Annotated in this window: 222 protein-coding genes and 2 tRNA genes (1 of these 224 cut by a window edge); 123 read left to right on the top strand and 101 right to left on the bottom strand. The window is 60.9% G+C overall.

The genetic code is table 11. From position 1 onward, the window contains the following. From H7H48_RS12810 to mnmE, 5 genes are all read right to left on the bottom strand, one after another. Nucleotides 1–423 carry the 5' end (the start) of a ParB/RepB/Spo0J family partition protein gene (locus H7H48_RS12810; protein WP_229449456.1) on the bottom strand. The gene continues 447 nt to the left of window position 1, outside the view, so only the first 423 of its 870 coding nucleotides appear in the window; its start codon is at nt 421–423; the stop codon falls past the left edge of the window. A 56-nt stretch (nt 424–479) separates the two neighbouring features. After that, on the bottom strand, nt 480–1268 hold the full coding sequence (locus tag H7H48_RS12805) for a ParA family protein (protein WP_229449455.1): 789 nt from the start codon (nt 1266–1268) through the stop codon (nt 480–482). Nucleotides 1269–1320: 52 nt separating this feature from the next. Further along, nucleotides 1321–1953, bottom strand: coding sequence for a 16S rRNA (guanine(527)-N(7))-methyltransferase RsmG (gene rsmG, locus H7H48_RS12800; protein ID WP_229449454.1), 633 nt, complete (start codon nt 1951–1953; stop codon nt 1321–1323). Next, nucleotides 1953–3824, bottom strand: a complete 1872-nt coding sequence (gene mnmG / locus H7H48_RS12795; protein ID WP_229449453.1) for a tRNA uridine-5-carboxymethylaminomethyl(34) synthesis enzyme MnmG — start codon at nt 3822–3824, stop codon at nt 1953–1955. The genes rsmG and mnmG overlap by 1 nt, the downstream gene beginning before the upstream one ends. A 281-nt stretch (nt 3825–4105) precedes the next feature. Beyond that, complete coding sequence (mnmE, locus tag H7H48_RS12790) at nt 4106–5419, bottom strand: tRNA uridine-5-carboxymethylaminomethyl(34) synthesis GTPase MnmE (RefSeq protein WP_229449452.1); 1314 nt, start codon at nt 5417–5419, stop codon at nt 4106–4108. A gap of 91 nt (nt 5420–5510) precedes the next feature. Between mnmE and H7H48_RS12785 the strand changes: the two genes are divergently transcribed. Beyond that, entirely contained in the window at nt 5511–7526 is a 2016-nt protein-coding gene (locus H7H48_RS12785; RefSeq protein WP_229449451.1) for a thioredoxin domain-containing protein, read from the top strand. Between the two features lie 71 nt (nt 7527–7597). Here H7H48_RS12785 and rho read toward each other — a convergent pair whose 3' ends face one another. The 3 genes from rho to hemE all read right to left on the bottom strand — a co-directional run bounded on the left by rho (nt 7598) and on the right by hemE (nt 10608). Further along, nucleotides 7598–8863, bottom strand: a complete 1266-nt coding sequence (rho, locus tag H7H48_RS12780; RefSeq protein ID WP_025029315.1) for a transcription termination factor Rho — start codon at nt 8861–8863, stop codon at nt 7598–7600. A gap of 189 nt (nt 8864–9052) precedes the next feature. After that, nucleotides 9053–9583, bottom strand: a complete 531-nt coding sequence (gene hemJ, locus H7H48_RS12775; protein ID WP_229449450.1) for a protoporphyrinogen oxidase HemJ — start codon at nt 9581–9583, stop codon at nt 9053–9055. Next, nucleotides 9583–10608, bottom strand: a complete 1026-nt coding sequence (gene hemE, locus H7H48_RS12770) for a uroporphyrinogen decarboxylase (protein ID WP_229449449.1) — start codon at nt 10606–10608, stop codon at nt 9583–9585. The genes hemJ and hemE overlap by 1 nt, the downstream gene beginning before the upstream one ends. A gap of 399 nt (nt 10609–11007) precedes the next feature. Between hemE and H7H48_RS12765 the strand changes: the two genes are divergently transcribed. The 5 genes from H7H48_RS12765 to dnaQ all read left to right on the top strand — a co-directional run bounded on the left by H7H48_RS12765 (nt 11008) and on the right by dnaQ (nt 14643). Further along, nucleotides 11008–11841, top strand: a complete 834-nt coding sequence (locus tag H7H48_RS12765) for a pyruvate, water dikinase regulatory protein (RefSeq protein WP_229449448.1) — start codon at nt 11008–11010, stop codon at nt 11839–11841. A 4-nt stretch (nt 11842–11845) separates the two neighbouring features. Continuing rightward, nucleotides 11846–12451, top strand: a complete 606-nt coding sequence (locus H7H48_RS12760; protein WP_229449447.1) for a Maf-like protein — start codon at nt 11846–11848, stop codon at nt 12449–12451. Further along, the gene (locus H7H48_RS12755; RefSeq protein ID WP_229449446.1) at nt 12444–13277 is read left to right on the top strand and encodes a shikimate dehydrogenase; all 834 of its coding nucleotides are present in this window, start codon (nt 12444–12446) and stop codon (nt 13275–13277) included. Before H7H48_RS12760 ends, H7H48_RS12755 begins: the two co-directional genes overlap by 8 nt. Further along, a complete protein-coding gene (gene coaE, locus H7H48_RS12750; RefSeq protein WP_229449445.1) occupies nt 13274–13876 on the top strand; it encodes a dephospho-CoA kinase in 603 nt (200 codons plus the stop codon). The genes H7H48_RS12755 and coaE overlap by 4 nt, the downstream gene beginning before the upstream one ends. A gap of 65 nt (nt 13877–13941) precedes the next feature. Beyond that, a complete protein-coding gene (gene dnaQ, locus H7H48_RS12745) occupies nt 13942–14643 on the top strand; it encodes a DNA polymerase III subunit epsilon (RefSeq protein ID WP_229449444.1) in 702 nt (233 codons plus the stop codon). A gap of 116 nt (nt 14644–14759) precedes the next feature. Here the strand turns inward: dnaQ and secB are convergent, their stop codons facing one another. After that, nucleotides 14760–15257 carry a protein-export chaperone SecB gene (secB, locus tag H7H48_RS12740; protein ID WP_229449443.1) on the bottom strand — a complete coding sequence of 166 codons (498 nt, stop codon included), beginning with the start codon at nt 15255–15257 and terminating at the stop codon, nt 14760–14762. Between the two features lie 111 nt (nt 15258–15368). After that, nucleotides 15369–15917 carry an FxsA family protein gene (locus H7H48_RS12735; RefSeq protein WP_255663756.1) on the bottom strand — a complete coding sequence of 183 codons (549 nt, stop codon included), beginning with the start codon at nt 15915–15917 and terminating at the stop codon, nt 15369–15371. 159 nt (nt 15918–16076) lie between these two features. Between H7H48_RS12735 and H7H48_RS12730 the strand changes: the two genes are divergently transcribed. From H7H48_RS12730 to H7H48_RS12715, 4 genes are read left to right on the top strand one after another with little or no spacing between them, the layout of a single operon-like run. Then, nucleotides 16077–16784: a Tim44/TimA family putative adaptor protein gene (locus H7H48_RS12730; RefSeq protein WP_229449442.1), complete on the top strand. Its 708-nt coding sequence runs from the start codon at nt 16077–16079 to the stop codon at nt 16782–16784. A 3-nt stretch (nt 16785–16787) separates the two neighbouring features. Continuing rightward, nucleotides 16788–17921: a murein transglycosylase A gene (locus H7H48_RS12725; RefSeq protein WP_255663755.1), complete on the top strand. Its 1134-nt coding sequence runs from the start codon at nt 16788–16790 to the stop codon at nt 17919–17921. Between the two features lie 3 nt (nt 17922–17924). Next, on the top strand, nt 17925–18488 hold the full coding sequence (locus H7H48_RS12720; RefSeq protein ID WP_229449441.1) for a Smr/MutS family protein: 564 nt from the start codon (nt 17925–17927) through the stop codon (nt 18486–18488). Then, a complete protein-coding gene (locus H7H48_RS12715) occupies nt 18485–18865 on the top strand; it encodes a helix-turn-helix domain-containing protein (protein ID WP_229449440.1) in 381 nt (126 codons plus the stop codon). The genes H7H48_RS12720 and H7H48_RS12715 overlap by 4 nt, the downstream gene beginning before the upstream one ends. A 6-nt stretch (nt 18866–18871) precedes the next feature. On the opposite strand, the gene H7H48_RS12710 is transcribed toward H7H48_RS12715, so the two are convergent. From H7H48_RS12710 to hslV, 4 genes are all read right to left on the bottom strand, one after another. Next, nucleotides 18872–19849: a DUF1402 family protein gene (locus tag H7H48_RS12710; protein WP_370633378.1), complete on the bottom strand. Its 978-nt coding sequence runs from the start codon at nt 19847–19849 to the stop codon at nt 18872–18874. Between the two features lie 184 nt (nt 19850–20033). Continuing rightward, entirely contained in the window at nt 20034–21344 is a 1311-nt protein-coding gene (gene hslU / locus H7H48_RS12705) for an ATP-dependent protease ATPase subunit HslU (RefSeq protein ID WP_229449439.1), read from the bottom strand. Further along, nucleotides 21341–21880 (bottom strand): GNAT family N-acetyltransferase, encoded by a 540-nt coding sequence (locus H7H48_RS12700; RefSeq protein WP_229449438.1) that lies wholly within the window; start codon nt 21878–21880, stop codon nt 21341–21343. The genes hslU and H7H48_RS12700 overlap by 4 nt, the downstream gene beginning before the upstream one ends. Continuing rightward, nucleotides 21870–22418, bottom strand: a complete 549-nt coding sequence (gene hslV, locus H7H48_RS12695; protein ID WP_229449437.1) for an ATP-dependent protease subunit HslV — start codon at nt 22416–22418, stop codon at nt 21870–21872. Before hslV ends, H7H48_RS12700 begins: the two co-directional genes overlap by 11 nt. 168 nt (nt 22419–22586) lie before the next feature. Between hslV and hisB the strand changes: the two genes are divergently transcribed. The 5 genes from hisB to hisA all read left to right on the top strand — a co-directional run bounded on the left by hisB (nt 22587) and on the right by hisA (nt 25981). Next, nucleotides 22587–23195 (top strand): imidazoleglycerol-phosphate dehydratase HisB, encoded by a 609-nt coding sequence (gene hisB, locus H7H48_RS12690; RefSeq protein ID WP_229449436.1) that lies wholly within the window; start codon nt 22587–22589, stop codon nt 23193–23195. A gap of 4 nt (nt 23196–23199) precedes the next feature. After that, nucleotides 23200–23685 carry a DUF2628 domain-containing protein gene (locus tag H7H48_RS12685; protein ID WP_229449435.1) on the top strand — a complete coding sequence of 162 codons (486 nt, stop codon included), beginning with the start codon at nt 23200–23202 and terminating at the stop codon, nt 23683–23685. 2 nt (nt 23686–23687) lie between these two features. Beyond that, nucleotides 23688–24338 (top strand): imidazole glycerol phosphate synthase subunit HisH, encoded by a 651-nt coding sequence (gene hisH, locus H7H48_RS12680; protein ID WP_229449434.1) that lies wholly within the window; start codon nt 23688–23690, stop codon nt 24336–24338. Nucleotides 24339–24955: 617 nt separating this feature from the next. Further along, entirely contained in the window at nt 24956–25246 is a 291-nt protein-coding gene (locus H7H48_RS12675; protein WP_229449433.1) for a DUF1330 domain-containing protein, read from the top strand. A 3-nt stretch (nt 25247–25249) separates the two neighbouring features. After that, entirely contained in the window at nt 25250–25981 is a 732-nt protein-coding gene (hisA, locus tag H7H48_RS12670) for a 1-(5-phosphoribosyl)-5-[(5-phosphoribosylamino)methylideneamino]imidazole-4-carboxamide isomerase (protein ID WP_229449432.1), read from the top strand. Between the two features lie 164 nt (nt 25982–26145). Here hisA and H7H48_RS12665 read toward each other — a convergent pair whose 3' ends face one another. After that, nucleotides 26146–26892 carry a DUF3800 domain-containing protein gene (locus H7H48_RS12665; protein ID WP_229449431.1) on the bottom strand — a complete coding sequence of 249 codons (747 nt, stop codon included), beginning with the start codon at nt 26890–26892 and terminating at the stop codon, nt 26146–26148. Between the two features lie 44 nt (nt 26893–26936). Here H7H48_RS12665 and hisF point away from each other — a divergent pair, with 44 nt between their 5' ends. The 3 genes from hisF (at nt 26937) to coaA (ending at nt 29116) form a co-directional block, all read left to right on the top strand. Further along, nucleotides 26937–27737 (top strand): imidazole glycerol phosphate synthase subunit HisF, encoded by an 801-nt coding sequence (gene hisF, locus H7H48_RS12660; RefSeq protein ID WP_229449430.1) that lies wholly within the window; start codon nt 26937–26939, stop codon nt 27735–27737. After that, nucleotides 27734–28054, top strand: coding sequence for a phosphoribosyl-ATP diphosphatase (locus tag H7H48_RS12655; RefSeq protein WP_229449429.1), 321 nt, complete (start codon nt 27734–27736; stop codon nt 28052–28054). Before hisF ends, H7H48_RS12655 begins: the two co-directional genes overlap by 4 nt. A gap of 102 nt (nt 28055–28156) precedes the next feature. Beyond that, nucleotides 28157–29116 (top strand): type I pantothenate kinase, encoded by a 960-nt coding sequence (gene coaA / locus H7H48_RS12650; RefSeq protein WP_229450075.1) that lies wholly within the window; start codon nt 28157–28159, stop codon nt 29114–29116. On the opposite strand, the gene H7H48_RS12645 is transcribed toward coaA, so the two are convergent. From H7H48_RS12645 to H7H48_RS12630, 4 genes are all read right to left on the bottom strand, one after another. Beyond that, nucleotides 29103–29717, bottom strand: a complete 615-nt coding sequence (locus tag H7H48_RS12645; protein ID WP_229449428.1) for an alpha-ketoglutarate-dependent dioxygenase AlkB — start codon at nt 29715–29717, stop codon at nt 29103–29105. The genes coaA and H7H48_RS12645 overlap by 14 nt on opposite strands. A gap of 264 nt (nt 29718–29981) precedes the next feature. Further along, nucleotides 29982–30437, bottom strand: coding sequence for a peptidoglycan-binding protein LysM (gene lysM / locus H7H48_RS12640; protein WP_229449427.1), 456 nt, complete (start codon nt 30435–30437; stop codon nt 29982–29984). Between the two features lie 120 nt (nt 30438–30557). Next, a complete protein-coding gene (gene arfB / locus H7H48_RS12635; protein ID WP_229449426.1) occupies nt 30558–30992 on the bottom strand; it encodes an alternative ribosome rescue aminoacyl-tRNA hydrolase ArfB in 435 nt (144 codons plus the stop codon). 88 nt (nt 30993–31080) lie between these two features. After that, nucleotides 31081–32691 (bottom strand): phosphoenolpyruvate carboxykinase, encoded by a 1611-nt coding sequence (locus H7H48_RS12630; RefSeq protein ID WP_229449425.1) that lies wholly within the window; start codon nt 32689–32691, stop codon nt 31081–31083. Between the two features lie 300 nt (nt 32692–32991). On the opposite strand from H7H48_RS12630, the gene H7H48_RS12625 reads away from it, so the two are divergent. From H7H48_RS12625 to trxA, 12 genes are all read left to right on the top strand, one after another. After that, a complete protein-coding gene (locus tag H7H48_RS12625) occupies nt 32992–33693 on the top strand; it encodes a response regulator transcription factor (RefSeq protein ID WP_229450074.1) in 702 nt (233 codons plus the stop codon). A 59-nt stretch (nt 33694–33752) separates the two neighbouring features. Beyond that, nucleotides 33753–35525, top strand: a complete 1773-nt coding sequence (locus H7H48_RS12620; RefSeq protein ID WP_229449424.1) for a stimulus-sensing domain-containing protein — start codon at nt 33753–33755, stop codon at nt 35523–35525. 5 nt (nt 35526–35530) lie between these two features. Further along, entirely contained in the window at nt 35531–35989 is a 459-nt protein-coding gene (locus tag H7H48_RS12615; protein ID WP_229449423.1) for an HPr kinase/phosphorylase, read from the top strand. Nucleotides 35990–36237: 248 nt separating this feature from the next. Then, nucleotides 36238–36639 carry a PTS sugar transporter subunit IIA gene (locus tag H7H48_RS12610; protein ID WP_223022234.1) on the top strand — a complete coding sequence of 134 codons (402 nt, stop codon included), beginning with the start codon at nt 36238–36240 and terminating at the stop codon, nt 36637–36639. Further along, a complete protein-coding gene (locus H7H48_RS12605) occupies nt 36636–36956 on the top strand; it encodes an HPr family phosphocarrier protein (RefSeq protein WP_229449422.1) in 321 nt (106 codons plus the stop codon). Before H7H48_RS12610 ends, H7H48_RS12605 begins: the two co-directional genes overlap by 4 nt. Before the next feature lie 145 nt (nt 36957–37101). Further along, entirely contained in the window at nt 37102–38502 is a 1401-nt protein-coding gene (gene ahcY / locus H7H48_RS12600; RefSeq protein ID WP_229449421.1) for an adenosylhomocysteinase, read from the top strand. Between the two features lie 203 nt (nt 38503–38705). Continuing rightward, on the top strand, nt 38706–41228 hold the full coding sequence (locus H7H48_RS12595; RefSeq protein WP_229449420.1) for a PAS domain-containing sensor histidine kinase: 2523 nt from the start codon (nt 38706–38708) through the stop codon (nt 41226–41228). A gap of 9 nt (nt 41229–41237) precedes the next feature. Beyond that, entirely contained in the window at nt 41238–42746 is a 1509-nt protein-coding gene (tsaE, locus tag H7H48_RS12590; protein ID WP_229449419.1) for a tRNA (adenosine(37)-N6)-threonylcarbamoyltransferase complex ATPase subunit type 1 TsaE, read from the top strand. Next, the gene (locus H7H48_RS12585) at nt 42743–43480 is read left to right on the top strand and encodes a nucleotidyltransferase family protein (protein ID WP_229449418.1); all 738 of its coding nucleotides are present in this window, start codon (nt 42743–42745) and stop codon (nt 43478–43480) included. The genes tsaE and H7H48_RS12585 overlap by 4 nt, the downstream gene beginning before the upstream one ends. Then, complete coding sequence (gene addB / locus H7H48_RS12580) at nt 43470–46595, top strand: double-strand break repair protein AddB (protein WP_229449417.1); 3126 nt, start codon at nt 43470–43472, stop codon at nt 46593–46595. The genes H7H48_RS12585 and addB overlap by 11 nt, the downstream gene beginning before the upstream one ends. Continuing rightward, nucleotides 46592–50116, top strand: a complete 3525-nt coding sequence (gene addA, locus H7H48_RS12575) for a double-strand break repair helicase AddA (protein ID WP_229449416.1) — start codon at nt 46592–46594, stop codon at nt 50114–50116. The genes addB and addA overlap by 4 nt, the downstream gene beginning before the upstream one ends. A 74-nt stretch (nt 50117–50190) precedes the next feature. Beyond that, nucleotides 50191–50514 carry a thioredoxin gene (trxA, locus tag H7H48_RS12570; RefSeq protein ID WP_007009092.1) on the top strand — a complete coding sequence of 108 codons (324 nt, stop codon included), beginning with the start codon at nt 50191–50193 and terminating at the stop codon, nt 50512–50514. Between the two features lie 295 nt (nt 50515–50809). Here trxA and H7H48_RS12565 read toward each other — a convergent pair whose 3' ends face one another. Further along, entirely contained in the window at nt 50810–51616 is an 807-nt protein-coding gene (locus tag H7H48_RS12565) for an undecaprenyl-diphosphate phosphatase (RefSeq protein ID WP_229449415.1), read from the bottom strand. Between the two features lie 139 nt (nt 51617–51755). On the opposite strand from H7H48_RS12565, the gene H7H48_RS12560 reads away from it, so the two are divergent. From H7H48_RS12560 to H7H48_RS12520, 9 genes are all read left to right on the top strand, one after another. Next, nucleotides 51756–52448 carry a glutathione S-transferase family protein gene (locus H7H48_RS12560; RefSeq protein ID WP_065816731.1) on the top strand — a complete coding sequence of 231 codons (693 nt, stop codon included), beginning with the start codon at nt 51756–51758 and terminating at the stop codon, nt 52446–52448. Then, entirely contained in the window at nt 52448–53578 is a 1131-nt protein-coding gene (gene queG, locus H7H48_RS12555) for a tRNA epoxyqueuosine(34) reductase QueG (protein ID WP_229449414.1), read from the top strand. Before H7H48_RS12560 ends, queG begins: the two co-directional genes overlap by 1 nt. Beyond that, nucleotides 53575–54459: an SDR family oxidoreductase gene (locus H7H48_RS12550; RefSeq protein WP_229449413.1), complete on the top strand. Its 885-nt coding sequence runs from the start codon at nt 53575–53577 to the stop codon at nt 54457–54459. Before queG ends, H7H48_RS12550 begins: the two co-directional genes overlap by 4 nt. Before the next feature lie 73 nt (nt 54460–54532). Then, complete coding sequence (mepA, locus tag H7H48_RS12545) at nt 54533–55576, top strand: penicillin-insensitive murein endopeptidase (RefSeq protein WP_370633372.1); 1044 nt, start codon at nt 54533–54535, stop codon at nt 55574–55576. Between the two features lie 128 nt (nt 55577–55704). Further along, entirely contained in the window at nt 55705–56733 is a 1029-nt protein-coding gene (locus H7H48_RS12540) for a glucokinase (protein ID WP_229449412.1), read from the top strand. A gap of 117 nt (nt 56734–56850) precedes the next feature. Then, the gene (locus tag H7H48_RS12535) at nt 56851–58671 is read left to right on the top strand and encodes an ABC transporter ATP-binding protein (RefSeq protein ID WP_229449411.1); all 1821 of its coding nucleotides are present in this window, start codon (nt 56851–56853) and stop codon (nt 58669–58671) included. After that, on the top strand, nt 58668–59480 hold the full coding sequence (dapB, locus tag H7H48_RS12530; RefSeq protein ID WP_229449410.1) for a 4-hydroxy-tetrahydrodipicolinate reductase: 813 nt from the start codon (nt 58668–58670) through the stop codon (nt 59478–59480). The genes H7H48_RS12535 and dapB overlap by 4 nt, the downstream gene beginning before the upstream one ends. Nucleotides 59481–59512: 32 nt before the next feature. Beyond that, the gene (locus H7H48_RS12525) at nt 59513–60133 is read left to right on the top strand and encodes a 2,3-bisphosphoglycerate-dependent phosphoglycerate mutase (protein ID WP_229449409.1); all 621 of its coding nucleotides are present in this window, start codon (nt 59513–59515) and stop codon (nt 60131–60133) included. 143 nt (nt 60134–60276) lie between these two features. After that, a tRNA-Leu gene (locus tag H7H48_RS12520) sits at nt 60277–60361 on the top strand. Between the two features lie 79 nt (nt 60362–60440). Here H7H48_RS12520 and H7H48_RS12515 read toward each other — a convergent pair. Then, on the bottom strand, nt 60441–61220 hold the full coding sequence (locus H7H48_RS12515) for a GGDEF domain-containing protein (RefSeq protein ID WP_229449408.1): 780 nt from the start codon (nt 61218–61220) through the stop codon (nt 60441–60443). Nucleotides 61221–61449: 229 nt separating this feature from the next. Between H7H48_RS12515 and H7H48_RS12510 the strand changes: the two genes are divergently transcribed. After that, nucleotides 61450–61806 carry a septal ring lytic transglycosylase RlpA family protein gene (locus H7H48_RS12510; RefSeq protein WP_229449407.1) on the top strand — a complete coding sequence of 119 codons (357 nt, stop codon included), beginning with the start codon at nt 61450–61452 and terminating at the stop codon, nt 61804–61806. 19 nt (nt 61807–61825) lie between these two features. Here H7H48_RS12510 and H7H48_RS12505 read toward each other — a convergent pair whose 3' ends face one another. Next, a complete protein-coding gene (locus tag H7H48_RS12505; protein ID WP_229449406.1) occupies nt 61826–63181 on the bottom strand; it encodes a bifunctional diguanylate cyclase/phosphodiesterase in 1356 nt (451 codons plus the stop codon). 386 nt (nt 63182–63567) lie between these two features. Between H7H48_RS12505 and gshB the strand changes: the two genes are divergently transcribed. The 3 genes from gshB to H7H48_RS12490 all read left to right on the top strand — a co-directional run bounded on the left by gshB (nt 63568) and on the right by H7H48_RS12490 (nt 67141). Then, nucleotides 63568–64512, top strand: a complete 945-nt coding sequence (gene gshB / locus H7H48_RS12500) for a glutathione synthase (RefSeq protein WP_229449405.1) — start codon at nt 63568–63570, stop codon at nt 64510–64512. Between the two features lie 254 nt (nt 64513–64766). Beyond that, a complete protein-coding gene (locus H7H48_RS12495) occupies nt 64767–66302 on the top strand; it encodes a YifB family Mg chelatase-like AAA ATPase (protein ID WP_229449404.1) in 1536 nt (511 codons plus the stop codon). A gap of 215 nt (nt 66303–66517) precedes the next feature. Next, nucleotides 66518–67141, top strand: a complete 624-nt coding sequence (locus H7H48_RS12490) for a LysE family translocator (RefSeq protein ID WP_229449403.1) — start codon at nt 66518–66520, stop codon at nt 67139–67141. Between the two features lie 57 nt (nt 67142–67198). Here H7H48_RS12490 and H7H48_RS12485 read toward each other — a convergent pair whose 3' ends face one another. The 16 genes from H7H48_RS12485 to dnaK form a co-directional block, all read right to left on the bottom strand. Continuing rightward, complete coding sequence (locus H7H48_RS12485; protein ID WP_229449402.1) at nt 67199–67642, bottom strand: DUF1801 domain-containing protein; 444 nt, start codon at nt 67640–67642, stop codon at nt 67199–67201. Nucleotides 67643–67699: 57 nt separating this feature from the next. Next, a complete protein-coding gene (locus tag H7H48_RS12480) occupies nt 67700–67924 on the bottom strand; it encodes a hypothetical protein (protein ID WP_229450072.1) in 225 nt (74 codons plus the stop codon). Nucleotides 67925–67948: 24 nt separating this feature from the next. Beyond that, nucleotides 67949–68332: a DUF1801 domain-containing protein gene (locus H7H48_RS12475; RefSeq protein ID WP_229449401.1), complete on the bottom strand. Its 384-nt coding sequence runs from the start codon at nt 68330–68332 to the stop codon at nt 67949–67951. Between the two features lie 57 nt (nt 68333–68389). Next, complete coding sequence (locus tag H7H48_RS12470; protein ID WP_229449400.1) at nt 68390–68800, bottom strand: SRPBCC domain-containing protein; 411 nt, start codon at nt 68798–68800, stop codon at nt 68390–68392. After that, nucleotides 68797–69120 (bottom strand): helix-turn-helix transcriptional regulator, encoded by a 324-nt coding sequence (locus H7H48_RS12465; protein ID WP_229449399.1) that lies wholly within the window; start codon nt 69118–69120, stop codon nt 68797–68799. Before H7H48_RS12465 ends, H7H48_RS12470 begins: the two co-directional genes overlap by 4 nt. A 122-nt stretch (nt 69121–69242) precedes the next feature. Beyond that, nucleotides 69243–69923 carry an ankyrin repeat domain-containing protein gene (locus H7H48_RS12460; protein ID WP_229449398.1) on the bottom strand — a complete coding sequence of 227 codons (681 nt, stop codon included), beginning with the start codon at nt 69921–69923 and terminating at the stop codon, nt 69243–69245. A gap of 76 nt (nt 69924–69999) precedes the next feature. Further along, nucleotides 70000–70614: a transglutaminase-like cysteine peptidase gene (locus tag H7H48_RS12455; protein ID WP_229449397.1), complete on the bottom strand. Its 615-nt coding sequence runs from the start codon at nt 70612–70614 to the stop codon at nt 70000–70002. A 236-nt stretch (nt 70615–70850) separates the two neighbouring features. Then, nucleotides 70851–72164, bottom strand: a complete 1314-nt coding sequence (locus H7H48_RS12450) for a polyhydroxyalkanoate depolymerase (RefSeq protein WP_229449396.1) — start codon at nt 72162–72164, stop codon at nt 70851–70853. 201 nt (nt 72165–72365) lie between these two features. Next, nucleotides 72366–72833 (bottom strand): GNAT family N-acetyltransferase, encoded by a 468-nt coding sequence (locus tag H7H48_RS12445; RefSeq protein WP_229450071.1) that lies wholly within the window; start codon nt 72831–72833, stop codon nt 72366–72368. Nucleotides 72834–72924: 91 nt separating this feature from the next. Beyond that, the gene (locus H7H48_RS12440; protein WP_229449395.1) at nt 72925–73215 is read right to left on the bottom strand and encodes a DUF1330 domain-containing protein; all 291 of its coding nucleotides are present in this window, start codon (nt 73213–73215) and stop codon (nt 72925–72927) included. A gap of 37 nt (nt 73216–73252) precedes the next feature. Beyond that, nucleotides 73253–73936 carry an orotidine-5'-phosphate decarboxylase gene (gene pyrF, locus H7H48_RS12435; RefSeq protein WP_229450070.1) on the bottom strand — a complete coding sequence of 228 codons (684 nt, stop codon included), beginning with the start codon at nt 73934–73936 and terminating at the stop codon, nt 73253–73255. Nucleotides 73937–73944: 8 nt separating this feature from the next. Further along, the gene (locus H7H48_RS12430; RefSeq protein WP_229449394.1) at nt 73945–74544 is read right to left on the bottom strand and encodes an NADPH-dependent FMN reductase; all 600 of its coding nucleotides are present in this window, start codon (nt 74542–74544) and stop codon (nt 73945–73947) included. A 65-nt stretch (nt 74545–74609) separates the two neighbouring features. Then, on the bottom strand, nt 74610–75227 hold the full coding sequence (gene pmtA, locus H7H48_RS12425; RefSeq protein WP_229449393.1) for a phospholipid N-methyltransferase PmtA: 618 nt from the start codon (nt 75225–75227) through the stop codon (nt 74610–74612). 110 nt (nt 75228–75337) lie between these two features. Beyond that, complete coding sequence (dnaJ, locus tag H7H48_RS12420) at nt 75338–76462, bottom strand: molecular chaperone DnaJ (RefSeq protein ID WP_229449392.1); 1125 nt, start codon at nt 76460–76462, stop codon at nt 75338–75340. Nucleotides 76463–76617: 155 nt separating this feature from the next. Beyond that, on the bottom strand, nt 76618–77724 hold the full coding sequence (locus tag H7H48_RS12415) for an acyltransferase (RefSeq protein ID WP_229449391.1): 1107 nt from the start codon (nt 77722–77724) through the stop codon (nt 76618–76620). 126 nt (nt 77725–77850) lie between these two features. Then, complete coding sequence (gene dnaK, locus H7H48_RS12410) at nt 77851–79764, bottom strand: molecular chaperone DnaK (RefSeq protein ID WP_229449390.1); 1914 nt, start codon at nt 79762–79764, stop codon at nt 77851–77853. Nucleotides 79765–80115: 351 nt separating this feature from the next. On the opposite strand from dnaK, the gene H7H48_RS12405 reads away from it, so the two are divergent. After that, complete coding sequence (locus H7H48_RS12405; protein WP_229449389.1) at nt 80116–80739, top strand: cell wall hydrolase; 624 nt, start codon at nt 80116–80118, stop codon at nt 80737–80739. Between the two features lie 14 nt (nt 80740–80753). Here the strand turns inward: H7H48_RS12405 and H7H48_RS12400 are convergent, their stop codons facing one another. Continuing rightward, the gene (locus H7H48_RS12400; RefSeq protein ID WP_229449388.1) at nt 80754–81743 is read right to left on the bottom strand and encodes a Gfo/Idh/MocA family protein; all 990 of its coding nucleotides are present in this window, start codon (nt 81741–81743) and stop codon (nt 80754–80756) included. A gap of 216 nt (nt 81744–81959) precedes the next feature. Here H7H48_RS12400 and rhuM point away from each other — a divergent pair, with 216 nt between their 5' ends. Continuing rightward, complete coding sequence (gene rhuM / locus H7H48_RS12395; RefSeq protein WP_229449387.1) at nt 81960–82976, top strand: RhuM family protein; 1017 nt, start codon at nt 81960–81962, stop codon at nt 82974–82976. A gap of 6 nt (nt 82977–82982) precedes the next feature. Here the strand turns inward: rhuM and pheT are convergent, their stop codons facing one another. The 7 genes from pheT to infC form a co-directional block, all read right to left on the bottom strand. Continuing rightward, nucleotides 82983–85388 (bottom strand): phenylalanine--tRNA ligase subunit beta, encoded by a 2406-nt coding sequence (gene pheT, locus H7H48_RS12390; RefSeq protein ID WP_229449386.1) that lies wholly within the window; start codon nt 85386–85388, stop codon nt 82983–82985. A gap of 12 nt (nt 85389–85400) precedes the next feature. Continuing rightward, nucleotides 85401–86486 (bottom strand): phenylalanine--tRNA ligase subunit alpha, encoded by a 1086-nt coding sequence (gene pheS / locus H7H48_RS12385; RefSeq protein WP_229449385.1) that lies wholly within the window; start codon nt 86484–86486, stop codon nt 85401–85403. After that, nucleotides 86483–87370 carry a serine/threonine protein phosphatase gene (locus tag H7H48_RS12380; RefSeq protein WP_229449384.1) on the bottom strand — a complete coding sequence of 296 codons (888 nt, stop codon included), beginning with the start codon at nt 87368–87370 and terminating at the stop codon, nt 86483–86485. The genes pheS and H7H48_RS12380 overlap by 4 nt, the downstream gene beginning before the upstream one ends. Nucleotides 87371–87456: 86 nt before the next feature. Continuing rightward, nucleotides 87457–87858, bottom strand: coding sequence for a 50S ribosomal protein L20 (gene rplT, locus H7H48_RS12375; RefSeq protein WP_007009055.1), 402 nt, complete (start codon nt 87856–87858; stop codon nt 87457–87459). Nucleotides 87859–87895: 37 nt separating this feature from the next. Then, nucleotides 87896–88096, bottom strand: a complete 201-nt coding sequence (gene rpmI / locus H7H48_RS12370) for a 50S ribosomal protein L35 (protein WP_007009054.1) — start codon at nt 88094–88096, stop codon at nt 87896–87898. Nucleotides 88097–88294: 198 nt separating this feature from the next. Further along, complete coding sequence (locus H7H48_RS12365) at nt 88295–88930, bottom strand: isoprenylcysteine carboxylmethyltransferase family protein (RefSeq protein ID WP_229449383.1); 636 nt, start codon at nt 88928–88930, stop codon at nt 88295–88297. Nucleotides 88931–89091: 161 nt separating this feature from the next. Continuing rightward, nucleotides 89092–89634, bottom strand: a complete 543-nt coding sequence (gene infC / locus H7H48_RS12360) for a translation initiation factor IF-3 (RefSeq protein WP_229450069.1) — start codon at nt 89632–89634, stop codon at nt 89092–89094. A gap of 177 nt (nt 89635–89811) precedes the next feature. Between infC and H7H48_RS12355 the strand changes: the two genes are divergently transcribed. The 3 genes from H7H48_RS12355 (at nt 89812) to H7H48_RS12345 (ending at nt 92039) form a co-directional block, all read left to right on the top strand. After that, the gene (locus tag H7H48_RS12355; RefSeq protein WP_229449382.1) at nt 89812–90585 is read left to right on the top strand and encodes a carboxylesterase; all 774 of its coding nucleotides are present in this window, start codon (nt 89812–89814) and stop codon (nt 90583–90585) included. A 163-nt stretch (nt 90586–90748) separates the two neighbouring features. Beyond that, nucleotides 90749–91180, top strand: a complete 432-nt coding sequence (locus H7H48_RS12350) for a DUF2852 domain-containing protein (RefSeq protein WP_229449381.1) — start codon at nt 90749–90751, stop codon at nt 91178–91180. Nucleotides 91181–91274: 94 nt separating this feature from the next. Next, nucleotides 91275–92039 (top strand): M48 family metallopeptidase, encoded by a 765-nt coding sequence (locus tag H7H48_RS12345; protein ID WP_229449380.1) that lies wholly within the window; start codon nt 91275–91277, stop codon nt 92037–92039. 161 nt (nt 92040–92200) lie between these two features. Here H7H48_RS12345 and H7H48_RS12340 read toward each other — a convergent pair whose 3' ends face one another. Next, a complete protein-coding gene (locus H7H48_RS12340) occupies nt 92201–92530 on the bottom strand; it encodes a GIY-YIG nuclease family protein (protein ID WP_229449379.1) in 330 nt (109 codons plus the stop codon). Nucleotides 92531–92789: 259 nt separating this feature from the next. Between H7H48_RS12340 and H7H48_RS12335 the strand changes: the two genes are divergently transcribed. The 6 genes from H7H48_RS12335 to H7H48_RS12310 all read left to right on the top strand — a co-directional run bounded on the left by H7H48_RS12335 (nt 92790) and on the right by H7H48_RS12310 (nt 98277). Then, nucleotides 92790–93455, top strand: a complete 666-nt coding sequence (locus tag H7H48_RS12335; protein WP_229449378.1) for a phosphoribosylanthranilate isomerase — start codon at nt 92790–92792, stop codon at nt 93453–93455. A 10-nt stretch (nt 93456–93465) separates the two neighbouring features. Further along, on the top strand, nt 93466–94686 hold the full coding sequence (gene trpB, locus H7H48_RS12330) for a tryptophan synthase subunit beta (protein WP_229449377.1): 1221 nt from the start codon (nt 93466–93468) through the stop codon (nt 94684–94686). A gap of 2 nt (nt 94687–94688) precedes the next feature. Beyond that, on the top strand, nt 94689–94931 hold the full coding sequence (locus H7H48_RS12325) for a hypothetical protein (RefSeq protein WP_229449376.1): 243 nt from the start codon (nt 94689–94691) through the stop codon (nt 94929–94931). 114 nt (nt 94932–95045) lie between these two features. After that, nucleotides 95046–95885 (top strand): tryptophan synthase subunit alpha, encoded by an 840-nt coding sequence (gene trpA, locus H7H48_RS12320; RefSeq protein WP_229449375.1) that lies wholly within the window; start codon nt 95046–95048, stop codon nt 95883–95885. Nucleotides 95886–95928: 43 nt separating this feature from the next. Beyond that, nucleotides 95929–96885 carry an acetyl-CoA carboxylase, carboxyltransferase subunit beta gene (gene accD, locus H7H48_RS12315; RefSeq protein ID WP_229449374.1) on the top strand — a complete coding sequence of 319 codons (957 nt, stop codon included), beginning with the start codon at nt 95929–95931 and terminating at the stop codon, nt 96883–96885. Between the two features lie 48 nt (nt 96886–96933). After that, nucleotides 96934–98277, top strand: a complete 1344-nt coding sequence (locus H7H48_RS12310) for a folylpolyglutamate synthase/dihydrofolate synthase family protein (protein WP_229449373.1) — start codon at nt 96934–96936, stop codon at nt 98275–98277. Between the two features lie 174 nt (nt 98278–98451). Here H7H48_RS12310 and H7H48_RS12305 read toward each other — a convergent pair whose 3' ends face one another. Together H7H48_RS12305 and H7H48_RS12300 are read right to left on the bottom strand one after the other, a co-directional pair. After that, entirely contained in the window at nt 98452–99219 is a 768-nt protein-coding gene (locus H7H48_RS12305; RefSeq protein ID WP_229449372.1) for a sulfite exporter TauE/SafE family protein, read from the bottom strand. A gap of 9 nt (nt 99220–99228) precedes the next feature. Beyond that, on the bottom strand, nt 99229–100203 hold the full coding sequence (locus tag H7H48_RS12300; RefSeq protein ID WP_229449371.1) for a complex I NDUFA9 subunit family protein: 975 nt from the start codon (nt 100201–100203) through the stop codon (nt 99229–99231). 221 nt (nt 100204–100424) lie between these two features. Here H7H48_RS12300 and gyrB point away from each other — a divergent pair, with 221 nt between their 5' ends. The 4 genes from gyrB (at nt 100425) to H7H48_RS12280 (ending at nt 104587) form a co-directional block, all read left to right on the top strand. Then, a complete protein-coding gene (gyrB, locus tag H7H48_RS12295; protein ID WP_229449370.1) occupies nt 100425–102872 on the top strand; it encodes a DNA topoisomerase (ATP-hydrolyzing) subunit B in 2448 nt (815 codons plus the stop codon). A 165-nt stretch (nt 102873–103037) separates the two neighbouring features. Further along, a complete protein-coding gene (locus tag H7H48_RS12290) occupies nt 103038–103643 on the top strand; it encodes an ABATE domain-containing protein (RefSeq protein ID WP_229450068.1) in 606 nt (201 codons plus the stop codon). A gap of 26 nt (nt 103644–103669) precedes the next feature. Then, nucleotides 103670–104122: a hypothetical protein gene (locus H7H48_RS12285; protein ID WP_229449369.1), complete on the top strand. Its 453-nt coding sequence runs from the start codon at nt 103670–103672 to the stop codon at nt 104120–104122. A 105-nt stretch (nt 104123–104227) separates the two neighbouring features. After that, nucleotides 104228–104587, top strand: a complete 360-nt coding sequence (locus H7H48_RS12280) for a hypothetical protein (RefSeq protein WP_229449368.1) — start codon at nt 104228–104230, stop codon at nt 104585–104587. Between the two features lie 199 nt (nt 104588–104786). Here the strand turns inward: H7H48_RS12280 and lepA are convergent, their stop codons facing one another. Continuing rightward, nucleotides 104787–106595: a translation elongation factor 4 gene (lepA, locus tag H7H48_RS12275; RefSeq protein WP_229449367.1), complete on the bottom strand. Its 1809-nt coding sequence runs from the start codon at nt 106593–106595 to the stop codon at nt 104787–104789. Here lepA and H7H48_RS12270 point away from each other — a divergent pair. After that, nucleotides 106594–107220: a MarR family winged helix-turn-helix transcriptional regulator gene (locus H7H48_RS12270; protein WP_370633371.1), complete on the top strand. Its 627-nt coding sequence runs from the start codon at nt 106594–106596 to the stop codon at nt 107218–107220. The genes lepA and H7H48_RS12270 overlap by 2 nt on opposite strands. Here H7H48_RS12270 and H7H48_RS12265 read toward each other — a convergent pair. The 3 genes from H7H48_RS12265 to H7H48_RS12255 form a co-directional block, all read right to left on the bottom strand. Then, complete coding sequence (locus H7H48_RS12265) at nt 107217–108011, bottom strand: DUF2189 domain-containing protein (protein WP_229449366.1); 795 nt, start codon at nt 108009–108011, stop codon at nt 107217–107219. The two genes, H7H48_RS12270 and H7H48_RS12265, sit on opposite strands and share 4 nt — an antisense overlap. Nucleotides 108012–108142: 131 nt before the next feature. Further along, entirely contained in the window at nt 108143–109351 is a 1209-nt protein-coding gene (locus tag H7H48_RS12260) for a cation:proton antiporter (protein WP_229449365.1), read from the bottom strand. Next, nucleotides 109351–110166, bottom strand: coding sequence for a YiiX/YebB-like N1pC/P60 family cysteine hydrolase (locus H7H48_RS12255; RefSeq protein ID WP_229449364.1), 816 nt, complete (start codon nt 110164–110166; stop codon nt 109351–109353). Before H7H48_RS12255 ends, H7H48_RS12260 begins: the two co-directional genes overlap by 1 nt. 137 nt (nt 110167–110303) lie before the next feature. On the opposite strand from H7H48_RS12255, the gene H7H48_RS12250 reads away from it, so the two are divergent. The 5 genes from H7H48_RS12250 to mbfA all read left to right on the top strand — a co-directional run bounded on the left by H7H48_RS12250 (nt 110304) and on the right by mbfA (nt 115077). Then, entirely contained in the window at nt 110304–111005 is a 702-nt protein-coding gene (locus tag H7H48_RS12250) for a CerR family C-terminal domain-containing protein (protein ID WP_229449363.1), read from the top strand. Next, complete coding sequence (locus H7H48_RS12245; protein ID WP_229449362.1) at nt 111002–111955, top strand: HlyD family secretion protein; 954 nt, start codon at nt 111002–111004, stop codon at nt 111953–111955. The genes H7H48_RS12250 and H7H48_RS12245 overlap by 4 nt, the downstream gene beginning before the upstream one ends. After that, the gene (locus tag H7H48_RS12240) at nt 111952–112869 is read left to right on the top strand and encodes an ABC transporter ATP-binding protein (protein WP_229449361.1); all 918 of its coding nucleotides are present in this window, start codon (nt 111952–111954) and stop codon (nt 112867–112869) included. The genes H7H48_RS12245 and H7H48_RS12240 overlap by 4 nt, the downstream gene beginning before the upstream one ends. Then, complete coding sequence (locus H7H48_RS12235) at nt 112866–113999, top strand: ABC transporter permease (protein ID WP_229449360.1); 1134 nt, start codon at nt 112866–112868, stop codon at nt 113997–113999. The genes H7H48_RS12240 and H7H48_RS12235 overlap by 4 nt, the downstream gene beginning before the upstream one ends. Before the next feature lie 94 nt (nt 114000–114093). Beyond that, nucleotides 114094–115077, top strand: coding sequence for an iron exporter MbfA (gene mbfA, locus H7H48_RS12230; RefSeq protein ID WP_229449359.1), 984 nt, complete (start codon nt 114094–114096; stop codon nt 115075–115077). Nucleotides 115078–115083: 6 nt separating this feature from the next. Here the strand turns inward: mbfA and H7H48_RS12225 are convergent, their stop codons facing one another. The 3 genes from H7H48_RS12225 to H7H48_RS12215 are packed head-to-tail and all read right to left on the bottom strand — an operon-like array spanning nt 115084 to nt 116039. Beyond that, nucleotides 115084–115431 carry an antibiotic biosynthesis monooxygenase gene (locus H7H48_RS12225; protein ID WP_229449358.1) on the bottom strand — a complete coding sequence of 116 codons (348 nt, stop codon included), beginning with the start codon at nt 115429–115431 and terminating at the stop codon, nt 115084–115086. Beyond that, entirely contained in the window at nt 115428–115799 is a 372-nt protein-coding gene (locus H7H48_RS12220; RefSeq protein ID WP_229449357.1) for an NIPSNAP family protein, read from the bottom strand. The genes H7H48_RS12225 and H7H48_RS12220 overlap by 4 nt, the downstream gene beginning before the upstream one ends. A 24-nt stretch (nt 115800–115823) precedes the next feature. Next, nucleotides 115824–116039, bottom strand: coding sequence for a DUF1127 domain-containing protein (locus H7H48_RS12215; RefSeq protein WP_229449356.1), 216 nt, complete (start codon nt 116037–116039; stop codon nt 115824–115826). Between the two features lie 71 nt (nt 116040–116110). Here H7H48_RS12215 and H7H48_RS12210 point away from each other — a divergent pair, with 71 nt between their 5' ends. From H7H48_RS12210 to H7H48_RS20100, 3 genes are all read left to right on the top strand, one after another. Beyond that, nucleotides 116111–116812, top strand: a complete 702-nt coding sequence (locus H7H48_RS12210; RefSeq protein WP_229449355.1) for a helix-turn-helix transcriptional regulator — start codon at nt 116111–116113, stop codon at nt 116810–116812. Between the two features lie 99 nt (nt 116813–116911). Then, on the top strand, nt 116912–117958 hold the full coding sequence (locus H7H48_RS12205) for a M42 family metallopeptidase (RefSeq protein ID WP_229449354.1): 1047 nt from the start codon (nt 116912–116914) through the stop codon (nt 117956–117958). Between the two features lie 315 nt (nt 117959–118273). Then, nucleotides 118274–118408 carry a hypothetical protein gene (locus H7H48_RS20100; RefSeq protein ID WP_255663714.1) on the top strand — a complete coding sequence of 45 codons (135 nt, stop codon included), beginning with the start codon at nt 118274–118276 and terminating at the stop codon, nt 118406–118408. A 9-nt stretch (nt 118409–118417) separates the two neighbouring features. Here H7H48_RS20100 and H7H48_RS12200 read toward each other — a convergent pair whose 3' ends face one another. The 4 genes from H7H48_RS12200 to dut all read right to left on the bottom strand — a co-directional run bounded on the left by H7H48_RS12200 (nt 118418) and on the right by dut (nt 122732). After that, nucleotides 118418–118777: a DUF1850 domain-containing protein gene (locus H7H48_RS12200; RefSeq protein WP_229449353.1), complete on the bottom strand. Its 360-nt coding sequence runs from the start codon at nt 118775–118777 to the stop codon at nt 118418–118420. Continuing rightward, nucleotides 118774–120891: a TRAP transporter permease gene (locus H7H48_RS12195; RefSeq protein ID WP_370633370.1), complete on the bottom strand. Its 2118-nt coding sequence runs from the start codon at nt 120889–120891 to the stop codon at nt 118774–118776. Before H7H48_RS12195 ends, H7H48_RS12200 begins: the two co-directional genes overlap by 4 nt. 161 nt (nt 120892–121052) lie before the next feature. Next, nucleotides 121053–122009, bottom strand: coding sequence for a TAXI family TRAP transporter solute-binding subunit (locus tag H7H48_RS12190; RefSeq protein WP_229449352.1), 957 nt, complete (start codon nt 122007–122009; stop codon nt 121053–121055). A gap of 237 nt (nt 122010–122246) precedes the next feature. Then, nucleotides 122247–122732 (bottom strand): dUTP diphosphatase, encoded by a 486-nt coding sequence (dut, locus tag H7H48_RS12185; RefSeq protein WP_229449351.1) that lies wholly within the window; start codon nt 122730–122732, stop codon nt 122247–122249. Between the two features lie 200 nt (nt 122733–122932). On the opposite strand from dut, the gene H7H48_RS12180 reads away from it, so the two are divergent. From H7H48_RS12180 to H7H48_RS12150, 7 genes are all read left to right on the top strand, one after another. Continuing rightward, nucleotides 122933–124522 (top strand): peptide chain release factor 3, encoded by a 1590-nt coding sequence (locus H7H48_RS12180; protein WP_229449350.1) that lies wholly within the window; start codon nt 122933–122935, stop codon nt 124520–124522. 188 nt (nt 124523–124710) lie between these two features. Continuing rightward, nucleotides 124711–125370 (top strand): peroxiredoxin, encoded by a 660-nt coding sequence (locus tag H7H48_RS12175; RefSeq protein ID WP_229449349.1) that lies wholly within the window; start codon nt 124711–124713, stop codon nt 125368–125370. 150 nt (nt 125371–125520) lie between these two features. Next, entirely contained in the window at nt 125521–125871 is a 351-nt protein-coding gene (locus H7H48_RS12170; RefSeq protein WP_229449348.1) for an MliC family protein, read from the top strand. 66 nt (nt 125872–125937) lie between these two features. Beyond that, on the top strand, nt 125938–126291 hold the full coding sequence (locus H7H48_RS12165) for a helix-turn-helix transcriptional regulator (RefSeq protein WP_223005753.1): 354 nt from the start codon (nt 125938–125940) through the stop codon (nt 126289–126291). A gap of 39 nt (nt 126292–126330) precedes the next feature. After that, complete coding sequence (locus tag H7H48_RS12160; protein ID WP_229449347.1) at nt 126331–126882, top strand: SRPBCC family protein; 552 nt, start codon at nt 126331–126333, stop codon at nt 126880–126882. Nucleotides 126883–126916: 34 nt separating this feature from the next. Further along, entirely contained in the window at nt 126917–127327 is a 411-nt protein-coding gene (locus tag H7H48_RS12155; protein WP_229449346.1) for a VOC family protein, read from the top strand. Between the two features lie 9 nt (nt 127328–127336). Then, nucleotides 127337–127729, top strand: coding sequence for a VOC family protein (locus H7H48_RS12150; protein ID WP_229449345.1), 393 nt, complete (start codon nt 127337–127339; stop codon nt 127727–127729). 46 nt (nt 127730–127775) lie between these two features. Here H7H48_RS12150 and H7H48_RS12145 read toward each other — a convergent pair whose 3' ends face one another. The 7 genes from H7H48_RS12145 to ubiE all read right to left on the bottom strand — a co-directional run bounded on the left by H7H48_RS12145 (nt 127776) and on the right by ubiE (nt 133902). Further along, nucleotides 127776–128693, bottom strand: coding sequence for a pirin family protein (locus tag H7H48_RS12145; protein WP_229449344.1), 918 nt, complete (start codon nt 128691–128693; stop codon nt 127776–127778). Between the two features lie 81 nt (nt 128694–128774). Beyond that, the gene (locus H7H48_RS12140; RefSeq protein ID WP_229449343.1) at nt 128775–129350 is read right to left on the bottom strand and encodes a GNAT family N-acetyltransferase; all 576 of its coding nucleotides are present in this window, start codon (nt 129348–129350) and stop codon (nt 128775–128777) included. After that, nucleotides 129347–130591: a bifunctional phosphopantothenoylcysteine decarboxylase/phosphopantothenate--cysteine ligase CoaBC gene (coaBC, locus tag H7H48_RS12135; RefSeq protein ID WP_229449342.1), complete on the bottom strand. Its 1245-nt coding sequence runs from the start codon at nt 130589–130591 to the stop codon at nt 129347–129349. The genes H7H48_RS12140 and coaBC overlap by 4 nt, the downstream gene beginning before the upstream one ends. A 14-nt stretch (nt 130592–130605) precedes the next feature. Beyond that, nucleotides 130606–131031 (bottom strand): type II toxin-antitoxin system VapC family toxin, encoded by a 426-nt coding sequence (locus H7H48_RS12130; protein ID WP_229449341.1) that lies wholly within the window; start codon nt 131029–131031, stop codon nt 130606–130608. After that, nucleotides 131015–131269: a plasmid stabilization protein gene (locus H7H48_RS12125; RefSeq protein WP_229449340.1), complete on the bottom strand. Its 255-nt coding sequence runs from the start codon at nt 131267–131269 to the stop codon at nt 131015–131017. Before H7H48_RS12125 ends, H7H48_RS12130 begins: the two co-directional genes overlap by 17 nt. Before the next feature lie 268 nt (nt 131270–131537). Continuing rightward, nucleotides 131538–133115, bottom strand: coding sequence for a 2-polyprenylphenol 6-hydroxylase (gene ubiB / locus H7H48_RS12120; RefSeq protein WP_229449339.1), 1578 nt, complete (start codon nt 133113–133115; stop codon nt 131538–131540). 10 nt (nt 133116–133125) lie between these two features. Then, nucleotides 133126–133902 carry a bifunctional demethylmenaquinone methyltransferase/2-methoxy-6-polyprenyl-1,4-benzoquinol methylase UbiE gene (gene ubiE / locus H7H48_RS12115; RefSeq protein WP_229450065.1) on the bottom strand — a complete coding sequence of 259 codons (777 nt, stop codon included), beginning with the start codon at nt 133900–133902 and terminating at the stop codon, nt 133126–133128. A gap of 108 nt (nt 133903–134010) precedes the next feature. On the opposite strand from ubiE, the gene H7H48_RS12110 reads away from it, so the two are divergent. The 3 genes from H7H48_RS12110 (at nt 134011) to H7H48_RS12100 (ending at nt 136467) form a co-directional block, all read left to right on the top strand. Beyond that, nucleotides 134011–134991: an adenosine deaminase gene (locus H7H48_RS12110; protein WP_229449338.1), complete on the top strand. Its 981-nt coding sequence runs from the start codon at nt 134011–134013 to the stop codon at nt 134989–134991. Nucleotides 134992–135165: 174 nt separating this feature from the next. Further along, complete coding sequence (upp, locus tag H7H48_RS12105) at nt 135166–135795, top strand: uracil phosphoribosyltransferase (protein ID WP_229449337.1); 630 nt, start codon at nt 135166–135168, stop codon at nt 135793–135795. Between the two features lie 96 nt (nt 135796–135891). Beyond that, a complete protein-coding gene (locus tag H7H48_RS12100) occupies nt 135892–136467 on the top strand; it encodes a TIGR02281 family clan AA aspartic protease (protein WP_229449336.1) in 576 nt (191 codons plus the stop codon). Nucleotides 136468–136497: 30 nt separating this feature from the next. Here H7H48_RS12100 and deoA read toward each other — a convergent pair whose 3' ends face one another. Genes deoA through H7H48_RS12070 form a run of 6 tightly spaced genes read right to left on the bottom strand, consistent with a single transcriptional unit; the run spans nt 136498 to nt 142664 of the window. Further along, the gene (gene deoA / locus H7H48_RS12095) at nt 136498–137817 is read right to left on the bottom strand and encodes a thymidine phosphorylase (RefSeq protein ID WP_229449335.1); all 1320 of its coding nucleotides are present in this window, start codon (nt 137815–137817) and stop codon (nt 136498–136500) included. 7 nt (nt 137818–137824) lie between these two features. Next, nucleotides 137825–138631: a purine-nucleoside phosphorylase gene (locus H7H48_RS12090; RefSeq protein WP_229449334.1), complete on the bottom strand. Its 807-nt coding sequence runs from the start codon at nt 138629–138631 to the stop codon at nt 137825–137827. After that, nucleotides 138628–139023 (bottom strand): cytidine deaminase, encoded by a 396-nt coding sequence (locus H7H48_RS12085; RefSeq protein WP_229449333.1) that lies wholly within the window; start codon nt 139021–139023, stop codon nt 138628–138630. Before H7H48_RS12085 ends, H7H48_RS12090 begins: the two co-directional genes overlap by 4 nt. Then, nucleotides 139023–139994, bottom strand: a complete 972-nt coding sequence (locus tag H7H48_RS12080; RefSeq protein ID WP_229449332.1) for an ABC transporter permease — start codon at nt 139992–139994, stop codon at nt 139023–139025. Before H7H48_RS12080 ends, H7H48_RS12085 begins: the two co-directional genes overlap by 1 nt. Nucleotide 139995: 1 nt before the next feature. After that, nucleotides 139996–141135 carry an ABC transporter permease gene (locus tag H7H48_RS12075; protein WP_229449331.1) on the bottom strand — a complete coding sequence of 380 codons (1140 nt, stop codon included), beginning with the start codon at nt 141133–141135 and terminating at the stop codon, nt 139996–139998. Beyond that, complete coding sequence (locus tag H7H48_RS12070; protein ID WP_229449330.1) at nt 141132–142664, bottom strand: ABC transporter ATP-binding protein; 1533 nt, start codon at nt 142662–142664, stop codon at nt 141132–141134. Before H7H48_RS12070 ends, H7H48_RS12075 begins: the two co-directional genes overlap by 4 nt. 194 nt (nt 142665–142858) lie before the next feature. On the opposite strand from H7H48_RS12070, the gene H7H48_RS12065 reads away from it, so the two are divergent. Then, on the top strand, nt 142859–143062 hold the full coding sequence (locus H7H48_RS12065; RefSeq protein ID WP_025031126.1) for a SlyX family protein: 204 nt from the start codon (nt 142859–142861) through the stop codon (nt 143060–143062). Between the two features lie 168 nt (nt 143063–143230). On the opposite strand, the gene H7H48_RS12060 is transcribed toward H7H48_RS12065, so the two are convergent. Both H7H48_RS12060 and H7H48_RS12055 read right to left on the bottom strand, forming a co-directional pair. Beyond that, nucleotides 143231–144070 carry an alpha/beta fold hydrolase gene (locus tag H7H48_RS12060; RefSeq protein WP_229449329.1) on the bottom strand — a complete coding sequence of 280 codons (840 nt, stop codon included), beginning with the start codon at nt 144068–144070 and terminating at the stop codon, nt 143231–143233. Between the two features lie 143 nt (nt 144071–144213). Then, nucleotides 144214–144777 carry a TetR/AcrR family transcriptional regulator gene (locus H7H48_RS12055; RefSeq protein WP_229449328.1) on the bottom strand — a complete coding sequence of 188 codons (564 nt, stop codon included), beginning with the start codon at nt 144775–144777 and terminating at the stop codon, nt 144214–144216. A 434-nt stretch (nt 144778–145211) separates the two neighbouring features. Here H7H48_RS12055 and H7H48_RS20170 point away from each other — a divergent pair, with 434 nt between their 5' ends. After that, nucleotides 145212–145505 (top strand): nuclear transport factor 2 family protein, encoded by a 294-nt coding sequence (locus tag H7H48_RS20170; protein WP_370633400.1) that lies wholly within the window; start codon nt 145212–145214, stop codon nt 145503–145505. 236 nt (nt 145506–145741) lie between these two features. Here the strand turns inward: H7H48_RS20170 and rpsA are convergent, their stop codons facing one another. The 4 genes from rpsA to aroA form a co-directional block, all read right to left on the bottom strand. Continuing rightward, entirely contained in the window at nt 145742–147448 is a 1707-nt protein-coding gene (gene rpsA, locus H7H48_RS12050; protein WP_229449327.1) for a 30S ribosomal protein S1, read from the bottom strand. Between the two features lie 163 nt (nt 147449–147611). Further along, entirely contained in the window at nt 147612–148262 is a 651-nt protein-coding gene (gene cmk / locus H7H48_RS12045) for a (d)CMP kinase (RefSeq protein WP_229449326.1), read from the bottom strand. 4 nt (nt 148263–148266) lie between these two features. Continuing rightward, nucleotides 148267–148971: an SDR family oxidoreductase gene (locus H7H48_RS12040; protein ID WP_229449325.1), complete on the bottom strand. Its 705-nt coding sequence runs from the start codon at nt 148969–148971 to the stop codon at nt 148267–148269. A gap of 27 nt (nt 148972–148998) precedes the next feature. Beyond that, nucleotides 148999–150336: a 3-phosphoshikimate 1-carboxyvinyltransferase gene (aroA, locus tag H7H48_RS12035; RefSeq protein ID WP_229449324.1), complete on the bottom strand. Its 1338-nt coding sequence runs from the start codon at nt 150334–150336 to the stop codon at nt 148999–149001. Nucleotides 150337–150636: 300 nt separating this feature from the next. Between aroA and H7H48_RS12030 the strand changes: the two genes are divergently transcribed. The 5 genes from H7H48_RS12030 (at nt 150637) to H7H48_RS12010 (ending at nt 154071) form a co-directional block, all read left to right on the top strand. Then, entirely contained in the window at nt 150637–151035 is a 399-nt protein-coding gene (locus H7H48_RS12030) for a TIGR02300 family protein (RefSeq protein WP_229449323.1), read from the top strand. 175 nt (nt 151036–151210) lie between these two features. After that, nucleotides 151211–151286, top strand: a tRNA-Ala gene (locus H7H48_RS12025). A 139-nt stretch (nt 151287–151425) separates the two neighbouring features. Next, nucleotides 151426–152049 carry a glutathione S-transferase family protein gene (locus H7H48_RS12020; RefSeq protein ID WP_229449322.1) on the top strand — a complete coding sequence of 208 codons (624 nt, stop codon included), beginning with the start codon at nt 151426–151428 and terminating at the stop codon, nt 152047–152049. A gap of 185 nt (nt 152050–152234) precedes the next feature. Continuing rightward, the gene (locus H7H48_RS12015; RefSeq protein WP_229449321.1) at nt 152235–152939 is read left to right on the top strand and encodes a GntR family transcriptional regulator; all 705 of its coding nucleotides are present in this window, start codon (nt 152235–152237) and stop codon (nt 152937–152939) included. A 169-nt stretch (nt 152940–153108) separates the two neighbouring features. Then, on the top strand, nt 153109–154071 hold the full coding sequence (locus tag H7H48_RS12010) for a dihydrodipicolinate synthase family protein (protein ID WP_229449320.1): 963 nt from the start codon (nt 153109–153111) through the stop codon (nt 154069–154071). A gap of 41 nt (nt 154072–154112) precedes the next feature. On the opposite strand, the gene H7H48_RS12005 is transcribed toward H7H48_RS12010, so the two are convergent. Next, nucleotides 154113–155141 (bottom strand): Ldh family oxidoreductase, encoded by a 1029-nt coding sequence (locus H7H48_RS12005; protein WP_229449319.1) that lies wholly within the window; start codon nt 155139–155141, stop codon nt 154113–154115. A 145-nt stretch (nt 155142–155286) separates the two neighbouring features. Between H7H48_RS12005 and H7H48_RS12000 the strand changes: the two genes are divergently transcribed. The 5 genes from H7H48_RS12000 (at nt 155287) to H7H48_RS11980 (ending at nt 160909) form a co-directional block, all read left to right on the top strand. After that, entirely contained in the window at nt 155287–156804 is a 1518-nt protein-coding gene (locus H7H48_RS12000) for an aldehyde dehydrogenase (NADP(+)) (protein WP_229449318.1), read from the top strand. A gap of 225 nt (nt 156805–157029) precedes the next feature. Beyond that, nucleotides 157030–158091: a TRAP transporter substrate-binding protein DctP gene (gene dctP, locus H7H48_RS11995; protein WP_229449317.1), complete on the top strand. Its 1062-nt coding sequence runs from the start codon at nt 157030–157032 to the stop codon at nt 158089–158091. A gap of 17 nt (nt 158092–158108) precedes the next feature. Next, nucleotides 158109–158630, top strand: a complete 522-nt coding sequence (locus H7H48_RS11990; RefSeq protein ID WP_229449316.1) for a TRAP transporter small permease subunit — start codon at nt 158109–158111, stop codon at nt 158628–158630. 1 nt (nt 158631) lies between these two features. Then, nucleotides 158632–159945: a TRAP transporter large permease subunit gene (locus H7H48_RS11985; RefSeq protein WP_229449315.1), complete on the top strand. Its 1314-nt coding sequence runs from the start codon at nt 158632–158634 to the stop codon at nt 159943–159945. Between the two features lie 481 nt (nt 159946–160426). Then, nucleotides 160427–160909, top strand: a complete 483-nt coding sequence (locus H7H48_RS11980) for a DUF411 domain-containing protein (RefSeq protein ID WP_229449314.1) — start codon at nt 160427–160429, stop codon at nt 160907–160909. 72 nt (nt 160910–160981) lie between these two features. Here H7H48_RS11980 and H7H48_RS11975 read toward each other — a convergent pair whose 3' ends face one another. Continuing rightward, nucleotides 160982–161761 (bottom strand): response regulator transcription factor, encoded by a 780-nt coding sequence (locus tag H7H48_RS11975; protein ID WP_229449313.1) that lies wholly within the window; start codon nt 161759–161761, stop codon nt 160982–160984. 224 nt (nt 161762–161985) lie between these two features. Here H7H48_RS11975 and H7H48_RS11970 point away from each other — a divergent pair, with 224 nt between their 5' ends. Beyond that, a complete protein-coding gene (locus H7H48_RS11970; RefSeq protein WP_229449312.1) occupies nt 161986–163764 on the top strand; it encodes an adenylate/guanylate cyclase domain-containing protein in 1779 nt (592 codons plus the stop codon). 60 nt (nt 163765–163824) lie between these two features. Further along, complete coding sequence (locus H7H48_RS11965) at nt 163825–167988, top strand: cytochrome P450 (protein ID WP_229449311.1); 4164 nt, start codon at nt 163825–163827, stop codon at nt 167986–167988. On the opposite strand, the gene H7H48_RS11960 is transcribed toward H7H48_RS11965, so the two are convergent. Continuing rightward, nucleotides 167989–168684, bottom strand: a complete 696-nt coding sequence (locus H7H48_RS11960) for a Crp/Fnr family transcriptional regulator (protein ID WP_370633369.1) — start codon at nt 168682–168684, stop codon at nt 167989–167991. A gap of 391 nt (nt 168685–169075) precedes the next feature. Here H7H48_RS11960 and H7H48_RS11955 point away from each other — a divergent pair, with 391 nt between their 5' ends. From H7H48_RS11955 to H7H48_RS11920, 8 genes are all read left to right on the top strand, one after another. Next, on the top strand, nt 169076–170662 hold the full coding sequence (locus tag H7H48_RS11955; protein ID WP_229449310.1) for a peptide ABC transporter substrate-binding protein: 1587 nt from the start codon (nt 169076–169078) through the stop codon (nt 170660–170662). 73 nt (nt 170663–170735) lie between these two features. Then, nucleotides 170736–171653, top strand: a complete 918-nt coding sequence (gene oppB / locus H7H48_RS11950; RefSeq protein ID WP_229449309.1) for an oligopeptide ABC transporter permease OppB — start codon at nt 170736–170738, stop codon at nt 171651–171653. Further along, entirely contained in the window at nt 171646–172788 is a 1143-nt protein-coding gene (locus tag H7H48_RS11945; RefSeq protein WP_229449308.1) for an ABC transporter permease, read from the top strand. Before oppB ends, H7H48_RS11945 begins: the two co-directional genes overlap by 8 nt. Nucleotide 172789: 1 nt before the next feature. Then, nucleotides 172790–174430, top strand: a complete 1641-nt coding sequence (locus tag H7H48_RS11940) for an ABC transporter ATP-binding protein (RefSeq protein ID WP_229449307.1) — start codon at nt 172790–172792, stop codon at nt 174428–174430. 542 nt (nt 174431–174972) lie between these two features. Then, nucleotides 174973–175992 (top strand): TRAP transporter substrate-binding protein DctP, encoded by a 1020-nt coding sequence (gene dctP / locus H7H48_RS11935; RefSeq protein ID WP_229449306.1) that lies wholly within the window; start codon nt 174973–174975, stop codon nt 175990–175992. Nucleotides 175993–176075: 83 nt separating this feature from the next. Beyond that, complete coding sequence (locus H7H48_RS11930; protein WP_229449305.1) at nt 176076–176666, top strand: TRAP transporter small permease; 591 nt, start codon at nt 176076–176078, stop codon at nt 176664–176666. Nucleotides 176667–176680: 14 nt separating this feature from the next. Continuing rightward, the gene (locus H7H48_RS11925; protein ID WP_229449304.1) at nt 176681–177964 is read left to right on the top strand and encodes a TRAP transporter large permease; all 1284 of its coding nucleotides are present in this window, start codon (nt 176681–176683) and stop codon (nt 177962–177964) included. Nucleotides 177965–177974: 10 nt separating this feature from the next. Beyond that, entirely contained in the window at nt 177975–178412 is a 438-nt protein-coding gene (locus H7H48_RS11920) for a universal stress protein (protein ID WP_229449303.1), read from the top strand. A gap of 101 nt (nt 178413–178513) precedes the next feature. On the opposite strand, the gene H7H48_RS11915 is transcribed toward H7H48_RS11920, so the two are convergent. Continuing rightward, nucleotides 178514–178693, bottom strand: a complete 180-nt coding sequence (locus H7H48_RS11915; RefSeq protein WP_229449302.1) for a hypothetical protein — start codon at nt 178691–178693, stop codon at nt 178514–178516. A 162-nt stretch (nt 178694–178855) separates the two neighbouring features. Between H7H48_RS11915 and H7H48_RS11910 the strand changes: the two genes are divergently transcribed. Beyond that, nucleotides 178856–179776 (top strand): LysR family transcriptional regulator, encoded by a 921-nt coding sequence (locus H7H48_RS11910; RefSeq protein ID WP_229449301.1) that lies wholly within the window; start codon nt 178856–178858, stop codon nt 179774–179776. Nucleotides 179777–180205: 429 nt separating this feature from the next. Here the strand turns inward: H7H48_RS11910 and H7H48_RS11905 are convergent, their stop codons facing one another. Genes H7H48_RS11905 through H7H48_RS11885 form a run of 5 tightly spaced genes read right to left on the bottom strand, consistent with a single transcriptional unit; the run spans nt 180206 to nt 185489 of the window. Beyond that, on the bottom strand, nt 180206–181033 hold the full coding sequence (locus H7H48_RS11905) for an ABC transporter ATP-binding protein (RefSeq protein ID WP_229449300.1): 828 nt from the start codon (nt 181031–181033) through the stop codon (nt 180206–180208). Next, the gene (locus H7H48_RS11900) at nt 181030–181890 is read right to left on the bottom strand and encodes an ABC transporter ATP-binding protein (protein ID WP_229449299.1); all 861 of its coding nucleotides are present in this window, start codon (nt 181888–181890) and stop codon (nt 181030–181032) included. Before H7H48_RS11900 ends, H7H48_RS11905 begins: the two co-directional genes overlap by 4 nt. 1 nt (nt 181891) lies before the next feature. After that, nucleotides 181892–182827 carry an ABC transporter permease subunit gene (locus H7H48_RS11895; protein ID WP_229449298.1) on the bottom strand — a complete coding sequence of 312 codons (936 nt, stop codon included), beginning with the start codon at nt 182825–182827 and terminating at the stop codon, nt 181892–181894. A 2-nt stretch (nt 182828–182829) separates the two neighbouring features. Then, on the bottom strand, nt 182830–183834 hold the full coding sequence (locus tag H7H48_RS11890) for an ABC transporter permease subunit (RefSeq protein ID WP_229449297.1): 1005 nt from the start codon (nt 183832–183834) through the stop codon (nt 182830–182832). A 59-nt stretch (nt 183835–183893) separates the two neighbouring features. Continuing rightward, nucleotides 183894–185489, bottom strand: a complete 1596-nt coding sequence (locus H7H48_RS11885; RefSeq protein WP_229449296.1) for an ABC transporter substrate-binding protein — start codon at nt 185487–185489, stop codon at nt 183894–183896. 229 nt (nt 185490–185718) lie between these two features. Between H7H48_RS11885 and H7H48_RS11880 the strand changes: the two genes are divergently transcribed. Together H7H48_RS11880 and H7H48_RS11875 are read left to right on the top strand one after the other, a co-directional pair. Continuing rightward, a complete protein-coding gene (locus H7H48_RS11880; protein ID WP_229449295.1) occupies nt 185719–186270 on the top strand; it encodes a DUF924 family protein in 552 nt (183 codons plus the stop codon). Between the two features lie 209 nt (nt 186271–186479). After that, nucleotides 186480–188375 (top strand): long-chain-fatty-acid--CoA ligase, encoded by a 1896-nt coding sequence (locus H7H48_RS11875; RefSeq protein WP_229449294.1) that lies wholly within the window; start codon nt 186480–186482, stop codon nt 188373–188375. A 205-nt stretch (nt 188376–188580) separates the two neighbouring features. Here H7H48_RS11875 and H7H48_RS11870 read toward each other — a convergent pair whose 3' ends face one another. Then, complete coding sequence (locus tag H7H48_RS11870; RefSeq protein WP_229449293.1) at nt 188581–189474, bottom strand: N-acetylglucosamine kinase; 894 nt, start codon at nt 189472–189474, stop codon at nt 188581–188583. After that, nucleotides 189471–190727 (bottom strand): UDP-N-acetylglucosamine 1-carboxyvinyltransferase, encoded by a 1257-nt coding sequence (murA, locus tag H7H48_RS11865; protein WP_229449292.1) that lies wholly within the window; start codon nt 190725–190727, stop codon nt 189471–189473. The genes H7H48_RS11870 and murA overlap by 4 nt, the downstream gene beginning before the upstream one ends. A 164-nt stretch (nt 190728–190891) precedes the next feature. Here murA and H7H48_RS11860 point away from each other — a divergent pair, with 164 nt between their 5' ends. Continuing rightward, the gene (locus H7H48_RS11860) at nt 190892–191752 is read left to right on the top strand and encodes a MurR/RpiR family transcriptional regulator (RefSeq protein WP_229449291.1); all 861 of its coding nucleotides are present in this window, start codon (nt 190892–190894) and stop codon (nt 191750–191752) included. Between the two features lie 4 nt (nt 191753–191756). Here H7H48_RS11860 and H7H48_RS11855 read toward each other — a convergent pair whose 3' ends face one another. Beyond that, nucleotides 191757–192749 carry an AraC family transcriptional regulator gene (locus tag H7H48_RS11855; RefSeq protein ID WP_229449290.1) on the bottom strand — a complete coding sequence of 331 codons (993 nt, stop codon included), beginning with the start codon at nt 192747–192749 and terminating at the stop codon, nt 191757–191759. 162 nt (nt 192750–192911) lie between these two features. Between H7H48_RS11855 and H7H48_RS11850 the strand changes: the two genes are divergently transcribed. From H7H48_RS11850 to pyrC, 3 genes are all read left to right on the top strand, one after another. After that, nucleotides 192912–193364 (top strand): cupin domain-containing protein, encoded by a 453-nt coding sequence (locus H7H48_RS11850; RefSeq protein ID WP_007008783.1) that lies wholly within the window; start codon nt 192912–192914, stop codon nt 193362–193364. Nucleotides 193365–193509: 145 nt separating this feature from the next. Continuing rightward, complete coding sequence (locus tag H7H48_RS11845; protein ID WP_229449289.1) at nt 193510–195000, top strand: NAD(P)/FAD-dependent oxidoreductase; 1491 nt, start codon at nt 193510–193512, stop codon at nt 194998–195000. A 144-nt stretch (nt 195001–195144) separates the two neighbouring features. Next, the gene (pyrC, locus tag H7H48_RS11840) at nt 195145–196197 is read left to right on the top strand and encodes a dihydroorotase (protein ID WP_229449288.1); all 1053 of its coding nucleotides are present in this window, start codon (nt 195145–195147) and stop codon (nt 196195–196197) included. 2 nt (nt 196198–196199) lie between these two features. Here the strand turns inward: pyrC and H7H48_RS11835 are convergent, their stop codons facing one another. From H7H48_RS11835 to H7H48_RS11810, 6 genes are all read right to left on the bottom strand, one after another. Then, nucleotides 196200–196445, bottom strand: coding sequence for a formate dehydrogenase subunit delta (locus H7H48_RS11835; RefSeq protein WP_229449287.1), 246 nt, complete (start codon nt 196443–196445; stop codon nt 196200–196202). Continuing rightward, nucleotides 196435–197259: a formate dehydrogenase accessory sulfurtransferase FdhD gene (gene fdhD / locus H7H48_RS11830; RefSeq protein ID WP_229449286.1), complete on the bottom strand. Its 825-nt coding sequence runs from the start codon at nt 197257–197259 to the stop codon at nt 196435–196437. Before fdhD ends, H7H48_RS11835 begins: the two co-directional genes overlap by 11 nt. 258 nt (nt 197260–197517) lie before the next feature. Beyond that, complete coding sequence (fdhF, locus tag H7H48_RS11825; protein ID WP_229449285.1) at nt 197518–200406, bottom strand: formate dehydrogenase subunit alpha; 2889 nt, start codon at nt 200404–200406, stop codon at nt 197518–197520. A gap of 9 nt (nt 200407–200415) precedes the next feature. Then, nucleotides 200416–201972 (bottom strand): NADH-quinone oxidoreductase subunit NuoF, encoded by a 1557-nt coding sequence (locus tag H7H48_RS11820; protein WP_229449284.1) that lies wholly within the window; start codon nt 201970–201972, stop codon nt 200416–200418. Continuing rightward, entirely contained in the window at nt 201969–202442 is a 474-nt protein-coding gene (locus H7H48_RS11815; RefSeq protein WP_229449283.1) for a formate dehydrogenase subunit gamma, read from the bottom strand. Before H7H48_RS11815 ends, H7H48_RS11820 begins: the two co-directional genes overlap by 4 nt. Nucleotides 202443–202536: 94 nt before the next feature. Then, the gene (locus H7H48_RS11810; protein WP_229449282.1) at nt 202537–203436 is read right to left on the bottom strand and encodes a LysR family transcriptional regulator; all 900 of its coding nucleotides are present in this window, start codon (nt 203434–203436) and stop codon (nt 202537–202539) included. A 129-nt stretch (nt 203437–203565) separates the two neighbouring features. On the opposite strand from H7H48_RS11810, the gene H7H48_RS11805 reads away from it, so the two are divergent. Together H7H48_RS11805 and paaG are read left to right on the top strand one after the other, a co-directional pair. Then, complete coding sequence (locus tag H7H48_RS11805; RefSeq protein ID WP_229449281.1) at nt 203566–204726, top strand: Mrp/NBP35 family ATP-binding protein; 1161 nt, start codon at nt 203566–203568, stop codon at nt 204724–204726. 70 nt (nt 204727–204796) lie between these two features. Then, nucleotides 204797–205594 carry a 2-(1,2-epoxy-1,2-dihydrophenyl)acetyl-CoA isomerase PaaG gene (paaG, locus tag H7H48_RS11800; RefSeq protein ID WP_229449280.1) on the top strand — a complete coding sequence of 266 codons (798 nt, stop codon included), beginning with the start codon at nt 204797–204799 and terminating at the stop codon, nt 205592–205594. A gap of 1 nt (nt 205595) precedes the next feature. On the opposite strand, the gene H7H48_RS11795 is transcribed toward paaG, so the two are convergent. Then, nucleotides 205596–206072: a carbon monoxide dehydrogenase subunit G gene (locus H7H48_RS11795; RefSeq protein WP_229449279.1), complete on the bottom strand. Its 477-nt coding sequence runs from the start codon at nt 206070–206072 to the stop codon at nt 205596–205598. Between the two features lie 146 nt (nt 206073–206218). On the opposite strand from H7H48_RS11795, the gene chrA reads away from it, so the two are divergent. After that, complete coding sequence (gene chrA, locus H7H48_RS11790; protein WP_229449278.1) at nt 206219–207427, top strand: chromate efflux transporter; 1209 nt, start codon at nt 206219–206221, stop codon at nt 207425–207427. A gap of 12 nt (nt 207428–207439) precedes the next feature. Here chrA and H7H48_RS11785 read toward each other — a convergent pair whose 3' ends face one another. Then, the gene (locus tag H7H48_RS11785; protein WP_229449277.1) at nt 207440–208933 is read right to left on the bottom strand and encodes a PLP-dependent aminotransferase family protein; all 1494 of its coding nucleotides are present in this window, start codon (nt 208931–208933) and stop codon (nt 207440–207442) included. Between the two features lie 163 nt (nt 208934–209096). On the opposite strand from H7H48_RS11785, the gene pgi reads away from it, so the two are divergent. The 8 genes from pgi (at nt 209097) to H7H48_RS11745 (ending at nt 219337) form a co-directional block, all read left to right on the top strand. Further along, nucleotides 209097–210737 (top strand): glucose-6-phosphate isomerase, encoded by a 1641-nt coding sequence (gene pgi / locus H7H48_RS11780; protein WP_229449276.1) that lies wholly within the window; start codon nt 209097–209099, stop codon nt 210735–210737. A gap of 210 nt (nt 210738–210947) precedes the next feature. Beyond that, nucleotides 210948–211886, top strand: coding sequence for an N-acetylmuramic acid 6-phosphate etherase (gene murQ, locus H7H48_RS11775; RefSeq protein ID WP_229449275.1), 939 nt, complete (start codon nt 210948–210950; stop codon nt 211884–211886). 67 nt (nt 211887–211953) lie between these two features. Beyond that, complete coding sequence (locus tag H7H48_RS11770; protein ID WP_229449274.1) at nt 211954–213477, top strand: ABC transporter substrate-binding protein; 1524 nt, start codon at nt 211954–211956, stop codon at nt 213475–213477. A 167-nt stretch (nt 213478–213644) separates the two neighbouring features. Beyond that, nucleotides 213645–214604 carry an ABC transporter permease gene (locus H7H48_RS11765; protein WP_229449273.1) on the top strand — a complete coding sequence of 320 codons (960 nt, stop codon included), beginning with the start codon at nt 213645–213647 and terminating at the stop codon, nt 214602–214604. Continuing rightward, nucleotides 214604–215443 (top strand): ABC transporter permease, encoded by an 840-nt coding sequence (locus H7H48_RS11760; RefSeq protein ID WP_229449272.1) that lies wholly within the window; start codon nt 214604–214606, stop codon nt 215441–215443. The genes H7H48_RS11765 and H7H48_RS11760 overlap by 1 nt, the downstream gene beginning before the upstream one ends. Next, nucleotides 215440–217185, top strand: a complete 1746-nt coding sequence (locus H7H48_RS11755; RefSeq protein WP_229449271.1) for an ABC transporter ATP-binding protein — start codon at nt 215440–215442, stop codon at nt 217183–217185. The genes H7H48_RS11760 and H7H48_RS11755 overlap by 4 nt, the downstream gene beginning before the upstream one ends. Nucleotides 217186–217187: 2 nt before the next feature. Continuing rightward, nucleotides 217188–218201, top strand: a complete 1014-nt coding sequence (locus H7H48_RS11750; RefSeq protein ID WP_229449270.1) for a serine hydrolase — start codon at nt 217188–217190, stop codon at nt 218199–218201. Nucleotides 218202–218209: 8 nt separating this feature from the next. After that, nucleotides 218210–219337: an anhydro-N-acetylmuramic acid kinase gene (locus H7H48_RS11745; protein ID WP_229449269.1), complete on the top strand. Its 1128-nt coding sequence runs from the start codon at nt 218210–218212 to the stop codon at nt 219335–219337. 99 nt (nt 219338–219436) lie between these two features. Here the strand turns inward: H7H48_RS11745 and H7H48_RS11740 are convergent, their stop codons facing one another. Next, nucleotides 219437–219874 (bottom strand): N-acetyltransferase, encoded by a 438-nt coding sequence (locus H7H48_RS11740; protein ID WP_229449268.1) that lies wholly within the window; start codon nt 219872–219874, stop codon nt 219437–219439. An 80-nt stretch (nt 219875–219954) separates the two neighbouring features. Beyond that, nucleotides 219955–220851 (bottom strand): dihydrodipicolinate synthase family protein, encoded by an 897-nt coding sequence (locus H7H48_RS11735; protein ID WP_229449267.1) that lies wholly within the window; start codon nt 220849–220851, stop codon nt 219955–219957. A gap of 194 nt (nt 220852–221045) precedes the next feature. Between H7H48_RS11735 and H7H48_RS11730 the strand changes: the two genes are divergently transcribed. From H7H48_RS11730 to H7H48_RS11705, 6 genes are all read left to right on the top strand, one after another. Continuing rightward, nucleotides 221046–221801: an FCD domain-containing protein gene (locus H7H48_RS11730; protein WP_229449266.1), complete on the top strand. Its 756-nt coding sequence runs from the start codon at nt 221046–221048 to the stop codon at nt 221799–221801. Nucleotides 221802–221846: 45 nt separating this feature from the next. Further along, on the top strand, nt 221847–222809 hold the full coding sequence (locus H7H48_RS11725; RefSeq protein WP_007010534.1) for a sialic acid TRAP transporter substrate-binding protein SiaP: 963 nt from the start codon (nt 221847–221849) through the stop codon (nt 222807–222809). A gap of 56 nt (nt 222810–222865) precedes the next feature. Further along, the gene (locus H7H48_RS11720; protein WP_229449265.1) at nt 222866–223345 is read left to right on the top strand and encodes a TRAP transporter small permease; all 480 of its coding nucleotides are present in this window, start codon (nt 222866–222868) and stop codon (nt 223343–223345) included. Next, the gene (locus H7H48_RS11715) at nt 223342–224616 is read left to right on the top strand and encodes a TRAP transporter large permease (protein WP_229449264.1); all 1275 of its coding nucleotides are present in this window, start codon (nt 223342–223344) and stop codon (nt 224614–224616) included. The genes H7H48_RS11720 and H7H48_RS11715 overlap by 4 nt, the downstream gene beginning before the upstream one ends. A 102-nt stretch (nt 224617–224718) precedes the next feature. Further along, nucleotides 224719–225084, top strand: coding sequence for a YciI family protein (locus tag H7H48_RS11710; RefSeq protein WP_229449263.1), 366 nt, complete (start codon nt 224719–224721; stop codon nt 225082–225084). Further along, the gene (locus H7H48_RS11705; RefSeq protein WP_229449262.1) at nt 225081–226313 is read left to right on the top strand and encodes an RNA polymerase sigma factor; all 1233 of its coding nucleotides are present in this window, start codon (nt 225081–225083) and stop codon (nt 226311–226313) included. Before H7H48_RS11710 ends, H7H48_RS11705 begins: the two co-directional genes overlap by 4 nt. Nucleotides 226314–226663: the final 350 nt, after the last annotated feature.

The raw sequence follows: 226663 nt of genomic DNA, 5'->3' as shown, positions 1-226663 counted from the left end.
ATAGCCCCGGGCCTCTTCCAAAGGGTTGAGATCCGCACGCTGAACATTCTCGATGATGGCAAGTTCCAGCGCTGCCTTGTCGTCCACCTCACGCAAGATCACCGGCACTTCCGTGAGGCCGGCGCGCTGCGCAGCCCGCCAGCGACGCTCACCAGCGATGATCTCGAAACGGCCTGGAGCATCCCCGGAACGGACAACCACCGGCTGCACGATGCCATGTTCGCGGATCGACTGCGCAAGATCACTCAGATCACTCTCCGCAAACTGCCGGCGCGGGTTACGCGGGTTGGGAGAAATGAATTCGATCGGAACAGAGCGATCGGCCCGTACAGCCTCCTTCTGCTCGGTTTCCGGCTTGTCCATCTCGCCAATCAACGCGGCCAAACCGCGCCCCAGGCGCTTGCGTGAGGGATCTTCGTTCATGTCACAACACCATCAACCAATAACTCAGTTTTCCTGCGAGCGTCTCCGCATCCGACCTACGCGGCGCGCAGACGGCGCTCCCGTCGGATCACTTCAGACGCAAGCTGCAGATAAGCCTGACTACCTGAGCACTTCAGATCATAAAGAATTGCCGGTTTTCCATAGGACGGCGCCTCAGAAACCCGGACGTTGCGCGGGATGATCGTGTCATAGACCGTGTCGCCCATATGCGCGCGCACATCCTCCACCACCTGATTGGCAAGGTTGTTGCGCCGATCGAACATGGTAAGAACGATCCCCTGAATGCCAAGATGCGGGTTGATCGATCCGCGCACCTGTTCGACTGTCTCAAGCAACTGGCTCAACCCCTCAAGCGCGAAGAATTCACACTGCAGCGGCACCAGGATGGAATCTGCCGCCGCCATGGCGTTCAACGTGAGGAGATTGAGCGATGGCGGGCAGTCGATCAGAACGTAGGAATAAGGAATGCCATCGGCATTCAGCGCGTTGCGCAATTTGAGGACGCGATCCGGGGCGCTGGATATCTCCATCTCGATACCAAGAAGATCAAGAGTGGATGCCACAATAGAGAGACCAGGAACTGCGGTTTCCATGGCAGCTTCGAGAATGCCCGCATTGCCCGTCAGGACATCGTAGGAAGACATCAGCCTCTGTTGGCGATCAATACCCAATCCCGTGCTGGCATTACCCTGAGGATCAAGATCAACCACGAGAACATTCTCGCCGATCGCGGCCAGCGCCGTAGCGAGATTGATGGCCGTTGTCGTCTTGCCGACCCCACCCTTCTGGTTTGCGACTGTGATGATTCGCGTGCCGCTGTTCATCGCTGCTGCTACCCCGATCTGATCCTACTGAAAGGCCCTACGGCAAAGCCGGCTATCGCCGAACCGGGTTGCTCACCTCGAGAATGATGGCTGCCGCATCAACCTTATCCTCATGTTCTATCAGATCGAATCGCCACGTGTTACCGCTTTCTTCGACTTCTCGCTGGTAATCCCGACCTTTGTGAAAGAGAGCTCTTGCTCCAGTTCTTAGCCAGGGCTCCGTCAGCTCGATCAGCAGCGGCAACGACGCCAGGGCCCGTGCTGTAACTATTTGCGGCGTCGGAACAACATCGTAGCAGTCTTCGATTCGTTTTGCATGAACGCGGGGGAAAACACCCACTTCATTAAGGGCTGCGATCAGGAACGCAGCTTTTTTTCTGTTGCTTTCAACCAGATGCACCTCCGCACCCGGCTTGTCCGCCAGCAGAATGGCCATCACCGCCCCCGGAAAGCCGCCGCCCGAGCCCACATCCAGCCAACGCAGTGCCTCAGGTGCGAGGCGAAGCAACTGCGCGCTATCGAGGATATGCCGCTCCCAAAGATCGTTCAACGTCGACGGCGCAGCCAGATTGATTCGTCTTGACCAACGCCGGAAAACGCTTTCAAACGCGACCAGCCGTTCATATGTTTCACGTGAAACCGGCCCTGCCACCTCCGATAGTCGCGAAAATTGCGCTGATTCCATCAGGCTGCGCCCCGGCGGTTCTCAAACTGACGCATACTGGCAAGTATCAGCGCCAATGCAGCCGGAGTCATGCCATCGATCCGCTGAGCATCAGCGATGCTCCTGGGTCTTCGCTCCCTGAGCTTCTGTTTGAGCTCATTCGAAAGCCCTGCGATGGAATCAAACATCAACTTTGGCGGAATCAAGCGTGCCTCCTCGCGGCGTAACATGGCCGCGTCGGCGCCCTGCCGGTCAAGATAGACCGCATACCGTGCTTCCGTTTCAATTTTTTCCGCGAGATCCGAGGAGATGCTTGAGAAGTCCGGCCATATTTTTATAAGCCGGCTTATGCTCATATCCGGGTAGGATAACAGCTCGTAGGCCGAGCGACGCACCCCGTCCTTATTGAGATTGATGCCGTGTCGCGCCGCTTCATTGGGGCTGATATCCCGGCTTTGAAGAAGTTCACGTGTCATAGACAAAGCCCCTTCCAGCGCTTCGAATTTCTTCGTCCGCTCCTGAGAGGCAATACCGAGGCGAATCGCCAGCGGCGTCAGGCGTGTATCTGCATTGTCAGCGCGGAGGGACAGGCGAAACTCTGCACGCGACGTGAACATGCGATAGGGTTCGCTCACCCCGCGCGTCACCAGATCATCGACCAGAACCCCAATATAAGCATCGGCCCGCCCGAGTGTGATCATCTGCCCATCTGATGCAAAACGCGCGGCGTTGAGACCTGCGAGTATCCCTTGCGCCGCGGCCTCCTCATAACCTGTTGTACCGTTGATCTGGCCCGCCAGGAAAAGGCCACGAACCCGTCGCGTCTCGAGCGTGGGCTCCAGATCGCGTGGATCCACATGATCATACTCGATGGCGTAACCAGGCTGCAGCATGACCGCATGTTCCAGCCCCGGGATCGTTTTCAGCAGAGCGAGCTGCGCATCCTCCGGCAGCGATGTGGAGATACCGTTGGGATACACGACATGGTCATCGAGCCCCTCCGGCTCGAGAAATATCTGATGCCCTTCCCGGTCACCAAATTTGACGATCTTGTCTTCAATTGAGGGGCAATAACGCGGCCCTATGCCATCAATGGCACCAGAGTACATAGCAGAGCGATGAAGATGCGCGCGGATAACCGCGTGTGTCTCATTGGTCGTACGCGTAATGCCGCATTCGATTTGACGATTGGTGATCCGTTCCGTCAGCAAGGAGAAAGGTGTGGGCTCGTCATCCGCCGGCTGCATATCAAGCGACGCCCAATCGATGGTCCGTCCATCGAGTCTCGGAGGTGTCCCGGTTTTCAGGCGGCCCAGACGAAAGCCTGCTGCTTCCATGGAAATCGAAAGACGCTCGGCTGCCTGTTCATTCATCCGCCCCGCAGGGAAAGTCCTCTCCCCGATGTGGATAAGACCGCGCAGGAAAGTTCCGGTCGTCAGAACCACAGCGCCACAGGTCAAATGGCGTTCACCGGACACCACAAGCCCGGTAATCCGGCCCGCACTGATCTGAAGCTCCAAAGCTTCCCCTTCAATGACGTCGAGATTGGGGATTGCCTTGATCGCTTTCTGGACGGCGTTTCGATAGAGTTTTCGGTCCGCCTGCGTCCGCGGTCCGCGCACAGCGGGGCCCTTGCGGCGATTAAGCAGTCGAAACTGAATTCCTGCTTCATCTGCCGCGCGGCCCATAATACCGTCAAGTGCATCCACCTCCCGCACGAGATGGCCTTTACCCAACCCTCCGATAGCCGGGTTGCAGGACATCGCCCCGATCGTATCGAAATGCAGCGTGACCAACGCGGTCCTGGCACCGGATCGCGCTGCAGCAGACGCCGCTTCGGTACCAGCGTGTCCACCTCCGATAACAATTACATCATATTTGCTGTTCGTCATTGTGCGGTTCCAAACGGCCGTCCAGGGCATTGTGAAAGGCCCGCAAGGCCCCGGACTCTCCCACCGGACTCTCCCCGGACTCTTCAGGAATGAGGAGGGCAGACATGTCTCTTTCTGCCCACGCAGTCAAGCCACTTGCGAAATGCGCTCGTTTCACGTGAAACATTGTTTCGCAGAACTGAAGATGGGTGGCGAATGTTTCACGTGAGTCACACCGTGGCTGCTCTCTATTGTTTCACGTGAGTCATCCGAAGATCAGAACCTGACTTGTTTCACGTGAATCACTTGCCGATGCAAAACTGCGAGAAGATCGTATCGAGTAGATCTTCCACATCAATCGCACCGGTAATACGTCCAAGCGATTCGGCAGCCAGTCTCAACTCCTCAGCGCGAAGCTCGAGTGGCAGATCCTGCCCTTCCGCCGCGCGTTCAACGTGCGTTGCCGCATCCAGGATCAGCTGCACGTGCCGCTCGCGAAAGGGAAGTGTCTCCCCCGCTCGTTCAGTTGCCGATGTCGCGAGAGAACGCACCTTGTCCAGAAGTTTATCAATCCCCTCGCCTGTGCGTGCCGAGATAACGAAATCATACCGGCCTTTGAGCGGTACATCGGGAGCCAGATCGATCTTGTTTCCCACCCTCAAGCTTGAAGTCACATGAGGGATCTCCACCGGAACGGGCTCATTGCAATCTTCCAGCAGCAAGAGAAGGTCGGCTTCGCGTGCGCGATCAATCGCGCGATCGATACCCATGGCTTCTACCCTGCCGGGATTCGCACGAATCCCGGCTGTGTCCGTGACGATGACTTTGATGCCGTTAATGTCCAGACTGGCCTCGAGAACATCACGCGTGGTGCCTGGTTCCTCTGTGACAATGGCTATGTCACGGCGCGCGAGGGTATTCAGCAGGCTCGATTTTCCGGCATTCGGAGCGCCGAGAATAACCACACGAAACCCCTCTCTGATGATCTCAGCGGTGCGATAACCGGCTGCATGTCGCTTCAGCGAATTTCGCAGAGTGTCGACGTCTTTCCACACTTGATCGGCAACGGAGCCCGGAACATCTTCCTCGTCCGAAAAATCCAGCTCCGCTTCGATCATAGCCCGGGTCTGAATGAGCGTTCTCCGCCATCCATCATAGAGAGCCCTATGGCGATTCTCCGAGTTAGACAGGGCGAAGCGGCGCTGTGTTTCTGTCTCCGCAGCGATCAGATCCGAAAGTGCTTCGGCCTCCGTGAGATTGAACTTCCCGTTCAGAAAAGCGCGCCGCGTAAATTCACCGGCGTCTGCCATCCGGAAGTTTTTTCGGCGAGAGAGCGTCTCCAGCACAGCTCTCACGACTGCGCGCCCGCCATGAAGATGCAGCTCAACACAATCCTCACCGGTAAAACTGTGTGGCCCCGGAAAGAACAGACTAAGAGACTTGTCCAGAACAACGCCGTCCTGATCTCGCAAGGTTTTTAGCGTAGCACGACGCGGGTGAGGCCTCTCACCTGCCAACGATACGAGCGCATCGGCTGCACCTGGGCCCGACAATCGCACGACGGCGACGCCTGATGGCAAAGCACCGCTCGAGAGTGCGAATATGGTTTCTCTCATGTCGTTTGCTCTCGCGTGGAAAGCGCCTTACCGTGGCGCTGAAGTCAGGGCTAGATATTTTCCATAACCGTTCGATGTGCAAGGAGCCGCCATGCCGCTGCCCGCAAAAAATCTTCTGGCGGACGAGACAAGTCCGTATCTGCTCCAGCACAAGGATAATCCCGTTCACTGGAGGCCCTGGACCGCAGATGCCCTACGGGAGGCACGAGAAACAGGCAAGCCAATTCTGCTTTCCGTTGGCTACGCGGCCTGTCACTGGTGCCACGTGATGGCACATGAGTCTTTTGAAGATCCCGAAGTCGCAGAGGTGATGAACCGGTATTTCGTCAACATCAAGGTTGATAGGGAAGAGCGGCCGGAGATCGACCAGATCTACATGGCTTCGCTTTCCGCGATGGGAGAGCAAGGCGGCTGGCCGTTGACGATGTTCCTCGATTTCGACGCACAGCCTTTTTGGGGCGGCACATATTTCCCTCCAAGGCAGCAGTATGGACGGCCAGGTTTCCAGCAAGTGCTGCACGCGGTGAATGAAGCCTGGCAGAACAAGCAAAGCGAGCTTTTGAAAAGTGCCAGCGTACTCAGCGCTCACGTGAAAGCGCAACTTGCATCCGATGCAGGAGGTCCCGTTTCTCCGCGCACAGCACTTGAGTCGCTTGCCGCCAAGATTCATTCGATGATCGATAAGGATCTGGGCGGCTTGCGTGGTGCTCCCAAGTTTCCCAACGCCCCGTTCATGCGCACGCTGTGGCTGAGCCAGGCTGATGACCATAGATCCGCCGTGATCGAAAGCCTCACAGCGATGCTGGCTGGCGGGATTTACGATCATGTCGGCGGTGGGCTGGCACGCTACTCGACTGACGAGCGCTGGCTTGTTCCCCATTTCGAGAAGATGCTGTACGACAATGCTCAGCTCCTGCGCCTGCTTTGCTGGGCTTATAGCGAAACAGCGAACGAGTTGTTCCGCATCCGAATCGAAGAGACTGTTGCCTGGCTGCTGCGCGAGATGCGTTTGGAGAGTGGCGCCTTCGCCTCCAGTCTTGATGCCGATACTCGTGGTGTTGAAGGAAAAACCTATCTTTGGACGAGAGCGCAGATTGCGGACGTCCTGGGCGATCAGGCGGACCTCTTCTTCGAAACCTTCTCTTTGGCCAGTCCAGAGCATTGGGATGGAGATCCGATCCTTCACCGCCGCCATCAACCTCAATATCTCGGCGCGGCGCGGGAAACGCAGCTGCGATCCATGCTGGATAAGCTTCTCACTGCAAGACAGAAGCGTGACCAACCCGGCCGCGACGACAAAGTCCTTGTTGATTGGAATGGTCTCACGATCAGTGCACTTTCAGAGGCAGCACGTCTGCTCCAGCGCCCAGATTGGTTGAACGCCGCGCGACAGGCTTTTCGTTTCGTAAGCGAATCGATGCGAGATGGGCGTGTTCCGCACAGCCTACGCGAGGGAAAAGCGGTTTTTCCTGGTCTCTCGAGCGATTACGCCTGCATGATTTCCGCCGCGGCATCGCTTTTTCAATCAACCGCAGAGCAAGATTTTCTCGCCCAGGCAAATGATTGGGCTGACAAACTTCGCTCTTGGTACCTCGATGAGAGCGGAACAGGCTATTATCTCTCGGCGAGCGATGCAGCAGACCTGCCCATGCGGATACGCGGAGACGTGGATGAAGCCATACCATCCGCTACCAGCCAGATCATTGAGGCCCTCCTGGCCCTCTCCATGCTTTCCCACGAAACGCTTAACAACCATGTTTCAGACGTGGCAGAGTCTGCTCTGGGCCGAACAGTCAGACAAGCCTATGGCCAGGCGGGCGTCGTCTACGCCTCGGCACTGGTTGAGATGTCCAAAAAGCTTCTTATGGTTGAGCCTGACAATCAGCGCGTTTTCGTTCCGGTAGCGAATCGACACCTGGATCCATCCCGGTTCGACATTGTCATCACCGATGACCGTCCTCAAAGCCTACCAGACGGCATGAGCATCAACGCTGAAAAGAGAGCGGCCTATCTCTGCATCGGGAAAGTCTGCCTGCCGCCCTTTGAGACGCCTGAGGCGTTAGACGCCGCCCTGCGCCAAGCCGGTCAGGCAACGACTTCTTGGTGAACAAACAGTAAAGGCGGCACAGCAGCGCCGCCTTACACTTCTCAAAACGATCTGCGAAAGGCGCAAACCGATCAAGTGTTCATGGAATCGAAGAACTCAGAATTCGTCTTGGTTTGCTTCAATTTGTCGTTCAGGAATTCAATGGCGTCCGTGGTGCCCATCGGCGCGAGAATCCGGCGCAGAACGAAAATTTTCTGCAGGTCCTGCCGCGGAATGAGCAGGTCTTCCTTTCGGGTACCAGACTTGAGAATGTCGATAGCCGGGAAGATGCGCTTGTCTGCAACCTTGCGATCGAGAACGATTTCGGAATTGCCCGTCCCCTTGAACTCTTCGAAGATCACTTCATCCATGCGGCTGCCCGTATCGATGAGCGCGGTTGCGATGATCGTCAGCGAACCGCCCTCTTCAATGTTGCGCGCTGCACCGAAGAAGCGCTTCGGGCGCTGTAGCGCGTTGGCATCGACACCACCCGTCAGCACCTTGCCTGAGGATGGCACCACCGTGTTGTAAGCGCGGCCGAGGCGGGTGATCGAATCAAGCAGGATAACCACGTCGCGGCCATGCTCGACCAGACGCTTCGCCTTCTCGATGACCATTTCGGCGACCTGCACGTGGCGCGAGGCCGGCTCGTCAAAGGTGGAGGAAATCACTTCACCGTTCACCGAGCGCTGCATGTCGGTCACTTCTTCCGGACGCTCGTCGATCAAAAGCACGATCAGGAAGCATTCCGGGTGATTGGACGTGATCGAATGGGCGATGTTCTGCAGAAGAACCGTCTTACCCGTGCGCGGCGGCGCGACGATCAGGCCACGCTGCCCCTTGCCGAGCGGCGCCACCAGATCGATCACACGCGCCGACAGGTCTTTCTTTGTCGGATCCTCGATTTCCATGTTCAGCCGCTCATCGGGATAGAGCGGAGTGAGGTTATCGAAATGAATCTTGTGGCGGATCTTCTCCGGATCCTCGAAATTGATCGTGTTGACCTTGAGAAGGGCGAAGTAGCGCTCGCCTTCCTTGGGGCTCCGGATCGGCCCCTCCACCGTATCGCCGGTTTTCAGCGAGAAACGGCGGATCTGCGAGGGGGAGATGTAGATATCGTCGGGACCGGGCAGGTAGTTGGCTGTTGCCGAGCGGAGAAAGCCGAAGCCATCCTGCAGCACTTCGACGACACCCTCACCGATGATCTCGATATCCTGGGTGGAGAGCTTCTTTAAGATCGCGAACATCAGCTCCTGCTTGCGCATGATGCTGGCGTTTTCGACCTCGAGCGATTCTGCGAACGCAATGAGATCGGTTGGCGATTTGCTTTTCAGCTCTTGGAGTTTCATTTCCTGCATGTGCGGACTCTGGAAAGGCAACGGAAAAGGTGGAGGTAGGCGTATTTGGTGCCGGCCGGCTTCACTCGAAACGGAAGATATTCGTGGAACCGGACAAAAAGGAAGGAACCATCTCTTACCGCCGTCTATGCCAAAGGGCAAGACGGCTTTCCCGGTTTCATCTCACGGGCGGTCTTTCAAAAACCCGTATCAGAAGGGTTTGACGATAACAAGGATAACGATGACGATCATCAGAACCGTCGGCACTTCGTTCATTATACGCCAATGACGCGCCGGCTTCGTGTTCTGGTCGGCGGCAAACCGGCGAACAGATGCCGAGAAATAACCGTGCACACCGGACATGGCGACCACCAGCCCGATCTTGGCATGCAGCCACCCACCGGAGAAGCCGAAGCCGTTCCAGGCAAGCCACAGGCCAAGCACCCAGGTGACCATCATCGCCGGGTTGATGATCAGCCGTAAGAGGCGCCCCTCCATGATCTTGAAGGTTTCGGATGTCTCCGAGCCCGGCGCGGCATCCGCGTGATAAACGAAGAGACGCGGCAGGTAGAGCATACCCGCCATCCAGGCGATCACCGCGATCACATGGATGGCCTTGGCCCAGGGATAGAAACCGGACGGATTATAGAAAAACAGAAGCGCTGTCAGACCGATGAAGATCGCAAGCGCCGCGAAAGCCCGGCCTGCAGCCTTCTTGCCGCTTGTATCGCTCGCAGCCATCACTCGGCCTCCCGAATCTGTTTCAGCATTGCTTCCACATGCTCAATGGGCGTCTTCGGCGTGATGCCGTGCCCAAGGTTGAAGATGAACGGGCCATGCCGCAGCGCTTCCACAATCGCGTCCACGCCCTCGTGGAGCGCCTCTCCGCCGGCAATCAGCCTCAGAGGGTCCAGATTGCCCTGAACCGCCCCCTCGGCCTGCAGGCGGCGCGCTGTGCCCAGAGGAACCGTCCAGTCGAGCCCGAGTGCCGTCACGCCCGTCTCCCGGCGATAGCCTGCGTAAAGCGCGCCTGCACCCTTCGGAAAGCCGATGATCGGTGTGTCGGGATGCTTTTCCCGCACCTTGGCCACCATCCGTGCCACCGGCTTCACGCACCACCGCTCGAAAGACAGTTCATCGAGAACGCCTGCCCAGGAATCGAAAATCTGTACCGCATCCGCGCCGGCGTCGATCTGGCGGATCAGATATTCGGCGGAACAGTCCGCAAGGCAGTCGATCAGGGTGGAAAAGGCCTCCGGCTGCTCAAGCGCGAACATGCGGGCCGGTGCCTGGTCCGGTGTGCCATGCCCGGCAATCATGTAGGTCGCCACCGTCCAGGGCGCTCCGCAGAATCCGAGCAGTGTCGTTTCATCGGGAAGCTCCCTGCGAAGCCGCCGCACCGTTTCGTAGACCGGCGCCAGATGATCGTGAAAACCCGATGTCTCAAGTTTTGCGATACCGCTAGCATCGATTGGCGTCAGAAGCGGACCTCTGCCCTCCTCGAAGCGCAGGCCGCGGCCGAGCGCATGCGGCACCACGAGAATGTCGGAAAAGAGGATCGATGCATCAAACCCGAAACGACGGATCGGCTGCAATGTCACTTCCACTGCCAGATCGGGGTTGTAACAGAGATCAAGAAAGCTCCCTGCCTGCTTCCGGACTTCCCGGTATTCCGGCAAATATCGTCCGGCCTGGCGCATCATCCAGACGGGAGGCGGAAACACCGTCTCGCCTCTAAGCACATCAAGGATTTTCCGCTGCCCCATCAGGCTGCTCCACAGTCAGGATTCAAAAGATAATTACAGATCTGAAGATTCTTCTGATTCTTAGACTCTGTTTGTAATGTGGATTCAAATCTGTCCACGGTTTTGCGCATCGCGAGCCCGGTCTTATTGCCGCGCCTCACAGAAACGCACATCTTCAGAAGAACGGGGATAATGCGGATTCAGCACGCAGATTCAATAGGCTGCAGCAATTTGGGTTGACCTTGTCTGGTGGACAGTGAAGGAAGGTTCAGGAATCGTCGATTGTTCTCCACATGGGACGATCTCAATTCACACGAGGCCTGTCTGTGGAAGAACAGGTGGAGTTATCAAAGGGTGCGGCCTCGCCATTTTTTCGGGCCCGCGTTATCAACAGGCATCCACATGGCGGGGCAAAAATCCGTGCAACAGCCGCAGCGCTTCTTCCATCTTCACATGATTTCTGATGCGACCGGCGAGACTCTGCTCGCCGCGGGACGCGCTGCTGCCGCGCAATACAAGGATGCGCGGGCGATCGAGCACATCTACCCGCTGATTCGAAACGAGAAGCAGCTCGCTCGTGTGCTTGACGAGGTGGAGCGCGAGCCCGGCATCGTGCTGTATACGGTGGTGGACCAGAAGCTTGCCCGCCAGGTGGATGAAGGTTGCGCTGTGCTCGGCCTGCCCTGTGTATCCGTGCTCGAGCCGGTTCTGATGGTGTTTCAGTCTTATCTCGGCACGCCGGCGGGAAGGCGCATGGGAGCTCAGCACGTGCTCGACGCCCAATATTTTCATCGCATCGATGCGCTGAACTTCACAATGGATCATGATGATGGACAACTGCCACTCGATGTGGAGGAAGCCGATGTCATCCTGGTGGGTATCTCCCGTACATCAAAGACGCCAACCAGCATCTATCTGGCTAACAGGGGCGTAAAGACCGCAAATGTGCCCATCGTTCTGGACATGAAGCTGCCGGAGCAGCTTTCCAGTGCGAAACGGCCTTTGATCGTGGGGCTGGTCGCATCTGCGGAACGCATTTCGCAGATTCGCCAGAACCGGATTCTGGGATCGGTGGATGAAAACGCGTTTAATCCCTATACCGACCGGGTGACCATTTCCCGGGAGATCGCCTATGCGCGCCAGCTCTGCGCACGCCATGGCTGGCCGGTGATAGATGTAACCCGCCGCTCGATCGAGGAAACCGCTGCTGCCATTCTCGCATTATATGCGAAGTCGAAGGAGAACAGAGGGTGACGACATGACCGACAACACCGACATCATTCTGGCGTCCGGCAGTGTCTTTCGCCAGAAAATGCTGCGCGATGCCGGTGTGGCCTTCCGTGTTGAACGCGCGGAAATCGATGAGCGCGCCGTGGAAAATACTCTTGAGGGCAGCGGCGCCGATCCCGAGACAGTGGCTCAGATCCTCGCGGAAGCCAAGGCCGTCGATGTCTCCGAACGTGAGCCGGGCGCGCTGGTGATTGGCGCGGATCAGACACTTTCGCTGGGTGATGAACTCTTTCACAAGCCGGCTGATATGGAGGGCGCGCGCCGCCATCTTCTAAAACTATCCGGCCGAACGCATCAGCTTAACAGCGCTGTGGTCATCGCGCGGGACGGTGAGGTGATCTGGCGGCATGTGGGTGTTGCGCGTCTCACCATGCGTGATCTCGATCCCGGCTTCATTGGTCGCCACCTTTCCAGTGTGGGAGAAAAGGCACTTTCGAGTGTGGGTGCTTACCAGATCGAAGGAGAAGGCATTCAGCTGTTTGAGAAGATCGAAGGCGACACGTTCACCATAGTTGGCCTTCCGCTGTTGCCGCTGCTGGCCGAGCTTCGCAGCCTGGGTGCCATTGATGGCTGAGATCCGCGCATTCGTCTGTGGGCACCCGATCGCCCATTCCCGTTCGCCGCTCATTCACGGGTTCTGGCTTGCCGAGCATGGCATCGACGGCAGCTATGAAAAGCTGGACGTCGCTCCGCTTGATTTCGCTACCTTTCTCAGGAATTTGCCGGCTTCTGGGTATGCCGGCGGCAACGTCACGCTGCCCCACAAGGAAGCGGCTTTTGCCGCGGTTCACCGGCGCGATGAAGCGGCGGAGATGATTGGAGCGGTCAACACGCTTTGGTTTGAATCCGGCAAATTGATTGGTGGAAACACGGATGCCTACGGCTTTGCCGCACATTTGAGCGCCGGCGCCCCGGGCTGGAAAGATGGTGAAGCAGCAATTGTGCTTGGTGCTGGCGGCGCGGCCCGAGCCATCGTTCATGCCATACAAAAAGCCGGCTACAAGAGAATCTGCATCGTGAATCGCACACTTGCCCGTGCGCAGGAACTCTCGACCCGTTTCGGCGCCGGCGTCAGCGCTCACGGCTGGGCGGAAATACCTGCGCTCCTTCGCAATGCAGATCTTCTGGTCAACACGAGCGCGCTCGGCATGACGGGCCAGCCGGCGCTTGATATTTCGCTCGAGCCTTTGCCGGACAGCGCAATAATCAGCGATATTGTATATGCCCCGCTGAAGACCGATCTTCTCGCTGCAGCCGAAAAGCGTGGGCTGAAAGCGATCGACGGCCTCGGCATGTTGTTGCATCAGGCCGTGCCCGGATTCGAGCGCTGGTTCGGTGTTCGACCGAGCGTGACGGAGGCACTGCGTACGCACGTGCTAGCGGGCGGAGAGACATCATGACCGTTGTTCTCGGCCTGACCGGCTCCATCGGTATGGGAAAGTCGACCACGGGCAAGATGTTCATGGACGAAGGTATCCCGGTTCACGATGCTGATGCGGCGGTGCATCGTCTATACACTGGCGTCGCCGCGCCGCTGATCGAGGCGCGCTTTCCCGGAACCGTGATCGAGGGCACGGTCGACCGGGCCCGCCTTGCCGAAGCGGTGATGGGCAAGCCGGAAGCCTTCAAAGCGCTGGAAGAGATCGTCCATCCCCTTGTGCGTCAGGATGCTGATGATTTCGTCGCCGGCCACCGGGAGAATGCCACACCAATCGTCGTGCTCGATATACCGCTTCTTTTCGAGACCGGCGGGGAAGATCGTGTCGACCGCATCGTCGTGGTAACTGCCTCTGCGGAAGAGCAACGCAGACGTGTCCTCGCCCGGCCCGGGATGACGGAGGAAAAGTTCGCGGCAATCCTCGCACGACAGGTGCCCGATGCGGAAAAGCGCAGGCGCGCGGATTTCATTATCGACACGGGCGAGGGTATGGAACCGGCGCGACAGGCTGTGAGGGCCGTGATACGCGAACTTTCCCCAGCGGATGAGGTTCCAACCTGACCGCCGCCTTGCGTCTTTCGTGGCGGATGCGCATGTTGATCTAGTCCGACCTCCGGAGTGTAGGAATGCGCGAAATCGTTTTTGATACAGAAACCACAGGCCTTGATCCCAATGAGGACCGGGTGATTGAGCTTGGCTGTGTCGAACTGGACAACCGGTTTCCGACGGGCCGCTCACTTCATCATTTCATCAATGCACAGGGGCGCTCCGTTCACCCCGAAGCCCAGGCGGTTCACGGCATTTCCGATGCGGATCTGGCTGATAAACCGGTGTTCGGGGCAATTCTCGATGAATTTCTGGAATTTATCGATGGTGCAAAGCTCGTCGCGCACAACGCCAATTTCGACATCGGCTTTATCAATGCCGAATTTGACCGCCTCGGCGTGCCACCTGTGGATCCGGGGCTGGTCGTTGATACATTGGCGATCGCACGGCGCAAACATCCGATGGGCCCGAATTCGCTCGATGCGCTCTGCCGCCGCTATGGGATCGACAACAGCCACCGCACCAAGCACGGCGCTTTGCTCGACGCCGAGCTTCTTGCCGAGGTCTACATCGAGCTTATCGGTGGAAAGCAGGCTGCGCTGGGGCTTGAGGTTTCATCCGGTGGCCATGATGCGGGACGGGATGCGAACCATAGCTCGATCAGAGTTTCAGCAAGACCTGTACCCCTACCCCCCCGGATCAGCGAAGCCGAGCGGGCAGCGCATGAGGCACTGGTCGAGAAGCTCGGTGAAAAGTCCCTCTGGCACACTTTGCGCAGCTGAACACCGCCGCCTCAATATGCCCGGTGGTGGATCCTGCCCAGAATAATCTGCTCAGAACCAAAACGGGGCGGCGCTCGAAAGCACCGCCCCGTCTGAAACCATGGAATTTTTTTGCTTCAGGAAACCTGAACCTGCCCCTTCGCCTGTTCCTCGGCAACACGCTGCTGGAACATGCGGGCAAAATCGATCGGATCGATCATCAGCGGCGGGAAGCCACCCGCACGCGTCGTATCGGCGATGACCTGACGGGCAAATGGGAACAGCAGACGCGGGCACTCGATGAAGAGAACCGGGAGCATGTGCTCTTGAGGGAATCCGGCCACCCGGAAGACACCGCCGTAGATCAACTCGACATTGAACAGGACTTTGCCTTCTGCCTCGGCCTTGGCATTGAGCGTCAGCACCACATCATAGTCCGTGTCGCCAAGCGGGTTGGCGTTGACATTGACGTTGATGTTGATCGCTGGAGCCTCGGAACGACCGCGGAGCGACTGGGGGGCACCTGGACTCTCAAAGGACAGATCCTTCACATACTGCGTCAGTACATTGAGAGAGGGCTGAGCACCATTGCCTGCCTTGGCAGCTTCGGTCTTTTCTTCTGGTTTTTTCGCCATGCGTTTATTCCTCAAGCGTGGTTCGGCAGCCGCCACGGCTCCCCTTTTTTGAATTTGCCTGCTCGCTAGCATGGGCATTGGCGCATGACAAGGCGGCGCCGGGTCCGGAAACTAGTCCTGATCGGGTTTACGCCATGGTGACCGGTCGTTTCCAGTATCGCTGTAATCGTCCGCTGTGAGATCGATTGTCTGGGGATCGGGGTCGCGCCGACGGCCCGAGGCGCGATCCGTGCGGGGAGATGCTGCACCACCCAAAATCACGATGCGGTTGCGCAGGAATGACCAACCCGCGTCCCGGATAGCCGGAACGAAGAGCAGGAAACCCAGCGTGTCCGTGACAAAGCCCGGGGTCAGCAGCAACACGCCGGCAACCATGATCATCATGCCATGAACAAGATCGCGGCCAGGCACCCCGCCGTCATTCATCGTTTCCTGAATCCGACGAACAACGCCAAACCCTTGAACCCGGAGCAGGATGGAGCCGGCAATAGCCGTAACAACGACCAGGCCGAGCGTGGGGAAGACGCCAATCTGGCTGCCAACCACGACGAAAGTCGCGATTTCAGCGAGCGGAATGGCGAGAAGCAGGAAGGGGACGATGGAAAAGCGCACGAACCTGTTAGCCTTGTTGGGTGTTTCAGCCGATTCTGACCGTTCCATGCTGGCCAGTTGAGAAAACATAGGTATTCTGACCGAAAATTTGAATGATGGCTCCCTGCGTTCTATATGATTTCCGTTAGGGACGGGATGCCGTCGCCTCTGCGCCTGCCCCGAGCCGGCAGGTGCTGTGGAACACAGTGGCTCGTTTGGCTGGACGTTATGGAATTCTTCGATTTCGGCACGATTTTCTTCCTGATTGCCGCTGTGGTGATCTTTTTCCAGTTGCGCAATGTGCTGGGCCGGCGCACGGGCAATGAGCGTCCACCGTTCGATCCCTACACGGCCGGTCGCAACGGATCCCGGAAAGAACAGGGCGCTAACGGGGAGAATGTGGTGTCGTTGCCGCGTCGCAAGGGTGCCGCGGAACCCGATCAGATCTACGCCGATATCGACAAGGTTGCAAAACCTGGCACCGAATTGAACAAAGGAATGCGCGCCATCCGGGATGCGGATCCCTCCTTTGCGCCCAAGAGCTTCGTTGACGGCGCAAAAATGGCCTACGAAATGATCGTTATGGCTTTCGCCGATGGTGATCGTCGTACGCTGAAAAACCTGCTCTCCCGTGAGGTATACGAGGGTTTTGTCTCTGCCATCGACGAACGCGAGAAGCGCAAGGAGAAGATCGAATCCTCGTTTGTCGGCATTGACGACATGACGATCATCGCAGCCGAGATGAAGGGTTCCGAAGCACATGTCACTTTGCGCATTGTCAGCGAACTCATCTCTGCCACGCGCGACAGCGCCGGCGAGGTGATCGACGGTGATCCGGAGACCGTGGCTGAGGTCAAGGACGTCTGGACTTTCGCGCGTGATACGCGTTCCCGCGACCCCAACTGGAAGCTTGTCGCCACCGAAGCCGAGGATTGATCCTTGTCGGGCGAAGCGTCGTGCACGGCCGCATCTTTTGCGGCGCTTTCGCCAGGCATTGAGCGCTGCTCCTTCGACGATGTGCCCGGATGGCGGCAGGATACCCTTCTCGAGGCTTTTCGTGCCTTTGCCCGTTCGGCGACCCAAGTTGAGACAAAGCCATATCGCTCGGGCTCTCTCGGTATTGTCCTTTCTGCCTTTGCCCCTGCGTACACGGCAGCGCGCGCCATGCCGGATATCGATGAGCGGTCAGCGCGCGCCTTTTTTGAAAGTCATTTCATTCCCTGCCGTATCAAGTCGGAGGATGGCGGCCCAGGCTTTGTGACGGGTTATTATGAACCTGAAGTCGAAGCTTCACGCGTCAAAACCGAGCGTTTCCATGTCCCGCTTTACCGGCGCCCGGACGATTTGGTTGATGTCGACGACAGCAACAGGCCGCCGGATCTGGACCCCTATTTCGCGTTTGCCAGGGAGACGGACCGCGGACTTGTCGCCTTTCACGATCGCGGCGAAATCGATCGCGGTGCCTTGACGGGCCGCGGGTTGGAGCTTGTCTGGTTGGATGACAGGGTCGATGCCTATTTCATCCATGTCCAGGGTGCTGCTCGCCTGCGTCTCCAGGACGGATCGGCAATGCGTGTCACTTACGCCGCCAAATCCGGTCATCATTTCACGGGTGTAGGCAGGGTGCTCATCGAACGCGGCGAACTTTCTCCAGATGCGGTCACAATGCAGAGTATTCGCGCGTGGTTTTCGGAGAATCCGAACCGGATCGACGAGATTCTATGGCAGAATCGCTCGTTCATCTTTTTTCGGGAAACAGAAATGGGTGATCGCGAACTGGGCCCGGTCGCTGCCGCGAAGGTTCAGCTGACACCCGGTCGCTCGATCGCGGTTGATCGCCTCCTTCACACATTTGGCACCCCCTTTTTCATTGACGCGCCGGATCTTCATGCAGTGGATAATGGCCCGTTTCGCCGCTTGATGATCGCACAGGACACAGGTTCGGCGATTACAGGTCAGGCACGCGCCGATCTTTTCATCGGTAGCGGAACTGCGGCAGGAGAGATCGCTGGCGGCATCCGCCACAAAGCGGATTTCTATGCACTGGTTCCACGCACGCTCCTGGGACGCTGATCCATGAGCACCCACACGCCCAAGCGCCTGAGCATGGAAGACCGCATCCTTTGGAACCGGGTGGCGCGGTCAACCGAGCCGCTGAAGGGAAAGATGCTGGAAGAGGCGCCGGAGCCGACCGACGAAACCATGGCAGAGCTTTCCCGCCTGGTGGCAAAGAACACCGGCAGTAAGAATTCTCCCAAGCCAGTTCTCAGGGAGGCCCCTGCGCCGAAAGCCCATCCGACACGGCGAATAGACAAGCCTACCCATACAAAGCTTGCGCGGGGCCGGCTTGCCTTGGAAGGCCGCGTCGATCTCCACGGGCTCACGCAACCCGAAGCACATAGCCTTCTTCTTTCATTCCTCAGCCGCGCCCATGCGGATGGTGTGCGCCATGTGTTGGTCATCACCGGAAAAGGAGCTTCTTTCGGAAGTGATGGCGTGTTGCGGCGTGCCGTTCCGCAGTGGCTTGCAACGCCGCCGTTTTCCTCGCTTGTGAGCGGCATTGATGAGGCCAGTCGCCGGCATGGTGGAGGCGGTGCGTTTTATGTTCGCCTGAAGCGGAAACACGGGAGCGGGATGTGACACCGCTTGGTGAGAAAATCCGCCAGCTTCGAAGGGAGCGTGGGGTTAGTCAGAAGGAAATGGCAGCAGCCATTGGCGTAAGCGCTGCCTATCTCTCGTCTTTGGAACATGGCCGCGCCAGCCCGCCCAATTGGGCGATGGTTCAAAAGATCATAGGCTATTTTAATGTGATATGGGATGACGCAGACGAGATGCAGCGCATCGCGGAGCTTTCCCACCCGCGTGTTGTGGTAGACACGGCAAGACTTTCACCCAACGCCACCGAACTCGCCAACCTTCTGGCGGCTCATATCGGTTCTTTGAAGAGCGCCGAGATAGACCTGTTGCTGAAGCAGTTGCGTGATATCACCGGGGACCGCGCGGTCGGCAAAAAATAGAAGCCGTCAGGAATCTTGGAAGAGCGCCTTCAGCTCGTCCAGTTTGTCATTCACCAGCCAGCCATAATAGTTTTCTTCAGGAAATTTTATCTTCTGGCCTTTTGCCCTGCGCACGCGATTTTCGGCAGCAAGCCGCGCGGCGCGCGCCTCGGGATTGCCGAGATTGTAGAGCGTCGCCGTAATGCCGGGATTTCCGGAAATGTCGAAATCGGCAATACGCTTATAGGCGGAGATAGACTTTTTCACGGTCGCTGCGACATAGGCGAGCGACTTATCCGGATCCATGATGGTCTGGTAAACTTCCTGCGGGTTGTCATGGCTGATCCGTCTGAACCCGGATACCTTGTGCACCATGTCAGTCATTTTGAGTGCGGTCAGTGGGTTGAGCTGGCCGATACCAAAGGTCTGCCCGGCATAAAAGGGCTGGAAGAACACCGCACCGAAACGATCGTTGGGCCATTTTTTCCCGTCCACGCTCTTTCCGCGGAACGTTTTGTCCCAAACCGCCTCGCGGCAGCTCCATAGCTCGTAGCTGCCTTTTTCCTTCTCGCATTCGGCGAATTCGGGTCGGTTGATGAACTGCCCAACGGTTTCGCCGCCATGGGAGAAGGAGAAATCACTCTTCAGATAGGAAATGGCTTTTACATAGTAGGTCTGCAGGCGGTCATACGCATCCACATTGTAGGTGTGTTCGCCAACGATAGCGCCCACCATGTGAACGGGGTCGATCTGATATCGGGCGGAAATGGAGCGGATCTTCGAAACCAGTCCGCTATCGTTCTTCAGTAGCTGATAGACCTTGCCATATTTGGCATCATAAGTGGTTTGCGCGGATTTGGTGCGTTTTGCCGAAACGCCGGGTATGGGGGGCTGCTCGGCATTGCGATTGCCCTCCGGCACCAGGTTTGCCGCTGCGATGGGCAAAACGCCAGCACCCATCAAGCCGGCGCAAATGCCGATAACCAATCGAGCCCGTGATGCCATGTCGCGCCGCTTGCGCCCCCGGTGCATTCTTTTTTTGGATGAGGCGCAAGTTAGGCAAAGCCTGTCAGCAAGTCGAGAGACATTCGTGGGCCGCGCGCGATGACATCGTGACCGCGGCAGAGATGTCACACTTGAGAAGCCGGCTTCATGGCCCTGCCAGGCAAGGCCATGATTTCGATTGACCCTAAAGTATGAAGCGGGACAGATCCGTATTTCTGGCCAGATCTCCGACATTTTCATCGACATACTCCGCATCGATCTTCAGCGCGCTGCCTGACCGGTCGGGAGCATCGAAAGATATCTCGTCGAGCACACGTTCCATCACTGTCTGCAACCGGCGAGCTCCGATGTTCTCCACAGTGGCGTTGAGGTCCACAGCGATGGCCGCCAGCCGGTCGATAGCATCGTCGGTGAACTCCAGCGTCACGCCTTCCGTCTCCATCAGCGCCACATACTGCTTTATGAGGCTCGCTTCGGTTTCCGTGAGAATGCGGCGGAAATCATCCTTCTCCAGCGCTCGCAATTCCACGCGGATCGGGAGCCGACCCTGCAGCTCGGGCAGCAGGTCCGAGGGTTTTGAGACATGGAACGCACCGGAGGCGATGAAGAGAATATGGTCGGTCTTCACCGGCCCGTATTTCGTTGCGACGGTCGTGCCCTCCACCAGTGGAAGCAGGTCGCGCTGCACGCCTTCGCGCGAGACGCCAGCTCCGACGCCACCTTCCCTTGTGGCGATCTTGTCGATCTCGTCGAGAAAGACGATGCCATCGTTCTGAGCGGATTCCAGCGCCCGCTGGGTCACCTCGTCCTGGTCGAGAAGCTTGTCGGATTCATCGGCGATCAGGAGTTCGTAGGATTCCTTGACCGTCGTCTTGCGCTTTTTGGTCTGCTGGCCGCCCATGGCTTTCTGCAGCATGTCGTTGATGTTCAGAACCCCAATATTGGCCCCGGGCATTCCAGGCAGTTCAAAACCGGGCATGCCGCTGCCGGAATCGGAGACCTCCACCTCGATTTCCTTGTCGTCCAGTTCGCCGTTGCGCAGCTTCTTGCGGAAACTGTCTTTCGTGGCGGGGCTTGCCGTTTTGCCAACCAGCGCTTCAAGAACCCGCTCTTCGGCGTTCATATGAGCCCGCGCCTTGACGTTCTCGCGCATTTTCTCGCGCGTCAGCCCGATGGACACTTCGACCAGGTCGCGGATGATCTGTTCCACATCGCGCCCCACATAGCCGACCTCGGTGAACTTGGTGGCCTCCACCTTCACAAAGGGCGCACCGGCGAGCTTGGCCAGACGTCTGGAAATTTCGGTCTTGCCGACACCTGTCGGGCCGATCATGAGGATGTTCTTGGGCATCACCTCTTCGCGCAGCTTGGGTTCGAGCTGCTGCCGGCGCCAGCGATTGCGCAGTGCAATAGCCACGGCGCGCTTGGCATCCTTCTGGCCGATGATGTAGCGATCGAGTTCGGAAACGATCTCGCGCGGGGAAAATGTGGTCATGTGTCCGTCTCGTTCTTCTTGTCGTATTGCATGATGAGAGCGCTTCCGGAGCGTCCTTCGAGATGAGGAATCGGGCGAAAGCCCGCTTTCTCATAGGCACGCACGGCACGGCTATTTTCACGCTCCGGGTCGATCACGATGTTGGTGTATCCCTCGTCCAGAAGCCGTTGGACCATCTGGTTCACCGAGCGGCTGCCGATGCCTCGTGAAAGAAGCGCTTCTTCGCCGATTGACAAATCGACGCCCACGGCATCGTGCGGCAACTCGGCCACCCAGGGCTCATCCGCGAGGATTTCCGGGTCCCTGTTGTCGGCTACAAACCAGTACTGGATGTAGCCAATCGGGTCCCCATCCAGAAGGATCAGAAATGGTCGGGAGCTATCACGCCCTTCCACCATATCGCGGATATATCCCAGCTCCGTCTCAGGTTCTCCCCACCATCGCCGCACATGCGGCTGGTGGAGCCAGTCAAGCAGGAGCGGATAATGCTCGGCCGTGACCGGGGTGAAGTCGATCTGCCCCGGATCACCCGGCATCGAGTGTTTCCACCACGACATTGTCATTGGTGTAGATGCAGATGGACGCAGCAATCTCCATTGCCTTGCGGGCGATTTCTTCGGCGTCCTTGTCGGTGTCGGAGAGCGCCCGCGCCGCCGCAAGCGCATAGTTGCCGCCCGAACCGATAGCCATGATGCCCTGTTCCGGCTCCAGCACATCGCCATTGCCCGTCAGCGCCAGGGTGATGTTTTTATCGGCCACAAGCATCATCGCCTCAAGGCGACGCAAATAGCGGTCCGTACGCCAGTCCTTGGCCAGCTCGACACAGGCGCGCATCAGCTGCTCGGGATATTGTTCCAGCTTGGCCTCCAGCCGCTCGAGAAGGGTGAAGGCATCGGCCGTCGCACCGGCAAAGCCGGCAATCACATTGCCCTTGCCGATGCGGCGCACCTTGCGTGCATTGCCCTTCATCACGGTGTTGCCCAGGCTCACCTGCCCGTCTCCGGCGATCACCACCTTGCCGCCTTTGCGCACAGTGACGATCGTCGTGGCGTGCATGGAATTCTCGTTGCTCATCGCACACTCCTTTTCGTGCCGCCCGAAAAGGCACGGCACCGTCAGAGCGAATATGTAAGTTGAACATCGTGGAATGCAAACGCGAGAGCCGAGATTGGCGAGAGTGCTTGGCGCTGCCCGAACATGCTGCTAGAAGGCTGGCCTTCACGCAGCGCAAAGGGACAGAGCATGGCTTCCAGCAACAAACGCACCGCCGAAGTCAGCCGCAAGACCAACGAGACAGCCATCTCGGTCAAGGTAAGTATCGATGGCGAGGGCCGCTTTGATGTGGCCACCGGCGTAGGCTTTTTCGACCATATGCTGGAGCAGCTTTCCCGCCATTCCCTGATCGATATGGCAGTCAAGGCTGAGGGCGATCTGCACATCGACGATCACCACACGGTCGAGGATTGCGGCATCGCGCTGGGCAAGGCGATCTCCGATGCGCTTGGCGAGCGGCGTGGCATCACCCGCTATGCTTCGCTTGACCTTGCCATGGATGAATGCCTGACACGCGCTGCAATCGATGTTTCGGGGCGTCCTTTCCTTGTCTGGGACGTGGCGTTTCCGACCCAGAAGATCGGCACGTTCGACACCGAGCTGGTGCGTGAGTTCTTTCAGGCGCTGGCGCAAAACGCCGGCATCACGCTCCATGTGACCAATCACTACGGTGCCAACAGTCACCATATTGCCGAGACCTGTTTCAAGGCGGTGGCGCGTGTGCTGCGCACCGCCTGTGAGGCAGATCCACGCCAGGGCAACGCCGTACCCTCCACCAAGGGCAGCCTGAAGGGATAGGCCGATGGCAAGCTATGTGGTGATGGAGCCGCCCGAGGGGGGACCGGAACAAGCAATTCTGGTGCGCGATGGTTTTGCCCTGCTGGCTTTCATCATGCCCTTTCTCTGGTTTCTCTGGCACCGAATGTGGCTGGAGGCACTGGCAGCCCTTGCCGCTGCACTTCTGATCGGCGCTACGGGGACGTTCGAAGGCTGGTCTGCGCCTGCCACGGTCGCTTCGCTGTGCCTCTCGCTTTTTCTTGCCCTCGAGGCGCGCAATTTGCGTGTTGCCATGTTGTCCCGGCGCGGTTGGCGTGAATGGGGAGTGGTTGATGCGGCAAACCGTGACGAGGCCGAGACCCGCTATATGGCCGGGCTCTTGTCCGACGAGCCGGAAGCCCGCAGGGAAACACCACTTCCCGCTCTCCGTGAAACGCCGGGACCGGCAAGGATTGCAGGCCGTGCCAGCGAACCGGCGCTTGGTCTCTTCACCTATCCTGGAGCGCGTTGACCATGAAGGTTGCGATCATCGATTACGGTTCGGGCAATCTGCGCTCGGCCGCAAAGGCCTTCGAGCGTGCTGCGCATGAAAACGGCATCGCAGCCGAAATCAACGTGACGGCAGACGCCGATGCCGTCCGCACCGCCGACAGGGTTGTTCTGCCGGGTGTCGGTGCCTATGCCGACTGCCGGCGGGGGCTCGATGCCGTGCCGGGCATGGTCGAGGCGATCACGGATGTTGCCATTCATCAGGCGCGTCCCTTCCTCGGCATCTGTGTAGGCATGCAGCTCATGAGCGAACGCGGGCTGGAAAAGTCGGTCACGGAAGGGCTCGGCTGGATTGCCGGAGATGTGGTCGAGATGACCCCGGCCGACCCGGAGCTGAAGATCCCGCAGATCGGCTGGAACACGATTCACGTGAAACACTTGCACCCGATTTTCGATGGAATCCCCACCGGAGCCGACGGTCTGCACGCCTATTTCGTGCATTCCTATTACTTTGCGGCCCGCAATGAGGCGGAGGTTCTCGCCACCGCTGACTATGGCGGGCCGATCACTGCCGCGGTCGCGCGGGACAATCTGGTGGGCACACAGTTCCACCCGGAAAAGAGCCAGGCGCTTGGCCTGGCGCTGATCGCCAATTTCCTTCGCTGGAGGCCTTAGAAACCTGGCAGCATCGGTTCTGAACTTGCCTGCTTCTGCAGGCGCATGAAGCGAGGCTGGTGCTTCTCGAATCTATCCTTAACTGGTTGATTCGGAAGCAGTCGTCGGAACACTTTAATCGCAGCTTCTCTACTGCCTGGACATTCTATCTCTTCCCATACCTCGTATAGGCGACGCGGGTCGACGTCGAAGCGTGCTTGAATGTCTCTTAGTTTCCAGCCGCAAGCCCTCAATACCCAGGACTTTACGGCGTCGGTATGTGTTAACTTGGCATGAGCCATCGCTCTTCTCCTTGGGAGGAAAATACGGATGCCGGCCAAAGGAAGGAAGTTGACTGAGATTCAGCGATATGATTTGAAACTCCAGTAGGAAATATCCTATTGCCCTCGGCATCCAATTCGTTGCGGGCTTCAAAAAGCCGGGCCGGAATCCCGGCTTTTTGTATTTGGCGAATCGAGTCTTACGTAGGGAGCGTGAGGGAGTCCAGATTGGTTTAATGCAGATTAACAGCCGCTTATGCTTTTTGGGGATAAGTGGCCGAATGAGAATTGCAGCTTCTATTTAAGTCGAACACCGCTGGATTCTTATTTCTCATTCTGAATCCCTTCTAAAAGTGCATGAACAAAAAAGGCTACTGGATCGCGCAGGTCGAGATCACCGATTTCGAGGGCTACAGGAAATATATCGAAGCCAACGCCGCCGCCTTTGAGAAGTACGGCGCGAAATTTCTGGTGCGGGGCGGGCAGTCGGTCGCGCCGGAGGAACCGACGGGCGACCGTCAGGTGGTCATCGAGTTCGCGTCCTATGAGCAGGCGCTCGCCTGTTACCATTCGCCGGAATACCAGCATGCCATCACATTCCGGCAACCCGTTTCAAAAGCCAGGCTCAGCATCATCGAGGGCGTCTGACACATGATCCTTTTTCCCGCCATCGACCTGAAAGACGGCCAGTGCGTTCGGCTCAAGCTGGGCGATATGGACGAGGCAACGGTCTACAACACGGATCCTGCCGCGCAGGCCCGCAGCTTTGAAGAGCAGGGCTTCGAATGGCTTCATGTGGTTGACCTGAACGGAGCCTTCGCGGGCGCGAGTGTCAATGGCGATGCCGTCGAAGCGATCCTGAAAGCGACGAAAAACCCGGTGCAGCTTGGCGGCGGCATCCGCACGCTCGGCCATATCGAGGCCTGGCTCGAAAAGGGCCTCTCGCGCGTGATCCTCGGCACCGTGGCGGTGCGCGATCCCGATCTGGTGAAGGAAGCCTGCAGGGCCTTTCCGGGCAAGATCGCCGTCGGCATCGATGCGCGCGGCGGCAAGGTGGCCGTGGAAGGCTGGGCGGAAACCTCCGATCTTTCAGCCATTGATCTGGCTCGCCGGTTCGAAGGCGCGGGCGTGGCCGCCATTATCTACACGGATATCGACCGGGACGGTGTTCTGACCGGCATCAATTGGGAATCGACCATAGAGCTCGCCGATGCGGTCTCCATCCCCGTGATCGCCTCTGGCGGCCTCGCCTCCATTGCTGATATCGTGCGCATGACCATGCCCGACGCGGCGAAGCTCGAAGGCGCCATTTCCGGCCGCGCCCTTTATGACGGGCGGATCGATCCGGCGGAAGCGCTGAGAATTCTGCAGAAGAACGGATAGAAGTCATTTTCTCAGCAAATAGAATCACTTGCTTCGATTTCCATAACCGATTGGAATCGCTTCTGTTTTCTTGACTTTTTTGGGCAATGCTGTATATTGAAGTCAAATGGATTGGGGTTTCCCGGTCGGCGTCGGGCCTTGGAGTAATCCGAGGCCTTTCGCTTTTATGGCACGATGATGCCCTGGCTTGGTGGGCTGTAACGTCGACCTCGATAGAGTTTTGCGCGGATCAGTTCAAACGCCCGGTTTGTCTGATTTTTCCTAAAAACGCTTAATCCAATCGGGCGTGCGGTCAGATCGGCGATCTGCATTCCCGTCGAATTGGCCTTCTTGTCGCAAAAGACAATCTCAAATCGGTCCAGTGGAAGGGAAAGATCGTTTTGGCCAGACACGATCCGGCGAAACTCGAGCTCCAGTTCTCTGTCTTCCTTTGCGCCGCGCTTCTCGAAAATGAAGTAGGTTCGCTTGCCAAATTGTCCATTTCGTTTCAGAAAACCGCACACATGCTGGAGACTGATGCGAAGGGAGATGGCGTAGGGATTTTCGGGAAAGAGATCCAGCTTCAGGTCCGGCTTGTAAATCACGGTGCTGAATATTTTGAACCGCGCATTGGTGAGGCAGTCGGAAAGGTCGTCCAGAAAATTTTCCCTGACAACACGATCGGTCAATATCCGGAAAGCGCCATTCTGTTTGCGGATGTCGTGCTCGTGAAGAATGATTGCGTCATGCCCGAAATATCGGAATTTCAGGGCCTGAAATCGAGGAACGATGCGGCTGCAATAGGTGGTTTTCCTGAAACCGCAAAGAGATAAAGAAAATACGGGATAGGATGGATCGATGGATCTAAGGGAGTGATCGCCACTCTCATCGGCATAGATTATGTATTCGCTGTCAACAGATAGAGAATCCATCTGACAAGACTAATGGAACTTAAAGTTGTGTGCAAAGTGAACCAATGACCCTCAAAGCCCGCGTCATCCCCTGTCTCGATGTGAAAGACGGTCGCGTCGTCAAAGGCATCAATTTCGTCGATCTGATCGATGCCGGCGATCCGGTGGAAGCGGCGAAGGCCTATGATGCCGCCGGGGCAGACGAGCTCTGCTTCCTCGACATCACCGCCTCCAGCGACAACCGCGAAACGATCTTTGATGTCGTGGCGCGCACTGCCGAACAGTGCTTCATGCCGCTGACGGTGGGCGGTGGCGTGCGCGAGGTTTCCGACATTCGCAAACTCCTGCTCGCCGGAGCCGACAAGGTGTCGATCAACACGGCGGCTGTGAAGGACCCGGAACTGGTGGCGCGCGCGGCCGACAAATTCGGCGATCAGTGCATCGTCGTGGCGATAGACGCCAAGCAGGTGTCGGGCGAAGGCGAACCGCTGCGCTGGGAAATCTTCACCCATGGCGGGCGCACGCCGACTGGCATCGATGCGGTGGCGTTTGCACGAAAGGTGGTGGACCTTGGCGCCGGCGAGATCCTGCTGACCTCGATGGACCGCGATGGCACCAAGGCCGGATACAACATTCCTCTGACCCGCGCCGTAGCCAATGCGGTGCGTGCGCCGGTGATCGCTTCCGGCGGCGTCGGTACGCTCGATCACCTCGTCGAAGGCGTGCGCGAGGGCCATGCCAGTGCCGTGTTGGCCGCCTCGATCTTTCACTTCGGCACTTATACGATCGGCGAGGCCAAGGCATATATGGCCTCGGCGGGCATTCCCATGCGGCTCGATCCCGCACAGACCCCGGAGCAGGCATGAGCCAGTTCGACCTCACCCGACTGGAAGCCATCATCGCCGAGCGCGCGCGCTCGGGGGACGAAAACTCATGGACGGCCAGGCTGTTTGCAAAGGGCACTCCCAAGGCCGCGCAGAAGCTGGGCGAAGAAGCCGTTGAAACGGTGATCGCCGCTGTCTCGCGCGACAGGCAGGAGCTGATTTCCGAAAGCGCCGATCTTCTTTATCATTGGTTGGTGGTTCTGGCTCTTGAGGGCGTCACGCTTGATGAGGTGATGTCCGAGCTCGAGCGACGCACCGCGCGCTCGGGTATGGAAGAAAAGGCATCCCGAAAGGGATAGATCGTTTCTGCGCGGGATGGCATCATCTGGCGCATGAGCGATAGCCAGAGATCCCGGAAGGCGACGACAGCCATGGCGGCGAGGAAGGGGGCCGCGAACTTCATGGACCAGCTTGTCTCAGGGGAGAAATACTCCCCCTATCGCATTTTTACGGCGGAGAAATGGGCGAAGTTTCGCGCCGACACGCCACTCACCCTGACCGAGGATGAGGTTCGGCGACTGCGTTCGCTGAACGACCCCGTCGATCTTGAAGAAGTGCGCCGGATATATCTGTCCATGTCGCGGCTTCTTTCGGCTCATGTGGAGGCCACGCAGCTTCTGTTTCGCCAAAGACAGGCGTTTTTCGACAGCCAGGATGTTGTGAAATCACCCTTCATCATCGGCATCGCCGGTTCGGTGGCGGTCGGTAAGTCCACAACTGCGCGCGTGCTCAAGGAGCTGCTCGCCCGCTGGCCTTCCAGCCCGAAAGTGGATCTGGTGACAACGGATGGCTTTCTCTATCCCAACGAGATTCTGCGGCGTGACAATCTTATGGAGCGCAAGGGGTTCCCCGAAAGCTACGACCTCGGAGCGGTGCTGCGGTTTCTGTCCGCCATCAAGGCCGGCCTGCCAAATGTTCAGGCGCCGCTCTATTCGCACCTTACCTATGATGTCCTGCCGGGTGAATATCGCACCATCGACCGGCCGGATATTCTGATTTTCGAGGGCATCAATGTGCTGCAGACACGTGATCTGCCGCAGGATGGAACAGCGGTTCCGGTTGTTTCGGACTTTTTTGATTTCTCGATTTACATCGACGCGCCGGAAGATCTCATCCATCAATGGTATGTCGACCGATTCATGCGGCTGCGCGAGACCGCGTTCCAGAACCCAGAGTCCTTTTTCCATCGTTATGCGACACTGAAACCAAGTGCCGCCCTCGCGATCGCCGAGCAACTCTGGGAAAATATCAATCTCAAGAATCTGCGTGAAAACATTCTTCCGACGAGGCCGCGCGCCGACCTGATTCTGCGCAAAGGCGCCAACCACCTGACCGAAGAGGTCGCGCTCAGGAAGCTGTGACGCGCCGCAGGGTCAGATTGATGCGGCCGGGAGCGGAGAGCAGCGTCGACGTGCCCGGATAGATGCGGTCGACCCCGTGAAAGGCAAGTCGCCCTGCCCCGCCGAGCACCACCACATCGCCGGACTGGAGCTTGACTGACAAGGTTTTGTCGCTGCGTTTCGTGCCGCCGACACGAAAGAGGCAGGCATCGCCGAGCGATACTGAGACCACAGGCGCGGCAAAGGCCTCTTCATCGCGATCCTGATGCAGGCCCATCTTTGCCCCGTCGGTATAGTGGTTGACGAGACAGGCTTGAGGTGGAGCGGGGAAATCCGCCACCTCATTCCAAAGGGCTAGAAGGCTTTCAGGGATGGCAGGCCAGGGCTTCCCGGTGACGGGGTGCGTCTCCTGATACCGGTATCCGCGTTCCTTGTCCGTAACCCAGCCGAGAGCGCCGCAATTGGTCATGCGGACACTCATTTCCTTGCCGGTTCGCGGCATGGCAGGCACGAACAGCGGCGCCTCGCGCACCACGGCGCGTATCTCGCCGAGCAGCGCCTCCTGCGCCGGGCGGTCGAGATATTCGGGCAGGTGGATCACGCCTTCGGTCAGGGTGGGCAATCAAATCTCCTTAAACCGAGTAAGGTGCATGATGCACCGTTGCATTGATGGAGTGCGTGGTTCGACAAGCTCACCATGAGGAAGGTGGTATCGGGCAAGTCTGGTCATGAACATGATGGAGGGGTTTGCAGCCAATCCCGCTCCTCATGGTGAGCTTGTCGAACCACGCATCACACAGACAGCCTCACTTAGGAAGCTTACGCCTGCAAACAAAAAACGGCGACCCGAAAGCCGCCGTCTCATGCCAGATAATGACAGTTGCGATCACGCCTCGGCGAGATCGGGAATACGCAGCACCTGGCCGGGATAGATCTTGTCCGGGTCGTCAAGCATGGGCTTGTTGGCCTCGAAGATGACAGTGTACTTCGCACCTTTGCCCTTGCCGTAATTGGCCTCGGCAATCTTCCAGAGATTGTCGCCTTTTTTCACGGTGTAGAAGACCGGTGCCTTGGCCTCGGCTGAAGCGACTTTGAGCTCGCCAGCCTCCACCTTGGAAATGCCGAGCGTGTTGCCGACCGCAACGACAGCCTTTTCAAACGCCGACTGGTCAGCCACCTCGCCTTTGAGAACAACCTTGTCACCTTCTACGACCACATCGACCTTGTCGGTGCCGAGCTTGTGGGAATCGAGTTCCTTCTTCAGTTGGTCTGCTGCCGGCGGCTCTTCGTCCACCATGCCGAGCTTTTTGCCGACTGATTTGACAAAATCGAAAATGCCCATGGAAATGTCTCCAGTTAGAATTCGCTGATATTTGACGTGTATCAGCTCAAAATTTCAACTGCAAAACAGTTGCTGGGCAAAAGTTACGGTAGCGGATTCGCCGACGAGACTATGTCGATCTCAATCGAAACTGATTTTCCCACGTAGTTTCTTCACCGATGAACGACCGGCTTTGGCCTTCAACCGGCGTTCTATCGCGGAACGAGAGGGTTTAGTTTTCTTGCGGGGTCTGGGCGGCGGTTCGGCGGCGCGGGTCAGAAGTTGGGCGAGCCGGTCGCGCGCGTCGGCGCGATTCATTTCCTGGGTGCGGTAGCGGCCTGCCTCAATGACGATCTCGCCCTCTTTCGTGGCACGGCTTCCGGCAAGCTCCAGAACCCTTTCACGCACACGCTGCGGCAGGCCGCGTGCTGTCCTTGCGTTGAACCTCAGTTGCACCGCGGTTGCTACCTTGTTGACATTTTGACCGCCGGGACCGGAGGACCGGATGAATTGCTCCTGCAACTCGTCCTCGAAAACGGTCACGCCATCCCTGATGTTGAGGTCGTCCTCGGCCATAGCTCCTGTCCGCTATAATGAAAAGGCCCGGTCTCAACGACCGGGCCTGAACATGCGCATTCAGCAAGCGGGATGCAAGTGGGCCGGGTTATTCGGCAGCTTGCGCCATCTGTGGCGCAGCTTCGCGCACGGTGGCATCCACATGCGTTTCGAACTTCTCAAAATTGTCGATAAACATCCCGACGAGCCGGCGAGCCTGCGCATCATAGGCTGCTTTGTCAGACCAGGTGGAGCGCGGATCCAGAACGCTGCTCTCGATCCCAGGTACCGCCACCGGCACGGCGAAGCCAAAATGCGGGTCGGTGCGGAACTCCGCGTCGTTCAACTCACCGCTCAAGGCCGCGTTGAGCAGGCCCCGCGTCACCTTGATGGGCATGCGGCTGCCCACACCATAGGCCCCGCCGGTCCAGCCGGTGTTGACCAGCCAGCAGTCGACACCGTGACGGGCGATCAGGTCGCGCAGCAGATTCCCGTACTCGGAAGGATGGCGCGGCATGAAGGGCGCACCGAAGCAGGTGGAGAAGGTGGCCTCGGGTTCCGTCACGCCCTTTTCGGTTCCGGCCACTTTGGCTGTGTATCCCGACAGGAAGTGATACATGGCCTGAGCCGGTGTGAGCTTTGCGATGGGCGGCAGAACACCGAAAGCATCCGCGGTCAGCATGATGATGTTGTTCGGATGACCGCTGCGACCGGTTTCGCTTGCGTTCGGGATGAAGTGCAGGGGATAGGCGCAGCGCGTGTTCTCGGTCAGACTGCCATCGTCAAAATCCGGGCGGCGCTCTGCATCAAGAACCACATTCTCCAAAACTGTGCCGAAACGGCGCGTGGTGGCAAAGATTTCCGGTTCGGCCTCTTCAGAAAGGCGTATCGTCTTTGCGTAGCAGCCACCCTCGAAATTGAAGAGACCGGTCTCGCCCCAGCCATGCTCGTCGTCGCCGATCAGCGTCCGGGACGGATCCGCCGAAAGCGTGGTCTTGCCGGTGCCCGACAGGCCGAAGAACACAGCGGCATCGCCATCTGGCCCGACATTGGCCGAGCAGTGCATCGGCATCACGCCCTTTGCCGGCAGAATGTAGTTGAGGGCGGTGAAGACCGACTTCTTCATTTCGCCGGCATAGGAGGTGCCGCCGATCAGAACGATATTGCGCGTCAGATCCACAGCGATAACGGTTTCGGTGCGGCAGCCGTGGCGCTCGGGATCGGCGCGGAAGGAAGGCAGGTCGATGATCGTCATCTCCGGCACGAAGGAGGCAAGTGCCTCCACCTCGGGCCGCAGGAGCAGATTGCGGATGAACAGCGAATGCCAGGCATATTCTGTGATGACGCGCACGGGCAGGCTGTTTTCGGGATCGGCTCCGCCGACAAGATCCTGCACAAACAGATCCCGGTCAGCTGCATGGGCGATGAAATCGGCGTGAAGTGTCTCGAAATGCTCGGAGGAGATGGGCTTGTTGTTGTCCCACCAGACCGCATCCTCCGTTTCGGCGGTACGCACGACGAACTTGTCCTTGGCGGAGCGGCCCGTGTGCTGGCCGGTTTCGGCCACCAGTGCACCATCTGCGGTGAGTTTCGCCTCCCCGCGACGGATCGCCTCCTCATAAAGCGCAGCCGGCTGAAAATTATAATGGACGGCGCCCGTCATTTTCAGACCATTGCTGTCGATCCCGCAAGCCGGGTTGCGCATGCCGGTTTCGTTCATCGTAACCACCAGATTTCCCTTGAGATGCCTGTCCGCGCAGGCGATCCAAGCTGAAAACACAAATAAGCGAGGGATATCAAACCATTAATCGATTTAAATTTTTTAAAATCGTTTAAATCGTTTAAATCGGGTTGGATTCGACCAGTATTTGCACAGCTTCGCAGCGCCGGGAGGTGTCATGAGAAGCACCTGTGTGACACGAGGGGCTTTATATGCCACATTTTGTACCCAATTTGTCCTGCATCTGCACAGCCGATCGATGCAGATAGGGACGACATGCCCATGAGGGAGCCGCTGGATATGGCAACAATCGCGCTTGTCGATGACGACCGCAACATTCTCACCTCCGTTTCCATAGCACTGGAATCGGAAGGCTATCGGGTCGAAACCTATACGGACGGCGTTTCGGCGTTGGAGGGACTTGGAGCCCGACCGCCCAATCTTGCAATCCTCGACATCAAGATGCCGCGGATGGATGGCATGGAGCTGTTGCGCCGACTGCGCCAGAAGAGCGATGTCCCGGTCATCTTCCTGACCTCCAAGGACGACGAGATCGACGAACTCTTCGGTCTGAAGATGGGCGCTGACGATTTCGTCCGCAAACCGTTCTCGCAGCGCCTTCTGGTCGAGCGTGTCCGGGCCGTTCTGCGCCGCGCGAGCAATCGAGAAACCGCTGCAAAGACCCCGGGCAAGCAGTCGCAATCGCTGGAACGCGGGCAGCTCGTCATGGACCAGGAACGCCATACCTGCACCTGGAAGGGGCAGCCTGTCACGCTGACTGTCACCGAATTCCTGATCCTGCATTCGCTGGCGCAGCGTCCCGGCGTGGTGAAGAGCCGCGATGCCCTGATGGATTCGGCTTATGACGAGCAGGTGTACGTGGACGACCGCACCATCGACAGCCACATCAAGCGCCTGCGCAAGAAGTTCAAGGCGGTTGACGGCGAGTTCGACATGATCGAAACGCTCTATGGCGTAGGCTATCGCTTCCGCGAGATCTAGACCTTGGGGTCACCCCGGAGATGCGGTTGCCCGGCGCGCGCGTCGGCAAGACAGTGGCGATGAGTGCAGAAACTGAAAAGACGGAGCGGCGGTCCTCGAAGACCGCACGTCCAGCAGGTCAGCCCTTTCTGGGTCGGCTTGCCGTGCCGCTGCGCCGTCTTTTTGGCCACTATGTATTTTCGAGCCTCACGCGGCGTATCCTGTTTCTCAACCTTGCTGGTCTCGGCGTTCTGGTTGTCGGGGTTCTCTATCTGAACGAGTTTCGCGAAGAGCTGATCAGCGCCCGCGTTGAGAGCCTGATGACTCAGGGCGAAATTATTGCTGGCGCCATAGCGAGTTCCGCCGAGGTGGAAACCGACTCCATCCTTGTTGATCCGGACAAGCTGCTCGAGCTGCAGGCGGGGCAAAGCCTTCCGCCGCGAGGCGACCAGTTGGAGAGCCTTGATTTCCCGATCAATCCGGAGCGTGTAGCCCCTCTTCTGCGAAGGCTCATACCGCAAACCCGCACCCGCGCCCGCATCTATGATCCGGATGCCAACCTGCTGCTGGATTCTCAGTATCTCGGGCAGGTTCTTCGCTACGAATTGCCGTCCATTGAGGATGACGATGCGAGCATTTTCGATCAGGTTTGGCAGCGGATGAAAGAGATTTTCCGACGCAGGGATCTGCCGGTTTATAAAGAGCAGCCGGGAGGCAGCGGCGTGGCCTATCCCGAGGTGATGCGGGCACTCACCGGCACCACCAACCACGTGGTGCGCGTCAGCGAACAGGGCGAGCAGATTGTCTCCGTTGCAGTACCGATTCAGCGCTTCCGGGCTGTCCTCGGCGTGTTGCTTCTGTCGACGCAGGGTGGCGACATCGACAAGATCGTGGCTGCCGAGCGCAAAGCCATTCTGCGCGTTTTCTTTGTCGCTGCTCTGGTGACGGCCATCCTCTCCCTGCTTCTTGCCTCCACCATTGCGAACCCGTTGCGGCGGCTCTCTGCGGCAGCGGTGCGGGTGCGTCGTGGTGCACGGTCACGAGAGGAAATTCCCGATTTTTCCCATCGCCAGGATGAGATCGGCAATTTGTCCTCGGCTCTGCGCGATATGACCAAGGCGCTCTATGCGCGCATTGATGCCATCGAAAGCTTCGCTGCCGACGTGGCCCATGAGCTGAAAAATCCGTTGACCTCCTTGGGCAGCGCCGTTGAAACGCTTCCGCTTGCCAAAGACGAGCGCTCACGCGAACGGCTTCTGGAAATCATCCAGCACGATGTGCGGCGGCTGGATCGACTGATCACTGACATTTCCGACGCCTCCCGGCTCGATGCGGAGCTTTCCCGTGAGGATGCAGACCGTGTGGAACTGAAGCAGTTTGTTGGCGATCTGGTCGGAGCGATCCGTGAGGCAGGTTCGACGAAGAAGCCCGTGGAGATCACCTTCACGGCCGAACCGAAGGGTGAAACCGAGACGGCCTATCTCATCCAGGGACACGATTTGCGTTTGGGGCAGGTGATCACGAATCTCATCGAGAATGCCCGTTCTTTCGTTCCGGAAAAAACGGGACGGATCGATGTACGCCTGTCGCGCGCCGGCAAGCGCATCATCCTCACCGTGGAAGACAACGGGCCGGGGATTCGCGTGGAGAATATCGATCGGATTTTTGAGCGGTTTTACACGGATCGACCCGCTGGCGAAGCGTTCGGCCAAAACTCCGGCCTTGGCCTTTCAATCAGTCGCCAGATTATCGAGGCCCACGGCGGCACGTTGACGGCGGAGAACATCGCCGGGGCGAAGCCTGGTGACATCAAGGGCGCCCGCTTCATTGTGGCTCTGCCCGCCGAGGCCTGACCGAAATGCCCAACTGCCACGCCACCGCCATTGTTGTCGCCGGATCCGGAATATTGGTCGAGGGTCACTCAGGCAGCGGCAAGACGATGCTCGCTCTGGAGGCCCTCGCTTTTTTCCAGGCGGCAGGCATCTTTGCAGCCTTTGTTTCAGACGATCAGGTCTGCCTCTCGACAAGAGCGGGGCGCTTGATTGCAAGAGCCCCTTCTTCCATCGCCGGTTTGGCCGAAGCGCGCGGCCTGGGACCGGCAAAGCTGGACCATGTCCCTGCCACGGTGATCGACCTTGCCATTATTCTGGTCGACGAGCGAAAGGCGCCTCGCATCTCCGAGGAAACGGAGATTGTCCGCGAGGGCATTGCGATTCCGTGCGTGGTATTGCCGCAACGACAGGCACGAAGGGCGGTCCACGCCATCGCCGCAACCCTGCAATTGCCGCCTTTTGGTCCGGGTCGCGCCGCCGTTTGAACTTTATTTAGGCGAATCGCCGCAGTTTTGGGCTTGTCAACGGCCTGTGCGTTGACAAGATAGCGCTCTTGCTTTGGGGCAGGACGGGACTGGGGCGTCTCCGGACCTGCTTCCAACAAGGGTGGACCGACAAGGTCTGAACACTAAGTGAAGAAAAACCGGATAAACGGGCAGACCCGTGAAGCCAGTGGATGGAGTAAACGCGTGACAGGCTCGAGCGCAAAACCAAGCATTCGGATGATGTGCCGATGATCGGGCTCGTCTTGGTGACGCATGGCCAGTTGGCCGAGGAATTCCGCCACGCAGTGGAACACGTGGTGGGCCATCAGGAAAACCTGGAAACGGTTTCCATTGGTGCTGAGGACGACATGGAGCAACGCCGTCGCGATATTGTTGACGCGGTTGCTCGGGCAGACACCGGTTCAGGCGTGATCATTCTCACGGACATGTTCGGCGGAACGCCCTCGAACCTCGCGATTTCGGTGATGGACGCCGGCCGTGTCGAGGTGATCGCGGGTGTAAATCTGCCCATGCTCATCAAGCTTTCTTCCGCACGCGCCAATGACGACATGGCGCAGGCGCTCGAGGAGGCGCAGGCCGCTGGTCGCAAATACATCAATGTTGCAAGCCAGGTGCTGAGCGGAAAATGACCGAGGCCCAGGCAAACGATATCTCTGCGCGGGCGCGGTCTTCGGAAGCGTTGACGCGTGAGTTCAGCATCGTCAACCAGCGCGGCCTTCATGCGCGAGCCTCGGCCAAGTTCGTGCAGATGGTCGAAAGCCACGATGCTGACGTCGAGGTCGAGAAGGATGGCATTGCCGTCGGCGGAACCTCCATCATGGGGCTGATGATGCTCGCCGCGAGTCCGGGCTGCAAGATCCGCGTGAGCGCCAGCGGCCCGGAGGCGGAAGCATTGCTCGACGCCCTGCAGACCCTCATAGCAGAGCGCTTCGGTGAAGAGTGCTGAGCCCTATTTAGGTTCACACATGCACGAATAAAGATTTCTTTATATCCATTGTGAGCGGCGTCATGATCTGGTAGTCAGACACCAGCATTCGCGCCCGGCCTGCTGTTCGTGGCGCCCGGATTCATGAAAATCGGAGAGTACGCCAATGAGCGCTGACAAGGATTATGTGGTCGCTGACATTTCTCTGGCCGACTGGGGCCGCAAGGAGATCGAGATCGCCGAGACGGAAATGCCGGGCCTGATGGCCTGCCGTGAGGAATTCGGCAAGGAGCAGCCGCTGAAGGGCGCGCGCATCTCCGGTTCTTTGCACATGACCATCCAGACCGCTGTTCTTATTGAGACGCTGAAGGCGCTGGGTGCGGATGTGCGCTGGGCCTCCTGCAACATCTTCTCCACGCAGGACCATGCCGCTGCAGCCATTGCAGAGAGCGGCACACCTGTGTTCGCCGTGAAAGGCGAGACGCTTGAGGAGTACTGGACCTATACGGACCAGATCTTCCAGTGGAGCGATGGTGAACCCTCCAACATGATCCTCGATGATGGCGGCGACGCCACCATGTACATTCTGATCGGCGCCCGCGCCGAGGCCGGTGAGGACGTTCTGTCCAACCCGGGCAGCGAGGAAGAAGAAGTCCTGTTCGCGCAGATCAGGAAGCGCATGGCTGAGACCCCGGGCTTCTTCGCGCGCCAGAAGGCAGCCATCAAGGGCGTGACGGAAGAGACCACGACCGGTGTGAACCGCCTCTATCAGCTCCAGAAGAAGGGCCTCCTCCCCTTCCCGGCGATCAACGTCAACGATTCCGTGACCAAGTCGAAATTCGACAACAAATATGGCTGTAAGGAATCGCTGGTGGATGGCATTCGCCGTGCAACTGACGTGATGATGGCCGGCAAGGTGGCCGTGGTTTGCGGCTATGGCGATGTCGGCAAGGGCTCGGCCCAGTCGCTCGCCGGCGCTGGTGCCCGCGTGAAGGTCACGGAAGTCGATCCGATCTGTGCCCTGCAGGCTGCCATGGATGGTTTCGAGGTGGTCACGCTTGATGACGCCGCTCCCACCGCCGACATCGTTATCACGACGACCGGCAACAAGGATGTCATCACCATCGATCACATGCGCAAGATGAAGGACATGGCGATCGTCGGCAATATCGGCCATTTCGACAACGAGATTCAGGTTGCAGCCCTGCGCAATCTCAAATGGACGAACATCAAGCCGCAGGTGGACATGATCACCTTCCCGGACAACAAGCGGATGATCCTCCTGTCCGAAGGCCGTCTTCTCAATCTAGGCAACGCCACGGGCCATCCGAGCTTCGTCATGTCCGCATCTTTCACCAATCAGGTGCTGGCGCAGATTGAGCTTTTTGTCCGTGGCGACCAGTACAAGAACGAGGTCTACGTTCTGCCGAAGCATCTCGACGAGAAGGTCGCGCGCCTGCATCTCGACAAGCTGGGCGCTCAACTGACCACGCTTTCGGAAGAACAGGCCTCCTATATCGGTGTTACGCCGCAGGGGCCGTTCAAGCCGGAACACTACCGCTATTAAGTAAAATTAACTAAGGCACAATATATTGATACCGGGCCATTGACTTTTGGCCCGGTATTATTTTTGTCGCGCGCCCTTCTTCACGGCGATTCGCTCACGCGGTACAGTGCTGTGATTCGCGAGGCGGCTGACCTTCCGGGCTGTGGGCCTGGCGAAAGGAAGGGGCGGTCTTGCCAGATCATGCGGCGGAGAAGGAACAAGACATGCCGGGGCTGGACCCGCTGAACGGCGGATCTACGGGCCCTAAGGGCCGACAGCGCAAAGTGGGCATCGTGCGGGGACTGATGCGGTTGCTGACGCTGACGACGGGCGTGGCCGTGCCAACCGTGGCCGCCGCGCAGGCGGCTGCGCAGCTTGCGCCGGGCGTTTCGGTCACCGCTCTCGAAGTCATTCAGATCGCCGTCTTTGCCGGTGTCATGGGCGCAGCATTTCTCTCTGCCATCTGGTTGATCCGTCAGCGCGCCCGCATTGCTTCTGAAAATCTTGAACTCCGTGCACGGATCGCAGAGCTGAGCGGGGCACTCGGCCGCTCCGAGGCTCTTCTCAATCTGAAGGATCAACGCGCGGTCGTCTGGGGCGGCGGCTCGGACAAGCCGGCGATTGTGGGCGATCTTGCGCCTGGGTGCGGTGCGCCGGATGAGCGCTCCGCGTTCCTGGCATTTGGACGTTGGATGATGCCGCGGTCCGCCTCCGCTCTCGACCGCGCACTCGCCACCCTGCGCGAGACCGGAGAGAATTTCGACCTGACCATCGAAACGAGATCCGGCACGATGCTGGAGGCTCAGGGGCGGAAATCTGCCCAGCACACGGTTCTACGGTTCGTCTCGCTTGCCGGCGTGCGTGAAGAACATGCACGTCTTCAGCTTGAGCAGGACAATCTCTTGTCTGAGCGTGCCACGCTTCTGGGCCTGCTCGACGCGCTCGACATGCCGTTCTGGCTCCGCGACAAGGCCGGACAACTGGCCTGGGTCAACCGTGCGTTCACCGGTGCGGTGGATGCCCCCACGAGTGATGCCGTTCTGCGCGAACAGGTCGAGTTCCTGCCCATGTCGGCGCGGGAGGAAATCATCAGCCGTCATCGCGAAGCCAATGAGGTGTTCCGGCAATCCCTGTCCGCCGTTGTTCATGGCGAGCGGCGCGTTTTTGCGGTTACCGATTATGCTGGCGGTCATGGCTCGGCAGGCATCGCGGCGGACATCAGCGAAGTGGAAACGATCCGCCGGGAATTTGAAAGCACGGTCCAGAGTCATTCCGACACACTCGACCAGCTCACAACGGCGGTGGCGATCTTCGACGAGAACCAGAAGCTGCGCTTCTTCAACCAGTCGTTCCAGAAGCTTTGGGATCTCGATACCCCTTTCCTCGAAAGCAGACCCGACAATGCTCTGCTGCTCGACCGGCTACGCAGCGAAGGTACGCTGGCCGAACAGCCCGAATGGCGGCGCTGGAAGGAAGGGCTCCTGTCCGCCTATCGCAGCATGAAACCGCAGGAACACTGGTGGCACCTGCCCGACGGACGCACGATCCGCGTGATCGCCAATCCGCAGCCCAAGGGTGGCGTGACCTGGGTTTTCGAGAATTTGACGGAGAAGTTCGATCTCGAGAGCCGCTACAATGCGGCGATGCGCGTTCAAGGCGAAACGTTGGACAATCTCACCGAGGGCGTCGCGGTGTTCGGCCCGGATGGACGCCTGCGCTTGTCCAATCCGGCTTTCCAGCGCATCTGGAACCTGCCTGACCAGCTTGTCACGCCCGAGGCACATATTGCCGACATCCGTGCGGTGTGCGACCCACTGGCCAAGGACAGCCCGTGGCACAATTTTGTTGCCTCTGTCACTGGCTTCGATGACGAGCGGCGCAGCCAGCATGGTCAGGTGGAGCTCTCTAACGGGTCGGTATTGAGCCATGCCACGATTCCGCTGCCCAACGGCCAGGTGATGATCACCTTTGTCGACATGACCGACAGCGTGAACGTGGAACGCGCATTGAAGGAGAAGAACGATGCGCTGCAGAAGGCAGACAAGCTCAAGAACGATTTCGTGCAGCATGTCTCCTATGAGCTGCGTTCACCGCTGACGAACATTATTGGCTTTACCGAGCTCCTGAACCTTCCGGAAACGGGTCCGCTCAATCAGAAGCAGCGTGAGTACCTGGATCACATAGGGTCCTCCTCCTCCGTGCTCCTCACTGTCGTGAATGACATTCTCGACCTTGCGACGGTTGACGCCGGCATCATGGAACTGGAAATCGGCGAGGTAAGGGTCGGCGACATGGTCGAGGCTGCGGCCGGGCTCATATCGGAGCGCCTGCGCGAACACCAGATCCGGCTCGACGTGCAAATGGACGATGCCGCGCTCGTTTTCCATGCAGACGAAAACCGCGTGCGTCAGGTGCTCTTCAATCTGCTTTCCAATGCGGCCAATTATGCGCCCGAGCACAGCACGATCCGGCTTTCTGCGCGGCAATATGACGATGCGGTGGAATTCAGCGTGCATGATGATGGGCCGGGCATGGCACCCGATGTGTTGGAAACCATCTTCAAACGTTTCGAGCCGCATGTTAATGGCGGGCGCAGGCGTGGTGCGGGGCTTGGCCTCTCCATCGTCAAGAGCTTCGTTGAGCTGCATGGCGGCTCGGTCCACATCGACACGGGCGAAGGGCGCGGAACCACGGTAACCTGCCGGTTCCCCTCCGCGCCGACACAGGCGCGGGTCGCCGCAGAGTAGCCAAACCGTATGACAGCACGCGTTCTGGAACGCTTCCTGCCGGATGAAGACGCAACCACGCTTTTCGGCGAGGATATCGCCGTGGCGCTGCGGCCCGGCGATATTCTGGCCCTGAAGGGCGATCTCGGTGCCGGCAAGACGACACTTGCCCGCTCCATCATCCGCGCCTTGGCCGACAATCCGGAGCTGGAGGTGCCAAGCCCCACCTTCACGCTGGTGCAGAGCTACGAAGCGCGCATCCCCGTGCATCATTTCGATCTCTATCGGCTGGCCGATCCCGACGAGCTGGAAGAGCTCGGCCTGTTCGAGATGGCGGACGATGGCGTTGCACTTGTCGAATGGCCCGAGTGTGCTGGCGAGCGCTTTGCTGATGCGATCCGCATTGAGCTGCACGACAGCGGTGAAGGGCGGCTTGCGGTGGTGGCGGGGCCCGAGGAAGCGATGCTTCGGCTCGAGCGCAGCTTCGCCATTCGCGATTTCCTCAACAATTCCGGCGAGCTGAGCGCCCATCGCGCCTTCCTTCTGGGCGATGCTTCACTGCGGGCCTATGAGACCGTGACGACACGCACGGGCGCCCGCCGTATCCTGATGAATGCGCCGGAGCGCCGTGATGAGCCGCTGCTTGAGTGCGGGCGTCCCTATAGCCGCATCGCGCACCTGGCGCAGTCCGTCGCCGCCTCCGTTGCCATGGCAAACGCCATCCGCGCCCGCGGCTTCTCGGCCTATGAGGTTTATGCGCAGGATCTGGAAACGGGGCTACTCCTCACAGAGCATCTGGGCGAAGCGCCGTTTCTCTCGCCCGAAGGTGAGCCGGTGGCCGAACGCTATGTGGCGGCGGCGCGCCTGCTGGCAGCCCTCCACCGTGATGCCTGGCCGAAAGAGATGCCGGTCACCGATCAACTCGTTCACGAACTGCCGCCTTATGATCGCGAGGCGCTCGGCATCGAGGTGAGCCTCTTAACGGACTGGTACATGCCCTTCATGGCCGGACGTCCCGCAAACGATGCGGAGCGCGCGGGCTATATGGAACGCTGGAACCGGCTCTTCGCACGCCTTGAAGACTTCGAGAAAAATCTCGTCCTTCGCGATTTTCATTCGCCAAACCTGATCTGGCGGGCGGAGCGCGAAGGGTTCGACCGGCTGGGGCTGATCGATTTGCAGGATGCGGTGTGCGGGCCGGCAGCCTATGACGTCGCCTCATTGGCGCTCGATGCCCGCGTGACCATGCCCGAAGCGCTGGAACGCGCTGTGGTGGAGGCTTATTGCGCTGCCCGCGCCGAGCAGGGGCCGTTCGATCGCGAAGCGTTCGACGAGGCCTATGCGATCTGCGCCACCCAGCGCAATTCCAAGCTGCTCGGCACCTTCGTGCGGCTGGAGCAGCGCGATCACAAGCCTTTCTACATCAAGCACCTGCCGCGCATCCGCGCCTATCTTCGCCGCGCCATGGGCCATCCCGTGCTGGACGAGCTGCGCACATTCTATGAAGAGGCCGGCTTCCTGAGCGGAGACGAGGCATGAGCGGAACAGTCCCGAAGAAGGCGATGGTGCTGGCCGCCGGGCTCGGTAAGCGCATGCGCCCCATCACCGACACCATGCCCAAACCGCTGGTGAAGGTCGCCGGACGCACGCTGATCGACAGGGCGCTCGACATGCTGGAGCGTGTCGGGGTCGAAACGGCCGTGGTGAACGTGCATTACCTCGCCGACCAGATGGAAGCGCATCTGGCAGGCCGCACCGCGCCGAAGATCGTCATTTCCGATGAACGCGCAGAGCTTCTGGATTCGGCCGGTGGCGTCATCCGCGCTCTCCCGCATCTTGGTGATGCGCCCTTCTTCATTCTCAATGCCGATACGTTCTGGCTTGAATCTGGCACGTCCAATCTCGAGCGCATGGCCCTTGCCTGGGAGCCTGAGACCATGGATATTCTCCTCATGGTTGCAGACACCGAACAGGCGACGGGTCATTCCGGCTCGACCGATTACCGAATGGATGCACAAGGCCGCCTCACCCGTGATCGCGGCGTGGAAGGCGGCGTCATCTATGCCGGCGCGATCGTGCTTCACCCGCGCATCTTTGCCGGTGCCGGCAACGAACCACAGTCTCTCAACGCCTATTTCGATGCCGCCGAGGCCAAGGGCCGGCTTTTCGGTATGAGGATGGACGGCGCGTGGATCACCGTCGGCACGCCGGACGCCATCGCCCCTGCCGAAGCGGTGGTGATGAAGCACGCCGGGAAGAGTGATGTCGGCTAAAGAGACCAGCCGCGTCTTTTCCATTCCCCCCGGCGTCGGCTTTCTGGAGACGCTTGTCGAAGCCCTGTTTGAAGGCAGGCTCGTGCCGGGTTTTCGGCACACGGGCGATCCGCTGGCGCTGGCCGATGTCACCATCTATCTGCCGACCCGCCGCGCCGCCCGCGCCCTGCGCGATGTCCTGCTTCGAAAGCTCGACGGCCAGTCCGCCATCCTGCCCGTCATTCGCCCGTTGGGCGAGTTCGATGAGGAGGCCGCGCTGTTCGATACGGAAGGCGCCTCCGCGCTCGATCTCGCCCCGCCGATAGAGGCGCTGGATCGCATCCTGCTGCTGGCACCGCTCGTGCAGGCGTGGAAGGCGCGGCTGCCCGGCCATGTGGCGGCATTGTTTGAGGAAGGTGTCGTGGTGCCGGCTTCGGCGTCGGATTCCATCTGGCTCGCGCGCGATCTCGCCGGCCTGATGGACGAGATCGAAACCGAGGAAGCCGACTGGACGAAGCTCGCCAGCCTCGCGCCCGATGCGCTGGCGCATTGGTGGCAGGTGACGCTCGAATTCCTGCAGATCGTCACCGCCCATTGGCCAAAACTGCTGGAGGAACTCGACCGTTCCAACCCCGCCGCGCATCGAAACGCGATGCTGGCGGCAGAGGCCGCACGCCTCAAGGTTCATGCACACAAAGGCCCGGTCATCGCTGCCGGCTCCACCGGCTCCATTCCGGCGACAGCGCGGCTTCTGGCGACGATCGCCGGGCTGGAAAACGGTGCCGTGGTCTTGCCGGGTCTCGACACGCGGCTCGACGCACGGGCCTGGGAGGCGGTGGGTGATGCGGACGAGCCATCCGCCTTCGGCCACCCGCAGGCAGGGCTGAAGAAGCTGCTTTCCGCCATCGGCATCACCCGTGATGAGGTGGTCGAGCTTGGCGAGCCTGCCCCACCGCTTGCCCTGCGCCGCGCACTGGTCAGCGAAACCCTGCGTCCTGCCGAAACCACGGATGCCTGGCTCGAAAATCAGGCGCTTGCAGCCGATGCGACAGAAGGGGACGCGCTTTCCGGCGTGACCCTGGTCGAGACCGCAAACGAGCGTGAGGAAGCGCTGTCGATAGCCGTTGCGCTGCGCCTTGCCTTGACCGACGAGAACGCCACGGCGGCACTCGTCACACCCGATCGCGGTCTGGCGCGCCGTGTCGCGGTGGAGCTGCGTCGCTTCGGGATCGAGGCGGATGATTCCGGCGGCACGCCGCTCGCCGAAACCCCGCCGGCAACGCTGGCACGGCTGCTGCTCGAAACCGTGTTCCGCCCCGGCGAACCCATCGCCATGGTCGCCCTCCTCAAGCACCCATTGCTCCGGCTGGGGCTGAAGCGCGCCAGCGTGCGCCGCGCCGCCGAGACCATCGAGCTCGTGGCGCTGCGCGGTGGCACGGGCCGGCCGGATATCACCACGCTCGATGCTCTGTTTGAAACACGCTGGGGAGCGATTGAACGCGACACGCGCAAGCCCTTCTGGTTCCCGCGTGTCAACGACGCCGCACTGGCCGAAGCGCGCGCCGTGCTCGGTGCCCTGGTCGAGGCGCTGCGCCCACTGGCTGCGCTTCGCGGGCAATCGGGCATCGGCGTGCCCGAGATGGCGCGCAAGACAGTCGAAGTTCTCGAAGCGCTGGGCCGGTCCGAAGATGGCAGCCTCACCAACTACTATGACGGCGAGCGCGGACAGGCCATGGCCGCCTTCCTGCGCGGTCTGGTGGGTTCGCAAACCACCCTGCCCTTCGATGCCGCCGAGTGGCCGGCGGTCTTTGACGCGCTCATCGCCACCGAGGTGGTGAAACCCACCATGGGCGCAGACAGGCGCGTGGCCATCTGGGGCACGCTCGAAGCGCGGCTTCTGCATGTCGACACGATGGTTCTGGGCGGCATGAATGAAGGCACCTGGCCTGCCATTCCCTCCTCCGACCGCTTCATGTCGCGCCTGATGAAGGCCGAGCTTTCGCTGGAGCCGCCGGAGCGCCGCATCGGCCAGGCCGCGCATGATTTTATGATGGCGATGGGCACGAAGAATGTGGTGCTGACACGCGCCGCCCGCGCCGGCGATGCGCCGGCTGTCGCTTCGCGCTGGCTGCAGCGCCTCACGGCTTTTGCTGGCAAAGAAGTCGCCGAAACCATGCGTGCCCGCGGCCGGGAGCTGGTCGCATGGGCGCGCCTTCTGGACGACAGGCCCGACGAGGATTTCGCCCCCCGGCCCGAGCCTGCGCCGCCGGTCGAGGCGCGCCCCACGCGCTTCTCCATCACCGAGATCGAGACGCTGCGGCGCGATCCCTATGCCGTCTATGCCAAACGCATTCTGGCGCTTGTCGCGCTCGACCCGCTGATCCGCGATCCGGGTGCCGCGGAACGCGGCAATCTCTTTCACGATGTTCTGGAGCGCTTCATCAAGGAGGTGGAGGATCCGACTGCCCCCGACGCGCTCGACAGGCTGATCGCCATTGGCCGCGAGCTTTTTGCCGAAGCCGGTCTCCCGCAGGATGTGGCAACGGTCTGGTGGCCGCGCTTCGAGCGCACGGCGGCCTCCGTCGTCGAATGGGAGCGCGGTCGCGCCGAAGGCATTGCAAGGCGCCATGCCGAAATTCGCGCCTCGGCCATCGAGGTGGCAAAGCTCGGCCTCACCCTTTCAGGCCGCGCCGACCGCATCGACATCCGCGCCGATGGCAGCGCCGAAATCCTCGACTACAAGACCGGCGCCTCGCCGTCGCGCCGGCAGGCGCACACGCTTCTTTCCCCGCAGCTTGCGCTGGAAGCGGCGCTGCTTCAGCGCGGCGCGTTCGCCGATATCGATCCCGCCGAGCCCGGCGACCTTGCCTATGTGCGGCTCAAGGCCAATGGCGAGGTGGTGCCTGAATCCATCCTTCGCATGAAGGACAGCGACAAGACCGCGCCCGGCATGGCCGAAGAGGCATGGGAGCGGCTGGGGCAGCTTCTCGCCCATTATCACAAGCCTGAGACGGGCTATCGCTCGCGCGTCCTGCCCTTCCGCGAGGGCGATGTGGATGGCGATTACGATCATCTGGCGCGTGTGCTCGAATGGTCTGCCGGTGGCGATGCGGGCGAAAGCGGAGGGGACGAATGAAAAAGTTTCCCTTGATCCCCGAGGACACGATCAAGGCGCAGTCGCTTGCAGCCGATCCCGCCACATCGGCCTGGGTCTCGGCCAATGCGGGCTCCGGCAAGACCCATGTGCTTGCCCAGCGCGTGATCCGGCTTCTCTTGCAGGGGGCGGACCCTTCCAAGATCCTCTGCCTCACCTACACGCGCGCTGCCGCTGCCAACATGGCCAACCGCGTGTTCCGCGACCTTGCCGGCTGGAGCCTCCTGCCCGACGAGGCACTGTCCGATGTGATCGCAAGGATGGAGGGCAAGGAGCCCAACCGCGAGAAGCTCGCCCGCGCGCGGCGGCTTTTCGCCCGCGCGCTCGAAACGCCGGGCGGTCTGAAAATCCAGACGATCCACGCCTTCTGCGAGGCGATCCTGCACCAGTTCCCGCTGGAGGCAAACATTGCCGGCCATTTCGAGCTGCTCGACACGCAGATGGAGGAGGCGCTTCTTGCCGAGGCGCGGCGCGATCTCCTGTCCGGTGCCGCTGGCGAGGATGGCGCGCTGGCCGAAGCCTTTGCCGAGGTGCTGGAGCGCGGCGGCGAGAGCGGCTTGCAGGAGCTCCTGTCCGAGATCATCGCCCGCCGCGACGGCTTGCGCGCCTTTATCGATGAAATCGGCAACGACCCGGTGCCCTACAGCGCCCTGTTCGAGGAATTCGATTTCGCACCCGATGACACGGCAGCATCGATTGCCGCCTCCATCTGGCCGCTTCCGGGCTTCGATGCCGGTGCGTTTCGTGCCTTCGTGGCCGAGGCTGAGGCCGTCGACGCCAAAACGGTTTTGAAGAGCATCGTGCCCGATGCCAGCCGCGCCTTCGAGGAGGCGGACCCGCTGCGCCGGCTCGACCATCTGCGCAAGGGCTTTTTGAAGGCCGATGGCGGCGTCTATGGCGAAAGCACGTTCAAAAAGGCGCTGCGCACTGCCCTGCCCGACATTGTGGAGCGCTATGGCGAGGCGGCGGAGGCAATCCGCAATGCCGCCGACCGCGTGGCGCTTTTCCGCATGCTGGAGGCAACGCGTGCGGCCCTTGTCATCGCCGATGGCATGATCGCCCGCTATGAGCGTCTGAAACGCGCGCGTGGCTTTCTCGATTTCAACGATCTCATCATGCGCACCATCCGGCTTCTGGCCCGTGCCGATGCCGGGCCATGGGTTCAGTACAAGCTCGACAAGGGCATCGACCATGTGCTGATAGACGAAGCGCAGGACACGAGCCCCGAGCAGTGGCAGATCGTGCGCCTTTTGGCGGAAGAGTTCTTTGCCGGCGAAAGTGCGCGCGAGGGCCTCCTGCGCACCATCTTCGCCGTGGGCGATGAAAAACAGTCCATCTATTCGTTTCAGGGTGCGGAGCCGGCTGCCTTCGGCGAGAGCGGCCGCGCTTTTGAAAAAAAGGTGCGCGAGGTCGAGCGCCGTTTCGAGCGCCTGCGCCTGCGCTATTCCTTCCGCTCCACGGAGGATGTGCTGCGCGCCGCTGATCTCGTGTTCTCGAAAGCCGATGTGGCACAGGGGCTGACGCACGATCCCGAGCCGATCGAACATCTGGCCGTTCGCGCGGGCCAGCCCGGCTATGTGGAAGTCTGGTCGCCCATCGCGCCGGTCGCGGTGGACGAGCCGGAAGACTGGACGGAAGCCATCGACCACGCCTCCGCACCCGCCGTGCGGCTGGCCGAAACCATCGCACAGACCGTCGAGGACTGGATCCGCAATGGCGAGATCATCGAAGGCACCGGCAAACGCCTCACGGCGGGCGATGTGCTTGTGCTCGTGCGCAAGCGCGACCGTTTCGTGCACGCGCTCTCGCGCAGCCTGAAAAACCGTCACATAGATGTCGCCGGCGCGGACCGCCTGCGGCTCACCGCACACATCGCCGTGCAGGACCTGATTGCCCTTGGCCGTTTCCTGCTCCAGCCGCATGACGACCTCTCGCTGGCAGCAGTGCTGAAAAGCCCGCTCTTCGGCATGGATGAGGAACGCCTCTTCCGTCTGGCCTGGAACCGCGGGCACGCCGTGCCGCTGTTCGACGCCATGCGCGCGCAGGCGCTGGAAGATCCGGCAGTGGCCGGCATGGTCGAGACCCTGCAGAACTGGCAGAACGAGGCGGCGTTCAAGCCGGCTTTCGAGTTTTATGCGGGCCTTCTCACGGGCACCCGCGAGCGGGAGGGCGCGCGTCGGCTTTTCGTTGCCCGGCTTGGCCATGAGGCAAACGACATTCTCGACGAGTTCCTCTCCTTCGCACTCGCCGGCGAGCGCGCGGGGCTGAACGGGCTTGAAGCGCTGCTTTCGGCGCTTGAAGGGCAGGCGCCGGAAATCAAGCGCGAGATGGACCAGACGCGCGACGAGCTGCGCATCATGACGGTTCACGCCGCCAAGGGGCTCGAAGCGCCGGTGGTGTTTCTGGTCGATCCGGGCAGCGCGCCCTTCGTCTCCCAGCATCTGCCCAAGCTCATGCCCTTCGCGCCGCGCGGCGAAGGCTGGAAGGGCAAGGGTTTCCTCTGGCGCGCCGGCAAGGATGTTTCCAACACGGTGGCGGCCACCTTTGAAGCCGACGCGAAGATCAAGGCGGAGGAGGAATATCGCCGACTCCTCTATGTGGGCATGACGCGTGCCGAGGACCGCCTCATCGTCTGCGGCTATCATGGCCAGCGCGAACCTCAGGAATTGACCTGGCTCAATGTTGTGCGCGCCGCGCTTTCCGGGGCCGACCGGGTGGAGGAACGGACAAGCCCGGAAATCTGCGCACCGGTCTATCGCTATCGTGTGAGCGATGCCCCGGCGGTGAAGCCTGAGGCGGAGAAACCCGCTGAGACCGCGCCCGAAACCGCGCTTCCCGAAGCCCTGCTCACGCCGCCGCCCATGCCGGTCGACCTGCCGCGCCCGCTCTCGCCGTCGCGTGCTGGCGCTCTGATCGAAGCTGATTACGAGCCGGTCCCCTCTCCCCTCTCCCCGGTTCTCGACGAGGCGCGCAAGCCGGGCTTTGCCATCCAGCGCGGTCTGGCGGTTCACAAGCTTCTGCAATTGCTGCCCGAGTGCCCGCAGGAGGAGCGTGAGGCGGCAACCGGTCGATATCTCGACCGTGTGGGCGGCACCTGGAGCAGCGAAGAGCGGCAGGCCGTCTGGCACTCGGTGCGCGCGATCCTCGAGGACACGCGCTTCGCGCCCATCTTCGCGCCTGGGTCCCGCGCCGAAGTTTCCGTCATGGGCGAGCTCACGCTTGGCAAGCGCCGCCACGCCGTCTCCGGCAAGATCGATCGTCTGGCTGTTACCGATGAGGCGGTTCTGATCGTCGATTACAAGACCAACCGCCCCGCGCCAAAATCGCTGGAAGAAGCACCCGCCGCCTATGTCGCGCAGCTTGCGCTCTATGCGGAGCTCCTGAAACCGCTATATCCCGGCCGCAGGGTCGAGGCCGCGCTTCTGTTCACCGAAACGCCGGTTCTGCTGCCGGTGCCCGAGGATCGTCTGGCAGAGGCGCTTGAACGACTCACGGGAGCGTGACACAACAGAGCTTGACGCGACCCCGCGCCACCCCCACATGTGGTGTGACAGATTTGCCGATAAGGAGAATTCCCATGGCCACCGTGAAGGCGGACAAGAACAATTTCCAGTCCGACGTGCTGCAGGCGTCCGAGCCCGTGGTTGTCGACTTCTGGGCCGAGTGGTGTGGCCCGTGCAAGATGATCGCGCCCGCGCTGGACGAGATCGCCGCCGAGCTCGGTGGCAAGGTCAAGATCGCCAAGGTGAACATCGACGAGAACCCGGAACTGGCCGCGCAGTATGGCGTGCGCTCGATCCCGACCCTCATGATGTTCAAGGGCGGCGAAGTGGCCGACATGAAGGTCGGCGCCGCACCCAAGACGGCGCTTTCGGCGTGGATCAACGGTGCCGTTGCCTAAAACGCCGCCTGCAGAGACATGAAAAACCCGGCCTCGCGCCGGGTTTTTTGTTGGATGGGTGATCTGTGTTCATGTGGACGCGCCGCCATGGCATTGATGGGGTGCGTGGTTCGACAAGCTCACCATGAGGGAGGTAGATGATTGCAGTTCCCGTCCGTAACCTCACCGAAGCAGGCTTTTCCGCGATGCTCCACTTCCCTCATGGTGAGCTTGTCGAACCACGCACCACACCGCTGCCATAAAATCGAGGCGGAACAATCTGAAAACCGGATTCCACACTTCGATTTCGGCAGGCTCAACCCCACACAAGCAGCGCGATCAGCCCGACACTGCCCACGAGCAGCCGCCACCAGCCAAACAGCGCATAGCCGCGCCGCGATACGTAGCCAAGCAGCCAGCGCACCACCATAAGCGCGGCAAAGAAGGCGGCGATGAAGCCGATGGCGATGATCTTCACATCGGCTGCCGAGAGAAGATCGTAATTCTTGTAAAGATCATAGGCGAAAGCGCCGGTCATGGTCGGCATGGCGAGGAAGAAGGAAAACTCCGCCGCCGAGCGCTTGTCTGCGCCCATCAAGAGCCCGCCGACGATCGTCGCGCCCGAGCGCGAGGTGCCCGGGATCATTGAAAGGCACTGGAACAGACCGATGCCAAGATACATGGAGAGCGGGAATTTCGTGATGTCGTGATAGCGCGGTTTCGTTGCCCGGCGATCCACCCAAAGCAACACAAAGCCGCCCAGAATCAGCATCACGCAGATCAGAAGCGGTGTTTCAAAGAACACGGTCTTGATGATCTTGTAGGCCAGAACGCCAATCACTGCAGCCGGCAGAAAGGCGATCAGAATGCCGATGACGAAGCGCCGCGTGGCCGGATCGCGCGGCAGGTCGATGAGCATCTGCCAGAGGCGCGCCGCATAGACGCTGAGGATCGCCAGAATGGCGCCGAGCTGAATCAGAACCTCGAAGGCCTTGCCGGTGGATTCAAAACCGAGAAAGTGGCCCGCGAGAAGAATGTGCCCGGTCGAGGAGACGGGAATGAACTCCGTCAGTCCTTCGAGGACGCCAAGAAGGAGGGCCCCCACGATGGTCTGATCCGTCATGTTAGCTCCTCAATCATGGCTTGCTTGTCAGCAGATACGTCTCCCCCTATAGCAGAAGGGAGTACTTGCAGAATCAGGTAATTGAAGAATTACCGCCAAGGCCATGAAATGGCCAGAGCCTTCCGTTAGAAGCGACCGCATGCTGACCCTGTTTCATCATCCCCTCTACGCTTCCTGCCGTTTCATCCGGCTTTCCTTTGGCGAATATGGCGAGGAACTCGCCCTCATCGAGGAACGCCCATGGACGCGGCGCGAGGAGTTTCTCACGCTCAATCCGGCCGGAACCATTCCCGTGCTTCTGGCCGAGGGCGATCATCCCATTGTCGGCGCCACGGTCATCGCCGAGTATCTCGACGAGACACGTGGTGCGCTCAAACGCGAAAAGCGGTTGATGGCGGAAGATTCTGTCGACCGCGCGGAAATCCGCCGTCTGGTTGACTGGTATCTCGTCAAGGCTGATGCCGATGTCACCCGGCATCTGGTGCGCGAGCGCGCCCTCAAGCCGCAGATGGCTGGCTCGGAAGGTGGCGGTTCGCCGGATTCAGCAGCCATCCGAGCCGCCCGCACCAATGTGCGCCAGCACATGAAATACACCAACTGGCTGGCCGGTACACGCGACTGGATGGCCGGCAAACGTCTCTCCTATGCTGACCTCGCGGCAGGCGCCACGATCTCGGTTCTGGATTATCTGGGTGAAATCGAATGGAATGATTATCCGGCGGCGCGAGACTGGTACACCCGCATGAAATCGCGCCCCTCTTTCCGCTCCATTCTGGCTGACCGCGTGCGCGGGCTTTCCCCCGTCTCTCACTACGCGGATCTGGATTTCTGATGAAACCCGCGCAGGCCGACAGGCTTCGCGCGTTCGTCGAAAGGGAGGCGCGCGCGCTGGGCTTCGATGCCGTCGCCGTGGCTTCGGCGGAGCGTGCCCCCTCGCGGGCGGCCGAGCTTGGCCATTTCCTCAAGGAAGGCCGGCACGGCAGCATGCAATGGATGGAGGAAACGGCGGACCGCCGCGCCCATCCGCGCGATCTGTGGCCGCAGGCGCGCTCTGTCATCATGCTGGGCATGAACTACGGCCCGGACGAAAACCCGCTTGAGATCCTGGAGCGTCGGGACCGGGCGGCGATCTCCGTGTATGCGCGTAACCGCGATTATCACGATGTGATCAAAGGCAGGCTGAAACAGCTTGCCGGCAAACTCGCCGCCCGCACCGGCGAGGATGTGAAGGTTTTCGTCGACACCGCGCCAGTGATGGAAAAGCCGCTCGCTCGCGAGGCCGGCCTTGGTTGGCAGGGCAAGCACACCAATCTGGTGAGCCGTGAATTCGGTTCCTGGCTGTTTCTCGGTTCCGTCTTCACCACCGCAGAGCTTGCCCCGGATGCGCCGGAGCGCGACCATTGCGGCTCCTGCCGTGCCTGCCTCGACATCTGCCCGACCAGCGCGTTTCCCGCGCCCTACCAGATCGATGCGCGGCGCTGCATCTCCTATCTCACCATCGAGAACAAGGGGCCGATCCCGCGCGAATTCCGCATCCCCATGGGCAACCGCATCTATGGCTGCGACGATTGTCTCGCCGCCTGCCCGTGGAACAAGTTTGCTCAAGGCGCCGCCGAGGCGAAGCTTCAGGCCCGCGAGGATCTGAAGGAGCCGCCGCTGTCCTCGCTTCTGGAGCTGGACGATGCCGGCTTTCGCGCCTTCTTCTCCGGCTCACCGGTCAAGCGCATTGGCCGCGACCGTTTCATCCGAAATGTGCTGATCGCGGCGGGCAATTCCGGCGAAGCCAGTCTTGTTGACCCATGCGAGCGCCTCGCCGAAGATGGCTCACCTCTGGTGCGCGGCGCCGCGGTCTGGGCGCTTTCCCGGCTCCTGGATGAAAAGGCGTTCGCAGCGATTGAAACGCGATTGCGCCCGCAGGAGAGCGACACGCAGGTACAGGCTGAATGGGACGGGCCATCATGACCAAGCGATTCTTCATCTTCGGCGCAGGCTATTCCGGTCGGGCCATCGCCCGCGAGGTGTCTGGTGAAGCGGCCTTCGTGGCCGGCACCACGCGAAGTGCCGAAAAAACCGATGGCCTGAAGCGCGCGGGCATCGTGCCCTACTTGTTTCAGGGCACCATTCCTGCCGAAGCGAAAGATGCGCTGGCCTCCACCACGCATCTCATCGTCAGCATAGCACCGGACGCTGAAGGCGATCCCGTACTGGCTGCCGGGCGCGAAATCATCTCCCGGGCCATGCCCTCGCTCAAATGGATCGGCTATCTCTCAACAGTCGGCGTTTACGGAGATCATGGCGGAGCATGGGTGGATGAAACCGCAACCTGCGACCCGGTCTCCGACCGTTCGAAGCAGAGGCTGGTCGCAGAGAACGACTGGATGAGACTTGGCGCAGAGCTCAATCTGCCCGTCGCCATCATCCGCCTGTCCGGGATTTACGGGCCGGGGCGCAATGCGTTCTGCAGTCTCGAAGCGGGAAAGGCACGCCGCATCGTCAAACCGGGCCAGGTGTTCAATCGCATTCACGTGGACGACATCGCCGGCGCAACGGCGCATCTTGCACGCCGTTTCGAGACGGGCATCTTCAACGTGACCGATGATGCGCCATCGCCTCCACAGGACGTGGTGGCCCATGCTGCCGCTCTGGCAGACCGCGAGCCACCGCCAGAAGTATCATTTGAAGACGCGGACCTCTCTCCCATGGGGCGGTCGTTCTATGGCGAGTGCAAACGTGTTTCGAATGCGCGGCTCAAAGGCACGGGCTACCGGATGCGGCATCCCGAGTATCGCGCCGCGCTCGAAACCATGTGGGCAGACGGAAGCTGGCGTGAAGCGGATTCGTAAACGAATGCGGTAAGCGAATGGCAAGCATGTTATGATTCGATGATCGCGCGGGTGGGCTGACAACGAGGAAGCGATGCGATTCCAACGGACTTTCAAATTGGTGGCCCTGGCCATGCTTGGCCTTTGCACCACAATTGCCTCCGTTCAGGCCGAACCTCTCGCCAAGGAGCTTTTTGGAGCCAAGAAACTCCCGGCCGCCACACGGCCGGCAGCCTATGGTTTTTACTCCAAGGGCTGTTTTTCGGGCGGCGTTGCAATTGCACCTGATGGGCCGCACTGGCAGGCCATGCGCCTCTCGCGCAACCGTCGTTGGGGGCATCCTGCCTTGATCTCACTGCTGGAGCGTTTGTCGAGAGAAGCCGCGCAGGACGGCTGGCGCGGGCTTCTCGTCGGGGACATTTCGCAGCCGCGCGGCGGTCCCATGCTTTCCGGTCATGCGTCGCATCAGATCGGGCTGGATGCCGATATCTGGTTCACCCCGATGCCAGCCCAGCGCATGAGTGTGACGGATCGCGAACGCATCAGCGCCGTCTCGATGCTGAAGAACGATTCCCTCTACGTCGACGACAAAAAATGGTCTCCCGCCCACGAAGCGGTTTTGCGTCGCGCGGCAAGTTATTCCGAAGTCGAGCGAATTCTCGTTCATCCGGGTATCAAGAAGAAGCTTTGCGATACCGTGCGCGGTGATCGCTCCTGGCTGAGCAAGATCAGGCCATTCTGGGGGCATCACTACCATTTTCATGTCCGCATCGGTTGCCCGGCTGGCTCCACCGGCTGCAAACCGCAAAGCCCGCCCCCTCGCAGTGAAGGGTGCGATGATTCACTTGCATGGTGGTTCACAGATGAACCATGGAGGCCGGCGAAGGGCCCCGCCAAGCCCAAAGCCCGGGACGTGATGACCATGGCGGCTCTGCCCTCCGCCTGTCGGGCTGTCCTCGATGCACCCAGTCCGGATTCCGAAGCTGCGGTGACGGTGGCCGGTCAGGGGGGAGTTCCGCAGGCTGCAGCGGCTGATCTGCCTGTACTCGGCTACCAGCCCGCCAGCCCTGCCAGTGTCCTGTCGGCGATGCCGCCCGCACGGGTTCCCCGACCGACCAATAGGCCCGGGTTTCAGTAAAACCAATCGGCACGGATGCGGCAGGCGCGCAGACTTTTTGCTGTCGGCGCGCTTGCGTTCCGTCTTTAACCGATTTAATTCCGCTTTAACCCCTATCTTTGAAGCGGCAAATCGTCAGAGTCTGTGCCATGCATTTCAAGAATGAGAACGATACAGCCCTGCGATTTCCCGTCCTGATCGGCGACATTGGCGGCACCAATGCGCGCTTCGCCATCCTGGTGGACTCCAACGCCGAGCCGAAAACATTTCCGGTGGTGCAAACCGCGGACTTCGCGACCATCGACGAAGCCATCCAGAGCGCCATCCTCGACCGCACCTCCATCATCCCGCAATCGGCGGTGCTGGCGGTGGCTGGTCCGGTCGAGGGCGATGAGATCGACCTGACCAACTGCGACTGGGTCGTGCGTCCGCGGAAGATGATGGAGACGATGGGTTTTAGCGACATCATCGTCATCAATGATTTCGAAGCCCAGGCGCTGGCTGTGGTCGCGCTCGACGACGACAATCTGGAAATGGTCTGTCCCGGGAGGTCGGAAGCCACCGGCAGTCGCGTGGTCCTTGGACCCGGAACAGGGCTTGGCATGGCCGGCCTGGTTCACGCGCAGCACACCTGGTTTCCGGTGCCGGGCGAAGGCGGGCACGTCGATATGGGTCCGCGCTCCGAGCGCGATCTCGAGATTTTTCCGCATCTGGAGCGTATTGAGGGTCGCGTTGCCGCTGAGCAGATCCTGTGCGGGCGCGGCATGGTGAATCTCTACCGTGCAATCAATGCTGCCGACGGCAAGAAGCCGGTTCACGAGACACCTGCGGAGATCAGCAGCGCCGGTCTCGAAGGGTCCGATCCCGTGGCGGTCGAGACGCTTGATCTCTTTGTCACCTATCTGGGGCGGCTTGCCGGCGACATGGCGCTCATCTTCATGGCGCGGGGCGGCGTGTATCTGAGCGGCGGCATCGCGCAGAAAATCGTTCCGACGCTCAAGAACGGCCATTTCCGAGCAGCTTTCGAAGACAAGGCACCGCACGGAGCTCTGGTAAAGGACATTCCTGTCTACGTCATCACGCACCCAAAAGCTGCTCTTGTTGGCCTCGCCGCCTATGCCCGCACACCCGTTCGTTTCGGAATCGAAACCCAGGGGCGGCGCTGGAAGACCGCATGAAAGCGGCTGCCGGGGCAGGATTCACCGTTGCATGAGCGCGGTCGAACGGGCATAGCCTGTTGCTGAAAAAGTGCGGCCGCTCACGCCCGGCCGCTTGGCTGAACAGGAACGGATGTTTTGAAGCTTGGAAAGAACAAGGCGGATGTGGGAGACGTTCTTCCTGTCATTCGCCGCATCTTCGCGGAAAACGGTCGCGACTATATCGGCCATTATGCGATCGCGATTGCCTGCATGTTGGCCATCGCCGCGACCACCGCTTTCAGCGCTTGGATCATGCGCGACATCATCGACGAGGTGTTCTATCGCCAGCGCTGGGAACTGGTCGGCTGGATTTGCGGCGCCATCGTGGCTGCCTTCGCCATCCGCGGTTTCGCCACCTATGGCCAGTCGGTCATGCTGGCAAAGATCGGCAACAACATCGTCGCCCGCTACCAGCAGCGCATGTTCGATCATCTCATGCGGCTTGGCATCGATTATTTCACCACCACGCGTTCCGGCCAGCTTGCCGCTCAGATCAGCCAGAACGTGACGGGCATCCGCGACCTGCTCAACATGACGGTCGCTTCCATTGCCCGAGATCTGGTCACGCTTATCGGTCTCGTGGCTGTCATGGTGATGCAGGACCCCCTGCTCTCGGTCATCGCTTTGGTCATTGGCCCGCCGCTCATCTATTCGGTCAATTATCTGATGCGCCGCCTGCGCCGCGTCACGCGTGAGGCCGTCGATGTGAACTCCCGCTTGCTGGGAGCCATGCAGGAATCGGTTCAGGGCATCGCCATCATCAAGGCCTTCACCATGGAGAAGCAGCTTTCGGACAAAATGTCAGGGCTGATTTCCTATGCCGAGGACCGCTCCAACAAGATCGCCCGCGTCTCCGAGCGGCTTGGCCCCATCACCGAGCTTCTGGCCGGCCTGGCGATTGCCGGCGTGATAGGCTATGCCGCTTGGCGCGCATCCGTCAGCGCGCAGCCGCCGGGGTCCGTTTTCGCCTTCATCACCGCTCTGCTTCTGGCCTATGATCCCGTGCGCAAGCTTGCCCGCGTCCAGGTCAATCTGGAACGCGCGCTGGTCAATGCGCGCATGATCTACGAGATCCTCGACACCGAGCCGCAGCAACGCGATGCGCCGGGGGCAGGCACGCTTTCGGTCAGTGAGGGCACGGTCACCTTCGACAAGGTCGCCTTTTCCTATGGTGACGATCTGCCCGTTCTGCACGGCGTCAGCTTTGTTGCAAAGGCGGGTGAAACCACGGCCATCGTGGGCCCGTCGGGTGCCGGCAAGTCCACGCTCTTTGCGCTTCTCCAGCGTTTCTACGATCTCGATGGCGGCAAGATCGAGATTGACGGGCAAGATATTTCGTCCGTCACCAAGAGCTCGCTGCGCAATGCCATCGCCTATGTGTCGCAGCAGCCTTATCTGTTCGAGGGCACAATCCGCGACAACATCCGTTATGGCCGCCCGGACGCAACCGACGCGGAGGTGGAGGAAGCAGCAAGACTTGCCTTTGCCGACGAGTTCATCCGCCAGCAGGCAAAAGGTTATGACACGCTGGTGGGCGAGAATGGCGCCAATCTTTCCGGCGGCCAGCGTCAGCGCATCTCCATTGCCCGGGCCATCGTGCGCGACGCGCCGATCCTTCTCCTCGACGAGGCGACCTCCGCACTCGACAACGAGTCCGAGGCCCGGGTCCAGCAGGCGCTGGAAGGCATCATGGAAAGCCGCACCACGCTCGTCATCGCACATCGGCTCTCCACCGTGGTCAATTCCGACCGCATCATCGTTCTGGAAGAAGGGCATCTGGTTGAGGAAGGCACCCATGAGAGCCTCCTCGCCAAGCCACATGGCATCTATGCACGCTTCCACCGAATGCAAAGCCAGAAGGGCGAGAACCTGCTCGCCAACACCACCGCATCAGAGCCGCAGGAGCAGAACACATGAGCGATATGGGGCTTGTCATCGTCGGCGCGGCCGGCCGCATGGGGCAGACGCTCATCCGCACCGTGCATGCCATGGAGGGGTTGCGTGTGGCAGCCGCCGTGGAGCGTCCGGGTTCTCCGTTCCTTGGCCGCGATGCGGGTGAGCTTGCCGGCATCGGCACGATCGATGTCGCCATCACCGATGACCCGCTGGCAGCCTTCGCGAAGGCCGATGGCGTGCTGGATTTCACCGCGCCGGACTCCAGCGTGGAGTTTGCCGGCTATGCCGCTCAGGCGCAGATTGTCCATGTGATCGGCACAACGGGCTTCGCACCGGAACACGAAGCGAAGATCAAGGCCGCTTCCCACCACGCCACCATCGTGAAATCAGGCAATATGAGCCTTGGAGTGAACCTTCTCGCCGTACTGGTCGAAAAGGCCGCCCGCGCGCTGGAGGCGTCCGATTTCGACATCGAGGTCCTGGAGATGCACCATCGTCACAAGGTCGATGCCCCCTCCGGCACGGCTCTGCTTCTTGGCGAGGCCGCTGCAAAGGGTCGCGAAATCGCGCTTGCGGAAAAGAGTGTGCGTGTGCGCGACGGGCAGACCGGCCCGCGCGAGGAAGGCACGATCGGCTTTGCCACGCTGCGCGGCGGTTCCGTTGTCGGCGAACACTCGGTCATTCTGGCTGGTGCCGGTGAGCGCATCACGCTTTCGCATCAGGCTGAGGATCGTGGCATCTTCGCCCATGGGGCGGCAAAGGCCGCCCTTTGGGCCCATGGCCGCAAGCCCGGCCTCTATTCCATGCTCGATGTGCTCGGGCTCAACTGAACCTTCCACCACGAAGCAACAAGGAACGCACCATGTCCGGCACCCTCATTCTCGTTCGTCACGGTCAGAGCGAATGGAACCTGAAGAACCTGTTCACCGGCTGGCGCGATCCGGGCCTCACCGAGAAAGGCCATGAGGAAGCAAAGGATGCCGGACGCCGGCTGAAGGCCCGTGGCTTCAAGCCGGACATCGCCTACACCTCGGTCCTCTCGCGCGCGCAGGTCACCAACGACCACATCCTCAAAGAGCTCGGGATGGAGGATCTGGAGACCATCCGGGATCAGGCGCTCAATGAGCGCGACTATGGCGATCTTTCGGGCCTCAACAAGGACGATGCACGCGCCAAATGGGGTGAGGAGCAGGTGCATATCTGGCGCCGTTCCTACGACACGCCACCCCCCGGTGGCGAGAGCCTGAAGGACACGGGCGCACGCGTTTGGCCCTATTTCCTGCACGAGATCCTGCCGCATGTGCTGCGCGGCGAGACGGTTCTGGTGGCCGCCCATGGCAATTCGCTGCGCGCCCTCGTCATGGCGCTCGACGGTCTTTCAGGCGAGGAGATCGTGAAGATGGAAATCGCCACCGGCGTTCCCATTGTCTACAAGCTCAACGCTGATTCGACCGTGGCGTCGAAAGAGGTTCTGGAAGATTGATCCATGACGGCAGGGCGGCTCCACGGCACCCCTGCCCGCTTTCGTGAAAGTCCACGGTGTCGGGCTTTGTCATTTTCCTGACAAACAACAAGAATCCGCGTTGACACGGACGGGCTTGGCCCTTACATCGGCATCGCACACCTGCCCAGGTGGCGGAATTGGTAGACGCGCACGGTTCAGGTCCGTGTGCCGCGAGGCGTGGAGGTTCGAGTCCTCTCCTGGGCACCATTCTTTCATATCGAATGTGTATTTTCCGGCGCTGCGTGATCGTTTCCGCAGCGCTTTTCATTTGGGTGAGGCTGGGCCTTCAGGAAGCCGTGCGCAGCTGTACGGTCACCGTCTCCGGGTCTGGCGCGCACACCTGGTTGCGGCCTCGCCCCTTCGCTGCGTAAAGCAGTTCGTCGGCGATTGCCATCAGCGTGGAAAAGTCCGCACCCGCCTCCACGAATGACACCCCGATGCTGACACTGAGTCGGGCTGTCCCGCCTTGTACCGTCCGGACTTCGATCCGCTCGACACTTCGCCGCAAACGTTCGGCAACTGCTCTGCCGCGGGAAAGGGACGCGCCTTTCAAAAACACGCCGAACTCCTCGCCGCCGATCCGCCCGGCAATGCCTTCCGCGCCAAACAAGCCCTGAATGACAGTCGCGATTGCGGCGAGCGCACGGTCCCCGGTCAGATGTCCGTGCGTGTCGTTGATGCCCTTGAAGTCGTCGGCATCGATGATGAGCAAGACGCCGCCTGCGCCCTGCCGTCCTGCCTGGTTCAGCTCCTCGATGAAGGTGTTCCGATTGAGCAGTCCGGTCATGTCATCGATGCGTGCGGATGCGGCAAGCCTGCGATAGAGGCCTGCGAGTTCGCGGTGGGCAGCCTCGAGTTCCTGATGCGCCAGCGCAATCCTGTGATTCTGGTAGAACGTGAAGGCGCTGGCCGGGAATGCGATCAGCAGCGGGCACAGCGTGCTCATGAAGACGCCAAACCAATTCATGGAACCGCCGGTCAGGCGGATCGCCACCCAGGAGATCGCCAGTGAGGCGATGATGGAAAGAAGCGTCGCGATCGCAGCTTTGAGCAGAACCGGTTTCATGGTTCGGCGGATATCAGCCGCCCGTTACCCCAACGTTAAGGGCGAGGGTTCCACCGGCTGGGACAACGCCCCTTCATCGCCTCATTTGGCGGGTAAGGCGCTTCCCGGAAACATTGTTTTCCGGTTTTTCATCCGGAATTGGGTGAAATCCATCCTGTGGATCGCCTTAACCATTCCGCGAAACGCTTGAAGGGGCCTTTTGCCCCGCAACGCAATCCAGGACGATTATATGCATAAGCGACTTTCCCGCAGCGTGGTGATCACGCCGGCAGCCGCCCTGCTCTTGGCTGTGGTGACCGTGCCAGCCTTTGCGCAGTGCGGTGGCGCCTCTTGGTACGCCCTCACCTCAAAGACAGCCTCTGGCGAGCGGATGAACCCGGCGGCGATGACCGCGGCGCATCGCACCCTGCCCTTCGGCACGAAACTGCGGGTGACCAATAAGAGAAATGGACGCAGCGTCGTCGTGCGGATCAACGATCGCGGACCGTTTGTTCGCGGCCGGATCCTTGATCTGTCGAAGGCTGCGGCTGCCAAGCTTGGCTTCATCCGGGCCGGCCATACGAGGGTCTGCCTGCAAAGAAGCTGAACCGGTTGCTCCAGCTTGCTCAGATGATGCGTTTGCGTTGCGCGGGGAACCAACTGTTCTGGCGAAGATAGCCCAGCGTCTCGTCGGCGTTGCAGGGACGGCCGAAGAGAAAGCCCTGCCCGCCTGCGCAGCCGAATTGCACCAGGCGGTCGGCCTGGGCCTCCGCCTCGATGCCTTCGGCCACCACATCCATCCCCAACCCTTCGCACATGGCGAGAATAGCGCGGATGATGTGTTCGGACGGACGATCTTCCAGAATGGAAGAAACGAAGGCGCGGTCGATCTTCAGCTTGTCGAAGTGAAACTCGCGAAGCCGCCCCAGGCTCGACTGGCCGGTCCCGAAATCATCCAGCGAAACGCGGATCCCGACACGGCGCAGATCTTCCACGATGCGGCGGGCCGAAGCAGGGTCGTTCATAAGGCCGGTTTCGGTGATTTCGATTTCCAGCCGCCGTGGGTCGAAGCCCGTCCGCTCCAGTATGGAGAGGATCTGCAGGCCCGTATTGTGGTCCACGAGCTGTGATGGCGAGAGATTGAAGGACAGAAACAGGTCTTTCGGCCAGTCGCGCGCGGCCTCGGTGGCCTTGCGAAGGACGAGCTGAGAAAGCTGGCCGATAATGCCGCGCTCTTCGGCGATGGGGATGAAAATACCGGGGGAGACGGGTCCCAGATCCCGGTCTGTCCATCGGGCCAGTGTCTCGAAGCCGACAGTGCGGCGCGTTTCAAGATCGACGATCGGCTGGAAGTGCGGCTCCACCTCTCCCGCAGCAACGGCGCGTCGCAATGCCTGTTCGATATGGGTCACCCGCTTGGCGGCTTCTTCCATCTCGCGGGTGTAGACCACCACAGCCCCGCGCCCGGTGCGTTTTGCCTGATAGAGCGCGGTTTCGGCCTTGTTGAGCAGAACCTCGCTTGTTTCCTCTTCGGAATAGTAGAGCGAGCAGCCGGCCGAAGCCGAGAGCCGCGCCGTGCGCTGACCCACGTCATAGGGGGCGGAGAGAATTTCAATCAGCAGCCTTGTTTTCTCGCGGGCGGTTTCTTCGCTGAAGACGAGGGGAAACAGAAACGCGAATTCATCGGCGCCGATCCGTGTCACGGTGGAATTGCCATCCATCGCCGCCCGGAGCCGCATGGCGACCTGTTGCAGGATTTCATCGCCGGCCGCGCGGCCGAAGAGGTCATTGATTGGTTTGAAGCCGTCAAGGTCGAGAACGCCGATGGCGAAGGGTGCGGGATCGTCGGCGCGCTCCTCGATCAGTCGATCAATCTTGTCGAAGAACCGGCGCATGTTTCCAAGGCCCGTCAACGCATCGGTGAAGGCAAAATCGGACTGGTCTGCCGTTATCGTCCGTTCAGGTGCGGGCGCCGGCTGCATCGAAACTCCGTTGCTTTGGCGATTTTTTGATCACATGGGCCGAACCATGGACCTAAATTGTTTAGGAATCGTATCCAATACACCCACAATGCGCACTTGGTTTTGCTCGGTCTGAGAGCGGCGTCGCACATGGGTCGACGCTCTGTCTTGACACGCGGGTGTCCGCGCCGTCATCTGCTGACATTGGTGGATGGAGTTTGACGTCGCGGGCTGTTTGCCAGCACCTTGAGATCGGATGTCAAATACATAAATTCCACCCCGGGTCCCATCCCAGGAAACATAAAGCTGCCAGTGGCATCGTGTTTCCAATATTTGCTCTAGCGGCCTGGGCGGCCAAAGTGCGAATGTTGAATGCGTGCTGCCTAAGTCCCGCCGGAGTTTATTTCATGCCCCTCAAAATCGCGGTCCAGATGGACCATATTTCCACCGTTTCGATTGCCGGCGACACGAGCTTTGCGCTCGCGCTGGAAGCGCAGGCTAGGGGCCATGCGCTCTGGCACTACACGCCGGACAAGCTTTCCATGGTCGATGGCAAGGTCATCGCCTGGGCGGAAGCGCTGGAAGTGCGCGATATCAAGGGCGATCATTTCACACTGGGCGAGCCGCAGCGGCTCAATCTGTCGAAGATGGACGTGGTTCTTTTGCGTCAGGACCCGCCCTTCGACATGAACTACATCACCACCACCCACATCCTTGACCGGATTCACCCCGAGACATTGGTCGTCAACGATCCCTCCTGGGTGCGCAACAGTCCCGAAAAGATCTTTGTCACCGAGTTCGCGGATCTGATGCCCGAAACGCTCATCACGCGGGATACGCGCGAGGTCGACGATTTCCGCAAGAAGCACGGCGACATCATCGTCAAGCCGCTCTATGGCAATGGTGGTGCCGGCATCTTTCATCTCAAGGAGGGCGACCGAAATCTCGCCTCGCTGTTGGAAATGTTCATGGGAGCGTTTCGCGAACCCTTCATCGTTCAGCGTTATCTGAAAGAGGTAAGAGGGGGCGACAAGCGGATCATCCTTATCGAGGGCGAGCCCGTGGGCGCCATCAACCGGGTTCCCGCCGAGCATGATTCCCGTTCAAACATGCATGTGGGCGGGCGCGCCGAGCATGCGGAGCTGACAGATCGCGAACGTGAGATTTGCGCGCGCATCGGCCCGTCCCTGCGTGAACGCGGCTTCACCCTTGTCGGCATTGACGTGATCGGCGACTGGTTGACGGAAATCAATGTCACGTCACCGACAGGCGTAAGGGAAGTGAAGCGTTTTGGCGGGGCCGATATCGCAGCCTTGTTCTGGGACGCGGTCGAGGCCCGTCGGGCCCGTTGATAATCCCGCAAGACGAATCGTGCGTTCCTCAAACACAACCATTTGCAATCGGAAGACAACCATAGCGATTTCTCGTTCCTGAAATGTTCTTGATCTGGTCGCCGCAAGCTGCTTCAATGCGGTTGTGGGGCGATCGTATTTCTTGTTCTGGCTGTATTCCGGAACTGCGCATGTGATCGCTCAATTCTATTTTGGGCGTCTTGCAGGTGCGTGGCCATTTGCCCTGAGAGCGCTCCAGGGAGTGGGGGAAGCGCATGGTTTCGCATGTCTGCACCGTCGCCTTTCAAGGGGTGGAGGCCGTTCCTGTCGACGTGCAGGTCATGATCGCGCCGGGCAAGATGGGAATGCAGATCGTCGGGCTTGCCGACAAGGCGGTCGCGGAAAGCCGGGAGCGCGTGCAGGCAGCACTGCATGCGTCCGGCCTGTCGATGCCGCCCAAGAAAGTGACGATCAATCTCGCACCCGCTGATTTGCCGAAGGAAGGGAGCCATTATGATCTCCCCATCGCCCTCGGCCTGATGGCGGCGCTTGGCGCTGTCCCGTCGGATGCGCTGTCAGGCTATGTCGTTCTCGGTGAGTTGTCACTCGACGGCACCATCGCCGCGGTCAATGGTGTGTTGCCGGCCGCCATTGGCGCAAACGCCATGGAGCGCGGCCTGATCTGTCCCCATGCCTGTGGGGCCGAGGCGGCCTGGGCGGGTGCAGACATCGATATTCTCGCACCGCGCAGCCTGATCGCGCTCGCTAATCATTTCCGTGGCACCCAGGTGATGAATCGGCCCGAACCTGCGCTCTATCCTCCGCCGGCTTCGGTGCCTGACCTTGCTGATATCCGTGGGCAGGAAGCGGCCAAGCGGTCACTCGAAGTGGCGGCTGCCGGAGGGCACAACCTCCTGATGATCGGGCCGCCCGGAGCGGGCAAATCCATGCTGGCGCAGCGCTTGCCGTCCATTCTCCCTCCGCTGTCGCCGCGCGAGCTCCTGGAGGTGTCGATGATCGCTTCCATCGCGGGGGAACTGGCGGATGGGAAGTTGTCGGACCGGCGCCCCTTCCGAGCACCTCATCATTCAGCCTCCATGGCTGCCATCGTGGGCGGTGGGCTGAAGGCAAGACCGGGAGAAGCATCGCTGTCTCATCACGGCGTTCTGTTTCTCGATGAATTGCCGGAATTCTCGCCCCAGGTGCTGGATTCTCTGCGCCAACCCCTGGAGACAGCGGAATGCGTGATTGCTCGTGCAAACCATCGTGTCAGCTATCCGGCCCGCATCCAGCTTGTCGCCGCCATGAATCCGTGTCGATGCGGTATGGCAGGCGAGCCCGGTCATCGCTGCCGGCGTGGGCCGCGCTGCGTCTCGGATTATCAAGCGCGCATTTCGGGCCCGCTGCTCGACCGTATTGATCTGCGCATCGAGGTGCCCGCCGTATCAGCCGGCGATCTGATCGGCGGAGCAGAGCGGGCCGAAACGAGCGCCGTTGTCGCAGAACGGGTGGGTTTCGCCCGGCAAAAACAGCAAGCCCGCTATGTCGCGCTCGGCCTTCCCGCGTGGACGACCAATGCATCCTGCTCCGCGGCTCTCATGGAAGATGTCGTTGCGTTGGATGCCGATTGCACCAGCTTGATCCGTGATGCGAGTGAAAAGCTCGGCTTCTCTGCCCGTGCTTATCACCGGGTGCTCAAGGTCGCCCGCACTCTCGCCGATCTTGATGGTGCCGAAGATGTTGCGCGACCGCACATTGCCGAAGCGATCTCCTATCGCATGACGGGGCAGGCAAGGGAGCATGCAGCTTGAACCGGAGCCTGACATAGCGCCTACGCAAGGGACGTGCACGGGGCAGGATTGCGCGAGTTTCAAAACGCTCGCATAGTCGATTTCATCGCTGGATGGCGTCGGGACGCGCACAACCGGATGATGGCATCTTTGTCACGCTCGGTGGTCAGAAGGCAAACAGGTGAGGCGTCTTTCGCATTTGCTGTAAGGCGCACAACGTTTTTGGGAGCGAAAATATGGTCGAAACCGGAACCCTGCTGACTTACGCTTTGGTTGTCCTGGGGTTGTTTCTGATCCCCGGACCCGCGGTCCTGATGACACTGGCCCGCGCCGCCGCCGGTGGCCGTCGTATCGGCATCGCCACCGGGCTCGGTATTGCAGCAGGTGACCTGGTGCACACACTCATGGCAACGGTTGGTTTGTCGGCTATTCTCATGACCTCCGCACTGGCTTTCGCCGTTGTGAAATATGCTGGTGTCGCGTACCTGATTTATCTCGGCATCAGCGCCTTTCTTGAAAAAACAGACCGCTTCGATCTGCCAGCCGTGCGGCCTCTGACCGCCCCACGGGCCTTTCGGCAGGCGCTCTACGCTGAGGTGCTAAACCCGAAGACGGCCCTGTTTTTCCTCGCTTTTCTGCCCCAGTTTGTTCAGCCAACGGGATCGGCCGTCGTCCAGCTTGCAACACTCGGATCCGTGTTCGTCCTGATGAGTGCGGCTTACACTTCACTCATCGCGATTGCCGCTGGTTGGGTTGGTTCATGGCTGCAACGCAATCCAGCGATCGCCCGTTGGCAGGGGCGTGTCGTAGGCACAATCTATCTGGCGCTCGGCGCGCGGCTTGCTTTTCAGGAACGTTGATCTTTTCGTATAAAATAAGCCGGCTACTGAACTTGTAGAGACCAGGATGATAGCAACCTAGGGCTTCCAGCCGGGCAGGGCGAATGCCTGCCCTATCCATGATGAGAATTGCGCCTCGTCGAGCGCTTCATCCTCGTGAAGGTGAAGATAGCGTGAGTTGGCGTCCTTGGATGCCACGGGCGGGAGGGGCTTGAGTGAAGCGCCTTGAAAGAAGGCGATTTTGACGTATCGCGTAAAACAGTGAAGGCCGAGGAACCAGCCTTGGCCTTCGATCCCGTAGAGTGGTGAATTCCACTTTACCGCCTTGCGCACTTCGGGAAGCTCGCGAACGATCAAGCTGTCTATCATACGGCCCGCCTCACGTTTCCAGCCCGGCATCGCCGCAATATAGGCCTGGACGGGGCCGTCCCCGTCACCTTTGGGGATTTGCGGGTTTCCGCCGCTGAGAAGGCGTGGCACCTCTTCGCGCCCGGCGGTCTTGTCTGAAGCGCTTTTTACCATTTGCTTGGTTCCTGCTTGAGACTCGGATGGCGCAGTTATGGCTGCAGACAGGCGAAGCTAGACGCTGGCTCGACCTTTGGCGCGGTGCTTGGCTGTGTAGGGCAAGACAAACAGATAAAGCCCGGTGATCAAAAGAAGAAGGAGCGGACCGCCCGCCAGAAAGTAAACCCAAGCCGCTGGTTCCGCCCCGCGCATGGCGACGACTGTGTTGATGATCACGCCAACCGTGAATGCAATCGAGATCCAGCGATGTATCTGCCGAAGCCGGAGATTCCATGTGATTTGCCATCTCATTCGCAGATCCTCCTATTTGCGCTTTGATGCGTTGAGACGGGCTGCGCTTTGAATGAGTGCCGTCAGCGCGCTTTCGTTGATGGTATCTCCTTCATGAAAATCGATGGCACGTCGTGTGTTGCCTTCAAGGCTGGCGTTGAAGAGACCGGAAGGATCTTCAAGCGAAGCGCCCTTGGCAAAAGTCATCTTCACAGCCTTCTTGTAGGTCTCGCCGGTGCAGATCATCCCGTCGTGATACCAGACCGGCACGCCGCGCCATTTCCACTCCTCCACCACATCGGGAAGCGCTTGTTTGATCAGGCCTCGAAGCCGTGACAACATTTCACCGCGCCAGTCGCCCAGCGCTTGAATCTTCTCATCGATCAGCTCAGGCGGTGATTTTCCGGTGTCGGCCACGCTCGTGTGTCCTCCTCATGCTTTCCGGATTGCGTTTCTTGAGCTCATATCGGGCCGTCAGCCGAGCTGATCGACCACTCGTTCGAGCGCTGCAATGAAGCGCGGCCACGCAGCCGTGGCACCCTGGAAGTAGGGCTTCTGACCGGGTTGAAACCCTTCCTGCTCCATGCGCAGCAGGGTGCCGGTTTCGGTTGGGGTAAGTGTCCATCTCACGACACTGCGCAGGTCTTTCGTGTTCCAGGCATAGGTGAGAGCGCGATGCGGCTCTATCGTTTGCACCTCGCAGTCTACCTTGCCCCAGCTGGCGGTTAGGCTGAACCGGTGCCCCTCCCGCGCTTCAAAATTGTTCTTCATCAGCCATTCCGCAATCAGGTGTGGCTGCGTCAGCGCGCGCCAGATTTTCTCGGGCGGATGCGGAACCTCGCGCTCCACCACCACGCAGCGTGTTTCGGTTGCGGAAGTTGTCATTGATCCATCCTGTTGAGCAGGTCTTCCAGATCGTCGAACCGGCTTTGCCAGAAACCGCCCATCTGCTTCGTCCAGTCGACGAGCGGGGCCAGCGCCTCAATGCGGGCGCTGTAGCGGGTCTGCCGGCCTTCCTGCCGGTCATGCACAAGTCCCGCACGCTTGAGCACGCCAAGATGCTTGGAAACCGCTGGCTGCGAGACGCCGGCCCCGGCCGTCAGCACCCCGACCGTCAGGTCGCCATCGCGGCAGAGACGCTCGAATATGGCACGGCGTGTCGGGTCGGCCAGTGTGCGAAAGAGAATGTCGGGGGCTTGTTGCATTTCAACTCATAACTGGACGGCTATAAGTCAAATTCATAGCCATCCAGTTATGGGTTGTCAAGAATGACAGCGGAGGGTGCGACCGTCAGGTTTTGCTGGGCCCGGATTATGTGTGCGCGGATCTAGCGCGCGCCAGCGGCTTCGAGTATCGCAACGATCTCCGCATAGCCGCCGCGCTTTGCATGCTGCAGCGCGGTTACGCCCGTGCGGTCGGGGATGTCGGTGTCTGCGCCGGCATCGACCAGCAGTTGGGCAACAGCGACATGATCCGGTCCCCCGTCGCCGAGGATCACGGTTTCGAGCAACGCCGTCCACCCCAGCTTGTTTACGTGATCCAGATCCACACCCGCTGCGATCAGCGTTCGCACGGTCTCCACATGGCCACGCTCGGCAGCGGGGATCAGTGCAGTGCCACCGAACCGGTTGGTGCTTTCCAGATTGGCTCCGTTTTCGAGAGTCAGACGAAGAATTTCCAGATAGCCCCGTGCGCCCGCCAGAAGATAAGGACTGTCTTGAATGCTGTCGCGGGCATTGACGTCTGCTCCTGCTTCGATGAGCAGGCGGGCCGCATCTGTCTGATTGGCCTGGACGGCCGCCATCAGCGCGGTTCTTTGCTGCGCGTCGCGCTCCTCCAGGGGTGCTCCGGCGTGAAGCGCGCGTTGCAGCGCCGGCAGATCGCCGCTTTCGGCAGCCGCGACGAGAGGTGTTTGCGCGAAAGCGCCGTTGTGAGGGGCAGCCGCCATCAGAAGCGCCACCAGAAAGCACCACATCCGACTGCCAGACAAAGGCAAGAATCCATACATCCAGAACTTCCTCCTGCGAAAGTCTGGGAACTATAGGCCATCAACTGTGACAAAGATGGGAGCAGCGTTGATCCGCTTATTCGCTGACCGCACCGACAACCGGGTTGTTGCCTTCGCGCAGGCTCACCCAGCGGCCCGTGTGATTGCTGGCTTGCCGCTTCAGGTAGCGGTAATTGGTGGCATTCCACAACTTCACGCTGTCATTCAAATTGTCGAGCACAAAATCGCCCCGGTCCGTGCGAACGGTGAGAACAGCATGGCCCTCGCCATTGGGTTTGCGGACAACCGTGATCAACAGATTTGTGAGCGATAACCCCGCGCGCTTCAACTCACGGCGCTTCTCGAGCACATAGTCCTCGCAGTCGCCCACCCCGGTTGAGGGATAGGTCCAGACCTCTTCCGCGCCATAAATGTCGATGTCGTTCATCGGCTGAACCGTCCGGTTCACCGCTTCGTTGACGGCGCTGATGGTTTTCCAGAGCGTTTTCGTCATGTGCTCCGGTCCCCGATCACGCAGGCGAATGGAGCATTCAACAGGATTGGCTTTGCAGAATTCGTAGTGGCCGATCGGCTGGGACGTGAAGCCGCCGGTTTCCATTGTGTTCATTGCTCCGGCCGGTGCCGTCATGGCGCCCGCCAGAATCAGGCCCGCAAAAAACCCGTTGCGGATTACCCCCCGCAAAGCAGCCATCATGCCGCTCCCCGCTTGTTTCTATCGTTAACGAAACGTTAAGAAACGTGAGGGCCTGATGTCAATCGGCGGGCGGGCAATCTTCCCAGCTATGGTTACCAGCGCCGGCTAGCAGCGCCAGTTTCTTCCGCTCTGTTGCGGAAATGCACGATGGATCGAATGGGTCGACGCTGCTGGTGTGCAAAGGGCTTCGACGCGACAGGAAATTCCGGAAAACGCACCCGTTTTCCAGAATTTCAGGGCTGTTTCGCTCGAATTTGTCGTTTCTGAACCTTTTTCCGGGAAACGCCGGTGGGCGCTTTCGCCGTGGTTTTCAGCCCGCCGGCAGGATTGCTGCGCATGAAATCAAGAATGCGCGGCGCAATTTCCGAGCGGAAGCGCGAACCGTTGAAAACGCCATAATGGCCAACCGCCGGCTGCATATAGTGATGGCGCATGTCTTCGGGGATGTTGACGCATAGATCATGCGCGGCCTTGGTCTGCCCAACGCCGGATATATCGTCATTCTCGCCTTCCACGGTGAGAAGAGCCACGCGGCGGATTGCGGCGGGATCCACCAATTCACCGCGATGCCGCATTTGTCCGCGTGGCAGGTCGTGGCGAATGAAAACGGTTTCGACCGTCTGCAGGTAAAACTCGGCCGTCAGGTCCATGACGGCAAGATACTCGTCATAGAAGTCGCGGTGCTTTTCGGCGGAGTCACCGTCGTTTTTCACCAGGTGCATGAAGAAGTCCTTGTGCGCCGTGATGTGGCGATCAAGGTTCATGCTCATGAAGCCGGAAAGCTGCAGAAAGCCTGGGTAAACATGTCGCATGAAGCCGGGATTGGGCCACGGCACCGGCATGATCACATTGTCGCGAAACCAGGAAATGTCTTTCTGCTCGGCCAGTTCATTGACAGCCGTAGGGTTCTTGCGTGTGTCAATCGGCCCCCCCATCAGCGTCATGCTGGCCGGCACGTTCTTCTCCCCGCGCGCTTCCATCAGAGCGATGGCTGCAAGCACGGGAACAGAAGGCTGGCAGACCGCCATCACATGCGTGTCTGGGCCCATATGGTCGAAAATATCGATCAGGTAATCGATGTAGTCATCGAGATCGAACGGCCCGTCGGAAACCGGCACCATGCGCGCGTCCGCCCAGTCCGTGATGTAGACATCCGCATAGGGAAGCATCGTTTCCACCGTGCCGCGGAGCAGCGTGGCATAGTGGCCCGACATCGGCGCGACCATCAATATTTTCGGGCCCGGATGTGCGCCCTTGGGGAGGTCGCGCTTGAACCGTATGACATCGCAGAAAGGCTGCGACCACACGGTCTGCTCGCGCACACTCACCTTCACGCCGTTGACGTTTGTTTCCTTCAGGCCGAACTCGGGCTTCGTGTAGCGGCGTGTGCTGCGCTCGAAGACTTCGGCTGCGGCAGCGACAGTTCGTCCGAAATAGGTCTTGGCAACCGGGTTCAAAGGATTGCTGTAAAAGAGCCGAACCGCATCGGCATAGGCCCGTGCTGGCTGGAGCGCGGCGTGGTTGAATTCATAGAGCTGATAATACATTGCTAGGTTTCCTGAGAGGACCTTCGCTATGGCCAGACTGCCGTGAAAAAGGAGAAGGGAACGCAGCGGCCTTGCTTGTTTGCTTTCCGATCAGAGTAAACAACTTTTGCTGCGTTGCAATAGAAGGGCTTTTTCCCGGCCACTGGTCAATCAGAGGCCGCTCTAATTCGTTGAATTAAAAAAGGTAATCCGATCTCCTGGTCATAAGGTCTTGCTGCGGCGCACCATCAAAAGGCGGTCGTCTGCCGCAATTCCTGGGGGAGTTTCTGCAATGAAGCGCTCTTTCAATGCTTCGTTCGCGGTAGAGAAAGGCTCTTCAACAAACCCGTGGCGCTTGTAGAACGGTGCATTGAAGGGCACCGATCGAAAGGTGCTGAGCGACACGCCGTCCAGCTTGAGAGCAACGCTTTCGGCGATCACCGCATGAAGCAATGCGCTCCCCAACCCCCGCCGTCCGTGCTCTGGCGCCACGGAAAGCTCTTTCAAATGGAGAAATGACCCGATCTGGCCGCACATGGCGAACCCTATTGCACCCTCGTCCTCATGCGCCGCAACGAATGTCCTGTTCTCCGACGCGATAGCGTTGAAGGCATCTTCCGGGAGAGCCGGAATGGCGCCAAGGCCTGCATAACCATACGCGACAAAAAGTTCAGCTGCCCGCGCCTCCACCTTTGGAAGAAGCGCGGCATCGGCCCTGCGATAGGGCCGAATTGCATATTTTCCGGGCAGATCGAGCGTGGTTCTATCTCCTCCGCGCAGCCTACTCTGCGCCTTCAACGAGGATCATGTCCGCGTCCGCTACGGTCGTGCGGATCGCCTTTGCTGCCTGATATTCGGGCGAGTTGTAGCAATCGCGCGCTGCCTGCAGTGAGGGAAATTCGATCACGACATTGCGCCCGCGCCCCGTGCCTTCCAGCCCTTCCCATGCGCCGCCACGCGCCAGGAAGCGGGCACCGAACTTCTCGAAGGCCGGTTTGGCCGTGGCCACATAGTCCTTGTAACGCTCCGGGTCGCGTACATCGACATGGGCAATCCAGTATCCTTTGGGCATGGTTTCCTCCTCCGTTGTCGGCGTCCGGCCCACTCTGTCAGGCTGCGGCCATCTCGTCGAGAATGGACTGAGCGGCAGCCTTCGGATCCGGGGATGCCACGATCGGGCGGGCCACCACCAGATGGGAACCTCCCGCACGGATCGCATCGCCGGGCGTCATCACGCGCTTCTGATCGCCATGATCGCTGCCTGCCGGGCGGATGCCGGGCGTCACCAGCGCCATGCCGGGCCCTGCCACATCGCGCATTTCATTCACCTCGGTGGGTGCACAGACGATCCCGCCCATGCCCGCGTCACGCGCCTGCGCGACGCGCTTCTTTACCAGCTCACGCGCCGTTAGCGCATAGCCGGCCTCTTTGAGGTCTGCATCGTCCATGGATGTGAGGACCGTCACACCGAGCAGGGTCAGACCTGAACCCTCGGCCGCCTGCACGGCCGCGCGCATTGCTTTCGGATAGGCGTGGATCGTCAGCATCGTCATGCCCATTCGGGCGATGTTCTCGACGCCCTTGGCGACTGTGTTGTCGATGTCGAGCAGTTTCATGTCGAGGAAGATTTTCTTGCCCGAGCCTGCCAGCTCCCGCGCAAAGCTCAATCCACCGGCAAAGGCGAGCTGATGGCCAATCTTGTAAAAGGACACGGTATCGCCTAGCGCGGCGACCACTTTGTCGGCTTCAGTCAGGGTTGGCACATCCAGGCCAACAATCAGACGGTCTCGCATTGCTTCGCTCATAAGGTCAGGCTCCCACATCTCATCGATGTCAATCTCGCGCGTTCGATCAGGTTGCTGCACACGGCTTCCATCATTCCGCGCGTGCGGTCATCCTTGAAGTTGCCATTCTCGTCGAAGGCATCCTGTGCCCGGGCGACCGAGCATTGTTGGGTGATGATGTCAGCCTTGCAGTTCATCAGCACTGCGCGCAGGTGATAGAGCCCGCGAATGCCGGCGAAATTTCCATCCGAAGAAGAGCAGAGCCCGACCGGCTTTCCAGTCCAGGGGCGCAACGGTTTTCCACCGTCCTTCGAGATTCGGCTTATCCAGTCGACTGTATTCTTGAGCAGAGGAGGGATAGAGGCGTTGTATTCCGGGCTGGCGATCAGAACACCATCATGGGCGGCGATCAACCGGCCGAGCCTGTAGGCATTCTCAGGAATGCCTTTTTCCTTCTCCAGATCCTGGTCCATGATGGGAAGCGGATAATCCGCCAGCGAGATACGTGTCACCTCGGCGCCCTGCTGCGCCAGTTCCTTCATGGCAGCGTCGGCAGTTTTGCCGCTAAAGGCGCCGGTTCGGATTGAGCCCGCGAACACCAGAATCGTTGGGGTCATTGGTCACAGCTCCCTTTTGAGAGAGCCGTATAACCAATGTCATCGAGGATTGATAGGTGCTGACCTTAATGCCTGCCGCGGCGGTACACCCACAGCTGTGTCGGTGGAATATTGCGCAGCACGAAATCGAAATGCTCGACCGTATAGTTGCCCTGCCCGGGCGGGATCGGCGATTTCGGTCCATAGGTGAGCTGGATCACGGGGCGCCCTTCAGGAATGCGGTCCAAAAGGCTATCGAGATAGGCGATGCGCGCTTCAACAGGGAAATTGAGCAGCGGCACGCCGGAAATGACACTGTCGAAGATCCGCGGGGCCTCGTCGCCCAGAGCCTCCGTCAACGTCTGGTCGAGGTTGAAAGCATCGCCCTGAATGACGTGCACTCCGGGATAGGCTTCGCGCAAATGCTTGACGAAATCCGGAGAGTATTCGACTGCGTAGAGTTGGTCGGGCTTTACCCCATGGGCCAGGATGGCCTTGGTGATGACGCCCGTACCGGGCCCCACCTCGAGAACCGGGAGACCGGAATCGGTGTTGATGACAGATGCCATACGTCGGGCTGTCACGCCGCTGGTTGGAATGATGGAGCCGACGGCCTTGGGCTGCTCGATCCAGCCGCGAAAAAAACGCAGCTCTTCTCCAAAGCGATCCGCGATGGCCTTGCGCATATCCAAGCCCTTGCTCATCTTTCCGGCGTCCTCCTTCATGTTCCCGATCTCCGTGCAGCCTCCGCGATGCGTGACCGCACAGGAGTAACCGGGCAACCGACCCGGTGGTTCCTCTTAGCACGCTTTGGCTACTCACCGAAGGATTCGAAAAAGTCTTTCATCCGCGAAAAGAAACCGGCCGATTGAGGGCTGTTTTCCTTGGAAGATATATTCTCGAACTCCTCCAGAAGCTCCCGCTGCTTCTTGGTCAGGTTTTGCGGCGTTTCTACGGCCACCTGAATGTAAAGATCGCCAACCTTGGGCTGGCGCAGAATAGGCATGCCTTTCCCGCTGAGGCGGAACTGTCGCCCATTCTGCGTGCCTTCAGGCACTTTGACGCGGGTTTGTGTCCCATCGAGCGTGGTGACCTCGAACGCGCCGCCAAGCGCAGCCGTGGTCATTGAAATTGGTACCTTGCAGTAGAGATCGGCACCGTCGCGCTGGAAGAACTCATGCGGCTTGACGGAAAGGAAAATGTAGAGGTCGCCAGCCGGCCCACCACGCAGCCCAGCTTCGCCTTCACCTGCGAGGCGGATGCGCGTGCCGTCTTCGATGCCGGCGGGAATGTTGACCGAGAGCGACCGCTCCTCGGCCACGCGCCCCTGCCCGGAGCATTTCGGACAGGGGTCGGAAATGGTTTCGCCGCGCCCCTGACAGGTCGGACAGGTGCGTTCAATGGAAAAGAATCCCTGGGCGGCGCGTACCCGTCCGGAACCATGGCACATCTGACACTGCGTCGGCGAAGTGCCGGGCTTGGCACCACTACCGGCACAATCATCGCAGGCCACAGCCGTCGGCACCCGGATTTGCCCGGTTTTGCCGGTAAAGGCTTCCTCAAGCGTGATTTCCATATTGAAGCGCAAATCCGCGCCGTGTTGGCGGCCACCGCGGCGGCGGCCACCACCACCCATCATGTCGCCGAAGATGTCTTCGAAAATATCGGCGAATCCGCCACCACCGCCAAACCCGCCCCGCGCGCCCATGCCACCATTCTCGAAAGCGGCGTGGCCGAACTGGTCGTAGGCCGCCCGTTTCTGAGGATCGCGCAGCGTCTCGTAGGCTTCGTTGACTTCCTTGAACTTCTGTTCGGCCTCTTCGTCGCCCGGATTGCGGTCAGGATGATACCGCATGGCGAGCTTGCGAAAAGCGCTCTTAAGTTCCTTCTCGTCGGCGTTTCTCGACACGCTGAGCGTCTCGTAAAAATCTGCCTTCATGAATGAGAGTCCCGCATAGTCTGTTTGGAGCGAACACTGTTCCCCCGATCAGTGTCCGTTATTTAGGTATTTGCGACAGCGAATGCCATAGTTTTCATGAGATTGCCAGCCATGGGAACGAGACAGAGGTTCCATTTGGCTGCATGGAGCCGTTTTCAGTTTGTCTCGGCTGCGGGCCTGGCCGGGGCGGGGCCGGTTCGTGCAAGGCCGGCGGCGCGCAAGAGGTATCCGGACAGCGTGTTTTCGAAGAAGCGGAAAGACGCCATGGCGACGATTACCGTCACCAGCATCACAAAGCCCGTATAGCCAAAGAAAAGCGCAATGGAATGCGACTGAATGTGATGGCTCCAAAGATAGGAATAAAAGAGGCTCTCGGTAACCGGGTGCCAGAGATAAACACCGAACGAGACCGCAGCGGCCGGGCGCAGGAAGGCCGGATAGCTGTACCGTTCAGGATCGTTGCGTTCCACAAGACCTGCCAGGAAGACCGCGACCGCCAGCAGAAGCAGCGTCACATAGATGTTCAGCTGCAGCACCATGGAGGCGCAGGCAAGCAGGATGGCTGCCCAGGCGGGCCATCGCGCTGAAGCCGTCAGGGCAGAGCGGCGCACGAGAACCGCGAGCAGGGCGCCCAGAACAAAATCGGCGAAGGTGCGGTACGCTCCCCAGGTATCGGCCATGACCCAGCTTTCAAACGGCATCACGCCGGTGTGCACCATCAGCTCAAGCACCGCATAGCAGGCAACAAGCAGGACGAAGAGGCCGGCAAGCCCTGAGCGGCGATAGGCGAAAAGGATCACGGGCAGCAGAAGATAGGCAAACCACTCCGCAGAAAGCGACCAGGAGACAAAATTGAAAGTCAGCCTGTCTTCAACACCCCAGGCCTGGATGAGCAGGAGGTTCGAAGGTAGCGCGCTCCAGTCGTAGAGCTGCGGTTCTCCACCGGTGCGCAAGACGCCCACAGAGACAAGAAGCCCGATCATTACAAAATAGGAAAGCGTGGCCAGATGAAGCGGGTAAAGGCGGATCAGCCGCTTGTAGAGATAGATGCCGTAACTCTTCGCATCCCTGACCTGGTCTCCATACCGCGCAAAGATCAGGAAGCCCGATATGATGAAGAACATGTCGAGCAACGGCCTGAGGGGCGCCAGTTCGTTTTTCACTGCAAGCCCGTCACCGGGCGCGAAATGCCCGAAGTGGTACAGCATGATAAGCAGCGCAGCGACGAAGCGCCATATCTCGAACAGCCGGTACCGGATCATCAGCCTCCCCAATGGCCAATCCGCAGTATTTATTTTGCCGGCAAGTCTATTGGGAGGAGGTTTAAGAAGATATGAAAAAGCCCGGGACGCAAATCCCGGGCTTTCCTGGTCGTTCTGTCAGGGCGTTCAGGCCGACTTCTTGTCGTCCTCGTCGATTTCCTCGAAATCGGCATCCACGACATCATCGCCTGCAGCCTTTGCGTCGGCAGCCGCATCGGATTCGGCCGCTTCTGCCTGGCTTGCCTCATACATGGCCTGGCCAAGCTTCATGGATGCCTCGGCGAGCGCGTTGGTCTTCGCCTTGATGTCTTCGGCATCGTCGCCTTCGGCAGCGGTTTTCAGCGCGGCGAGCGCGTCCTCGATGGCCTTCTTCTCCTCTTCGGAGACCTTGTCGCCATACTCGCTGAGGGACTTCTCGGTCGAGTGGATCAGGGCTTCCGCCTGGTTCTTCGCCTCCACAGCCTCGCGACGCTTCTTGTCGGCCTCGGCGTTGGACTCGGCGTCCTTCACCATCTTCTCGATTTCTTCGTCGCTAAGACCGCCGGATGCCTGGATGCGGATCGCCTGCTCCTTGCCGGTGCCCTTGTCCTTGGCCGAGACATTCACGATGCCGTTGGCGTCGATGTCGAACGTGACTTCGATCTGCGGTACGCCGCGCGGTGCTGGCGGAAGACCGGTCAGGTCGAAGCGGCCGAGGCTCTTGTTGTCCGCAGCCATTTCGCGCTCACCCTGGAACACGTTGATGGTCACGGCGCTCTGATTGTCTTCTGCGGTCGAGAAAACCTGGCTCTTCTTGGTCGGGATCGTCGTGTTGCGATCGATCAGGCGGGTGAAGACACCGCCCAGCGTCTCGATGCCCAGCGAAAGCGGGGTCACGTCGAGCAGCAGAACGTCTTTCACGTCACCCTGCAGAACGCCGGCCTGAATGGCAGCACCCATGGCGACCACTTCGTCCGGGTTCACGCCCTTGTGCGGCTCTTTGCCGAAGAAGCTCTTCACGGTCTCCTGGACCTTGGGCATGCGCGTCATGCCGCCGACCAGAACCACTTCGTCGATCTCGCCGGCGTTCAGACCGGCATCCTTGAGGGCGGCCTTGCAGGGCTCGACGGTGCGCTTGACGAGATCTTCGACAAGGCTCTCGAACTTGGCACGCGTCAGCTTCATCGTCAGGTGCTTGGGACCCGACTGGTCAGCGGTGATGAACGGCAGGTTGATCTCGGTCTGCGAGGCGGAGGACAGCTCGATCTTGGCTTTCTCGGCAGCCTCTTTGAGGCGCTGCAGGGCGAGCTTGTCCTGCTGCAGGTCGATGCCCTGCTCCTTCTTGAACTCGGAGGCCAGATACTCGACCAGACGCATGTCGAAGTCTTCACCGCCGAGGAAGGTGTCGCCATTGGTGGACTTCACCTCGAACACACCGTCGCCGATCTCGAGGATCGAGATGTCGAACGTGCCGCCGCCAAGATCGTAGACGGCGATGGTTTTACCGTCTTTCTTGTCGAGGCCGTAGGCGAGCGCGGCAGCGGTCGGCTCGTTGATGATGCGCAGCACTTCGAGACCGGCGATCTTGCCGGCGTCCTTGGTGGCCTGGCGCTGGGCGTCGTTGAAGTATGCAGGAACGGTGATGACCGCCTTCTCGACCTTCTCGCCGAGATAGGATTCAGCCGTTTCCTTCATCTTCTGCAGCGTCATCGCAGAGATCTGCGAGGGCGAGTAGGTCTTGCCGTGCGCCTCGACCCAGGCATCGCCATTGTCGGCCTTGACGATCTTGTAGGGCACCAGCTTCTTGTCTTTCTCGACCGTGGGGTCGGAGAAGCGGCGGCCGATCAGGCGCTTGATTGCAAAGAGGGTGTTTTCCGGGTTGGTCACCGCCTGACGCTTCGCCGGCTGACCAACCAGACGCTCATCCGAATCCGTGAAGGCCACGATGGACGGCGTGGTGCGTGCACCTTCCGCATTCTCAATAACCTTGGCGTCCTTGCCGTCCATGACAGCAACGCAGGAATTGGTTGTTCCGAGGTCGATACCGATTACTTTAGCCATGTCTTCTCTCCGCTAAGCAGACTGTCAGGACCCATTCCGGCGTTCCAGATGACAGCCCCTGTTCACACGAATTTGCTGCGGCAGCATCCCTGGACGAAACGCGCCGAACAGCTTCGGGGCGTATATAAGAACGCTATTTTTGCAACGCAAGGCGGGATTTGCCTCGATTTTGGTCGAACCCATCCCGTTTTCCGCAGAAGTGCTTCCCGGGGGCGTCTCCCTGACGAAAGGTAAACCTTCCTATCCGGATTTGAAGCAAAGCCAATTTGTCTTCACGCATAGGTTGTGAGAGTGGTCTGCAACAGGGGCCTGAGGGGCGGTGGTACCGAAATGGTATTCACAGGAGTCTCAATGTTTGCAGAAAGTCTTTTGTTCGGGGGATTGTACGCTTCATCTCTACTTCAGTCGATCCCGGCTTGGGAGCCTGACACGATTTTCCCCTCTACTTTCAGGACGATAACCGAGCTGATCGGTGAGGAATCCCATTCGCATCAGCGCTCCACATTCAATCCCGTGCTACCGTCCTTTATCAGAGAGGCTGAGATGACCTGCCTTTCAGCAGCGGTTTATCACGAGGCGCGTGGCGAACCCGTAGACGGTCAGAAGGCGGTTGCCATGGTCATTGTGAACCGGGTTCGTTCGAAATCCTTTCCAAACACCATATGTGGAGTGGTGTTTCAGAACGCACACAGGCCCTATCGCTGCCAGTTCTCCTTCACATGCACCGGCGTGGCGCTTCTTCCGAGGGAGGAGAAGCCCTGGAGACGCGCCCGGGAGATTGCTGCGGCCATTCAAAGATGCGTTGCCGACTGCGCTCGGGAAGCGGCCCTGGCCGATGCCGATCTGCATGCCTTGGGCACGGCTACGCATTACCATGCCAGCTATGTACGCCCGGGATGGGCGCGGCGTCTTCAAAAGCTTGGGCGCATAGGCCGCCACATCTTTTTTGCAAGAAAGCGCGGCGGACCCGTTTGAACGGATGCTGGTCCCTAAACGATTTCCCAGCCGTCATGCGCGCCGGCACGGAAGATCGCATCGATCAGCTTCTGGTTCTTGACCGAATCTTCAAGTGTGAAGACCGTTGCATCCGTGTCGCCCTGTGCCGCCCGTACGATGGCCTCCGCCTGCAAGCGATACTGGCGTGCGCGTGGGAAACGGTAGACGTTGGCACTGTTGTGATCGGCGCTGAAGACCGTCAGGCGCGTGTCGCCATAGTCCGGGGTGTTGAAGGGCGCATTGACCTCGATGAAGCCCCTGTCGCCGTGAAACACCATGCTCTGGCGCAGCGCCATCTGCGTCGACACGTAGAAGCTGAGTTCGAACGTTCCGAAATCGGCCTTGACGCTTGAATAGATGTCGGTGCCGAAGGTGGGGTCGCGCTCCACAACCGCCTGCACGCGCTCGGGCTCCAGACAGGTGGCGAAGCGCGTGGTCACTGTCGGATAAACGCCGATGTCCGGCAGGCCGCCGCCGCCAAGCTCCGGCTTGTTGCGCATGTTGTCGGGATCGACATTGTGATAGCAGAACACGCCCTGCACATGCCGCAGCCGCCCGATGGCGCCTTCAGCAATCAGGTCGCGCACCTTGTGCCATTGCGGGTGATAGGTGACCATGAAGGCTTCCGACACGACGACATTGTTGCGGTCGCGCGCCTCGATCACGCGGGCAATGTCCTTGGCGTCGAGCGCCAGCGGCTTTTCCACCAGAACATGCTTGCCGGCATCCGCCGCCTTGATCGCCCAGGCAACATGGTCGGAGGTCGGCAAGGGAATATAGACGCCATCCACATCGGGCGAGGCGAGGAGTGCGTCGTAGGAAGAAAACACGTTGGGGATACCGAAGCGGTTCGCCACGGCCTGCGCCTTCGACGAATCACGGCTGGCGATCGCCGTGACGACGCCATTTTCCGAATCCTGAATCTGCGGAATAACCTGCTCGCGACCAATCCTGGCCGTCGAAAGAACGCCCCAACGGAACATGCACTTTCCTCCTGTTTTGCGCAGGCAAACACATAGAGCATTTTGCCGTCAGGTGGAATCACCTGACGTCCGCACAAATGCGGGAAGAGGGTGAAGGATTGAGCGGAGCAGCGTTTCCATGAAACGGTGATCCGCTCTATGCCGGGGATAGAAAACCGGCACGGTTTCGCGCGCCAGTTTGTTCTGCTAATGTTCTGGAAACCCCTGGAGAGGCGCATGACAGCGGATGAACCCGTCCATCTTGTAGAAGATGCGGAAACCGGAGACCGGTTTCTGATCTACGATGGTGAAAAGGGGCTGCGGCTCGACATTCGCTATGAGAGCGAAACGCTCTGGATGACGCAGGAACAGATTGCGCGGCTTTTTGGGCGTGAGCGAAGCGTCATCACCAAACATATTGCAAACATTTTGGAGGAAGGAGAACTCGACGAAGAGACTTCTGTGCAAAAAATGCACACAAGTACAGGTCGGCCGCCACTCCTTTACAGCCTCGACATGATCATTTCGGTTGGCTACCGCGTCTCCTCCGCGCAGGCGACCCTTTTCCGGCGCTGGGCAACCGGGATTCTCGTTCAGTTTGCGCGCAGCGGCTTTGTGGTGGATTCAGCGCGTCTCAAGCAGGAGCGCGACCGCATCGCCGAATTGCGGGAGATCATCCGCGACATTCGCTCGGATGAGGCCAACGTCTATCGTGAACTGCAAGCCATTTGCGCACTCTGTCAGGACTATGATGGCAGCGCCGCAACAGCGCAGAGCTTCTTTCAGAAAACGCAGGCCAAGCTGATCCATGCGGTTGTTTCGCAGACACCGTCGGAAGTGGTGATGGCGCGCGCTGATCATCGCCTCGAGAATATGGGGTTGCAAAGCTGGCCGGGAGACACGATCCGCAAACGGGACGTGACCGTCTCCAAGAATTATCTTGCCGAGGCCGAAATCAGTGAGCTCAACCGCCTGACCACGATCCTTCTGGATATTTTCGATGATCAGGCCAAGCTGGGCCGATTGGTTGTCATGGAGGATGCAACGCGGCTTCTCGACCAACAGCTCGCAAACCTTGGCCGGGCCGTCCTGCGATCGGGCGGCAGTGTGAGCGCGGAAGGCGCAAAGGATCATGCGCGCGCGGAATTGGAGCGGTTTTCCAAACAACAAAAGATTGAGCGCCACAAGAAAGCGGACGAGCACATTGCTGCACTCGTCCGCGAAGCTAAGCAGTTGCCGAAAGGGCGGCGCTGAACGAACCTACCCCCGCAGCGTGCCGCCGGTCTGCTTGCCGACATTGGCGACGATACGGCCGGCGATGGCTTCGAGCTCTTCATCCGTCAGCGTCTTGTCGCGCGGCTGGATCGAGACTTCGATGGCAACGGACTTCTTGTCCTCGCCAAGCGAAGCACCCTCGAAAATGTCGAAGACGCGCACACCGGTGACGAGCTTCTTGTCGGCCGCCAGTGCCGCGCGCTCGATGGTTGCAGCTTCCACAGCCTTATCGACAACGAACGCAAAGTCGCGGCGCACGAGCTGGAAGGGCGAAAGCTCCAAACGTGGCTTGGTGCGTGTGGCCTTTGCCTTCGGCTCGGGGATCGCGTCGAGAAACACCTCGAAACCGCAGATCGGTCCTTCGGCATCCAGCGCTTCCAGCGTGCGTGGGTGGATTTCGCCGAATGCGGCGAACACGATTTTCGGCCCAAGACGGATCGTTCCCGAGCGACCGGGGTGATACCAGTCGGGGCCGCCCGCCACGATTTGCAGCTTGTCCACCGGCGCGCCGGCCGCCTCAAGGGCCGCCAGCGCATCGGCCTTGGCATCGAACACGCTGACGGAGGCGCTGTTGCCCGACCAGTGCCGTCCCGCGCCGTCCATCACCGCTGTGCCGCGCCGAATGCCGCCGGCCACGCGGCGCTGGCCTTCATAGCTGTCGTTCTCATAGGTGCTCGACACCTCGAACAACGCCACATCGGCATAGCCACGCGCGGCGTTGCGCTGGGCGGCTGCGATAAGGCCCGGCAGCAATGAGGGGCGCATGTCCGACATGGAAGCGGCAATCGGGTTGGAAAGCTTGAGGGAAGCGTTCCCGCCGCCGAACAGCTTTGCCTGGGTCTCGTCGATGAAGGTCCAGGTGACCGCCTCCAACATGCCGCGCACGGCCAGAGCGCGCCGCGCCTGGCGGGTGCGGTTCTGCAACACGGTGAGGATCTGGCCGTTGACCGCGCCAGGGGAGGGCAGGGGCTGCGGCGCGATTTCGTTGACACCGTGAATGCGCATCACCTCTTCCACCAGATCGGCCTTGCCGTCGACGTCCGGACGCCAGGACGGCACGGACACGTCCAGCACCTCGCCATCGCCGGTGGAGGTGAAGCCGAGGCGGTTGAGAATGTCTTTGCTCTCAGTGCTTGAAACCTCAAGGCCGGTCAGGCGCTTCACCTCGTTTACCGGGAAGGTGATGCTGCGTGGCTCATAGCCTTTGTATCCAACCACGCGGCTTTCGGTCGGCTCGCCGCCGCACAGGTCGAGAACGAGCTGCGTGGCAAGCTCAAGGCCGGGTTCCATCATCTCCGGGTCGACGCCACGCTCGAAGCGATAGCGCGCATCGGTGATGATGCCGAGGTCGCGGCCCGTGCGGGCAATGTTCATCGCATCCCATAGGGCGGATTCGATCAGCACATCCGTGGTGTTCTCATCGCAGCCCGAATGCTCGCCACCCATGATGCCGGCAATGGACTCAACGCCGTTTTCGTCGGCAATGACGCACATTTCCGGCGTCAGCTTGTATTCGCGCTCGTCGAGCGCCTGAACGGTCTCGCCATCCTTGGCGCGGCGTACGGTGAGATTGCCTTTCACCTTGGCGGCATCAAAGACGTGGAGCGGGCGGCCCCGGTCGAAGGTCACATAGTTGGTGATGTCGACCAGCGCATTGATCGGGCGCAGGCCGATGGCCGTCAGGCGCTGCTGCATCCATTTGGGCGAGGTGCCGTTCTCCACACCGCGCACGAGCCGCAGCGCGAAACCGGGGCAGAGCTCCGGCGCTTCGATGGTCAGGTCGACAGGGCATGCGCCCTTGCCCGCCACTGGGGCGATGGGTGCATTTTTCAGGGTGCCAAGGCCCGCCGCCGCAAGATCGCGCGCAATGCCGTGAACGCCGGTGCAGTCTGGCCGGTTCGGCGTCAGGCCGATCTCGATCACCGGATCGTCGAGCTTCGCCCAGCTCGCGAAGGAGGTGCCGACAGGGGCGTCTTCGGGCAGGTCGATGATGCCGTCATGCTCATCCGACATCTGCAACTCGCGTTCCGAGCACATCATGCCATGGCTTTCCACGCCGCGGATCTTGCCGACCGAGAGTGTGACGTCGATGCCGGGCACATAGGTGCCGGGCGCTGCAAACGCGCCGACGAGGCCGGCCCGTGCATTGGGCGCACCGCAAACCACCTGCACCGGCTTGCCGTCGCCCGCGTCGACGGAAAGCACGCGCAGCCGGTCGGCATCGGGATGCTGCTCAGCAGTCAGAACCTTTGCGATCACGAAGGGTTTCAGCGATGCCTTGTCGTCCACCTCCTCGACCTCGAGGCCGATCATGGTGAGCTTTTCGACGATCTCGTCGAGCGTGGCGTCAGTCTCAAGGTGCTCCTTGAGCCAGGAGAGCGTGAATTTCATTGATCTATCTCCTTAGGCGCTCAATCCGCCGAACAGCGTCGGCAGGTCCAGCGGGCGGAAGCCGTAATGCTCGATCCAGCGCACATCGGCGTCGAAATAGTCGCGCAGGTCCGGCATGCCGTATTTCAGCGTGGCGATGCGGTCGATGCCCATGCCCCAGGCAAAGCCCTGATATTCGTCAGGATCGAGATTGCAGGCGCGCAGCACATTGGGGTGCACCATGCCGCAGCCGAGAATCTCCATCCAGTCATTGCCCTCGCCGAAGCGCACTTCGCCGGGCTGCGAGCGGTCGCATTGGATGTCCACTTCAAGGCTCGGCTCAGTGAAAGGAAAGAAGGAGGGGCGGAAGCGCATGTTGAGCTGCGGCACCTCGAAAAACGCCTTGCAGAACTCCTGCAAGACCCACTTCATATTGGCGACATTGGCCGCCTTGTCGATCACCAGCCCTTCGAGCTGGTGGAACATGGGCGAATGGGTCGCGTCCGAATCCTGCCGGTAGGTCTTGCCGGGAATGACGATGCGGATCGGCGGTTCCTGCGTCTCCATCGTGTGGATCTGCACCGGCGAGGTGTGCGTGCGCAGAAGCTTGCGCTCACCCTTCTCATCCGGCGGGAAGAAGAAGGTGTCGTGCATCTCGCGGGCCGGGTGGCCTTCAGGGAAGTTCAGCGCCGTGAAATTGTAATAGTCGGTCTCGATGTCCGGCCCTTCGGCAATGGAAAAACCCATATCGGCGAAGATGGCGGTGATCTCGTCAATCACCTGGCTGATCGGATGAATGCGGCCGCGCTCGGCGGGTGGCCGCCGCACGGGCAGGGTGACATCCACTTTTTCGCGCTCGAGCCTTGCGTCGATGGCGGCATTGCGCAGTGCGTCGCGCCGTGCCGTGAGGGCTTCGGTAACGCGGGCCTTCAGCCCGTTGATTGCGGGGCCCATCACCTGCCGCTCTTCCGGAGACATGGAGCCGAGCGTCTTCAGCATCTGCGAGACCGAGCCCTTCTTGCCGAGCGTGGCGACGCGCACGGCCTCGATCTCCTGCTCGTCGGCGGCAGCTTCGATCTGCCCGGCAATGGTCTTTTCCAGTTCCTCGAGTTCGCTCATGCCTCGTAGCCCCTTTTGGGTTTGATGTCGTTCTGGCTCTTGTCAGTGGGAATCTCCACCGTGTTGCCGAGAGCCGATTTCAAGAACCGTGTTGCTTTCAACACGCGCTTGCCGTCGCTGCCAAGCCCCCGGTGCTCGATTGCACCAAGAAGGGGGATGAGCGGCGCAAAAAAACGAATGATACGTCGCAACTCGTCCGCCACGATTCGGGGAGGCTCGGCGAAATAGGCGTCGAACGCTCTTTGCGGCGTATCGATCAGTTTTGCCTGCATGCAGATCTGCAGGAACAGAAGCCACACATCGCGCGCCTGGGCCGTCGCCAGCGGCATAGCGGCTTCGGGCTCTTCTTCGAAGTCGACAAAGCCCCAGCGGCCGTCGCCGGTGATGAACATGTCGCGCGGATGTGGTCTGCCATGGCACAGGCCGAGGTGATGTGCTTTGCATAGGGCCTCCGCCGCCTGCACCAGAAGCCCGTCATGGGCGCCGTCCTCGCCATGACGCGCCAGCATATCGAGCTCGCTCTGGGCGATGGGAGCGACATTCGAGAGCACCAGAACCCGGTCGTTGCGGAACAGCAGTTTCGCCGTCGGCAGCCCTGCCTTGCGGAAGGCATCGAGCTTGCGCACTTCACGCTCGATGGCGGACGCGGTGTTCGTGCTTGGGGAGGCGCGCAGGAAGGCGGCAGGCATCAGCGGCGTCAGTGCCCCATGCAGCCATTGGGCGATCGGCTGCCGCTCCACGTCATAGCGTTTTATCCAGACGGTATGTCCATCCAGCACGGTTGATGAAACACGCTGATGCTCACCGGTGATGAGCAGGCGCAGCAGCGCCGCCGTCGCCTCCGGCGAAAGGACGTCCTGCTCGTGTCTCGTCTGGTTGTCCATGGTCATCATCGCAAAGAAAAACCCGCGCCAGCCCTGCCAGCGCGGGTTTCCCGAATTAAACCTGTTTGCTTCGGGAAGCGCCAGCCTTAAGCGACAGCGCTTTCAAAAGCATTCGGGGTGGTGTCCTTGAGGTACACGAGCGCTTCCTTGGACTTCTTCACCAGAGCGGCGAAGGCCTGCGGCTCATGCACGGCCATGTCGGCCAGCACCTTGCGATCGATCTCGATGCCGGCCTTGTTGAGGCCGTCGATGAAGCGGCCATAGGTCAGGCCGTGTTCGCGTGCGCCGGCGTTGATGCGCTGGATCCACAGAGCGCGGAAATTGCGCTTGCGGGCCTTGCGATCGCGGTAGGCGTATTGCATCGACTTTTCGACCGCCTGCTTGGCGATGCGAATGGTGTTCTTGCGACGGCCGTAGAAACCCTTGGCGGCTTTCATGACCTTCTTGTGCTTGGCGTGGGCGGTAACGCCCCTCTTTACGCGTGCCATGACATGATCTCCTTAAATCTGTTCCGGGTTCCTGCGATCACAGGCCGTAGGGCATGAACTTCTTCACGATCTTCGTATCGGGATCGGAAAGAACCATCGTGCCGCGGGCGTCGCGGATGAACTTGTTGGAACGCTTGATCATGCCGTGGCGCTTGCCAGCGGCTGCGACTTTCACCTTGCCGGTGGCGGTTACCTTGAACCGCTTCTTGACAGAAGACTTCGTCTTCATCTTGGGCATTTTGCTTCTCCGTTCTTTCGCCTGCGCCGGTCTGCGGAAAAGCGCGCCAGTTGGCATCGGCTTCCACAGTATCGCGCATGCGCATTTCAGCATTAAGGACCGCCACGGCATGCCCTGCCGGCCGGTCCAGGAACGCGGCCTTATAGCGGCGGCGGGCCGTTTGCGCAACTCCTGTTTTGACCGCGTGGCGGCGCCGGCTCAGTAGAGACGGAAGAGTATGGGCAGCAATCCGAGATCCTGGACATACTCCACCAGCTCGAAGGCCGGCATGGCCAGGAAGAAGATCAGCCCGTCCCGCAGCGTGCCATAAAGCCGCTCGGGCAGAATGGTCAGTGTCTTTGGATCGTGGAAGAGCTTCGGGTTCGGGATGAAGGCCGGCACGCGCGCCAGGTAGGCGTCATACGCCTCGCCGAAGGTTTCGCGCAGGTGGTGTTCTTCCCGGCGCGTGGTAATGCTGAGGATAAAGGCCGCCAGAACGCCGCAGATCACTGCAACCACCATGCTCCCGGTTTGCGCACCTACCCCCATCGCGCCTATCGTAGAAAAGAGGTAGAGCGGGTTTCGGGTTATGGAATAGGGGCCGTCCTCGACGAGTTCCGCAGCCTTGCGCCCGCCAATATAAAGTGTGCACCAGAGCCGGCCCGCGATGGCGATGCCGATCAGGCCGAGCCCCGTGATTTCGATGATTTCCTCGATATCGATGCCGAGTGGTTGATAGTGCGCCCAGCCCGAGTGAAAGAAGAGAACGAAGCCGCAAAGCAGTGCAGCGATGAGCCAGAAGCTCGCGATACGCAGACGCTGGAATTGCCCCAGCGCGATTTGGTGGATCGACATTCTCGCATCCCGGATGATGTTGCGCCCCAGTATCAGGCTTTTTCAAAACTGACAGGGAATGGCGCTTAGGGACAGAATGCGGCGCATTTGCGAAAGAAAAAGCCGGAGCGAGCCCCGGCTTGTTGTCGTGTTGGTGTGCGTCTTTACGGGCGCAGTGCCAATCAGGTCGTGCGCGGCGCCAGAACCATCATCATCTGGCGGCCTTCGAGCTTCGGCTCGGCTTCCACCTTTGCGATGGGCTCGACCTCTTCCTTGACCCGGTTGAGGAGCTGCATGCCGAGTTCCATATGCGCCATCTCGCGGCCGCGGAAACGCAGCGTCAGCTTGACCTTGTCGCCAGCCTCGAAGAAGCGGCGCACGGCCTTCATCTTCACCTCATAGTCATGGGTGTCGATGTTCGGACGCATCTTGATCTCCTTGATCTCGATGGTCTTCTGCTTCTTGCGCGCCTCGGCAGCCTTCTTCTGGCTCTGATATTTCATCTTGCCAAGATCGGTGATCTTGCAAACGGGCGGCTTGGCGTTGGAAGCCACCTCTACCAGGTCCAGACCCGCTTCCTCGGCAAGACGCAGGGCTTCTTCCGTGTCGAGAACGCCGCGGTTGTTGCCTTCGTCGTCGATCAGCTGAATCTGGGGAACCCGGATGTCGCGGTTTGCGCGCGGGCCTTCTACTTTCTGAGGCGGCGCTTTGAATGGTCTGCGAATGGTCGTGATCTCCTGATTGTTGAACCACTTGTTTCGGCTTTGCCTTTGAGACGAGGCGTATGTCGTCTCGGCAGGCGAAGTGTCAATAGCATATAAGGGCAAAAGAATCACGTTTCTCGTTCTGCCTGAATGGGAAAGCGCGTGATCGACCATTGGTTCCGGCATGGGAGACAGTTGATGAGTGAGGCGAAGGCGAGCTTTCTGACGATCGGCGATACGCAGATCGCATACCGGCAACGCGAGGGCCGCGCACCGGGCGTCGTCTGGCTGGGCGGCTACAAATCCGACATGCTCGGCACCAAGGCCGAGGCACTGGATGGATGGGCCGCCGAAAAGGGTCACGCTTTCTTGCGGCATGATTATTCCGGTCATGGCGAATCCGGCGGCGCATTCAAGGATGGCACGATTTCGCTTTGGCTGGAGCAGAGCCTCGGTGTCTTCCGGGCTTTTACCGAAGGGCCGCAGATCCTTGTCGGATCGTCCATGGGGGCCTGGATCGCGCTCCGCATGGCGCAGGAACTGAACCGGGCCGGCGAGAGCGCAAGACTGGCTGGCCTGCTGCTTCTGGCCCCTGCTCCCGATTTCACCAGCGAGTTGGTGGAGCCGAAACTTACCGCTGCCAATCGCCGACAGCTCGAAGAACAAGGCTATATGGAGGAGCCCTCGGAATATTCCGACGAGCCCTACATCTATACGCGCGCGCTGTTTGAGGACGGAGAGCGCAACCGGGTGCTCGATGGCATTCTCGACACGCATTGCCCGGTTCACATCCTCCAGGGCAAGGCCGATCCCGACGTGCCCTTCACCCATGCCATGAGGCTGACCGAGCATCTGCCGGCAGATGACGTCACCCTGTCTTTGATCGGCGATGGCGATCACCGGCTTTCCAGGCCGCAGGACATTGCCCTGATCTTGCGGTCACTGGAAGGTTTGATCGAGCGTTCCGTTTAGGCGGAATGCCGGAATGGCGCACAAACGTGCAAATAAATGCTGCAAAATCATGGGTTTGCGCGAATCTCGTTTATCATTTCCTTGAATCTCGAAAATTGAGCCCCCATCTCGAAACCATGCAGCTTCCCGGGGGTTGCATGTTCAAGGAAAGGAACGGGTGACCATGACAAATTCTGCGCTTATCCGTCCTGCCTGGACGCCTGCGACGATTGCTCTGATGGTGGTGGGTTTCATGGTGTTCTGGCCGCTCGGCCTCGCCATGCTCGCCTACATTCTGTGGGGTGACCGGCTCGGGGAGTTCAAGAAGGACGTGAACCGAAAAACCGATGAAGTCTTCGCCGGCTGCCGGCGTGCATCAAAACGCCATTCGTTTACAGGCAACGTCGCCTTTGACGACTGGCGCACGAAAGAGCTGGAGCGCCTCGCCGAGGAACGCCGCAAGCTCGACGAGATGCGTGACGAGTTCGACGATTACATGCGCGAGCTGCGCCGGGCCAAGGATCAGGAAGAGTTCGATCGTTTCATGAACGAACGCAACAAGGGTCGCAAATCGGGACGCGGCAAGTCCGTCCCCGATGTGACCGACGAGGCCTGATCCGGTGGGCAACAGGTAAACGGTTGAAACGGCATCTCATCGAGATGCCGTTTTCTTTGCGCATATTTTTCCACGAATCGCTTATCCTTCCCCCATGGCGCTTGGTTTCCTCAACAAGATGATCGGCCTCAAGGTTGTGGCTCCTCCGGCAGAGCGCATGCATCGCGTGGCCGGGCGGGAACTCCCACTGCGCATCATCGAGAATGCCAGAGCAAGGCGTCTCACCCTTCGCATCGAGCCGGGAGGGCGTGGCCTGCGGGTTACAGTGCCGCCGGGCCTTTCCCGCTCACGCGAGGTGGAAGAGTTTCTCGACCGCCACACCGGCTGGCTTGAGGAAAAGCTGAGAAAACTTCCTGAGCGTCCTCTGGTCCGGCCGGGCATCAAGATCCCTGTGCGTGGTGTGCCGCATCTCATCGTGCACGATCCTGCGGGTCGGGGTGCCGCGCGGCTTGTCACTGAGGAAGGTGTCCCTGTGCTCATTGTACCGGGTGATGGGGAACGCCTGCCGCGCCGGGTCGCCGATCTCCTGAAGCGCGAGGCCAAGCGCGACATCGAGGCGCTGGTGGCAAAGCATACAGCATCAATCGGCAAACGCGCCCGCGCCATCCGCTTCCGCGACACGAAGAGCCGCTGGGGGTCATGCACCTCCGACGGTGCGCTCTCCTTTTCCTGGCGCATCATGATGGCCCCGCCGCTGGTGATCGACTATCTGGTCGCCCATGAGGTCGCGCATCTGAAAGAGATGAACCACGGAGCCCGCTTCTGGAAGCTCTGTCGCGAGCTCTGCCCTGAAACCGATCGCTGCAGGGACTGGCTGAAGCGCAACGGCACCGCCCTGCAGGCCATCGGTTTCGAGTGACGGGCGGGCTTTGCCGGGTCTGTCTCTGAGGGCAGGTTTGCCTGATTGCTATTGAGATGCTGGTGCCAGGCGCCCTCGCCCTTCGACAAGCTCAGGATGAGGGCTGTTAAGATGCTGGCGTGTTTCTTCAGTCGCTTCGTGCGGCGATGCTGAAGTAGCCCTCATCCTGAGCTTGTCGAAGGGCGAGGGCGCTTGGCACTGGAATCTCCCCGACCGCTCCGTGACAGTTCCGGCAACGCTTCATAGTCAAGCGCAATCAGCGCTTCCTTCTTGGTCCTAGACCAGCCCCTGATCTGCCGCTCCCGGGCAATTGCATCGAGAATCCGGTCATAGGTTTCAGTGAACACCAACTCCACCGGACGACGAGGCTTTGTGTAGCCATCAAGGATGCCCGCATTATGCTCCCACACACGCGCTTCAACCGGCTGCCTGGTCAATCCGGTGTAGTAAGAGCCATCCGCGCAACGCAGGATGTAGACCGTGGCTTCCATCGCGCTTTCCGCTAGAACGCAAAATGCACTTTAAAATTGCATTTCATTCCAACCACAGAGTCAAGCGCCCTCGCCCTTCGCCTTTCGACAAGCTCAAGAAGCTCAGGATGAGGGCTGTTGAGATGCTGGCGTGTTTCTTCAGTCGTTTTGTGCGGCTACGCTGAAGTAGCCCTCATCCTGAGCTTGTCGAAGGGCGAGGGCGCCTGGCGCGACCGCCTCCAGCCTCGACTCCGCCACCATTTCGTGCGACTTCCCTGTTATGACACTCGACGTGAAAATCTGCGGGCTGAAGACCGAAGACGCCATGGCAGCTGCACTCGATGGCGGGGCGAGCCATATCGGCTTTATTTTCTTTGAGAAAAGCCCTCGTCATGTGGAGGCCGATACGGCTGCAAACTTGCGAAAAGCAGCGCTTGGGCGCGCACAGGCTGTTGCCGTCACGGTGAATGCCGATGATGCGGGACTGGATGCCATCGTGAAGACGGTCAGACCAGACATGCTGCAGCTTCATGGCGCGGAAAGCCCGGGGCGGGTCGCGCAGGTGAAGGCACGCTACGGATTGCCGGTGATGAAGGCCTTCTCCATCCGCGAGGCGACCGATTTGGAGCGCATCGCACCCTATCGCGGCATAGCCGACCGATTCCTTTTCGATGCCAAGCCGCCGAAAGGATCCGAGCTTCCCGGCGGCAATGGGGTCTCCTTCGACTGGCAGCTTCTGGCGGGCCTTGACGATAACGTGGATTACATGCTTTCCGGTGGCCTGAACGCGGCCAATATCGGCGCGGCCCTGAAAGCCGTGTCGCCGCGCGGAATAGACATTTCGTCTGGCGTTGAAAGCGCGCCCGGCGAGAAAGACCCGGAACTGATACGCAAGTTCTTCGCCGCCATCCGGCAGGCGCTTGAAGCGGACGCGGCTCCGGCATGAGGAGAGTGGCTTGAACAAACCGGCAGAACCCAATTCCTTCCGGATCGGCCCTGACGATGAGGGCATGTATGGGATCTTCGGCGGCCGGTTTGTGGCCGAGACGCTGATGCCGCTGATCCTCGATCTGGAAAAACACTGGAACGAGGCGAAGGACGATCCGGCGTTTCGCGCCGAGCTCGAGCATCTGGGCCGTCACTATACGGGCCGCCCCTCGCCGCTCTATTTCGCAGAACGCCTGACCGAGCATCTGGGCGGCGCGAAGATCTACTTCAAGCGCGAGGATCTGAACCACACCGGCTCGCACAAGATCAACAACTGCCTCGGCCAGATCCTGCTTGCAAAGCGCATGGGCAAGACCCGCATCATCGCCGAGACCGGCGCCGGCCAGCATGGCGTGGCCTCGGCCACCGTGGCCGCCCGCTTCGGCCTGCCCTGCGTGGTCTATATGGGCGCGACAGACGTGGAGCGGCAGAAGCCGAACGTCTTCCGCATGCATCTTCTGGGCGCCGAGGTGAAGCCGGTCTCCTCCGGGCACGGCACGCTGAAGGATGCCATGAACGAGGCGCTGCGCGACTGGGTGACCAATGTCGAGGACACCTATTACCTGATCGGCACGGCGGCAGGCCCGCATCCCTATCCCGAACTGGTGCGCGATCTTCAGTCGGTGATCGGCACGGAAGCGCGTGAACAGATACAGGAGCTGGAAGGCCGGCTGCCCGATGCCATCGTGGCGGCGGTGGGCGGCGGCTCGAACGCCATCGGCCTGTTCCATCCTTTCCTCGATGACCGCCAGGTGGAAATCCACGGCGTCGAGGCTGGCGGGCACGGTCTGGACGGTGACGAGCACTGCGCCTCCATGACGGCGGGCCGTCCGGGCGTGCTGCATGGCAACCGCACCTATCTTCTGCAGAATGATGACGGGCAGATCCTCGACGGGCATTCGGTGTCTGCGGGGCTCGACTATCCGGGTGTCGGGCCGGAGCACAGCTGGCTGAAGGATTCGGGCCGTGTGATCTATTCGCCCATTCTGGACGATGAGGCGATCGAGGCGTTCCAGATGACGACGCGTCTTGAGGGCATTATCCCGGCGCTGGAATCGGCCCATGCGATTGCCCATGCGATCAAGCTGGCACCCACCATGGGCAGGGACCAGATCATGATCGTCAATTTCTCCGGGCGCGGGGACAAGGACGTCCACACCGTCGGAAAGATGCTCGGCATGGAGATGTGAACATGTTCGAAATCTATCGCTCCAAGCAAAACCAGCACCACTACGTGGCCATTCGCCAGGACGACGATAGGGAAAACCCGAAGGGGATAAGGGCAAGCCAGAACCTTGCCTTCCTGACCCGTGTGGCCGATGACGGCGAACCGCGTATCGCCTTCGACCCCGAAGAAGCGAAAAGCCGGATCGAGCGCGATGGCTTCTACGCCTTCACTGTCACCATTGAAATCCGCGAGCACGCCGAGGGATAGGCTGATCGCATTGCATTGCCGCGTTCGTGATCGAGCGATAAGGCCGCTGCAACCGCAAGGACTGCAAGACGGCGTGGGGGCGCCGCGCTGGATGTACGAGGACCCAGGACCATCATGACCACCCGCATTGACCGCCGCTTCGCGCGGCTGAAGGAAGAAAACCGCCCGGCACTCGTGACCTATTTCATGGGCGGGGATCCGGACTATGAGACCTCGCTCTCGATCATGAAGGCGCTGCCTGCGGCGGGCAGCGACGTGATCGAACTGGGCATGCCCTTCTCCGACCCCATGGCCGATGGCCCGGCCATCCAGGCCGCCGGCCTGCGCGCGCTCAAAGGCGGGCAGACGCTGGCGAAGACGCTCCAGATGGCGCGTGACTTTCGTGAAGGTGACGACGACACGCCCATCGTGATGATGGGCTATTACAACCCGATCTACATCTATGGGGTGGACCGCTTCCTCTCCGATGCCAAGGAAGCGGGCATTGACGGTCTGATCATCGTCGATCTGCCGCCGGAGATGGATGAGGAGCTTTGCGTTCCGGCGATCAAGGCGGGGCTGAACTTCATTCGTCTCGCCACACCGACGACGGATGAAGAGCGTCTGCCGACCGTGCTGGAGAACACTTCGGGCTTTGTCTATTACGTGTCGATGACGGGTGTGACGGGATCGGCATTGCCGGACACGAACAATGTGTCCGAAGCGGTGGCCCGCATCAAGGAACACACGGATCTGCCGATCTGCGTGGGCTTCGGTGTGAAGACGGCGCGTCAGGCCAAGGCGATTGGCGAGGCGGCGGACGGTGTTGTTGTCGGCAGTGCCATCGTTGCGGCCATCGCCCAGTGCTACGACGACAACGGCAAGCGGATCGAAGACCCCGCCGAGGCCGTGGCAACCCTTGTAAAGGGACTGGCGGACGGGGTGCGCGAAGCGCGCCTTGTTGCCGCCCGATAATTGGCGCATCTTCGGATTGCGGAAAAACGAAAAGGCATATGGAATGAACTGGATCACCAGCTATGTGAGGCCGAAGATCAACTCGATGCTCGGTCGCCGGGACATGCCGGAGAACCTCTGGATCAAGGATCCCGAGACCGGCGAGATGGTCTTTCACAAGGATCTGGAAGACAATCTCTGGGTCATTCCCTCCTCCGGTCATCACATGAAGATTTCAGCTCGTGAGCGGCTGAAAAGTTTCTTCGACGATGGCGAGTATGAAACGCTGGAAAACCCGAAGGTCGTCACCGACCCGCTGAAATTCCGCGATGAACGCCGCTATACCGAGCGCCTGCGCGATGCCAAGGCCAAGACCAACATGGAAGATGCCGTGCTGAGCGGCGTTGGCCGGGTTCAGGGGCTTGAGCTATTGGCCACGGTTCAGGATTTCGCCTTCATGGGCGGTTCCCTTGGCATGGCAGCCGGCGAAGCGATTGTCCGTGCGTTTGAGACTGCCGTCGAGCGCAGGCTCCCGCTGGTGCTCTATGCGGCCTCGGGTGGCGCACGCATGCAGGAAGGCATTCTCTCTCTGATGCAGCTGCCGCGCACCACGGTTGCGCTGGACCGGCTGAAGGAAGCGGGGCTACCTTATATCGTGGTGCTCACCAACCCGACCACCGGCGGCGTGACGGCCTCCTACGCCATGCTGGGCGATGTGCATATTGCAGAGCCCGGTGCGCTGATCGGCTTTGCCGGCCCGCGCGTGATCGAACAGACCATCCGCGAGAAGTTGCCGGAAGGTTTCCAGCGCGCCGAATATCTGCGCGACCATGGCATGGTCGACATGGTTGTTTCGCGGCTGGAGATGAAGGGGACCATTGCCAGGCTTTTGAAAATCCTCCTGAAGGAGAAGGCCGAAGCTGCACCCGAGGTCGTGGAAGAAGAGTCTCCGACAGAAGCCGAAACAGCTCCGGTTCCCGTCGAGGCTGCCGAAGCGCCATCCGAACAGCCGAAGGCATGAGCTGCAAGGCTTTGCCGGCTGAATAACCATCCTTCGGGCAGGACCCTGATGACCACTCTCTCCGCCGAGCGGGAAATCGAGCGTCTTCTGTCGCTCCATCCCAAGGGCTTCGACCTGTCGCTTGAGCGTGTCACGCGCCTGCTCGACCGGCTGGGTAACCCGCATCTGAACATGCCGCCGGTCATCCATGTGGCGGGCACGAACGGCAAGGGCTCGGCCACGGCCTTCGCGCGTGCGGTGCTGGAGGCGTCGGGACGGATCGTTCATGTCCACACCTCGCCGCATCTGGTGAACTGGCACGAGCGCTACCGGCTGGGTGCGGAAGGCGGGGGAAAGCTGGTGGAGGATGCGGTTCTGGCCGAGGCGGTGGCGCGGGTTGCCGAGGCGAATGCCGGCGAAAAGATCACCGTGTTCGAGATTCTGACCGCGGTGATGTTTGTGCTCTTTTCGGAGCATCCGGCGGATGTGGCGATTGTGGAGGTTGGGCTTGGTGGAAGGTTTGACGCGACCAATGTCATTCCTCATCCGGCGGCCAGCCTCATCATGCCGATCTCGCTCGATCACGAGGCCTATCTGGGCGACCGGGTGGAGCTGATTGCCGCCGAGAAGGCCGGCATCATCAAGCGCGGCGCGCCGGTGGTTGTCGGTCAGCAACCGTTTGATGCGGCGCGCGAGGTGCTTGTTGACACGGCGGAGCGGCTTTCCTGTCCGCTCACGGTCTATGGCGAGGATTTCCTGGCGTTCGAGGAAAACGGGCGCATGATCTATCAGGACAATGACGGCCTGTTCGACATGTCGCTCCCACAGCTTGCGGGCCGGCATCAGATCGCCAATGCGGCGGCGGCCATCGCCGCGGTCAAGGCGGCGGGATTTCCCGTTGGCCTGCGGGCGGCCGAGGCGGCGATGGAACGCGTCGTCTGGCCGGGCCGTCTGCAGCGTCTGCCACAGGGCGCGCTGTCGGAGCTTGGGCCGGAAGGGGCCGAGATCTGGATCGATGGCGGGCACAATCCCGGTGCCGGCGAGGCGATTTCCGAGGCGCTGGCTTCGGAGGAAGACCGCTCGCCCCGGCCGCTCTTCCTGATTGCCGGCATGATCAACACCAAGGACCAGACCGGCTATTTCCGTGCCTTCGAGGGCATGGCCCGCCATGTCTATACGGTTCCGGTGGAATCGAGCGATGCCGGCGTGCCCAACGCCGAACTGGCGGCGCGCGCCATGGAGGCGGGGCTTTCCGCCGAGCCGGTCCACTCGGTGGCCAATGCGCTCAGACTGTTGCGGGATACGCTCGATGCGGGCCGCGACGGCACCGAGCCACCCCCGCGCATCCTGATCTGCGGTTCGCTCTATCTGATCGGCGCGGTCCTAGCCGAGAACGGCACCCCGCCGCGGTGATTCCGGCCCTTCTCGTCTCGTCATCCTCGGGCCTGGCCCGAGAATCCATGCCGGAACGTTAGGGATGAAGCGCAGCCTCTCAAAGAAGGCGCATCGACTTCCACGCCGGTGACGCCGCCACCGCACTGGCATGGATCCTATGGTCAGGCCATAGGATGACGAATGTGGAGGTTTCTATACCATCCCCATCACGCCCCGGCGGATGAGATCAAGCGCGAGAAGCGTGAGGCCGATCTTGAACCAGCGGCGGAAGGTTTCTTCGGGCAACTTTTCCAGTAGGCGCGTTCCATAGATCGTGCCCAGATAACCCGAAGCGATCATCAGCGCGATGAAGGGTAGCCAGCGCCAGAAGGCGAAACCGGCAAGGGCGAAGGTGATCACCTTGAGCGCGTGCTGCACCGTCATGCCGGCGGCATGGGTGGCGATCAGCGCCTTGCGATCGTCGGGAATGATCTGCGCGAAAAAGGCCGAGAGCAGCGGTCCGGTGGCGCCGACAAACATGGTGGCAAGCGCGAGAACCGCGCTTCCGGCAGCGAGGCCGGCATGGCTGAGCTGGGCGGCACCTGGAATTTTCGTCCACGTGACAGCGATGACGAAGACGCCCAGAACGAGTTTCAGGAGCGCGTCGGGCAATTGCACCACGAAATAGGCACCCACGGCAGCGCCGATCAGGCTGCCGAGAATGAACGGCGTGGCGATGGAAAAGCGGATATGCGCCCGCTGATGCCAGGCACGACCGGTATTGGAGCCGAGCTGGACGGCGCCATGGACGGGGATCAGCGCAGCGACGGGGACAAACAGACCGAGCAGCGCCAGCATGGCCACCCCGCCGCCCACGCCAAAGGCGGCGGTGAGCGCGGAGGTGAAAAAGCTGGCGATGACGAGAAGAAGCGCCGGGATTGCGCCCAGCGTCTCCGGCAGAAGCGTTTCGAAGCCGCCCAAGAACCCGCCTTAAAGGAACTGCTTGCGGGTGAACTGGCCTGCAGGGCGATAGCGCCACAGATATGTGGGCAGGATGGCTGCCAGCGAGTGTTTCTGAATGCCAAGGCCGTCCAAAGTGCGGCCAGCCGCTTTCGCCTCTTCGGAGACGACATTGTCGGTCTTCAGAAGCTTCACCTGATCGAGGGTAAGCAGCGGCTTCGGCAGAAGGCCAAGAATGCGGGCCTGAATGCGCGCAACGAACCAGGGCAGAGAAACGAACCAGCGCTTGCGGTAGGTCGCTTCGAGCATCTCCTCAAGGCATTCACGGAAGGTGAGCACTTCCGGTCCACCCAGCTCGTAGATCTGGCCGCCTTGGAGATCGCCGTCGACAGAGCGCGCATAGGCTTCGGCCACATCGCCCACATAGACGGGCTGGAACTTCGTTTCCCCACCACCAATGAGCGGCAGGAATGGCGAGAACCGCGCCATGTTGGCAAAGCGGTTGAAAAAGTCGTCTTCCGGACCGAAAACGATGGAGGGGCGGATGATCACCGCATCCTTGACCGTTTCCAGCACGGCCTTCTCACCCAGCGCCTTGGTGCGGGCATACTCGGATTCGGACTCCGGATCTGCGCCGATGGCTGAGCCATGGGTCAGCTTCGCACCTGCGGCACGAGCGGCTTCCGCCACGGCACGGGCGCCAAAATGCTGAACTGCGTCAAAGGACTGGCGGCCGGATTCATAGAGGATCCCGACCAGATTGATCACGTGGTCTGCCCCTTCAACAGCCCGGTCAATCGAAGCGCGGTTGCGCAGGTTTGCCTGCACGGCCTGCACCTGACCCACATTGCCGAGCGGCTGCAGATGTATCGCTGTATGGGGGTTGCGGCATGCAACGCGCACCCGGTGGCCGCGCTTTGTGAGGGCCTGCACCAGATGGCGGCCGACAAAGCCGTTGCCGCCGAAAATGGTGATGAGCTTAGGTTTCTGGCTGATGGTGGCCATTTGCCTCTGTCTCCGATTTCTCAAAGGCTACATAATCGGTTTCGTGCCAAAGGCAAAGGGTGCCCAGTCATAGTTTTCGTCCCCAGGCCGAAATCGCTGCAAAACTTGGAAAAAAGCCCTGAAACGCCTATATCTTGGGGGACAGGCGCCGCATGATTCGCGGCGCGGATTTCCCATGCCCAAAAGGGGGTTCCCTCAGGGCTCCTGAGCGAAAGAATTTGATGAGCGACACGCCCGACACTCTCCCAGGCGAACCGGCCGAATACGGCGCTGAATCCATCAAGGTTTTGAAGGGTCTGGACGCCGTTCGAAAACGCCCCGGCATGTATATCGGTGATACGGATGATGGCTCCGGCCTGCACCACATGGTCTATGAGGTGGTCGACAACGCGATCGACGAGGCGCTGGCCGGTCATGCGACGCTGGTGACGGTAACGCTCAATCCCGATGGCTCCTGCACGGTGACCGACAATGGCCGCGGCATACCGACCGACATGCATGCCGAAGAGGGCGTTTCGGCGGCCGAGGTCATTATGACGCAGCTTCATGCTGGCGGTAAGTTCGACCAGAATTCCTACAAGGTGTCGGGCGGTCTGCATGGCGTGGGCGTTTCCGTGGTGAACGCGCTGTCCATCTGGCTCAAGCTCAAGATCCGCCGCAAGGGCAAGGTGCATGAAATGAGCTTCACGCACGGCGTGGCGGATGCGCCGCTTGCCGTGACGGGGGATGCCGGTGACGAGACGGGCACGGAAGTGAGCTTTCTGCCTTCGCCCGACACGTTCACCATGACGGAATTCAATTACGACACGCTGGAGCATCGCCTGCGCGAGCTTGCCTTCCTCAATTCGGGCGTGCGCATTCTTCTGACCGACAAGCGCCATGCCGACGAGAGGAAGCAGGAATTCCTATTCGACGGCGGTATTGTCGAGTTCGTCAAATATCTGGACCGCGCCAAGAAGCCGCTGATCGACGCACCGATTTCCATCGGTGGCGAGAAGGACGGCATCACGGTGGAAGTCGCCATGTGGTGGAACGATTCCTACCACGAGAATGTGCTGGCCTTCACGAATAACATTCCGCAGCGCGACGGCGGCACGCATATGGCTGGTTTCCGCGGAGCGTTGACAAGACAGGTGACGGGGTATGCCGAGAGCTCGGGCCTGACCAAGAAGGAAAAGGTTTCGCTCACCGGTGACGATTGCCGTGAAGGCCTGACAGCGGTTCTCTCGGTGAAGGTGCCGGACCCGAAATTCTCCTCCCAGACCAAGGACAAGCTGGTGTCCTCCGAAGTGCGCCCGGTGGTGGAGAGTCTCGTCAACGAGGCGCTCGGCACCTGGTTCGAGGAACATCCTGCAGAAGCCAAGGCGTTGATCGGCAAGGTGGTGGAAGCCGCAGCCGCGCGCGAGGCTGCCCGCAAGGCGCGCGAGCTGACGCGGCGCAAGGGTGTGCTCGACATCACGTCTCTTCCGGGCAAGCTTGCGGATTGCCAGGAGCGTGATCCCGCAAAATCCGAACTCTTCATCGTCGAGGGTGACTCCGCTGGCGGCTCGGCCAAATCCGGCCGTTCGCGCAAAAACCAGGCGATCCTGCCGCTGCGTGGCAAGATCCTGAATGTGGAGCGTGCGCGCTTCGACCGCATGCTCTCTTCCGACATGATCGGCACGCTGATCACGGCACTCGGCACGGGCATCGGCAAGGATGAATTCAACGCCGAGAAGCTGCGCTACCACAAGATCATCATCATGACCGACGCCGATGTCGACGGCGCCCACATTCGCACGTTGCTTCTCACCTTCTTCTTCCGGCAGATGCCGGAGCTGATCGAGCGCGGGCACCTCTATATTGCACAGCCACCGCTCTACAAGGTGACGCGTGGCAAATCGGTCCAGTACATCAAGGATGAGGCTGCGTTCGAGGAATTCCTGATCGATTCCGGCCTTGAAGAAGCGACGCTGGAGCTTTCCAACGGTGAAGTTCGCAGCGGACAGGATCTGAAACAGGTGATCGAAGATGCGCGCGGAGTACGCGCGCTCATCAATGGTCTTCACACCCGCTATAATCGTTCTGTGGTGGAGCAGGCGGCGATTGCCGGTGCGCTCAGCGCGGCAGTGCTGGCTGACCCGGGCCGGGCAGCCGAAGCTGTCAAGCACGTCGCCGAGCGGCTCGACATGATTGCGGAGGATACGGAACGTGGCTGGGAAGGGCGTGTAAACCCTTCCAACGAGGGCGCGGGCGGTTATCTCTTCGAGCGTACGGTGCGCGGTGTGCGTGAGGTGGTGGTTCTCGATTCTGCGTTGGTGGCCTCGGCCGATGCGCGCGCAATCGACCGCTATGCAACGCGCCTGCAGGAAATCTATACCAAATCACCTGTGCTGCGCCGCAAGGACAAGTCGGAAGTGATTTCCGGGCCGATGGCGCTGCTCGATCAGGTCTTCGCCACGGGCCGTAAGGGCCTCACCATGCAGCGCTATAAAGGTCTTGGCGAGATGAATGCCGAGCAGCTTTGGGAGACGACGCTGGATCCCGATGCGCGCTCGCTGCTTCAGGTGAAGGTGACCGATGCGACGGACGCGGATTCGCTCTTCTCACGCTTGATGGGTGACGAAGTGGAGCCGCGTCGGGAGTTCATCCAGGACAACGCGCTGTCTGTGGCAAATCTCGATATTTGACGCTGTTCCGCAGTCGGTTTCATGCAAGCGGCGCCGGGCAACCGGCGCCGTTTTCGTTTGGCGCTCCCCCATCGCCGTGATCCATTCTTGACCAACCAGCAAAATACGTTTAGCTGGTTATGACGATGGGAGATTGGATCCTTGGCTGAGAACGCAGCGTGGCCAGTGCCGTTCTTTTTTGGCGGCAGGCTTTGCCTGGACTTCGTCAACACGGTGAATTGCCGGTCGAAGCCGGCAACGAAGGACTACATTCCCGATATGGCGGCACTGCTCGGCTGGTGCAGCCAGTTGACTGTGTTCGACGCGGAAACTCTGACCCGCCTGCAGACGATAGCGGAAAAGAACGCTCCTGTGGCGAAGGCCGCACATGCCAGAGCCACGCGATTTCGCGAAACGCTCTTTGCGATCTTCCAGAATACGATCATCGGGGAAGATCCGCCGAAGGACGCGCTCGGCGCGCTTGGTGAACTCGTGAGCGCGGGCCGGCAGCGTCAATGCTTGAAGAAGGATGCGGAGCGCTTTGTCTGGAGCTGGGACAAGAGCCGCCTCGATCTGGATGCCCCTCTTCTGGCTGTTGCTCTCAGTGCTGAAGCGATGCTCATCGACGGTGATCTGCAGCGACTGAAAGCCTGTCCCGGGCCGGAAGGCTGCGGTTGGCTATTTTACGATGAAACGAAAAATGCCTCCCGCCGCTGGTGCAGCATGGAGCATTGTGGGGGCGCGGCGAAAGCACGGCGCCATGCTGCCCGGTTGAGGGAAAAAAGATTATGAGATTCATATCTTTACGCAGCATCTCCATGACCGCATTGATCCTCTGTGGGGTGCTCTTTGCCGTTGGCTGGTTCACGCGAAACGACCCGTCGAACGAGCCCTATGTCAAGATTCTCGGGGGCGGCTTCATGTTCAATTACCGCCAGGGCGAGGTGTTCTATGGATTTACCGCTCAGGTGGTGCGACCGTTGGCCAGCGGCTCAATCATCGAGGCGACATTCGAAGACCCGGCAGGCGGTGCGCCGCTCGTCGTGTCGGAGCGTGTGAGCACGATGACCGACCGTTACGCACTCAGAACACCGCCGGTCCGCGGGGTCGAAGCGAAGAAACCGTACAAGGTATCGATCCGTGTCTACGACCGTGAGAAAACCAGCACAATCTGGGAGGTGGACACGACCTTTGCGAGCCAGATCAGCGACAAGGTCGTACCTGACCGACCGCTTACCGTTGGTCCGGGCTACCATCTCAACCCGAATTGAGATTTTTTCGGCCCAGTTTTTTCCATGAACCTTTCTCCAGACCGCGGCGACTGATGGATGCCGGGGCGCGATTGCCCCTTCCTCAAAACCCTACTGGAGATGACAATGCCCTACTCTTTCAAGACAAGCCGGATCGCAATGGCTGCAGCCTCGCTCGTGATGCTTTCAGCCACTGCCCTACCGACCGCCAGCGTCGCCGGCCAGTTCGCGCTCGCCCCGCAGATGGCGGGCCCCTCGATGAACTGCTCGGTGCCCAACCATGTGGTGTGCACCATCAGCAGCACGAAGGGTCTGAAGCTGGTGAAGATCACCGCCAACACGCCGCAGGGAAGCGTGAACCTCGTCAACAAGACGTATCGCAGCTGTCCGAAGTCGGTGAAGGTCTCGTGGGACTCAGCCTACCAGATGGCCGGCAAACAGATCGTCGAATGTAGCGGCGGCGGCTTCAAGCTGAAAGCGCGCTGAACCGCCGATCCTCACCCAGAACCCGCCAGAGCGCACGCGCTGCGCCAGAAGCCAGATCCGGCAAAAACGGAAATCTGACGCTGATCTGGCAGACGAGACGATGTCGCCGGGCCCGGGTGGCGGGGCAGCCCTTATCAGCGGCATCGAGGGTGGGTTTGTCTGCCGTGGCAGCAAGCCCACCCGTTTTTATGCCTGAGTGCTAGTCGCTCATCTTCAGCGCCTGAATGAAGGCTTCCTGCGGAATCTCCACCTTGCCGAACTGGCGCATGCGCTTCTTGCCCTCTTTCTGCTTCTCGAGCAGCTTGCGCTTGCGGGTGACGTCGCCGCCGTAACACTTCGCCGTCACGTCCTTGCGCATGGCCGAAATGGTCTCGCGGGCGATGACCTTGCCGCCTATGGCCGCCTGGATCGGGATCTTGAACATGTGGCGGGGGATGAGCTCTTTCAGCTTCTCGCACATGACGCGGCCGCGCTTTTCCGCCGCCTGCCGGTGCACCAGCATGGAGAGCGCATCCACCGGCTCCTCGTTGACGAGGATCGACATCTTGACGAGATCGCCTTCACGATAGCCGGTGAGCTGATAGTCGAAGCTGGCATAGCCCTTGGTGATGGACTTCAGCCGGTCGTAGAAATCGAACACCACCTCGTTGAGCGGCAGCTCATAGGTGACCATGGCGCGTTTGCCGACATAGGAAAGATCCGTCTGGATGCCGCGTCGCTCCTGGCAAAGCTTGAGGATCGGGCCGAGATAATCGTCGGGCGTGAGGATCGTGGCCTTGATCCAGGGCTCCTCGATGGAGGCTATCTTCACCACGTCCGGCATGTCGGCCGGATTGTGTAGCTCGACCTGATCGCCCGAGGTCAGGTTCATGCGGTAGACCACCGAGGGCGCGGTGGCGATGAGGTCGAGATTGAACTCGCGCTCCAGCCGCTCCTGGATGATCTCCAGATGCAGAAGGCCGAGGAAGCCGCAGCGGAAGCCGAAGCCGAGGGCCGCCGAGGTCTCCATCTCGAATGAAAACGAGGCATCGTTGAGACGCAATTTGCCCATGGCGGCGCGCAGATCCTCAAAGTCCGCTGCATCGACCGGAAAGAGGCCGCAGAAGACAACCGGCTGCGCCGGCTTGAAGCCCGGCAGCGGTTTATCCGTCTGGCGCTTGTCCTCGGTGATCGTGTCGCCGACACGGGTGTCGGCCACTTCCTTGATCGAGGCGGTGATGAAGCCGATCTCGCCGGGGCCGAGCTCATCGACCATCACCATCTTCGGGGTCATGACGCCAACCCGGTCTACCGGATATTTGGCGTCCGTGCCCATCATGCGAATGGTCTGGCCCTTCTTCAGTTTGCCATCAATCACCCGCACCAGCACGATCACACCGAGGTAAGCATCGTACCAGCTGTCGACCAGCAAGGCTTTGAGTGGAGCTTCGCGGTCACCGCCCTGCGGTGCGGGCAGGCGTGTCACGATGGCTTCCAGAACCTCGTCGATGCCGACGCCGGTCTTTGCGGAAATCGGGATCGCATCGGAAGCATCCAGCCCGATCACCTCCTCGATCTGCTCCTTGACGCGGTCAGTGTCGGCAGCCGGGAGGTCCACCTTGTTCAAAACGGTCACGATCTCATGATCGTTGTCGATGGCCTGGTAAACATTGGCAAGTGTCTGCGCCTCGACGCCCTGGCTGGCGTCGACCACCAGAAGCGAGCCCTCACAGGCCGAGAGCGAGCGCGAGACCTCATAGGCAAAGTCCACATGGCCGGGCGTGTCGATCAGGTTGAGCACATAGTGCTCGCCATTGCGCGCATCATACTCGAGGCGCACGGTCTGCGCCTTGATGGTGATGCCGCGCTCGCGCTCGATGTCCATCGAGTCGAGAATCTGATCCTTCATCTCGCGGTCTTCCAGGGATCCGGTCATCTGGATCAGCCGGTCGGCGAGCGTCGACTTGCCATGGTCGATATGCGCGACGATGGAAAAGTTGCGAATATGGGAAAGTGGCGTGTTCGTCATGCCGCTGGCCTTAGCAGGCAGTCCGTTCTTCGACAAGCAGATTGCTGCAGCAGAGCGACGGCGTGACGTGTCAGGAGCAGAAATTTGTGACATTGCGCATGGGAATGGGCGACCATATATCCCGCCCATGAACGATCCCGATCAAATCAAACTGGGTTTCCTGATCCATGACGTCGCGCGTTTGATGCGCAAGCGTTTCCAGGAAATTGACAATGAATTCGGCCTTTCGTCTGCTCAGTGGCGGTTGCTGTTTGGCCTTCTGAAGGCAGACGGCGTGCCGCAGGTCCGGTTGGCCGAGCTTTTGGAAGTAGAGCCAATCAGCGTTTCGCGTATGGTCGACCGTTTGGCGGAGAGCGGTTGGGTGGAGCGCCGTCTTGCCAGAACGGATCGGCGCGTCCGCATGATCTACGCTACACGCAAGGCTCGCGAGGCATGCTCCGGCATTCGGGCGATCACCGAGACTGTGCACGATGAGGCGCTTTCCGGTCTCGCCGATGATGAACGGCGCATCCTGATCGATGCCTTGGGCAAGATCGCGCACAATCTTTATGACGCTGCGGCAGAAGAACCGGCAGTGATCGTTCCCTGCGCCTCACCGGCACCTGGCAATGGGGCTTCCGCCTAGTCGGCCACCAGCTTTCGGTAGAGATGCCATGTGGCATGACCGAGGACTGGCATCACCACAGCAAGGCCGGCAAAGAGCGGAAGCGACCCGACAATAAGCGCACCCGCCACCAACACACCCCAAAGAGCAATGGGCAGGGGGTTGGCGCTGGCCGCTCGCACGGAGGTGACAATCGCTGCCACTGCCCCGCAATCGCGGTCAAGCAGCATGGGAAAAGCGATGACTGTGGTGATCAGAACAACGAGCGCGAAAATGAAGCCGATCGCATTGCCGAGTGTCAGGAGCATCAAGCCGGCGTCGGTCGTGAACAGCAATTCAAGGAATTGCGTGAAAGATGCAGGCGGTTCGGGGCCGAGCAGACGCACGTAAAGCCCCTGCGCCACCAGAAGCCAGGTCACGAAGACGGCAAAGAGCATTGCGCCCACAGCCATGATGGACGGGATCGCCGGTGACTTGCGCACTGCCAGAGCGTGCCACCAGGATGTATCGAGCCCGGCTTCGCGTCTCCGGCTGATTTCGTAAAGGCCGATGGCTGCAAATGGCCCGAGCAGCGCAAAGCCGGAAGCAAGCGGGAAAAGAAGCGGCAGCGCATTTGCACCCGAAGCTGAATAGATCAGCACCACGCCGACAAGCGGGTAGATAAGGCACAGGAACGCATAGTGCGAAGGTTTCTGCCAGAAATCATCCAGCCCACATCCAAGCGCGTCGATCACATCCGACGTGCTGATCTTGCGGACAGCCGGCAAAGACAAAGCCTTCTCGGTTCCGGCCATGACATGAAAATCCGTCATTTCAGACCTCCCGGATCTGCCGGGACGCAGGCCGCACCCCGACGGCAAAGTGTAGCCGGATTATAGGGCCTGAGCGGCATCGCGGCGAGACAGGCGCCGGTCACATCTTCTGGAGCAGGTGGTGAGCGGCGTCAGGACCGCATGGGGAAGAATGTTTTCTGGGCAAAGGGAGCCGTCGCTCCGTGAAGGATCACCGACAAAAGGATCGTGAAAACGGCAATATTGGTGATTTCCTGCGCCACATCGAAGCCGGACTGGTCCACCACAAGGATCAGATAAAGGACCGAGGCAAGGCCGCGCGGGCCGAACCAGCCAACGAATAGCCTGGCTCTCATGCTGGTTCGCGTACCCATCATGGCGATGAAAACGGGGGCAATACGGATAACGGTAAGGCTAAGGACCGCGTAAAGCAACGCGGACAAAGCGGGTGCTTCCAGAGCTTGCGGAAGCATCGCGACCCCGAAAAGGAGAAAGGTGAGATTGGTGAGGATCGATCCCTCGGTCATGGCAAAATTGCTCGCCTTCTCCACCGTTTCGGCAGGCAGCCGCCAGCCAAAGGCCAGCCCCGCTGCAAAGGCGGCAAGAAATCCGTTTCCGCTGGCCAGCTCCGCTCCGAGATAGGAGAGGCCTGCCAGCCCGACCATGATGGGTGTACGCCCGGCGGGGTTTGAGAGCGCATGCGCAAACGCAAATCTGGCCCCTGCGGCTCCAACGTAGCCGACGACGAGTCCGACCAGCGGTCCGAAAATCACCTGTTTTAAGAAGAACGTGGCGTGACCGGCCATGCCTTCGCCGGAGCCGGTATCGGCTGCAAGTGCCAGGGTGATCAAGAGGAGAGGCAGGCAGAGGCCGTCGTTCAGACCACTTTCGACATCCAATGCTTCACGCTCGACCTCGGGCAGACCGTCATTCCCAAAGACCGGCTGTGCCAGCGCCGCGTCGGTGGGGGTCAGAACAATGGCGAGTACCAGTGCCCCGAAAATGCCGAGCGCCGGAAAAATAACCATTCCCGCGGCAGTCCCGACGAGGATGGTGAGCGGAATTCCGATGAAGAGAAGGCGTGCGGAGAGGAGGGCCGTGGCGCGTTCTGCCATCACGCTTGAAATGCGGATGTTGGCGGCGTCTCGGAAAAGGATGATCGCAAGTGTTGCCGTTGCGAGAAACTCTACAACTGAATTGTCTAGCGGGGAGGCGAGCGTGGCATCGGCCATGTAGAAGCCGTATCCCAGCGCGGTAAAGAGCATCGGCCCTGAAAGAACAGAAGCCTCAAGCTTGCGCGAGATGAGCGAATAAGCGGTGAACGCAACAAAAAGCAGAGATAGCGCTACATGCATGTCCATCAATGCGTCCCTCTGTCTTCCGTAGCAGCGCCAGTGCTCTGCGGCTCACCCCATTTCAGTGTCTTGTAGTCGAAGCCGAAGGCGAGTGTAGGTTTGACGATCGCGAAATAGGGAGAAAGGTCAAAATCACGCGGCGTGAAAAGGCTATGATGACGGATGTGGAGAATCTCCTGCCGCGAATAGGAGGACTCGGCTGAAGCATGTCCCTTGGCTTTGGTAATTTCGGGCAGGATCGGATAGCCAACGTTTTGAAACGCCTGGGCAATGAGGGATGAACAGATCGCGCGCGTCGGATCGCCCGAACCGATGGCGATCATACGCCGGCGCCAGCGTACGGGAACGGGCGGTGTCGGCAGGAAATAGCGCATCAGATCGAATATGTTGCGCATATCGTAACGCAAGCCGAGCTTCTCGATCATGAACGCCACGATCGAATCCCGGTCATCGGGTGTGAGGCCGTTCGCCCGGCAGATGCGCGTGTTGTAGGTCTTGTACTTGGAAAGCGGCACGGCAATGCAGCCATCGCCCAGGATGACTTCCACGAGACGCGGGCGTTCCGAGCCGTCTTCGGGCTCGGGCAGAGCATCGCCGACATAAAGTGCCGCGTGGCTCCAGGTGGACTGGGTCAGATATTTGATCGCCGCCGAAATGCGCTGATTGCCTTCGATCAGCAGAATATCGCCGGGCTGCAGGGTGCGATGCAGGGTTTCGGGGTCGGACGGCGTGTAGGGTTGATACCCAGAGGATTCGCTTTGCAGCCGCCTTGCCAGAAAGCGGCCGAACCGGTCGAGCAGGGTGCTTGGTTGTTCGCTCATTGGCTCTCGTCCGCGATTCTTCAATCCATGGCAGGTGGAACTTAGAGGTTTTATCGCGTCGGGCAAACGGCCTGATGTGGCTCTAGGCAAACAGAGACTGGCTTGACTTAATTCAAACGTTTGATTAAATCGAGAACATGATGCATGACAATGGCAATACACAGAATGCCGAAACGCGGCTTTCATCGGCGGATCACACGCGGCTTTCGCTCATCCGGGCGGGGCTGAAGCTCTTCGGCGAGAAAGGGTTCGACGGCACGACAACGCGCGAGATCGCGCGCGCGGCCGGTGCGAACATTGGGTCGATCTCCTATCATTTCGGCGGCAAGGAAGGCCTGCGCGCGGCTTGTGCCGATTACATCGTAGAATTGATCGGCAGGGTTGCCGGCAGTGCCCTCGACCTCAAGCCGGATCACGGCGCAACCCTGACGCCATCCGAGGCTCGCGCTGTCTTGATGCAGGTTCTCGACACGATGACCGGCTTCATCGCAGCGCGGCCCGAAGCCGGGCTCATCGTCAAATTCGTGCTGCGGGAGCTCTCCCACCCCACGGTCGCACTCGACCGCATCTATGAAGGTATCTTCGCCCCGGTTCACAAGCGCCTCTGCGCGGTCTGGGAGGCGGCGACCGGGGAACCGGCGGAGAGCGACGAGACGCGGCTGACCGTGTTCACGCTGATCGGCCAGCTCGTTTATTTCCGCATCGCCAGCGAAGCGGTGCAGCGGCGCATGGGCTGGAGCGAAATCGGTGCACGCGAAGCAGCAGCCATCACGGCCATAGCCGGGGGCAACCTCGACGCCATACTCGCCGCGCGGACGCGTGGAAAGGAAACATCATGAGCATGCTCTGCGCCATACCGGTTCTCGCCGGGCTGATTTCCGGTTGCGGGTCGGCTGAGCCACTCGCAGTCGGCTATGTCGAAGGCGACTATGTGCTGCTCGCGCCCACGGAAGTGGGGCAACTGAGTGCCGTTCCGGTGCGGCGCGGTGCGATCGTGGAGGCTGGCGCAACGATTGCTGTGATGGATGACACGGACGCGCGCATCGCCGTGCGGCAGGCCGAAGCGGGACTGGCGGAAGCGGAAGCCCAGCTTGCCGACCTCAAGGAGCCGAAGCGGCCAGAAGAGATCGCCGTGCTGGAGGCCGCGTTGGCTTCCGCGAAGGCGGAGGCGGCGGAAGCGGGCCGCGTGCTCTCGCGGACGGAAGGCCTCTCTCGCCGGGGCATCGCCACGCAAGCCGAGCTCGACAAGGCGCGCACGGCAAAGGAGCTTGCGGACACGCGGGTCGGCCAGGCCGAGGCCAATCTGGCGGTTGCGAGGCTGCCGGCACGGGCCGAGGCGATTCGGGCCGCAGCCAGGCGCCGCGACCAGATGGAAGCCGCGCTGGAACAGGCGCGCTGGCGCCTTTCCGAACGCGCTATCACGGCCCCATCCGCCGGTCGCATCGACGATGTGATCCGTAATGCGGGCGATGTGGCGGGACCCTCGGCACCGGTCGTCTCGCTGCTCCCGGACGGAGGGGTGAAGCTCAAGGTCTATGTACCGGAGGCGGCGTTTTCCAGCCTCGCACCCGATGCGCTTCTGGCCGTGAACTGCGATGGCTGCGAGGCGGGTTTGACAGCGCGGATCACCTATATTTCTCCCGATCCGGAGTTTACGCCGCCGGTGATCTATTCGCTCGAGACGCGCCAGAAGCTTGTCTATCTGGTGGAGGCGCGGCCGGAGGGCGACGCGCGCAGCCTGCAGCCGGGGCAGATCGTGGATGTGCGCCTGAAAGCCGACGCGCCATGAACACCATCGATGTCCACGGTCTGGTAAAGCGCTTCGGCGACAAGACGGTCGTCAACAATGTGACGATGCAGGTGGCCAGGGGGGAGATCGTCGGCTTTCTCGGCCCGAACGGTTCCGGCAAGACGACAACGATCCGCATCATGTGCGGGCTTTTGACGCCGGATGAGGGCGATGGCACGGTTCTGGGCTTCAACCTGCGAACCGAGGGGCTGAAGATCAAGCGCGAAGTCGGCTACATGACGCAGCGCTTCTCCTTCTATGAAGACCTGACCATTGCAGAGAACCTGGCTTTCGTCGCAAGGCTCTACGATCTGAAGCCGGTGGGCGCGCATGTGGACCGCACACTTGAGGATCTTGGCCTCACTTCGCGCCGCAACCAGTTGGCCGGAACGCTTTCGGGCGGCTGGAAGCAGCGGCTGGCGCTGGCGGCCTGCATCATGCATCAGCCCAGGCTTCTCCTGCTGGATGAGCCGACGGCGGGTGTCGATCCCAAGGCGCGGCGCGATTTCTGGGACGAGATCCACCGCCTTGCCGCGGACGGACTGACGGTTCTGGTTTCCACCCACTACATGGATGAGGCCGAGCGCTGCCACCGCATCTCCTACATTTCCTACGGCACCATGCTGGCCACGGGATCCGTGGCCGATGTGGTGCGCGACGCCGGGCTCGTCACCTATCTCGTTGACGGGCCAAAGCTGGAGAAGCTGGCAGCCGAATTGCGGGAGCGGCCCGGCGTGGAGCAGGTGGCACCCTTCGGCGCAAGCCTTCATGTGGTGGGATCGGATGAAGAAGCGCTCAAGGCGGCGCTGCAGGATCTCGACGGGCGGGAGGGCGTGAGCGTATCACGCGGCGAAACGAGCCTCGAGGATGTCTTCATCCAGTTCATGGCCAATTCCACGGACAACATGCAATGAACGGCTTCTTTTCATTTAGTCGGCTCATCGCCCTGCTGATCAAGGAGTTCATCCAGATGCGGCGCGACCGCATCACCTTCGGCATGATGCTCGGCGTTCCGCTCATGCAACTCGTGCTGTTCGGCTACGCGATCAACAGCGACCCGAAGGCTCTGCCGGCGGCGCTCGTTTCGCTGAGCCAGGATCACTACAGCCGGGCGATGGTCTCGGCGCTCGAAAACACCGATTATTACCGCTTCGATCATGTGGTGGAGAGCGCGGCGGAGGCCGAGCAACTCATGGCGAGCGGCGCGGTGGTTTTCGTCGTCACCATACCTTCGGATTTCGCGCGCCGTGTCGACCGGGGGCAGCGGCCGCAGATCCTGATCGAGGCGGATGCGACCGATCCGTCGGTGGCGTCCGGGGCGATTTCCACGCTCGGAACGGTGGCCTCGGAAGCGCTTTTGCGCGAGCGCGGCGTGCCGGCTTCGGAGGCAACTCCGGTCGACCGGCTGGAGGTGATCGTCCACCGCCGCTACAACCCCGAAGGCATCTCGCAATACAACATCGTGCCGGGGCTGTTGGGTGTTATCCTGCAGATGACCATGGTGATGATGACATCCATCGCGCTCACCCGTGAACGCGAGCGTGGGACGATGGAAAACCTGCTCGCCATGCCGGCCAGCCCGCTGGAGATCATGCTTGGAAAAGTGCTGCCCTATCTGGTGGTGGGTGCGGTTCAGGTGGCGGTGATCCTGGGGGCCGCGAAGCTGTTGTTCGGCGTTCCCTTTATCGGTAGTCTGTGGCTTCTCCTGACTGCGGTGCTGATCTTCGTTCTGGCGCTCGTTCTGCTCGGCTACACGATCTCCACCGTCGCGCGCACGCAGATGCAGGCCATGCAGCTCACCTTCTTCTTTTTCCTGCCGTCGATCCTGCTCTCCGGCTTTATGTTCCCGTTTCGCGGCATGCCCGACTGGGCGCAATGGCTGGGCGAGACCTTCCCGCTCACCCATTTCCTGCGCGTCATCCGCGCCATCATGCTGAAGGGGGCGGACCTGCCGGCAGTGGCCTTCGAGACGGGTATTCTCGTTCTCTTTATCCTGATTTATGCCGGGTTTGCGCTGCTGCGGTTTCGCCGGACGCTGGATTGAGAAGCGTGTGGTTTTTAGAATGGTTCTAATCCATTGACGAAGAGCGTGCTGGCTTCTATCTTAGAATTATTCTAAACAATGGATTGCCCCATACATGTTCTCACGCTTCTTCGGATCATCCCGCCGCGCATTCTCCTCGCTCAACGAGCAGGAGATTCTCGCACTCGCGATTTCATCGGAGGAGGATGACGCGCGCATCTATCGCGCCTATGCCGATGGCCTACGCGACGAATACCCGCATTCGGCGGCCGTGTTCGACGACATGGCGGAGGAAGAGGACGGACACCGTGCGGCGCTGATCGAGGCGCACAGGGAGCGCTTCGGCGAGCGCATTCCCCTGATCCGCCGCGAGCATGTGCGCGGCTATTACGACCGCAAGCCCGACTGGCTGGTGCGCCCGCTGGGGCTCGACAAGGTGCGTGCGCAGGCCGAGCAGATGGAGGAGCAGGCGCATCGCTTCTACGTGGAAGCGGCCAAGCGGACGGAGGACGCCGGCATCCGCAAACTGCTTGGCGATCTGGCCATCGCCGAAAAGACACATGAATCTCTGGCACACCGGCTTTCAGAAAAACATCTGGGCGAGGGCGCGCGCGCCGAGGAAGAGCAGACCGAGCGCAAGCAATTCATTCTCACCTATGTGCAGCCTGGCCTCGCCGGCCTTATGGACGGCTCGGTCTCGACGCTTGCGCCCATCTTCGCTGCCGCATTTGCTACGGGCGACACTTGGCAGACCTTCCTTGTCGGCCTCGCCGCGTCCATCGGCGCCGGCATCTCCATGGGTTTCACGGAAGTGGCCTCCGACGATGGTGTGATCTCGGGGCGCGGCTCGCCGATCAAGCGCGGCCTTGCCACGGGCATCATGACGACTGTCGGCGGCCTCGGCCACGCGCTCCCCTATCTGATCCCACATTTCTGGACGGCGACCATCATCGCTTTCATCATCGTATTCATCGAGCTGTGGGCGATCGCCTGGATCCAGAACCGCTACATGGAGACCCCGTGGAGCCGCGCCACCTTCCAGGTGGTGCTTGGCGGCGCTCTTGTGTTTGCCACGGGCATGCTGATCGGCAATGCCTGACGCTGTTCAACCATCATGCAGTGCGCGGCTGTCCTCCGGGGCTTCCGCGCGCTCGGTCAAGCCATAATCGCGCAGGACATGGGCGATGCGCAGACGATAGAAGGCAAATATTCCGCCGCGACCCGCGTGCTGGGCCTGCCTGTGTTCCTCCGTGTTGCGCCAGGCCCTGACCGCTTCCTCGTCGCGCCAGAACGACAGTGAGAGAATCCGGCTTTCGTCGTTGAGGCTCTGGAAGCGTTCGATGGAAATGAATCCGTCGATCCCGTCGAGCCGCGGGCGCAGGTCGGCGGCGATGCCGAGATAGGCATCGCGCCTGCCCTCTGCAGGTTGAACTTCAAAGATGACAGCGATCATGGCCGCACCCGTTCGGCATGAGGCGCAGAAGCGCGTTTCAGGAACATGCGATCCTCCTTGAGAATAAAGCGCTCACGCTTTGCAAACGCGTAATTTGCGCGACCCTCGGGGCTCGCCGCAAGCCGTGTCCGATAAGCCTCGTAGGCTGCGAGACTGTCGACATCATAGACGCCATAGGCGGTCGTCGCCGACCCCTCATATGGCGCGAAATAGCCGATGAGGTCGACACCGGCGCGTGGGATCGCCTGCCCCCAGTTGCGGGAATACTCTTCAAAGGCATCCCGTTTGAACGGGTCGATCTCGTAGCGGATGAAGCATGTGATGGTCACGGGTATGATCCCTTTCTGCTGGCATGCTTCGATGAGCATGGAAGCGTTTTCCTGTTTTCTGTGTCAGACGTCCCAGAGGGGCTTTGCGCATTCGCGTTCCACGTCACGGCGGGTGAGGCCGACATCGCGGAGTTGCTCGTCGGTGAGATCGGCGAGGTCGCGCCGCTGGCGGTATCGCTCCGAAGCAAGCGCGAGCCGGTAGAACCACGACAGGATCCACGTTCGGCGGTTTCTGGCCTGTTCCACGGGGGGAATGATCGATCTCTCATATGCCCGCATCGCTTCTCTCCCTGTTCGATGGTCCGAGAATAGCGCTTGTCGAACATGCATACTTTGGCTAGCATCGAACTATGAAAGCAGGAACGGACCTCGCCCAGATCGCAAGCCTCGTCGGCGACCCGGCGCGCGCCAATATGCTGGCGGCCTTGATGGGAGGCACGGCGCTCACGGCCAGTGAACTGGCGATGGAAGCGGGCGTCACTTTGCCCACAGCCAGTGCGCATCTTGCCAGGCTGTCAGATGGCGGGTTGCTGCGCATGACGCGGCAGGGCCGCCACCGCTATTACGCACTGGCGGATCATCAGGTGGCCGCCATGCTAGAATCCATCATGGGCGTGGCGGCGGCGCTGGGGCCGCAAAAGGTGTTGCCCGGCCCGCGCGATACGGCCATGCGCGAAGCCAGAATCTGCTACGACCATCTGGCGGGCGAGGCAGGCGTCGCCATGTTCGATGCCTTTGCCGAACGCGGTTTCATCGCCATCGATGGAGACGACGTGAACCTCACGGACAAAGGTGCCGGATTCTTCAGCGATTTCGGTCTCGACATTGAGGCGATGCGCGGGAAGCGCCGTCCGGTATGCCGCTCCTGCCTTGACTGGAGCGTGCGGCGCTCGCATCTGGCGGGCAGCCTGGGCGCTGGCGTGCTCGACCGGTTCATCGCGCTGAAATGGGCACGACGGGAAAAGAACAGCCGCGTCATCCGCTTTACGCCGCCCGGGCGCGCCGCCTTCGAGAGGATGCTGCGGGCAGACGAAGGCCGGACCGGCGCGTGAGCCAGTCTGAAGCGGCGGCGTGGCCATTTCTTTCCGCGCTGCTTTGCGCCATGCTCGCGCTTCACCGATGATTCCAACAAAGCTCTGCCGGGGACAATGATGAACACCGAACTGCTGCGCAGGCTCTGCGAAACGCCGGGTGCGCCGGGCCACGAAACGCGCGTCCGCGCCCTCATCGAAAAAGAGATCGATGGACTGTTCGACGAAGTGCGGACCGACCCGATGGGGTCGCTCCTGTGCGTGCGCAAGCCGCGGAGGAAGGTCAAGGGCGACCCGCTCAAAATCATGCTTCTGTGCCACATGGATGAGATTGCCTTTCTCGTCACCCATGTGACAGAGAAGGGTTTCCTCCATCTCGATCCGGTGGGCGGCTTCGACCCGCGGAACCTGTTCTCCCGCCGCGTGCTCGTCTGCACCGAGAGCGGCGATTACAAGGGGGTGATGAACCCCGCCGGCAAGCCCATTCACATTCAAAGCGCGGAAGAGCGCAAGAAGGTGCCCGAGCCCGGGGAATTCATCGTCGATATGGGGCTTGGAGAGAAAGCGCGCGATCTGGTGCAGGTTGGCGACTTCGTGGTCATGGACGAACCGTTCCTGGAAATGGGAGAAAAATTCGTCTCCAAGGCGCTCGACAATCGCGTCGCCTGCTGGCTCGGCATCGAGGCGATCCGCGCGCTGGAAGAAGCGGGCGAAAAGCATGCGTGCGAGATCCATGTTGCGTTCACCGCTCAGGAAGAGGTGGGGCTGCGCGGCGCGCGCACGGCCGCCTATGCGGTCAAGCCCGACATCGGTCTTGGCATCGACACCACGCTCTCCTGCGACACGCCGGGCATCGGTGAGCACGAGGCGGTGACGAAGCAGGGAGAAGGCTTCGGTCTTCATGTGAAGGACTCTTCCTTCATCGCCGATCAGGCGCTGGTGCGCGAGGTCGAGCAGCTCGCCAAAAAGAAGGCGATCCCCTACCAGCGCACCATCCTGGCGCGTGGCGGGCAGGATGGCGCGGCAGCCCAGCAGGCGGCCGCCGGCGCGCGCGCCGTGGGCATCGTGGTGGGCACCCGCTACATCCACACCGTGACCGAAATGATCGACCGCAACGACCTTCAGGCCGCGCTCGACATCATCGTCGCCTATCTCGGCGAAAACTAATGCATGTCGCTTTCAAATGAATTCATTTGAAAGACAACGAACATGCATCATTTGAAAGTGTTACAGCGTCCTTTGCACGTCTTATAAAACGCGCGGCGCTGTAAAGCTGAAGCACCGCCGCGCTGCATAAAACTGTGGCGCGGCAGCCACACTGCGCGCTCTTCCGCAACAAGACCCGATTTGCGCCATCAAAGCGGCGCAAATTCTGGCGAAATCCGACCGGCATTCACGGAGCGTTCACTTCGTGCGTGTACTTTTTGCCCGATACTTCACACAGGCGGTTTTGGAGGAGCCGCCACCGGTTGGACATGACCCATGGCTCTGATTATTCGCCTCGTTGCCGTTCTTCGCGATTTCTTCGCCCCGCGCTATCGCCCCGAGCGTCACTATATGCGTGGCCCCGGTCCTGCCTGCCAGAAACGTGGCGGCGGTACTCCCACGGCTGCCTGAGGGCAGCGATCACTCACAATATCTGACGATTACCGGCTTTCCGGCTGACGCGCCCAGTTCGTAGCATTCATCTGCTGCGCACAATTGCCAGCCGGAGCCTGTTGCGCCCGAAGCCGCAAGGGCAAGTTCGCTCTGCGGTGGAAGGGAAGGGCGATAGCGCCACCAGCCATCTTCAAAGTGCGCGTCAGGCGGCGGCTCCATGCCCGCGCCCGATCCCTGAACCCTCGCCTCGACAAGTTCGAGCCCGGCGGGACCTGCCCGCCAGTCTTCCTCCCAGCGGATTTTCTCGACCGAATGCGTCCATGACAGGGTGAAAAGCGCTGCCCCGAGGGTCAGCGCTTTTCCGCCTGCCAGAACGCATATGCTCATGCGTCGGCCTTTGTTTCTTCCGAGGCGTGCGCTGTGCGCGTGCGATACCAGTGTTGGCCGAGGAACAGGGCGGCAAGCGCGAAGCCGAGTTCATCGGTAATGGGAAGCGCCGCAATCAGCGTAAAGGCTGCTGAGGCTGCAAGAATGCGCTCCCAGATTGCCAGTTTCGCGCGCAGGAACCCGATCACCGCCGCGCCCCAGAGCGCAATGGCCAGCAGCGCCTTGAAGACGATATAGACGACTGCCGGATAATAGCCCCAGGCCTCCGCCAGCGGCCCGCCATCCTGCAGCATCAGCGCCGGCGTGTAGACCGCCATGAAGGGAATGACGAAACCGGCGGCAGCCACCTTGATCGCTTCCATGGAAATCTTGAGGCCGTTCTCCTTGGCGATGGGACCGGCTGCGAAGCAGGCGAGTGCCACGGGTGGCGTCAGGTCTGCCAGAATGCCGAAATAAAAGACGAACATGTGGCTGACGATCAGCGGGACGCCAAGCGCCAGAAGCGCCGGGCCGGCGATCGAGGATGTGATGATGTAGTTCGGAATGGTTGGGATGCCCATGCCGAGCACGATGCAGGTGATCATGGTCAGCACGAGCGAAAGGAACAGGCTCGTCTCGCCAACAGACACAATGAACTGACCAAACGTGTTGGCAACGCCTGTCAACGTCATCGTGCCGATAATGATGCCGACCACGGCGCAGGCCACGCCGACGGGAAGCGCGGTCTTGGCACCCTCGGCAAGTGAATCCCGGCAGACCACCAGCGTCCTGCGGCCGCCATCGACGAAGAGGTTGGCGATGATGAGTGCAAGAGCGGCAATAAGGATGGCCGTGATCCCATAGCGAAAGAAGCTCGCGGCAACGAGACCGAGACCAACCCAGAAGATCACCCGCAGCACCTGTCCGGGAAGGCCGAGTGCGACCGAGCCGCCGAGGATAAGAAGCACTGTCAGCGAAAGGCCGATCGTGCCGGCGAAGAGCGGCGTGTATCCCGTGAACAGCAGATAGACCAGAACCGCGAGCGGCAGGATGAGATACCAGCCCTTGCGCAGCGCGCTGCGTGCGGAGGGAAGCTCCGAGCGGGGCAGGCCATGCAGACCGTATTTGCCGGCTTCCAGATGCACCATCCAGAAGGCCGAGGCGAAGTAGAGCACGGCGGGGATAATCGCGGCCTTGACCACTTCGTAATACTCCACGCCCAGCGTCTCGGCCATGATGAACGCCACCGCGCCCATCACGGGCGGCATGATCTGCCCGCCCATCGAGGCGGTGGATTCCACGCCGCCGGCGAAGGCCGCGCGATAGCCGAAGCGTTTCATCAGCGGAATGGTGAACTGGCCGGTGGTCACCACATTGGCGACGCCGGAACCCGAGATCGTGCCCATCAGGCCCGACGAAATGACCGACACCTTGGCCGCACCGCCGCGCGCATGGCCAACAAGGCCGAGCGACACATCGGTGAAGAGCTTGATCATGCCGGCGCGTTCGAGGAAGGAGCCGAACAGGATGAACAGGAAGATGTAGGTGGCCGAAACGTAAATCGGGATGCCGTAAATGCCTTCCGTGCCATAGGCCATGTGGTCGATGACCTGGCTGAAATCATAGCCGCGATGGTTGAGAGGCGCGGGCAGATATTGGCCGAACAGGCAATAGGCGAGAAACGCGCCGGAGATGATCGGCAGGGCTGGGCCCATCAGCACATAGGCGGCGGCAAAGACGGTGACGAGCGCGACGACGCCGAACACGATATCGAGCGGCAATGGGTCGCCGGCGCGCAGGAGCAGTGGCTTGTATTCAATGTATTGATAGAGCGCGACGGCCACGCCGGCGAGCGCGAGCGCCCAGGCCAGCGCCTTGATGGCCGGAGCGCTGTCGCGCGCCTGGGCCACCAGCGGAAAGACGAGCAGGGTCAGAAAGCCCACATGGAAAGCGCGCACCACCTGGCTCGGCAGGCTTATCACATGCGCGGCGGTGGCAATCTGGTACAGCGAGAAAACCACCGCGATCCAGAACAATAGCCGGCCGATGCCGTCGGTTCCGAACTCTCCGTGTGTATGGTCATGCATCTCAGCTTCAGCCGGAATCGCCGGCTGACCGGATTGGGTATTGCTCATCGGGCGCTCCGCTTCCCATGCTACGCGTCGGGGCCTTGCCGATTGTCCACTCCCGCGCATTGCAGGCGAGAGGGCTCGACATCTCGGGCCTTCCTGTCACGCCCCCACAAAGGAGAGTGACAGGAAGGCCCCGTCGATGGACGGGGCCTCAGCGTATTGGATTAGAGCAGGCCTTTTTCTTTGTAATAGCGCTCGGCGCCGGGGTGCAGCGGCAGCGGCAGGCCCTTGGGGCCATTCTCTGCAGAAATGGCCTTGGCAGCAGCGTGTGCGGCCACCATGTCGTCGAGGTTCTCGAAGAGCTGCTTGGTCATCTCGTAGGCAACCTCGTCGGAGACATCCGAATGGGTGACGAGAATGTTGGTGATGGCCAGCGTCGGCACATCCTCGCTCTGCCCCTCATAGGTTCCGGCGGGAATGGTTGCGGCGATGAACGGCGCACCGAGCGTTTCCGCCACGCTGTTGGGCACCGACACGATGGTCACCGGAAGCGAAAGCGCGAGGTCCTTGATGGAGGCAACGCCAAGACCGGCCGACTGGAGGGTCGCATCGAGCTGGCGGTTCTTGATCAGCTCGACGGATTCGCCGAATGGCAGATACTCGGTCTTGCCGAGATCGTCATAGCTCATGTCCATGGCGCCGAAGATGCGCTGGGCGTTGAGCTCGGTGCCGGATTTCGGCGCGCCGACGGAAAGACCCTTGCCCTTCAGGTCGGCAAATTCCTTGATGCCGGATTCCTGCGAAGCGACGATCTGGATGTAGTTGGGATAGATCGCGGCAATGGCGCGTAGCTTGTCGAGCTTCTGGTCGAAGCCGGCTTCGGCATCACCTTCCCAGGCCGACTTGACGGAATCACCAAGTGCGAATGCGATCTCGCCACGGCCCTGTTGCAGCAGGTTGAGGTTCTCGACCGATGCCTTGGTCGACTGCACCTGCGTGCGCACACCGTCGATGTTTTCGCCATAGATCTTGGAAAGCTGTGAGCCGAGCGGGTAATAGACGCCCGAAGTGCCGCCGGTCAGCACGTTGATGAAGTCCTGCGCCATGGCGCTGGCAGGCGCGAGGCCGAGCGACAACGCCACGACACCGGCTGCGAGATACTTCTTGCTTGCATGTAACATTACGTCTCCTCCGCAATATAGCTGCTCCGCAGGCAACACCGCCTGCGCTGACTCTGACTGTAGACAACCGCGCCCTTTTGCCAACCGGAAAGCGACAGGCAAGGGGATGATTGACCTCGCAAAGCCGATAATCGGACAGGATTTTGCGTGCAACCCCCTGGATGCCGGCAATCAACCGGCGTCCCTTAGACCAAAGTATAGGGCGCGGTGTGGTTACGCGTGGAGAGCAACCGAGTTTCAGGCGATCCCGGTCGAACCAAACCCGCCGGCGCCGCGCAGGGTCTCGCCGGCATGGCTGCGCTCTTCCAGCCGGACCTGAACCACCGGAGCAATGACAAGCTGTGCGATCCTGAGGCCGCGCGTGATGGCGAAGTCGTCTTCGCCATGGTTGATGAGCAGAACCTGAACCTCGCCGCGATAGTCGGCGTCGATCGTGCCGGGTGCGTTGAGGCAGGTGATGCCATGCTTGAGCGCAAGGCCGGAGCGCGGACGAACCTGCCCTTCAAACCCTTCGGGCAGCTCGAGGATGAAGCCGGTCGGAACCAGCACCCGCTTGCCCGGCAGAAGCACGATACGGCGGTCTTCCGACACGGCCGCGCGCAGGTCCATACCGGCAGCGGCGGCACTCTCATAGGCGGGCAGCGGCAATCCCTCGCCATGGGGCAAACGGACAATGCCGACATTGGGGCCGATGACGGGCATGGAGGAAAAGGTGTTCGACATGGCTTGATCCTGTGCGCTGCAATCCGGGGGCGATGATCACGACCCTTTCCGTCTGGCGCGTTTTGCCGATGAATTCAACCGTGGCGTGACGGCCAGACGGGTCTCTGCACCATTATGTGAGCAAGGAAGCGGCCACTTTCTGTTCGACACGCGCCCTGCCGCTTGTTACAAGCGCCCGGCCTCAGGAAAACCATATCAAGATGACCGATAAAATCGCCGATGCGGTGGCCCGCCGCCGCACCTTTGCAATCATTTCGCACCCGGATGCGGGTAAGACCACGCTGACCGAGAAACTGCTTCTTTTCGGTGGCGCCATTCAGCTTGCCGGTGAGGTCAAGGCGAAGAAGAACCGCGTCCAGACGCGTTCGGACTGGATGAACATCGAGCGCGAGCGCGGCATCTCCGTCGTCACATCGGTGATGACGTTCGAATATGGCGACCACGTTTTCAACCTGCTCGACACGCCGGGCCACGAAGACTTCGCCGACGACACCTATCGCACGCTGACAGCGGTCGACAGCGCGATCATGGTGATCGACGCGGCCAAGGGCATCGAGCCGCGCACGCTGAAGCTGTTCGAGGTGTGCCGCCTGCGCGACATCCCGATCGTCACCTTCGTCAACAAGCTCGACAGGGAAAGCCGTGACCCGTTCGAGATCCTGGACGAGATCGAGCAGAAGCTGGCGCTGGACACCGCACCCATCACCTGGCCCATCGGCCGGGGCAAGAGCTTCGTCGGTACCTACAATCTCGCCAACAACACGATGCGCCGCTCGGATGACGACGTGGAGCCCATCGCCGTCAACGGGCCGGAATCCGATGCGGTTGCCGGGCTCTTGCCCGAGCACGAGCGCGAGATGCTGGTCGAGGAAATGCTGCTCGGCAAGGAGGCCTGCCGCCCGTTCGACATGCAGGCTTTCCGCGAGGGGCATCTGACGCCGGTCTATTTCGGCTCGGCGCTGCGCAATTTCGGCGTGCGCGACCTGATCGAAGCGCTGGGCACTTTCGGTCCCGCGCCGCGCGCTCAGGATGCGGATTCGCGCAGGGTGGAAGCGACGGAGGAAAAGATGACCTCCTTCGTTTTCAAGATCCAGGCGAATATGGACCCCAATCACCGCGACCGCATTGCTTTCGTGCGCGTGTGCTCCGGCAAGTTGCAGCGCGGGATGAAGGCAAAGCTGGTGCGCACCGGAAAGCCGATCAGCCTGTCGGCACCGCAGTTCTTCTTCGCCAAGAGCCGCATCACCGCCGACGAGGCCTTCGCCGGCGATGTGGTGGGCATTCCGAACCACGGCACACTGCGCATCGGCGACACGCTGACCGAGGGCGAGGAACTGCTGTTCCGGGGCGTGCCCAATTTTGCGCCTGAAATCCTGCGCCGCGTGCGTCTGGGCGATGCCATGAAGGCCAAGAAGCTGAAGGAAGCCTTGCAGCAAATGGCCGAGGAAGGCGTGGTTCAGCTCTTCACGCCGGAAGACGGATCGCCCGCCATAGTCGGAGTGGTGGGAGCACTGCAGCTTGATGTGCTCAAGGAGCGGCTGAAGGTTGAATATTCACTTCCGGTGGATTTCGAGATGGCGCGTTTCAGTGTGTGCCGCTGGATTTCGTCCGACGAACCCGGTGAAGTGGACCGCTTCATCGCCAGCCATCGCGGCGACATCGCACGTGATCTCGACGATGATCCGGTTTTCCTGGCACCGCACGAGTTTGGCCTGAACTACGAGGCCGACCGCTGGAAGGCCGTGCGTTTCGCCACGGTGAAGGACTACCAGACGCGCAAGGCTGCCTGAGCGAACGGATTCGCCGATCACTTGCCGGCCGGGATGGATTTTTCTCCATGCGTAGGTTTTACGGAATTTAATTCCAAGCGAATGGCTCAAATAGCGCCTAGATGAGGTTCATCTAGGCGTGCGCGGGTTGCTATCCTGCAGCGTCAGGAACACCAATCGCGTTTCATCTCACCCAGGAGGAGAGAACGATGAGCCTTCGCATCAACGACACTGCGCCGGATTTCAGCGCCGAGACAACTCACGGGACCATCAATTTTCACGACTGGATTGGCGACGGGTGGGCCGTGCTCTTCAGTCATCCGAAGGATTTCACGCCGGTCTGCACGACCGAGCTCGGAACGATGGCTGGGCTCGAGGACGAGTTCAAGAAGCGCAACACGAAGATTATCGGCATTTCGGTGGATCCCGTCGAGGACCACGTCCGCTGGAAGGACGACATCAAGAAGGCCACGGGTCATGCCGTCGATTATCCGATGATCGGCGACAAGGATCTGAAAGTCGCCAAGCTTTACGACATGCTGCCGTCTGATGCAGGCGAAAGCTCCGATGGTCGCACCGCAGCCGACAACGCCACGGTGCGCTCGGTTTATGTCGTGGGTCCGGACAAGAAGATTAAGCTTGTGCTGACCTACCCCATGACGACGGGCCGGAATTTTGCGGAAATCCTCCGCGCAATTGATTCCATTCAGCTCACAGCCAAGCATCAGGTGGCGACGCCCGCCAATTGGCAGCAGGGCGAGGATGTTATCATCACACCCGCCGTTTCCAACGAGGATGCGGTCAAGCGCTTCGGGTCGTTCGAGACGATCCTGCCCTATCTGCGCAAGACCAAGCAGCCTGCGGGCTGATCCATTCGCAGGACAGGTATCAGGAATATCGGCCCCGGAAGCCCGCTGCTTCCGGGGCTCTTCATATGCGCGCCAGGCCCGGCCTTGTCTTCAAATCGACACGCTGTCACGGTCTCATGATTCTGTATGAAACCGTTTCAGGAGCCCGCCATGCGCCACCCCGCTCTGTCACTGATCGCCCTCCTCGCAATCGGTTCCCCGACCCATGCGGCAACGCTTGAAATCGATCTGCCCGATGCGGAAAGCGTGGAGACCGTCGCGGTAACCTATGCGTGCCCGGACGGCGATATCGACGCGACTTATTATAATGCTGAAGACAATTCGCTTGCGGTGGTCACGATCGACGGCAGCCCGGTGGTGATGAGCAGCGTTCTTGCCGCCTCGGGTGTCAAATATGCCGGCGGTCCCTATGTCTGGTGGACCAAAGGTGACGATGCCGATCTCTACGATCTGATGAAGGGTGAGGACGCGGAGCCGGTGTCCTGCACCGCAAAGAACTGACCTGACCGGCGTTAAAAAGTAAACCATTAGGTTGACTAACTGCTTTGCGGCTGATAGCTAAACCATATGGTTGAATATCAGTCACCCCATCTCGATGCCGTTTTCCACGCCCTGTCGGACCCGACCAGGCGGGCCATGCTGCACCGTCTTTCCGGCGGTGAGCAAAGTGTCTCGCAACTGGCGCAGCCCTTCGACATGTCGCTGGCCGGCGCCTCCAAACATGTGAAGGTTCTTGAAGGGGCGGGCCTCGTCAGCCGGCGCGTGGACGGCCGCACCCACTATTGCCGGCTGGAGGCAGCGCGGCTTGCCGAAGCACAGGCGTGGTTCCGCTACTACGAACGCTTCTGGTCCAACCGGCTCGACGCGCTGCAGGCGATCCTGGAAGCGGAGGATCGGGAGAGTTCCGCCGGGAGAGACTGACGTCCCGCCCGCTCAGCCACCTCAACCTTTGAGAGGAAGATGATGAGACAGATCGAGGAAAGTGATTATGGCGTCGCTACGGCACCCAATGAGGTTCGCTTCGAACGATCTCTCCCGGGCCCTGTCGAACGCGTTTGGGCCTATCTGACCGAGGCGGACAAGCGCCGGCAATGGCTGGCGGGCGGAGAGATGGAGCCGCGTGCAGGCGGTTCCGCAAAACTCCTGTTCCGCCATTCCGAATTCACCGACGAGGACCCGCCTGAGGTCTATAGGGAAATGAACGAGAAGGGATTTCTCTCCGAGGGGCGGATCATTGCCTGGGATCCACCGCGGCATCTGGCCATGACCTGGCCGGGAGACGGTGCCGATAGCCAGGTGGAGTTCGAGCTCTTTCCCGAGGGTGACAGGGTTCTCCTTGTCGTGACCCACAAACGCCTCGCTGACCGGGACGAGATGATCAATGTCTCTGGTGGCTGGCACGCGCATCTCGCAGTTCTGGAAGCGGTGCTTTCGGGCGAGAAGACGCCGCCATTCTGGTCGCAGATCAAGGCGCTGGAAGCCGCATACACCGCACGCTTTAACGAACGGTGAGACCCCTTTCGCTATTGGCACCAAGGAGCATGTCATGAACGTTTCCGCTACGCCGCCCAAGGCTGGCGCCCAGCCCGATACCGCACCGAAGCTCGCCGGCGGGCGCAACATCGCCATGAAGGTGCCGCCGCATCAGTATGACGAGACGGTACGCTTCTACCGGGACGTACTCGGCATGGAGCAGATCGAGGAGCTTCTGCCCGCTGTCGGCTTCCGCTTCGGAGCCAACCAGCTCTGGATCGACAAGACGCCGGGCATGAGCCAGTCGGAACTCTGGCTCGAAATCGTGACCGATGACACGAAGGCTGCCGCCGCGCGGCTCGAAGCGGCGGGCATCGTGCGCTGCGACGAGATCGAACCGCTGGGCGAGAGTTTCGACGGGTTCTGGATATCGAGCCCCGCGCAGATCATCCATCTTGTCGACCATAAATCCGGCGCCTGGTGAGGAGGAGACATGCTCAGGATCGCACTGACGAGCATCCTTGTGGATGATCAGGACAAGGCTGAGGCATTTTACACGGATGTGCTTGGTTTCCGGAAGAAGCAGGACTTTCCGGCCGGCGGTGCCCGCTGGCTGACGGTGGTGACACCGGGAACAGAGAACGGCACCGAGTTGCTGCTGGAACCCATGGGATACGACTTCGCGCGCACCTACCAGAAGGCGCTTTATGATGCCGGCATACCCTGCACGACTTTTGCCAGCGACGATGTGCAGGCAGAGTATGAGCGACTGAAAGCGCGCGGCGTGGTGTTTCGTGGAGAGCCGACCCGGATGGAGGGGATGCCGACCATAGCGGTGTTCGAGGATACGTGCGGCAACCTCGTTCAGATGTTCGAGGCATCTTGAGAAGAAAGGGCGGACACAAGGCGTCCGCCCTCCATTCAGTCTGACGTCAGAACTTCGCGCCTTCGCGGATGAACGTGCCGGCATTCAGTTCGTTGAACGCCTGCACCAGTTCCTGGCGCGTGTTCATGACGATGGGACCATGCCAGGCGACGGGCTCCTGGATGGGCTTGCCCGAAACGAGCAGAAAGCGGATGCCTCGTTCGCCGGCCTGCACCACCACTTCGTCGCCCGTGTCGAAAACCACGAGCGTGCGATCACCGCTCATGTCGCGCAGATGCACTTCCTCGCCTGCCACCTCTTTCTCGACCAACACCCCGAATGGTTTCGAGGCATCGCGGAACGTGCCGGAACCTTCGAAGATGTAGGCGAAAGCGCTGCGATAGGTGTCGACCGGCAGGACCTTGCGACGCCCCGGCGGCACCCAGACATCGAGATATTGCGGATCGGCGGCAATACCATCGACAGGACCGCGCTTGCCCCAGAACTCACCGACCACGACACGCACACGCGTCCCGTCATCGTCGATCACTTCGGGAATGTCGCCGGCTTTCACGTCCTGATAGCGTGGCGTCGTCATCTTCTCGCTTGAGGGCAGGTTGGCCCAGAGTTGGAAGCCGTGCATACGGCCAAGCCTGTCACCATGCGGCATTTCCTGATGGAGGATACCGCTGCCGGCCGTCATCCATTGCACGTCGCCAGCGCCAAGCGAGCCGGCATTGCCGAGACTGTCGGCGTGATCGACACTGCCCGCCAGCACATAGGTGATGGTTTCGATGCCGCGATGCGGATGCCAGGGGAAGCCGGCCTGATAGTCTTCCGGCCGATCATTGCGGAAATCATCGAGTAGCAGGAACGGATCGGCCAGCTTCGGATCGCCGAAGCCGAACGCTCGGTCAAGTCGAACACCTGCGCCTTCCATCGTGGGCTGGGCCTGCGAAATCTGCTTTACGGGACGAATGGACATGATCGTCTCTCCATCTGTTGCTTGGAGCAAAGATAGTCCGTGCCTGCGGTTATGACATCCGCAACAGCGAAGACGCGCTGTTTACATATTGGAGACAATCGGCGGCGTTGACGCTGCGGGTGATCCAATGCTCTCGTCACGCCAGAACACGATTGTCGGGCGGTCCTTGTACTCGGTGCGCGCCTTTTCAACAAAGCCGAGGCGCCCCGCAAGTTTAAGAGAGGGGGCATTTTCCTCATCAATGATGCAGGTGATCGCTTTGCCATCATGCGCCTGCGAGCACCAGAAGAACACCGCGTCCATGGCTTCCTTGGCATAGCCCCTGCCGTGGGCTTCCGGCAGAAAAACCCACCCCGCCTCCAGCGTGCCTTCAACAGAAGGGGCAATAGTGCGCCGCGCTTCCTGAACGCCGGCATCGCCCAGAAAAGAACCCGTCGCCTTCTCCGTCACAGCAAAATAGCCGAAATCCATCAGGTCCCACATGCCCCGATGCATGGCGAGACGGCGCCAGGCATCTTCGCCGGTGAGCGGCTTGCCCGACGTAAAGCGCGTGGCTTCAGGCAGCGACCAAAGTCGGGCGAAGGCCTCGAAATCGGCGATGGAGTGCGCACGCAGCACGAGGCGCTCTGTTTCGAGAACCGGGGTTTGCAGGGTCATTCTTTTGGTCCGAGCCGATCCGCGATCAGTTGTGCCAGACGCTCTGCAACGTCGTCCTTGCCCATCTCCGGCCATTCGTCGTGTCCGTCCTGGCTGACGATCACCACGCTGTTGCGGTCGCCACCCATCACGCCACCGGGGCCGACGCCGCTGTCATGCGAGACGTCGTTGGCGACGATGATGTCGGCACCTTTCTTGTTCAGCTTTGCGCGCGCATTCTTGAACAGGTCCTGCGTTTCGGCAGCGAAGCCGATGACGAGCGCAGGGCGCTTCTCATGGTGGCCGACACCGGCAAGAATGTCCGGGTTCTCCGTGAGTTCGAGCGTGGGCGCACCTTCGCCCTGCTTCTTCTTTATCTTTTCGGCGGTCTCGACAGCCGGACGCCAGTCGGCGACAGCAGCGACGAAGACACCGGCATCTGCAGGAAGTGCGGCTTCCACCGCTTCGCGCATCTGGCGTGCCGTCTCCACATGGGTGGTCGTGACACCCTGCGGGTCCGGAATGGAGACGGGGCCCGAAACGAGGTGAACTGATGCCCCGAGGCGGGCAAGTGCCGCAGCGATCGCGTGACCCTGTTTGCCCGAAGACCGGTTGGCAATATAGCGAACCGGGTCGATCACCTCATGGGTTGGTCCCGAGGTAACGATCACCTTGCGCCCCGCAAGCGGCTTTTCGCCGGTGTCGAGCAGGGCCTCTATGGCCGCGACGATCTCCATCGGCTCGGCCATGCGGCCTTCGCCTGCTTCGCCGCTTTCGGCCATCTCCCCCCGGTTGGGACCGATGAAATGCACCCCGTCTTTCCGGAGCGTTCTGGCATTGCGCTGTGTGGCCGGGTGTTCCCACATATGGGGGTTCATGGCCGGCGCCATGAGAACGGGCGTGTCGGTGGCCAGCAGCACCGTCGATGCGAGGTCGTTGGCCTGGCCGGTGGCGAGCTTTGCCATCAGGTCGGCTGTCGCGGGCGCGACGACGAGAAGATCGGCCTCGCGCGAAAGACGGATATGGCCGACATCGTGTTCGTCCTGGCGGTCGAACAGATCGGTGAAGACATGGTCCGCCGAGAGTGCGCCCACGGAAAGCGGTGTGATGAACTCCTGTGCGGCCTTTGTCATCACACAGCGCACGCTTGCCCCACGCTCGCGCAGGCGGCGGATCAGGTCGAGGCATTTATAGGCTGCGATACCACCCCCGATCAAAAGCAGGATGCGCGATTTGCGAAGGGTCTGCTGCGGGGCTGTCATGGTTGCAAGCTCTCTTAAGACGGCTTCAAGGCTGGCTCGATATCGGTATGAACGAAATCGTCGCCCTTGAAAAGAAGTGGCAGGTTAGTGCTGCGGGCGAGCGCGTAAGCGAAGCAGTCTCCGATGTTGAGCGCGGCTTTATGACCGGTCCCCATCCCGTAGATTGCATAGGCCCTGCGGGCAATGCTCAATTGCCGGTCGTCGAAGTCGACGGTTTCCGGCTCCACTGCCTTGAGGAGAGTGTTTAGCCGCGCGGTTCCATCGATCAGCGCAATGTGTCGTGCAACACAGTGAGCCTCAAACGTCGTTGTGGTGCTGATGAGGACCTGTTCAGCCTGAAGGAGGGCGTTCTGGAAGAGGGACGCATCTTCTTCGCCGTTCAGGATGGCAATCAAAGCCGATGTGTCGATGACGAATTTCGCTTCACAGTGTACGGCCATTCCAGATCTCGTCGGTGATGGCCTTCAGGTCAAACGGGCCAATGGGTCTCATCGAGACTGATTCGATCAGCTCAATGCGATGATGGATTTTGTCTTTGCGTGTATTCTTTTGAGACTGAACACTTTTTGCGAGTATGCGGCGCACCTCTTCTTCCATCGAGACGTCGTTTTCAGCCGCGCGTTTTTTCAAAGCGCGCCGGACCTTTTCGTCCACATTGCGGATGGTCAGTGTGGCCATCGTTACTCCATTACAAAAATCTCTAACCTCAACGCTGCGGCGGGAGCGCTGCACGCTACCCAGCCAGCCGCATTCACGTCTGGACATAACGCACTGACAGCATGACTGTCAGTGCTGGCGTTGCCTTATGCACACTTCTTGTGTTCAGAATAAGCGAGGTGAATCCGTATCTTAGGTAGGGTTTGCTAGCATTGCTTGCATCGCATTCATCGCGGCGATACCCGGACAAGGGGCGGTGCATCACAGAATGAACACAAGGAGAGTTGGATCAGGATATCTGCCAGGCGATGGCCGCAAGCGCGATCGCGATCACCCACAGGGCAAATCGCCCGCCGCGTGAATGGCGCGCTTCAGCCTCGCCGATTGCTTCGGCGGTTTCGGGATCGAAACGCAATCCCTTCTGGGCCATGGCGTCGATCTCGCGGGAAAGACGCTCCGTGCGTGCGGCCAGATCAGGCGCCTGGCGGATGAGGGAGAGAAGCGCCCCCACGCCTTCGCCTGCATCTCTTATGATACCGCGGGGCCCGAGATTTGCAGCAATCCAGTCGGACACAACAGGCTCGGCCGTCTTCCACATATTGAAATGCGGATCGAGCGTGCGGGCCACGCCCTCGACCACCACCATGGTCTTTTGCAGCAACAGAAGCTCGGGCCGGGTCTGCATGTCGAAAAGCTCGGTGACTTCGAAGAGCAGTGTCAGGAGCCGCGCCATGGAAATGGTCTCGGCCGACTGGCCATGGATCGGCTCACCGATGGCCCGCAGCGCCTGCGCGAAAGCGGCGACATCGTGGTGCGCGGGCACATAGCCCGCCTCGAAATGCACTTCAGCGACCCGGCGAAAATCGCGTGTAATGAAACCGTAGAGGATTTCGGCAAGAAAATGCCGCTCCTTGCGCCCGATCCGCCCGGTGATGCCGAAATCGACGGCAACGATGGTGCCGTCATCCTCGACAAACAGGTTGCCGGGATGCATGTCGGCGTGAAAGAAGCCGTCGCGCAATGTATGGCGCAGGAAGGACTGGATCAGCGTCCTGGCGAGGGCTTCGAGGTCGTGGCCGGCCTCACGCAGGGCATCGATGTTCGACATCTTCGTGCCGTTGACCCATTCGAGGGTCATCACGTCGCGGCCGGTGCGCTGCCAGTCGACAGCAGGCACGCGGAAGCCCGGATCGTCCTTCGTGTTTTCCTGTATCTCTGAAATGGCTGCAGCTTCCAGTCGCAGATCCATCTCGATTTTCGTCACCTGTGCCAGTGTCTCCGCCACCTTTACCGGCTTGAGACGCCGGGTGGACGGCATGAACCGCTCTTGCAGATGCGCGGCCAGAAAGTAGCTTTCGAGATCGTTCTGAAACCGGCGCCTTACCCCGGGTCGAATGACCTTCACTGCCACCTTTCGTGGTTCTGCCCCACCGGTATCCACAAACGCCTCGTGCACCTGAGCAATGGACGCTGCAGCGACCGGGCCATCGAACTGCACAAAGAGCTCATCGACGGGCAGGCCAAGGGAACTTTCTATGCTGGCGCGAGCCTGGGCCTCGGGAAACGTGTCCATCCGGTCTTGAAGGCTGGAGAGGTCCCGCGCCATGTCATGGCCGACAACATCCGGGCGCGTTGCCAGGAACTGGCCGAGCTTCACATAGGAGGGGCCAAGCCGGTTGACGGCTTGCGCCAGCCGTTCGGGACGGTCGCGTCGTGCTGAACGGCGCCGCGACATCACCTTTGCGACACGCCAGCCAAAACGAGGCATGCCTTCGAGCTGGTCGCCCGGCATGGCTGCGACCACGCCTTCGCGAACGAGAATCCAGCCCGCACGTGCAAGCCTCAGATATGCGCCGACCGTGCTCATATATACGCCGTCAAATCTTCCAGCCGGAGTGCAGGGCGGCGATCCCGCCAGTATAATTGCGCCATGTCACGCGCGAGAATCCTGCATTGGTGATCATGGCGGCAAAATTCTGCTGATTGGGAAATTTGCGTATGGATTCAATCAGATACCGATACGGTTCACCATCGCCCGTCACCGCTTGCCCGATGCGCGGAATGGCATGGAAGGACCAGTTTTCGTAGATCTTGTCGAGCAACGGCATTTCGACTTCCGAAAACTCAAGGCACAGAAAGCGCCCGCCGGGTTTCAGGACGCGAAAGGCTTCGTCCAGTGCCCGGTCGATATGCGGGACATTGCGAATGCCAAACGCAATCGTATAGGCATCAAAGCTGCTGTTCTCGAAAGGCAGGTCTTCCGCGTTGGCCTCGACGAAAGTCAGGTTTTCGGCAATGCCTCTCTTTTCGGCGCGTTCACGTCCGACTTCCAGCATGGAGCCATTGATGTCGAGCACTGTCACGTCAGCGTTGCGGCGTGACGCCTCAACGATGCGGAAGGCAATGTCTCCTGTACCACCCGCCACATCCAGCGCGCGATAGCCCGGCTTTTTCGAAGGTGCGAGCCACGAAATCATGGCGTCCTTCCAGGCGCGATGCAGCCCGGCGGACATCAGGTCGTTCATCACGTCGTAGCGTTTTGCAACGCGGTGGAACACCGTGTTGACCAGACCCTGCTTCTCGTTCTCGTCCACCTGACGAAAACCGTAGGCCGTCTCCATGCCGCCCTGGGCGGTGGTACGTTGATCTGACATCATCACCCTTTCGAAATCGCCGGGACCATAGCTCATTGCCGCTTCTGGCGCTATTGTCAAAAGCGCGATGAACAGCCGCGCCCGCGGCCTGGTTAACACGGAGCGCATATGGTCCTCAAAGCCGAGCTTCACTGTCATATCGAGGGCGCCGCCTCGCCTGAACTCGTTCTTTCCCAGGCCCGCAAATATGGCGTCGATACATCCGATTTTCTTCGAGGTGGGGCTTATCACTGGCACGATTTTACAAGCTTTCTGTCAGCCTACGATGCCGCGGCGAGCCTGTTCCGCAGTGAGGAGGATTATGCGCTTCTGGCTGAGGATTATCTGACAGGCCTGGCAGGCGAGGATGCAATTTACTCGGAGATATTCACTTCGCCCGATCACGCCGAACGCGCAGGCTTGTCCCGCATGGCTTATACAAATGCCCTCGGCGAGGGGATTGAGCGGGCGCGGACGAAAACCGGTATCGAAGGCCGGATTATCGTAACGGGCGTGCGCCATTTCGGAGCGAGTGCGGTCGAGGATGCGGCCAGGTTTGCTGCCGCTTGCGGACATCCGCTGGTGACCGGCTTCGGGATGGCCGGTGATGAGCGCTTCGGCAATGTGCGTGACTACGAAAAGGCCTTCGAGATCGCCCGCGAGGCGGGGCTCGGGCTGACCGTCCATGCCGGGGAATTCGGCGGCTGGGAGAGCGTGGAAGCAGCGTTGAACCACATACGTCCCACGCGCATCGGCCATGGTGTTCGCGCGATCGAAAATCCCGATCTGGTACACCGGCTCGTAGAGGAAAATGTGGTGCTGGAAGTGTGCCCGGTCTCAAACATCGTGTTGAACGTCTACCCGGATTATGCCAGCCATCCGCTCCCAGATTTGCTTGAGGCGGGATGCCGTGTGACGCTCAACTCGGATGATCCGCCGCATTTCCACACGTCTCTCGGTCACGAGTATCACGTGGCACGAGCGCATTTCGGCCTCGATGATGCGATCCTGCATAGCCTGACGCGAACAGCCATCGAGGCGGCTTTTGTCGATGACACCACCCGCAGACGCCTGCGTGACACTCTCGACGCAAAAACTGTGGCTCAATGAGGCTCGCGGTATGCAGAAACGTGTGAGGCGGTTGGATCGCCGTGCGTCCATGCGGGCGCACAATGGACGATCTAAACTATTGATGGAGCATCGGAACAGCCGAAATCCGGATTCCACTTTTCGGTTCGATGCTCTAGTATCGCCAACAAGAAACCAGCATCCGGGGAACATCACATGCAGGGCGTGACTGTCGTTGACCACCCGCTTGTCCAGCACAAGCTCACTATCATGCGTGACAAGGAAACATCGACAGCCGGTTTTCGCCGCCTCCTGCGCGAGATCTCTCTCTTGCTCTGCTACGAGGTCACGCGCGATCTGGAGCTGACAACGAAGCGAATAGAGACGCCTCTTCAGCCCATCGACTCACCAACGCTGGAAGGAAAGAAGCTCGTTTTTGCCTCGGTTCTGCGAGCCGGAAACGGGCTCCTCGACGGCATGCTTGATCTTGTTCCGGCTGCGCGTGTCGCGCATGTGGGCATGTATCGCGATCATGAAACGCTGGAAGCGATCGAGTATTTCTTCAAGGCGCCGAGCGACCTGGGCGACCGGTTGGTGATCGTTGTGGATCCGATGCTGGCGACAGCCAATTCTGCAATCGCCGCGGTCGACAAGCTCAAGGAGCGTGGCGCCACCAATCTGCGCTTCCTGTGCCTCCTGGCAGCGCCGGAAGGTGTCGGGAATTTCCGAAAATCCCATCCGGATGTACCGATTTTCACAGCGTCGATTGACGAGCGTCTGAACGAAAAGGGCTATATTGTCCCTGGCTTGGGTGATGCCGGCGATCGCATGTATGGCACCAAGTAACCTGCACTTAACCAATCGGAATGGTTGTCGCCCTTGTTAAGCGAATGATCGTCGGCAGATCCTATGGTTCTTCCAGCTGCAAACTGGAAGGAACAGATGTTTCGCAAAATGATCATGCTGGGGGTCGTGGCGGGCGCTGCAGGGGGTGTTCCGGCCCTCTATCAAAGCAACCCAGAATTCTACCGGGAGCTGCTGCATGCGGCACTGACTTTGGGCGCCGATGAGGCTCCGCACCAGGTCGCAGTTGCAGGTCCTGCGAAAACGACGTCATCAGTGAGCAGCGAAACGTCGGTTCTTCTGGGCAGGAAAGTCAGCATCACCGCGGATGAGACAGGTCACTATGTGGGGCGGTTCAAGTTGAACGGCCGTGAGCTCGGAGCGATGATTGATACCGGCGCGACCTATGTGGCGATCAACCGCGACACCGCGCGCCGGATCGGGGTTTCTTTGAGCCCGTCTGACTTCAAATATGAAGTGAACACGGCCAACGGCAAGGTGCGTGCTGCAGCGGCCACAATCGACAGTCTTGAGATCGGCCGCATCTATGTGGAAAACGTCGATGCTGTTGTTCTCGACGATCGCGCGTTGAACAAGATCCTGATCGGCATGAGCTTTCTGGATCGTCTATCACGTTTTCAGGTAGAGAATCGGGCTCTGATCCTTGAGCAATAAAAGGATTCTTGAGAGCAGCCCGAAATGTTCTCAAATTTCTGCGGTGACACGCCGCAGGATTGTTTTGCGGGGCCTCGGTTTCGCGTCGGTGATGCTATAGGCGCTGCAGACAAGGCGCGCTGCGCGCCGAGCGCTGTCTTCCGACGATGCATGCACCATGCAGATTGGCTGTCCGCGCTGTGTTGATGCGCCGAGCGGCAGGAGATCGGTGAATCCCACCGAGTGATCGATCACGTCTTCGGAAGAGCGTCTGCCGCCTCCGAGCTCGATCACACCAATGCCAACAGCGCGCGTGTCAATCGCGCTGACGAATCCATCCTGCTCGCAAGGAACGGGAAGGGTGAAAGACGCACGAGTCAGATGTCGCGCGGGATTTTCGACGAAATCGGCCGGGCCGCCAAGGGCGGAGACCATCTGGCCAAACCGCTCTGCAGCGTTTCCACTCTCGAGGGCATCATGGGCGCGGTCATAGGCTTCGCGCGTGGTTGCCGCGATGCCGGAGGAGAGGAGCATTTCGCCGGCCAGCGCCAGCGTCACATCCAGAAGCCGCCGGTCGCGTTTTTTGCCCGTGAGGAAATCGACCGCATTCACAACTTCGACCGCATTGCCGGCGGCGGAGGCGAGTGGCTGGCTCATGTCGGTCATGAGCGCGGAGGCTGAAAGCCCGGCTTCGCCCGCAACACGAACCAGATTTTCGGCAAGTTTCCGGGCCGCACGGGCATCGCCCATGAAGGCGCCATTGCCGGATTTCACATCAAGCACAAGCGACGAGAGGCCGGCGGCCAGTTTTTTCGACAGGATGGAGGCGGTGATGAGCGGGATGGATTCCACTGTCCCGGTGACATCGCGCACGGCATAAAAACGCTTGTCGGCGGGTGCGAGATCGCCCGTTTGCCCGATGATCGCACAGCCCACCTTGCGCACCGTTTCGGCAAAGCGCTTCTGGTCTGGCTGGCTCGTGTAACCGGGGATTGAATCCATCTTGTCGAGCGTGCCGCCGGTGTGGCCAAGGCCCCGCCCGGAGATCATCGGCACGAAGGCTCCGCAGGCCGCCACAATGGGGGCGAGCATGAGGGAAACATTGTCGCCCACACCGCCGGTGGAGTGCTTGTCGGTCACGGGGCCGGGCAGGTCCGACCAATCGAGAACGGTGCCTGAATCACGCATGGAGAGCGTGAGGGCCGCGCCCTCGGCTAGATCCATCCCGTTGAGGAAAATGGCCATGGCAAGGGCGGCAATCTGCCCCTCGCTCCATGTCTCATCGGCAAGCCCGGCAGCGAACGCGGCAATCTCATCGCTCGTCAGCGCCTTGCCGTCACGTTTTCTGCGGATGATCTCCTGCGGCAGCATGGCGCGCTCAACCGGCCGGCAGGCCGTCGGCACACAACTGGCCGAGGATGGTGGCGAGGCGCTGCCCGCCGATGGGCGCCATGTCCTTGGTTTCCTGATGGGAGAGTTCGCCCGCACTCATGCCGGCACCGAGATTGGTGATGACAGAGCAGGCGGCGACACGAAGCCCGAAATAGCGCGCGAGAATGACTTCGGGCACGGTCGACATGCCGACCGCATCGGCACCCAGGGTGCGCGCCATGCGGATTTCTGCCGGGGTTTCGAAGGTGGGGCCGGAGAACCACATATAGACGCCCTTGTGCAATTGTGTGCCTGTTTCCTGGGCCGCCTGCTCAAGGCTCTTGCGCAGGCCCGCATCATAGGCCTCGCTCATGCCGACAAAACGACGGTCGCTGCCTTCGCCGATCAGCGGGTTGGCGCCCGAGAAATTGATGTGATCCTCGATCAGCATGACAGAGCCGGGCGGCATGTCCTCGCGCAGGGAGCCGGCGGCATTGGTGAGGATGAGCTGCGTGATGCCTATGCCCCATAAGGTCTCAAGCGCCGGGCGCATGGCGGCGGGATCGCCGTGCTCATAGTAGTGCGCGCGGCCTGCGAGCATCAGGACCGGTGTGCCGGCAAGCCGCCCCGCAACAATCTCACCCGCATGGCCGGTGACGCCGCTTTGCGGAAAGCCCGGTAATTCGGAATAGGGGATACGCACGGCATCCTCGACATCGTTGACGAGCCCGCCGAGCCCGGAGCCCAGCACCAGCGCAAGCTGCGGGGCAAGCCCATTGAGCCGCTCCGTCAGACGATCGACAGCCTGCTTCATTTTCCATCCTCAAAACTGAAACCGCGTGGAAAGACCGCAGAAAACGGCACCGTTTCCAGAACGCCGTTGGTGTCGCACAGATGCAGCACCGCATCTTCCGTGGCGAATTCCGCCAGCCGCTGCCGGCAGCCGCCGCAAGGCATGATCTTCGGCATCTTCTCCGCCACCACGGCGATCTCCGTCACGCGGCCGCCGCCCGCCATGACGAGATGGCCGAGCGCGGTGGTCTCCGCACACCAACCTTCGGGATAGGAGGCGTTTTCGATGTTGCAGCCGGCATGGATCGCGCCCGTCTCGGTCCTGACCGCGGCCCCAACGGGAAAGCGAGAATAGGGGGCATAGGCGTTTTTCATGGCCGCACTGGCGGCGGAAAACAGGTCTTCGGCGCTCATCACCGCTCCTTCACATAGGGCACGCCACCGGCGCGCGGCGGCACCGCCTTGCCGATAAAGCCGGCCAGAAGCACCACGGTGAGGATATAGGGCAGGGCCTGCATGAACTGCACCGGCACCTGGCCGACAAGCGGCAGGGGCGTGCCCTGGATGCGGATCGCGAACGCATCGAGAAAGCCGAACAGGAGGCAGGCGAACATCACCGGCACGGGCTTCCACTTGGCGAAGATGAGGGCTGCCAGCGCGATGAAGCCGCGGCCTGCCGTCATGTCCTTCACGAAGCCGGCATTCTGCGCCAGCGACAGATAAGTGCCGGCCATGCCGGTGAGAATGCCGGTGCAGATGACGGCACGATAGCGCAGCCAAGACACGGAGACGCCTGCCGTGTCGACCGCCGCCGGGTTTTCGCCCACCGCCCGCAGCCTGAGGCCGAAACGGGTGCGGAAGAGCACCCACCAGGTGAAGGGCACCAGCAGGAAGGCAGCGTAGGTGAGCAGCGAATGTCCGGAGATGAGCTCGGAGTAGATCTCGCCCAGAATGGGCACATCGCGCACCGCCTCGGCAAAGGGCAGCTCGATCGCGCCAAACCGGGCATCGCCCGGCAGCGAGGGGGTGCGCCCGCCCTGCCGGAACCATGCCTGCCCGAGAATGATGGTGGAGCCGGCGGCAATGAAGTTGATGGCGACGCCCGAGACGATCTGGTTGCCGCGATTGGTGATGGAGGCGAAGCCATGCACGAGCGCCAGGAAGACCGAGATCAGCATCGCCGCGCCAAGGCCTGCCCAGGCGGAGCCGGTGACGGCCGCCGCCGCGCCGGCAGCAAATGCGCCGGCCAGCATCTTGCCCTCAAGGCCGATATCGAACACGCCCGACCGCTCCGAATAAAGCCCGGCGAGCGCCGCCAGAAGCAGCGGGATGGACAGCCGCACGGTAGAATCGAGAACGAGGATCAGGGAATGAAAGAAATCCATATCAGCCACCCTCTCCCTGCTGCGCCTCGACGCCCGCCGAACGCGGGCTGAGGCTGGCAAACAACGCCTGTATCGAGGGCCGGAACATATGCTCCAGCGCGCCGGCAAAGAGGATGACAAGGCCTTGAATGATGACGATCATGTCGCGCGAGATATTGGGCATCTCGAAGGCAAGCTCGGCCCCGCCCTGATAGAGCATGCCGAAAAGGATGGCCGCCGGCACGATGCCTGCCGGATGGGAGCGCCCCATCAGCGCCACCGCGATGCCGACAAAGCCCGCGCCGGTGACGAAATCGATCTGCAAACGGTTCTGGTCGCCCATCACCGGGTTGAGCGCCATCATGCCGGCAAGTGCGCCGGAGATGAGCATGGTGATGATGATGATCTTCGTTTCGCTGACGCCGGCATAGCGCGCCGCCTTGGGGCTGAAACCGCGCATGCGGATCTCATAGCCGAGCCGCGTGCGCCAGATCAGCACCCAGACGAGAAACGCCGCCAGAAGCGCCAGCAGGAAGGAGAGGTTGAACGGTGCGGAGCGGATGGAAAAGCCCATCGCCTCCAGCACCCAGTTGAGCTTGGGCAGTTGTCCGCCTTCGAGAAAATTGCGGGTCTGCGGGGCCTGCGCGCCGGCGGGCTTGAGCACATTCACCAGCAGATAGACCATCAGGCTTGCGGCAATGAAATTGAACATGATCGTCGTGATGACGATGTGCGATCCGCGCCTTGCCTGGAAATAGGCCGGGATGAAGGCCCACGCCGCGCCGAACAGCGCCGCGCCCAGAATGGCCAGCGGAAACACCACCCACCAGGGCAGAATGCTGTCGAAGGCGAGGCACACCACCGCCACGCCCAGCCCGCCCACATAGGCCTGCCCCTCGCCGCCAATGTTGAACAGGCTGCAATGGAAGGCAACGGCGACGGCAAGCCCTGTGAAGATGAAGCTCGTCGCGTAATAGAGCGTGTAGGCGATGTTCTGCCCGCGGCCCAGCGCCCCTTCCACCAGAATGGCGGCGGCGCGGAACGGGTTTTCCCCCACAAGCATCACCACCAGCCCGGCCACCAGAAAGGCGACGGCGAGATTGATGAGCGGGATCAGCCCGTAATCGGCCCAAGCGGGCAGTTTCGCATAAGGCGCACTCATTCCGCCGCCTCCTTTTCCTCGACGCCGGCCATGAGCAGGCCGAGTTCGCCTTCGCTGGCTTCGGGCCCGCGCTCGCCCACCACGCGGCCGGCGAACATGACCAGGATGCGGTCGGAGAGCGAGCGGATTTCATCGAGTTCCACCGAGACCAGAAGCACTGCCTTGCCCTGATCGCGCATGTCGATCAACCGTTTGTGGATGAACTCGATGGCGCCCACATCAACGCCGCGCGTTGGCTGGCCGACGATCAGCACCTTCGGGTCCTGTTCCATTTCGCGCGCCAGCACGATCTTCTGCTGATTGCCGCCGGAGAAGTTCGCCGTCTTCAGCCGGCAGTCGGGCGGGCGAATGTCGTATTTCTCGATCTTCTCGCGCGCATCGGCGCGGATCGCCTCGATGTTGAGGAAGGGGCCGTTGAGGTATTTCGCCTGCCGGTGATAGCCGAGCATGGCGTTCTCGTTTTCCTCGAACGGCAGAACGAGCCCCACATGGTGCCGGTCTTCGGGCACATGGGCCATGCCGCGCGCGCGCAGGTCTGCGGGGTCTGCCGCGCCTGTCAGGTCCACCGGCTCGCCATCCAGCGTCACCGTGCCGGAAATGGCCTTGCGCACGCCGGTGATGGCATCGAGAAGCTGGGATTGCCCATTGCCCGCCACGCCGGCAATGCCGACGATCTCGCCCGCGCGCACGTCCAGCGATACATTGTCGACCATGGTGACGCCGCGCGAATCCTTCACGGTGAGATTGCGCACCGAAAGCAGCACCTCGCCGGGGCTTGCCTCGCCCTTTTCCACCTGAAGCAGAACGCGCCTGCCCACCATCAGCTCGGCCAGCTCCTCCACGCTTGTCTCGGCGGTCTTCCGGGTCGCCACCATCGTGCCCTGCCGCATGACCGAGACATTGTCGGTGATCGCCATGATCTCGCGCAGCTTGTGGGTGATGAGGATGATGGTTTTTCCCTCTTCCTTGAGCTGTTCGAGAATGCGGAAAAGGTGGTCCGCCTCTGCCGGCGTCAAGACGCCGGTCGGCTCGTCGAGGATGAGAATGTCGGCGCCGCGATAGAGCGCCTTGAGGATTTCCACCCGCTGCTGCAGGCCCACCGGCAGATCCTCGATAATGGCGTCGGGGTCCACTTCCAGCCCATAGTCGCGCTCCAGCCGCTCCAGCTCCGAGCGCGCCCTGGCGATGGAGGTGTTGAGCAGCGCCTCGCCTTCGGCACCGAGGATCACGTTTTCCAGCACGGAAAAATTCTGCACCAGCATGAAGTGCTGATGCACCATGCCGATACCCAGCGCGATGGCGTCGCTCGGCGTGTTGATCGCGGCCTTCTTGCCACTCACGTCGATCCGCCCGCGATCGGCCTGGTAAAAGCCGTAGAGGATCGACATCAGGGTCGATTTCCCGGCCCCGTTTTCGCCGATAATGCCGTGGATCGTCCCGGCCTCGATTTTCAGATCGATGTTGCGGTTTGCATGAACCGCGCCAAAGCTCTTGCTGATGCCCTTGAGCTCGATTGCCGTTTCAGCCATCGGCGGCCCGCTTCCCCGTTTTTATCGTTTGGTCAAATTCCTATCACGCGGGCCCGCCGCCTGCCAACCGGTGCGGGAGGGCATGGCGTGAGGCAGCCCGGGCGAAAGGCACCTCAGGCACTCTCGACAAATCAGGCCTTGCTTGTCAATTTCCGCAGGCGAGAATGCACCGAAACCGCAGAAAGAAGCGCGCCATGAGCGAAGACCGCATCACGAAGCTGGAAATCCTGGCCGCCGAGCAGGAAAAGACCATCGAAGAGCTTTCCGCCGAGTTGACGCGCCAGTGGCGCGAGACGGAAGCGCTGAAGAAAAAGCTCGAACGGCTTTCGGAGCGTTTCATGGAGCTGGAAGAGCAGACAGCAGGCGATGTGCCCGTGACCAAGCCGCCGCATTGGTGAGAGGGGGTGAAGGTAAGGTGCGTCGCGTGCCAGCGTGCCCGCTTTCGAGCTTATAGCGCCCACTCAAACCTTATAGCAGTGAACGTCTGCTCTGAGCCCGAAATGATCATGTTTGGATATGCAGCTAATGGCTGCTTGCCAGCCCCCTGATGAACGTCAAAGGCGATCTTAGTGCTTGAGGCTGCCCGCAATCTGCTCAGCAATGGCCTCAACCCTGCACAGAGGCAGTTCATGCGCGACGCCATCCATGACGATCAGCTTGGATCCTGCGATACCCGCAGCGAGCGCTTCACCATTTTCAACGGGCAGGATAGGATCCTCCGCACCGTGAATGATCAGAACCGGAACGCTGATGTCACGAAAACGGCCAGTCCAGTCATGCCGCGTGGTGAGCGTGGCATGATTGAACATACTGGCAGGGCTGGAAGTGCGCGCAAGTATCTGTGCGATGCGACGGCGCATATAGGGTTCGTTAAAATTCTGACCCGAACCGGCGCTTAGCTGTTCGTTGCCTAGCAAGAACTCCGTCGTCTCAGCCGTGTTCGCCCAGTTCAAGGAAGCCAATTTGCCAAAATGATCGAGAAATTCCTGGGATATGCCAGGCAAGGCGGGTCCGTCCCAGCCAAGTGGCTCCGAAGCAAGAAGCGTCAACGAGCGGACGCGATCAGGAACTGTCAGGGCAACGATCTGCGAGATGTAGCCGCCCAAGGACATTCCCAAGAGGTGGGCGCTGTCCAGACCGTAGCTGTCCATAACCCCGACTACATCCGCTGCCATGTCTTCCACCGCATAGCGCGCCTCGCCGGGCTGCACGGTTGTCGATTGTCCGGTATCGCGATGATCAAACCGGATGACGTAAAACCCGCGGTTCGCAAGGGCATCGCAAAGTTCATCCGGCCACCCCAGCATGGAAGCCGTCGCGCCCATCACCATAATCAGAGCAGGGTCGTCAGGTGAGCCGAAGGCTTGTGTGGCAATTCGGATGCCCTGTGTCTCGATCATCTTCATATTTTGCTGCCCATTCATTTTGGCGAAGGTGGCCTGCGGCACTGCCACCAAAGCAGCTAGCCCACCAAGAAACTCTCGGCGATGCATGTCGGGGTTCCGATATATATAACCTACATGTCGGTTATATATTGGTGTGACCAAGGCTATGTCAAGTCTTGTTGCCTGAGGTTGTCGACCGCCCACCAAAGCCTGCGAAGGACGAATTCGGACAAACCTTGGGCTCCGTCAGTGACAACCCATTGCATTGTGGCTCCTGCAATGATGGCATGAAGGTGCTTTGCTATTTCGAGCGGTTCCGCACTGTTTGGAAGCCGGGCAGCAATGGCCTCCTGGACAAGGGCATATCTTTGGTGAGCCAGCGATCGCAAGCTGGGGTCACGCGACTCGAAAGCTGCGATTTGGACACGGGCAAAAAAACCATCTCCTTTTCCCATGCTGCAGACGATCGTTTCGAGAAATTGCCAAAGTGCGTCAGGGCCTTCGACTACCGAAAGTCCGTCGAGCCATGAACGGGTCGCCTCGAGCTCTTGCTCGGCAATTTTTCGCAGGATCGAATCTCGATCACCGAATCTCTGGATTAAAGTCGCACGGGAGAGGCCCACATGCCGTGCTATGTCCGACAAGGTGAAGACCATGCCGCGGCTTACCAAGACATCCAGAGCGGCCCCGAGAACTTCCTCATCAGATACGGTCTTGGGGCGGGGCATGTTTTCTCCGGACGTCCTGCTTCTCGTTGATGTTGGCGGGCAAATTTGGCTCTGAATAGCACAAGGAAACTATCTGAGTTTTGCGTGAGATACCACATTCTACGGAAGCCTTCCTTTGTGCGAGTCAGGCCAAAACAGAGATTGGCGGCTCGCGGTTGCAGGAGGCAACGTTCGCGGTGCCGCCTTCCGCTGTTGCTGCTTGATCGTCCCCCTCAAGCTTTAGACAAACCTGACCGCGCGCGCCGATAGAAGCCTTTTCCTGAAAGCGAGTTACTGTGGCTTGTTGGTAAGGTGGGATGGCCACTTAGAGCCCGCTTTGACCCTCAGAAAATCGGTCGTATGTTGAGAATGAACCAAGCAGGGAGGCGACGTTGATCCAAGTGCAAGGCAGCAAGGACTGTGGCAATTCACCGAAGAACAAGTTCGCTCAGGATATGGCGGTCGCTATGGAATGCGGTGACGCTGAGCCGAGCGCGTTCAGCGAAGACGTGATCTGGGAGAATCCCTCAACCGAGCCAATCTCGGGAAAGAGTGCGGTTCTTAAGCATCTTGGAAATCGGCCGAGACCAAGCTCTGTCACTGTCCAGCACGCGATTTCGCATGGCAAGGTCGGTGCTGCGAGCGGAGAGGTGATATTCGCGAACGGGCAGACTCGACGCTTCTGCCATGTGTTCGACTTCACAAGTGCCAAGGCCAACTGCGTCGCCGTCGTCAGAAGCTACAGCTGAACGCGCCAGTGTCCGCTCTGTCCGCATAGCTGCCAGATATTTTCTATCATCCGGTTGACCGGTTTTCATCCCTAATCAGACATATTGTCTGACACAGCAAACGGTAGCCGCTAGAATCGTCAAAGCTGAATACGCCTCCTGATCTAAGGCCGCGCACAACCCTCCCCCCAATCAAAAAACCCCGCCGGATCGCTCCGGCGGGGTCTTTGTTTGTACGTCGATAAAGCCGTAGAGGCTTATTCGTCGTCGCCGCCCTTGTTCTTCAGGGCTGCGCCGAGGATGTCGCCGAGGGAGGCGCCGGAGTCGGTGGAACCGAACTGTGCCACGGCTTCCTTCTCTTCCGCGATCTCCAGAGCCTTGATCGAGACGCTGATGCGGCGGGTCTTCTTGTCGAAGACGGTGACGCGGGCGTCCACCTTCTGGCCGACGGAGAAGCGCTCGGGGCGCTGCTCGGCGCGGTCACGCGACAGGTCGGAGCGCTTGATGAAGCTTTCGACATCGTGATCGACCAGGCGAACCTCAAGGCCACCGTCCTTCACGTCGGTCACTTCACAGGTCACCACGGCACCCTTGCGCAGCTCGCCGGAAGCGGCGGCCTCGCCAATGGCGTCATGGCCAAGCTGCTTGATGCCGAGGGAGATGCGCTCTTTCTCGACGTCCACGTCGAGAACCTGCGCCTTCACCATGTCGCCACGGTTGTACTCCTCGATCACCTGCTCGCCCGGACGGTTCCAGTCGAGATCGGAGAGGTGAACCATGCCGTCCACATCGCCATCGAGACCGATGAACAGGCCGAACTCGGTCTTGTTCTTGACCTCGCCCTCGACAACGGAGCCGACGGTGTGGTTGCGGGCGAATGCCTCCCACGGGTTCTCGAGCGTCTGCTTGAGACCGAGCGAGATGCGGCGCTTGACCGGATCCACTTCCAGCACCACCACTTCGACTTCCTGCGTGGTGGAGAGGATCTTGCCCGGATGAACGTTCTTCTTCGTCCAGGACATTTCCGAAACGTGGATCAGGCCTTCGATGCCCGGCTCCAGCTCCACAAACGCACCGTAGTCGGTGATGTTGGTGACGCGGCCCATGACCTTCTTGCCAAGCGGGTACTTGCCGCCGATGCCGTCCCACGGATCGGCCTCGAGCTGCTTCATGCCCAGCGAGATGCGGTGGGTTTCCTGGTTGATGCGGATGATCTGCACCTTGACCGTCTGACCGATGTTGAGGATCTCGGTCGGATGGTTGACACGGCGCCATGCCATGTCGGTGACGTGCAGCAGGCCGTCGATGCCGCCCAGATCCACGAACGCACCGTAATCGGTGATGTTCTTGACCACGCCTTCGACCACCTGACCCTCTTCGAGGTTCTGGACGATCTCGGAGCGCTGCTCGGCGCGGCTCTCTTCGAGAACCGTGCGGCGGGACACGACGATGTTGCCGCGGCGCTTGTCCATCTTGAGGATTTCAAAGGGCTGCGGGGTGTGCATGAGCGGGGTGACGTCGCGGATCGGACGGATGTCCACCTGCGAACGCGGCAGGAAGGCCACGGCGCCGTCCAGATCGACGGTGAAGCCGCCCTTGACCTGGTTGAAGATAAAGCCCTCGACGCGCTCGCCGGCGTTGAACTTCGCTTCCAGCTTGACCCAGCTTTCCTCGCGGCGTGCCTTCTCGCGGCTCAGCATGGCTTCGCCAAGCGCGTTTTCGATGCGCTCGACATAGACTTCGACTTCGTCGCCGACCTTGAGATCGGTTTCCTTGCCCTTCGCGCCGAATTCCTTGAGCGGCACGCGGCCCTCGACCTTGAGGCCGACATCAACGATCGCCATGTCTTTTTCGATGGCGGTGACGAGGCCCTTTACGACGGAGCCTTCGGCGGCGTCGCGTTCGGTGAAGGATTCTGCGAGAAGGCTCGCGAAATCATCGCGAGACGGATTGAGTTCTGACATTGATGCTCCTGAAAAGCCCCTGTCATTGAAGCGGGGCAAAAGCGCCGGTGGTTCGTGTTGCGTTTGTCCGTTCATGCATCCGAGCGGATCGCTCTCAAGGCCGCGTGAAGCGGCAGATCCGGCGCAAAGAATGCGTGGCAGACGGTTCTTTCAGTTCAGACTTTCAGTTCTCGTTCCGGGCTGCCAGTCTGGCATCCACCAGTTTGCAGGCCGCCTGGAACGCCGTCTCTATATCCATTTCGCTCGTATCGAGCAAGTGCGCATCGTCTGCCGGCCTTAACGGACTGTCCTCCCGGCCCATGTCGCGGGCGTCGCGCCGCTCGATATCGGCGAGGATCTGCGCATAGTCGGCGCTGCCGCCACCGGCCTCGATCTCGCGCCATCGGCGCGTGGCGCGCACCTCGGCGCTTGCGATCACATAGAGCTTCACATCGGCATCGGGGCACACCACCGTGCCGATGTCGCGCCCGTCCAGCACGGCGCCCGGCGGGGCGCTCGCAAAGGCGCGCTGCTTGTCCACCAGTGCCCTGCGCACTTCGGGCATGACCGCCACTTTCGAGGCGGCCTCGCCGATGCCGTGTTGGGAAAGCACGGTACGGTCGAGCGCGCCTAGATCGAGCGCGCGCGCGGCCCTTTCGGCAATCGCCTTGTCGTCGAGCGGCTGGCCGGCCTCGATCAGCGCCTTTGCAACACCGCGATAGGTGAGCCCGGTGTCGAGATGGCGCAGGCCGTAATGCGCCGCCAGCCGGCGCGCGAGCGTGCCCTTGCCGGAGGCGGCCGGCCCGTCGATGGCGATGGTCAATCTTCCGTCCATGTCGTCAGACCGAGCGCGTGATGCCGCCATCGATGCGGATGTTCTGGCCGGTGATGTAGCTGGATTTCTCGTCGGCAAGAAAGGCGATGAGCTCGGCCACCTCTTCCACCGTGCCATAGCGGCCCATGGGAATGCGCGCGCGGCGGTCTTCCTTTTCCGGCAGGGAATCGATGAAGCCCGGCAGCACATTGTTCATGCGCAGGCCCTCGGCCGCATATTTGTCGCAAAAGAGCTTGGTGAAGGCGGCAAGCCCCGCGCGGAACACGCCGGAGGTCGGAAAGGCCGCTTCCGGCTCGAAGGTGGCATAGGTGGAGATGTTGACGATGGCGCCCGATTTCTGCGCCTGCATGATGGGTGTGACGAGCCGTGTGGCGCGCACAACGTTAAGCAGGTAGACCTCCATGCCCTGGTGCCAGTCCGCGTCGGACATGTCGAGCACATCGCCCTTGGGCCCGTGGCCGGCGCCGTTCACCAGAGCGTCGATGCGGCCGAAACGCTCCATCGTTGCGTCGGTGAAGCGCTTGAGATCGTCCGGGGAAAGGTTGGAGCCGGTGAAACCCAGCCCGCCGAGCTCCCTGCCGAGCGCCTCGCCCTTTCCGGACGATGACATGACAGCCACCTCGAAGCCGCTTTTTGCCAGTTTGCGGACCGCTGCGGCGCCCATGCCGCTGCCGCCGCCAATGATCATGGCTACCTTCAGTCCGGTCATTTGCTCTCTCCCATTCCGATCCGGGTGTCAGTCCAGCGTTGCGCCGAGCCGTGTCATGAGCGCGGTAAAATCGGGAAAACTGGTGGCGATCATCGTCTGGTCGTCAATGGTGACCGGCTTTTCGGTCGCCAGCCCCATGACGAGGAAGCTCATGGCGATGCGATGGTCGAGATGCGTCTGGACCGTGCCGCCGCCAAGCCCCTTGCCGCCAGGGCGGCCCGTGACCCTGAGCGAGGCCTCGCCTTCTTCGCACTCGACGCCATTGGCCTTGAGCCCGTCGGCCACGGCGGAAAGCCGGTCGGATTCCTTCACGCGCAGCTCTTCCAGCCCCTGCATCACCGTGTCCCCCTCGGCAAAGGAGGCCGCCACGGCAAGCACGGGATATTCGTCGATCATGGAGGGCGCGCGGTCTTCCGGCACGGTCACGCCCTTGAGTTCGGAACCGCGCACACGCAGATCCGCCACGTCCTCGCCGCCCTCGTTGCGGCGCTCCAGGATTTCGATGTCCGCGCCCATCTCCATGAGTGTGGTGACGAGCCCGGTGCGCGTCGGGTTCATGAGCATGCTCTCGATCACCACGTCCGAGCCCGGCACGATCAGCGCGGCCACCAGCGGGAAGGCGGCCGAAGACGGGTCGGCGGGAACGGCAATGGTCTGGCCGATGAGTTTCGGCTGACCCTCGATGCGGATGTGACGCACACCGTCGGCATCGGTTTCCACCTCAAGCGAGGCACCGAAGCCGGCCAGCATTTTCTCCGTATGGTCGCGGGTGGCCACGGGCTCGATCACTGTGGTCACACCGGCCGTGTTGAGCGCGGCGAGCAGCACTGCCGATTTCACCTGCGCAGACGGCATCGGCACCCGGTAGGAGATGGGCGCTGCATGTTTCGGCCCGCGCAGCGTGATCGGCAGACGGTCGCCCGGCTCGGCGGAAAGCACCTGCAGCCCCATTTCCTTCAAGGGATCCAGCACGCGGCCCATGGGCCGTTTGGAAAGGGACGCGTCGCCGATGAAGCGTGTCGTCATGTCATAGGAGCCCACAAGACCCATGGTCAGGCGCACGCCGGTGCCGGCATTGCCGAAATCGAGCGGTGCCTCGGGTTCCAGCAGCGCACCATTTCCGGTCCCGTGCGCGATCCATTCATCGCCGCGCTTTTCGATGGTCGCACCCATGGCCTTCATGGCTTCGCCGGTGCGCAGCACGTCTTCGCCTTCCAGGAGGCCGGTAATGCGGGTTTCGCCAGCGGCCAGCCCGCCAAACATCAGCGCCCGGTGCGAAATCGACTTGTCGCCGGGCACGCGGGCCCGGCCCGAAAGGGCGTCTGATTTTCTGGCGCTCATGGGGCGCGGCTCGGTCGTATGCATTCTGTGGTCCCTGATGGTAGGCATTCTGCCAATGGCAGATTATTCGAGGATTTTATCCGTTCGCTCTAGCATGATGAGGATAGTCGGTCATCCCCCGGTTGACGGATGGCCCCTGACGGGGTTGTAAAGAGAGTGAGCCTTGGGAGGAGAGCCCTTTCCGGGGTGCGTATTAGGCTTTGACAGGTGCGCGACTTGCCGTTATGGGGACCGAAATTTTCAGTAAGGCAGGAAGCGCTTCCGGTGCCGGCCGCGATGGAGCCGTCGCAGGCTGGGCCGACCGCAAGACGATGAGGCAGCAAGGTGGCTAAACCGGAACTTGGAACAAAACGCGTCTGCCCGGAAACGGGGCGCAAATTCTACGACCTGAACAAGGACCCGATCGTCTCTCCCTACACGGGCCAGACCTACCCGCGCAGTTTCTTTGAGGCTGGCGGCGACACCTCCATGGATGAAGAAGACGAAGTGGAGGAAAAGGAGCTGGACGGCGAGGAAGATGCGCCGGAGGTGGTTTCTCTCGAGGATGCGGACGATGAAGCATCTTCCAGCGATAAAACCGAAATCCCGGATCTCGACGACGATGACGATGATGTCGACCTCGGCGACGACGACGACGATACCTTCCTTGATGACGACGAAGACGACGATGATGACGACGTAAAGGACTTCATCGGCGTCGGCGACGACGACGACGAAAGCTGATTTTTCAGCTTACCCGGGAAGAACGGCTCCACCCTCGCACCAAAAGTGACGCGGGGGTGCAAATCGGGGCTTGATCTTCCCGCCGGGCGGGTTTAGAAGCCGCCCACACGGTTGGCCCGGCGGGCCATCCGGACCTCTTCGCCGGAGACGGCGACCGGCCATATCGCCGGAGTGTGGGGCCATAGCTCAGTTGGGAGAGCGCTTGAATGGCATTCAAGAGGTCAGGGGTTCGACTCCCCTTGGCTCCACCAGTTTTCCTCTGAATTTCCGACAGATCGACCACCCCTTCGGGGTTCCCCTCCACGCACCTTGAACCACGGGGAAAAACAGGCAATCGTGCCGGCGGCATCATGTCGCTTGGGGAGCGCCGGTTGAGCTGGATTGGATGTCATGAGTGATCTGATTGTCTGGACATATGACTGGGTTCCGGAAGGTCCCCGCGGTTTTGTGCGCGATTTAAGGCTGAGATGGGCATGCGAGGAGGCCGGATTGGCCTACACCGTTCGCACCGTCCCATTCAAAGATCGCGGACCGGAGCATTTCGCGCACCAGCCCTTCGGTCAGGTTCCGTTTCTGAGCGATGGTGACCTCGAACTGTTTGAGAGCGGCGCATGCCTGCTGCATCTCGCACGGAAAAGCGAAAAGCTGATGCCGCGCGACCCTGCCGGGGAAGCGCAGACGGTTCAATGGTTGATCGCCGCGCTCAATTCGATCGAAATGGTTTCTGTCCCCTGGTGGTTCCTGGAAGTGACCGGCGCAGAGAAAAATCAATTGACCGGCTGGCTGGAAAGCCGGCTTAGCCATCTGGAAAACGTGCTGGCTGAACGGGAATGGCTTGCGGCTGATCGTTTCACCGTAGCGGATCTGCTCATGGCTGATGCTCTGCGAGTGCCAAAAATCCGGTCTTTCGGGGAGCGGCCGGCGAGCGATGCCTATGTCAAACGGATCGTTGAGCGCCCCGCGTTCAAGAAGGCCCAGGCGGACCAGATTGCTCATTTCGCAAAAGCCGATTGAGCAGGAGACTGATCCATGCGACCTGCCGGCGGGCCGTGGGGATGCGTATTTCCTCTGTTGACGAACAACTCCACAGCCACTCGGCTTTGAGGTGCTCAAGTCCGGCAAACAGGTCTCGCTCTACCCTTGACGATGACACCCTTTCATTCCTAACAGTATTTTTCTTGTACACATGAGGATCAGACATGTCCGAAGCCGCCACGCGCAAACCCGCCGAACGCAAGCGCGGTTCCGGCGTTCAGTTCGTTTATAACGTGCTGCGTGACGAAATACTGGACCTCGCCCTGGCGCCGGGTACACCGATCGACGAAATCCAGCTTGCGCAGCGTCTCTCCATGTCGCGCACGCCCATTCGTGAGGCGCTGGTGCGTCTGGCTGGCGAGGGGCTGGTCACGACCCTGCCCAACCGCTCCACCGTGGTTGCCAATATCGACTTCCTGAACCTGCACACCTTCTTCGATGCGCTGACCTTGATGTATCGCGTGACGACGCGGCTCGCCGCGCTCAATCATCAGGCGGACGATCTCGTCACGATCCGCGCACGCCAGGCCGAATTTGCCAAAGCCGTCGAGGATCAGGACGCGCTGGCAATGATCGCCACCAATCGCGAATTCCATGCGGCCATCGCCGCAGCGGCCCGCAACCCCTATTATGAAAGCCTGTTTTTGCGCCTGCTCGATGAGGGGCGCCGACTGCTTCGCCTCTACTATTCCTCGTTCAACGATCAGTTGCCGCAGCGCTATGTCGTCGAGCACGAGGACATGATCGCGTCCATCGAAGCGCGCGATGTGGAAAAGGCCGATGCGCTGGCCAATGAGCACGCCGACCAGATCGTTGAGCAGATTCGCAACATGATCGCCCGCGACCACCGCCAGAAGATCGCGCTTTAGGGGCAGCACCCAGGAAAGCGCTCCGCCCCTGAAATGCATCAGTGCCACTGCGCGAAAATTTGTGTCGACAAAAAAAATACAAATGATATTTTGCAGGCGATCCAAACTGTGAGCGGCCGGCTGCGGATGCATTGCGGCGCATGAGATCAGGCATTTGAAGGAGATCGGCATGACCAACCATATTTTCTCGGGATGCATTCCCGCTCTGATGACCCCCTGCAAGGCGGATCGCAGCCCCGACTTCGACGCGCTGGTGCGCAAGGGCAAGGAATTGATCGATACCGGTATGCGCGCCGTGGTCTATTGCGGATCCATGGGCGATTGGCCGCTGTTGACCGACGCGCAGCGCATGGAAGGCGTTGCCCGGCTGGTTGAGGCTGGCGTGCCGGTCATCGTCGGCACGGGAGCGGTGAACACGGCAAGCGCCGTGGCCCATGCGGTGCATGCGGCCGAGGTTGGTGCCGAGGGTCTCATGGTTATCCCGCGCGTCCTGTCGCGCGGCAGCTCGCCGGCAGCGCAGAGGAACCACTTCAAGGCCATTCTTTCGGCTGCGCCCGATCTGCCGGCAGTGATCTACAACAGCCCCTATTACGGGTTTGCCACCCGGGCGGACCTCTTCTTCGCCCTGCGTGCCGAGCATCCCAACCTGGTCGGCTTCAAGGAATTCGGCGGTGCCGCAGATCTGCGCTATGCGGCGGAGAACATCACCAGCGGCGACCCCGACATCAAGCTGATGATCGGTGTCGACACCACGGTCTATCACGGCTTCGTCAACTGCGGCGCCGATGGTGCCATCACCGGCATCGGCAATGTGCTTCCCCGCGAAGTCCTGCATCTGGTCGCGCTGAGCCAGGCCGCTGCGGCCGGCGATGCGGATGCGCGTCAGCGGGCTTCCGAGCTCGATGCAGCGCTTGCAGTGCTCTCCTCCTTCGATGAGGGGGCGGATCTCGTTCTCTACTACAAATACCTGATGGTGCTGAACGGAGACGAGGAATACCGCCTGCATTTCAATGAGACGGATGAACTCTCGGAGAGCCAGCGTGGCTATGCCGAGGCGCAGTACAAATTGTTCCGCGACTGGTACGCGAATTGGAGCAAGCTGCCGGGCGCGGTCTCCAAATACGCAGCCTGACCCTGTGGAAGAGCCCTCCCGGTCCGGGAGGGCTTCTGTGTTTAAACGGCGTCGAGGCCCTTCTCGCGCAGATGCTCGAGCAGCGCCATTTCTTCGGCAGTGAGGCGGATGCCTTCGGCAAGCGCCTTCTCCCGTGCGGCAAACCGGCGCTGCGAGGGGAGCCGTGCTCCCTGGCCGACCATCGCTTCAAACAGGGTCTCGGCGCGCGCCATCGGGTCGCCCGCCCGTCCCTGTGCGAAACGGGCCGGGTCGAAGGCCAGGATCAACTCGCCATGGGCCGGCGCCAGAGCGGTGGTGCCAAGCGCTTCCAGCGCTTCCGGGCTCGTCAGATCGCCGATCATCACCCCGGCAAGCAGCTCGATCATGGTCGAGATGGCCGATCCCTTGTGCCCGCCAAAGGGCAGCATCGCACCATTGAGCGCGGCTTCCGGGTCCGTCGTGGGTTTTCCATCCGTGTCGATCGCCCAGCCTTCCGGCAGGGGCTTGCCGGCACGGCGATAAAGCTCGATCTCGCCGCGTGCCGCAACGCTGGTGGCGAAGTCGAACACATAGGGGGTCCTCCCGGGCCGTGGCCACCCAAAGGCAAACGGGTTGGTGCCCAGAAGCGGGCCGCTGCCGCCGGAAGGGGCAACGCTGGCATAGCTCGGGCACATGGCCATGGCGGCAAGCCCATGCGCGGTCAGCGCCTCGATCTCGGGCCAGAGAGCGGAAAAATGCGTGCAGTCGTTGATCACCAGGGCCGCGAGCCCGAACTGCCGGGCCTTTTCGGCCAGCACCGGGGCGCCGAGCTCGAAAGCGGCATTGGCGAAGCCGCCCTTCGCAGCAACGCGCACTATGGCGCCGTCATCGCTGGTCAGTTCAGGTTCGGCATCCGGCACGACCTTGCCGGCCTTGATGGTGCGCAGGCAGCCCTCAACACGGTAGACGCCGTGGGATTTGCAGGCGTCGCGCTCTCCCGCCACGATTGCCCGTGTGAGCGCGCCCGCATGGAGCGGCGACAAGCCTCCCTTGCGCATGATCGCCTCGACAATGTGCTCGAGGTCGCCGATGGCCAGCGTGGTCTCGGTCATAAAATATCCTTTCCTCCGGTTGCCGGGTTGCAATCTTGCATACATTTTGTATGCAGAAGAAAGCCTATGCAAGATGCACAAGTCATAACCCAGCGCTTCCTGCCTGCGCCAGATGATCCGAAACTCTAATTTGAAGGAGGGACCGATGCCCTTCACCCCACACGGAAAGCACCTGATAGCCGGCGAATGGACCGGTGGCGACGACACATTCGAATCGTCCCCGGCGGATGGTCCAACACATCGCTTTGCAATGGGCACTCCTGACCTTGTCGATCGGGCCGTTCAGGCGGCGGAAGCTGCTTTCGAGGTCTATTCGCGTTGCACGCGTCAGGAACGGGCCACATTTCTGGAGGCCATCGCCGATGAGATTGAAGCCCGTGGCGCCGAAATCACCGAGATCGGCACGCAGGAGACCGGTCTCCCCGCCGCGCGTCTCGAAGGAGAGCGCGGCCGCACCTCCGGCCAGCTTCGCCTCTTTGCAGCCCACATCCGCAAGGGGGATTATCTCGACCGCCGCCAGGACGAGGCTCTGCCGGATCGCCAGCCCGCGCCGAGGCCCGAACTGGTGATGGTACAGCGTCCCATCGGTCCGGTTGCCGTCTTCGGCGCATCCAATTTCCCGCTCGCATTTTCGACGGCGGGCGGCGATACGGCCGCCGCGCTGGCGGCTGGCTGCCCGGTCGTGGTGAAAGGGCATGAGGCGCATCCGGGAACCGGTGAGATCGTCGCGGAGGCGATCAGGGCGGCCATCGAGAGATACGACATGCCGGCCGGCGTGTTCTCGCTCATCCAGGGTGGCGACCGCAGCGTCGGCCAGGCGCTGGTGCAGCACCCGCTGATCAAGGCCGTTGGCTTCACGGGCAGCCTGGCGGGCGGCCGTGCGCTGTTCGACCTTTGTGCGGCACGACCGGAGCCCATCCCCTTTTTCGGAGAGCTGGGATCGGTCAATCCGATGTTCGTTCTTCCACACGCTCTCGAAGCGCGGGGCGAGGAGATCGGGCGCGGCTGGGCTGCATCCCTGACCATGGGCGCAGGACAGTTCTGCACCAACCCCGGCATTGCGATTGTGATGGATAGCAAGGCAGCCGACCGTTTCGTGGACGCTGCAGCAGACGGGCTGAAGCAGGTGGATGCACAGGTGATGCTGACCGACGGCATCGCAAAGGCGTTCAAGGCGGGACGTGATCAGGTTGCGCAAAGCGCTGCGGCGCGCCCGGTGATGGTGGCCGAAGCGGAGGGGCGCAAGGCTTCGCCGGCACTCTTTGAGACCACGACAGCGGAGTTCCTTGAAAATCCACAATTGCATCATGAGGTCTTTGGTCCGCTCGGACTGGTGGTGCGTGCGGGTTCTGCCGAAGAGATCGAGGCTATCGCCCGCGCTCTGGAAGGGCAGCTGACCGTGACGCTGCACCTCGACGAAGGCGACGTCGTTGCGGCCCAGGCGCTTCGCCCCGTTCTTGAGCGCAAGGCGGGACGGCTGCTCGTCAACGGATTCCCGACCGGGGTCGAGGTGGTGGACTCCATGGTCCATGGCGGCCCCTATCCGGCCAGCACCAATTTCGGCGCCACCAGCGTCGGGACGCTGTCCATCAGACGCTTCCTGCGCCCGGTCTGCTACCAGAACATGCCTGCGGCTCTTCTGCCGGAGGATGCGCTGGGCTGACCCTACGGGACTGCAATTGCAACAATGGTGAGGCGCGGCACACGGCGATGTGTGCCGCGCCTCTCTTGTTTCTGGCAGGGCGGCCCGATCGTTGGGAATGGCGCAAAGCCGCTTAAAAAATTTAATTATTTTTTTTGTCGACATAGAGAATTGGAGATGTATAAATTTTGAGTGCATCCCGGACGGGTTCACCGGGTCTTAAAAAATAACAATGGAGGAGTTGAGATGTTTCTCAGCCTTAAGCGATTGGCCCTGGTCGGGGCCGTAGCGTTTGCGACGTTTGGTGCGCAGGCGCAGGAAGTGACCTGGCGCGTTCCGACGTCGGTCCCCGAGGGGTCGCCTTTCTACGTGAATTTTCTCGAGCGTTTTGCAGACAATGTGGGTCTCCTGACCGACGGAGCTGTCGAAATCCAGCCTTTCGGCGCGGGTATCCTTGTGCCGGCGCTGCAGGTCTATGACGGCGTCAAGGACGGCATTGTCGAAGCAGGTCACTCGACTCCGAGCTATCTGGTCAATCAGGATCCGGTGAACGCGATTTTTGCCGGTTTCCCCGGCGGCATGGGCCCCGAGGCCTATTCGACATGGATTTTTGAAGAAGGCGGCAAGGAAAAGCTCGCCGAAATCCGTGCGGAAGAAGGCCTGAAGTCGCTCGTCGTGGGCATCGGCTCCTCCGAGATCATGGCGCATGCCAACAAGCCGATCAAAAGCGCGGCCGATCTCAAGGGCCTGAAATACCGCACGTCCGGCCCCTGGGCCGAGGTGATGCGCGACTATTTCGACGCGGTGCCGACCGTTGTGCCCCCAGGTGAAATCTACACCCTGTTGGAGCGCAAGGGCGTGGACGCTATCGAATGGGGCCCGCCATCGGGCAATCTGCCGGAGGGTTTCCACGAGGCTGCCCCCTATATCGTCGTGCCGGGCGTCCACCAGCCCACCTTCCTCTGGGAAGTTGTGGTCAAGCAGGAAACCTGGGATGCGCTTGACGAAGCGCTCAGGGCGAAGATCGAAGCGGCCGCCGAGCTGACCACGCTTCAGTCTCTGGTCCACTTCTACGATCAGGACATGAAGGCGATGGAGACGCTGCGCGCCAGCAAGGCCGAGGTGATCGAGCTCGATGCGGCGTTCCAGAAAGAGCTGTCCGATGCGGGCCGCGACTGGATCAAGAAAACCGCCGAAGCCCAGAAGGCCGAGGGCAAGCCCCGCATGGCCGAAATCCTTGAAGGCTACTTCGCCTATGAGGATCGCTGGGCCGAACAGAGCGGCTATCTGATCCGCAACGAAAAGTAAGCCGGCGGGAGGCGATCTTGAAACGTGCTGTCCTCGCGGTCGCGGATCGAATTTCGGCAAGTCTGAACATCGTCGCGCAGGCGATGGTGCTGATCCTGATCGCCTCCATGCTCTACGAAGTGGTGGCGCGCTATGTCTTCGGCGCGCCCACACTCTGGGCCTTCGACATCGCCTATATGAGCACCGGTGTGCTCTTCGTTCTGGGCGCGGCGCAGGCCCTGCGCGAAGACGCTCATGTGCGCATCGACTTCCTCTCGTCGCGCCTGCCAAAAAGGGTGCGCGGCGCGATTGACGGTCTGGCCTTTCTCGTCGTCCTTTTTCCGGTCTTCGTGTGGCTTGCATCCATCGCCGGTCAGCGTGCGTGGCGCGCCTGGATGACCGGCGAGGTGGAGCATGTCAGCCCGTGGGCGCCCTTGATGTGGCCCTTCTACAGCGCGCTGGCAATCGGGCTTTGTGCGCTGGCGCTCCAGCTCTTCGCCGAAGGGCTGCGGGCTCTCACCGACCCGCGCGACGACGACAGCTGCAAGATCGAGACCTGACATGCTCATTGCAGGATTGATGTTTCCGGCGCTGTTCGCGCTGATCCTTCTGGGATTGCCGATCGCGTTTTCGCTCACCATCGTCGCGGTTGGCGCGGGCCTGGCGGCCTTCGGCTCCGTCGCGTTCAACCAGCTCTATGGCTCGTTCTACTCGGCCTCGACGAATTTCATTCTTTCGGCAATCCCGATGTTCATCCTGATGGGTGCGCTGCTCGAACGTTCCGGCATTGCCGAGCGCCTGTTCCGGGTCATGAATCTCTGGCTCTCGCGCCTGCCCGGCGGGCTTGCGCTGGCCACCATCGCGATGGGCGCGATCTTCGCCGCCGCCGCCGGTGTGGTCGGCGCCGTCGAGGTGATGATCGGCATGATGGCCATTCCTGCGATGCAGAAGGCGCGCTATGGCAACACGCTGATTGCCGGCACGATCTGCGCCGGCGGATCGCTGGGCACGATGATCCCGCCCTCCGTCATTGCCGTCATGTATGCTTCGCTTGCGCAGATGTCGGTGGGCAAGCTTCTGGCGGGCATGATGCTGCCCGGCCTGCTCATGGTTGTGCTTTTTCTCGCCTATATCTTCATCCACGGCCTGCTCTACCCGGCAAAACCCGATGACGACGATCCGGTCGAGGAGCCCGTGGAACTTGCCGAGAAACTGCGGCTGACGGCCACGGTCCTTCTGCCGGTCGTGCTCCTGATCGTCGCTGTCCTCGGCTCGATCCTGGCCGGCATCGCCTCGCCGACGGAAGCAGCCGCCGTGGGCGCCGCCGGCGCGATTGTGCTCTGCATCGTCAATCAGCGCTTTTCGATCGCAATGCTGCGGGAATCGCTGGCGATCACCGTGCGGATTTCCGCGATGATCCTCTTGATCGTCGCCGCCGGCACCATGTTCATGGGCGCCTTCGCCGCCAATGGCGGAGCGCGGCTGATCCGCGAGGTGATCGACGGCGCCGGGCTCGGCCCCACGGGCATGATCGTGTTCTTCCTGGCGGTGGTCTTCATCCTCGGCTTCGTGCTCGACTGGACGGCCAATGTGCTCATCTGCGTGCCGCTGTTCACACCGTTCATCCGCGCTGCCGGCATTGATCCGGTGTGGTTTGCAACACTGGTGCTCATTGTCATCCAGACAGGCTATCTGACGCCGCCCATGGCCTCGTCGATTTTCTATCTGAAATCGATCGCCCCGCCGAACATGACCTATGGCCAGATGTGCCGCGGCGTTTTGCCGTTCATCCTGCTACAGGTCCTTACACTCCTGCTCGTTGTGGCTTTTCCGGCGCTGGCAACCTGGCTGCCTGACAGGATCGTTGGATTTTGAGGACGGCGGCCGGTCTTCGGTCGTCCTCTCGGTGGATTTTATCTGCACTTGCGGCTATGACCTGTGTCATGCGTATGGTTCTGACCCTGTTGCTGCTGGTTGCCATCAGCCTCGCGGGATTCATCCCCGGGGGTAATGCGGCTGCATCCGAAACTGTGCCCATGTCGATGGCGCAGGCCGAAAGCGCAGGGTTCATGAAATGTTGCGCGCAGACCGATGAAAGCAATCTCGACAGGGTCTCAAGCTGCATCACCGATTGCCACTATCTGGCATCGGATCAGCCTCTGCGTCTTCATTCCTCCGTGTCACCGTTTGCACAGTCTTCAGCCTGCTCGCCCCATCAACCCGTGATTGCGGGATTTTTTCGACCACCCATCGTTTCCTGATCGATACTCCGATTCATTCCGAACGAAGTGGTTTCACGCGCTTTGCTGTCCTCGGGACACCGAGCCGTGGGGCGAACAATCGAAAGTGAAAGACGATGAACAAACGACCATCCACTGTGGCCGCCGGCGCTGCCCTGGCGATTTTGATCGCAACGGGTGTTGCTCACGCCACATCCATCAGCAATGGCAAAACCATCACGGTTTTCAAGACGCCCTGGTGTGGCTGTTGCGAGGTCTGGGTTGAGGCTTTGCAGAAGGCTGGCTACGAAATGAAGACGACCGACCTGGAAGATCTTGACGGTGTCAAGAAACAGGCCGGTGTGCCTGCTGATCTCGAAGCCTGTCATACGGCTGTTATAGACGGGGAACGCAAATACGTTCTGGAAGGGCATGTACCCATCGAAGCCGTGGAAAAGCTCCTGTCGGAGCGACCGGATGTCAAGGGCATCGCTGTGCCGGGCATGCCGTCCGGCTCACTTGGCATGGGATACGATCCGAACGCGCGCTATACGGTCTATTCCTTCGATGGCAGTGCGGACCGAACGCCGGACGTGTTTCTTGAAACGGGTGTGAAATAGCGAATTTCGCACTCTTTTCACATGGGCGGCTTTATGGCCGCCCAACCTGGAGCGACGGTTGGCCAAGGCTGGTCACCGTTGCAACAGATCGCCGCCGTTGCTGGAGAACAGATTGGACACCTTGTAAGCGGCTTCGGTCCGATTGGTCGCCTTCAGTTTCTGCATGATGTTCCGAATGTGAACCTTCACGGTGCTCTCGCACATGTTGAGCTCGTAGGCGATGATCTTGTTGGGTTTGCCCTGCCAGATCGCTTCTGCCACCTGGATCTGGCGTGGCGTAAACATCTCTGTCAGGCGCTGGTCATGCGTGGCGTCGCCATTGATAACCTCACGCATCGCGAAGACCGTGCTGGCGGGAACGAATACCCCGCCGGCAAGCGCGAGGTTTATGGCTTCGACACAAACCTCGACACTCACCGACGAAGGTATATAGCCCCGCACGCCATAATCGAGAGCATTGACGATCTGCACCACATCATCTCGGTCGGCGAGGATGATCAGCGGGGCCGATCCGGACAGTTTGATGGTTTGTCTGATCAGCTCCTCCATGTGGGATTCCGTGATATTGGCGGATCCCACATGGAGGAGCACAGCGGCCAGTGGAGGATGCCGGTCCGCTTCATTCTGCCATTCTTCCATCGTGCTGCAGGCGACCACATCCCAGGGAGCCGGATGGGCCGCCAAGCTGCTGCGAAGGCATTCACGCGCCAGAATGCGCTCGTCTATGAGAACGACCGACCCCTTTTGAGTGAGCGCGCGGCTGGAAGTTGTCCTGATCGTGTCGCGGCGAGCTCGTTCTGCCGGCACACCCGGTCCGTGGGAGGATGCGGTACAAGCTGAAAAGGCCGTCATGTCGAAAACCCGCCGTTTCTCGTCGAGATTGCTCTGCTAACGGACGCCAGATTACGCATCTCATCATGTGGCTTCTGTGAAATTGGCTACACTTGCTGTCGGAGAATTTTCTCAGCCGGCAACAACTGAAGCTGTGCCGGCAAATAGACAGATGCTCTTCATGGTTGCCCGAACCTCTGTGCAGGGCTACGCTGCATATTCTTGAGGGGCACCAACTGAAAACAATGTCCGAAGGGCAATACACCCGACAGGTCACGACGATCGCGTCCATTGATGCGGTTGGGTTTTCGCGCCTGATGGGGATCGATGACGAATTCGCTGTGGCGGCATTCGAGGAGCGGCGGTCGATCATCGCCGACAGTTGTGATGCTGCGGGTGGGCGAACGTTTGGCGCCGCCGGCGACAGCATCATGGCGGAGTTCGGAACGCCTATTGATGCGCTGCGTGCAGCTTTCGATTTTCAGCAACGGATTGTCGAGCTCAATGATCGTGTGCCGGGCGACCGCCGCATGCCGTTCCGGGTCGGTATCAACACGGGCAACGTGATCGTTCGCGGTCCGAGCCTTTATGGCGATGACGTCAACATTGCCGCGCGTATCCAGGAACTGGCGCCGACAGATGGGCTGGCGATTTCGGAAACCACCTGGAATCATGTGCGGGACAAGGTGGCCGCCAGCTTCACCGATCTCGGGGAGCAACGACTGAAGAATATCGCCCTTCCGGTACGGATCTTCGTTGCGAGCCGGCGGGAAGGGGAAGAGACAGAAATTGCGGCTCGTCGTGCGGTTGATCCGGCCGCTCCACCCGCAATTGCAGTCTTGCCATTTCAGAACGAAGCCGGCGCGCGGGAGTTCGACTATGTGGCCGATGGTGTCGCAGAAGACATCATTCAAGGTCTGTGCAGCACACGCTGGCTGCCGGTGATCGCGCGGGAGTCGAGCTTTCAATTCAGAGACAAGACACTGGGTGCGCGCAAGACCGGAAGTGCGCTTGGCGCGCGCTATCTTGTCGATGGCAGGCTCGCACGCGCGAGCGGCTATTTCGATCTCGTCATAACGTTAACCGACGCAGCGAACGAAAGACTGGTCTGGTCGCGCGGCTTCCGCCGACCGCTCGACGAGGTTTCACTGATCAACGATGAGATCGGCGGCCAAATCGTTTCGATGTTGGAAAAGGAGGTTGAGAGGGTGGAGCAGGCGCGCACCTTTCAGGTTCCTTGGGAAAGCCTCGAAACGTGGCAGCTTGTGCGACGCGCGCGCTGGCACATGCAGCGTCGCTCACGCGAAGACACAGCGCTGGCCCTTGACTGTCTTGGCGAAGCGAGTCGAAAGGCTCCCAACTCCAGCGCCGTACTCAACGAACTGGCATGGTGGTATTTCTGGCGGGGCTGGTTACGCTCTGGAGCCGGCGATGATCTCGATAAGGTGACGGATTTCTCCCGCAGATCGCTCTTGATGGACAGCCAGGACGCACGCCCTCACGCGCATCTTGGCGCGGTCGCGATCATGCGTGGACAGCCGAAAGCGGCAATCGAGCACCTGCATGAAGCACTGCAGATCAACCCCAGTTTCGCCTTTGCGCATTCGGCGATGGGCAGCGCCTATCTGCTTTTGGGGGAGGCACGTAAGGCTATCCCCCTCTTCAAAACGGCACGACAGCTCAGTCCGTTCGACATTTACGGTTTCCATAATCTCGGAGAACTCGCCGCCGCCTGTTGTTTTGAGGAGCAATGGGATGACGCCATTGCCGCGGCCGAGGCCTCACTTGGTCTCTCGCCGCGCTATTTTTACGCGCGGTTTCTTAAGATAGGGGCGCTGATGCGCAGCAATCGGGTGGAAGAGGCACGACGCGAGAAAGCGCTCTTCCACGCCTATCATCCCGATTTCTCACTTGATCGCGTCGCATGGATCCCCTTCGCGGAGAAATCTGCGACCGCTTTTCTCATCAGCAACTTCAGTCTGGCTGATCAGAACGGAGGCGCGATCGAAGCTGGCCCTGCGTGAACTGCTTCACACACGGCCCACCCTTTCACGCGTAGGCTTTTGCTGTCCGAGGGGAGCGCAATGGCGACGACTAAGTATTTCGATGGTGTGCGCGAGGCGCAACGCGCTCAGGGGCCTGTAGCCGACATGCCGCCATTCGACATCAAGCGGATCCGTGCGAAGGGTTGGCGCGCCAGGCTCACCAGCCGCCTTCTTGAGAACCCCCGCTGGGCGCTCGGTCTGTTACGACGGTTTCATCCGATTCTGAAGTTTGGGAGTCTCGTTCTCGTTACGCGCAGCGAGGATGTGCGCGAAATTCTCGAGCGTCAGGACGTGTTCCAAACTCCCTATGGTCTCGAAATGGCGGAGATCGCGGGGGGAACCAACTTCATTCTCGGCATGCAGGACGGTCCGGAATACCGGCGCATGAAATCGGCCGTGCTGTCGGCCTTTCCGGTGGACGAGGTCGAAGAGGTCGTACGCCCTATGGCGGCACGGCACGCTTCGGCCATCATGCAACGCGCTGCCCCGCGTTTCGATGCGGTCGCCGGGCTGCTGCGTGTGGTTCCCGTCCGCATCTGCCGCGATTATTTTGGCATTCTCGTTGACGATGAAGAGGCCTTTTCCAATTGGGCCAACGCTTTGAGCGGATTGTTTTTCGCCGATCCCGGCGCTGATCCGGTGACAAGGGAACTGGCCGTGGTGGCCGCTGACCGCGTACGACAGGTCATCGATCTGTCGATCATGGCGGTGCGTGAGGGCGCCGTGGCAGGCGCCACACCGCTTGGGCGGTTGGTCGCGATGCTCGATGCGGAAGACCCGCAAATCAGCCTCGGCGAGGTCCACGCGATCATGCTGGGCATGATTGCCGGCTTTACGCCCACCAATCTCCTGGCGAGTGGCAATTGCCTGGATGTCGTGCTTTCCAAGCCCGAGGCGCGCCGGGCAGTGGAAGAGGCAATTGCAGCCGGCGACAATGCGCGTCTCGAACGCGCCCTCCTCGAGGCGATGCGCTTCAAGCCTATCTGGGTCGGCCCGTTCCGCTACACGGCGCGCGATGCGGTGATCGCCAAAGGGACACGCCGGGAACGGAAGATAAAAGCGGGCACAACCGTGATGCCGGCGACACTCTCGGCCATGTTCGATCCTGCGGCGGTGCGTGAACCGGAGCGCTTCGACATGGAGCGGCCCGCGCGGGACTACATGGTCTTCGGTCACGGTATTCACCAATGCATCGGTGCGGCGATAGCCCGGATTCAGATTGCCGAGTGCTTTCGTGCATTGTTCTCAAAGCCCGGATTGCATCGCGCCGACGGCAAAGATGGGCGCTTGAGACGCCTCGGCGCCTATCCGGAAAGTCTGACGGTCTGCTTTGATCCCGCCCCGCTTTCAAGGACGGTCGAACACGCCATGGTAACGGCGGTGATCCCCTGCGCCAGGGATACCCCGATGGATGCCTTGCGCGCGAAGGTCGACGCGCTCGGCAATCCGGCGGGAGAGGCGATGAAGCGCGCGCTGGACGAAAGCGGCGTAATTCACTTCGCCAGCATCGCCGTTATCGACGGGCAGGGCGATGAGGCGGCGAGCAGCGCCGGCCATCTGGTTATTGAACTGTCGGGCGACGGCACGAAAGGCGATGTCGTGGATGCCTTTGTGAGCGCCACCGAACCCGTGTTGCGCGATCTCCTTGCCATGGCATGCGGAACGACCGAACACCGGCCTGCCGGCGTGCTGATCCGTGAGAGCGCACTGGATATCTCTCCGACTTTCGGCAGCGATGCCGGCCTCGTATTCTCGGGGACCCCCGGCCACTCTGTCCGTCGCATTCGGGCGGAAGCGGAACTTGAAGAGGCCGCGCGTGGGGAAATCGCAGCGGCGCCCAAGGGGGCCGAGGCCGGTGCAATTCTTGATCGGGTAAGGCAGAAGCTCACGAGCGAAGGGCGCTTCGACTGGGCATTTGAGCCCGCCGAAACGCTTCTGGAAAAACCAGCAGGCAGTGTTGCCAGCGCGGTGAAGCGAACATTGCGAGCGCCGAAGGTTCTGGTGACGGTCACCGTCACGCTCCTCATCTGCCTCGCCATCACCTATTCGCTGGTGTTCGGATACGCACCCGGCTTCTTTCGCAATCTGCTGATCGTCGGCACCTCCATCGTGCTCACCCTGATCGGTGTCACAATGCTGCTTGCTTTCATCGGCGGGCTTCTGACCCTCTATCTGCGGCACCTTGAAAAACGTGATGTTCCGAGCGACAGGAACGCGGACCTGGCGCTACTGGAAGAGATCGCAAAGCGCGAGAACCACCTGGCGCAAAATCACCTGACGGCCGTGTCGACGCTGAAGGGAGGCTGGCTGAGGCGTCTTTCGCTCCGGCTCTCCTTCTACCTGATCTCGATCATGGCGCGGCAGGTGTTTCGGCCCGGATACCTCGCCGACATCAACACGATCCACTTCGCCCGCTGGGTGCTCCTGCCCGGGACGAAACAGCTTGTCTTCCTGAGCAATTATGGCGGCAGCTGGGAGAGTTATCTGGAGGATTTCATCACCAAGGCCCATGCCGGTCTGACAGGGGTCTGGAGCAATACGGCAGGCTTTCCAAAAACGCGCATGCTGTTTTTCGACGGGGCGACCGATGGCGACCGGTTCAAGCGCTGGGCACGGGCGCAGCAGGTGCCGACGCTCTTTTGGTATGCGGCCTATCCCGGCCTCACCACCAGCCGCATCCGCATCAATTCGCTGATCCGCGATGGGATAGCGAAAGCGGAAACCGAAAGCGAAGCGCGCGACTGGCTCCGCCTCTTCGGTTCGCAACCGCGCCCGCGCGATATGCTTGAAACGGAGGAGATTCAGTCGATCTTCTTCGGCCCCCTTGGCCCGCTCGCAAAGGCGGAAATGATCGCTTTCCATATCCCGGCGGACCTGTCGCGTGCTGCGCGGCGGGAGTGGTTGGCGTTTTTGCTGGAACGCACCAGTTTCGGCAATCAGCTTCCGCCCGAGCGGGCCATGATCACCCTTCTTGGGCCGGGTGGGCTGAGACGGCTGGGCCTGGGGGAGCGTCCGGGCGATGATCGTCTGGACGGATTTCCGGCGGCCTTTCGACAGGGCATGGCGACTGAGGCGCGCAGCCGCGTTCTCGACGATATCGGCAAGAGCGCGCCGGAGCGCTGGGCCTGGGGCTCGCAGGAGAAGCCGGTCGATGTGGCTGTCATCTGCTATGCGCGCAGCTATGAAACACTGGACGCGGACATCCAGTCCCTGCTGCATGCAACGGACAAAGCCGGCGTGCGGCGCGTTGCGCAGCTACCGCTCGAGATCAGGAGAGAGGGCAGGCATGCCGTCGAGCATTTCGGTTTTGCCGACGGCATATCGCAGCCCATTGTGCGGGGCACGCCGCGTGCAAATGGGAACACCTCATCCATGCACCTCATCGCCCCCGGCGAATTCGTGCTTGGCTATCGGGATGAAAACAATTTCTATCCGTCCTCCCCAACCATAACCGAGGCCGAAGACAGCAAAGGCATACTTCCGGTGCTGGAAACGGGAGCAGAAGCGCCGCTCTTTGGCAAGAAGGCAACCATGCGTGACTTCGGGCGCAATGGCAGTTTCATGGTGATCCGTCAGCTCGAGCAGCATGTCTCGACCTTTAACACCTATTGCCGGCATGCTGCCGAGATGGTGCGCACCGAGACAGGCAATGCCACGATCGAATCGAAATGGATCGCAGCCAAGATGGTCGGGCGCTGGCAGGACGGAACCTCGCTGGTGCGCAATCCAAATGGCCGCTCGGATCGCGAGCCGGACAATGATTTCACCTTCGCCGCAGAGGACCCGCAGGGGCTCTATTGTCCGCTGGGCTCTCATGTGCGCCGTTCGAACCCGAGAGACTCGCTGGGTGACGATCCCGAAACCCAGCTCAGGATCAACAACCGCCATCGCATCCTGCGTTGTGGCCGAACCTATAAAGACGGTCAGGAAGCGGGCCTGCTTTTCATGTGCCTCAATGCCGATATCGAGCGGCAATACGAATTCATGCAGCAAAGCTGGGTGTCGTCATCCTTCTTTCAGGGGCTGACGGACGAGAAGGATCCGACCATCGGCGCCAATGAGGGGAAGGGCAGTTTCTCCATCCCGACAGATGAAGGGCGGCTGATTCTGCGTGATTTGCCAAGCTTCGTGACAACGCGCGGCGGCGGCTATTTCTTCATGCCCAGCCGCTCGAGCCTGCGCTACCTTCTGTCTCGCTTGTGATCAGTCGTCCTCCAGGTGGACGATTTCCTGCAGACCCGTCCTGGAGATCAGTCTTATGGCGCCACGCCTGATCGCGATCAGGTTCTCGCTGCGCCATGTGTTGAGCATCTTGTTGACAGATTCGCGGGTTGCGCCGAGGAAGGCGGCAAGCTCGGATTGGGAAATCCCGATCCAACCGCCAGCTCCGGCAATCCTGTCATCGAGAAGCAGGAGGCGCTTGGCAAGCCGCGCCTCCACCTTCAGCAGCGCCTGGTCATTGCGCTCATTGCTGATCCATCGCAATCGCGCGCACAGGAGCTCGATCATCGCCAGCGACAAGGAGGCATCTTCCGCCAGCTTCCGCATCAGTTGCGCGCGGCTCAGCGACACCAGCGCGCAGTCGGTCAGGCAGATGGCGCTTGCGGTTCTGACACCTCCGTCAAGGGCCCCGATTTCGCCGATGAGACTGCGTGAAAGCTCAATATTGGCAACCAGTTTCCGACCGCTGATGGAATAGCTGGAGATCTCCACCGTGCCCGAAAGAACGCCGTAGATCCGATCGGCCGGATCCTCATGCATGAAGAGATAGTCGCCCGCCTTGTAGCGTTCGGGCCGGCACTGGCTGAACAGGGCATCGAAATGAGCAGGGCACAGGCTGACCGTCTCCCTCGTCGAGGGGCGCGCTTCTGCAATCTGCGGCGTGTCCGTGCTGTCCAAGAGATTTCACGCAGGCTGGCCTATGTTGGTCTTGATAATGATTTGCGCTGCCATTTCCGTCAACGGAACAGGGAGGAAACCGGCAGGCGATCTGCTTTCCTTCGCATGGGTGAGACCCAACGGCAGAAAAGGTAAGGGGCGCATTTATGCAGAGACACCGAGACCATTTCGAGCAAGGGAATCCGGGGGTGTTCGGTGTCGTTTGCATTGGAGTTTAGGTAATTTTGTTTCTATGGACAGTGCATCCTCGCGGGGATTCTTGCGCATTTCTTGCAACCTGAGGGAAAGGTGCCCAAAAGCGTTTGACGTATACGGAATTTCGTTGCCAAATGCCGCCTCTTTCATCCTTTGGTTGGATGACAAGCAAGCAAGAAAATGGGAGTGCGGGAAAATGTTGAAATCCCTGATGCGACCGCTGCTCGCGGGTACGATTCTGCTTTCTTCTGCAATGGCGGCATCCGCCGTCACTTATGTGCGCGGCAATGACGGCGATCCGGAAACGCTGGATCAGCACAAAACGTCGACGGTTGTCGAGGCACATCTTCTGCGTGACCTCTATGAGGGGCTCGTCGTTTATGACGCAAGCGCCAAGATCATTCCCGGGGTGGCCGAGGAATGGACGGTTTCGGATGACGGCAGTGTCTACACATTCAAGCTGCGCGACGATGCCAAATGGTCAAATGGTGACCCGGTCGTGGCCGGGGATTTCGTCTTCTCGCTCCGCCGCATCATGATGCCGGACACCGGCGCGAAATATGCCAACATTCTCTACCCGATCAAGAATGCAGAGGCGATCAACAAGGGCGAGATGGAGCCCGATCAGTTGGGCGTCAAGGCAGTGGACGAGCGGACGCTCGAGATCACGCTGGAGCAGCCAACCCCCTATTTCCTCGAACTCCTGACCCACCAGACGGGCTTGCCGGTCAACCCCAAGGCAGTTGAAGCGCACGGAACCGATTTCGTGGCGCCGGAAAACATCGTGACCAACGGCGCTTACAAGCTTGTCTCCTTCCAGCCGGGTGACAAGATCGTCATGGAGAAGAACGAGAACTTCCATGACGCCGACAGTGTGCAGATCGACCGGATCGAGTATTTGCCGATCGAAGACCGCGCCACTTGTGTGCGTCGTTTCGAGGCGGGTGAAGTCCACAGCTGTTCCGACCTGCCGACCGAGCAGATCAAGTCGCTCAAGGAGCGTCTTGGCGATCAGGTCCGGATCACACCCTATCTCGGCACCTATTACTACGCGCTCAACATGAAGCGCGAGGCCATGGCCGATTCGAAGGTGCGCCAGGCGCTTGCCATGGCCATCGATCGCGAGTTCCTTGGCGATGAAATCTGGGCTGGCTCCATGCTGCCTGCCTATTCGCTGGTTCCGCCCGGCATCGGCAATTATGAAGGCGGTGGTGCGCAGGCAGAGTGGGCCGACATGTCGCCGCTCGACCGCGAAGACAAGGCCATCGAGCTGATGAAGGAAGCTGGTTACGGCCCCGACAATCCGCTGACGATCGAACTGGCCTACAACAACTCCGAAAACCACAAGAACACGGCGACCGCGATCGCCGACATGTGGAAGCCACTTGGCGTCAATGTCGAATTCAACGTCCGCGATTTGTCCGCACATTACGCAAACTTGCGTGATCAGAAAGACTTCGACGTGGCGCGCGCCGGCTGGATCGGCGACTATTCCGACCCGCAGAACTTCCTGTTCCTGGTCGAGAGCGACAACACCGGCTTCAACTACGCCCAGTATGAGAACCCGGACTATGACGCACTGATGGACAAGGCTGCAGCCGAGACCGATCTGGTCAAGCGTGCCGAGATCCTGCGTGAAGCCGAAGCGACGTTCATGGCAGACATGCCCTATATCCCGCTTCTCTTCTATTCGTCCCTTTCTCTGGTGTCGCCCAAGCTCAAGGGCTGGGAAGACAACATCCAGAATGTTCATGGGACACGCTTCATGAGCATCAGCGAGTAACAACAGCGTTCGATTTTTCCGCCCGTCCCTTTCAGGGTCGGGCGGCATCGAACCAGCATGAGAGTTGGTAACGATGCTCGGATATGCCGTGCGCCGTCTCCTCGGCGCAATTCCAACCCTGTTCCTGATCATAACCTTCGCCTTCTTCCTGATGCGGGTGGCGCCGGGTGGTCCCTTCGACCGCGAGCGCACGCTGGAAGCGAAGGTGCTGGAAAACCTGAACCGTGTTTTCCATCTCGATAAGCCTGTCTGGGAACAGTACCTTTACTATCTCGGCAACCTTGCCCGTGGCGATCTGGGGCCGAGTTTCATCTATCGCGATTTCTCCGTTCAGCAATTGCTTGGCAATGGCCTGCCGGTGTCGATTCAGCTCGGTGGTATGGCACTGCTTGTCGCGCTGCTGATCGGCAGCGTGCTCGGCACCATCGCCGCATTACGCCAGAACTCCTGGGTCGATTATTCGGTGATTGCGGTTGCCACTTTCGGCATTACCGTGCCGAACTTTGTGGTCGCCCCGCTTCTGTCTCTGATCTTCGGTGTGTGGCTGAGCCTGCTGCCGGCCGGCGGCTGGAACAGCCCTGAATCCATGGTGCTGCCCGTCATCACGTTGGCCCTGCCACAGGTGGCGATCATCGCCCGCCTGATACGAGGCTCCATGATCGAGGCGCTGCGTTCCGACCATGTGCGCACCGCGCGCGCCTACGGCCTGCCGCAGCGCATGATCGTCATTGTGCATGCGTTACGGGCGGCCTGCCTGCCGGTGATCTCCTATCTGGGGCCTGCAGCGGCGGCACTGCTGACAGGTTCCGTGGTGGTGGAAACCATTTTCGGCCTGCCGGGCATCGGCCGCTATTTCGTTCAAGGTGCGCTTAACCGCGATTACACGCTGGTTATGGGCACTGTCATCATCATCGCCGTCTTCGTGGTGGTCTTCAATCTGATCGTCGACCTTCTCTATGCGGCGCTGGATCCGAGAGTGCGTTATGACTGACATCGCCACCGGCCAAATGCCGCCCGAGGGCGAGCTGCCGACAACCAAGAGCCGCTCGGCCTGGGAAACGGCTTTCATGCGGTTGCGCAGAAATCGCGCCGCCATGGCCAGCCTGTTCATTCTGATCCTGTTCGTCTTCGCCGGCATTTTTGGTCCGATGCTGGCGCCGCATCCCTATGCGCGCGTTTATTCGGACTTCGTGAAAGTCCCGGCCAGCCTGGAAGCATACCCGCGTCAGTCGGAGATCGTGCCCCTGGCCGAAGCCGCGCTGTCGCGGGCGCGGCTGGAAACAGGCGCCATCGAGCTTGATGGAAATACGGTGCGCATCGAGGCGACATCGCGCCGGGAGATCGACCCGCGCGTAACGCGGTATCTTGACCGTTCGGACCTGTTCTCCAACGCGAGGATTGTCGAGCAGGCAGATGACAAGAAATCGATCGTGATGGAGGCTGATGTTCAGCGTCTGCGATTCATATTCGGGACGGATGCCAACGGGCGCGACCTGTTCGCACGCGTGCTGATCTCGATCCGCATATCGCTAATGATCGGGGCTCTCGCCACGGGCGTGGCGTTGCTGATCGGCGTGATCTATGGCGCTACGGCCGGGTTCCTTGGCGGACGCATCGACAACATCATGATGCGCATCGTCGACATCCTGTACTCGCTTCCCTTCACCTTTTTTGCCATTCTGCTCGTGGTGTTCTTCGGGCGAAACGTGGTCCTGATGTTTATCGCGGTTGGTGCCGTGGAATGGCTGGACATGGCGCGCATCGTGCGGGGGCAGACAATAGCGCTGAGACGGCGTGAATTCGTTCAGGCGGCGGAGGCGCTTGGCGTCAGCTCAGGCGGTATACTCAAGCGCCACATCATCCCCAACACACTCGGGCCCGTGATCATCTACATGACGCTGCTCGTGCCCAAAGTCATTCTTCTGGAGAGTTTCCTCTCCTTCCTCGGCCTTGGTGTGCAGGAGCCGCTCACCAGCCTGGGTGTGCTGATCTCGGAGGGCGCACGCAACATGCGCGGCGCGGCCTATATGCTGCTCTACCCGTCGCTGGCACTCACCGCGCTTCTCTTCGCGCTCAACTTCCTCGGCGATGGCCTGCGCGACGCGCTCGATCCGAAGGACCGCTGACATGATGAAGCAGAACGAAGAACGCATCTTCGATATCCGCGACATTCGCGTCACCTTCGACACGCCGGACGGTGCGGTCGAGGCGGTGCGTGGCGTGGACATGCATGTGAACGCCGGCGAAACGGTCGCCGTGGTGGGTGAATCGGGATCCGGCAAGAGCCAGATCATGATGGCCGCCATGGGGCTTCTGGCCACCAATGGCTCCGTCTCCGGTTCCGTGACTTATCGCGGACAGGAGCTCATCGGTCTGCCGCGCGCGAAACTCAACAAGATCCGCGGCGCCAAGGTCACGATGATTTTCCAGGAGCCGATGACCTCGCTCGATCCGCTCTACACGATCGAACGGCAGATCTGTGAGCCGATCCGCGTGCATGGCGGGCTTTCCGCCTCGCAGGCGCGCAAGCGCGCGCTGGAGCTGTTGAAACTCGTTCACATTCCCGAACCCGAACGGCGGCTGAAATCCTATCCGCACGAGCTTTCGGGTGGTCAGCGCCAGCGTGTCATGATCGCCATGGCGCTCGCCAACGATCCGGACCTGCTGATCGCCGATGAGCCAACGACGGCGTTGGATGTGACGATCCAGGCCGAGATCCTCGGTCTTTTGGCGGAGCTTCAAAAGAAGCTCGGCATGGCCATCCTTTTCATCACCCATGATCTTGGCATTGTCGAAGCCTTCGCCGACCGGGTCTATGTGATGCAGAAAGGGCTGGTGGTCGAAACGGGTTCTACGGAGGACATCTTCCAGCGCCCGCAAAAAGACTACACGAAAATGCTCCTGGCGGCCGAGCCGGAGGGCCACAAGCCACCGGTGGGCAATGATCAGCCTGTCCTGCTCGATGCCAGGGATATGTGCGTGACCTTCACCATCAAGGGCGGGTTCCTTTCAGGGCCGGGCTACGAGCTCAAGGCAGTTCAAAATGTAGGGCTGACTCTGCGTGCCGGGCAGACAATCGGCATTGTGGGCGAATCCGGATCCGGCAAATCAACGCTGGGTCGCGCGCTGTTGCAATTGCTGCCTTCCGAGGGGCGGGTTGTCTACCAGGGCACCCCCATTCAAGGCTTCGACCGAGCGGCCATGCGCCCATATCGACGCAATCTGCAGATGGTCTTTCAGGATCCCTACGGATCGCTCAGTCCACGCATGACAGTCGGAGAGATCATCACTGAGGGGCTTTTGGTGCATGAGCCGGGCCTGTCAGCACGCGAGCGCGATAGGCGGGCCACTCAGGCACTCGAGGAGGTCGGGCTCGATCCATCCATGCGCAACCGCTTTCCGCACGAATTTTCGGGCGGACAGCGCCAGCGCATCGCCATTGCCCGCGCGGTGATCCTGAAGCCCACCATCATCGTGCTCGACGAGCCCACCTCGGCTCTCGATCGTTCGGTGCAGAAGCAGATCATCACACTGCTCAGGCGCATTCAGGAAAGCCACAACCTCTCCTTCATCTTCATCAGCCACGATCTGGCAGTGGTAAAGGCGCTGTCCGACTATGCGATCGTGATGCGGTCGGGACAGGTCGTGGAAGAGGGCCTCACCAGCGAAGTCTTCGACAATCCACAGAGCGACTACACCAAAGATTTGATGGAAGCAGCTTTCAATCTCCGGGAAGTTTTGAACAGGCAGGCCGCAGCCCGCGTCTAGTATTTGAAGTGGACCGCCCTGGGAAAAAGGGGGATCATTCGCCCTGTCGTTCACGTGTCTTCGCCTCAGAAAGCAAAAGGTTTCACATTTTGTGGAACTTTGTTCGGAGCTGCTCGTTCTCACTAAGGAAACAATCGATTTAACAATCGATTGACTCTGCTGCGCGTCTGTTTCACGCTGGCCGGGTCGTAAGACGAATGGGAGCAAGGAGGGGCGTTTGAACGCACTCCAAATGATTGGCCTGAACGATGGGGCCACACCGGCGCGGTGTGGTCGTTTGCGTTCGTTGTGTCGGCTGAGGGCGGTGATCGCCCCGGATCTGGCTAGTGCCCTTTCATTCCCTTTGCTTCTCGGACGCAGCAAGAAGCGGCGTCGCAAGTTCCCGGCAAAAGCACGCTTACGCGGTATCGCGACTGTGCCTGGCTGGTTCCCGGCCAGCTGACGACGCTCATTTGAGACCGTCTGCCCGAGCCGCATGGGCGGCGCGGGGCTTGATTATATTTTTGCCTGACCAGTTTGTTAAATGACCAGAGGAGAACAGAATGCGTTCCATCAAAACCCGCTTAATGGCAGGCCTTGCCAGCACCGCGATCGTGCTTGCAGGCGCCGTTGCAGCTCAGGCGGAAACCTGGAAATACGCTTTTGAAGAAGCGATGACGGACGTTCAGGGCGTTTACGCTCAGAAGTTCAAGGAAGAAGTTGAGGCCAATTCGGATCACGAAATCCAGCTCTTCCCGTTCGGTACGCTGGGCGAATCCGCCGACATCATGGAGCAGGCCCAGGCCGGCATCCTCCAGTTCGTCGACCAGTCTCCGGGCTTCACCGGTGCGCTGATCCCCGAGGCGCAGGTTTTCTTCGTTCCTTATCTGCTTCCGGCGAAGTCGGAAGATCTCGGAGACTTCTTCCGCAATTCGAAGGCCATCAACGAGATGTTCCCGGAGCTTTATGCGGAACAGGGCCTCGAACTTCTGAAGATGTTCCCCGAGGGCGAAGTGGTGATGAACACCAAGGAGCCGGTGGAATCACCTGAAGACCTCAACGAGGTGAAATTCCGCGTCATGACCAACCCGCTTCTGGTGGAAAGCTACAAGGCATTCGGCGCGACGCCGACGCCGCTTCCCTGGGGTGAGGTCTATGGCGGTCTCCAGACCAACATCATCCAGGGCCAGGAAAACCCGCTGTTCTGGGTCGAGTCCACGAAGATGTATGAGGTGACAGGCGCCATCACGCTCACCGGCCACAACAACTTCACCACCGCCGTGATGGCCAACAAGGAATTTTATGACGGCCTGAGCGATGAGGACAAGAAGGTGATCCAGGATGCCTCCGATGCGGCGTTCGAGCATATTCTCGAGTATCAGAAGGGTCTCAGCGAAGAGTCGCTTGCCAAGATCAAGGAAGCCAAGCCCGAGATGACGATCAGCGATCTCACTGAAGAGCAGCGCGCTCCCTTCAAGGAAGCCGCAGCTCAGGTGGAGGCCAAGTTCATCGAGATGACGGGTGACAGCGGCAAGAAGATTCTTGACCAGATGAAGGAAGACCTGAAGGCGGCCACGCAATAAGCCGCTGCCTTGAGCAACAATAAGCAGGACCCTGCGGCCATTCCCGGTCGCGGGGTTCCGTCATCTCATTGAGGGGAATGAAGATGGGCAGTGAAGACGACAAATCTGACCCGCACAGCGAACACTACGAATCCACACTGCCCGGCGTCATAGGCATATTCGACAATGCCATCAGCCGCATAGAATCCGTGATGCTCGCGCTCGGCGTGATGCTCATGGCGGTCAACACGATCGCCAATGTGGTCAGCCGCGCAATCGGCAGCACGATCTTCTTTTCCGAGGAGCTCAACCGCATCCTCATCATTCTCATCACCTTTGCCGGCATCGGCTATGCCGCGCGTCATGGCCGCCACATCCGCATGTCGGCGCTCTACGATGCGCTGCCCGGCAAGACCCGCAAGGTCTTGATGATCATCATCACGGTGATCACCGCGCTCACCATGTTTGCGCTGTGCTATTTCGCCATCGGCTATATCGGCAAGGTGGCCAAGTCCGGCCGCGTGCTTCCGGCCATGCAGATCCCCGTCTACTGGATCTATCTCTGGGTCCCGGTCGGCTTCTTCATCACCGGTGTGCAATATGCGCTCACCGCGCTGAAGAATGTCGTCCAGAAGGACATCTATCTCTCCACCCATGTGCTGGAGGGATATGAAGAAGACGAAATCGAGATCTGAGCGGGGCCACGACCATGACACTCAAAATCTCCACCATCATGATCGTGTTGCTCTTGTTCGGCTTCCCGATGATGATCCCGCTCATTCTAGGCGCGACCTATGGCTTTTACGGTCTTTTCGGCGGCTTCGACCGTATGGACTTTATGGTGCAGCAGATGCTGGCGGGCATTCGCCCGGCCTCACTCATCGCGGTGCCCATGTTCATCCTCGCCGCCGACATCATGACGCGCGGCCAGTCGGCGGACCGGCTGATCGACATGGTCATGAAGTTCATCGGCCACATCAAGGGCGGCCTGGCAGTCTCGACTGCCACGGCGTGCACGCTTTTTGGTGCCGTCTCCGGCTCGACGCAGGCAACGGTGGTTGCCGTCGGCTCGCCGTTGCGCCCACGCATGCTGAAGGCCGGCTATAACGATTCCTTCGTGCTGGCGCTCATTATCAATGCCAGTGACATCGCCTTCCTGATCCCCCCCTCCATCGGCATGATCATCTATGGCGTCGTCTCCAAGACCTCGATCGCCGAGCTCTTCATCGCCGGCATCGGCCCCGGGCTTTTGCTGCTGGTTCTCTTCTCCGCCTATTGCATCGTCTATGCCATCGTGAAGGGGGTACCGACAGAGCCCAAGGCACCTTGGTCGGAGCGTGTGGCTGCGGTGCGCGCGGCCATTTGGCCACTGTTCTTCCCGGTCATCATCGTTGGCGGCATTTATGGCGGCTTTGTCAGCCCTACCGAGGCTGCGGCCATCTGCGTAGCTTACGCCTTGTTCCTGGAATTGGTGATTTTCCGTTCGCTCAGTCTGTCCGACATCTACAAGATCTCCAAATCCACCGGCCTCATCACCGCCGTGGTGTTCATTCTTGTCGCTGCCGGCACGGCCTTCTCCTGGGTGATCTCCTTTGCGCAGATCCCGCAGCAGATTCTTGGCGCCATCGGTATTGATGAAATGGGCCCGAAAATGGTGCTCGCCGTCATCTCGATCGCCTTCTTCGTCGGGTGCATGTTTGTCGATCCGATCGTGGTCATTCTCGTTCTGGTGCCGATCTTCGCGCCGGTGGTGGATTCGGTCGGCCTCGACAAGGTTCTCGTTGGCACGATCATCACGCTGCAGGTAGCCATCGGCTCAGCCACGCCACCCTTCGGGTGTGACATCTTCACCGCGATCGCCATCTTCAAGCGACCCTACATGGATGTGATACGGGGAATTCCGCCCTTCACTCTCATTCTGCTGGGTGTGTCGGCTGCGCTGATCTTCATTCCGCAGATCGCCCTGTTCCTGCCCAGCCTGGCATTCGATTAGGAGAGACCTGATGTTCAAGCGGATTCTTGTCCCGGTCGATGGTTCGGAAAACTCGGTGAAGGCGCTGAAGATGGGCGTCGATATGCAGAAGGCCACTGGCGCAGAATTGATGACGCTCACGGTCTTTCGTCATCACAGCCTGCTGGAGGCATCCATGTCCATGGTGCGCCCAGATGAACCGCAGAACATTGATGATGTCATGCGTGAGCATGCCAAGGAGATTGCTGACGCCGCCAAGAAAGCGGCGTTGGAGATGGGAGCTGAAAGCCCGCGCGCCTTCGTGAAAAGCGGCCAACCGGCACGCACCATCGTGAAGTTTGGCAAAGAGCGGGAGGTGGACCTGATTGTGCTTGGCAGCCGCGGGCTGGGCGACCTGGAGGGCTATCTTCTGGGGAGCGTGTCCCACAAGGTCACGAGCCTCGCCAATTGCCCTGTGATGGTGGTGTGATCGAAACAAGACTGCAGATGCAAAAAGGGCCGGATCCGCTGTCGGGTCCGGCCCTTAATCTTTGGGTTCCTGAAGCGTAAAGGCGCTCTTTCCAGGCGGTCTCAAACCGGGTCAGCTCCACCGATTGGCGGCGTACCTGTCGGCCTGCGCCAGATATGCCCGAGACGTGTGCCGAGAGCGGACATAGCGTACTTCAGCGCCGTGGAACGGGCCTTGTTCGCCTGCCGCGCATAGCGCTGCAATTCAGGGCTGGAACCAACGCCCACTGTGTAGTGTGACATCAGAACCTCCTTGAGAGGGTTGGCAATGTAGAGAGTCTGAAGCGCTGTGCCGCCAGCCTCGGCTGGTCAACCCATCGCTACGATTCCTATTTGGTCTCTTTGGCCGGTTTACACAATAGAAATTATTCTTCCCGTTGTGTGCGTTTATGTTACGCTAAAGCGATGAGACACCGCCTGCCCAATCTCAATGCAGTCAGGGCCTTCGATGCGGCGGCGCGCCACCAGAGTTTTTCGCGCGCTGCGAAGGAGCTGGGCGTGACGCATGCATCTGTCAGTCGATACATCAAGAACCTGGAAGCCGAGCTTGGGATGCCGCTTTTTGAGCGGCGGCACCGGCAGGTGGCGCTCACCCCGGGGGGCGCGCGCTATGCGGAGATCGTCGCCGATGCATTGATGCTGATTTCGCTGGACACGGGCACGCGCGCCACGCGCCACGCCAAAGGGCGGGTGGTGCTGGAGTCGGATTCTGATCTGGCGGCGCTTTGGCTCATGCCGCTTCTGACCGATCAGGTGCTGGAGGATCTGGGCATAGAGCTCGAACTGCGCTCCTATCCCGAGCCGCCCCGCACCATTGCGCCCGACACGGATCTGGCGATTACCTGGGGGCGGCTGGATGTGCCGGGGTATACGCGCGAACCCTTTTTGGACTTCACCATTTTTCCCGTCTGCGCGCCCGATCGCGCCGACCATGTGCGCACGCACGGGCTCATCGCCAACAAGCTGATCTATGATCGCGGGGTGAACACATGGGACGAGCTTTTGCGGCGGCAGGGCACGAGCCTCAGCGCCGCATCGGGGCATCTCATTTTTCACCGCACGCAGCTTTGTCTGGAGGCGGCTGCGCGCGGGCTTGGCGTGGCGCTGGGCGACGATGTCTCGGCGGCTGCCATGCTGCGCGACGGTCGGCTGGTGCGCCCCTGCGGACCGTCAGTCACCGGGCGCAACAGTTATTACCTGTCCTCCGTCTCACGTGGCCCGGTCAGCCCTTCGGCAATGGCCATGCGCGCATGGCTGCTGGAGAAGGCGGCCGAACATGTGCGCTGGGCGGAAGAGGCAGGCTACGCGCTGCCCAAGGAAGGGTGATGGAACGCGAGGGATTGTGAGGTAGCGCAATCGTCATCCCGGCCGAGCGGAGCGCGAGCCGGGACCCATTGAGAGGCGTGGCGGATCTCCACAGAAGGAGCCAATGGCCCAACCCGCGCCCGAAGCAGAACCGGGCCGCGCTCCATGACAATCTTCCAATTGGTCCCGGACAGCCTGCGGCTTCCGGGATGACGGGTTGGTGCATCTATCCGCCTTCGTCATCCCGGCCAAGCGTAGCGCGAGCCGGGACCCATTGAGAGGCACGGCCGATCTCCACAGAAGGAGCCAATGGCCCAACACGCGCCCGAAGCGCATCCGAGCTGCGCTCCATGACAGTCTTCCAAGGGGTCCCGGATCGCCCTTCGGCTTCCGGGTTGACGCTTTCGCAAGGCTTTCAGGGTTGCGCGCTCATGCCACCAGTTGGATGGTCTAGGCTGCCTTCTCCGCCAGCCTCTTCCGGATGCTCTCCACATCGGCGCGCGGCGTGGCAGCGAAGAGCGTGCGCGTATATTCGTGCTGCGGGTTGGTGAACACCGCATCGCGGGTGCCGTATTCCACCGCCTCACCGAAATACATCACCATTACCTCGTCGGCGATATAGCGCACCACCGAGAGGTCGTGGCTGATGAAGACATAGGTGAGGCCGAACTCTTCCTGCAGATCCGCCAGAAGGTTCAGCACCTGCGCCTGCACCGAAAGGTCGAGCGCCGAGACCGGCTCGTCCAGCACCAGCAGGCGCGGTCTTAGCATCAGCGCGCGCGCGATGGCGATGCGCTGGCGCTGGCCGCCCGAGAACATGTGCGGATAGCGATTGAAGTGCTCGGCCTGCAGCCCGACCTTCAAAAGCATTTCCATGGCGCGTTCGCGCCGCTCCTTCACGGGAACCTTTTCATTGATGATGAGCGGTTCCATCAGCACATCGCCGATCTTCTGGCGCGGGTTCAGCGAGCCATAGGGGTTCTGGAAGACGATCTGCACCTTGCGGCGCATTTCCGAATCCACACCCTTCTTGCCGATCTCCACCGGCTTGCCGTCGATCAGCAGCTCGCCGGAGGTGGGGGCATCGATCATCGTCATGATGCGGGCAAGCGTGGATTTCCCGCAGCCCGATTCGCCGACAATGGCGAGCGTCTTGCCCTTCTCGACCTTCAGGTCGATGCCTTTCAGAGCATTGATGATGCGGCCCTTGCCGAAAAGGCCGCCGCCGATGTGATAGTCGCGGGTGATGCCGCGCGTTTCCAGGACGATCTCGCTCATGGGCGGGCTCCCGTCTGTGGCGCTTCATCGAACACGAAGTCGGAGACGGTCGGCAGGCGGTCGCCCGTCGCATTCTCCGGCAGGGCCGAAAGCAGCGCCTTGGTATAGGGGTGCTGGGGCTTTTCAAAGAGGGAGAGCACATCGGCCTCCTCCATCTTCCTGCCCTTGTACTGCACGATCACGCGATCAGCTGTTTCCGCTACCACGCCCATGTCATGGGTGATCATGATCATGCCCATGTTTTTCTCGGCCTGGATAGACACCAGAAGATCGAGAATCTGCTTCTGGATCGTCACGTCGAGCGCGGTGGTCGGTTCGTCGGCGATCAGGAGCTTGGGATTGCAGGCAATCGCCATGGCGATCATCACACGCTGGCATTGGCCACCCGACATCTGATGCGGGTAGGCATTCACCCGGTCCGCCGCATTGGGCAGGCCCACCGCCTCGAAGAGCTCCACCGTCCGGTCACGCCGCTGGCGGGCCGAAAGATCGGTGTGCATCTTCAGTGTTTCGTCGATCTGGAAGCCGACCGTGAAGCACGGGTTGAGGCTGGCAATCGGCTCCTGGAAGATCATGGCAATGTCCTTGCCGACGATCTTGCGCCGTTCGGATGGCGACAGGTTGAGGATGTCCCTGCCCTGGAAGTTCATGGCGTCCGCCGTGACCTTGGCGGTCCAGGGCAGAAGCCCCATCACCGCCAGCATGGAAACCGATTTTCCGGAGCCCGATTCGCCGACAATGGCGAGCACCTCGCGCGCCTCGACGGACAGCGAAACGCCATCCACCGCGCGCAGGGTGCCGCCCGCCGTCTCGAATTCGACGCTCAGATTGCGGATGTCGAGAAGAGCATCACTCATGTCACGACCTCTTCAGCTTGGGATCGAGCGCATCGCGAAGACCGTCGCCCATCAGGTTGATGGCGAGAACAGTGATCAGGATGGCAAGACCGGGGAAGGTGACGACCCACCACGCACGCAGGATGAACTCGCGCGCTTCGGCCAGCATCGTGCCCCATTCGGGTGTGGGCGGTTGTGCACCCATGCCGAGGAAGCCCAGCGCGGCGGCATCGAGGATCGCGGTCGAGAAGGAGAGCGCCGCCTGCACGATCAACGGTGCGGTGCAGTTCGGCAGGATGGTCTTGAACATCAGCCTTATATTGCTCGCGCCGGCAACGCGTGCCGCCGTCACATAGTCGCGCCCTTTCTCCGACATCACCGCCGCGCGCGTCAGGCGCACATAGTGCGGCTGCTGCACGAGCGCGATGGCGATCATCGCGTTGACGAGGCCCGGCCCCAGAATGGCGACCAGAACCAGCGCCAGAAGCAGTGACGGGAAGGCGAGGATGATGTCCATCACGCGCATGATGACCGTGTCGACCGCGCCGCGGAAATAGCCGGCTATCAAGCCGATCAGAATGCCCACGGAGACGGCGACCGAGACCACCACCACGCCGATGAAGAGCGAGAAGCGCGCGCCATAGATCAGGCGTGAGAGCACGTCGCGGCCCACAGCATCGGTGCCGAGGACGAACGACCAGTTCCCGCCTTCCTGCCATGCCGGAGGCAGAAGGAAGAAACCGCGATTCTGCAAACTGGGGCTGTGCGGTGCAATCACGGGCGCCAGAAGCGCGATGACCACGATTGCGAGGAAAACGTAGAGGCCGATCACGGCGCCGCGGTTCTGGCTGAAATAGTACCAGAATTCCGCAAGGCGGGCGCGCCGCGTGACCGCGATGACCGTGCCGCCTTCGAGACCGACGGCGGCATTCGGATCTTTTGTGTTTGTCGAGCTCATGGTCAGTGCCTGATTCTCGGATTGATCAGACCGTAGAGAACGTCCACGATCAGGTTCACGATCATGATGATGGCGGCAATGAGCAGAAGCCCACCCTGCACCACGGCATAATCGCGCTTGAAAACGCTATCGACCATCCACTTGCCGATGCCCGGCCAGGAGAAGATCGTCTCGGTGAGGATCGCGCCGGCCAGAAGCACGCCCACCTGGAGACCGATCGTGGTCACCACGGGGATGAGCGCGTTGCGCAGCGCATGCAGGCCGATCACCCGGCGCGGCGGCAGGCCCTTGGAGCGCGCCGTGCGCACATAATCCTCGCCCAGCACCTCAAGCATGGCCGAGCGCGTCTGGCGGGCGATCACCGCAAGCGGGATTGTGGCCAGCACGATGGTCGGCAGGATGAGATGCGACAGCGCCGATTTGAACGCGCCCGCCTGTCCCGACAGAAGGCTGTCAATCAGCATGAAACCGGTGACGGGCGGGAAGAAATAAAGCAGCGAGATGCGGCCTGAAACCGGTGTCCAGCCCAGAATGCCGGAGAAGAAGATGATCAGAAGCAGGCCCCACCAGAAGATCGGCATGGAATAGCCGACAAGGGCAGCACCCATCACCGTCTGGTCGAGCCACGAACCGCGCCGGACAGCGGCGATGACGCCAAGCGGAACACCAATGGCAACTGCCACGATGATCGCGCAGAGCGAGAGCTCGATCGTTGCCGGGAACAGCGTCAGGAATTCCTGAAGCACCGGCCGTTTGGTGACGATGGATGTGCCGAAATCACCCTGCAGAAGATCCGTCATGTAGTTGAAATACTGGACGAACAGCGGCTGGTCGAAGCCATAGAGCGCCTGGAGCTGCTGGTAGCGCTCCTCGCTCATGCCGCGCTCGCCGGCTAGAAGCATGATCGGATCGCCGGGCAGGAGGCGAATGAAGGAAAAGGCGACGATGGACACCCCGATGAAGGTGGGGATCAGCAGCGCCAGCCTGGAGAGAAAGAAACGGAGCATCTAATACACGACCGGCGACAGCTCGCGCTGCCGCCGGTTCCTGTTTCTGGTGAAGGGGCCTATTCGGCGATGTCGACGCCTTCAAAGGCGTGGCCGCCGAGCGGGTCCATCTTATAGCCGGTCACTTCCTTGCGCATCGGCATGTGGACGACCGAGTGAGCGATGGTTGCCCACGGGGCTTCACGCTTGAAGACGACCTGAGCCTCTTCATAGAGCTTGGCGCGCTCTTCCTGCGAGGAAAGCGTCTTGGCCTTCTGGATCAGGCCGTCGAACTCTTCGTTGCACCACTGGGCACGGTTGGAGCCGCCGACACCGTCGCAGCCGAGCAGAACGGCGAGGAAGTTGTCCGGATCGCCATTGTCACCGGTCCAGCCGAGCAGCACCGCGCCATCGCGGTCTTCCGCCTTGGAGCGCTCGAGATACTCACCCCATTCATAGGAGACGATCTCGACATTGACGCCGACCTTGGAGAAATCCTCCTGGATCAGCTCGGCCATGCGGCGCGCATTCGGGTTGTAGGGACGCTGCACGGGCATCGCCCAGACCTTCATGGAAAGGTCCGAAACGCCCTCTTCCTCGAGCATCTTCTTGGCTGCTTCCGGATCGTAGGCATCGTCTTCCACCGCGTCGTTATACGACCACATTGTCGGCGGGATCGGGTTCTTGGCGGCCTGACCGGCACCCTGGAACACGGCGTCGAGAATGGCTTCCTTGTTGATCGCCATGTTCAGCGCCTTGCGGACCTTCGCATTGTCGAAGGGCGCAACCTTGGTGTTGTAAGCGAGATAACCGACATTCAGGCCTTCCTGCTCGTCAACCTTCAGCGCATCGTTCGCCTTCAGGCTCTCGATGTCGGCGGGGTTCGGGTAAGGCGTGATGTGGCACTCGCCGGCGATCAGCTTCTGCTGGCGCACGGAGGCCTCGGTGGTGATGGCGAACACCAGATCGTCGATCGGCTGCTTGCCGTTCCAGTAGTCCGGATGCGCCTTGTAGCGGATCACGGCATCAGGCTGGTAGGCCACGAACTGGAAGGGGCCGGTGCCGACCGGCTTCTGGTTGAGGTCCGAAAGATTGCCGGATTCAGCGAGCTTGTCGGCATATTCCTTCGAGAAGATGGAAGCAAAATCCATGGCCAGGTTGGCGATGAACGGCGCTTCCGGACGGTTCAGCACGAACTTCACCGTGTAATCATCAACCTTCTCGATGGACTTCACGAGGTCCGGCATGGACATGCCATTGAAATACTCCCACGAAGCGCCTTCCACATAGGCGTGGTAGGGATGGTCTTCCTGAAGCTGACGGTTGAAGGAGAACAGCACGTCATCAGCGTTGAAGTCGCGGCTCGGCGTGAAGAAGTCGGTCGTGTGGAACTTGACACCCTGACGCAGCTTGAAGGTGACCTCGAGACCGTCGTCGGAAATCTCCCAGCTCTCCGCCAGGCCCGGCACGGTCTTGGTGGTGCCCGGCTCGAACTGGACGAGGCGGTTGTAGACCGGCTTCGACGATGCGTCGAACGTGGTGCCAGCGGTGTAGAGCGCCGGGTCAAAGCCTTCTGGGCTTCCTTCCGAGCAGTAGACAAGCGTCTTCGCGCCCGCCGCGCCGCTCAGCACCGTAGCGGCCAGCAGAGCAGCCGCAAAGGTCAATTTGCTTTTCATTGAGGTCTCCCTGATTCTCGCATGGGCTTACTCCCGAAGCCCTGGAAGCTGGCATATAAGCAAAGATCGAATTGAGAGGGAACACCCTCGATCACTTTGCCGCCGCAAATGCAATTATTTGTCGAATTTGATCCGATTAATGCAATAAAGCACCACGCGCGCTCTTGTACTGTCATTGATGGGGGAACCATATCAGCATCAAAGGTCATAGTTTCGAGGAGAAAAGCGTATGAGCGGCACATGGCATAGCGAGGTACTGGAGTTCTGGTTTGAAACCCTGACCCCGAAGGACTGGTTCACCGTGAGCGAGAAAACGGACACGCTGATCCGCGACCGTTTCGGGGCGCTGCACGAGCGTTTGGTGCGTGAGCTCCCGCCGGAAGTGTTTAGTGAGCCGAAAGCGGCTCTAGCCGCGGTCATCGTGCTCGATCAGTTTCCGCGCAACATCTATCGTCGGCAGCCAGGCGCGTTCGCTTCGGATGAGCTTGCGCTGAGTGTGGCCGGCCAGGCGATTGAGAAGGGGCTGGATGAAGGGATGAGCGTTCCCGAACGGCAGTTCCTTTATATGCCCTATATGCACTCGGAAGTGCTTGCCGACCAGGAGCGTGCTGTCATGCTGTTCAAATCGCTGGGGCAGGAAGAATCTCTGAAATACGCGATCGAACACCGGGATATCATTGCCCGCTTTGGCCGTTTTCCGCATCGCAACCGTGTGCTTGGCCGGGAGAGCGGGCCGGAGGAACGTGCCTTTCTGGAAGAACACGAAGGCTACGGCCAGTAGATCCTGCAACGCTGCCTGCCTGAAATGATACGGTCCCGGTGCGTAAACACACTTGTGAAGGTTGGGGCTCAAGCCCTACACTCACCTTTTGGAGGGGGAGATTGTCATGATGCCGTGCGCCTGCCCAAACGTCGAATGACGGTTTGTGTTGCGTCTGGTATTACGTGAACGTAAACGTTATAACTGGTTTTTCTTTCTGGGAGGAGCAGTTGGCAAAAAGCGCAAAGACGCCCGCCAAGGGTGAAGAGAAAGCGGCGCGCACCGTGAAGGGCGGATCGGGCAGCAAGACGTCAGCCAAGAAGGCGGCATCTACGGCAAAAAGAACGGCCCCGAAATCGGCAGCCGGTTCATCAAAGAAGTCAGCACCCAAAGCAGCGGCGAAGCCGGCGGCGTCTCCCCGCAAGACTGCGCCGAAAAAGGCGTCGGGATCCCGCAAGTCCGGGATCGCCCGGCCCTGGGTGGAGCATTACCCCAAGGGCATTCCCGCCGAGATGGGGGATTTTCCCAACAATTCGCTTGGCGAATTGCTGGTGGATGCCTGCAAGAGCTTCGGTGATCGCCCTGCCTTCACATGCATGGGCAAGTCACTGAGCTACAGCGACCTTGAGGAGATGTCGCGGCACTTCGCAGGCTATCTGCAGTCGCTCGGGCTTGAGCGCGGCGCGCGCGTTGCCCTGATGATGCCCAATGTCCTGCAGTATCCCGTCGCCATGATGGCGGTTTTGCGGGCCGGCTATGTGGTGGTCAATGTCAATCCGCTCTACACGCCGCGCGAGCTGGAACACCAGCTCAATGATGCGGGCGCGGAAGCCATCGTCATACTGGAAAATTTCGCCCACACGCTGGAAGCCATCATGTCGAAGACCTCGGTCAAACACGTGGTCGTTGCCTCGATGGGCGAGCTTCTGGGACTCAAGGGCCACATCGTCAATTTCGTCGTACGGCGCGTGAAGAAAATGGTGCCAGCCTGGTCCCTGCCGGGGCATGTGTCCTTCAGGGAGGCGGTCAAGAAGGGTGCCTCCAAGGGCTTCAGGCCGGTGGAGATCGCGCTATCCGACAATGCCTTTCTGCAATATACGGGCGGCACGACCGGCGTTTCCAAGGGGGCGACGCTCACGCACAGCAACGTTCTGGCCAATGTCATCCAGAACGAACTCTGGTTCCGCAGCGCCTATATCGGAAAGCCGAAGCCGGAAGCGCCGGTGTTGATCTGCGCCCTGCCGCTCTATCACATCTACGCGCTAACGGTGAACGCGCTGATGGGCATGAAGCTCGGTGGCAACAATGTGCTGATCCCCAATCCGCGCGACATTCCTGCCTTCGTGAAGGAGCTGCAGAAATACGACTTCCACATTTTCCCGGGGCTCAACACGCTGTTCAATGCGCTCTTGAACAATGAGGACTTCTGCAAGCTTCCCTTCAAGAGCCTGCTTGTCACCTTCGGTGGCGGCATGGCGGTGCAGCGTGCGGTCGCCGAGCGCTGGCAGAAGCTCACTGGCTGCGTGATCTCGCAGGGCTATGGTCTCTCGGAAACCTCGCCCGTGGCCACGGTGAACAGCTTTGCGGCGAAGGAGTTCACCGGCACGATCGGCTATCCGATTTCGTCCACCGACGTCGTCATCCGTGACGACAAGGGCAAGAACCTGCCCTTTGGCAAGGTCGGCGAGATCTGCATTCGTGGCCCGCAGGTGATGGCGGGCTACTGGAACCGGCCGGACGAAACCGCCAAGGTCATGACCGAGGACGGCTTTTTCCGTTCCGGCGACATGGGCACGATGGATGAGACCGGCCAGGTCACGATCGTCGACCGCAAGAAGGACATGATCGTCGTCTCCGGCTTCAAGGTCTTCCCCAACGAGGTGGAAGACGTGATCGCCAATCACCCGGGTGTTCTGGAAGCAGCGATTGTCGGCGTCGAGGACGAGCATTCCGGCGAGGTGCCGAAGCTCTTCGTGGTCCGCAAGGACGCGAACCTGACGGAAGAGGACCTCAAGAAGTTCTGCAAGGAGAACCTCACCGGCTACAAGCGCCCGAAATATGTCGAGTTCCGCGACGAACTGCCGAAATCCAATGTCGGCAAGATCCTGCGCAAGGAATTGCGCTGAAACGGAAAGGCCCGCGCCCGGTTTGAATTGACCTTTAAGGTTGCGCGGGCCTTCATTTTCGTGGCTCTGGCGTTGTGCGTGGTTCGACAAGCTCACCATGAGGGAGGGCTTTGATTGCACAACCCGTCGTGCCAGCCATTCCATTCCTCATGGTGAGCTTGTCGAACCACGCACAGCGTTGATGCAACGCGGTTGTCCCATTCATTTAAGGTGCCACCCGCCCCTCCACCGCCCGGCGCGCGAGGATGATCGCGCCGTCCACGGCATCGCCGTCGGCGGGTTTCAGGCGGCGGCGCACATCGGGCGAGAGCCAGGGTTCCAGCGGGCCTGAAAGTCCCCCCAGAAGCGTCACCCGCGGCGCACCCTGATCGAACAGCGTGCGCACCAGCATGTCGATCTGCGCAGCCGCGTCCTGTACGATGCGCCGTGCTGCGGCATCGCCCTGGTCGGCATGGCGCAGCACCATGGGCGCGAAGGTGGCATAGTCGGTTGCGCTTGCCCGGTCCATCCAGGCCACCACTTCTGCCGGGTCATCGTCGAAGCGGCGCATCACTTCGGTCAGAAGCGCGCTTTGCGGAATGCGTCCGTCATGGCCCTGCAGTGCGGCACGCACGGCATTGAGGCCGATATCCGCGCCGCTTCCCTCATCGGAAATGGGAAAGCCGTAACCGCCGATGCGCAAATGCCTGCCTTCCACCAGACCAAGCCCCACCGAACCTGTTCCGGCAATGGCGATGGCGCCATCGAGGCCAGAATGCGCGCCGAGACACGCCGTGTCGCTGTCGCTGGCAAAGACGATGCTGGCGAAGGGGTGCGATAGCGCCTGAAACGCCTCGACGGCACCCTTGCGGCGCATGCCGGCAAGGCCGATCCCGGCATGAATGCGGGCGATCTCTGCCTCGCCAAAGCCCGCTTCCTCGATTGCGGCGTCCACTGCGCGCCGGACCGAGGCCCATGCGGCCTCAACGCCGAGCCTCGTGGTGGCCGGGCCAGAAAGGCCCTGACCGAGCACGGCGCCTGCTGCATCCTCGATGCGGGCCCGGCAGCCCGTGCCACCACCATCGACGCCGAGATAAAAATGGCTCTCCCCGTCGCTCATTTCCGCAACCGTTCGATTGCCGCGCCGCATTGCGCCAGTTTTCGGTCGAGCTGCTCATAGCCGCGGTCGATGTGGTAGACGCGGTTGATAATGGTTTCGCCTTTCGCGGCAAGCGCTGCAAGCACAAGGCAGACCGAGGCGCGCAGATCCGTTGCCATCACCTGCGCGCCCTTGAGCGGCTTGCCACCCCGGACCACGGCAGTCGTGCCCTGTAGGGTGATGTCGGCGCCGAGTCGCGCCAGTTCCGGCACATGCATGAACCGGTTCTCGAAAATCGTCTCGCGGATGAGCGATGTTCCGTCGGCGCAGCAGGCGAGCGCCATGAACTGTGCCTGAAGGTCTGTCGGAAAGCCCGGATAGGGTTCTGTGGTGAGGTCGGTCGTGCGCAGGGTGCCGCTTCTCGAAACCACCAGGCCCCGGTCGCTCGGCCACACATTCACGCCCATCACCTCCAGCGCCTGGATCACGGCGGCGAGGTTTTCCATCCGCGCGTTCACCAGTTCCAGCGCCCCGCCGGTGATGGCCGCAGCCACCGCATAGGTGCCGGCCTCGATGCGGTCGGGGATGACGTGATGCGCAGCAGCCTTCCAGTCGGTGCCGCCCTCGATGATGATGCGATGCGTTCCAGCTCCCTCGATCTTCGCGCCCATGGCGTTGAGGCAGGCGGCGAGGTCCGCCACTTCCGGTTCGCGCGCCGCATTCAGGATTTCGGTCTCGCCGTGCGCTGCAGTGGCCGCCATCATGGCCGTCTCCGTCGCGCCCACCGAAGGCGAACTCAGGATCACCCGTGTGCCTTTGAGTCCATCGGTTGCGCGGGCGACGATCAGCCCGCCTTCAATGCCGATGTCTGCGCCCAGCATTTCGAGCGCTTTCAGGTGCATGTCTACCGGCCGTGCTCCAATCGCGCATCCGCCGGGCAATGAGACCCGCGCCTCGCCAAACCGCGCAAGCAATGGCCCGAGAAACAGGACCGTGGCCCGCATCCGCCGCACCGTTTCATAGGAGACTTCGCATGAAACCATCGCGCTGGCGTCGATCTCCGCCGTGTGGGCGTTGCGCGTTACCGACGCCCCGTAAAGCTCGGCGACCTGAAGCATGTTTTCCACATCGGAGACCAGCGGCAGGTTCGACAGTTCAAGCGGATGCGGGCTCAAGAGTGCGGCGGCAATCTGCGGCAGCGCGGCATTCTTTGCCCCGGCAATGGTGACGGCGCCCTGAAGCGGCTGGCCCCCTGTTATTCTCAGTCTGTCCATGATGGTGGTTCCGGAAACACCGATTGTCGGAGCGCAGTCTCTATTGGTGAATTCCTTTGATCAAGCCCTCTTGGGAATATATTATTCCAGCCTTTAATTCCTGCGGGATTCCCCTGGCGGCGAAACTCATTTAGTTTCGCTATCCCGTTCCCCGAAAGGAAGCCATGTCTGTCCTGAAGATCATCGACGCGCAGCTTGAGACTATGGCTCCGGCCGACCGGCAGATCGGCCAGTTCATCGTCGACTATCCCGATCGTGTGCTCAGGCTCTCCTCTGCCGCTCTGGCGGAAGAGACAGGCCGTAGCCAGTCGAGCGTGGTGAAGTTCAGCCAGAAACTCGGCTTCTCGGGCTATCAGGATCTGAAGCTGGCAGTCAGCAAGGCCAAGGCGCAGGAATGGCAAGTGCCGCCGGGCATGATCCACTCCACCATCGAGATCGGCGATAGCCACGCCACCATTTCGCAAAAGCTGATCTCAAGCAAGCTTCTCTCCATGCAGCAGACCATCGCCGCCAATCACGAGCCGGAGATAGCGCGAGCGCTTGAGTCATTGGATGCCGCGCGCCGCATCCACATTGCCGGTGTCGGCGCATCCTCGCTGGTGGCGCGCGATTTCTCCTACAAACTGCAGAAGCTCGGGCGCAACGCACTGCATGACAGTGACAGTCACGTGCAGATGGCCAATGTCTCCTCTTTGGGCGAAGAGGATGTGCTCTTTGCTCTCTCTTATTCCGGGACCAGCATCGAGACGGTGCGCATTGCCGAGCTGGCAAAGGCGCGCGGCGCGACCGTCATCTCCGTTACCGGCTTGCAGCAGAATCCGCTGATGCGCGTTGCCGATATTCGCCTGCACACGGTGGCCGACGAGGAACGGGTGCGCTCCTCCGCCATCACGTCGCGCGACGCGCAGCTCACTTTGATGGACTTCCTGTTCATCCTCATCCTGCAGCGGCAGCCGGATGCCAATGACTATGTCCACAACAGCGAAGCGTCGGTGTCCGCATTGAAGATGCCGGCGGCAAAATAGAAGATCAGTAGGTGGCTTTGCGGGCGGTCTCGCTGGGGCGCTCACCGAAGGTCTTGCGGTAGTCGGCGGCAAAGCGCCCGAGATGGCTGAAGCCCCAGCGCAGCGCCGTTTCCGTTACCGAAATTTCCCCTTGGGCATCTTCCAGATCGAACCGCACGCGGCGCAGACGCTCAAGGGTCAGCGCGTGCATGGGCGAAAGACCGTGCGTGCGCTTGTAGGCAAGCTGCAGCGCCCGCACGCCGACACCCGATGCCGCCGCGATGTCGGTCAGGGTGATCGGGCGGTGCGCATTCTCCCTGATGAACGCGTCGGCCCGCTTCACCTGCCGTGGTGCGGCCTCCTGCCTTGTGTCAAAGAAAGCGGAGAGATTGTGCGGCTGGAGTCTCAGGAGCGCCTCGAGAATGCGCTGCTCGTGGAACGCGGCGCAAAGGTTCAGCACTTGCTTTTCGGGCTTGTTGGCGGCGCGGAACATCGCATTGACCAGATTGCGCCATGAAGCAAGTTCCGGCCGGGTGAAATCGATCACCGGATCGAACACCACAGGTCCCGGCAGCGGGCGCTCGCAGAGCTGCTCGGCGAAACCCATGAACGAGGCTTTGGGGATCTGCACCAGAACCTGCTCGCACCCGGCCCACCAGCGCATGGAGGTTTCGCGGTCGGCATTGAGCAGCGCCGCCCTGTCGCCATCACTCAGGAATTCCTTCCGGTTGTGTTTGATCGTCGCGCAGCCGGAAATGGGAATCTGTATGAGATAGAAGGTTTCGAGCGCGCCGGGGTCGATCAGAACATCGGCGCCGTAGCTGATATAGTTGAGAGAAACGAGGAGGCCCGGCTGGTGGTTTTGCACCGCGCGAAACCGTCCGCCACCGACCACTTCCAGCCGGTGGTTGCAGAATTTCCGGGCAACCTTCTCCCGTGCACAGTCCAGATCGTCCGTTTGAAAAAGGGCGTGGCTGGACAACGGGCGGTCGCCCCACTCCTCCCGGGCGATCACCATTCCCGGAGTTTAGCAGCTGTTTTGGTTTCTCCAAGATTTGTCCTGGTTTCTCGCCAAAACCGGACTGTTTTTTTCGCTTTTCGGATATTTGGTTCAGTTTCCGGATATTTTCCCGGAGCGCTTCCAGGCACCATGAAACTCCGTGAAAAAGGGAGGAAACTCATGGAAAAAGAACTCGAAAAAGGCGTCACCGCAAACGGCGAGGGCTATGCCGGCAAGGAATGGAACATTCTCGGCCAGGTCTATTTTCCCAAGGCCACATGCGATTCCACCTTTGCCTTTGAAACCAACAGCGACCCGGGCCAGTTCGTGCCGGTTCATGTTCATCCCACGCAGGAAGAGTTCATTCTGGTGCAGGAAGGCGAGCTGGATCTGAAGCTCGACGGCAAGTGGATGAAGGCGAAGGCGGGCGATCTGGTACGCATGCCGCGCGGCGTTCCGCATGGCTATTTCAACAAGTCCGACAAGCCGGCGCGCGCGCTCTTCTGGGTTTCGCCGGCCCGCAAGCTCGAAGCGCTGTTCGAGACGCTACACAACATGACCGACCCGGAAGAGGTGGTGAAGGTTTCGGCCCTTCACGAAGTGGATTTCCTGCCGCCGGAAGCAAACGACTAGCGCCAGGCGCTTCGGCCGGGTCCTCAGGGGAGCCGGCCCACAGACCCGATAACAATCAAGGCCGGCAAGGGACCTTTGGCGACGTGGCAACACGCGGCGCGGGGAGGCGCGCGTCCAGAATTTGCCGGACGGGAGGAACAACGTCATGACAAAACGAAAGCATGTCTGCGTGATCGGCGCCGGCGTCAGCGGTCTTGCCGCCGCCCGCTCCTTCAAGAAGCGTGGCCACCGGGTGACCGTTCTTGAACGCAGCCACGAACTGGGCGGAGTCTGGGAGCCCTCACGCTCCTACCCGGATGTACAGACGCAGAGCCCCAAGGATCTCTATCGGTACACCGACAAGGCGATGCCGAAGGATTTTCCCGAATGGCCGAAGGGCCCGCAGGTCTTCTCCTACCTGTCGGACTATGCAGACGACCACGGTCTGCGCCCGCTGATCCGCTTCAACACCTCCGTTTCTGCCATGCGCCGGCGCGACGATGGCAAACCCGGCTGGGAGCTCGATCTCGAAACGGCGAATGGCGAGAAAACCAGCGAAACCTTCGATTTTGTCGCCGTCTGCACCGGCCAGTTCAGTGAGAAGAACATTCTCACCCATCCTGGCCAGGAGGAGTTCGAGGCAGAAGGCGGCACGGTAATCCACTCTTCCGAATACACCGATCCGGCCATGGTGAAGGGCAGGAACGTCACGGTCCTCGGTTTCTCGAAATCGGCGACCGACATTGCCGTGAGCGCGGTGAAATCGGGTGCTCGCTCCGTCACCATCGTCTATCTGGAATCGGTCTGGCGCATTCCCTACTTCGTCGGCGGGCTGATCAACTTCAAGCGCATCCTCTATATCCGCGCGCAGGAGAAGATGTTTCCAGGCTGGAGCAGGAGCGGCTTCGCCCGCTTCAATCATGCCGTTGCCCGCCCCTTCATATGGGCCCACTGGCGCGCGCTGGAAGCGCTTCTGACCGTACAGCTCAAGCTCAACAAGACCGGGCTGAAGCCGAAAGAGCCCATCGAGGGAGGCGTGAACTGCTCGGTTCCCATCGCCACGCCAGGCTTTTTCGAGATGGTGGCAGAAGGGCGCATCAAGGCCGTGCAGGGTACCTTCGCGAGCTATGAACCCGGCGCGATCAGGTTGACCGGGGGCGAGCTGATCAAATCTGACATGGCGATCCTCGCCGTTGGCTGGAAGCTCGGTGTTCCCTACCTGCCGGCGGAATACCGCGAAAAGCTGGTGGAGCCGGACGGGCAGTACCGGCTCTATCGCCTGATTGCCAATCCGGACATTCCCGATCTCGGCTTTGTCGGTTTCAACTCGTCGTTCTGCACCGTTTTGTGTGCCGACCTCGCCGCCGAATGGCTGGTGCGCTACGCGGACGGAAAACTGGCGAAGCAACCGACCCTGGAGGAAATGCGCGCCAACATGGACATGATGCTCCACTGGCGTCGCAACGAGCGACCGGCCGCGAAGATCTATGGCGGCCTGTGCGTGGCGCCCTATCACTTCAAGCATTTCGACGAGTTGATCGACGACATGGGCGCGCGCGTGAAACGCCGCAACCCGCTGGCGGAAAATCTCTCGCCTCCGGATGCCGATGCCTATGCACGCTATCTGCGCTCCGCGCCTGATTATCAGGTGGCGTGAGGCAGCGCCGCGCCGGCCTCCTCCCCGGCGCGGCCCGGCGCCCGTCTCTTTGACACACCCTTGAAATCCATGGCGGCATGGGCGAAGGAAAGGGAAGCGCAGATCGTGCGCACCGATTTTTCCCCTCTCCGGAGTAGACGTTCCGTGAAAACCCTGACCATCCGCCGCCCCGACGACTGGCATCTGCATCTGCGCGATGGCGCGGTTCTGGAGGCGGTGCTGCCGCATTCTTCCGCCGATTTCGCCCGCGCGATCATCATGCCCAATCTGGTGCCGCCGGTGGTGACGGTGAAGGACGCGCTCGCCTACCGCGACCGCATCATGGCGGCAAAGCCCGAGGGGCATGATTTCACGCCGCTTATGACGCTTTACCTGACCGAGCAGACGGATGCGGATGACGTCGCCGCCGGCCACCGCGACGGGCACATCACCGCGGTGAAGCTCTATCCGGCAGGTGCGACGACCAATTCCCAGAGCGGCGTGCGCGATCTCATGAAGGTGCAGCCGGTGCTGGAGCGCATGGCCGAGATTGGCCTGCCGCTGTGCGTGCATGGCGAGGTGACGGACGCCTCCATCGACATTTTCGACCGCGAGGCCGTCTTCATAGAGCGGGTTCTTAATCCGCTGCGTGAGCGTCTGCCCGAGCTGAAGGTGATCATGGAGCATGTGACCACGAAAAACGGGGTCGACTATGTTCAAAGTGCGAAGAAGAACCTCGCCGCCTCACTCACCACGCATCATCTGATCATCAACCGCAACGCCATTCTGGCTGGCGGCATTCGCCCACACTACTACTGCCTGCCCGTCGCCAAGCGCGAGGAGCACCGGCTGGCGCTGCGCAAGGCGGCGACATCGGGCGACAGCCGCTTTTTCCTCGGCACCGATTCGGCACCGCATCTCGACCCGGCCAAGGAATCGGCCTGCGGTTGTGCCGGCATTTTCACGTCCATCAACACCATGTCCTGCCTGGCGCATGTGTTCGAGGAAGAGGGCGCGCTGGACAGGCTGGAGGCCTTCGCCTCCCTCAACGGCCCTGCCTATTACGGTCTGCCTGCCAATGAAGACACGATCACACTGGTGCGCCGTGATGAGCCGGTGGAGTTCCCCAAATCCGTCTACAGCTCAGACGGTACGATCACCGTGTTTGATCCCATGTTCCCGTTGCATTGGGCGGTAGAGAACCAGCCGGTCGGCTGACATCAGGCGGCCTTGGGCCGATTGATCGCTTGCGATGCTTCCAGAACGAGCGGGGAAAGCCCGTCACCACCCATCTCGATGATCTCGAACAGGCGGCCACGCATGCGCGGCTCCCAGAACTTGTTGATGTGATCGGCGACACCCGCCACCCGTTCCGCTTCAGGTTGCGAGGTAAAGAACGTCGCGATCTGGTTGGCCATGTAGACGAGATGCTCGTCGCCGGATTTGAACTTTTCCTCATGCGACATGTCTGGCCGCTCCAATACTCACGCGTTCGGGATGGGTGAAAATGTCGAACTCCTCACCGCGCACGAGGGCGACGAGGGTCATGCCGGCGGTTTCCGCCGTACGGATGGCAAGGGCTGTGGGCGCTGAAACGGCGGCAATGAGCGGCGCGCCGATGGCGGCAGTTTTCTGCACCATCTCGACCGAGACGCGCGAGGTGACGATCACCGCGCCTGTGCTGCAATCAATGCCAGCCTTCACCAGCGCGCCAGCCAGCTTGTCGAGCGCGTTGTGCCGACCGACGTCTTCCCGCGCGGCAACAATGCCCTTGCCGGGGATATAGAAGCCGGCTGCATGGACAGCGCCGGTGGCCTTGTGGAGTTCCTGAAATTCATAAAGCTCGCCGACAGCACCGGTGATCCCGGCAGCCGTAAAACGCTGCTCCGAGGCTGTTTCCGGCACGGAGCGCATCGCCTCTTCGATGCTCTCGATCCCGCAAAGGCCACAACCGACCGGACCGGCAAGCCGCCTGCGCCGCGCCTCGAAGCGCGTGTTGGCGGTGTCGTGCAGCCGGATCTGCAGGTCGATGCCCGGCCCGAGTTCCTGCACGGTGATGGAGTCGATCTCTTCGGCGCTGGAAACGATCCCTTCCGTGACGCTGAAACCGAGGGCGAAGTCTTCAAGGTCGGCAGGTGTTGCCATCATAACCGCATGGGTGGTGCCGCCATAGGAAAGCGCGATGGGCGTCTCCTCGGGAACGGTGCGCGGGGTGACCTTCGTTCCGCCGGTGCGGCGGGCCGTTCTTGAAACGCGGGCTGTGGCGGGAGGGTTAGTCATGACCGGATGGCCCCTTCGGCGCCTGACCGGAGATTGGGCGACAGCCGAGACGAAGGCGCCCTTCTCCCCGTGGGCGGGGAGAAGGTCCCGGCAGGGGGTTGAGGGGCGAGCGTCAACGTCTGACGATCACATTTCGAAGCGGCGATCTCATCAACGGGTGGCGCTCGCCCCTCATCCTCACCTTCTCCCCGCACACGGGGAGAAGGGGGCCGATAGGTTGGCGCATCCCTGATCACACCACCGCCAGCAAACATCACCCTACTCCGCTGCCTCCACATGCACGATGCGGCGGCTCTGGCGGGCGTGTTCTTCGTAGTCTTCCTGCCACTCGGTCGGGCCGTTGGAGGGTGAGACCTGCACCGCCGTGACCTTGTATTCGGGGCAGTTGGTGGCCCAGTCGGAATATTCGGTTGTCACCACATTGGCTTGCGTGGCCGGGTGGTGGAAGGTGGTGTAGACGACGCCCGGTGCAACGCGCTCTGTGATGGTGGCGCGCAGGCTGGTCTCGCCGGAGCGGCTCTTGAGCTTCACCCAATCACCCTCGCGGATGCCGCGTGTCTCGGCGTCGAAGGGATGGATCTCAAGCAGATCCTCGTCGTGCCAGACGACATTCTCCGTGCGGCGGGTCTGTGCACCGACATTGTATTGCGAGAGGATGCGCCCGGTGGTGAGCAGCAGCGGGAACCGCGGACCGACCTTTTCGTCGGTGGCCACATAGGCGGTGCGCACGAACTTGCCCTTGCCGCGCACAAAGCCGTCCATATGCATGACGGGTGTGCCGGTGGGAGCCTTTTCGTTGCACGGCCATTGCACCGAGCCTTCCTTTTCCAGAAGCTCGTAGGTCACGCCGGCAAAGCTTGGCGTGGTGGCCGCAATTTCGGCCATGATCTCGGAAGGATGCGTGTAGTTCCAGTTCTGGCCCAGCGCGCGGGCCATCTCCTGCGTGACCTCCCAGTCGGCATAGCCGTTTTTGGGCTCCATCACCTTGCGAACGCGGTTTATGCGGCGTTCGGCATTGGTGAAGGTGCCGTCCTTCTCAAGGAAGGTCGAGCCCGGCAGGAACACATGAGCGTAGTTGGCGGTCTCGTTCAGGAAGAGATCGTGAACGATGACGCATTCCATCGCTTCCAGACCGGCGGCCACATGATGCGTGTTGGGATCGGACTGGAGAATGTCCTCGCCCTGCACGTAAAGCGCCTTGAAGGAGCCATCGACAGCGGCGTCGAGCATGTTGGGAATGCGCAGGCCCGGCTCATTGTCGAGCTTCACGCCCCACAAGCTCTCATAGATCGCACGGGTCGCATCCTCGGAGATGTGGCGGTAGCCCGGCATCTCGTGCGGGAACGAGCCCATGTCGCAGGAGCCTTGCACGTTGTTCTGGCCGCGCAGCGGGTTCACGCCCACGCCCGGCCGGCCGATATTGCCAGTGGCCATGGCAAGGTTTGCGATGGCCATGACGGTGGTGGAGCCCTGGCTGTGCTCGGTGACGCCGAGGCCGTAATAGATCGCGCCGTTACCGCCCGTTGCGTAGAGGCGTGCAGCACCGCGGATCAGCTCGGCCGAAACGCCGGACATCTTTTCGATGGCCTCGGGGCTGTTTTCCGGCTGGAGCACGAAGCTCGCCCAGTCCTGGAACTCGTCCCAGTCGCAGCGCTCGCGGATGAAGGGTTCATCAAACAGACCTTCGGAAACGATCACATGGGCAAGGGCAGTCAGCACGGCAACATTGGTGCCGGGGCGAAGCGGCAGGTGATAGCTTGCCTCCACATGGGGCGTGCGCACGAGGTCGATGCGGCGTGGGTCGAGGACGATCAGCTTCGCGCCTTCGCGCAGGCGCTTTTTCAGCCGAGAGGCGAACACGGGATGCCCGTCGGTCGGGTTTGCGCCGATCACCAGAACCACATCGGAATGTTCGACCGAATCGAAATCCTGCGTGCCGGCGGAGGTGCCGAACGTGGTCTTCAGGCCATAGCCCGTGGGCGAGTGGCAGACGCGGGCGCAGGTGTCGACATTGTTGTTGCCGAAGACCTGACGCACCAGTTTCTGCACGAGATAGGTCTCTTCATTGGTGCAGCGCGACGAGGTGATGCCACCGACCGATCCCCGGCCATACTTCTTCTGGATGCGGCCGATCTCGGTGCCGATATGGGCATAGACCTCTTCCCACGAGACTTCGCGCCACGGGTCGGTGATCTTCTCGCGGATCATCGGATTGAGGATGCGGTCCTTGTGGGTGGCGTAGCCATAGGCGAAGCGGCCCTTCACGCAGGAATGGCCGCGATTGGCCTTGCCATCCTTGTAGGGCACCATGCGGACGACTTCCTCGCCCTTCATCTCGGCCTTGAACGAGCAGCCGACACCGCAATAGGCGCAGGTGGTGACGGCGGAGTGATCGGGCATGCCCATCTCGATGATGGATTTTTCCTGAAGCGCGCCGGTGGGGCAAGCCTGCACGCAGGCGCCGCAGGACACGCATTCCGACTGCAGGAAGGGCTCGTCCATGCCGGCGGTGATGCGGCTTTCAAAGCCACGTCCTTCCACGGTGAGCGCAAAGGTGCCCTGCTGTTCCTCACAGGCGCGAACGCACAGCGAGCAGACGATGCACTTCGCCGGATCGTAAGCGAAATAGGGGTTGGAAACGTCCAGTTCCTTGAAGTTCACTCCATGCTCACCGATGGGCGAGGGCGCAAGGTGGTTTGCGCCGTCATCGCCATAGCGATTCTGCTTCAGGCCGACGCTCTCGGCCATATTCGCCATCTCGCAGTCGCCTGCGGCGCAGGCCGCGCAGTCTTCCGGATGGTCGGACATGTAGAGTTCCATCACGCCGCGGCGGATGGTGTTGAGGCGGTCGGTCTGGGTGTTGACGGAAATGCCGTCCATGGCCGGCGTGGTGCAGGAAGCCGGCGTGCCGCCCTTGCCCTCGATCTCAACCAGGCAGAGGCGGCAGGAGCCGAAGCTTTTCACCATGTCGTTGGCGCAGAGCTTCGGCACGGCGATGCCGGCCTCGCGCGCGGCGCGCATGATCGACGTGCCTTCCGGAACGGTGACAGACTGGCCGTCGATGGTCAGGGTCACGGTCTTCTCAGAGCGGACAGCGGGGGTGCCGTAGTCGATTTCTTCTACGAAACGCTTGTCGGTTCCACACATGGTGTCCTCCTACTCCGCCGCTTCGCGCACGGGCGCGGGGCGGAAATCTTCCGGGAAATGGGTCAGCGCGCTCATGACAGGGTAGGGCGTGAAGCCGCCCAGCGCGCACAGCGATCCGAACTTCATCGTGTTGCAGAGATCGGTCACGGTCTCGATCTGCTCTTCGGGCGCGATGCCCTGCTTCAGCCGGTCGAGCACCTCGACGCCGCGCGTCGAGCCGATGCGGCAGGGTGTGCACTTGCCGCAGCTTTCCACGGCGCAGAACTCCATGGCGAAGCGTGCCTGCTTCAAGAGATCAACCGTGTCGTCGAAGACCACAATGCCGGCATGACCAATGAGACCATCCTTGGCGGCGAACGCCTCGTAGTCGAAGGGCGTGTCGAACAGGTCGCGCGGCCAGTAAGCGCCGAGCGGACCACCCACCTGCACGGCGCGCACGGGGCGACCCGTGGCGGTGCCGCCGCCGATATCGTCCACCAGCTCGCCGAGGGTAACGCCGAAGGCAGTCTCGAACAGCCCGCCATGCTTCACATTGCCGGTGATCTGGATCGGAATAGTGCCGCGCGAACGGCCCATGCCGAAATCGCGGTAATAGGCACCGCCCTTGTCGAGAATGATCGGCACGGAGGCGAGCGAGATCACATTGTTGATGACGGTCGGTTTGCCGAACAGACCCTCATGGGCCGGCAGCGGCGGCTTGGCGCGGACCTGACCGCGCTTGCCTTCCAGACTGTCGAGCAGCGCCGTTTCCTCACCGCAGACATAAGCACCGGCACCCACGCGCACTTCCATGTCGAAGGCGTATTTCGAGCCGAGCACGCTCTTGCCGAGTATGCCGGCAGCGCGGGCGGCGTCGATGGCCTCGTTCAGTATCTTGTGCACATTGGGATATTCCGAGCGCAGATAGACATAGCCTTTGGTCGCGCCCACGGCGATGCCGGCAATCACCATACCCTCGATGAGCACGAAGGGATCGCCTTCCATGATCATGCGATCGGAGAAGGTGCCCGAATCGCCTTCGTCGGCGTTGCAGACGATGTATTTCTGCGTGGCCTCGGTGTCGTGCACCGTCTTCCACTTGATGCCGGTCGGGAAGCCCGCGCCGCCACGGCCACGCAGGCCGGATTCGGTGACTTCCTCGACGATGCCGAGCGGAGTTTTTGCCAGCGCGTTGCGCAGGCCGCGAAGACCACCATGCGCCTCATAATCTTCAAGCGAGACTGGATCGATGATGCCGCAGCGCGCGAAGGTCAATCGGGTTTGCTTGGCAAGGAAAGGGATTTCCTCGGGCTTGCCGAGGCGGAGGTCGTGTGCGCCGCCTTCGATCAGGCCGGCATCGAACAGGCCTGCCACGTAGCCGGGCTTCACCGGCCCATAGGCCACGCGGCCCTCGGCGGTTTCCACTTCGACCATTGGTTCGAGCCAAAACATGCCGCGCGAGCCGTTGCGGACGATCTTCGCGTCCAGACCGCGTTTTTCGATTTCCTCACGCGCGGCGGCAGCGACCTTTTCGGCGCCCAGCGCCAGCGCACCGGCATCGCGCGGAATGTAGATCTTCACGCTCATGCCCGCACCTCCGCAGCGATCTCCTCGGCCCGCGCATCATCGATGCGGCCAATCACCTCGCCATCCAGCATGGCGGATGGGGCGCAGGCGCAAAGGCCAAGGCAATAGACCGGCTCCAGCGTCACCGCGCCATCGGCAGAGGTTTCATGAAACTTGATGCCGAGCAGATTCTGCAGCTTCTCGGCCACCGCATCGCCGCCCATGGACTGGCAGGCTTCGGCCCGGCAAAGCTTCAGCACATGACGGCCAGCCGGCTTTTCGCGGTAGTCGTGATAGAACGAGACAACGCCATAGACTTCGGCCCGTGAAAGATTGAGCGCTTCGGCGATAATGGGGAGACTCTCGCGCGGCACATGACCGAGTTCCCGCTGAATCCCATTGAGAATGGGTAATAACGGGCCCTCTTCGTCTTTCCACCGATCGATGATCGGCTCGACGGCGGACGCAATTTCGGTACGTGCTTGCTGCATCTCGCAGCGCCCTCCCTAACGATGCTCGTTCTGAAGGGGAACAAATCCTCCACGAAGGATCAATATAGCATATTCGTCATACGATAGAAAAAATCTATCGTTGCAGATCGTAGCGTTCGGCGAGCTGCCTTGCTTCGTATAGCAATGCGGAGACAAGCGGGGTGTGTGGCTCGCGCTTGACCGCCACCAGCCCGACGAGATGGCTGGCATCCGGCTCGACGATGGGGATGGCGCGGATCGGCTCGGCAAAGCCAAGGACCTCGGCCAGATTAAGCGGCATGATGGAGGCCCATTTGCCGGTGCGGATATGGGAGAAGAGCACGATCATCGAATTGGATTCGAGCGTGGGGTGCGCTGTCGCGCCCACCTCTTCCAGATGCTTGTTGATGATGCGCCGGTTCTGCATGTCGGGCGTGAGAAGGCAGAGCGGCAGTTCGGCCACCTCCTTCCATGTCACCGTATCGCGGTCTGCGAGACGGTTTGTGGCGGCGGTGATGAGCTGATAGCGCTCGGAATAAAGCGGCACGGAGGCCACGTGACCGAGCGGCTCATTGTCGAGATAGGTGATGCCGATATCGATCTCGAAATTCTCCAGAAGCGAGAGTACTTCCAGCGAGGTGCGTGAGATGATGGAGAAGGTGACATCCGGGTGTTTTTCACGAAAGGGCGTGGTGAGCTCGGGCAGCATGGCAAGCGCCGTGGGAATGGCAGCGATGCGCACATGGCCGGCAAGACCGCGCCGCGCGGCCTTCATCTCGGCACGCATGGTGCGTGTGTCGCCAACGATGCGCCGCGCCCATTCCAGCACGCGCTGGCCTTCCGGCGTCAGGCCCTGAAAGCGTGAGCCGCGCTGGACCAGCATAACACCAAGCTGGTCCTCAAGCTGCTTGATGGCGGCAGAGAGGGTGGGCTGCGTGATGCCGAGCTCGGCGGCAGCCCGCCCGAAATGCTGCTCCCTGGCGAGCGCGATGAAAAATTCCAGCTTGTCGATCATGGCGTGACGCTACATCGCTGATGCGCGACCGGCAACGTGCAAGACACGCAATGACGGGTGGCCATTTTGCCTCTCTTGGCCCGCGCGCTCATCTGCATTATCTGAAGGAAAACGCAAAGGCACGTGCACATGACTCTCGACAGACAGACCGTCATCGACCGCTTGCGGTCCGTGAAGGGGCCGGACCTGGAAGGCGATATTGTTTCGCGGGGGCTGGTTTCCGAGATCTTTATCGCAGACGGCAAGGTTTTCTTCTCGATCACGGTTCCGGCAAAACGCGCGCAGGAACTGGAACCTTTGCGTCAGGCGGCGGAGAACGCGGTGAAATCGCTTCCAGGCGTCAAGGGCGCGATGGTCGCGCTGACGGCGGAAAAAGCGGGCGGCGGCATGGGCACCACACTGCCGCCACGCCCGAAGCCTGCTCCGCAACGTCCCGCGCCGGGCGGACCTGCCGCTCAGGCCGGCCAGCAACCGGCCAAGCAGGATGTGCCGGGAATCAAGGCGATCATAGCTGTGGCGAGCGGCAAGGGTGGCGTCGGCAAGTCGACAACGGCGGTCAATCTGGCTCTGGGACTGAAGGCGCTGGGGCTGAAGATCGGCATTCTCGACGCGGACATTTACGGACCTTCCATGCCGCGCCTTCTGGGGTTGAAGGGCAAGCCGGAAACCGCCGATGGCAAAACGCTGAAGCCAATGGAGGCGTTCGGCGTGAAGGTCATGTCCATGGGTTTCCTCGTGGAGGAAGAGACGCCGATGATCTGGCGCGGGCCGATGGTCGTCTCGGCCCTTCGCCAGATGCTGCGGGATGTTGCCTGGGGCGAACTCGACGTGCTCGTGGTCGACATGCCACCCGGCACGGGAGACGCGCAGCTCACCATGGCGCAGCAGGTGCCGCTGGCCGGTGCGGTGATCGTTTCCACACCGCAGGATCTGGCCTTGATCGACGCACGCAAGGGGCTCAACATGTTCAAGCGGGTGGATGTGCCACTGCTCGGCATTGTCGAGAACATGAGCTATTTCGTGGCCCCCGACACGGGCAGGCGCTATGACATTTTCGGCCATGGTGGCGCGAAGGCGGAGGCGGAGCGGCTGGGTGTGCCCTTCCTTGGCGAGGTGCCGTTGACCATGGATGTTCGCGAGACCTCGGATGCCGGGACCCCGGTCGTTGCGTCCAACCCGGACGGAGTACAGGCCAAGGTTTACAGGAAGATTGCTGAAAAGGTGCGGACCCATCTGGAAGCTGCAATGCAGAACGCGGCGGACGAGGCGCCGGCCATCGTTTTCGAATAAAATGGTTGCGGCAATTGATTGATGGTGCGGCGCGTGTAAAAAGCGCTGCATTCAATCAAAGGGGATTTCCATGAGCGCCGCGACCTCGCAGACCGTGCTTCACGAACGCCACGATGGATGGCACCGCATCACGCTCAATCGGCCGGAAAAGTTGAACTCCTTCAACGAAGAGCAGCACACGGCATTGCGCGAAGCACTGGAAGCCTGTTCTGCAGACGAAACATGCCGCGCCGTGCTTTTGACCGGTGCGGGGCGAGGCTTCTGCGCCGGGCAGGACCTGGGGGATCGCGACCCGGCGAAGCTCGAGGAAAAACCTGACCTCGGCTATACAATCGAAAACTTCTATAATCCGCTGGTGCGCAAGCTTCGCGGCATGAACAAGCCTATTGTCTGCGCGGTGAATGGCGTGGCTGCCGGCGCTGGCGCCAACATTGCCCTGGCCTGTGACATCGTCTTGGCCGCCAAATCCGCAAAATTCATTCAGGCCTTTGCGAAGATCGCGCTGGTGCCCGATTCGGGGGGCACCTGGTTTCTGACGCGCATTCTGGGAGAGCCGCGCGCCAAGGCCCTTGCGCTGACGGGCGAGCCGCTCTCGGCGGAGGATGCTGCAAACTGGGGACTGATCTGGCGTGCGGTCGAGGACGACGCCCTGATGAGCGAGGCGGAGGCGCTGGTGGAGAAGCTTGCCGGTGGCCCGACCCACGCCTATGGCTTGATCAAGAAGGCGATCCACGCCGCACCCGGAAGCTCGCTCGATGCGCAGCTTGAACTGGAACGCGAGTTGCAGCGCGAGGCCGGCCGCTCGGACGATTACCGCGAGGGGGTCTCGGCATTTCTCGAAAAGCGTAAGCCCGTCTTCAAGGGGTAGGTCAGGAGGCTGCGGCTTCCTCGGCATCGCCGCCGGTCACGCGGGCGTTGAAATCGGAGAAGAACTGGCCAGCCAGCTTCTTCGACGTGGACTGGATGAGGCGGCTGCCCAGTTGGGCCATCTTGCCGCCGACATCTGCCTTGGCGCTATAGCTCAAGATCGTGGCATCGGGACCGTCTTCCTTTAACGAAACATCTGCCCCGCCCTTGGCAAAGCCGGCCACGCCGCCCTTGCCTTCGCCAGTGATCGTGTAGGAGTGCGGCGGATTGAGATTGGTAAGCTCCACCGCACCGTTGAACTTCGCCTTGATGGGGCCGATCTTCAAGGTAACGACAGCCTCGAACTCGGTGTCGGACGTCTTGTTCAGCTCCTGACAACCGGGAATGCAGTCCTTCAGGACCTCGGGATCGTTCAGCGCCTGCCAGACCGTTTCCACCGGCGCTTCGATGCGTTCCTCACCTTCGATGACCATGGCCATGGCACGTTCCTCCTGAGACGGTGTCTGCCATCTGGCTAACCCAGCCAAGGCGTCTTGTCCATCCGTGTGGCGGCCAGCATGGTTGTCTTGTGCGTGACATGTGTCGCATTTATTCGACACGAATCGGTTTCGGGGTGAGGCGGGCAATGACGGGGAGCGGAACGCAAGATGAAAAGAGGTCGGGGACACCCGCGGAGGTCTTCGGCGCATTTCTTAGGCTGGGCCTGACCTCCTTCGGTGGCCCGATCGCGCATCTTGGTTATTTTCGCGACGCCCTCGTCCTGCGGCGCAGATGGCTCGATGAAAAGGCCTATGCCGACCTCGTGGCGCTCTGCCAGTTTTTGCCGGGTCCGGCAAGCAGTCAGGTGGGTTTCGCGCTGGGCTATATGCGCGCGGGGCCGCTGGGTGCGGCGGCGGCATGGACGGCGTTTACACTGCCATCCGCGTTTCTGCTCTTCGCTTTTGCGTTGTTTGCTTCCGCACTCGACAATCCGCTCGGTCAGGGGTTGCTGCATGGGCTGAAGATCGTGGCCGTAGCGGTGGTGGCGCAGGCGGTCTGGGGCATGGCCCGCTCGCTATGCCCGGATCGCGAGCGCGCGGGCATTGCCCTTGCCGCGCTTGTGCTCGTTACGGTCTCAGCAAGCGCGTTTGCGCAGATCGGTGCCATCGCGATCGGTGCGCTGCTTGGCTGGTTGCTCTGTCGCGGAAAGGCAGGCGGCGATGGGGCAGTCGTCGCGTTCGGCCTGTCGAAACGCGCCGGTATTACCTGCCTGATCCTCTTTGCAATTCTGCTCCTCGGCCTGCCGCTTGTCGCGCCCATGGCGCAGGGGCTCTCCGTGTTCGACACGTTCTACCGTGCCGGCGCGCTGGTGTTTGGTGGCGGGCATGTTGTGCTGCCGCTCCTTGAAGCGGGGGTGGTCGAGCCCGGCTGGGTGACGCGCGACGCGTTTCTGGCAGGCTATGGCGCGGCACAGGCCGTGCCCGGCCCGCTTTTCACCTTCGCGACCTATCTGGGTGCGGTTCTGGAGCCCGCGCCGAACGGACTGGCGGGCGCTGCGATTGCACTGTTCGCGGTTTTCCTGCCGGGGTTTCTTCTGTTGCTGGGCGTCGCGCCTTTCTGGGACCGGTTCCGGCAATTCGATGCCGCCCGGGCTGCTATGATGGGCACAAATGCCGCCGTGGTCGGCATTCTGGGGGCAGCCCTTTATGATCCGCTTTGGACGACCGCCATTCTTGCGCCGGCTGACTTTGCCGTGGCGGCGGTCGGCTTCATCCTGCTCAGCATATGGAAGGCGCCACCATGGGTGGTGGTGGCGCTTTGTGCGGTATCGGGCGTGGGGCTGGCTGCGTTTTGACGCTGTCTGCCTTTATGCCGCCACGCGCCGATACTCGGAGGCCGCTGCTGCAAGCTCGCGGATGCCGGGCTCGATCTGCTGCGCCGCGATGGACGAGATGCCAAGCCGCATGAAGGGCGTTGGCTGGGTGCGTCCGAGGAAGAAGCGCGCGCCAGGCTCGATCAGCACGCTGCGGCGAGCCGCTGATTTTGCAAGCACCGCCGAATCGAGACCGGGCGGGCCTTCGAGCCAGAGCGACGTGCCGCCGCGAATGTCGGCGGCCTTCCAGTCGGGCAGGATCTCGCCAACGGCTTGATAAAGCTTCTCGCGCCGCTCCTCGAAGGCTGAGGAGATGCGCCGCACCAGCGTATCGTGATGGCCGAGCGACAGGAACAGGGCCACGGCGCGCTGGTTGTTGGCCGGCGGATGCCGCAGCATGAACCGGCGCAGCGCGCGCAGCTCGGCAATCAGGTCCGCCGGCGCCACGATGTAGCCCATGCGCAGGCCGGGCGCGAGCGTTTTGGACATGGAGCCCAGATGCACCACGCGGCCATTGCGGTCGAGCCCCTTGAGAGCGGCCTGCGGGCGCTCGTCGGCGAGCTGGCTGTCGTAATCATCCTCGATGACGATCCAGTCATTGCGCTCTGCTGCTTCCAGCAGCGCCTCGCGCCGCGCCTGGCTGAGCGGCACCATGGTCGGGCAGTGATGGCTGGGCGTGGCAAAGACGAAATCGGCGTCGGCGGGGATCTGCGCGACATCGATGCCCTGCCGGTCAACGGGAACGGGAGCGATCTGCGCGCCAGCAAGCTGGAAGATGGAACGTGCATCCGGATAGCCGGGGTTTTCCACCGCGACTTTTTTGCCACGGGCCATGAGGAGCGTGGCGAGCATGTAGAGCGCGTGCTGCGAACCGAGCGTGACGAGGATCTCATCGGGATTGGCGAAGATGCCGCGCCGGGGCAGAAGCCGCGCCTGGATCTGCTCGACGAGCAGCGGGTCGTCACGATCGACCATGTCTGCCGCCCAGTTGCGGATTTCCAGAACGGCCAGCGCCATGCGGTTGCACTCGCGCCACTCGGCGGTCGGGAAGAGCGAGGGGTCGAACTGGCCGTAGACGAAGGGGTAGGAAGCCTTCATCCAGTCTTCGTTCTTGCGCGGTTCCGGCATTTCGCTCGCCAGAACCTGAAACCGGCTGTTCCAGTTCACACCGTTGACGTGATCCTGCTTGCGGGGCGGGCGCGGAGGTGCGGCCAGCACTTCGGGATTGACGAAATGACCGCGGCGTTCGCGGGCAATCAGAAACCCCTGATCAACGAGCTGCTGAAAGGCGAGCACCACCGTCCCACGCGCGACGCCGAGTTTTTCCGCGAGAATGCGGCAAGACGGAAGCGGCATGGAAGGCGCGATCTGGCGGTCGAGAATGGCCGACACGATGGCCTGACGAATCTGAGCCTGAAGGGTCTGTCCCGATTCGGGGGAAATCTTGAACAGGCCCGTCCACAGGGCGGTATCATTTCTGGCTGGCATTTGGCTTTCCTCTCCGGCGGGGGAGCCTACCCTTGGGTCAATGCATGTCAACCCTGGTACAATTGATTGTTCCAACAAGAAAATTGATGAATGCCAGCAAACCCCTGTTTCGCCTCGTTTTGTTTGCTAAAAGAACACCGTTTCTTTTCGCAGGAGGTTCTCCATGGACACGGATTTTCAGAATGCACTCGCTGCCCTTCGCGAGCATCGCGCAAAAACCGATCCCATGGACATGCGAGACGCCTTTGCTTCAGATCCCGAGCGGTTCAAACGTTTCTCGCTTTCACTGGATGATCTGACACTCGATTTTTCGCGCACGGCGGTGGACGAGACCGCAATCAGCCTGCTGATCGGCTTGGCCGAAGTGGCCGCGCTGGAGAGAGCACGTGACGACATGTTTGCCGGCAAGCGCATCAATGTCACCGAAGACCGCGCCGTGCTGCACACCGCTCTGCGGGCGCTTTCTGGCGGGGCCATCGAGAATGACGGCTACGATGTCATGCCCGAGGTGCGTGAGGTGCTGGAGGCGATGGATGCGTTCGCCGATGGCGTGCGTCGCGGCACGATTCGCGGTGCGACCGGAAAGGCCTTCACCGATGTGGTGAATATCGGCATTGGCGGTTCCGATCTCGGCCCGGTGATGGTGACACGGGCGCTCTCGCCCTATCGTGACGGCCCGCGCCTTCATTATGTGTCCAATGTGGATGGCGCGCATATCGCCGACACACTGGCCGGGCTCGATCCCGAGACCACGCTCTTCATCATCGCATCGAAAACCTTCACCACCATCGAGACGATGACCAATGCGCGCACCGCGCAGAAGTGGACCGCGGCAAAGCTTGGCCAGTCGGCCACGGGCGATCACTTTGCAGCCGTCTCCACCGCGCTCGACAAGGTTGCGGATTTCGGCATCGACGAAAAGCGCGTGTTCGGTTTCTGGGACTGGGTCGGCGGGCGCTATTCGCTCTGGTCTGCCATCGGCCTGCCGATCATGATCGCCATCGGCGCTGACGATTTCCGCCGGCTGCTCGCGGGCGCGGAGGCCATGGACCGGCACTTCAAATCTGCGCCGCTGAGAGAGAATTTGCCGGTGATGCTCGGCCTGATTGGCTATTGGCATCGCGTCGTGTGCGACTATCCGGCCCGGGCCATCATTCCCTACGATCAGAGGCTGGAGCGGTTGCCCGCCTATCTGCAGCAACTCGACATGGAATCGAACGGCAAAGGCGTGCAGCTTGACGGTTCGCCGGTGATCACGCCCACGGGCCCGCTGGTCTGGGGCGAGCCGGGCACGAACGGGCAACACGCATTCTTCCAGCTATTGCATCAGGGCACCGACATCATCCCCGTCGAATTCATGCTGGCGGCGGAAGGACATGAGGCTGGGCTGGGGCACCACCACGATCTGCTCGTCGCCAATTGCCTGGCGCAGGCGGAAGCGCTGATGAAAGGGCGCACGCTGGAAGAAGCCGAGACGCAGCTTCTGGAGAAGGGCGTGCCCGAAGCCGAGGCGAAGCGCCTTGCGCCGCATCGTGTGTTCACCGGCAACAGACCCTCGCTCACGCTTCTCTATCGCAAGCTAGACCCGTTTGCGCTTGGCCGCCTGATCGCGCTTTACGAGCATCGGGTTTTCGTGGAAGCGCAGCTCTTCGGCATCAATGCCTTCGATCAATGGGGCGTGGAGCTCGGCAAGGAACTGGCGACCGAGCTTCTGCCTGTGGTGGAAGGCAAGGCGGGCGCCGATAGCCGTGATGCAGCGACGGCGGGCATGGTGAACCGGGTGATGGAGCTCCGCAAGGGCTGAGAGACCCACCCCGTCGTCTTCAACTCCAACCCTGATCGCAATTTGGTGGGCGCGGCACGTGCCCGCACGGTGGCGGCTTCTCCGAAGTGGAATATATTATTCTTGATTGGAATTGACTCTTGGAATTATCAATTTTAACACTTCCGTAAGGCGTCAGGCACCGCGGGATGCGGGTCCCGCCAGAGGCAGTGTGGTTATTTCGGAGTGTCCATGAACGCGCAGACGCTGATGTCGGAGCTTGAAAAGCTTGTATCGGAGGGCCGCAACCCGGACACGATGCAGATCGATCTGCAGCCGACGACCGAAATCCTGAAACTCATCAACGCCGCCGACCGGGACGTACCGCTGGCTGTCGAAAAGGTGATCCCGCAGATCGCCGAGGCGGTCGACCGGATTGTCGAGGCGTTTCAGAATGGTGGACGGCTGATCTATATGGGCGCGGGCACGAGTGGACGGCTCGGTGTGCTCGACGCTTCCGAATGCCCGCCCACTTTCAGCGTGCCCGAAGACATGGTGACCGGCGTGATCGCCGGCGGTGACCACGCGCTGAGGCATGCCGTGGAAGGGGCCGAAGATGACCCGGCACAGGGCCGGCAGGCGCTGGAAGAGCGCGGTCTGACGGCCAAGGATGTCGTGGTTGGTATCGCTGTGAGCGGCCGCACGCCCTATGTGATCGGCGGGCTGAATTACGCCAAAGAGATTGGCGCGACGACCGTTTCGCTATCCTGCAATCCGGATTCGGCCATCGGGGCCATTGCCGACATCGCCATCGCGCCCGTGGTGGGGCCGGAAATCCTGACCGGCTCGACGCGAATGAAATCGGGCACGGCGCAGAAGCTCATCCTCAACATGCTCTCCACGGCGAGCATGATCCGCATGGGCAAAATCTATCAGAACCTGATGGTGGACGTTAACATCAGCAACCAGAAGCTCATGGCGCGCGCCTCGCGCATCGTCATGGAAGCGACGGGGTGTTCTGCCGATGAGGCCGAGACGCTGCTTCAACGCAGCGGCCATGATGTGAAGCTCGCCATCTTCATCGCGCTGACGGATATGGATGTTGCGGAAGCGCGCGCCGCCCTTGCAAGGGCTGGCGGGTTCTTGCGCAAGGCAATAAACGAAAGGCAGCAGCAAGCTGCAAACAGGTGAAGCAGCCATTTATGCGACCGTTCATTGAGCGGTTGCAGGCATCAAACGCTCTCGGAGGGAGAAGATCATGGGACAGTCTTTGATGAAGAAGTTCGCCACCTCGGTGGCATTTGCAGCCGCGCTTGGCGCGGCCACGGCGGCGGTGCCCGCATCGGCGGAGACGCTGCGCATGGCCTGGTCGCAGGATGCGACCGGCCTAGACCCGCACAAGCAGACGGCGTTTTCCTCGCTGCGTCTTCTGGAGCTGGTCTATGAGCCGCTGGTGCGTCTCAATGCCGATCTGGAGATCATTCCTGCCATTGCCGAATCCTGGGAGTTCTCCGAGGATGGCAAGACGTTGACCTTCAAGCTTGATGCTGATGCAAAATTCCAGAACGGCGAAAAGGTGACGCCAGCGGATGTGAAGGCATCATTCGAGCGCGTTCTGGATGAGGCCACGGGTGCAGCCGCACGCGCCAACTTCACCTCCATCGAGAGCATCGACACGCCGGACGAGACGACCGTTGTCTTCAACCTGTCGCAGCCGGACGTTCCGATGCTGACGGCGATGACGAGTATCAACGCGGCAGTCGTTCCGGCGAGCGAAATCGAGGCCGGCACGATCGGCACGAAGGCGATCGGCTCCGGCCCGTTCAAGCTGGACAGCTGGGAGCCGAACCAGAAAGAGGTTCTGAGCGCCAATCCGGACTGGGCCGGCGGCGAGGTGAAGGTGGACGGCATCAACATTTCCGTTCTGCCGGACGAGACCGCCATTCTGGCGGCGCTGCGCACCAAGCAGGTGGATTTCGCCCTGATCAACGATCCGCTCGTGGCCACGCTGGTGCCGAACGAGGCAAGCCTGGAACTGAGCCGCACGCCGGTGCTGGCCTATCACGTGCTGCAGCTGAACCCGTCGCGCGAGCCGATGACGGAACTGGCCGTGCGTCAGGCGATCTCCTGCGCCATCGACCGCCAGGACGTGCTCGACACCGCGCTTCTGGGCGAGGGTGCGGTGACCGGTCCGCTGACCATGCCGGCCTACCGCTCTGATCCGGGCGCGCTGTTCTGCTATGAGCGCGACGTGGAAAAGGCCAAGCAGCTCATGGCCGATGCCGGCTATGAAGATGGCTTCTCCGCAACGGTGATCGCCGCCACGGGCGAGCCGCCCACAGCCGCGGCCGAGGCGCAGGTCATCCAGTCGCAGCTTGCCGAGATCGGCATCAAGCTCGACATCAAGATGATGGAGCTCAACGTTTATGTGGACACCTGGCTGAAGGGTGATTTCGACATGGCGGTGGCGTTGAACGGTGGCCGCGCCGACCCCTATTCCATGTACAACCGCTACTGGACCAAGGACGGCAATCTCCAGCATGTCGCCAATTATATCGACGACACGCTCGACAGCCTGATGCAGGAAGGCCGCGTGGAGACCGACTTCGACAAGCGCAAAGAGATCTTCGCGAAATTCGAGACGCATCTTGCCGAGGTGTCGCCGTGGATCTGGCTCTACACGGGCTACACCTACACCGCGCAGCAGAAGAACGTGAAAGGCTTTGTGCCTTCCCCGACCGGCACGCTGTTTGGCCTGACCGAGGTGAGCGTGGGCGAGTGATTGTGATGTGGGGCTGCGCTTGGAAGCGTGGCCCCGTTTGCTCCCGGCGCCCTCGTGGTGCGTGGTGCGTGGTTCGTGGTTCGACAAGCTCACCATGAGGGATGCGGCGGCCCTCAACCCCACGGCACAAGACGATTGCAGCAAGAAGGACACGGAGTGAAAGCTTCATGAATTACCTGGCCCGAAGGCTGATGACTTTTCCATTGGTCATGCTCGGGGTGTCTGTCCTCGTCTTTGTTTCGATCCGGCTGGTGCCGGGCGACGCCATCACCGCCATGCTGGGAACAGAGGCCGGGCTTCTGACGCCCGACCAGCGCGCGGCACTTGAAGCCTATTTCGGCATCGATCAGGGCTGGTTCACCCAATATTGGCGCTGGCTTGCGGGTGCGGTTCAGGGCGATCTCGGTGTGTCCGTGACCTTCGGCAAGCCGGTGCTCGACGTGATCCTCGAGCGCTTTCCGCTGACGCTGGAACTGGCGCTCCTCTCCATGGTCATCGCACTCGCCATCGGCCTGCCGGCGGGCATATTTGCCGCCACTCGCAATGAAAAGCCTTCCGATCTCGCCGTGCGCATCTTCGCGATGATCGGCCAGTCGACGCCGAATTTCGTGTTCGCGCTTCTGGCGATCTATGTGCTGTCGGTGGGCTTCGGGGTGCTGCCGGCCATGGGCGAGTTCACGCCCTTCCTTGAAAATCCGCTGCGCAATCTGGGGCAGATGATCCTGCCGGCGCTAACGCTCGGCTTTGCCTTCGCCGCTGCCGTGACGCGCATTTCGCGCTCGGCCATGCTCGACATTCTGAGCGACGATTACATCCGCACCGCGCGCGCCAAGGGTGTGCCGGCGCGCAAGGTGATCTGGCGACACGCGCTGCCCAACGCGCTCATCCCGGTGGTGACGCTGAGCGGCGTCGAGTTCGGCTATCTCCTGGGCGGCACTGTGATCGTGGAGCAGATTTTTGCGTTGCCGGGCCTCGGGCGAATGGTGCTCGACGCCATTCTCCAGCGTGACTACGCGCTGGTGCAGGGCTCGGTCCTGTTCATCGCGCTCAACTTCATGATCGTGAATCTTCTGGTCGATCTCGCCTATGCGATGCTCGACCCGCGCATTCGGCTGGGGGCCAAGTGATGCAGTTGCTGCGCGCCATTTTCAGCCATTCGAGCGGCCGCATCGGCGGCGCCATCGTTGGCCTTTACATCATCATCGCCATTCTCGGGCTTCTCGGCATCACGCCGCATGACCCGCTGATGCAGTTCCGCGTCGACCGCCTGCACGCGCCCGACGCGACCTACTGGATGGGCACGGATCTGTTTGGCCGCGATGTGGCGAGCCGGTTGATGCTGGGCATCAGCCAGTCCTTCATCGTCGCTTTCGCTTCTGTGGCGCTGGCCGCCGTCGCGGGCATCGTGCTCGGTCTTGCGGCCGCATGGTTCGGCGGCTGGTGGGATGGCACGATCATGCGTTTCATGGATGTGCTTCTGGCCTTTCCGGCGATCCTTCTGGCGCTGCTCATCATCGCAATTGTGGGGCCGGGCACCTGGACCAGTGTGATGGCCATCGCCATCGTCTACACGCCCATCTTCACCCGCGTGGTGCGCGGGCCGGCGCTCTCTCTGAAGACGCGCGACTTCGTGGACGCCGCGCGCACTTTCGGTTCGAGCCGCAACTACATTCTGACACGCCATCTGATGCTGAACCTCGTTGCGCCGCTGACGGTGCAGGTGACGCTGGCGCTCGCATGGGGCCTTCTGACGGAGGCGGGCCTGAGCTTTCTCGGTCTCGGCACGCAGCCGCCGGCCTCGTCGCTCGGCCTGATGCTCGCCGACAGCCGCAATCTGATGGAGATGGCGCCCTGGCTCCTGATCTTCCCGGGCATTGCGATCATGATCGGCATTCTTGGCTTCAACCTTCTGGGGGATGCGCTGCGCGACATTCTCGATCCCAGAACGCGGAGGTCGGTCGCATGACGCAGCTTCTGTCCGTTTCAAACCTGCGCGTCGGTTTCGGCCGCAAGCCCGAAGACAATGAAATCGTCCATGGCGTGAGCTTCGATCTCGCAGCCGGCGAGACGCTGGCCATTGTCGGCGAAAGCGGCTCGGGCAAATCCGTCACCGCGCTTTCGGTCAACCGGCTGGTGGATTTCGGTGGTGGGCGCATTCTCGATGGTTCCATTCAATTCACCCGCGAGAACGGCAGCACGCTCGATCTGGCAGCAGCTGGCGAGCAGGAGCTGACGAAGATCCGCGGCGGCGAGATCGGCATGATCTTTCAGGAGCCGATGACCTCGCTCAACCCGGTCCTGACCATTGGCGAGCAGATCGAGGAATCGTTCCGTCTTCATCGTGGTCTTACCGGAAAGCAGGCGCGGGAAGCGGCGAAGGATGCGCTCGACCGGGTGCGCATTCCCGATGCCGCGCGGCGGCTGAAATACTGTCCGCACCAGCTTTCCGGCGGCATGCTTCAGCGCGTGATGATTGCCACTGCCCTTTCGTGCAATCCGCGTCTTCTGATTGCGGACGAGCCCACCACGGCGCTCGACGTGACGGTGCAGGCGCAGATCATGGCGCTGCTCGCCGAGCTCAAGCGCGAGACCGGCATGGGCATGATCTTCATCACCCATGACATCGGGCTGGTCGCCGGCATCGCCGACAAGGTGATGGTGATGCAGAATGGCGAGGCGGTGGAGCAGGGACCGCTCGACGCGGTGCTCGATGCGCCGCAGCATCCTTATACGAAGCATCTGTTAAGTGCCGTGCCGCATTTCGAGGCCGGGCGCGCCACGCGCACCGACTATCGCCGGGCCGACGCGCCAAGTGCTGCGCCGGCGCTTAAAGTCGAAGGGCTGACGGTTCGCTTTCCGGTGACCGGTGGTCTCCTGCGCCGGCAGACCGGTGCGGTTCATGCGGTGGACGGGGTCGATTTCGACCTGATGCCGGGCGAGACGCTGGGCATTGTGGGCGAAAGCGGCTCGGGCAAATCGACCACGGCGCGCGCCATTCTGGGGCTGGTCGAGCCGACGCGCGGCACCTTCTCCGCCAACACGAATGGCGCGGCGCGGCAGAGCGGCAAGCCGGTGCAGATGGTGTTCCAGAACCCCTATGCCTCGCTCAATCCGCGGCTTCGGGTGGACAGCATTCTGGCCGAGCCGGTGATGGCCGCCGGTGGCGAGCTGAATGGTGAAACGCATGCGCGCATGCGCATGCTGCTCGACCGGGTGGGTCTGCCGGAGAATGCGCTGCAGCGCTATCCGCACGAGTTTTCCGGGGGCCAGCGGCAGCGCCTGTGCATCGCCCGCGCGCTGATGCTGAACCCGTCTGTCGTGGTGCTGGACGAGGCCGTCTCGGCGCTCGATGTTTCGGTTCAGGCCAAGGTGCTGGAACTCTTGGTGGACCTGCAGCGCGAGTTCGGCCTTGCCTATCTCTTCGTCTCGCACGACATGGCGGTGGTGGAGCGCATCGCGCACCGCATCGCGGTGGTCTATGCGGGGCAGATCGTCGAGATCGGCGATGCGGCATCGGTCCTTTCCGATCCGAAACACGCCTATACGAAACGGCTGATCTCCGCGGTGCCGAGCGTCGACCGGCGCAAGGAGACCTTCGAGGTGGACACGCGGCAGGTGCCCTCGCTGGTGCGGCCGCTGGGCTTTGAGCCGGAGCCGGCCAACTGGCAGAGTTTTGGTCCCGACCACATGGCGCGGGCGGAGGCATGAGCATGACGGACACGCCCGGATTTGCGCCGCGCTTCGAGCGCGCCTTTGACCTGCTGAAGGCTTCGGCGGAGGCGGGGCGCTTTCCCGGCGGGGTGCTTGGTGTGATCGACCGGGATGGCGGGCGCATGGTGCGCGCCACCGGCTTTGCGCAGCGCGTGCCGCATGAGCGTGAAATGCGCACCGACACCTGGTTCGACCTCGCATCGCTGACCAAGGTGATCTTCACCACCACGCGCATTCTCGAACTGGCGAAAGAGGGCGTGATCGATCTCGATGCGCCGCTCACGACGCTCCTGCCGGATCTGCGCCAGTATGATCCGAATGCATGGGAACGGCAGGTGACGTTTCGCCAGTGCCTCGGCCACCAGACGCCGTTTCCGGCGGTGGAGCCGATCTACACCTATGGCCGCGATGCGGAGCTTTTGCGGGCCTTCATTCTCCAGCGGCGTTGGGAAAAAGGCCCGCCGGTCTATTCCGACATCAATTTCATTCTGCTCGGCTTCGCGCTGGAGCGGCTTGCGGGCAAAAGGTTGCGGGAATTCGATCCGGGGCCGGGCTTCGCCTTTGCCGCCGATCCGGAAAAGACGGCGGCGACCGAGGATTGCACATGGCGGCACCGGGTGCTGTGCGGCGAGGTGCATGACGACAATTGTTCAGCGCTTGAGGGTGCGGGACATGCAGGCCTGTTCGGAACGGCGGATGCGGTGCTCGATTTCGCGGCATGGCTTTTTGCGGGTGACACGGTAGGTGATGAGACGGTGGCGCTGATGCGCACGCCGCTTTCGGAAAAACGCACCCATGGCTGGGAACGGCCATATGAAAACTGGCCCGGCGGGGCGCTGGCCAGCGCCGGCACGATCGGCCATACGGGTTTCACGGGAACAGGGCTGTGGGTCGATTTCGACAATGGCCTTGCGTGGACTCTTCTCACCAATCGCATACATCCGACCCGGCATTTCGACAGCGGCATCGCCACGCTGCGACAGGCGGTCGGCGATTGCATGAACGCAGGATAGGAGCGCACATGGCTGAGGGATTCGAACCGATCTGGGCCGTCGGCCTGATGACCGGCACCGTACTCGACGGAAACATCGACGTGGCGCTTCTGAAAACGGATGGCGAGCGCATCGAAGCGTTCGGCGCCTACACGTTGGCGCCCTATCCGCAATCGACGCGCGACCTTCTGGAAGAAACGCTGCAGCAGGCGCGGGCCTGGAATTTCAAGGGCGATGAACCGGCGACCTTCGCCGAGGCGGAAGAGGTTTTGACGCGCGCGCAGTCAGAGGCTGTGCGTGCGCTGGTGGAAAGCCATGGACTGACCATGGCCGACATCGGCGCGGTCGGCTTTCATGGGCAGACGGTTCTGCACCGTGCGCCGCAGCAAGGGCGGCTCGGCGAGACGCGGCAGCTTGGCGACGGCGCGCTCATGCATTCCATTCTGGGCTGTCCGGTGGTCTATGATTTCCGCTCGGCGGACATGCGCGCCGGCGGGCAGGGCGCGCCGCTTTCGGCAGCCTATCATGCGGCGCTTCTCAGGGATGTGGATACGAGCGGCGAGACAGCGGTGCTCAATCTGGGTGGCGTGGCCAATGTGACCTGGTGGGATGGTGCGGACCGGGTGATCGCGTTCGACACCGGCCCGGCAAACGCGCCGATCAACGATTTCGTCAAGGCACACGGGCTTGGCGAGATGGACCGTAACGGCGCGCTTGCCGCTTCCGGCACGGTGGACGAGGCGCGGCTGGCGGAGCTTTTGAAGCATCCCTATCTTACCGCGCCCTATCCGAAATCGCTCGACCGTTTCGACTTCGGCGCGTCCATGGCGGATGGGCTTGACGCCAAGACGGGTGCGGCGACGCTGACGGCCTTCACCGCATCCGCTGTCGGCAAGGCGCTCGATCTTCTGCCGGTTCGGCCCAAGCGGCTTCTTGTGTGCGGCGGTGGCCGGCACAACCCGACCATCATGAAGATGCTGGGGGAACGCGCCGGGGTGGAAGCAGCCCCCGCCGAAACGGTGGGCTGGCGTGGCGACGCCATCGAGGCCGAGTGCTTTGCCTTTCTGGCGGCGCGCGTGCTGCGCGATATGCCGATCAGCTTCCCGACGACGACGGGCGCGCCCGAGCCGCTGCGCGGCGGAAAGATCGCCCGTTAGATCGCCGTGCGTCCATCCGGACGCACAAAGGACGATCTAAACTATTGAAGGAGCATCGGAACGATCCGAAAACCGGATTCCACTTTTCGGTCCGATGCTCTAATCGCTGGCCGCTGGGCCAAGCCGCTTCTGGAGGAAGATGCGGCTTCGACCTTTCGGAAAGTCATCCATCCGGCCGAACTCTTTATAGCCCTGGCGCGTATAGGCCTTTTCCGCGCCAGGATTGAATGTGTCGATGTAGGCACCATGGCAGCCGCGTCGCTCTGCCTCTTCTTCCGCCGCAGTCAGCATGCGCCCGGCCATGCCCTGCCCACGCAGGCTTTCATCCACCCACAGTTTCTGAACGTAGAGCCAGCCCCATGCGGTGTAGCCGGAAATGCCGGCGACCACCGCACCGCGTTCATCGCGCACGAGGATGGCAAGTGTGGCCTTTTCCGAAGGGCCGACATCGGCGTCGTTGAATGCGGCGAGTTCGGTTTCCACCCGTTCGAGCGCCGCCTCATCCGGTGTATCGGTGATTTCGATTGTCACGATCATGATACTCCCGCCTCTCCGAAAACAGTGCCGATTGTTCTAACCGTCGGGCTGGAAACGGCAAGGCGCGGAGAGAGCGAAAATCAGCCCACCCAAGCGGCGATTTCCGGATCGGCCAGAATGGCACTCATGCGCGCTTCGCAATCGTCAGCCAGCGGGGCCAGCGGCAGGCGCGTTGGGCCACAGTCGACCCCGCGCAGGCGGAGTGCGGCCTTCATCCCCGGCAGCACGCCGGTTTCCATCAGGGTTTCCACGAAGCGCTGCGAGATCGTCTGCAGTTCCTGGGCGCGCTCCAGCGAACCTTTCTTCACCGCCTCGTTAAGCGCGGCATAGAGCCTGCCAAGCAGATTGTAGGTGGTTCCTATGCCACCATGCGCGCCCATCACCGCGCCTGAGAGATAGACTTCGTCGAAACCGAAGAAAAACGTCTTCTCGGGAAACCGCCGCCGCAGTGTGGCGAACTTGAAGAGGTCCATCGAGGTGAACTTGATGCCACCGACGCCGGGGAGGGTGAGAATGCGGCCGAGCAGGTCAAGACTGAAGGGGCGTTCCGTGCGAACCGGTACTTCATACACAATGAGAGGCAGGTCGGTGGCGGCTGACAGCGCTTCGTAATAGGCGAAGATCTCACGATCCGAAAAAGGGTAGGAATGCGGCGGCAGGGCCGAAAGACCGTGATACCCAAGCTTCTGCGCATTCTGTGCGAGCCGGATCGAATCGCGAAGATTGGGAACGCCCACATGAGCAATCAGCGTTGCGGCGGAGCCTTGCGCATCTTCGGCGACGATCGCCTGCTGCGCCAGAAGTTCATCAACGCCCAGAAGACCCGATTCGCCGCTGCTGCCGCCCACATATAGCCCGTCGAGCCCCTGCCCAAGCACATAGGCATCGATCGCCTTCTGGCGTCCGGGATCGAAATCGCCCGTATCGCTGAGGCCGGTGAGGAGGGCGGCATACATGCCCGCCAACGAATTGGTCATGCGGCTGTTCCTTGCATTCTGGAAGCGGCGTTCTTGTCCTGTCTGCCGTGGAATCGTCCCTTTGGCAGGCTGCATCAGCATAGAAGGGGATTTTTGTTTGACAAGAATTATGTTTGGTAATACCAAAAAATGAGTTTGGACAAGCAGGTCTGCCGTTCAGTGAGGGAGGCAGGGCTATATGGGAGTTGAGAAACGTGTCCGCTGCCCAACCGGAAGACATGGTCGAAACGCGGCGCGTCTCCGACGAGATCGCCGAAGCGTTGATCGAGGAAGCGCGCGAGGGCCTTCTGGAAACCGGGACGTTTTTGCCGACCGAACGGGAGCTCTGTGAGCGCTTCTCCGCTTCTCGCCCCACGGTGCGTGCAGCGCTGCAGCAGATGCAGGCGCGCGGTTATGCGGAGGCAGGTGCGGGCCGTCGTCCACGTGTGGCGCGCCCTTCCCTGCAAACCGTGCTGCAACTGGCCGGCGATCACATCCGCGACATTTTTGGCGATGCGGAAAGCGGCGCACATCTGGAGCAGATGCGCCAGTTCATCGAGGCCGGTGCAGCCCGCGAAGCCACCAAACGCGCCGACAATGTGCAGATCGCCAAGTTACGGGCAGCGCTGGAGGAGAATTTCGAGGCTATAGGCACGAGCGATTTTGCCCGAACGGACAGCGCTTTTCACCGTGTGCTGGTCTCGGTGGTGGGTAATCCGGTGATTCTCAGCCTGCACGACATGTTCGTCAGCGCCATGCTTGCGCAACGACCGCCGACGGATGACCCGGCCAAGCACGACACGGTCGCCTATGAGGAGCATCGGGCGATCTATCAGGCCATCATCGATGGCGACATGATCACCGCGACGGATGTCATGGACCGACATCTGGCGCGCTCCTATCGCGCGCGGCTGAAAAGCCCGCGGAAGGTCTCCGACTACTTCCAGAAAGAAGAAGACAAAACTGACTGACTTGGCAGGCCGGGAAGCCTGTTCAACATTCCAAGGGAGGATTGCATGAAACTGATTTCGAAACTGATGCTCGGCGCGGCAGCGCTCGCCCTCAGCTCCGCTGCACTGCAGGCGAAGGAACTGACCTTCGGCATGCAGGACAACGAGGTGTCGAATGTCTACCGCGGCGCGCAGGCGTTTCAGGAAAAACTTGCCGAGATTTCGGGCGGCGAAATGACGGTGAAAATCTTCCCGTCCTCGCAGCTGGGCGACTTCAAGGCCATGGTGGCGCAGGTGCAGGCCGGCGAGCTCGACATGGTCATGACCGGCTATCCGGACATGAGCTATGTCATCCCCGAGCTGAAGCTGATCGGCGCGCCCTATGTTGTGCGCGATTTCGATCATCTGCAAAAGATCGTCGCCGGGCCCTGGGGCCAGAAGATGGACGAGAAGTTTGAAGCTCAGGGCATAGAGCTGCTCGACACCTGGTACTACGGCACACGCCAGACCACCTCGAACAAGGCGATCGAATCCATGGACGACATGAAGGGCCTGCGCATGCGCACGCCGAACGTGCCGTTCCTCATCGCCTATGCCGAGAATGTGGGCGCGACGCCGGCGCCGGTGGCGTTCCAGGAGGTCTATCTCGCACTTCAGACCAACCAGGTGGATGCCGAAGAAAACCCGCTTCCGACCATCGAGGCGATGAAGTTCTACGAGGTGCAGAGCCACATTGCGCTCACCAATCACTTTGTGGCGTCCTCGGCGGTGCAGATCTCCAAATCGGTCTGGGATGGCCTGTCCGATCAGGAGAAGGAATGGGTGCAGACGGCTGTCGAGGCCGGTGGCGACGTCTCCGACGAACTGACCTTCAAGGCCGAAAAGGACTTGCTGGAAACCTTCAAGGAGCGCGGCCTGACCATTACCGAGCCGGATCTCGAGCCCTTCCGCGCCGCCATGAAGCCCTATTATGACGAACTCGAAGCCGAGTTCGGCGAAGGGTCGATTGCCGAAGTGATCGGCGACTGAAACATGGGGCGGGGCGCCGGCCCCGCCACCCTTCCCTCGATAGCTGGGGTCATCGCATGTCGTTTCTGCGCAGATACAGCCTCGAAGGCTGTGTCGCTTCCATTCTCTTCATCATTCTGTTTGGCGTGCTTCTGATCCAGATCTTTGGCCGCACACCGCTTTTCACCGGGCCGGTCTGGACCGAGGAAGCGGCGCGCTGGCTCTGGGTGTGGATGGCCTTCATCGGCATCGCCGAGGTGGAGCGCCAGAACGGCCAGCTGCGCATGGGCTTTATCGCGGACGCCCTGCCACTCTCCTGGCGCCGCCTGCTCTTTATCCTGATTGACGTGGTCTATCTGGCGATCGTCGCCCACCTCGTCTGGATCTCCTACAAGACCGTTCTGCGGACCTGGAACAATGAAGCGGTGACACTGCCCATGAGCGATGCGGTTCTCTATGCATCTGGGCTGGTGGCCTCGGTCCTCATTCTGCATCGGATTGCGCGGCGGCTTGCCATGCTGGTGCGCGGCGGGGATGCCGGGGAGGTCCACCAATGATCCTTGCAACGATCGGTGCTGCCTGGCTCGTCATGGTGCTGGTGGGTGTGCCCATCGGCGTGGCCATGATCTTCGTCTCGATGGGCTATTTCTATTATTCGGGCATGGGCATTTCCTTCGCCATGCAGCGCATGGTGGATGGGCTGAACAGCTTCCCGCTGCTCGCCGTCCCGCTCTTCATCCTCGCGGCGGCGATCCTCAATTCGGCAGGCATCACCCGCCACCTCTTCGGCTTCGCACGCGCGCTGGTGGGGCACATCACGGGTGGGCTCGGCCATGTCAACGTGCTCGCCTCGCTCTTCTTCTCCGGCATGTCCGGCTCGGCCCTTGCCGATGCGGGTGGGCTCGGCAAGATGGAAATCGAATCCATGCGCGAGGCCGGTTATGACGACGATTTCTCCGGCGCCGTCACTGCCGCCTCGTCTATGATCGGCCCACTGGTGCCGCCGTCCATCACCATGGTGCTCTATGGCGTGGTGTCGAACACCTCCATCGGGCGGCTGTTTCTGGGCGGCATCGTGCCCGGCGTCCTGTGCGCGGCCTCGCTCATGGTCATGGTCTATGTGCTGGCCAGACAGCGCAACTATCCGCGTGACGCATGGCAGGGCGTGGGCAATGTCGGCGTGCTGTTCGTCAAGTCGTTCCCGGCGCTCGCCACGCCTTTTGTCATCGTTGGCGGCATTTTCAGCGGTCTGTTCTCGCCCACGGAAGCGGCGGCGGTGACCGTGCTCTATGCCATCCTGATCGATCTTGTCTTCTACCGCGAACTGACCCTGAAGCGGTTGTGGGATGCGATTTATGAGACAACAACCACCTCCGCCTCCATCGCCACGATCGTCGCAGGCGTGGGGCTCCTTGGCTTCATCCTCGCGCGCGAGCAGGCGCCGCAGCAGATCACACAGCTTTTTCTGACGCTGACCGATGGGCCGCTCAGCTTTTTGATCGCCGTCAATCTGATGATCTTCCTGCTCGGCTGCTTCATCGAATCGCTGGTGATCCTGCTGATCGTGGTGCCGATCCTCGTGCCGGTGGCAATGGGCTATGGCATCGACCCGATCCATTTCGGCATCATCGTGGTGCTGAACCTGATGATCTCGATCCTCACCCCGCCCATGGGCATGGCGCTGTTCGTGGTGGCGCAGGTGGGCAATGTGCCCTACCACCGGCTGGCCAAGGCGATCCTGCCCTGGCTCATCCCGCCATTTGCAGTGCTCATCCTGGTCTGCGCGTTCCCCATTCTGGCAACCGGACTGCCAAGCCTGATGGATTGAGGTTCGTTTCGACAGGGCGCAAAAAATTTCGCATGGTGGTGTCGAATCCGGTCGTACGAGAACGACCATGGGCGTTCGAAGCGCTCATCAAGGAGAGACACCATGCGCTATGCCTGCCTTATCTATTACGATCCGAAGGTGCTTTTCGGCGGAAGCCCGGAAGCGAATGCAGCACTGGGCCAATGCGCCGGCTATGACGAGAAGCTGAAGGAAACGGGCCATTTTGTCATGGGCGAGGCGCTGGAACTGCCCGAGACGGCCATGACCGTTCAGATTCGTGACGGCAAGATGTCTGCAGTGGACGGCCCCTTCATGGAAACGCGGGACATGCTTGGCGGCATCGTGCTCGTGGAGGCGCGGGACCTCAACGACGCCGTGCGCGCTATCAGCGGCCATCCGCTGGCGAAGATCGGTTCCATCGAAGTCCGCCCGCTCGTGGACTTCTCGAGCCCGCCGCCGCAGCTGTGACCGAGGTGGAGGCACGCGCCGCTCTCGAAGCGGCTTACCGCAATGAGAAGCGGCGCGTGCTTGCCACGCTCATTCGCCTGCTCGGCAGCTTCGACGCGGCGGAAGAGGCGCTCCACGAGGCCTTTGCCGCCGCGGCGAAGAGATGGCCAGGCGAGGGTGTGCCAGCCAATCCTTATTCCTGGCTGGTTTCCACCGCCCGTTTCAAGACCGTGGATCGCTGGCGGCGACAGGCGCGGCTTGCAAACGCCCTGCCGCAGCTGGCGCTGCTCGCCGACCCCGCATCGGAGCCGGCCATTCCCGAGCACATCCGCGACGATGAATTGCGGCTGATCTTCACCTGCTGCCACCCGGATCTTCCAGCGGATGCCCGCGTTGCGCTCACATTGCGGGAGGTCGGTGGGCTGACGACCGAGGAGATTGCGCGTGCGTATCTCACCCGCGCCCCGACGATCGCGCAGCGGATCGTCCGCGCCAAGGCGAAACTCCGTGACGAGGCCATACCCTTCGAGATCCCGCCACCGGACCAACTGCCCGCGCGGATCGAGAGCGTCCTGCGCGTGATCTATCTCATCTTCAATGAAGGCTATGCGGCCACATCCGGGACGGAGCTGACGCGCGCAGACCTCTCAGCGGAAGCAATCAGGCTGGGCCGGCTGGTGGCCGGGCTTATGGACGACCCCGAGGTGAAGGGTCTTCTCGCTCTCATGCTTCTTCATGAAGCACGACGCGAAAGCCGGGTCGATCCGGCGGGAGACATCATTCTCCTGGAAGAGCAGGACCGTTCGCGCTGGGATCGTGCCATGAGTGACGAGGCGCGGGCGCTGATCGACCGGGCGCTCGAGGCCGGGCGGCTCGGCCCCTATCTTTTGCAAGCGGCCATTGCCGGCGAACATGCTGCGGCAGCCAGTACCGAAACCACCGATTGGCGCCAGGTCGTCTCGCTCTACGATATACTGGCACTGGTTGATCCATCTCCCGTCGTGGCACTCAACCGGGCCGCTGCGATCAGCATGCGCGATGGGCCGGAGACAGGACTTGCCGCCATTGAAGCTGCGATGGCTGACGGTGGTCTCGATGCCTATCACCTGGCCCATGCAGCCCGCGCCGATATGCTGTGCCGTCTGGGACGGGACGTCGAGGCGAAGAATGCCTACCGTCGCGCACTGGCCCTTGCGCGCCAGTCGGCAGAGCGTCGATTTCTGGAAAGGCGGCTGGCCGAGCTCGAATAAAGCCGGTTTTGGGCGTGGCCAAAAGGTGTTTCAGCCGGGTATCGGGGAGCCGTGGGCGACCGCGCGGGCCCACCCTCACGGGAACTGAAGAAATTTTGCCGGCATGCTCTGGAAAACCCCAGAAAACAAAGGCTTTCGAGGGGAATCGGGCCTGTGAATGAAAGCCTATAAGGCTTATAAATCAATACCTTGGCGCCATATGAGGGGCGTGAGCTCCGGGGTCAGCAAAGAAATTCACAAAACTTGCAAATTCGTCGTTGACAGTGGAACTGGGTCCGGCCTATATACGCCTCACCAACGAGGGCGGCACGCCGCTGGCGGCGCTGAGGTTCGGCCTTGTTGGAGAAATC

It is taken from the genome of Nitratireductor sp. B36, assembly GCF_020833685.1.
Taxonomy (GTDB): Bacteria; Pseudomonadota; Alphaproteobacteria; order Rhizobiales; family Rhizobiaceae; genus Nitratireductor.
Note: the sequence above shows the minus strand (reverse complement) of the source record. Positions and strands in the feature narration are given on the sequence as shown.

Coding starts and splice junctions, on each gene's coding strand:
- murQ (WP_229449275.1), top strand. CDS start 210,948: ATGAACGCGCAGACGCTGATGTCGGAGCTTGAAAAGCTTGTATCGGAG.
- hisB (WP_229449436.1), top strand. CDS start 22,587: ATGGCTTCCAGCAACAAACGCACCGCCGAAGTCAGCCGCAAGACCAAC.
- H7H48_RS11750 (WP_229449270.1), top strand. CDS start 217,188: ATGACGGACACGCCCGGATTTGCGCCGCGCTTCGAGCGCGCCTTTGAC.
- H7H48_RS12450 (WP_229449396.1), bottom strand. CDS start 72,164: ATGTATTATCAGCTCTATGAATTCAACCACGCCGCGCTCCAGCCAGCA.
- coaE (WP_229449445.1), top strand. CDS start 13,274: ATGACCGTTGTTCTCGGCCTGACCGGCTCCATCGGTATGGGAAAGTCG.
- cmk (WP_229449326.1), bottom strand. CDS start 148,262: ATGGACGGAAGATTGACCATCGCCATCGACGGGCCGGCCGCCTCCGGC.
- H7H48_RS11740 (WP_229449268.1), bottom strand. CDS start 219,874: ATGATCGTGACAATCGAAATCACCGATACACCGGATGAGGCGGCGCTC.
- H7H48_RS12430 (WP_229449394.1), bottom strand. CDS start 74,544: ATGACCCCAACGATTCTGGTGTTCGCGGGCTCAATCCGAACCGGCGCC.
- gshB (WP_229449405.1), top strand. CDS start 63,568: ATGCCCCTCAAAATCGCGGTCCAGATGGACCATATTTCCACCGTTTCG.
- H7H48_RS11965 (WP_229449311.1), top strand. CDS start 163,825: ATGGCGACGACTAAGTATTTCGATGGTGTGCGCGAGGCGCAACGCGCT.
- H7H48_RS11805 (WP_229449281.1), top strand. CDS start 203,566: ATGACTCTCGACAGACAGACCGTCATCGACCGCTTGCGGTCCGTGAAG.
- H7H48_RS11820 (WP_229449284.1), bottom strand. CDS start 201,972: ATGAGCGTGAAGATCTACATTCCGCGCGATGCCGGTGCGCTGGCGCTG.
- H7H48_RS11980 (WP_229449314.1), top strand. CDS start 160,427: ATGAACAAACGACCATCCACTGTGGCCGCCGGCGCTGCCCTGGCGATT.
- H7H48_RS12495 (WP_229449404.1), top strand. CDS start 64,767: ATGGTTTCGCATGTCTGCACCGTCGCCTTTCAAGGGGTGGAGGCCGTT.
- H7H48_RS12170 (WP_229449348.1), top strand. CDS start 125,521: ATGCGCCACCCCGCTCTGTCACTGATCGCCCTCCTCGCAATCGGTTCC.
- H7H48_RS11765 (WP_229449273.1), top strand. CDS start 213,645: ATGAATTACCTGGCCCGAAGGCTGATGACTTTTCCATTGGTCATGCTC.
- H7H48_RS11760 (WP_229449272.1), top strand. CDS start 214,604: ATGCAGTTGCTGCGCGCCATTTTCAGCCATTCGAGCGGCCGCATCGGC.
- H7H48_RS11985 (WP_229449315.1), top strand. CDS start 158,632: ATGCTCATTGCAGGATTGATGTTTCCGGCGCTGTTCGCGCTGATCCTT.
- H7H48_RS12615 (WP_229449423.1), top strand. CDS start 35,531: ATGCCCAACTGCCACGCCACCGCCATTGTTGTCGCCGGATCCGGAATA.
- H7H48_RS12785 (WP_229449451.1), top strand. CDS start 5,511: ATGCCGCTGCCCGCAAAAAATCTTCTGGCGGACGAGACAAGTCCGTAT.
- chrA (WP_229449278.1), top strand. CDS start 206,219: ATGACGGGGAGCGGAACGCAAGATGAAAAGAGGTCGGGGACACCCGCG.
- H7H48_RS12280 (WP_229449368.1), top strand. CDS start 104,228: ATGCCCTACTCTTTCAAGACAAGCCGGATCGCAATGGCTGCAGCCTCG.
- H7H48_RS12665 (WP_229449431.1), bottom strand. CDS start 26,892: ATGGATTCTCTATCTGTTGACAGCGAATACATAATCTATGCCGATGAG.
- H7H48_RS11870 (WP_229449293.1), bottom strand. CDS start 189,474: ATGAGCGACGGGGAGAGCCATTTTTATCTCGGCGTCGATGGTGGTGGC.
- H7H48_RS12675 (WP_229449433.1), top strand. CDS start 24,956: ATGAACAAAAAAGGCTACTGGATCGCGCAGGTCGAGATCACCGATTTC.
- H7H48_RS12460 (WP_229449398.1), bottom strand. CDS start 69,923: ATGTATGGATTCTTGCCTTTGTCTGGCAGTCGGATGTGGTGCTTTCTG.
- H7H48_RS12270 (WP_370633371.1), top strand. CDS start 106,594: ATGCCGCTGGCCTTAGCAGGCAGTCCGTTCTTCGACAAGCAGATTGCT.
- H7H48_RS12485 (WP_229449402.1), bottom strand. CDS start 67,642: ATGGTAAAAAGCGCTTCAGACAAGACCGCCGGGCGCGAAGAGGTGCCA.
- H7H48_RS12015 (WP_229449321.1), top strand. CDS start 152,235: ATGTCCGAAGCCGCCACGCGCAAACCCGCCGAACGCAAGCGCGGTTCC.
- H7H48_RS12195 (WP_370633370.1), bottom strand. CDS start 120,891: ATGAGCAATACCCAATCCGGTCAGCCGGCGATTCCGGCTGAAGCTGAG.
- H7H48_RS12700 (WP_229449438.1), bottom strand. CDS start 21,880: ATGCCGGGTGATCCGGGGCAGATCGACTTCACCCCGGTCACGGCCGAG.
- mepA (WP_370633372.1), top strand. CDS start 54,533: ATGCGATTCCAACGGACTTTCAAATTGGTGGCCCTGGCCATGCTTGGC.
- H7H48_RS12365 (WP_229449383.1), bottom strand. CDS start 88,930: ATGTCGATCCACCAAATCGCGCTGGGGCAATTCCAGCGTCTGCGTATC.
- H7H48_RS12205 (WP_229449354.1), top strand. CDS start 116,912: ATGAACACCGAACTGCTGCGCAGGCTCTGCGAAACGCCGGGTGCGCCG.
- H7H48_RS12160 (WP_229449347.1), top strand. CDS start 126,331: ATGATGAGACAGATCGAGGAAAGTGATTATGGCGTCGCTACGGCACCC.
- H7H48_RS12175 (WP_229449349.1), top strand. CDS start 124,711: ATGAGCCTTCGCATCAACGACACTGCGCCGGATTTCAGCGCCGAGACA.
- pgi (WP_229449276.1), top strand. CDS start 209,097: ATGGACACGGATTTTCAGAATGCACTCGCTGCCCTTCGCGAGCATCGC.
- H7H48_RS12125 (WP_229449340.1), bottom strand. CDS start 131,269: ATGGCCACACTGACCATCCGCAATGTGGACGAAAAGGTCCGGCGCGCT.
- coaA (WP_229450075.1), top strand. CDS start 28,157: ATGGACCAGCTTGTCTCAGGGGAGAAATACTCCCCCTATCGCATTTTT.
- secB (WP_229449443.1), bottom strand. CDS start 15,257: ATGGCGAAAAAACCAGAAGAAAAGACCGAAGCTGCCAAGGCAGGCAAT.
- H7H48_RS12505 (WP_229449406.1), bottom strand. CDS start 63,181: ATGCAGCCGGCGCCCGCACCTGAACGGACGATAACGGCAGACCAGTCC.
- H7H48_RS12355 (WP_229449382.1), top strand. CDS start 89,812: ATGAGTGAGGCGAAGGCGAGCTTTCTGACGATCGGCGATACGCAGATC.
- H7H48_RS12080 (WP_229449332.1), bottom strand. CDS start 139,994: ATGGATTTCTTTCATTCCCTGATCCTCGTTCTCGATTCTACCGTGCGG.
- H7H48_RS12465 (WP_229449399.1), bottom strand. CDS start 69,120: ATGCAACAAGCCCCCGACATTCTCTTTCGCACACTGGCCGACCCGACA.
- H7H48_RS11945 (WP_229449308.1), top strand. CDS start 171,646: ATGACTGACATCGCCACCGGCCAAATGCCGCCCGAGGGCGAGCTGCCG.
- H7H48_RS11955 (WP_229449310.1), top strand. CDS start 169,076: ATGTTGAAATCCCTGATGCGACCGCTGCTCGCGGGTACGATTCTGCTT.
- H7H48_RS11850 (WP_007008783.1), top strand. CDS start 192,912: ATGGAAAAAGAACTCGAAAAAGGCGTCACCGCAAACGGCGAGGGCTAT.
- H7H48_RS12525 (WP_229449409.1), top strand. CDS start 59,513: ATGTCCGGCACCCTCATTCTCGTTCGTCACGGTCAGAGCGAATGGAAC.
- H7H48_RS12490 (WP_229449403.1), top strand. CDS start 66,518: ATGGTCGAAACCGGAACCCTGCTGACTTACGCTTTGGTTGTCCTGGGG.
- lepA (WP_229449367.1), bottom strand. CDS start 106,595: ATGACGAACACGCCACTTTCCCATATTCGCAACTTTTCCATCGTCGCG.
- H7H48_RS12720 (WP_229449441.1), top strand. CDS start 17,925: ATGAGCACCCACACGCCCAAGCGCCTGAGCATGGAAGACCGCATCCTT.
- paaG (WP_229449280.1), top strand. CDS start 204,797: ATGAGCGCCGCGACCTCGCAGACCGTGCTTCACGAACGCCACGATGGA.
- H7H48_RS12630 (WP_229449425.1), bottom strand. CDS start 32,691: ATGAACGAAACCGGCATGCGCAACCCGGCTTGCGGGATCGACAGCAAT.
- dnaJ (WP_229449392.1), bottom strand. CDS start 76,462: ATGAAGGCAGATTTTTACGAGACGCTCAGCGTGTCGAGAAACGCCGAC.
- hemE (WP_229449449.1), bottom strand. CDS start 10,608: ATGGGGCAGCGGAAAATCCTTGATGTGCTTAGAGGCGAGACGGTGTTT.
- H7H48_RS11725 (WP_007010534.1), top strand. CDS start 221,847: ATGAAACTGATTTCGAAACTGATGCTCGGCGCGGCAGCGCTCGCCCTC.
- H7H48_RS11715 (WP_229449264.1), top strand. CDS start 223,342: ATGATCCTTGCAACGATCGGTGCTGCCTGGCTCGTCATGGTGCTGGTG.
- H7H48_RS12240 (WP_229449361.1), top strand. CDS start 111,952: ATGAACACCATCGATGTCCACGGTCTGGTAAAGCGCTTCGGCGACAAG.
- H7H48_RS12085 (WP_229449333.1), bottom strand. CDS start 139,023: ATGAGCGCCGAAGACCTGTTTTCCGCCGCCAGTGCGGCCATGAAAAAC.
- H7H48_RS11900 (WP_229449299.1), bottom strand. CDS start 181,890: ATGAGTGATGCTCTTCTCGACATCCGCAATCTGAGCGTCGAATTCGAG.
- dnaQ (WP_229449444.1), top strand. CDS start 13,942: ATGCGCGAAATCGTTTTTGATACAGAAACCACAGGCCTTGATCCCAAT.
- H7H48_RS12655 (WP_229449429.1), top strand. CDS start 27,734: ATGAGCCAGTTCGACCTCACCCGACTGGAAGCCATCATCGCCGAGCGC.
- H7H48_RS12150 (WP_229449345.1), top strand. CDS start 127,337: ATGCTCAGGATCGCACTGACGAGCATCCTTGTGGATGATCAGGACAAG.
- aroA (WP_229449324.1), bottom strand. CDS start 150,336: ATGCATACGACCGAGCCGCGCCCCATGAGCGCCAGAAAATCAGACGCC.
- H7H48_RS12685 (WP_229449435.1), top strand. CDS start 23,200: ATGGCAAGCTATGTGGTGATGGAGCCGCCCGAGGGGGGACCGGAACAA.
- hisA (WP_229449432.1), top strand. CDS start 25,250: ATGATCCTTTTTCCCGCCATCGACCTGAAAGACGGCCAGTGCGTTCGG.
- H7H48_RS11770 (WP_229449274.1), top strand. CDS start 211,954: ATGGGACAGTCTTTGATGAAGAAGTTCGCCACCTCGGTGGCATTTGCA.
- H7H48_RS11720 (WP_229449265.1), top strand. CDS start 222,866: ATGTCGTTTCTGCGCAGATACAGCCTCGAAGGCTGTGTCGCTTCCATT.
- H7H48_RS12010 (WP_229449320.1), top strand. CDS start 153,109: ATGACCAACCATATTTTCTCGGGATGCATTCCCGCTCTGATGACCCCC.
- H7H48_RS12610 (WP_223022234.1), top strand. CDS start 36,238: ATGATCGGGCTCGTCTTGGTGACGCATGGCCAGTTGGCCGAGGAATTC.
- H7H48_RS11930 (WP_229449305.1), top strand. CDS start 176,076: ATGGGCAGTGAAGACGACAAATCTGACCCGCACAGCGAACACTACGAA.
- H7H48_RS12215 (WP_229449356.1), bottom strand. CDS start 116,039: ATGCGGGCATATGAGAGATCGATCATTCCCCCCGTGGAACAGGCCAGA.
- arfB (WP_229449426.1), bottom strand. CDS start 30,992: ATGGCCGAGGACGACCTCAACATCAGGGATGGCGTGACCGTTTTCGAG.
- H7H48_RS11940 (WP_229449307.1), top strand. CDS start 172,790: ATGATGAAGCAGAACGAAGAACGCATCTTCGATATCCGCGACATTCGC.
- hisF (WP_229449430.1), top strand. CDS start 26,937: ATGACCCTCAAAGCCCGCGTCATCCCCTGTCTCGATGTGAAAGACGGT.
- H7H48_RS11895 (WP_229449298.1), bottom strand. CDS start 182,827: ATGAGCTCGACAAACACAAAAGATCCGAATGCCGCCGTCGGTCTCGAA.
- H7H48_RS12350 (WP_229449381.1), top strand. CDS start 90,749: ATGACAAATTCTGCGCTTATCCGTCCTGCCTGGACGCCTGCGACGATT.
- lysM (WP_229449427.1), bottom strand. CDS start 30,437: ATGGGCATTTTCGATTTTGTCAAATCAGTCGGCAAAAAGCTCGGCATG.
- trxA (WP_007009092.1), top strand. CDS start 50,191: ATGGCCACCGTGAAGGCGGACAAGAACAATTTCCAGTCCGACGTGCTG.
- murA (WP_229449292.1), bottom strand. CDS start 190,727: ATGGACAGACTGAGAATAACAGGGGGCCAGCCGCTTCAGGGCGCCGTC.
- ubiE (WP_229450065.1), bottom strand. CDS start 133,902: ATGTCAGATCAACGTACCACCGCCCAGGGCGGCATGGAGACGGCCTAC.
- rpsA (WP_229449327.1), bottom strand. CDS start 147,448: ATGTCAGAACTCAATCCGTCTCGCGATGATTTCGCGAGCCTTCTCGCA.
- H7H48_RS12510 (WP_229449407.1), top strand. CDS start 61,450: ATGCATAAGCGACTTTCCCGCAGCGTGGTGATCACGCCGGCAGCCGCC.
- H7H48_RS12130 (WP_229449341.1), bottom strand. CDS start 131,031: ATGGCCGTACACTGTGAAGCGAAATTCGTCATCGACACATCGGCTTTG.
- H7H48_RS12550 (WP_229449413.1), top strand. CDS start 53,575: ATGACCAAGCGATTCTTCATCTTCGGCGCAGGCTATTCCGGTCGGGCC.
- H7H48_RS11845 (WP_229449289.1), top strand. CDS start 193,510: ATGACAAAACGAAAGCATGTCTGCGTGATCGGCGCCGGCGTCAGCGGT.
- rho (WP_025029315.1), bottom strand. CDS start 8,863: ATGCAGGAAATGAAACTCCAAGAGCTGAAAAGCAAATCGCCAACCGAT.
- trpA (WP_229449375.1), top strand. CDS start 95,046: ATGACCACCCGCATTGACCGCCGCTTCGCGCGGCTGAAGGAAGAAAAC.
- H7H48_RS12065 (WP_025031126.1), top strand. CDS start 142,859: ATGAGCGAAGACCGCATCACGAAGCTGGAAATCCTGGCCGCCGAGCAG.
- tsaE (WP_229449419.1), top strand. CDS start 41,238: ATGACAGCACGCGTTCTGGAACGCTTCCTGCCGGATGAAGACGCAACC.
- H7H48_RS12760 (WP_229449447.1), top strand. CDS start 11,846: ATGACCGACAACACCGACATCATTCTGGCGTCCGGCAGTGTCTTTCGC.
- H7H48_RS12415 (WP_229449391.1), bottom strand. CDS start 77,724: ATGATCCGGTACCGGCTGTTCGAGATATGGCGCTTCGTCGCTGCGCTG.
- H7H48_RS12515 (WP_229449408.1), bottom strand. CDS start 61,220: ATGAAACCGGTTCTGCTCAAAGCTGCGATCGCGACGCTTCTTTCCATC.
- fdhF (WP_229449285.1), bottom strand. CDS start 200,406: ATGTGTGGAACCGACAAGCGTTTCGTAGAAGAAATCGACTACGGCACC.
- H7H48_RS11810 (WP_229449282.1), bottom strand. CDS start 203,436: ATGATCGACAAGCTGGAATTTTTCATCGCGCTCGCCAGGGAGCAGCAT.
- upp (WP_229449337.1), top strand. CDS start 135,166: ATGCAGGGCGTGACTGTCGTTGACCACCCGCTTGTCCAGCACAAGCTC.
- rsmG (WP_229449454.1), bottom strand. CDS start 1,953: ATGGAATCAGCGCAATTTTCGCGACTATCGGAGGTGGCAGGGCCGGTT.
- mnmE (WP_229449452.1), bottom strand. CDS start 5,419: ATGAGAGAAACCATATTCGCACTCTCGAGCGGTGCTTTGCCATCAGGC.
- H7H48_RS20100 (WP_255663714.1), top strand. CDS start 118,274: ATGGCTCTGATTATTCGCCTCGTTGCCGTTCTTCGCGATTTCTTCGCC.
- H7H48_RS12585 (WP_229449418.1), top strand. CDS start 42,743: ATGAGCGGAACAGTCCCGAAGAAGGCGATGGTGCTGGCCGCCGGGCTC.
- H7H48_RS12405 (WP_229449389.1), top strand. CDS start 80,116: ATGTTTGCAGAAAGTCTTTTGTTCGGGGGATTGTACGCTTCATCTCTA.
- H7H48_RS11975 (WP_229449313.1), bottom strand. CDS start 161,761: ATGACGGCCTTTTCAGCTTGTACCGCATCCTCCCACGGACCGGGTGTG.
- H7H48_RS12145 (WP_229449344.1), bottom strand. CDS start 128,693: ATGTCCATTCGTCCCGTAAAGCAGATTTCGCAGGCCCAGCCCACGATG.
- H7H48_RS12060 (WP_229449329.1), bottom strand. CDS start 144,070: ATGAAGATGATCGAGACACAGGGCATCCGAATTGCCACACAAGCCTTC.
- addA (WP_229449416.1), top strand. CDS start 46,592: ATGAAAAAGTTTCCCTTGATCCCCGAGGACACGATCAAGGCGCAGTCG.
- H7H48_RS12210 (WP_229449355.1), top strand. CDS start 116,111: ATGAAAGCAGGAACGGACCTCGCCCAGATCGCAAGCCTCGTCGGCGAC.
- H7H48_RS12285 (WP_229449369.1), top strand. CDS start 103,670: ATGACCGCATTGATCCTCTGTGGGGTGCTCTTTGCCGTTGGCTGGTTC.
- hslU (WP_229449439.1), bottom strand. CDS start 21,344: ATGACCACATTTTCCCCGCGCGAGATCGTTTCCGAACTCGATCGCTAC.
- ubiB (WP_229449339.1), bottom strand. CDS start 133,115: ATGAGCACGGTCGGCGCATATCTGAGGCTTGCACGTGCGGGCTGGATT.
- H7H48_RS11735 (WP_229449267.1), bottom strand. CDS start 220,851: ATGACCAATTCGTTGGCGGGCATGTATGCCGCCCTCCTCACCGGCCTC.
- H7H48_RS11855 (WP_229449290.1), bottom strand. CDS start 192,749: ATGGTGATCGCCCGGGAGGAGTGGGGCGACCGCCCGTTGTCCAGCCAC.
- coaBC (WP_229449342.1), bottom strand. CDS start 130,591: ATGACAGCCCCGCAGCAGACCCTTCGCAAATCGCGCATCCTGCTTTTG.
- H7H48_RS12070 (WP_229449330.1), bottom strand. CDS start 142,664: ATGGCTGAAACGGCAATCGAGCTCAAGGGCATCAGCAAGAGCTTTGGC.
- H7H48_RS12300 (WP_229449371.1), bottom strand. CDS start 100,203: ATGGCCACCATCAGCCAGAAACCTAAGCTCATCACCATTTTCGGCGGC.
- H7H48_RS12710 (WP_370633378.1), bottom strand. CDS start 19,849: ATGGCATCACGGGCTCGATTGGTTATCGGCATTTGCGCCGGCTTGATG.
- deoA (WP_229449335.1), bottom strand. CDS start 137,817: ATGCTGCCGCAGGAGATCATCCGCAGAAAACGTGACGGCAAGGCGCTG.
- pmtA (WP_229449393.1), bottom strand. CDS start 75,227: ATGAGCAAGGGCTTGGATATGCGCAAGGCCATCGCGGATCGCTTTGGA.
- H7H48_RS12055 (WP_229449328.1), bottom strand. CDS start 144,777: ATGCCCCGCCCCAAGACCGTATCTGATGAGGAAGTTCTCGGGGCCGCT.
- H7H48_RS12100 (WP_229449336.1), top strand. CDS start 135,892: ATGTTTCGCAAAATGATCATGCTGGGGGTCGTGGCGGGCGCTGCAGGG.
- dctP (WP_229449306.1), top strand. CDS start 174,973: ATGCGTTCCATCAAAACCCGCTTAATGGCAGGCCTTGCCAGCACCGCG.
- dctP (WP_229449317.1), top strand. CDS start 157,030: ATGTTTCTCAGCCTTAAGCGATTGGCCCTGGTCGGGGCCGTAGCGTTT.
- H7H48_RS12340 (WP_229449379.1), bottom strand. CDS start 92,530: ATGGAAGCCACGGTCTACATCCTGCGTTGCGCGGATGGCTCTTACTAC.
- H7H48_RS12020 (WP_229449322.1), top strand. CDS start 151,426: ATGAGTGATCTGATTGTCTGGACATATGACTGGGTTCCGGAAGGTCCC.
- H7H48_RS12180 (WP_229449350.1), top strand. CDS start 122,933: ATGACCGATAAAATCGCCGATGCGGTGGCCCGCCGCCGCACCTTTGCA.
- H7H48_RS12260 (WP_229449365.1), bottom strand. CDS start 109,351: ATGGACATGCATGTAGCGCTATCTCTGCTTTTTGTTGCGTTCACCGCT.
- hemJ (WP_229449450.1), bottom strand. CDS start 9,583: ATGGCTGCGAGCGATACAAGCGGCAAGAAGGCTGCAGGCCGGGCTTTC.
- H7H48_RS12090 (WP_229449334.1), bottom strand. CDS start 138,631: ATGAAGCAGGCTGTCGATCGTCTGACGGAGCGGCTCAATGGGCTTGCC.
- H7H48_RS12000 (WP_229449318.1), top strand. CDS start 155,287: ATGCCCTTCACCCCACACGGAAAGCACCTGATAGCCGGCGAATGGACC.
- H7H48_RS12755 (WP_229449446.1), top strand. CDS start 12,444: ATGGCTGAGATCCGCGCATTCGTCTGTGGGCACCCGATCGCCCATTCC.
- H7H48_RS12040 (WP_229449325.1), bottom strand. CDS start 148,971: ATGACCGGACTGAAGGTAGCCATGATCATTGGCGGCGGCAGCGGCATG.
- H7H48_RS11885 (WP_229449296.1), bottom strand. CDS start 185,489: ATGAAAAGCAAATTGACCTTTGCGGCTGCTCTGCTGGCCGCTACGGTG.
- dnaK (WP_229449390.1), bottom strand. CDS start 79,764: ATGGCTAAAGTAATCGGTATCGACCTCGGAACAACCAATTCCTGCGTT.
- fdhD (WP_229449286.1), bottom strand. CDS start 197,259: ATGACTAACCCTCCCGCCACAGCCCGCGTTTCAAGAACGGCCCGCCGC.
- H7H48_RS11925 (WP_229449304.1), top strand. CDS start 176,681: ATGACACTCAAAATCTCCACCATCATGATCGTGTTGCTCTTGTTCGGC.
- hslV (WP_229449437.1), bottom strand. CDS start 22,418: ATGAGCAACGAGAATTCCATGCACGCCACGACGATCGTCACTGTGCGC.
- H7H48_RS20170 (WP_370633400.1), top strand. CDS start 145,212: ATGGCGGTCGCTATGGAATGCGGTGACGCTGAGCCGAGCGCGTTCAGC.
- H7H48_RS11755 (WP_229449271.1), top strand. CDS start 215,440: ATGACGCAGCTTCTGTCCGTTTCAAACCTGCGCGTCGGTTTCGGCCGC.
- H7H48_RS11920 (WP_229449303.1), top strand. CDS start 177,975: ATGTTCAAGCGGATTCTTGTCCCGGTCGATGGTTCGGAAAACTCGGTG.
- H7H48_RS12220 (WP_229449357.1), bottom strand. CDS start 115,799: ATGCTCATCGAAGCATGCCAGCAGAAAGGGATCATACCCGTGACCATC.
- mnmG (WP_229449453.1), bottom strand. CDS start 3,824: ATGACGAACAGCAAATATGATGTAATTGTTATCGGAGGTGGACACGCT.
- H7H48_RS12400 (WP_229449388.1), bottom strand. CDS start 81,743: ATGTTCCGTTGGGGCGTTCTTTCGACGGCCAGGATTGGTCGCGAGCAG.
- H7H48_RS11815 (WP_229449283.1), bottom strand. CDS start 202,442: ATGCAGCAAGCACGTACCGAAATTGCGTCCGCCGTCGAGCCGATCATC.
- H7H48_RS12325 (WP_229449376.1), top strand. CDS start 94,689: ATGTTCGAAATCTATCGCTCCAAGCAAAACCAGCACCACTACGTGGCC.
- H7H48_RS11835 (WP_229449287.1), bottom strand. CDS start 196,445: ATGTCGCATGAGGAAAAGTTCAAATCCGGCGACGAGCATCTCGTCTAC.
- H7H48_RS12560 (WP_065816731.1), top strand. CDS start 51,756: ATGCTGACCCTGTTTCATCATCCCCTCTACGCTTCCTGCCGTTTCATC.
- H7H48_RS12455 (WP_229449397.1), bottom strand. CDS start 70,614: ATGGCTGCTTTGCGGGGGGTAATCCGCAACGGGTTTTTTGCGGGCCTG.
- H7H48_RS12190 (WP_229449352.1), bottom strand. CDS start 122,009: ATGTTACATGCAAGCAAGAAGTATCTCGCAGCCGGTGTCGTGGCGTTG.
- dut (WP_229449351.1), bottom strand. CDS start 122,732: ATGTCGAACACCTTTTCCTCCATGCCCGTCATCGGCCCCAATGTCGGC.
- H7H48_RS12165 (WP_223005753.1), top strand. CDS start 125,938: ATGGTTGAATATCAGTCACCCCATCTCGATGCCGTTTTCCACGCCCTG.
- H7H48_RS12075 (WP_229449331.1), bottom strand. CDS start 141,135: ATGAGTGCGCCTTATGCGAAACTGCCCGCTTGGGCCGATTACGGGCTG.
- hisH (WP_229449434.1), top strand. CDS start 23,688: ATGAAGGTTGCGATCATCGATTACGGTTCGGGCAATCTGCGCTCGGCC.
- H7H48_RS12005 (WP_229449319.1), bottom strand. CDS start 155,141: ATGACCGAGACCACGCTGGCCATCGGCGACCTCGAGCACATTGTCGAG.
- pyrF (WP_229450070.1), bottom strand. CDS start 73,936: ATGCGAGACCGTCTGATTGTTGGCCTGGATGTGCCAACCCTGACTGAA.
- H7H48_RS12735 (WP_255663756.1), bottom strand. CDS start 15,917: ATGGAACGGTCAGAATCGGCTGAAACACCCAACAAGGCTAACAGGTTC.
- pheS (WP_229449385.1), bottom strand. CDS start 86,486: ATGAGCGAACTCGAGGAACTGGAAAAGACCATTGCCGGGCAGATCGAA.
- ahcY (WP_229449421.1), top strand. CDS start 37,102: ATGAGCGCTGACAAGGATTATGTGGTCGCTGACATTTCTCTGGCCGAC.
- accD (WP_229449374.1), top strand. CDS start 95,929: ATGAACTGGATCACCAGCTATGTGAGGCCGAAGATCAACTCGATGCTC.
- H7H48_RS12620 (WP_229449424.1), top strand. CDS start 33,753: ATGAGTGCAGAAACTGAAAAGACGGAGCGGCGGTCCTCGAAGACCGCA.
- H7H48_RS11880 (WP_229449295.1), top strand. CDS start 185,719: ATGAGCGGCACATGGCATAGCGAGGTACTGGAGTTCTGGTTTGAAACC.
- H7H48_RS12310 (WP_229449373.1), top strand. CDS start 96,934: ATGACCACTCTCTCCGCCGAGCGGGAAATCGAGCGTCTTCTGTCGCTC.
- gyrB (WP_229449370.1), top strand. CDS start 100,425: ATGAGCGACACGCCCGACACTCTCCCAGGCGAACCGGCCGAATACGGC.
- H7H48_RS12470 (WP_229449400.1), bottom strand. CDS start 68,800: ATGACAACTTCCGCAACCGAAACACGCTGCGTGGTGGTGGAGCGCGAG.
- H7H48_RS12625 (WP_229450074.1), top strand. CDS start 32,992: ATGGCAACAATCGCGCTTGTCGATGACGACCGCAACATTCTCACCTCC.
- H7H48_RS12540 (WP_229449412.1), top strand. CDS start 55,705: ATGCATTTCAAGAATGAGAACGATACAGCCCTGCGATTTCCCGTCCTG.
- H7H48_RS11860 (WP_229449291.1), top strand. CDS start 190,892: ATGTCTGTCCTGAAGATCATCGACGCGCAGCTTGAGACTATGGCTCCG.
- H7H48_RS11745 (WP_229449269.1), top strand. CDS start 218,210: ATGGCTGAGGGATTCGAACCGATCTGGGCCGTCGGCCTGATGACCGGC.
- H7H48_RS12805 (WP_229449455.1), bottom strand. CDS start 1,268: ATGAACAGCGGCACGCGAATCATCACAGTCGCAAACCAGAAGGGTGGG.
- H7H48_RS12605 (WP_229449422.1), top strand. CDS start 36,636: ATGACCGAGGCCCAGGCAAACGATATCTCTGCGCGGGCGCGGTCTTCG.
- H7H48_RS12250 (WP_229449363.1), top strand. CDS start 110,304: ATGATGCATGACAATGGCAATACACAGAATGCCGAAACGCGGCTTTCA.
- mbfA (WP_229449359.1), top strand. CDS start 114,094: ATGTTCTCACGCTTCTTCGGATCATCCCGCCGCGCATTCTCCTCGCTC.
- rpmI (WP_007009054.1), bottom strand. CDS start 88,096: ATGCCCAAGATGAAGACGAAGTCTTCTGTCAAGAAGCGGTTCAAGGTA.
- H7H48_RS11710 (WP_229449263.1), top strand. CDS start 224,719: ATGCGCTATGCCTGCCTTATCTATTACGATCCGAAGGTGCTTTTCGGC.
- H7H48_RS12565 (WP_229449415.1), bottom strand. CDS start 51,616: ATGACGGATCAGACCATCGTGGGGGCCCTCCTTCTTGGCGTCCTCGAA.
- H7H48_RS12255 (WP_229449364.1), bottom strand. CDS start 110,166: ATGAGCGAACAACCAAGCACCCTGCTCGACCGGTTCGGCCGCTTTCTG.
- H7H48_RS11785 (WP_229449277.1), bottom strand. CDS start 208,933: ATGCCAGCCAGAAATGATACCGCCCTGTGGACGGGCCTGTTCAAGATT.
- H7H48_RS11795 (WP_229449279.1), bottom strand. CDS start 206,072: ATGGCCATGGTCATCGAAGGTGAGGAACGCATCGAAGCGCCGGTGGAA.
- H7H48_RS11910 (WP_229449301.1), top strand. CDS start 178,856: ATGAGACACCGCCTGCCCAATCTCAATGCAGTCAGGGCCTTCGATGCG.
- H7H48_RS12200 (WP_229449353.1), bottom strand. CDS start 118,777: ATGAGCATATGCGTTCTGGCAGGCGGAAAAGCGCTGACCCTCGGGGCA.
- H7H48_RS11915 (WP_229449302.1), bottom strand. CDS start 178,693: ATGTCACACTACACAGTGGGCGTTGGTTCCAGCCCTGAATTGCAGCGC.
- H7H48_RS12110 (WP_229449338.1), top strand. CDS start 134,011: ATGGTCCTCAAAGCCGAGCTTCACTGTCATATCGAGGGCGCCGCCTCG.
- H7H48_RS12140 (WP_229449343.1), bottom strand. CDS start 129,350: ATGACCCTGCAAACCCCGGTTCTCGAAACAGAGCGCCTCGTGCTGCGT.
- H7H48_RS12245 (WP_229449362.1), top strand. CDS start 111,002: ATGAGCATGCTCTGCGCCATACCGGTTCTCGCCGGGCTGATTTCCGGT.
- H7H48_RS12440 (WP_229449395.1), bottom strand. CDS start 73,215: ATGCCCAAAGGATACTGGATTGCCCATGTCGATGTACGCGACCCGGAG.
- H7H48_RS12595 (WP_229449420.1), top strand. CDS start 38,706: ATGCCGGGGCTGGACCCGCTGAACGGCGGATCTACGGGCCCTAAGGGC.
- H7H48_RS12235 (WP_229449360.1), top strand. CDS start 112,866: ATGAACGGCTTCTTTTCATTTAGTCGGCTCATCGCCCTGCTGATCAAG.
- dapB (WP_229449410.1), top strand. CDS start 58,668: ATGAGCGATATGGGGCTTGTCATCGTCGGCGCGGCCGGCCGCATGGGG.
- H7H48_RS12345 (WP_229449380.1), top strand. CDS start 91,275: ATGGCGCTTGGTTTCCTCAACAAGATGATCGGCCTCAAGGTTGTGGCT.
- H7H48_RS12380 (WP_229449384.1), bottom strand. CDS start 87,370: ATGGACAACCAGACGAGACACGAGCAGGACGTCCTTTCGCCGGAGGCG.
- addB (WP_229449417.1), top strand. CDS start 43,470: ATGTCGGCTAAAGAGACCAGCCGCGTCTTTTCCATTCCCCCCGGCGTC.
- oppB (WP_229449309.1), top strand. CDS start 170,736: ATGCTCGGATATGCCGTGCGCCGTCTCCTCGGCGCAATTCCAACCCTG.
- H7H48_RS12155 (WP_229449346.1), top strand. CDS start 126,917: ATGAACGTTTCCGCTACGCCGCCCAAGGCTGGCGCCCAGCCCGATACC.
- queG (WP_229449414.1), top strand. CDS start 52,448: ATGAAACCCGCGCAGGCCGACAGGCTTCGCGCGTTCGTCGAAAGGGAG.
- pheT (WP_229449386.1), bottom strand. CDS start 85,388: ATGAAATTCACGCTCTCCTGGCTCAAGGAGCACCTTGAGACTGACGCC.
- H7H48_RS11970 (WP_229449312.1), top strand. CDS start 161,986: ATGTCCGAAGGGCAATACACCCGACAGGTCACGACGATCGCGTCCATT.
- H7H48_RS12335 (WP_229449378.1), top strand. CDS start 92,790: ATGACACTCGACGTGAAAATCTGCGGGCTGAAGACCGAAGACGCCATG.
- H7H48_RS11905 (WP_229449300.1), bottom strand. CDS start 181,033: ATGAGCGAGATCGTCCTGGAAACGCGCGGCATCACCCGCGACTATCAC.
- rplT (WP_007009055.1), bottom strand. CDS start 87,858: ATGGCACGCGTAAAGAGGGGCGTTACCGCCCACGCCAAGCACAAGAAG.
- H7H48_RS11890 (WP_229449297.1), bottom strand. CDS start 183,834: ATGCTCCGTTTCTTTCTCTCCAGGCTGGCGCTGCTGATCCCCACCTTC.
- H7H48_RS12730 (WP_229449442.1), top strand. CDS start 16,077: ATGGAATTCTTCGATTTCGGCACGATTTTCTTCCTGATTGCCGCTGTG.
- H7H48_RS12225 (WP_229449358.1), bottom strand. CDS start 115,431: ATGATCGCTGTCATCTTTGAAGTTCAACCTGCAGAGGGCAGGCGCGAT.
- rhuM (WP_229449387.1), top strand. CDS start 81,960: ATGACAGCGGATGAACCCGTCCATCTTGTAGAAGATGCGGAAACCGGA.
- H7H48_RS12265 (WP_229449366.1), bottom strand. CDS start 108,011: ATGACGGATTTTCATGTCATGGCCGGAACCGAGAAGGCTTTGTCTTTG.